The organism is Arthrobacter sp. NQ4 (genome assembly GCF_029077345.1).
Taxonomy (GTDB): domain Bacteria; phylum Actinomycetota; class Actinomycetes; order Actinomycetales; family Micrococcaceae; genus Arthrobacter.
The window spans coordinates 227,985-453,973 of record NZ_JARETC010000001.1 but is presented as its reverse complement, the minus strand read 5'-3'; the positions used below and the strand labels follow the sequence as shown (position 1 = coordinate 453,973).

224 protein-coding genes and 4 tRNA genes (2 of these 228 cut by a window edge) are annotated in these 225,989 nt (G+C 66.0%); 142 read left to right on the top strand and 86 right to left on the bottom strand.

Annotated elements, in window-relative coordinates; translation table 11 throughout:
• The 7 genes from PUN51_RS02135 to PUN51_RS02105 all read left to right on the top strand — a co-directional run.
• Positions 1-604: the 3' portion of an RtcB family protein gene (locus tag PUN51_RS02135; protein ID WP_275179706.1), read on the top strand. It extends 563 nt beyond the left edge of the window; 604 of the gene's 1,167 nt are visible here — the last part of the coding sequence; its start codon lies beyond the left edge, outside the window; it ends in the stop codon at positions 602-604.
• A gap of 130 nt (positions 605-734) precedes the next feature.
• On the top strand, positions 735-1,862 hold the full coding sequence (locus PUN51_RS02130; RefSeq protein ID WP_275179966.1) for an ABC transporter substrate-binding protein: 1,128 nt from the start codon (positions 735-737) through the stop codon (positions 1,860-1,862).
• Between the two features lie 27 nt (positions 1,863-1,889).
• The gene (locus tag PUN51_RS02125; RefSeq protein ID WP_159631168.1) at positions 1,890-2,615 is read left to right on the top strand and encodes an ABC transporter ATP-binding protein; all 726 of its coding nucleotides are present in this window, start codon (positions 1,890-1,892) and stop codon (positions 2,613-2,615) included.
• Positions 2,605-3,543, top strand: a complete 939-nt coding sequence (locus PUN51_RS02120; protein ID WP_275179705.1) for an ABC transporter permease — start codon at positions 2,605-2,607, stop codon at positions 3,541-3,543. Before PUN51_RS02125 ends, PUN51_RS02120 begins: the two co-directional genes overlap by 11 nt.
• A 247-nt stretch (positions 3,544-3,790) precedes the next feature.
• Positions 3,791-4,249 (top strand): SRPBCC family protein, encoded by a 459-nt coding sequence (locus PUN51_RS02115; protein ID WP_275179704.1) that lies wholly within the window; start codon positions 3,791-3,793, stop codon positions 4,247-4,249.
• A gap of 74 nt (positions 4,250-4,323) precedes the next feature.
• Positions 4,324-5,586, top strand: coding sequence for a uroporphyrinogen-III C-methyltransferase (gene cobA / locus PUN51_RS02110; RefSeq protein WP_275179703.1), 1,263 nt, complete (start codon positions 4,324-4,326; stop codon positions 5,584-5,586).
• Positions 5,587-5,673: 87 nt separating this feature from the next.
• Complete coding sequence (locus PUN51_RS02105; protein WP_224026744.1) at positions 5,674-7,140, top strand: FAD-dependent oxidoreductase; 1,467 nt, start codon at positions 5,674-5,676, stop codon at positions 7,138-7,140.
• A 92-nt stretch (positions 7,141-7,232) separates the two neighbouring features.
• Here PUN51_RS02105 and PUN51_RS02100 read toward each other — a convergent pair whose 3' ends face one another.
• Genes PUN51_RS02100 through PUN51_RS02090 form a run of 3 tightly spaced genes read right to left on the bottom strand, consistent with a single transcriptional unit; the run spans position 7,233 to position 9,579 of the window.
• On the bottom strand, positions 7,233-8,429 hold the full coding sequence (locus PUN51_RS02100) for an SRPBCC family protein (RefSeq protein WP_275179702.1): 1,197 nt from the start codon (positions 8,427-8,429) through the stop codon (positions 7,233-7,235).
• A 28-nt stretch (positions 8,430-8,457) separates the two neighbouring features.
• Positions 8,458-9,285 carry a DUF1206 domain-containing protein gene (locus PUN51_RS02095; RefSeq protein WP_275179701.1) on the bottom strand — a complete coding sequence of 276 codons (828 nt, stop codon included), beginning with the start codon at positions 9,283-9,285 and terminating at the stop codon, positions 8,458-8,460.
• 3 nt (positions 9,286-9,288) lie between these two features.
• Complete coding sequence (locus PUN51_RS02090; protein ID WP_159631180.1) at positions 9,289-9,579, bottom strand: hypothetical protein; 291 nt, start codon at positions 9,577-9,579, stop codon at positions 9,289-9,291.
• 159 nt (positions 9,580-9,738) lie between these two features.
• On the opposite strand from PUN51_RS02090, the gene PUN51_RS02085 reads away from it, so the two are divergent.
• Positions 9,739-10,278 carry a hypothetical protein gene (locus tag PUN51_RS02085; protein WP_159631182.1) on the top strand — a complete coding sequence of 180 codons (540 nt, stop codon included), beginning with the start codon at positions 9,739-9,741 and terminating at the stop codon, positions 10,276-10,278.
• A gap of 102 nt (positions 10,279-10,380) precedes the next feature.
• On the opposite strand, the gene PUN51_RS02080 is transcribed toward PUN51_RS02085, so the two are convergent.
• A complete protein-coding gene (locus PUN51_RS02080; RefSeq protein ID WP_275179700.1) occupies positions 10,381-11,061 on the bottom strand; it encodes a FadR/GntR family transcriptional regulator in 681 nt (226 codons plus the stop codon).
• A 4-nt stretch (positions 11,062-11,065) separates the two neighbouring features.
• Complete coding sequence (locus PUN51_RS02075) at positions 11,066-12,340, bottom strand: MFS transporter (protein WP_275179699.1); 1,275 nt, start codon at positions 12,338-12,340, stop codon at positions 11,066-11,068.
• 136 nt (positions 12,341-12,476) lie between these two features.
• On the opposite strand from PUN51_RS02075, the gene PUN51_RS02070 reads away from it, so the two are divergent.
• Positions 12,477-14,069 carry a CYTH and CHAD domain-containing protein gene (locus PUN51_RS02070; protein ID WP_159631188.1) on the top strand — a complete coding sequence of 531 codons (1,593 nt, stop codon included), beginning with the start codon at positions 12,477-12,479 and terminating at the stop codon, positions 14,067-14,069.
• Between the two features lie 22 nt (positions 14,070-14,091).
• Here PUN51_RS02070 and PUN51_RS02065 read toward each other — a convergent pair whose 3' ends face one another.
• Positions 14,092-15,528: a PucR family transcriptional regulator gene (locus PUN51_RS02065; RefSeq protein WP_159631190.1), complete on the bottom strand. Its 1,437-nt coding sequence runs from the start codon at positions 15,526-15,528 to the stop codon at positions 14,092-14,094.
• A gap of 168 nt (positions 15,529-15,696) precedes the next feature.
• Here PUN51_RS02065 and PUN51_RS02060 point away from each other — a divergent pair, with 168 nt between their 5' ends.
• The 7 genes from PUN51_RS02060 (at position 15,697) to PUN51_RS02030 (ending at position 26,256) form a co-directional block, all read left to right on the top strand.
• Positions 15,697-17,127: a gamma-aminobutyraldehyde dehydrogenase gene (locus tag PUN51_RS02060; protein WP_275179698.1), complete on the top strand. Its 1,431-nt coding sequence runs from the start codon at positions 15,697-15,699 to the stop codon at positions 17,125-17,127.
• A gap of 55 nt (positions 17,128-17,182) precedes the next feature.
• On the top strand, positions 17,183-18,553 hold the full coding sequence (gene gabT, locus PUN51_RS02055) for a 4-aminobutyrate--2-oxoglutarate transaminase (protein ID WP_275179697.1): 1,371 nt from the start codon (positions 17,183-17,185) through the stop codon (positions 18,551-18,553).
• A 530-nt stretch (positions 18,554-19,083) separates the two neighbouring features.
• Positions 19,084-19,548, top strand: coding sequence for a hypothetical protein (locus tag PUN51_RS02050; RefSeq protein WP_275179696.1), 465 nt, complete (start codon positions 19,084-19,086; stop codon positions 19,546-19,548).
• Between the two features lie 3 nt (positions 19,549-19,551).
• Entirely contained in the window at positions 19,552-20,892 is a 1,341-nt protein-coding gene (locus tag PUN51_RS02045; RefSeq protein ID WP_275179695.1) for a glycosyltransferase family 2 protein, read from the top strand.
• Positions 20,882-22,696: a polysaccharide deacetylase family protein gene (locus tag PUN51_RS20665; protein ID WP_275179694.1), complete on the top strand. Its 1,815-nt coding sequence runs from the start codon at positions 20,882-20,884 to the stop codon at positions 22,694-22,696. The genes PUN51_RS02045 and PUN51_RS20665 overlap by 11 nt, the downstream gene beginning before the upstream one ends.
• Before the next feature lie 55 nt (positions 22,697-22,751).
• Complete coding sequence (locus PUN51_RS02035) at positions 22,752-24,536, top strand: polysaccharide deacetylase family protein (RefSeq protein ID WP_224026733.1); 1,785 nt, start codon at positions 22,752-22,754, stop codon at positions 24,534-24,536.
• 37 nt (positions 24,537-24,573) lie between these two features.
• Complete coding sequence (locus PUN51_RS02030; protein ID WP_275179693.1) at positions 24,574-26,256, top strand: endo-1,4-beta-xylanase; 1,683 nt, start codon at positions 24,574-24,576, stop codon at positions 26,254-26,256.
• A 21-nt stretch (positions 26,257-26,277) separates the two neighbouring features.
• Here PUN51_RS02030 and rarD read toward each other — a convergent pair whose 3' ends face one another.
• Positions 26,278-27,300, bottom strand: a complete 1,023-nt coding sequence (gene rarD, locus PUN51_RS02025) for an EamA family transporter RarD (protein ID WP_159631206.1) — start codon at positions 27,298-27,300, stop codon at positions 26,278-26,280.
• Positions 27,301-27,403: 103 nt separating this feature from the next.
• On the opposite strand from rarD, the gene PUN51_RS02020 reads away from it, so the two are divergent.
• The 9 genes from PUN51_RS02020 (at position 27,404) to PUN51_RS01980 (ending at position 38,118) form a co-directional block, all read left to right on the top strand.
• The gene (locus tag PUN51_RS02020; RefSeq protein WP_275179692.1) at positions 27,404-28,399 is read left to right on the top strand and encodes a DNA topoisomerase IB; all 996 of its coding nucleotides are present in this window, start codon (positions 27,404-27,406) and stop codon (positions 28,397-28,399) included.
• Positions 28,400-28,444: 45 nt separating this feature from the next.
• Complete coding sequence (locus PUN51_RS02015; RefSeq protein ID WP_277999150.1) at positions 28,445-29,905, top strand: FAD-dependent oxidoreductase; 1,461 nt, start codon at positions 28,445-28,447, stop codon at positions 29,903-29,905.
• A gap of 40 nt (positions 29,906-29,945) precedes the next feature.
• Positions 29,946-30,551, top strand: coding sequence for a TetR/AcrR family transcriptional regulator (locus PUN51_RS02010; RefSeq protein ID WP_224026730.1), 606 nt, complete (start codon positions 29,946-29,948; stop codon positions 30,549-30,551).
• A complete protein-coding gene (locus PUN51_RS02005) occupies positions 30,551-31,825 on the top strand; it encodes a glycosyltransferase (protein ID WP_275179690.1) in 1,275 nt (424 codons plus the stop codon). Before PUN51_RS02010 ends, PUN51_RS02005 begins: the two co-directional genes overlap by 1 nt.
• A gap of 81 nt (positions 31,826-31,906) precedes the next feature.
• A complete protein-coding gene (locus PUN51_RS02000; protein WP_159631216.1) occupies positions 31,907-33,250 on the top strand; it encodes a GAF domain-containing protein in 1,344 nt (447 codons plus the stop codon).
• Between the two features lie 136 nt (positions 33,251-33,386).
• Positions 33,387-34,910 carry an acetaldehyde dehydrogenase ExaC gene (gene exaC / locus PUN51_RS01995; protein ID WP_275179689.1) on the top strand — a complete coding sequence of 508 codons (1,524 nt, stop codon included), beginning with the start codon at positions 33,387-33,389 and terminating at the stop codon, positions 34,908-34,910.
• A gap of 41 nt (positions 34,911-34,951) precedes the next feature.
• Positions 34,952-35,974 (top strand): alcohol dehydrogenase AdhP, encoded by a 1,023-nt coding sequence (gene adhP, locus PUN51_RS01990; protein WP_275179688.1) that lies wholly within the window; start codon positions 34,952-34,954, stop codon positions 35,972-35,974.
• Positions 35,974-36,381: a DUF779 domain-containing protein gene (locus tag PUN51_RS01985; RefSeq protein WP_159631220.1), complete on the top strand. Its 408-nt coding sequence runs from the start codon at positions 35,974-35,976 to the stop codon at positions 36,379-36,381. The genes adhP and PUN51_RS01985 overlap by 1 nt, the downstream gene beginning before the upstream one ends.
• Before the next feature lie 174 nt (positions 36,382-36,555).
• Complete coding sequence (locus PUN51_RS01980; RefSeq protein WP_159631222.1) at positions 36,556-38,118, top strand: amino acid permease; 1,563 nt, start codon at positions 36,556-36,558, stop codon at positions 38,116-38,118.
• A 134-nt stretch (positions 38,119-38,252) separates the two neighbouring features.
• On the opposite strand, the gene PUN51_RS01975 is transcribed toward PUN51_RS01980, so the two are convergent.
• The 3 genes from PUN51_RS01975 to PUN51_RS01965 all read right to left on the bottom strand — a co-directional run bounded on the left by PUN51_RS01975 (position 38,253) and on the right by PUN51_RS01965 (position 41,016).
• Positions 38,253-38,888, bottom strand: coding sequence for a DUF2461 domain-containing protein (locus PUN51_RS01975; RefSeq protein ID WP_275179687.1), 636 nt, complete (start codon positions 38,886-38,888; stop codon positions 38,253-38,255).
• Between the two features lie 138 nt (positions 38,889-39,026).
• Entirely contained in the window at positions 39,027-40,523 is a 1,497-nt protein-coding gene (locus PUN51_RS01970; protein WP_275179686.1) for a catalase, read from the bottom strand.
• A gap of 7 nt (positions 40,524-40,530) precedes the next feature.
• Complete coding sequence (locus PUN51_RS01965; protein ID WP_224026722.1) at positions 40,531-41,016, bottom strand: Fur family transcriptional regulator; 486 nt, start codon at positions 41,014-41,016, stop codon at positions 40,531-40,533.
• Between the two features lie 80 nt (positions 41,017-41,096).
• On the opposite strand from PUN51_RS01965, the gene PUN51_RS01960 reads away from it, so the two are divergent.
• Positions 41,097-42,368: an MFS transporter gene (locus PUN51_RS01960; protein ID WP_275179685.1), complete on the top strand. Its 1,272-nt coding sequence runs from the start codon at positions 41,097-41,099 to the stop codon at positions 42,366-42,368.
• Positions 42,369-42,396: 28 nt separating this feature from the next.
• Positions 42,397-43,263: a zinc metalloprotease HtpX gene (gene htpX / locus PUN51_RS01955; RefSeq protein ID WP_275179684.1), complete on the top strand. Its 867-nt coding sequence runs from the start codon at positions 42,397-42,399 to the stop codon at positions 43,261-43,263.
• A gap of 29 nt (positions 43,264-43,292) precedes the next feature.
• On the opposite strand, the gene efeB is transcribed toward htpX, so the two are convergent.
• From efeB to PUN51_RS01935, 4 genes are all read right to left on the bottom strand, one after another.
• Positions 43,293-44,669: an iron uptake transporter deferrochelatase/peroxidase subunit gene (gene efeB / locus PUN51_RS01950; protein ID WP_374114908.1), complete on the bottom strand. Its 1,377-nt coding sequence runs from the start codon at positions 44,667-44,669 to the stop codon at positions 43,293-43,295.
• On the bottom strand, positions 44,666-45,859 hold the full coding sequence (efeO, locus tag PUN51_RS01945) for an iron uptake system protein EfeO (RefSeq protein WP_275179683.1): 1,194 nt from the start codon (positions 45,857-45,859) through the stop codon (positions 44,666-44,668). The genes efeB and efeO overlap by 4 nt, the downstream gene beginning before the upstream one ends.
• Before the next feature lie 30 nt (positions 45,860-45,889).
• Positions 45,890-46,750 carry an iron uptake transporter permease EfeU gene (gene efeU / locus PUN51_RS01940; RefSeq protein WP_275179682.1) on the bottom strand — a complete coding sequence of 287 codons (861 nt, stop codon included), beginning with the start codon at positions 46,748-46,750 and terminating at the stop codon, positions 45,890-45,892.
• Between the two features lie 257 nt (positions 46,751-47,007).
• Positions 47,008-47,499, bottom strand: coding sequence for a YajQ family cyclic di-GMP-binding protein (locus tag PUN51_RS01935; protein ID WP_159631240.1), 492 nt, complete (start codon positions 47,497-47,499; stop codon positions 47,008-47,010).
• A gap of 184 nt (positions 47,500-47,683) precedes the next feature.
• Between PUN51_RS01935 and PUN51_RS01930 the strand changes: the two genes are divergently transcribed.
• The 3 genes from PUN51_RS01930 (at position 47,684) to PUN51_RS01920 (ending at position 49,078) form a co-directional block, all read left to right on the top strand.
• Complete coding sequence (locus PUN51_RS01930; protein WP_224026718.1) at positions 47,684-47,938, top strand: hypothetical protein; 255 nt, start codon at positions 47,684-47,686, stop codon at positions 47,936-47,938.
• A gap of 166 nt (positions 47,939-48,104) precedes the next feature.
• Positions 48,105-48,186: transfer RNA gene (locus PUN51_RS01925), tRNA-Tyr, on the top strand.
• A gap of 466 nt (positions 48,187-48,652) precedes the next feature.
• A complete protein-coding gene (locus tag PUN51_RS01920) occupies positions 48,653-49,078 on the top strand; it encodes a CBS domain-containing protein (RefSeq protein ID WP_159631244.1) in 426 nt (141 codons plus the stop codon).
• Positions 49,079-49,163: 85 nt separating this feature from the next.
• Here PUN51_RS01920 and PUN51_RS01915 read toward each other — a convergent pair whose 3' ends face one another.
• Together PUN51_RS01915 and PUN51_RS01910 are read right to left on the bottom strand one after the other, a co-directional pair.
• Positions 49,164-50,165, bottom strand: a complete 1,002-nt coding sequence (locus tag PUN51_RS01915; protein WP_275179681.1) for a LysM peptidoglycan-binding domain-containing protein — start codon at positions 50,163-50,165, stop codon at positions 49,164-49,166.
• A 338-nt stretch (positions 50,166-50,503) separates the two neighbouring features.
• A complete protein-coding gene (locus PUN51_RS01910; protein WP_159631248.1) occupies positions 50,504-51,238 on the bottom strand; it encodes a potassium channel family protein in 735 nt (244 codons plus the stop codon).
• 71 nt (positions 51,239-51,309) lie between these two features.
• Between PUN51_RS01910 and PUN51_RS01905 the strand changes: the two genes are divergently transcribed.
• A complete protein-coding gene (locus PUN51_RS01905; RefSeq protein WP_275179680.1) occupies positions 51,310-51,864 on the top strand; it encodes an acyl-CoA thioesterase in 555 nt (184 codons plus the stop codon).
• Between the two features lie 93 nt (positions 51,865-51,957).
• Entirely contained in the window at positions 51,958-52,392 is a 435-nt protein-coding gene (locus tag PUN51_RS01900; RefSeq protein WP_159631251.1) for a thioredoxin family protein, read from the top strand.
• 66 nt (positions 52,393-52,458) lie between these two features.
• On the opposite strand, the gene PUN51_RS01895 is transcribed toward PUN51_RS01900, so the two are convergent.
• Positions 52,459-52,737 (bottom strand): putative quinol monooxygenase, encoded by a 279-nt coding sequence (locus PUN51_RS01895; RefSeq protein ID WP_159631253.1) that lies wholly within the window; start codon positions 52,735-52,737, stop codon positions 52,459-52,461.
• A gap of 93 nt (positions 52,738-52,830) precedes the next feature.
• On the opposite strand from PUN51_RS01895, the gene PUN51_RS01890 reads away from it, so the two are divergent.
• A complete protein-coding gene (locus PUN51_RS01890; RefSeq protein WP_275179679.1) occupies positions 52,831-54,507 on the top strand; it encodes an AMP-binding protein in 1,677 nt (558 codons plus the stop codon).
• Here the strand turns inward: PUN51_RS01890 and PUN51_RS01885 are convergent, their stop codons facing one another.
• From PUN51_RS01885 to PUN51_RS01870, 4 genes are all read right to left on the bottom strand, one after another.
• A complete protein-coding gene (locus PUN51_RS01885; RefSeq protein WP_275179678.1) occupies positions 54,508-54,957 on the bottom strand; it encodes a hypothetical protein in 450 nt (149 codons plus the stop codon). It lies immediately after the preceding gene.
• 13 nt (positions 54,958-54,970) lie between these two features.
• Positions 54,971-55,126 (bottom strand): hypothetical protein, encoded by a 156-nt coding sequence (locus tag PUN51_RS01880; protein ID WP_275179677.1) that lies wholly within the window; start codon positions 55,124-55,126, stop codon positions 54,971-54,973.
• Between the two features lie 219 nt (positions 55,127-55,345).
• Positions 55,346-55,957, bottom strand: a complete 612-nt coding sequence (locus PUN51_RS01875; protein WP_159631259.1) for a hypothetical protein — start codon at positions 55,955-55,957, stop codon at positions 55,346-55,348.
• Between the two features lie 143 nt (positions 55,958-56,100).
• Entirely contained in the window at positions 56,101-57,087 is a 987-nt protein-coding gene (locus PUN51_RS01870) for a DNA-3-methyladenine glycosylase family protein (RefSeq protein WP_159631261.1), read from the bottom strand.
• 154 nt (positions 57,088-57,241) lie between these two features.
• Between PUN51_RS01870 and PUN51_RS01865 the strand changes: the two genes are divergently transcribed.
• Complete coding sequence (locus tag PUN51_RS01865) at positions 57,242-57,637, top strand: VOC family protein (protein ID WP_275179676.1); 396 nt, start codon at positions 57,242-57,244, stop codon at positions 57,635-57,637.
• 33 nt (positions 57,638-57,670) lie between these two features.
• Positions 57,671-58,048: a DUF1304 family protein gene (locus PUN51_RS01860; protein WP_275179675.1), complete on the top strand. Its 378-nt coding sequence runs from the start codon at positions 57,671-57,673 to the stop codon at positions 58,046-58,048.
• 13 nt (positions 58,049-58,061) lie between these two features.
• On the opposite strand, the gene PUN51_RS01855 is transcribed toward PUN51_RS01860, so the two are convergent.
• Positions 58,062-59,249, bottom strand: coding sequence for an SLC13 family permease (locus tag PUN51_RS01855; RefSeq protein WP_275179674.1), 1,188 nt, complete (start codon positions 59,247-59,249; stop codon positions 58,062-58,064).
• Positions 59,250-59,308: 59 nt separating this feature from the next.
• On the opposite strand from PUN51_RS01855, the gene PUN51_RS01850 reads away from it, so the two are divergent.
• Genes PUN51_RS01850 through PUN51_RS01830 form a run of 5 tightly spaced genes read left to right on the top strand, consistent with a single transcriptional unit; the run spans position 59,309 to position 64,575 of the window.
• Positions 59,309-60,694: a cystathionine beta-synthase gene (locus PUN51_RS01850; RefSeq protein WP_159631265.1), complete on the top strand. Its 1,386-nt coding sequence runs from the start codon at positions 59,309-59,311 to the stop codon at positions 60,692-60,694.
• A gap of 24 nt (positions 60,695-60,718) precedes the next feature.
• A complete protein-coding gene (locus PUN51_RS01845) occupies positions 60,719-61,882 on the top strand; it encodes a cystathionine gamma-synthase (protein WP_275179673.1) in 1,164 nt (387 codons plus the stop codon).
• Positions 61,883-61,932: 50 nt separating this feature from the next.
• Entirely contained in the window at positions 61,933-62,439 is a 507-nt protein-coding gene (locus PUN51_RS01840) for a winged helix-turn-helix transcriptional regulator (RefSeq protein WP_275179672.1), read from the top strand.
• A complete protein-coding gene (locus tag PUN51_RS01835) occupies positions 62,436-63,779 on the top strand; it encodes an MFS transporter (protein WP_374114907.1) in 1,344 nt (447 codons plus the stop codon). Before PUN51_RS01840 ends, PUN51_RS01835 begins: the two co-directional genes overlap by 4 nt.
• A 25-nt stretch (positions 63,780-63,804) precedes the next feature.
• The gene (locus tag PUN51_RS01830; protein WP_275179671.1) at positions 63,805-64,575 is read left to right on the top strand and encodes an SDR family oxidoreductase; all 771 of its coding nucleotides are present in this window, start codon (positions 63,805-63,807) and stop codon (positions 64,573-64,575) included.
• Between the two features lie 77 nt (positions 64,576-64,652).
• On the opposite strand, the gene PUN51_RS01825 is transcribed toward PUN51_RS01830, so the two are convergent.
• From PUN51_RS01825 to PUN51_RS01810, 4 genes are read right to left on the bottom strand one after another with little or no spacing between them, the layout of a single operon-like run.
• Positions 64,653-65,852, bottom strand: coding sequence for an acyl-CoA dehydrogenase family protein (locus PUN51_RS01825; protein WP_275179964.1), 1,200 nt, complete (start codon positions 65,850-65,852; stop codon positions 64,653-64,655).
• A 40-nt stretch (positions 65,853-65,892) separates the two neighbouring features.
• Complete coding sequence (locus tag PUN51_RS01820; RefSeq protein WP_224026707.1) at positions 65,893-67,386, bottom strand: APC family permease; 1,494 nt, start codon at positions 67,384-67,386, stop codon at positions 65,893-65,895.
• The gene (locus tag PUN51_RS01815; RefSeq protein ID WP_224026706.1) at positions 67,383-68,594 is read right to left on the bottom strand and encodes a glutathionylspermidine synthase family protein; all 1,212 of its coding nucleotides are present in this window, start codon (positions 68,592-68,594) and stop codon (positions 67,383-67,385) included. Before PUN51_RS01815 ends, PUN51_RS01820 begins: the two co-directional genes overlap by 4 nt.
• Positions 68,595-68,597: 3 nt before the next feature.
• Positions 68,598-69,206, bottom strand: a complete 609-nt coding sequence (locus PUN51_RS01810; protein WP_224026705.1) for a Tat pathway signal protein — start codon at positions 69,204-69,206, stop codon at positions 68,598-68,600.
• Between the two features lie 180 nt (positions 69,207-69,386).
• Between PUN51_RS01810 and PUN51_RS01805 the strand changes: the two genes are divergently transcribed.
• The 5 genes from PUN51_RS01805 (at position 69,387) to yidC (ending at position 73,879) form a co-directional block, all read left to right on the top strand.
• Positions 69,387-70,040 (top strand): MOSC domain-containing protein, encoded by a 654-nt coding sequence (locus PUN51_RS01805; RefSeq protein WP_224026704.1) that lies wholly within the window; start codon positions 69,387-69,389, stop codon positions 70,038-70,040.
• A 407-nt stretch (positions 70,041-70,447) separates the two neighbouring features.
• Positions 70,448-72,493: a DEAD/DEAH box helicase gene (locus PUN51_RS01800; protein WP_224026703.1), complete on the top strand. Its 2,046-nt coding sequence runs from the start codon at positions 70,448-70,450 to the stop codon at positions 72,491-72,493.
• Positions 72,494-72,793: 300 nt separating this feature from the next.
• Positions 72,794-72,865 (top strand) — tRNA-Thr (locus PUN51_RS01795).
• Between the two features lie 60 nt (positions 72,866-72,925).
• Positions 72,926-72,999, top strand: a tRNA-Met gene (locus PUN51_RS01790).
• A 91-nt stretch (positions 73,000-73,090) separates the two neighbouring features.
• The gene (gene yidC, locus PUN51_RS01785) at positions 73,091-73,879 is read left to right on the top strand and encodes a membrane protein insertase YidC (RefSeq protein ID WP_224026702.1); all 789 of its coding nucleotides are present in this window, start codon (positions 73,091-73,093) and stop codon (positions 73,877-73,879) included.
• A gap of 8 nt (positions 73,880-73,887) precedes the next feature.
• On the opposite strand, the gene PUN51_RS01780 is transcribed toward yidC, so the two are convergent.
• Both PUN51_RS01780 and PUN51_RS01775 read right to left on the bottom strand, forming a co-directional pair.
• Entirely contained in the window at positions 73,888-74,787 is a 900-nt protein-coding gene (locus tag PUN51_RS01780; protein ID WP_275179670.1) for an SDR family oxidoreductase, read from the bottom strand.
• Entirely contained in the window at positions 74,784-75,236 is a 453-nt protein-coding gene (locus PUN51_RS01775) for a nuclear transport factor 2 family protein (protein WP_275179669.1), read from the bottom strand. Before PUN51_RS01775 ends, PUN51_RS01780 begins: the two co-directional genes overlap by 4 nt.
• A 92-nt stretch (positions 75,237-75,328) precedes the next feature.
• Between PUN51_RS01775 and PUN51_RS01770 the strand changes: the two genes are divergently transcribed.
• The 4 genes from PUN51_RS01770 to PUN51_RS01755 all read left to right on the top strand — a co-directional run bounded on the left by PUN51_RS01770 (position 75,329) and on the right by PUN51_RS01755 (position 79,067).
• The gene (locus PUN51_RS01770) at positions 75,329-75,988 is read left to right on the top strand and encodes a TetR/AcrR family transcriptional regulator (protein WP_275179668.1); all 660 of its coding nucleotides are present in this window, start codon (positions 75,329-75,331) and stop codon (positions 75,986-75,988) included.
• A 76-nt stretch (positions 75,989-76,064) separates the two neighbouring features.
• Complete coding sequence (locus PUN51_RS01765) at positions 76,065-76,619, top strand: dihydrofolate reductase family protein (RefSeq protein ID WP_275179667.1); 555 nt, start codon at positions 76,065-76,067, stop codon at positions 76,617-76,619.
• A 201-nt stretch (positions 76,620-76,820) separates the two neighbouring features.
• Positions 76,821-77,477: an NAD(P)H-binding protein gene (locus PUN51_RS01760; RefSeq protein ID WP_275179666.1), complete on the top strand. Its 657-nt coding sequence runs from the start codon at positions 76,821-76,823 to the stop codon at positions 77,475-77,477.
• Between the two features lie 18 nt (positions 77,478-77,495).
• A complete protein-coding gene (locus tag PUN51_RS01755) occupies positions 77,496-79,067 on the top strand; it encodes a Na+/H+ antiporter (protein WP_224026698.1) in 1,572 nt (523 codons plus the stop codon).
• On the opposite strand, the gene PUN51_RS01750 is transcribed toward PUN51_RS01755, so the two are convergent.
• Positions 79,054-80,265: an ROK family transcriptional regulator gene (locus tag PUN51_RS01750; protein WP_224026697.1), complete on the bottom strand. Its 1,212-nt coding sequence runs from the start codon at positions 80,263-80,265 to the stop codon at positions 79,054-79,056. The genes PUN51_RS01755 and PUN51_RS01750 overlap by 14 nt on opposite strands.
• A gap of 96 nt (positions 80,266-80,361) precedes the next feature.
• Here PUN51_RS01750 and PUN51_RS01745 point away from each other — a divergent pair, with 96 nt between their 5' ends.
• From PUN51_RS01745 to PUN51_RS01725, 5 genes are all read left to right on the top strand, one after another.
• Positions 80,362-82,074: a glycoside hydrolase family 13 protein gene (locus tag PUN51_RS01745; protein ID WP_275179665.1), complete on the top strand. Its 1,713-nt coding sequence runs from the start codon at positions 80,362-80,364 to the stop codon at positions 82,072-82,074.
• 64 nt (positions 82,075-82,138) lie between these two features.
• Positions 82,139-83,080, top strand: a complete 942-nt coding sequence (locus tag PUN51_RS01740) for an aldo/keto reductase (protein ID WP_275179664.1) — start codon at positions 82,139-82,141, stop codon at positions 83,078-83,080.
• A 168-nt stretch (positions 83,081-83,248) separates the two neighbouring features.
• The gene (locus PUN51_RS01735) at positions 83,249-84,112 is read left to right on the top strand and encodes an HpcH/HpaI aldolase/citrate lyase family protein (protein WP_141942759.1); all 864 of its coding nucleotides are present in this window, start codon (positions 83,249-83,251) and stop codon (positions 84,110-84,112) included.
• 26 nt (positions 84,113-84,138) lie between these two features.
• Positions 84,139-85,080: a DUF2797 domain-containing protein gene (locus tag PUN51_RS01730; RefSeq protein ID WP_275179663.1), complete on the top strand. Its 942-nt coding sequence runs from the start codon at positions 84,139-84,141 to the stop codon at positions 85,078-85,080.
• A gap of 54 nt (positions 85,081-85,134) precedes the next feature.
• On the top strand, positions 85,135-85,359 hold the full coding sequence (locus PUN51_RS01725) for a DUF3188 domain-containing protein (protein ID WP_224026693.1): 225 nt from the start codon (positions 85,135-85,137) through the stop codon (positions 85,357-85,359).
• On the opposite strand, the gene PUN51_RS01720 is transcribed toward PUN51_RS01725, so the two are convergent.
• Both PUN51_RS01720 and PUN51_RS01715 read right to left on the bottom strand, forming a co-directional pair.
• The gene (locus PUN51_RS01720) at positions 85,349-87,034 is read right to left on the bottom strand and encodes a SulP family inorganic anion transporter (protein WP_275179662.1); all 1,686 of its coding nucleotides are present in this window, start codon (positions 87,032-87,034) and stop codon (positions 85,349-85,351) included. The two genes, PUN51_RS01725 and PUN51_RS01720, sit on opposite strands and share 11 nt — an antisense overlap.
• Positions 87,031-87,411, bottom strand: a complete 381-nt coding sequence (locus tag PUN51_RS01715; protein ID WP_275179661.1) for an ArsR/SmtB family transcription factor — start codon at positions 87,409-87,411, stop codon at positions 87,031-87,033. Before PUN51_RS01715 ends, PUN51_RS01720 begins: the two co-directional genes overlap by 4 nt.
• Before the next feature lie 130 nt (positions 87,412-87,541).
• On the opposite strand from PUN51_RS01715, the gene PUN51_RS01710 reads away from it, so the two are divergent.
• The 6 genes from PUN51_RS01710 (at position 87,542) to PUN51_RS01685 (ending at position 93,141) form a co-directional block, all read left to right on the top strand.
• On the top strand, positions 87,542-88,003 hold the full coding sequence (locus tag PUN51_RS01710; RefSeq protein WP_224026691.1) for an FAS1-like dehydratase domain-containing protein: 462 nt from the start codon (positions 87,542-87,544) through the stop codon (positions 88,001-88,003).
• 2 nt (positions 88,004-88,005) lie between these two features.
• Positions 88,006-88,443 carry a MaoC family dehydratase gene (locus PUN51_RS01705; protein WP_224026690.1) on the top strand — a complete coding sequence of 146 codons (438 nt, stop codon included), beginning with the start codon at positions 88,006-88,008 and terminating at the stop codon, positions 88,441-88,443.
• Between the two features lie 10 nt (positions 88,444-88,453).
• Positions 88,454-89,731 carry an MFS transporter gene (locus PUN51_RS01700; protein ID WP_275179660.1) on the top strand — a complete coding sequence of 426 codons (1,278 nt, stop codon included), beginning with the start codon at positions 88,454-88,456 and terminating at the stop codon, positions 89,729-89,731.
• A 51-nt stretch (positions 89,732-89,782) separates the two neighbouring features.
• The gene (locus tag PUN51_RS01695) at positions 89,783-90,850 is read left to right on the top strand and encodes a UDP-N-acetylmuramate dehydrogenase (protein WP_275179659.1); all 1,068 of its coding nucleotides are present in this window, start codon (positions 89,783-89,785) and stop codon (positions 90,848-90,850) included.
• 38 nt (positions 90,851-90,888) lie between these two features.
• Positions 90,889-91,992 (top strand): winged helix DNA-binding domain-containing protein, encoded by a 1,104-nt coding sequence (locus PUN51_RS01690; RefSeq protein WP_275179658.1) that lies wholly within the window; start codon positions 90,889-90,891, stop codon positions 91,990-91,992.
• A gap of 171 nt (positions 91,993-92,163) precedes the next feature.
• Positions 92,164-93,141 (top strand): type IV toxin-antitoxin system AbiEi family antitoxin domain-containing protein, encoded by a 978-nt coding sequence (locus PUN51_RS01685; protein ID WP_275179657.1) that lies wholly within the window; start codon positions 92,164-92,166, stop codon positions 93,139-93,141.
• A gap of 57 nt (positions 93,142-93,198) precedes the next feature.
• On the opposite strand, the gene asd is transcribed toward PUN51_RS01685, so the two are convergent.
• From asd to PUN51_RS01625, 12 genes are all read right to left on the bottom strand, one after another.
• Positions 93,199-94,329 (bottom strand): aspartate-semialdehyde dehydrogenase, encoded by a 1,131-nt coding sequence (gene asd, locus PUN51_RS01680; RefSeq protein WP_110541362.1) that lies wholly within the window; start codon positions 94,327-94,329, stop codon positions 93,199-93,201.
• A 299-nt stretch (positions 94,330-94,628) separates the two neighbouring features.
• Positions 94,629-95,039: a hypothetical protein gene (locus PUN51_RS01675; protein ID WP_159631328.1), complete on the bottom strand. Its 411-nt coding sequence runs from the start codon at positions 95,037-95,039 to the stop codon at positions 94,629-94,631.
• Positions 95,036-95,677 (bottom strand): hypothetical protein, encoded by a 642-nt coding sequence (locus PUN51_RS01670; RefSeq protein ID WP_275179656.1) that lies wholly within the window; start codon positions 95,675-95,677, stop codon positions 95,036-95,038. The genes PUN51_RS01675 and PUN51_RS01670 overlap by 4 nt, the downstream gene beginning before the upstream one ends.
• Before the next feature lie 20 nt (positions 95,678-95,697).
• Positions 95,698-96,723, bottom strand: coding sequence for a hypothetical protein (locus PUN51_RS01665; RefSeq protein WP_224026683.1), 1,026 nt, complete (start codon positions 96,721-96,723; stop codon positions 95,698-95,700).
• Positions 96,724-96,836: 113 nt separating this feature from the next.
• Positions 96,837-97,055 carry an NF038396 family protein gene (locus tag PUN51_RS01660; protein WP_141159734.1) on the bottom strand — a complete coding sequence of 73 codons (219 nt, stop codon included), beginning with the start codon at positions 97,053-97,055 and terminating at the stop codon, positions 96,837-96,839.
• A gap of 4 nt (positions 97,056-97,059) precedes the next feature.
• The gene (locus PUN51_RS01655; protein ID WP_224026682.1) at positions 97,060-97,644 is read right to left on the bottom strand and encodes a dihydrofolate reductase; all 585 of its coding nucleotides are present in this window, start codon (positions 97,642-97,644) and stop codon (positions 97,060-97,062) included.
• A complete protein-coding gene (locus tag PUN51_RS01650) occupies positions 97,641-98,444 on the bottom strand; it encodes a thymidylate synthase (RefSeq protein ID WP_224026681.1) in 804 nt (267 codons plus the stop codon). Before PUN51_RS01650 ends, PUN51_RS01655 begins: the two co-directional genes overlap by 4 nt.
• Positions 98,422-100,053: a hypothetical protein gene (locus PUN51_RS01645; protein WP_224026680.1), complete on the bottom strand. Its 1,632-nt coding sequence runs from the start codon at positions 100,051-100,053 to the stop codon at positions 98,422-98,424. The genes PUN51_RS01650 and PUN51_RS01645 overlap by 23 nt, the downstream gene beginning before the upstream one ends.
• 88 nt (positions 100,054-100,141) lie before the next feature.
• On the bottom strand, positions 100,142-101,110 hold the full coding sequence (locus PUN51_RS01640) for an NUDIX hydrolase (RefSeq protein WP_159631336.1): 969 nt from the start codon (positions 101,108-101,110) through the stop codon (positions 100,142-100,144).
• Positions 101,111-101,121: 11 nt separating this feature from the next.
• On the bottom strand, positions 101,122-103,371 hold the full coding sequence (locus PUN51_RS01635) for an RNA degradosome polyphosphate kinase (protein WP_159631337.1): 2,250 nt from the start codon (positions 103,369-103,371) through the stop codon (positions 101,122-101,124).
• A gap of 129 nt (positions 103,372-103,500) precedes the next feature.
• Positions 103,501-104,469 carry a mycothiol synthase gene (mshD, locus tag PUN51_RS01630; protein ID WP_224026679.1) on the bottom strand — a complete coding sequence of 323 codons (969 nt, stop codon included), beginning with the start codon at positions 104,467-104,469 and terminating at the stop codon, positions 103,501-103,503.
• 33 nt (positions 104,470-104,502) lie between these two features.
• On the bottom strand, positions 104,503-105,201 hold the full coding sequence (locus tag PUN51_RS01625) for a winged helix-turn-helix transcriptional regulator (protein WP_159631339.1): 699 nt from the start codon (positions 105,199-105,201) through the stop codon (positions 104,503-104,505).
• 339 nt (positions 105,202-105,540) lie between these two features.
• Here PUN51_RS01625 and PUN51_RS01620 point away from each other — a divergent pair, with 339 nt between their 5' ends.
• The 6 genes from PUN51_RS01620 to PUN51_RS01595 all read left to right on the top strand — a co-directional run bounded on the left by PUN51_RS01620 (position 105,541) and on the right by PUN51_RS01595 (position 110,994).
• The gene (locus PUN51_RS01620; protein ID WP_275179963.1) at positions 105,541-106,308 is read left to right on the top strand and encodes a permease; all 768 of its coding nucleotides are present in this window, start codon (positions 105,541-105,543) and stop codon (positions 106,306-106,308) included.
• A 173-nt stretch (positions 106,309-106,481) separates the two neighbouring features.
• Positions 106,482-107,090, top strand: a complete 609-nt coding sequence (locus PUN51_RS01615; protein ID WP_159631340.1) for an FABP family protein — start codon at positions 106,482-106,484, stop codon at positions 107,088-107,090.
• Between the two features lie 61 nt (positions 107,091-107,151).
• Positions 107,152-107,889 (top strand): flavodoxin family protein, encoded by a 738-nt coding sequence (locus PUN51_RS01610; RefSeq protein WP_275179655.1) that lies wholly within the window; start codon positions 107,152-107,154, stop codon positions 107,887-107,889.
• Positions 107,890-107,911: 22 nt separating this feature from the next.
• Positions 107,912-108,994: a CAF17-like 4Fe-4S cluster assembly/insertion protein YgfZ gene (gene ygfZ / locus PUN51_RS01605; protein WP_275179654.1), complete on the top strand. Its 1,083-nt coding sequence runs from the start codon at positions 107,912-107,914 to the stop codon at positions 108,992-108,994.
• Entirely contained in the window at positions 108,994-109,419 is a 426-nt protein-coding gene (locus tag PUN51_RS01600; protein ID WP_159631342.1) for an ankyrin repeat domain-containing protein, read from the top strand. Before ygfZ ends, PUN51_RS01600 begins: the two co-directional genes overlap by 1 nt.
• 51 nt (positions 109,420-109,470) lie before the next feature.
• Entirely contained in the window at positions 109,471-110,994 is a 1,524-nt protein-coding gene (locus PUN51_RS01595; RefSeq protein ID WP_275179653.1) for a DHA2 family efflux MFS transporter permease subunit, read from the top strand.
• On the opposite strand, the gene PUN51_RS01590 is transcribed toward PUN51_RS01595, so the two are convergent.
• The 5 genes from PUN51_RS01590 to PUN51_RS01570 all read right to left on the bottom strand — a co-directional run bounded on the left by PUN51_RS01590 (position 110,956) and on the right by PUN51_RS01570 (position 115,030).
• Positions 110,956-111,672, bottom strand: a complete 717-nt coding sequence (locus tag PUN51_RS01590; RefSeq protein WP_159631344.1) for a GNAT family N-acetyltransferase — start codon at positions 111,670-111,672, stop codon at positions 110,956-110,958. The genes PUN51_RS01595 and PUN51_RS01590 overlap by 39 nt on opposite strands.
• Before the next feature lie 27 nt (positions 111,673-111,699).
• Positions 111,700-112,725, bottom strand: coding sequence for an ATP-dependent 6-phosphofructokinase (locus PUN51_RS01585; RefSeq protein WP_275179652.1), 1,026 nt, complete (start codon positions 112,723-112,725; stop codon positions 111,700-111,702).
• Positions 112,726-112,917: 192 nt separating this feature from the next.
• A complete protein-coding gene (locus PUN51_RS01580) occupies positions 112,918-113,175 on the bottom strand; it encodes a PspC domain-containing protein (RefSeq protein WP_159631346.1) in 258 nt (85 codons plus the stop codon).
• Between the two features lie 3 nt (positions 113,176-113,178).
• On the bottom strand, positions 113,179-113,436 hold the full coding sequence (locus PUN51_RS01575; protein WP_224026675.1) for a hypothetical protein: 258 nt from the start codon (positions 113,434-113,436) through the stop codon (positions 113,179-113,181).
• 1 nt (position 113,437) lies between these two features.
• Positions 113,438-115,030, bottom strand: a complete 1,593-nt coding sequence (locus PUN51_RS01570; protein WP_275179651.1) for a PspC domain-containing protein — start codon at positions 115,028-115,030, stop codon at positions 113,438-113,440.
• A gap of 125 nt (positions 115,031-115,155) precedes the next feature.
• Here PUN51_RS01570 and PUN51_RS01565 point away from each other — a divergent pair, with 125 nt between their 5' ends.
• Both PUN51_RS01565 and PUN51_RS01560 read left to right on the top strand, forming a co-directional pair.
• Positions 115,156-116,493 carry an ATP-binding protein gene (locus tag PUN51_RS01565; protein ID WP_224026673.1) on the top strand — a complete coding sequence of 446 codons (1,338 nt, stop codon included), beginning with the start codon at positions 115,156-115,158 and terminating at the stop codon, positions 116,491-116,493.
• On the top strand, positions 116,490-117,179 hold the full coding sequence (locus tag PUN51_RS01560; protein WP_224026672.1) for a LuxR C-terminal-related transcriptional regulator: 690 nt from the start codon (positions 116,490-116,492) through the stop codon (positions 117,177-117,179). The genes PUN51_RS01565 and PUN51_RS01560 overlap by 4 nt, the downstream gene beginning before the upstream one ends.
• A gap of 129 nt (positions 117,180-117,308) precedes the next feature.
• Here PUN51_RS01560 and PUN51_RS01555 read toward each other — a convergent pair whose 3' ends face one another.
• Positions 117,309-118,526 carry a pyridoxal phosphate-dependent aminotransferase gene (locus PUN51_RS01555; protein ID WP_224026671.1) on the bottom strand — a complete coding sequence of 406 codons (1,218 nt, stop codon included), beginning with the start codon at positions 118,524-118,526 and terminating at the stop codon, positions 117,309-117,311.
• Between the two features lie 278 nt (positions 118,527-118,804).
• Here PUN51_RS01555 and PUN51_RS01550 point away from each other — a divergent pair.
• The 9 genes from PUN51_RS01550 to rplL all read left to right on the top strand — a co-directional run bounded on the left by PUN51_RS01550 (position 118,805) and on the right by rplL (position 125,351).
• Positions 118,805-118,877, top strand: a tRNA-Trp gene (locus PUN51_RS01550).
• A gap of 82 nt (positions 118,878-118,959) precedes the next feature.
• A complete protein-coding gene (gene secE / locus PUN51_RS01545; protein ID WP_159631350.1) occupies positions 118,960-119,244 on the top strand; it encodes a preprotein translocase subunit SecE in 285 nt (94 codons plus the stop codon).
• Between the two features lie 114 nt (positions 119,245-119,358).
• Positions 119,359-120,183, top strand: coding sequence for a transcription termination/antitermination protein NusG (nusG, locus tag PUN51_RS01540; protein WP_275179650.1), 825 nt, complete (start codon positions 119,359-119,361; stop codon positions 120,181-120,183).
• A 128-nt stretch (positions 120,184-120,311) separates the two neighbouring features.
• A complete protein-coding gene (rplK, locus tag PUN51_RS01535; protein ID WP_018760472.1) occupies positions 120,312-120,743 on the top strand; it encodes a 50S ribosomal protein L11 in 432 nt (143 codons plus the stop codon).
• 179 nt (positions 120,744-120,922) lie between these two features.
• Positions 120,923-121,630 carry a 50S ribosomal protein L1 gene (rplA, locus tag PUN51_RS01530; RefSeq protein WP_159631352.1) on the top strand — a complete coding sequence of 236 codons (708 nt, stop codon included), beginning with the start codon at positions 120,923-120,925 and terminating at the stop codon, positions 121,628-121,630.
• A gap of 122 nt (positions 121,631-121,752) precedes the next feature.
• Positions 121,753-122,892 carry a GNAT family N-acetyltransferase gene (locus PUN51_RS01525; protein ID WP_275179649.1) on the top strand — a complete coding sequence of 380 codons (1,140 nt, stop codon included), beginning with the start codon at positions 121,753-121,755 and terminating at the stop codon, positions 122,890-122,892.
• A 7-nt stretch (positions 122,893-122,899) separates the two neighbouring features.
• The gene (locus tag PUN51_RS01520) at positions 122,900-124,018 is read left to right on the top strand and encodes a GNAT family N-acetyltransferase (RefSeq protein ID WP_275179648.1); all 1,119 of its coding nucleotides are present in this window, start codon (positions 122,900-122,902) and stop codon (positions 124,016-124,018) included.
• A gap of 296 nt (positions 124,019-124,314) precedes the next feature.
• A complete protein-coding gene (gene rplJ / locus PUN51_RS01515) occupies positions 124,315-124,896 on the top strand; it encodes a 50S ribosomal protein L10 (protein ID WP_255172854.1) in 582 nt (193 codons plus the stop codon).
• A gap of 77 nt (positions 124,897-124,973) precedes the next feature.
• Positions 124,974-125,351 carry a 50S ribosomal protein L7/L12 gene (rplL, locus tag PUN51_RS01510; protein WP_018760467.1) on the top strand — a complete coding sequence of 126 codons (378 nt, stop codon included), beginning with the start codon at positions 124,974-124,976 and terminating at the stop codon, positions 125,349-125,351.
• 73 nt (positions 125,352-125,424) lie between these two features.
• Here rplL and PUN51_RS01505 read toward each other — a convergent pair whose 3' ends face one another.
• Entirely contained in the window at positions 125,425-125,922 is a 498-nt protein-coding gene (locus PUN51_RS01505) for an aminoacyl-tRNA deacylase (RefSeq protein ID WP_224026668.1), read from the bottom strand.
• A complete protein-coding gene (locus PUN51_RS01500; protein WP_275179647.1) occupies positions 125,922-127,121 on the bottom strand; it encodes an acetyl-CoA C-acetyltransferase in 1,200 nt (399 codons plus the stop codon). Before PUN51_RS01500 ends, PUN51_RS01505 begins: the two co-directional genes overlap by 1 nt.
• Positions 127,122-127,393: 272 nt before the next feature.
• On the opposite strand from PUN51_RS01500, the gene PUN51_RS01495 reads away from it, so the two are divergent.
• The 9 genes from PUN51_RS01495 (at position 127,394) to PUN51_RS01455 (ending at position 142,272) form a co-directional block, all read left to right on the top strand.
• Positions 127,394-127,885 carry a hypothetical protein gene (locus PUN51_RS01495; RefSeq protein WP_275179646.1) on the top strand — a complete coding sequence of 164 codons (492 nt, stop codon included), beginning with the start codon at positions 127,394-127,396 and terminating at the stop codon, positions 127,883-127,885.
• A 310-nt stretch (positions 127,886-128,195) separates the two neighbouring features.
• Positions 128,196-131,705, top strand: coding sequence for a DNA-directed RNA polymerase subunit beta (rpoB, locus tag PUN51_RS01490; protein WP_159631357.1), 3,510 nt, complete (start codon positions 128,196-128,198; stop codon positions 131,703-131,705).
• A 104-nt stretch (positions 131,706-131,809) separates the two neighbouring features.
• Positions 131,810-135,709: a DNA-directed RNA polymerase subunit beta' gene (locus PUN51_RS01485; RefSeq protein ID WP_159631358.1), complete on the top strand. Its 3,900-nt coding sequence runs from the start codon at positions 131,810-131,812 to the stop codon at positions 135,707-135,709.
• Positions 135,710-136,146: 437 nt separating this feature from the next.
• The gene (gene rpsL, locus PUN51_RS01480; protein ID WP_009358312.1) at positions 136,147-136,521 is read left to right on the top strand and encodes a 30S ribosomal protein S12; all 375 of its coding nucleotides are present in this window, start codon (positions 136,147-136,149) and stop codon (positions 136,519-136,521) included.
• Position 136,522: 1 nt separating this feature from the next.
• Complete coding sequence (rpsG, locus tag PUN51_RS01475; RefSeq protein ID WP_003803829.1) at positions 136,523-136,993, top strand: 30S ribosomal protein S7; 471 nt, start codon at positions 136,523-136,525, stop codon at positions 136,991-136,993.
• Between the two features lie 69 nt (positions 136,994-137,062).
• Positions 137,063-139,177 carry an elongation factor G gene (gene fusA, locus PUN51_RS01470; RefSeq protein WP_159631359.1) on the top strand — a complete coding sequence of 705 codons (2,115 nt, stop codon included), beginning with the start codon at positions 137,063-137,065 and terminating at the stop codon, positions 139,175-139,177.
• A 255-nt stretch (positions 139,178-139,432) separates the two neighbouring features.
• A complete protein-coding gene (gene tuf, locus PUN51_RS01465; RefSeq protein WP_141159762.1) occupies positions 139,433-140,623 on the top strand; it encodes an elongation factor Tu in 1,191 nt (396 codons plus the stop codon).
• Between the two features lie 165 nt (positions 140,624-140,788).
• The gene (locus PUN51_RS01460; RefSeq protein ID WP_256371453.1) at positions 140,789-140,914 is read left to right on the top strand and encodes a hypothetical protein; all 126 of its coding nucleotides are present in this window, start codon (positions 140,789-140,791) and stop codon (positions 140,912-140,914) included.
• 107 nt (positions 140,915-141,021) lie between these two features.
• The gene (locus tag PUN51_RS01455) at positions 141,022-142,272 is read left to right on the top strand and encodes an Nramp family divalent metal transporter (RefSeq protein WP_275179645.1); all 1,251 of its coding nucleotides are present in this window, start codon (positions 141,022-141,024) and stop codon (positions 142,270-142,272) included.
• Between the two features lie 36 nt (positions 142,273-142,308).
• Here the strand turns inward: PUN51_RS01455 and PUN51_RS01450 are convergent, their stop codons facing one another.
• Positions 142,309-143,745 carry a GH1 family beta-glucosidase gene (locus tag PUN51_RS01450; RefSeq protein WP_275179644.1) on the bottom strand — a complete coding sequence of 479 codons (1,437 nt, stop codon included), beginning with the start codon at positions 143,743-143,745 and terminating at the stop codon, positions 142,309-142,311.
• Between the two features lie 397 nt (positions 143,746-144,142).
• On the opposite strand from PUN51_RS01450, the gene rpsJ reads away from it, so the two are divergent.
• From rpsJ to map, 23 genes are all read left to right on the top strand, one after another.
• The gene (gene rpsJ / locus PUN51_RS01445) at positions 144,143-144,451 is read left to right on the top strand and encodes a 30S ribosomal protein S10 (RefSeq protein ID WP_003803825.1); all 309 of its coding nucleotides are present in this window, start codon (positions 144,143-144,145) and stop codon (positions 144,449-144,451) included.
• Positions 144,452-144,468: 17 nt separating this feature from the next.
• The gene (rplC, locus tag PUN51_RS01440; protein WP_159631362.1) at positions 144,469-145,119 is read left to right on the top strand and encodes a 50S ribosomal protein L3; all 651 of its coding nucleotides are present in this window, start codon (positions 144,469-144,471) and stop codon (positions 145,117-145,119) included.
• Between the two features lie 4 nt (positions 145,120-145,123).
• Positions 145,124-145,744, top strand: a complete 621-nt coding sequence (rplD, locus tag PUN51_RS01435) for a 50S ribosomal protein L4 (protein WP_141159766.1) — start codon at positions 145,124-145,126, stop codon at positions 145,742-145,744.
• Positions 145,741-146,046, top strand: a complete 306-nt coding sequence (rplW, locus tag PUN51_RS01430) for a 50S ribosomal protein L23 (protein WP_011692807.1) — start codon at positions 145,741-145,743, stop codon at positions 146,044-146,046. Before rplD ends, rplW begins: the two co-directional genes overlap by 4 nt.
• Before the next feature lie 29 nt (positions 146,047-146,075).
• Positions 146,076-146,915, top strand: coding sequence for a 50S ribosomal protein L2 (rplB, locus tag PUN51_RS01425; RefSeq protein WP_159631363.1), 840 nt, complete (start codon positions 146,076-146,078; stop codon positions 146,913-146,915).
• A 12-nt stretch (positions 146,916-146,927) separates the two neighbouring features.
• The gene (gene rpsS, locus PUN51_RS01420) at positions 146,928-147,209 is read left to right on the top strand and encodes a 30S ribosomal protein S19 (protein WP_003803803.1); all 282 of its coding nucleotides are present in this window, start codon (positions 146,928-146,930) and stop codon (positions 147,207-147,209) included.
• A 38-nt stretch (positions 147,210-147,247) separates the two neighbouring features.
• Positions 147,248-147,613, top strand: a complete 366-nt coding sequence (rplV, locus tag PUN51_RS01415; protein WP_009358304.1) for a 50S ribosomal protein L22 — start codon at positions 147,248-147,250, stop codon at positions 147,611-147,613.
• On the top strand, positions 147,614-148,444 hold the full coding sequence (gene rpsC, locus PUN51_RS01410) for a 30S ribosomal protein S3 (RefSeq protein WP_141942674.1): 831 nt from the start codon (positions 147,614-147,616) through the stop codon (positions 148,442-148,444).
• Positions 148,445-148,861 carry a 50S ribosomal protein L16 gene (gene rplP, locus PUN51_RS01405; RefSeq protein WP_043454603.1) on the top strand — a complete coding sequence of 139 codons (417 nt, stop codon included), beginning with the start codon at positions 148,445-148,447 and terminating at the stop codon, positions 148,859-148,861.
• A gap of 2 nt (positions 148,862-148,863) precedes the next feature.
• Positions 148,864-149,193 carry a 50S ribosomal protein L29 gene (gene rpmC / locus PUN51_RS01400; RefSeq protein WP_159631364.1) on the top strand — a complete coding sequence of 110 codons (330 nt, stop codon included), beginning with the start codon at positions 148,864-148,866 and terminating at the stop codon, positions 149,191-149,193.
• On the top strand, positions 149,190-149,495 hold the full coding sequence (gene rpsQ / locus PUN51_RS01395) for a 30S ribosomal protein S17 (RefSeq protein WP_043454607.1): 306 nt from the start codon (positions 149,190-149,192) through the stop codon (positions 149,493-149,495). The genes rpmC and rpsQ overlap by 4 nt, the downstream gene beginning before the upstream one ends.
• Before the next feature lie 794 nt (positions 149,496-150,289).
• Positions 150,290-150,658 (top strand): 50S ribosomal protein L14, encoded by a 369-nt coding sequence (gene rplN / locus PUN51_RS01390; RefSeq protein ID WP_003803789.1) that lies wholly within the window; start codon positions 150,290-150,292, stop codon positions 150,656-150,658.
• Positions 150,659-150,661: 3 nt separating this feature from the next.
• Entirely contained in the window at positions 150,662-151,024 is a 363-nt protein-coding gene (gene rplX / locus PUN51_RS01385; RefSeq protein WP_015937845.1) for a 50S ribosomal protein L24, read from the top strand.
• Complete coding sequence (gene rplE, locus PUN51_RS01380; protein WP_018769138.1) at positions 151,024-151,605, top strand: 50S ribosomal protein L5; 582 nt, start codon at positions 151,024-151,026, stop codon at positions 151,603-151,605. The genes rplX and rplE overlap by 1 nt, the downstream gene beginning before the upstream one ends.
• 82 nt (positions 151,606-151,687) lie before the next feature.
• Complete coding sequence (gene rpsH, locus PUN51_RS01375) at positions 151,688-152,086, top strand: 30S ribosomal protein S8 (protein WP_015937843.1); 399 nt, start codon at positions 151,688-151,690, stop codon at positions 152,084-152,086.
• A gap of 18 nt (positions 152,087-152,104) precedes the next feature.
• Entirely contained in the window at positions 152,105-152,641 is a 537-nt protein-coding gene (gene rplF, locus PUN51_RS01370) for a 50S ribosomal protein L6 (RefSeq protein WP_159631365.1), read from the top strand.
• 2 nt (positions 152,642-152,643) lie between these two features.
• Complete coding sequence (gene rplR / locus PUN51_RS01365; protein WP_159631366.1) at positions 152,644-153,027, top strand: 50S ribosomal protein L18; 384 nt, start codon at positions 152,644-152,646, stop codon at positions 153,025-153,027.
• The gene (gene rpsE, locus PUN51_RS01360) at positions 153,024-153,740 is read left to right on the top strand and encodes a 30S ribosomal protein S5 (RefSeq protein ID WP_141159772.1); all 717 of its coding nucleotides are present in this window, start codon (positions 153,024-153,026) and stop codon (positions 153,738-153,740) included. The genes rplR and rpsE overlap by 4 nt, the downstream gene beginning before the upstream one ends.
• Before the next feature lie 2 nt (positions 153,741-153,742).
• Positions 153,743-153,949: a 50S ribosomal protein L30 gene (rpmD, locus tag PUN51_RS01355; RefSeq protein WP_009358731.1), complete on the top strand. Its 207-nt coding sequence runs from the start codon at positions 153,743-153,745 to the stop codon at positions 153,947-153,949.
• The gene (gene rplO / locus PUN51_RS01350) at positions 153,950-154,435 is read left to right on the top strand and encodes a 50S ribosomal protein L15 (protein ID WP_013601817.1); all 486 of its coding nucleotides are present in this window, start codon (positions 153,950-153,952) and stop codon (positions 154,433-154,435) included. It begins immediately after the preceding gene.
• 211 nt (positions 154,436-154,646) lie between these two features.
• Entirely contained in the window at positions 154,647-155,957 is a 1,311-nt protein-coding gene (gene secY / locus PUN51_RS01345; protein WP_159631367.1) for a preprotein translocase subunit SecY, read from the top strand.
• A 5-nt stretch (positions 155,958-155,962) separates the two neighbouring features.
• Positions 155,963-156,532 (top strand): adenylate kinase, encoded by a 570-nt coding sequence (locus PUN51_RS01340; protein WP_201302397.1) that lies wholly within the window; start codon positions 155,963-155,965, stop codon positions 156,530-156,532.
• A gap of 73 nt (positions 156,533-156,605) precedes the next feature.
• Positions 156,606-157,433 carry a type I methionyl aminopeptidase gene (gene map, locus PUN51_RS01335; protein ID WP_224026662.1) on the top strand — a complete coding sequence of 276 codons (828 nt, stop codon included), beginning with the start codon at positions 156,606-156,608 and terminating at the stop codon, positions 157,431-157,433.
• A gap of 107 nt (positions 157,434-157,540) precedes the next feature.
• On the opposite strand, the gene PUN51_RS01330 is transcribed toward map, so the two are convergent.
• The 3 genes from PUN51_RS01330 to PUN51_RS01320 form a co-directional block, all read right to left on the bottom strand.
• The gene (locus PUN51_RS01330; protein ID WP_224026661.1) at positions 157,541-158,890 is read right to left on the bottom strand and encodes an ABC transporter substrate-binding protein; all 1,350 of its coding nucleotides are present in this window, start codon (positions 158,888-158,890) and stop codon (positions 157,541-157,543) included.
• A gap of 74 nt (positions 158,891-158,964) precedes the next feature.
• On the bottom strand, positions 158,965-159,885 hold the full coding sequence (locus PUN51_RS01325; RefSeq protein WP_159631371.1) for a carbohydrate ABC transporter permease: 921 nt from the start codon (positions 159,883-159,885) through the stop codon (positions 158,965-158,967).
• Positions 159,882-160,841 carry a carbohydrate ABC transporter permease gene (locus PUN51_RS01320; protein WP_201302398.1) on the bottom strand — a complete coding sequence of 320 codons (960 nt, stop codon included), beginning with the start codon at positions 160,839-160,841 and terminating at the stop codon, positions 159,882-159,884. The genes PUN51_RS01325 and PUN51_RS01320 overlap by 4 nt, the downstream gene beginning before the upstream one ends.
• 215 nt (positions 160,842-161,056) lie before the next feature.
• Between PUN51_RS01320 and PUN51_RS01315 the strand changes: the two genes are divergently transcribed.
• The 8 genes from PUN51_RS01315 to PUN51_RS01280 all read left to right on the top strand — a co-directional run bounded on the left by PUN51_RS01315 (position 161,057) and on the right by PUN51_RS01280 (position 166,293).
• Entirely contained in the window at positions 161,057-161,992 is a 936-nt protein-coding gene (locus PUN51_RS01315) for a P1 family peptidase (RefSeq protein WP_275179643.1), read from the top strand.
• A 171-nt stretch (positions 161,993-162,163) separates the two neighbouring features.
• Positions 162,164-162,385, top strand: a complete 222-nt coding sequence (gene infA / locus PUN51_RS01310) for a translation initiation factor IF-1 (RefSeq protein ID WP_009358723.1) — start codon at positions 162,164-162,166, stop codon at positions 162,383-162,385.
• 71 nt (positions 162,386-162,456) lie between these two features.
• Entirely contained in the window at positions 162,457-162,570 is a 114-nt protein-coding gene (gene rpmJ / locus PUN51_RS01305) for a 50S ribosomal protein L36 (RefSeq protein ID WP_009358722.1), read from the top strand.
• Positions 162,571-162,754: 184 nt separating this feature from the next.
• The gene (rpsM, locus tag PUN51_RS01300; RefSeq protein WP_003803743.1) at positions 162,755-163,129 is read left to right on the top strand and encodes a 30S ribosomal protein S13; all 375 of its coding nucleotides are present in this window, start codon (positions 162,755-162,757) and stop codon (positions 163,127-163,129) included.
• 54 nt (positions 163,130-163,183) lie between these two features.
• Positions 163,184-163,585: a 30S ribosomal protein S11 gene (gene rpsK / locus PUN51_RS01295; protein ID WP_009358720.1), complete on the top strand. Its 402-nt coding sequence runs from the start codon at positions 163,184-163,186 to the stop codon at positions 163,583-163,585.
• 130 nt (positions 163,586-163,715) lie between these two features.
• The gene (locus tag PUN51_RS01290; RefSeq protein WP_013601812.1) at positions 163,716-164,726 is read left to right on the top strand and encodes a DNA-directed RNA polymerase subunit alpha; all 1,011 of its coding nucleotides are present in this window, start codon (positions 163,716-163,718) and stop codon (positions 164,724-164,726) included.
• A gap of 68 nt (positions 164,727-164,794) precedes the next feature.
• Complete coding sequence (rplQ, locus tag PUN51_RS01285; RefSeq protein ID WP_275179642.1) at positions 164,795-165,367, top strand: 50S ribosomal protein L17; 573 nt, start codon at positions 164,795-164,797, stop codon at positions 165,365-165,367.
• Between the two features lie 32 nt (positions 165,368-165,399).
• Entirely contained in the window at positions 165,400-166,293 is an 894-nt protein-coding gene (locus PUN51_RS01280; RefSeq protein ID WP_275179641.1) for a tRNA pseudouridine synthase A, read from the top strand.
• A 21-nt stretch (positions 166,294-166,314) separates the two neighbouring features.
• Here PUN51_RS01280 and PUN51_RS01275 read toward each other — a convergent pair whose 3' ends face one another.
• Positions 166,315-167,982, bottom strand: coding sequence for a sensor histidine kinase (locus PUN51_RS01275; protein WP_275179640.1), 1,668 nt, complete (start codon positions 167,980-167,982; stop codon positions 166,315-166,317).
• A 252-nt stretch (positions 167,983-168,234) separates the two neighbouring features.
• Here PUN51_RS01275 and PUN51_RS01270 point away from each other — a divergent pair, with 252 nt between their 5' ends.
• Positions 168,235-169,011, top strand: a complete 777-nt coding sequence (locus tag PUN51_RS01270; protein ID WP_275179639.1) for a response regulator transcription factor — start codon at positions 168,235-168,237, stop codon at positions 169,009-169,011.
• 3 nt (positions 169,012-169,014) lie between these two features.
• On the opposite strand, the gene PUN51_RS01265 is transcribed toward PUN51_RS01270, so the two are convergent.
• From PUN51_RS01265 to PUN51_RS01180, 18 genes are all read right to left on the bottom strand, one after another.
• The gene (locus PUN51_RS01265) at positions 169,015-169,497 is read right to left on the bottom strand and encodes an Hpt domain-containing protein (protein WP_224026655.1); all 483 of its coding nucleotides are present in this window, start codon (positions 169,495-169,497) and stop codon (positions 169,015-169,017) included.
• Positions 169,498-169,591: 94 nt separating this feature from the next.
• On the bottom strand, positions 169,592-170,476 hold the full coding sequence (locus PUN51_RS01260) for a type II secretion system F family protein (RefSeq protein ID WP_224026654.1): 885 nt from the start codon (positions 170,474-170,476) through the stop codon (positions 169,592-169,594).
• A gap of 7 nt (positions 170,477-170,483) precedes the next feature.
• Complete coding sequence (locus PUN51_RS01255; RefSeq protein WP_275179638.1) at positions 170,484-171,416, bottom strand: type II secretion system F family protein; 933 nt, start codon at positions 171,414-171,416, stop codon at positions 170,484-170,486.
• A gap of 10 nt (positions 171,417-171,426) precedes the next feature.
• On the bottom strand, positions 171,427-172,908 hold the full coding sequence (locus tag PUN51_RS01250) for a CpaF family protein (protein ID WP_275179637.1): 1,482 nt from the start codon (positions 172,906-172,908) through the stop codon (positions 171,427-171,429).
• Positions 172,908-174,101, bottom strand: coding sequence for an AAA family ATPase (locus PUN51_RS01245; RefSeq protein WP_275179636.1), 1,194 nt, complete (start codon positions 174,099-174,101; stop codon positions 172,908-172,910). Before PUN51_RS01245 ends, PUN51_RS01250 begins: the two co-directional genes overlap by 1 nt.
• Complete coding sequence (gene cpaB, locus PUN51_RS01240) at positions 174,098-174,847, bottom strand: Flp pilus assembly protein CpaB (protein WP_275179635.1); 750 nt, start codon at positions 174,845-174,847, stop codon at positions 174,098-174,100. The genes PUN51_RS01245 and cpaB (PUN51_RS01240) overlap by 4 nt, the downstream gene beginning before the upstream one ends.
• 23 nt (positions 174,848-174,870) lie before the next feature.
• Positions 174,871-175,926: a pilus assembly protein TadG-related protein gene (locus PUN51_RS01235; protein ID WP_275179634.1), complete on the bottom strand. Its 1,056-nt coding sequence runs from the start codon at positions 175,924-175,926 to the stop codon at positions 174,871-174,873.
• Entirely contained in the window at positions 175,914-176,285 is a 372-nt protein-coding gene (locus PUN51_RS01230; protein ID WP_275179633.1) for a TadE/TadG family type IV pilus assembly protein, read from the bottom strand. The genes PUN51_RS01235 and PUN51_RS01230 overlap by 13 nt, the downstream gene beginning before the upstream one ends.
• An 88-nt stretch (positions 176,286-176,373) precedes the next feature.
• Positions 176,374-176,577, bottom strand: coding sequence for a Flp family type IVb pilin (locus PUN51_RS01225; protein WP_275179632.1), 204 nt, complete (start codon positions 176,575-176,577; stop codon positions 176,374-176,376).
• 250 nt (positions 176,578-176,827) lie between these two features.
• Complete coding sequence (locus tag PUN51_RS01220; RefSeq protein WP_374114906.1) at positions 176,828-177,661, bottom strand: type II secretion system F family protein; 834 nt, start codon at positions 177,659-177,661, stop codon at positions 176,828-176,830.
• A 55-nt stretch (positions 177,662-177,716) separates the two neighbouring features.
• Positions 177,717-178,664 carry a type II secretion system F family protein gene (locus tag PUN51_RS01215; protein ID WP_275179962.1) on the bottom strand — a complete coding sequence of 316 codons (948 nt, stop codon included), beginning with the start codon at positions 178,662-178,664 and terminating at the stop codon, positions 177,717-177,719.
• 2 nt (positions 178,665-178,666) lie between these two features.
• On the bottom strand, positions 178,667-180,010 hold the full coding sequence (locus PUN51_RS01210; RefSeq protein WP_374114905.1) for a CpaF family protein: 1,344 nt from the start codon (positions 180,008-180,010) through the stop codon (positions 178,667-178,669).
• A gap of 59 nt (positions 180,011-180,069) precedes the next feature.
• Positions 180,070-181,269 carry an AAA family ATPase gene (locus PUN51_RS01205; RefSeq protein WP_275179629.1) on the bottom strand — a complete coding sequence of 400 codons (1,200 nt, stop codon included), beginning with the start codon at positions 181,267-181,269 and terminating at the stop codon, positions 180,070-180,072.
• Positions 181,266-182,042, bottom strand: coding sequence for a Flp pilus assembly protein CpaB (gene cpaB / locus PUN51_RS01200; RefSeq protein ID WP_275179628.1), 777 nt, complete (start codon positions 182,040-182,042; stop codon positions 181,266-181,268). Before cpaB (PUN51_RS01200) ends, PUN51_RS01205 begins: the two co-directional genes overlap by 4 nt.
• An 18-nt stretch (positions 182,043-182,060) precedes the next feature.
• The gene (locus PUN51_RS01195; RefSeq protein ID WP_275179627.1) at positions 182,061-183,086 is read right to left on the bottom strand and encodes a pilus assembly protein TadG-related protein; all 1,026 of its coding nucleotides are present in this window, start codon (positions 183,084-183,086) and stop codon (positions 182,061-182,063) included.
• The gene (locus PUN51_RS01190) at positions 183,074-183,466 is read right to left on the bottom strand and encodes a TadE/TadG family type IV pilus assembly protein (RefSeq protein ID WP_275179626.1); all 393 of its coding nucleotides are present in this window, start codon (positions 183,464-183,466) and stop codon (positions 183,074-183,076) included. The genes PUN51_RS01195 and PUN51_RS01190 overlap by 13 nt, the downstream gene beginning before the upstream one ends.
• Positions 183,467-183,552: 86 nt before the next feature.
• Positions 183,553-183,750, bottom strand: coding sequence for a Flp family type IVb pilin (locus tag PUN51_RS01185; protein ID WP_275179625.1), 198 nt, complete (start codon positions 183,748-183,750; stop codon positions 183,553-183,555).
• A gap of 265 nt (positions 183,751-184,015) precedes the next feature.
• Positions 184,016-184,714, bottom strand: a complete 699-nt coding sequence (locus PUN51_RS01180) for a prepilin peptidase (protein ID WP_374114904.1) — start codon at positions 184,712-184,714, stop codon at positions 184,016-184,018.
• Between the two features lie 264 nt (positions 184,715-184,978).
• On the opposite strand from PUN51_RS01180, the gene rplM reads away from it, so the two are divergent.
• The 3 genes from rplM (at position 184,979) to glmM (ending at position 187,512) form a co-directional block, all read left to right on the top strand.
• Positions 184,979-185,422 carry a 50S ribosomal protein L13 gene (rplM, locus tag PUN51_RS01175; RefSeq protein ID WP_015937805.1) on the top strand — a complete coding sequence of 148 codons (444 nt, stop codon included), beginning with the start codon at positions 184,979-184,981 and terminating at the stop codon, positions 185,420-185,422.
• A 38-nt stretch (positions 185,423-185,460) separates the two neighbouring features.
• Positions 185,461-185,964, top strand: a complete 504-nt coding sequence (rpsI, locus tag PUN51_RS01170; RefSeq protein WP_175316342.1) for a 30S ribosomal protein S9 — start codon at positions 185,461-185,463, stop codon at positions 185,962-185,964.
• A 186-nt stretch (positions 185,965-186,150) separates the two neighbouring features.
• Positions 186,151-187,512, top strand: a complete 1,362-nt coding sequence (glmM, locus tag PUN51_RS01165; RefSeq protein ID WP_224026633.1) for a phosphoglucosamine mutase — start codon at positions 186,151-186,153, stop codon at positions 187,510-187,512.
• Between the two features lie 62 nt (positions 187,513-187,574).
• On the opposite strand, the gene mscL is transcribed toward glmM, so the two are convergent.
• The 3 genes from mscL to coaA are packed head-to-tail and all read right to left on the bottom strand — an operon-like array spanning position 187,575 to position 189,865.
• Positions 187,575-187,979 (bottom strand): large conductance mechanosensitive channel protein MscL, encoded by a 405-nt coding sequence (gene mscL, locus PUN51_RS01160; protein WP_224026632.1) that lies wholly within the window; start codon positions 187,977-187,979, stop codon positions 187,575-187,577.
• A 24-nt stretch (positions 187,980-188,003) separates the two neighbouring features.
• Entirely contained in the window at positions 188,004-188,864 is an 861-nt protein-coding gene (locus PUN51_RS01155; RefSeq protein WP_275179624.1) for a M15 family metallopeptidase, read from the bottom strand.
• A 5-nt stretch (positions 188,865-188,869) separates the two neighbouring features.
• Positions 188,870-189,865: a type I pantothenate kinase gene (gene coaA, locus PUN51_RS01150; protein ID WP_201302504.1), complete on the bottom strand. Its 996-nt coding sequence runs from the start codon at positions 189,863-189,865 to the stop codon at positions 188,870-188,872.
• 105 nt (positions 189,866-189,970) lie between these two features.
• Between coaA and glmS the strand changes: the two genes are divergently transcribed.
• Positions 189,971-191,863 carry a glutamine--fructose-6-phosphate transaminase (isomerizing) gene (gene glmS, locus PUN51_RS01145; protein ID WP_275179623.1) on the top strand — a complete coding sequence of 631 codons (1,893 nt, stop codon included), beginning with the start codon at positions 189,971-189,973 and terminating at the stop codon, positions 191,861-191,863.
• Positions 191,864-191,922: 59 nt separating this feature from the next.
• Here the strand turns inward: glmS and PUN51_RS01140 are convergent, their stop codons facing one another.
• The gene (locus PUN51_RS01140; protein ID WP_224026629.1) at positions 191,923-192,432 is read right to left on the bottom strand and encodes a hypothetical protein; all 510 of its coding nucleotides are present in this window, start codon (positions 192,430-192,432) and stop codon (positions 191,923-191,925) included.
• Between the two features lie 214 nt (positions 192,433-192,646).
• On the opposite strand from PUN51_RS01140, the gene PUN51_RS01135 reads away from it, so the two are divergent.
• The 7 genes from PUN51_RS01135 to PUN51_RS01105 all read left to right on the top strand — a co-directional run bounded on the left by PUN51_RS01135 (position 192,647) and on the right by PUN51_RS01105 (position 203,317).
• On the top strand, positions 192,647-192,994 hold the full coding sequence (locus tag PUN51_RS01135) for a holo-ACP synthase (RefSeq protein ID WP_159631405.1): 348 nt from the start codon (positions 192,647-192,649) through the stop codon (positions 192,992-192,994).
• Positions 192,995-193,009: 15 nt separating this feature from the next.
• The gene (locus PUN51_RS01130; protein ID WP_275179622.1) at positions 193,010-194,593 is read left to right on the top strand and encodes an NAD(P)H-hydrate epimerase; all 1,584 of its coding nucleotides are present in this window, start codon (positions 193,010-193,012) and stop codon (positions 194,591-194,593) included.
• Between the two features lie 69 nt (positions 194,594-194,662).
• Positions 194,663-196,921 (top strand): glycogen debranching protein GlgX, encoded by a 2,259-nt coding sequence (gene glgX / locus PUN51_RS01125; protein WP_275179621.1) that lies wholly within the window; start codon positions 194,663-194,665, stop codon positions 196,919-196,921.
• Complete coding sequence (gene treY, locus PUN51_RS01120) at positions 196,918-199,245, top strand: malto-oligosyltrehalose synthase (RefSeq protein ID WP_275179620.1); 2,328 nt, start codon at positions 196,918-196,920, stop codon at positions 199,243-199,245. The genes glgX and treY overlap by 4 nt, the downstream gene beginning before the upstream one ends.
• Positions 199,242-201,032 carry a malto-oligosyltrehalose trehalohydrolase gene (treZ, locus tag PUN51_RS01115; protein ID WP_275179619.1) on the top strand — a complete coding sequence of 597 codons (1,791 nt, stop codon included), beginning with the start codon at positions 199,242-199,244 and terminating at the stop codon, positions 201,030-201,032. Before treY ends, treZ begins: the two co-directional genes overlap by 4 nt.
• Positions 201,029-202,069 carry an L-glyceraldehyde 3-phosphate reductase gene (gene mgrA, locus PUN51_RS01110; RefSeq protein ID WP_275179618.1) on the top strand — a complete coding sequence of 347 codons (1,041 nt, stop codon included), beginning with the start codon at positions 201,029-201,031 and terminating at the stop codon, positions 202,067-202,069. Before treZ ends, mgrA begins: the two co-directional genes overlap by 4 nt.
• Positions 202,070-202,231: 162 nt before the next feature.
• Positions 202,232-203,317 (top strand): inositol-3-phosphate synthase, encoded by a 1,086-nt coding sequence (locus tag PUN51_RS01105; RefSeq protein ID WP_141159814.1) that lies wholly within the window; start codon positions 202,232-202,234, stop codon positions 203,315-203,317.
• 270 nt (positions 203,318-203,587) lie between these two features.
• Here PUN51_RS01105 and PUN51_RS01100 read toward each other — a convergent pair whose 3' ends face one another.
• The 4 genes from PUN51_RS01100 to PUN51_RS01085 form a co-directional block, all read right to left on the bottom strand.
• Entirely contained in the window at positions 203,588-204,442 is an 855-nt protein-coding gene (locus PUN51_RS01100) for an endonuclease domain-containing protein (RefSeq protein WP_308209013.1), read from the bottom strand.
• A gap of 257 nt (positions 204,443-204,699) precedes the next feature.
• Positions 204,700-206,376, bottom strand: coding sequence for a formate--tetrahydrofolate ligase (locus tag PUN51_RS01095; RefSeq protein ID WP_275179616.1), 1,677 nt, complete (start codon positions 206,374-206,376; stop codon positions 204,700-204,702).
• A gap of 117 nt (positions 206,377-206,493) precedes the next feature.
• Complete coding sequence (gene mshA, locus PUN51_RS01090) at positions 206,494-207,759, bottom strand: D-inositol-3-phosphate glycosyltransferase (protein WP_224026622.1); 1,266 nt, start codon at positions 207,757-207,759, stop codon at positions 206,494-206,496.
• Between the two features lie 76 nt (positions 207,760-207,835).
• Positions 207,836-209,248 (bottom strand): family 4 glycosyl hydrolase, encoded by a 1,413-nt coding sequence (locus PUN51_RS01085; RefSeq protein WP_275179615.1) that lies wholly within the window; start codon positions 209,246-209,248, stop codon positions 207,836-207,838.
• A gap of 91 nt (positions 209,249-209,339) precedes the next feature.
• Here PUN51_RS01085 and PUN51_RS01080 point away from each other — a divergent pair, with 91 nt between their 5' ends.
• From PUN51_RS01080 to tsaD, 6 genes are read left to right on the top strand one after another with little or no spacing between them, the layout of a single operon-like run.
• Entirely contained in the window at positions 209,340-210,431 is a 1,092-nt protein-coding gene (locus PUN51_RS01080; protein WP_275179614.1) for a carbohydrate kinase family protein, read from the top strand.
• A 56-nt stretch (positions 210,432-210,487) separates the two neighbouring features.
• Entirely contained in the window at positions 210,488-211,723 is a 1,236-nt protein-coding gene (gene alr / locus PUN51_RS01075; protein ID WP_275179613.1) for an alanine racemase, read from the top strand.
• Positions 211,720-212,307: a tRNA (adenosine(37)-N6)-threonylcarbamoyltransferase complex ATPase subunit type 1 TsaE gene (gene tsaE, locus PUN51_RS01070; RefSeq protein WP_275179612.1), complete on the top strand. Its 588-nt coding sequence runs from the start codon at positions 211,720-211,722 to the stop codon at positions 212,305-212,307. Before alr ends, tsaE begins: the two co-directional genes overlap by 4 nt.
• Entirely contained in the window at positions 212,301-212,972 is a 672-nt protein-coding gene (tsaB, locus tag PUN51_RS01065; RefSeq protein ID WP_275179611.1) for a tRNA (adenosine(37)-N6)-threonylcarbamoyltransferase complex dimerization subunit type 1 TsaB, read from the top strand. Before tsaE ends, tsaB begins: the two co-directional genes overlap by 7 nt.
• Positions 212,973-213,016: 44 nt before the next feature.
• Positions 213,017-213,487, top strand: coding sequence for a ribosomal protein S18-alanine N-acetyltransferase (gene rimI / locus PUN51_RS01060; RefSeq protein WP_275179960.1), 471 nt, complete (start codon positions 213,017-213,019; stop codon positions 213,485-213,487).
• Positions 213,484-214,575 carry a tRNA (adenosine(37)-N6)-threonylcarbamoyltransferase complex transferase subunit TsaD gene (tsaD, locus tag PUN51_RS01055; RefSeq protein WP_275179610.1) on the top strand — a complete coding sequence of 364 codons (1,092 nt, stop codon included), beginning with the start codon at positions 213,484-213,486 and terminating at the stop codon, positions 214,573-214,575. Before rimI ends, tsaD begins: the two co-directional genes overlap by 4 nt.
• An 85-nt stretch (positions 214,576-214,660) precedes the next feature.
• On the opposite strand, the gene PUN51_RS01050 is transcribed toward tsaD, so the two are convergent.
• Positions 214,661-215,812 carry a glutamate--cysteine ligase gene (locus PUN51_RS01050; RefSeq protein ID WP_159631420.1) on the bottom strand — a complete coding sequence of 384 codons (1,152 nt, stop codon included), beginning with the start codon at positions 215,810-215,812 and terminating at the stop codon, positions 214,661-214,663.
• 374 nt (positions 215,813-216,186) lie between these two features.
• Here PUN51_RS01050 and PUN51_RS01045 point away from each other — a divergent pair, with 374 nt between their 5' ends.
• On the top strand, positions 216,187-217,644 hold the full coding sequence (locus PUN51_RS01045) for a glycoside hydrolase family 3 N-terminal domain-containing protein (RefSeq protein WP_275179959.1): 1,458 nt from the start codon (positions 216,187-216,189) through the stop codon (positions 217,642-217,644).
• A gap of 79 nt (positions 217,645-217,723) precedes the next feature.
• On the top strand, positions 217,724-218,542 hold the full coding sequence (locus PUN51_RS01040) for a shikimate 5-dehydrogenase (RefSeq protein ID WP_275179609.1): 819 nt from the start codon (positions 217,724-217,726) through the stop codon (positions 218,540-218,542).
• Between the two features lie 6 nt (positions 218,543-218,548).
• Here the strand turns inward: PUN51_RS01040 and PUN51_RS01035 are convergent, their stop codons facing one another.
• A complete protein-coding gene (locus PUN51_RS01035) occupies positions 218,549-219,787 on the bottom strand; it encodes a class I SAM-dependent methyltransferase (protein ID WP_275179608.1) in 1,239 nt (412 codons plus the stop codon).
• Positions 219,788-219,841: 54 nt separating this feature from the next.
• On the opposite strand from PUN51_RS01035, the gene PUN51_RS01030 reads away from it, so the two are divergent.
• From PUN51_RS01030 to groL, 3 genes are all read left to right on the top strand, one after another.
• Complete coding sequence (locus PUN51_RS01030) at positions 219,842-220,222, top strand: hypothetical protein (protein ID WP_275179607.1); 381 nt, start codon at positions 219,842-219,844, stop codon at positions 220,220-220,222.
• Between the two features lie 255 nt (positions 220,223-220,477).
• A complete protein-coding gene (groES, locus tag PUN51_RS01025; protein ID WP_003805290.1) occupies positions 220,478-220,771 on the top strand; it encodes a co-chaperone GroES in 294 nt (97 codons plus the stop codon).
• A gap of 79 nt (positions 220,772-220,850) precedes the next feature.
• Positions 220,851-222,461: a chaperonin GroEL gene (groL, locus tag PUN51_RS01020; RefSeq protein ID WP_159631423.1), complete on the top strand. Its 1,611-nt coding sequence runs from the start codon at positions 220,851-220,853 to the stop codon at positions 222,459-222,461.
• Between the two features lie 89 nt (positions 222,462-222,550).
• On the opposite strand, the gene PUN51_RS01015 is transcribed toward groL, so the two are convergent.
• On the bottom strand, positions 222,551-223,153 hold the full coding sequence (locus PUN51_RS01015; protein ID WP_275179606.1) for a dihydrofolate reductase family protein: 603 nt from the start codon (positions 223,151-223,153) through the stop codon (positions 222,551-222,553).
• Positions 223,154-223,223: 70 nt separating this feature from the next.
• On the opposite strand from PUN51_RS01015, the gene PUN51_RS01010 reads away from it, so the two are divergent.
• The gene (locus tag PUN51_RS01010; RefSeq protein WP_275179605.1) at positions 223,224-224,747 is read left to right on the top strand and encodes an ATP-dependent DNA ligase; all 1,524 of its coding nucleotides are present in this window, start codon (positions 223,224-223,226) and stop codon (positions 224,745-224,747) included.
• Between the two features lie 10 nt (positions 224,748-224,757).
• Here the strand turns inward: PUN51_RS01010 and PUN51_RS01005 are convergent, their stop codons facing one another.
• Complete coding sequence (locus PUN51_RS01005) at positions 224,758-225,726, bottom strand: DUF389 domain-containing protein (protein WP_159631426.1); 969 nt, start codon at positions 225,724-225,726, stop codon at positions 224,758-224,760.
• A 123-nt stretch (positions 225,727-225,849) separates the two neighbouring features.
• Here PUN51_RS01005 and PUN51_RS01000 point away from each other — a divergent pair, with 123 nt between their 5' ends.
• Positions 225,850-225,989, top strand: the start of a protein-coding gene (locus PUN51_RS01000) for an acyltransferase family protein (protein ID WP_275179958.1). The gene runs 1,933 nt beyond the window's last position; 140 of the gene's 2,073 nt are visible here — the first part of the coding sequence; it begins with the start codon at positions 225,850-225,852; its stop codon lies off the right edge, out of view.

Here is a 225,989-nt window from a genome sequence, read left to right as displayed (position 1 = left end):
GCAGGTGAGCCGGAAGAACCAGATTTACCTGCCCGACCCGGACCTCGCGTACCTGGACGAGGGTACGCCCCAGTTCGAGCGGTACATCGCCGAGCTTCGGTGGGCCCAGCACTTCGCACTGCTGAACCGGGAGGAAATGATGGACCGGGTGGCTGCCCAGTTCAGCCGCTGGGTGGGCGGGCCGGTGCGGGAACGCGAACGGATCAACTGCCACCACAACTTCACGCAGCAGGAAACGCACTATGGCAAGCCCGTCTGGGTGTCCCGCAAGGGTGCCATCAAAGCCGCGCACGGCGATCCCGGACTCATCCCCGGGTCCATGGGAACGGCGTCGTACGTCGTGGAAGGCCGTGGCAACCCGGCCTCATTGAACTCCTCCCCGCACGGGGCCGGACGCGAATACTCCCGGAACGCAGCCCGGAAGGCCTTCACCCTGGAGGAACTGAAGCGGGCCATGAAGGGCATTGAGTTCCGGGCGTCGGAGGCCTTCATCGACGAGATCCCGGCTGCGTACAAGCCGATCGACCAGGTCATGCAGGACGCCGCGGACCTGGTGACGGTGCGGCACAAGCTGCGGCAGTTGGTCAACGTCAAAGGCAACTGATTTTGCGAAACCGGGCAGCAGCGCGGCGGAATATGACGCTGGATGAACGTGCGTGACCCTCCGTTTCCGCTTCGTTGAACGGGTCTGGGCCACTCCCTATGGTGAAACAATGACTAGTTCCAAGCCCGGGATGACCCGCATCGTGGCAGGCGAAAGCGCGGTTCCAACGCGCCGGCGCGCCGTCGAGGCTGCCCTGGCCATAGGGCTGGTCCTGCTGATCGCGGTCGGGGCGATCGTTGCCTCCAACATCTCCCGCAACACCGGGGCGCAGGCCGCCGAGCCCACCCCGGCCACGGAGCTGAAACTGGGCTACTTCGGCAACGTCACGCACGCACCCGCCCTGGTCGGGGTCAAAAAAGGGTTCCTCGCGGAGGCCTTAGGCGGCACCAAGCTCAGCACAGAGACCTTCAACGCGGGACCGGCAGCCATCGAAGCCCTGAACGCCGGCGCCATCGACGCGGCCTACATCGGCCCGAACCCGGCCATCAATTCCTTCGCCAAGAGCCAGGGCCAGTCCGTGCGCGTGATCGCCGGAGCCGCCGCGGGCGGCGCCCAGCTTGTGGTCAAGCCCGGCATCACCTCCGCGGCTGACCTGCGGGGCAAGACCCTGGCAACGCCGCAGCTGGGCGGCACCCAGGACGTCGCCCTGCGCGCCTGGCTCACCAAGCAGGGCTACAAGACCAACGTGGACGGCAGCGGCGACGTCGCCATCAACCCCACGGACAACGCCCAGACCCTCAAGCTGTTCCAGGACGGAAAGCTCGACGGCGCGTGGCTGCCTGAGCCCTGGGCGTCACGCCTGGTGCTCCAGGCCGGAGCCAAGGTCCTCGTGGACGAAAAGGACCTGTGGGACGGCTCAGCCACCGGCATACCGGGGGAGTTCCCCACCACCATCCTGATCGTGAACCAGAAATTCGCCGCCGACCACCCGGACACCGTCAAGGCGCTGCTGGCCGGCCACGCCAAGTCGGTCGCGTGGCTCAACTCGGCACCGGCCGACGAGAAGGCGGCACTGGTCAATGAGGCCCTGCAGGAATCAGCCGGGGCCGCGCTGCCGGCTGATGTGCTGAACCGTTCCCTCGCCAACATCACCTTCACCCTCGACCCGCTGGCCGGCAGCTACCCCAAACTGCTGCAGGACGGGGTGGACGCCGGAACCACCAAGAAGGCCGACATCAACGGCCTCTTCGACCTCACCGCGCTCAACCAGTTCACCGGCACCGGCAAAATCTCCGCAGCCGGCCTCGGCCAGGACTGACCCCCACCACTACCTAAGGACGCCACCATGCCAGTCGTACTGGAACACCTGGGCAAGCGCTTCGGCGACGGCGCCCCGGTACTGGACGACGTCAACGCCAACATCAAGCAGGGCGAGTTCGTCGCCCTCCTTGGTGCCTCCGGCTGCGGCAAATCCACCCTCCTGAACATCATCGCGGGACTGGAAGCACCGACGTCGGGCGCCCTGGAAGTGCCCAGCGACGGCGCCGCCTTCATGTTCCAGGACGCCGCACTGTTCCCGTGGCTCACAGCGCGGGAGAACATCGAGCTGGCCCTGAAACTGCGTGGCGTGGGCAAGGCCGAACGCCGCACCAAGGCCCAGGAACTCCTCGAACTGGTGCACCTGGGATCCGCGGGGGACAAGCGCCCGCACGAACTGTCCGGCGGCATGCGGCAGCGCGTGTCCCTGGCCCGCTCCCTGGCCCAGGACCGGCAGCTGCTGCTCATGGATGAGCCGTTCGCCGCGCTGGATGCCATCACCCGCGACCTGCTGCACGATGAGCTGGAACGCATCTGGAAAGAAACCGGGCGGACCATCGTCTTCGTCACCCACAACGTCCGGGAGGCCGTCCGGCTGGGCCAGCGCGTCCTGCTGCTCTCCTCCCGCCCCGGCCGCGTGGTCCAGGAATGGGACGTCACCGAGGAACACCGAACCGACGCCGGGCTCGCCGGCCAGCTGACCGGGGTCATCACCGCCCGGCTGCGTGAGGAGATTCGCCGCCATGCCAAGTAACCCGACACCGCTCGCCGAGGTGGCCGAAACCCGCGAGCACGTGCATGCCGCTTTGACCCGGACTTCGAGTGGCCACGAGGACCTGCGGGAGCTCGAATCCGGCCTGGACTCGCTGCAGTCCGACGCCGACCGCAAGCACCGCGTCGACTGGAGCCGCATCCTCCTGCCGGTGGCCGCGCTGGTGGTCCTGGTGCTCATTTGGCAGTTTTACGTCTCGCTCGGCGTGAAGCGGCGCGACCTGGTCCCGGGGCCGCTGGATGTGGTGGCGCAAATGGGTGTCCTGTGGGGCGACGGCAAGTTCCAGGAGGCGATCTGGACCTCGCTGCAGCGCGGTGTGGTGGGCTTCCTGATTTCGGTGGCCATTGCCACTCCCGTCGGTTTGCTGCTGGCCCAGGTTGCCCCGCTTCGACGCGCTTTCGGCCCGCTGATCTCCGGCCTGCAGGTGCTGCCGTCCGTGGCGTGGGTTCCCGCGGCCATCATCTGGTTCGGACTCACCGACGCCACCGTGTATTTCGTGGTGTTCATGGGCGCCATCCCGTCCATCATCAACGGCCTCATCTCCGGCGTGGACCAGATCCCGCCGCAGTACCGGCGCGTGGGGACCGTGCTGGGTGCGTCCCGGCTGCAGATGGCGCTGCAGGTGATCCTTCCCGCTGCCCTGCCCGGCTACCTCAGCGGCCTCAAGCAGGGGTGGGCCTTCTCCTGGCGCTCGCTCATGGCGGCGGAGATCATCGCGGTGGGCGGCACCATCGGCTTCGGCCTGGGATCCCTGCTGGACCAGGGCCGCGATCTGTCCGACATGACCATCGTGATGGCTGCCATCCTGCTGATCCTCGGCGTCGGCATCCTCATCGAGCTGCTGGTCTTCGGGCCCATCGAGAAGCGCCTCCTGCGGCGCCGGGGCCTCCTGGCCGGCAGTACCCGCTGACCCAGCCCCTCTCCAACGCACCCTTAGGGCCCGACGGCGACCTCCCGCCGTCGGGCTCTGCTGTTCCCTGACGCATCTGCGTCACTTTTGGCCCCGCCACAAGAAGTCCACCCTGCAACTGCGCGGCCGCCAGTCTCTGCCGGCGCCAAAAGATACGCATTCTGGTGCCATCGTTGCGAAGTGTGAGTGACTGCTCAGTTGCCCCACGACGGCGGCGCCCCACATCGCTCCATGGCAGACTGGCGCCATGACCGTCAGCTTCGAGTGCCGCACCGAGTCGCCCCTGCCCGCGGAGCAGCTCTTCGACCGGGCCCGCAGCATCGACCTGCATCTGGACTCCCAGCAGAAAGCACGGGAGCGGGCGATCGGCGGCGTCACCGGGGGCCTGATCGGAAAAGGCCAGGAGGTGACCTGGCGGGCAAAACACTTCGGCATTCCACTCACCATGACCAGCCGGATCACCCACGTGGACTTCCCCCGCAGCTTCACCGACGAACAGGTCAAGGGGCCGTTCACGTCATTCCGGCACGTCCACGAGTTCGAACCCACAGCCGGGGGCAGCATCATGACGGACCGGGTGGAGTTCACCGCCCCGCTGGGAGTCCTGGGCCGCGCCGTCGAGCGCCTCTTCCTCGCCCGGTACCTGGAGCGGCTGATCCGGGACCGCGGCACCTTCCTCGCCGGCAGCGCGGCAGATTCTTTGTGACGCAGCGTTACCTTACGTGAACTGGTGTTGCTGACCCTTTGTGGGCCAATGTGACGCCGCCCTACCGTTGATTCATGGCAATTCAGGACATATACCCCACGGCGCTGCGGCTGCTCGGCCGCCCCGTGCTGGTGGTGGGCGGCGGCTCCGTTGCGGCCCGCCGCGCCAAGGGACTGCTCGACGCCGGTGCCCTGGTCACCGTCGTGGCCCCCGTTGCCTCGCCCGCGCTGCAGGAGATGGCCGACGCCGGCCTGCTCACCTGGGAAGCGCGGCCTTACCTTTCCAGCGACATCGACGGCGTCTGGTTCGTCCAGACCGCAACGGGCGCCCCGGAGGTGGACGCCCAGGTATCTGCCGACGCCGAGGCGCAGCGGGTGTGGTGCGTCAACGCCTCCAACCATGAAGCGTCCGCCGCCTGGACCCCCGCGGTCGCTGAGGTGGACGACGTCAAGATTGCCATCAACGCCGGGGGAGACCCGCGCCGTGCCATGGCCGTCCGCGATGCTGTCGCCACCGCCCTCGAAACCGGCGATCTTCCGCTGCGCCGCCGCCGTGGCCACCAGGGAAGCATTGCCCTCGTTGGTGGCGGCCCCGGCGATACCGGCCTCATCACCGTCCGCGGGCGCCGGCTCCTGGGCCAGGCTGACGTCGTCGTCGCCGACCGCCTCGGCCCCCGCGAACTGCTGAACGAACTCGCACCGGATGTCCGCGTCATCGAAGTGGGCAAAACTCCCGGCCACCACCCGGTGCCGCAGGCGGACATCAACCGCATCCTGGTGGAGGAAGCCCTCAAGGGCCACCGCGTTGTCCGGCTCAAGGGCGGCGACCCGTACGTGCTGGGACGCGGGGGCGAGGAAGCCGAATACTGCCGCCAGCACGGCGTCGAGGTCGAGGTGGTCTCCGGCGTTACGTCCGCCATCTCCGTCCCGGCAGCCGCAGGCATTCCCGTCACCCACCGCGGCCTGGCCAAGGGCTTCAGCGTGGTCACCGGCCACGAAGAACTCTCCGAGGTTCCGGCCCGCGCAGACCACACCATCATCCTGCTCATGGGCGTGGGCCAGCTCCGCGAATCCGCGTCCGCGCTGGGCGAAGCCGGACTGCCCGCAGACACCCCTGTTGGTATCGTGGAAAACGGCTATTTGCCGGACCAGCGCGTCACCATCGGCACGCTCGGTTCCATCGCCGACCAGGCCCAGGCGGCCGGCGTCGCAAATCCTGCCGTGATTGTCATCGGTGACGTGGTGCGCGTCAGCCCGTTCGCGCCGCCGCACTTCAAAACCGCTGACTACAGCACCACCACCCCGAACAGCCCCCGCAAGACCGTCCTCACCACCTGAAACCCATCGATTGCTCCGTACTTGTCGTTATGAACGTTGAAAACGACAAGTACTCAGCAATCGATGCAGAAGAAAAGGAACACAGCCGTGTCATCCAGCACTACCGTAGGATCTGCTGCGCGTCCCCTGCGCGTCGCCGTCGTGGGCTCCGGCCCGGCCGGCGTCTACGCCGCTGACATCCTCACCAAGAGCGAAGCCGTCAAGAGCGGCGAGCTGACTGTCAGCATCGACCTTTTTGACCGCTACCCGGCACCCTACGGCCTGATCCGCTACGGCGTGGCCCCGGACCACCCCCGCATCAAGGGCATCGTCAACGCCCTGCACAAGGTGTTGGACCGCGGCGACATCCGCTTCTTCGGCAACGTGGACTACGGCACGGACCTCACCATCGAGGACCTCCGCAAGCACTACGACGCCGTCATCTTCGCCACCGGCGCCATCAAGGACGCGGACCTGAACATCCCCGGCGTCGAACTGGAGGGCTCCTTCGGCGGCGCCGACTTCGTCTCCTGGTACGACGGCCACCCTGACGTGCCGCGCGAATGGCCGCTGGAGGCCAAGGAAATCGCCGTGATCGGCAACGGCAACGTGGCCCTGGACGTGGCCCGCGTCCTGTCCAAGCACGCCGATGACCTGCTGGTCACCGAAATCCCGGACAACGTCTACGCCGGCCTGAAGGCCTCGCCCGTCACCGACGTGCACGTCTTCGGCCGCCGCGGCCCCGCCCAGGTCAAGTTCACCCCGCTGGAGCTGCGCGAGCTGTCCCACTCCAAGGACGTGGACATCATCCTGTACCCGGAGGACTTCGAGTTCGACGAGGAATCTGACCGCCAGATCCAGACGAACAACCAGACCAAGACCATGGTGGGCACGCTCACCAACTGGATCGCCGAGCAGCCCGAGGACGTCTCCGAGCTCAAGGCCTCCCGCCGCCTGCACCTGCACTTCCTGCACAGCCCGGTGGAGATCTACGACGACGCCGAGACCCCCGGCAAGGTGGCGGGCATCAAGTTCGAGCGCACCGAGCTGGACGGCACCGGCAACGCCCGGGGCACCGGCGAGTACGTGGACTACCCGGTGCAGGCCGTGTACCGCGCCATCGGCTACTTCGGGTCCGCCCTGCCGGACGTGGAGTTCGACCACAAGAAGGGCGTTGTCACCAACGACGGCGGCCGCGTCCTGGATGCGTCCGGCCAGCATGTACCGGGCCTCTACGCCACGGGCTGGATCAAGCGCGGACCGGTGGGCCTGATCGGCCACACCAAGGGCGACGCCCTGGAGACCGTCACCTACCTCCTCGAAGACCGCGAAAACCTGCCGGTGGCTTCGGTGCCGCAGGAGGACGCCGTCACCGAACTCCTCGACGCCCGCGGCGTGAAGTTCACCAGCTGGGAAGGCTGGCTGGCGCTGGACGCCCACGAGCTGGCCCTCGGCGCGGCGGCCACCGAAGCCGGCGGCTCGCACGGCGTGGAGGTCAAGCGTGAGCGCATCAAGGTGGTGCCGCGCGAGGACATGGTGGACATCTCCCGCGACGGCGTCTCCGCCCAGGTCTAGGAGAACGCCCGGCTTCGGGAGCTGAAAGCGGGAACCGCGGGACGCAATTGTCCCGCGGTTCCGGCGTTTAACAAACCTTTAACCCTGATGCGCTATTTCCCGGCGCCCCCGATGGCCATGAGCTCAAGGCGGCGCAGGGTTTCCCGGTTCCGGGCGGAAATCAAGGGATCGCGCAGGAACTTGGGCATCATCTTGCCGGGCCCGCGGATGGCGTCCTCCGCGATGGTCACCAGGCACTGGTTGCCGCGGTCCTCCAGTGTCATCTCCACCTTGGCCTCGCCCATGGGCCAGCCCCGCGCCACCAGCTCCAGCGAGCGGCCGGGCTCGACGGCGGTCACGCGGCTGCTGTCGTCGATCACCAGGGGCCAGGCTCCCACCGAGTGGTGGAGTTGGGCACCCACCCTTGGCCATTCGGCGTCCACGTCCCTGATCCGGGACGCGCCCACCACCCAGCCGGAGTACAGCCAGCCGTCGGCGATGACCCGCCACACGTCGGCCGAGGGGGTTTTGAACAGCTGCGAGACGGTGGACATGGAGTTCCTTCCGGTTGCGGTGGTGCTTTTCCCGAGCGGCGCGGGGGACTCAGGCGGACGTCCGACGGCGGGAGGTGCGGGCCGCCGTGCGGCCCGGTACGAAGGCTTCCGCAGCCGCCGGGTCCAGCTATAGGCCTGCGCCCCAGGTGGCTGGTGCTCCAGGGGATCGAAACGCAGCGGGATGTCGGTGGGACTGGCACCGGCCTGCAGCCGCACTTCGCCGCATTCCCGCCAGCGTCCGCCCGGTGTGGCCCAGTGCAGTCCCAGCACCCATGCCCCGGACGCCAGCGAACCGGGCGGGAGGATCCGCGTCCGCAGTCCCAGCAGCACCGGGCCCCGGCTTCCGCGGTAGGGCATCAGCGTGGTCATGGCGGCACCTGCAACATCCAGCCGCGGCACCAGCAGGAACCGGCCGGGCAACCCCCAGCCGGTGGAGGCAAACAGCACGTCCGCGGGTCCGCCGGCGCCGGGCGGGGAAACCCGCAGGGCCAGGCCAAGGATGTCAGGCAGTACCTGCGGCAGCCCCAGGGACCGCGAAAAGCGGGCCACCACCTGGTCCGTCCCGGGCGCGTCCAGCCAGTCAATGCCGCTGGGGCCGGACGGGTTGCCGGTCCTGGTCAACGTTCCGTGCAGGCCCAGCCCCTGCGGATGGATGGGCCGGTCCGGCCGGGCGAGTTTCAGGAGCCGGAAGAGGCCGGCGAAGGCCTGGCCGGCACTGGAGGCGACGGCGGAACTAGCGCGCAGCTGCTGGGTCATACTTTCTCCCTACCCACAAACTCCTGAACTACATGCGGCCAAAGCGGGCCCGGATCAGCGCGAAGATCCCGTACGCGATGAACCCTGCACCGATGGCTACGAGCAGGGTGGGCCCGAACGGGTGGCCCTGCAGGGCCTTGAGGCTGCCGTCCAGCCCGGTGGATTCGTCCGGCCGGTGCCGGGCGGCGGCGATGATGAACAGCAGCCCGGTGAGGTCCAGCGCAACACCTTTGGCCACATGGCCGGTGACGCCAAGGCTGTCGATGAGCCTGCCGCGGCGGGTGCCCTCGAAGTGGAACAGCTCTTCCTTAAATCCGCGCCGGAGTCCTTTGACCACGAAGTAGATGCCGATGCCGAGGATGGTCAGGCCGAGCGCGACGAGGACCCACGGTCCCACGGGGTTGGCCATCAGGCTGGCGCTGAAGTCCCGGGTATTGTCGCCCGAGTCGCTGCGCTGCCCCAACGCGAAGCCCGCGAAAGTCAGCCCCACGCTGCCGTACGCGATGGCCAGGAATCCCGAGGACACCAGCTTGGCCAGCCGTTCCTTGCGGCTAAGGCTCCTGGCCCGCAGCGTCGCTTCGCTGGCCTGCCACAGTGCAAGGCCCAGGCATGCGGCCACGCATCCCCACATGACCAAGGGACCCCACGGGTTGTCCGCCAGCCGGGCGATGGCGCCGGTGGCCTCGGCATCACCGGGGTGGCCGAACGCGATGGCGATGGCGATGGCCCCCACGATGATGTGGAGCAGTGCCATGACGGCGAATCCGGAACGGGCCAGGACGTCCAGCGCTTTGGCATTGGACGCCTCCTCGACAGCGTCCGCTGCCTGGCTGAGGGTGGATTCGCCGTCGGACATCTCTTAGCCGTTCATGGGGCCTTCGGCCCGCAGCTTCTCTGCGCCGGGTCCCTCCACGTGCACGGTGCAGCGGACCACCAGTTGGCCGGGGGCGTTGTCCAGTTCCACCAGGGAATCGTCCGCGCTGAGGACGGTGAACACCTCCGAGCCGGCTACAACGCCAACGCCCTTGGCCTTTGCCGTTTCCCGCGCGTTCCCCAGCGCCTCGCGCTGCAGTCCGTCCACATAGCCGCCGTCACTTCCACGGGCGGGGTCCCCGAAGGCCCAGCCGAACAATGTCCCTGTGTTTCCCATGGCGACGATATTACGCGGTTGCCCCTCTCCGGGACGGGGTTTCGTAATATTAGTAAGTGTGCTTACCATAGGCGGACCATACCTCGAAGGAATACGGCAGGTGAAGTCCGCGGCACAGCGGCAACCCGGAACCAGTCCACAACGTTAGGAATGCACATCATGGCAGGAAATCTCATTGCCCGTTCAGTTCACGACCTGACGGCAGCAGCATGGTTCGGTGGATCCCTGATGGGCGCCATCGGGCTCAACGGGGCAGCGGCCCAGGCCAAGGACCCCGCAGAGCGCACCCGGCTTTCCAGTGCCGGCTGGATGAAGTGGGCGCCGTTCCAGACCGCGGCCTTCGCCTCCCACCTGGTGGCGGACCTGGCCATTGCCTGGGAGAACAAGGGCCGTATTGCCAAGCAGGAGGGCGTGGCCCGCGACACCGTCATCAAGACGGCCGTGACCGTGGTGGGCGCTGCGGTGACCCTGTACTCGGGCATCCTGGGCAAGAAGGTGGAGAAGCTGGCCGGTGAGGGTGCCGAGGGTGCCACCGAGCCGCACGCTGCAGCCTCGGATGAGCTGAAGTCGGCCCAGCAGCAGCTCAAGGCACTGCAGTGGGCCATCCCCGGCTTCGCGGCCCTGGTGATCATCCTCGGCGCCAAGCACGGCGAGATGCAGCGCCCCAAGAACGTCCTTTCGGGCCTGCGCCGCGACTAGCGCGACCAGCCAGACATAGAGCGGACGACGACGGCCCGGCACCACAGTGCCGGGCCGCCGGCATGCCTAAGGGCTGAACAGGGCGGGGCCAACAGGGCGGCGTTACTCCGCCAGCCACTCCGCACATGAGTTCAGGTTCCGGTTCACGCTGGCAACGGCAGCGTCTTCGTCCCGCTGGGCGATGGCGTCGAGCAGTGTTTCGTGGCCGTCGCGGGGGAGTCCGTTGAACCCCGGCCGGCGCTGCTGCGTGAGCAGGTCCTGGTGGAATACGGTGCCGAAGCTCGCATAAAGCTCATGGAGCAGGGGATTGCCCGAGGCCCTGGCGACGCCCTCATGGAAGCTCCAGTCCGCGTCCGCCCAGGCTTCGTAGTCGCCGTTGTTCCAGGCCTGGTCCCGGGAGGCGAGGAGGGCACCCAGGGCGGCGACGTCGTCGTCCGTTGCGTTGCGCGCGGCCAGCCGGGCAGCCTGGGTGTCCAGGCCCAGCCGGACCTCCAGGATGTGCTGCTCGGTGTGGTCCTGGTACATGCGGCGCGCGGCCCCCGACATTTCGCTCGTGGCCCGCACATAGGTGCCGTCCCCCCGGCGAACCTCCAGCATTCCGCCGTGGGCAAGGGCCTTCACTGCTTCGCGGAGGGTGCCGCGGGAAACCCCCAGCCTGGCCATGAGCTCAGGTTCGGACGGGATGCGCTGGTTCAGCGGCCACTCGCCGGAGTGGACCATGCCCCGCAGCTTGGCGGTGACCTCGGCGGCGAGCGGCGGGCGGACGGAAGGGCTCAGGGACATGGGGCTACTTCCTCTCCGCGGGCTTGCCGGACATCGCAGGGCCGGTGATCATGTGCGACACCACGATCTGGACCAGGGCCAGTGCCAGCAGCAGCCCCAGCGGCAGGGACCAGCCTCCGGTGGCGCTGTGCAGCAGGCCCATGCCGAACGGGCCCGCGGTGGCCAGCAGGTAGCCGGATGACTGGGCCAGGGTGGACAGTGCGGTGGTCTCGGCGGTGCTGGTGCCGCTGCGGCTGATCATCACCATCACCAGCGGGAAGATGCCCAGGCCGAAGCCCAGCAGGACGGCGGGGACGGCCGCCAGGGCGACGGGGAGGACCAGCAGCGCCGCAATTCCCACGGCCATGGTGATACTCACCAGGTAGAACGCCGGACGCAGCATCCGGGGCCTGGCGCCGATGGCAATCAGCACCATGCCCGCGGGGACGGAGACCAGCTGCATGAGGCCGAACATCAGTCCGCTGTCCGAGGCGCTCATGCCCATGGTGGTGAGCATGTAGGGGAACCAGCTCAACAGGGCGTAAGCCAGCAGGGCCTGCAGGGTGAAGATCGCGGTGAGGAGTTGCCCCTTGCGGGTCCGCAGCAGCGGCCAGGGCGACACATGCCCGGCCGTGGTCCGCACCGTATGGCGGTGGGCGTGCAGGGCCACCGGCAGGAAGCCCAGGAAGGCGGCCACGGCCGCGATGCCCACGGCGCCGACGGCGGCGGACGGGGAACCGAGCGCGTGTGCCAGCGGGACCACCGCGACCGAGGTCAGGGTGCCGCCGGTGGTCATGGTCACGGTGTAGACGGCGGTCATGAGCGACGTCCGGGACGCGAAGTGCTCCCGGATGAAGGACGGCATGGCCACGTTGCAGATGGCCAGTCCGGACATACCCACCACGCTCCCGGCCACCAGCATGCCCGTGGCGGGGACGCCGCGCAGCAGCAGCCCGCCGGCCAGCAGCGCCAGGGACCGGAGGATGGCCTTCTCCACACCAAGCCTGCCGGTGAGCCAGGACGTGGCGGCCCCGGCAAGGGCGAAGCAGAGGGTGGGGATGGAGGGGATGATTGCCGCCACCAGCACCCCGTAGCCCAGCACCGCCTGCAGATCGTGCAGCAGCGCGGACGCCCCGGTGATGCCCGCGCGCAGGTTCAGCCCGATCAGCACCAGCGCAATGACGCCGAAGACGACGGCGGAGCGCGGCTTTGCCGGGGCGGTGCCGCCGGCAGGGGTGCCGGTCACCGCAGCGGGTGCCTGGGTGGCTGTGGGAACGGAAGCGGGGGGAGTGGCGGGCATACGAACCAGCCTAAAGGTTAGACGTTTGATGTTTGTGCTTTTGTGGCCAACCTCTCCACGTGTTCGGTGCCTGCAATAGACTGCCAACGGACTGTCGGAGGACCTGGCGCGGACCAGGCGGTGCGGAAGGACGGCTGTGGAGGCTTCCAGGGGAATCGAGATTGAGAAGAAGTACGACGTCGATGCCGGCGCCGTGGTGCCGCCCCTGGAACAGGCCGCAGGGGTGGCCCGCACAGGCAATTCCCACACCGACCTGCTGGAGGCGGTGTACTTCGACACCCCCACCCATGCCCTGGCCGCCCGCCGCATCACCCTCCGCCGCCGCACCGGCGGGAAGGACGCGGGGTGGCACCTGAAGCTGCCGCCCCAGGCGGCGGCCGGCGGCGAAGGCCCGCAGGAGCGGACGGAACTGCATGCACCCCTGGGCCGTCCCGACGTCGTACCGGACGCCCTGCTTACCCACCTTTACGCCTACCTCAGGGGTGCTGTCCCCGTGCCGGTGGTGCGCCTGGACACCCGCCGCACCACCTACCCCCTGTACGGGGCCGACGGCGCCCACCTCGCCGACCTCGCGGACGACCAGGTCACCGCCGAACGCCTGGCGGACGGGGACAACGCCACGAGGCAGGAGTGGCGCGAATGGGAGCTGGAGCTGGTCCACGGCCAGCCGGACCTTTTTGGCCCGGTGGAGGAACTGCTCGCAGCCGCCGGCGCCCGGCCCGCCGGCCATGCCTCGAAGCTGGTCCGTGCCTTGGGCTCTGACACCAAAGCGGGCAAGCGTGCCGCCGCGGGCGAGGCGCCCGCCGGTGCTGCCGGACCCGAAGGCACCCCTGCCCTGCTGGCCGGGAAGCGTGCGCCGGCTGCCGCCGTCGTCACGGTTTATGTGGCCGCGCAGATCGACCAGATCCTCGCCAGCGACGCTGCCGTCCGGAATGAGGAACCCGAGGCCATTCACACCATGCGGTCCGCCACGCGCCGGATCCGCTCAGTCCTGGCCGCGTACGCCAAGCTCTACCGGGCGTCACCGGTGCGCAAACTGCGGAGCGAGCTGAAGTGGCTGGGCCAGCTGCTCGGCCAGCCGCGCGACGCCGAGGTCCTGCGGGCCCGGCTCCGTGACCAGTTGGGCGCGCTGCAGCCCGGGGATGGCACAGCCGGGGCCACGGCAAGGGTGGAGCAGCGCACGGGCGGGGATTATGACGCCGCGTACCGGCTCCTGCTGGAAGCCCTGGGGTCGGGCCGCTACTTCAGGCTCCTGGACAAGCTTGAGGATTTCCGTGACAACCCGCCGGTGCGCGCCGACGCGGTAGCGCCGGGACGTCGGGCGGCCGCGAAAGCCGTGGACAAGGCCGCCAGGCGGCTGGAGCGCTCCCGCAAAGCGGCCAAGCGCGCGCGGCGCGGCAGGGACCAGGAACTTGCCCTCCACCGGGTCCGCAAAGACGCCAAGCGGCTGCGCCACGTGGCTGAATCAGCGGCCCTGGTGCACGGCAAGCGTGCGGGCAAGGTAGCCAAGGCCGCCCGCCGGCAGCAGAAGATCCTGGGCCAGTTCCAGGACGCCGTGGTGGCCCGCGACCTGCTGGCAGCCATCGCCGCGGAACACAGCGAGCCCGCCACGGCAGGCATCTACGCGGAGCTGCTCAACCAGCAGGAAGAGCGGATGCTGGAGGCCCGTGCCGGGTACCGGAAGGCCAGGAAGAAGTCGCGCGACCTGTTGGGCCGCGGCGTCCTCTGAGGCCTGCCGGGCAGTTTCCGGCCTACTTGCCCTGCCGGGCGGACAACCGGGCCACGGCCAGGGCCAGCCACAGCTGCACCCGGTCCGCAGTGACGGAGGGGTCATACCCGGTGAGCTCGGTGATCTGCGCCAGCCGGTACCGGACCGTGTTCCGGTGAAGCGTGAGCTCTTCCGCCACCGCAGCCACCGAGCCGTTGTTGTTCAGGTAGCTCTCCAGCGTGGACATCAGCTCCGAGCCGTGCGCGGCATCGAACGCCCGCAGCGGGTTCAAGGACTCGTGCGCCATGTCCGCCAGCGGGACGTCCTCGCTGGCCAGCAGCAGCGATGTCAGGCTGAGCCGTTCCGGTTCGTTGACCGGCAGCCCATGGCTGGCGGCGTCCCGGGCTTCGAAATAGCTCCAGCGCAGGCCGTTGGGCTTGGTGTACGCCCCGCCGATGCCGATCGTGGCATGGATCCCGGCTTCGGCGAGGTGGTCGCTCAGCTTCCGTGCCAGCGCCGGCGCCGTCCCGCCGTCGTCATTGACCACCAGCACCAGGTCCTTGCCCACGACGGCAGCGACCGCCTTCTCCAGTTCCTGCGGCACCGAGGTGCTCCCCAACGCCTTCCCGTGGGCGGCCGACACGGCCAGCAGCACCACGTTCTTGCGGGTGCTGTTCACGCCCACGCCGGCCAGGCGGCGCTGGGCCTCGCTGGTCTCCAGCGCCCCGTGGATCACGTCCTCCAATACTTGGCCGCACAGGGCGCGCTGGGCCTGCCGCTGCTTGACCATGTTGTTCAGCTCCACGCTGATCAGGTTCTGCGCGTAACCGATGATGCCGGTGTCCTCGAACGGCTGGCGGACCCACAGCGTGCAGGCGTCCCGCCGGCCCGTGGGCACCGGGTAGCTGGACCACGTATCGGCCGACGGGTGGGTGCTGCCGCTGTTGTACAGCTGCGCCGTGAACTGGGTCAGCGCCACGTCGGTGCGCAGCATGCCGCCCAGGTTCTTCAGCAGCTCTGCCAGCCCGCCGCCGGTCAGCAGCGCCCGGGCCAGCACCTGGTGCCCGGCAATGAGCCGTTCCAGTTTGGCGTAGTGGTCAGCCGACTGGGCGTCCGCCACCAGCTTGGTGATGGCGATGAACGGGGTCTCGTAGGGCACTTCCACCACCGGCAGGCCCCACCGGTTGGCCTCCGCCAGGAGGGCCGGGGGCACCGCCTCATGGGACAACCCCACGCCGAATCCGATGCCCACCGCACCGGCACGCTGCACCTGCCGCACAAAGCGCCGCTGCTCCGGCGCGGACCGCAGCCGCAGGCCCGTGGTGAGCACCAGTTCCCCGCCGTTGAGGAACCGCTGCGGATCCTCCAGTTCCGTCACAGCCACCCAGTTGATGTCCTGGTTCCAGGTGGTCTCCGCCACGCCCGCCTTGGACAGCTTCAAGGAGGTCACGCCCACCAGGGCAGCAAGGGAAATGGCCATGAAGCAAGGATAAACGTGAGCTGGGCAACCGCACTAAACCCCTTTGGCAAGGGTGTGCAGGTGGCTATTCACCCCGCTTGGGCGCTGGCATAGGCTCAAGGCAGTTCCATCCATCCGTCCTGGTCTCCGCCCGGCCGCCGATGGCCCTTACGAAAGAGGTTGCACACCGTGGTCCAAACCTTGCAGAACTTCATCAACGGGAAGTTCGTCACCCCCGCCGGCACCACCCTGCTGGACGTGGTCAACCCTACCAACGGGGAAGTGGTGGCGCAGGCCCCCGTTTCCGTGCAGGCGGATGTGGATGCGGCCATGACGGCAGCCAAGGACGCCTTCAGGACCTGGAAGCACGTCACCCCGGGCCAGCGCCAGCTGATGCTGCTCAAGCTTGCCGACGCCATCGAGGCCAACAGCGACGAACTCGTCGAAGCCCAGCACCGCAACACCGGCCAGGTCCGCTCCCTCATCGCCTCCGAGGAAGTGGCTGCCGGCGCCGACCAGCTGCGCTTCTTCGCCGGTGCCGCCCGCATCCTGGAGGGCAAGTCCGCCGGCGAGTACTTCGAGGGCCACACCTCCTACGTCCGCCGCGAACCCATCGGCGTGGTGGCCCAGGTGGCCCCCTGGAACTACCCCTTCCTGATGGCCATCTGGAAGATCGGTCCCGCGCTCGCTGCCGGCAACACCGTGGTCCTGAAGCCCTCCGACACCACCCCCGAGTCCACGCTGGTCCTGGCCCGCCTGGCCGGCGACATCCTGCCCGCGGGCGTCCTGAACGTGGTCCTGGGCACCGGCGAAACCGGTGCCATGATGGTGGAGCACAAGGTCCCCGGCCTGGTGTCCATCACGGGATCTGTCCGCGCGGGAATCGCGGTGGCTTCCGGCGCCGCCAAGGGTGTCAAGCGCGCCCACCTGGAGCTCGGCGGCAAGGCCCCGGCCATCGTCTTCGCGGACGCGGACATCAAGAAGAGCGCGGCGGCGATCGCCGAATTCGCGTTCTTCAACGCCGGCCAGGACTGCACGGCCATCACCAGGGTGCTGGTGCAGGATTCCGTGCACGACGACGTCGTTGCAGCCATGGTGGAACACACCCGCACCCTGCACACCGGCTCGCAGAACGACGAAGACAACTACTTCGGCCCGCTGAACAACGTGAACCACTTCAACGCCGTGACCTCCGTGGTGGAGAACCTGCCGGCCAACTGCCGGATCGAAACCGGCGGACACCGGGCAGGGGAGAAGGGCTACTTCTTCGAACCCACCATCATCACCGGCGCCAAGCAGACCGACGACGTGGTGCAGAAGGAAACGTTCGGCCCCGTCATCACCGTCCAGAAGTTCAGCACCGAGGAAGAAGCCGTTGCCCTGGCCAACGACGTGGACTACGCGCTGGCCTCCAGCGTCTGGACCACCAACCACGGCACGGCCATGCGGTTGAGCCGGGACCTGGACTTCGGCGCCGTCTGGATCAACACCCACATCCTCCTTACCGCCGAAATGCCGCATGGCGGCTTCAAGCAGTCCGGCTACGGCAAGGACCTCTCCATGTACGGCGTGGAGGACTACACGCGCATCAAGCACGTGATGTCCGCCCTCGACGCCTGACCATTCCCCGCTGGTTGAGCTTGCCGAAACCCGGAATCGTAGAAAGAAAAGAACCATGACCACCACCGCAGCAGACATCACCTACCGCCTGGAGCAGAAGCGCAACGTCCAGGCCGACTTCCCGGGCCCCAAGTCCGTGGCACTGACCGAACGCCGCAAGTCCGTGGTGGCTGCCGGCGTCGCCTCCAGTGTCCCGGTCTACGTTGCAGACGCCGACGGCGGCATCATCCACGACGTCGACGGCAACTCCTTCATCGACCTGGGCTCAGGCATCGCCGTGACCAGCGTGGGTGCCTCCGACCCCGCCGTCGTGGGCGCCGTCAAGGAAGCCGTGGAGCACTTCACCCACACATGCTTCATGGTCACCCCCTACGAGGGCTACGTGGCCGTCGCCGAGCAGCTGAACCGCCTCACCCCGGGCGACCACGAGAAGCGCACCGTCCTCTTCAACTCCGGTGCCGAGGCAGTGGAGAACGCCGTCAAGGTGGCCCGCCTGGCAACCGGCCGGGACGCCGTCGTGGCTTTCGACCACGCCTACCACGGCCGGACCAACCTCACCATGGCGCTCACCGCCAAGGCCATGCCGTACAAGACCAACTTCGGCCCGTTCGCGCCCGAGGTCTACCGCATGCCCATGAGCTACCCGTACCGCGAGGAAAACCCCTCGATCACCGGCGCCGAGGCAGCAAAGCGCGCCATCACCATGATCGAGAAGCAGATCGGCGGCGACCAGGTTGCCGCGATCATCATCGAGCCCATCCAGGGTGAGGGCGGCTTCATCGTCCCGGCCGAGGGCTTCCTGCCCGCGCTGGCCGCCTGGGCCAAGGAGAAGGGCATCGTCTTCATCGCGGACGAGGTACAGTCCGGCTTCTGCCGCACCGGCGAATGGTTCGCCGTCAACCACGAAGGCGTCGTCCCGGACATCATCACCATGGCCAAGGGCATCGCCGGCGGCATGCCGCTGTCCGCCATCACCGGCCGCGCCGACCTCCTGGACGCCGTGCACCCCGGCGGCCTGGGCGGCACCTACGGCGGCAACCCCGTGGCCTGTGCAGCAGCCCTGGCCTCGATCGGATCCATGGAGGAGTACGACCTGAACGGCCGTGCCCGCCACATCGAGTCCATCGCCACGGCGCGCCTGCGTGAACTGCAGTCCGAACTGGCCGACGCCGGAACCGCGGTCATCGGCGACGTCCGCGGCCGCGGTGCCATGCTCGCCATCGAGCTCGTCCAGGCCGGAACCAAGGAACCCAACCCGGAGCTCACCAAGGCTGTCGCCGCCGCCTGCCTGAAGGAAGGCGTCATCATCCTCACCTGTGGCACCTACGGCAACGTCATCCGCCTGCTGCCCCCGCTGGTCATCACCGATGAGCTGCTCGCAGACGGCCTGGAAGTCCTCGCCGCAGCCATCAAGGCCAACGCCTAGAGCCGCAAAGCAGGTCCACGGAAAAGGCAGCACCCCGCCGGGGTGCTGCCTTTTTCCGTTGCCCGGGAAATCCCGCCATGGGGGGATACCTAGGCCCCCGCACCGGACTGCGCAAACTACCTAATATTCCGCCCGGACCGGCGGGCAGGCGGCGGTCCCCCCAAAACCCTTTCGGTAAGTAGCCCCAAAAATCTTTATAGAGTACCCGTTACTCGTGTCGGGCCTGCGCAGGAATACGTAATTTTGACCTATAAACGGGCGGGCTGTGCGCGACGCCGATTGCCTGAGGCGCCACCTGCCACCCCCAAAATGCGGAGCGCATATGCGCTCCCGATCAAGTCAGCCGCAGGGTAATGACGCTGCCCTCCCATGACGCTGACGACAGGAACTTCCACCAACGCCTGGTGCATGGGCACCCCAGGCGGCGACACCCCACAGCCCAAAGACGGACATCTTGCTCAAGACAGGGGGAAGGCAATGACGCAGCCTTCAGCAATGACGCAAGCTTCAAGGGGAACGGGGGAGGGCCTGTGGTGACGTACCTGGGAACCTTCGCCGTGCCTGCAGCGACCACCTTCGGCCGGGACGGGGCCATGTTCGAGAGCCTGCTCGCTTTCGTGGCCCAGATGAGCCTGGTTCTGTGGGGCTTGGTCACGCTCACAGTGGTCATCCGCTTCATCGGCATCCGGTTCTACCGCCGTGCCGCGCGCCGGGCCATGGCCAAGGTGGCGGCAGCCGGCACCGCCGTTCCAGCCATCGCAGTGGCGAGCATCGACGCCCCCGCCGCCGCTACTACCGGTACGGCACTTCCTGACGCCGCCAGGACTGCCCGGGCGGCCGGGGCCGCCGCCGCGCAGGCCGCCGTTGCCGCGGTCAAGCCGGCCATCGCCGTTGTTCCAGCCATCGCGGCCGGCATCGACCTGCTCCAGCCGGCCAACGTCCCGCTTCCAGAAGCCTTCACGAACGTGCTGGCAACCAACTCCGTGGACAGATGAGCGATGGATATCGCGCTCTTGGTCTTTTGGCTCTTCGCGGGCGTCAGCATCCTGTACGTTGTGCACTTCGGCCTCTACCTGGCGGGTGCCAACTTCTACGACATATGGCAACAGCGGCGCAAGGGACTCAGCGGCGTCCGGCTTCCCACCCCCTACCAGCCCGAATGCGCAGCGACGGCTACCTGGCACCGGCGGGCCATCCCTGAAGTACCGGGGCTGGTCTCCATCGTCATTGCCGCCCACAATGAGGAAGCCGTGATCGTCCGGACCCTGGACTCCATCCGGCGCAGCACCTACCCCTTGTTCGAAGTCCTCGTGGCCGATGACGCCTCCGGTGACCTCACCGGCCGGCTGGTCCGCGACTACCAGCTGCGGCACCCCGCGATGGACCTGCGGATCGTGCGGATGCACCGGAACGTGGGCAAGGGCGCGGCGCTCAACACGGTGCTCCGCAGGTTCGCGCGCGGCCAGTTCGTCATGACGCTCGACGCCGACTCGGTCATCCAGCCGGACGCCATCACCCGGGCGCTGTCCTACTTCGACGACCCGTACGTGGCCGGCGTGGCGGCGAACGTCCAGATCATGGAGGAGACCACGGCGCTCGGTATCCTGCAACGGTTTGAGCATATGATCGGCTACCGCTCCAAGAAGCTCTACTCGCTGTTGAACTGTGAGTTCGTGGTGGGTGGTGTGGCCTCCACCTACCGGATGCGCGTGCTGCGCAAGGTGGACTTCTACGATACGGACACCGTGACCGAGGACATCGGCCTAAGTGCGAAAATCACCCACCTGGGCAACCGGCGTTTCCGCATGGTCTACGGCGCGGACGTGGTGGCAAAGACCGAGGGGGTGCTCACCTTCCGTGCCCTGGCCAAGCAGCGCTACCGCTGGAAGTACGGAAGCATCCAGAACCTCATCAAGTACCGCAGCATGACCCTGAACCCCAGCCGCCGGTACAGCCGCACCCTGGCGTACTACCGGATGCCCACGGCCGTGCTGAGCGAGTTCACGCTGCTCGTCTCACCCCTGGCCTGGACGTACGCGGTCTATTGGTCGCTGGCAACCTACACTCCGGCGCTGATCATCGGGTCCTACGCCACCATCACCGCCTACACGCTGCTGACGGTCCTGATGGATGAAAACCTCTCACCGCGGGAACGCACCAGGCTGTGCATGTACGCGCCCACCGCCTATTTCCTGTTCTACATCATGGACCTGGTCCAGCTCGCGGCAGCGGTCCGGTGCATCGTCCGTTCGCCAGGGCTGGTGCGGCGCCCCGAGATCAACACGTGGAAATCTCCGCAGCGGGCCGGCAGCGTGGCGGTGATAAGCCGTGCCGCCTAGGCGCCGGCGGGTCCGCCAGGTCCTGCTGAATCCGCTCGTGGTCATCGCGGTCCTGGTTCTCCTGATCACCGCCGGGTGGTTCATGTATACGGGCAGGATCGGAACCTTCGCCCAGGCGCGGCCCGGAGCCAACCTGCTCCCGGCGCTCTTTCCCGGCGTTGCCGGACCGACGGCGGCACCGGGCCCGTCGCCGTCGGCCGGTACTTCGGTGGCTCCGGAAGGCGGCTGGACCGCGGCCCACAGTGGGGATGCGAAGACCTCCCTGGAACTGGTGCCCGGGCAGATGGGCGCCCAGGCGCTGAAGCTCAACATCCCGCAGTACGCCTCGGGCGATGTCACCCTCACCAGCCCGCGCGTGGACGTGGTTCCCGGCAAGACCTACTTCTTCAAGGTGTTCGCCACCACGGAAGCGGATTTCCGGCTGCTGGTGCGGAAATACCACAGGGATGGCAGCACCAGCCTGGAGCAGCTGAGGAACCCGGTGGAGCGGCCGGGGACCACCGCGTTCACGGTGAGTGACGCGTTCAACAGCGGCGACACCGTCGCGGCAGTGGAGTACGTCTTCCGCTTCGCCTCAGTGGGTACCGCGCGCGTGGAAGGCGCCTACCTCGAGGCAGCGGACGACGTCCAGCCTCCGGCACCCGCAGCGGTGGGCCCGAACGTGATCCCCAACCCGGGATTCGCCGGTACCCAGCCGAACCAGCCGGCCTTCTGGTCCCCCTATTCCTCCGGGACGTCAACAGTGGAGTCCGGGCGCGGCGAGGACGGGCGCGGAAGCTTCCTCTGGACCCGCATCGGAAACTACGTGAACGGGGAGGCGAAGTGGCAGTACCAGCCCATCGCGGTGACCCCGGACCGCTACTTCAGGTTCGGCGCGGCCTACAAGGCGGACCGCGAGGTGGATGTGGTGGCCGAGTTCGAGCTTGCGGGCGGCGGACGCACCTTCAAGAACCTGGAGTCCGTGCCGCCGGCAGGGGAGTGGACCACCATCAGCGAGGCATTCCAGGTCCCCGATGGCGCGGCCAACGCAATGGTCACCCTGGTTGCGCATGGGAACGGGACCACCGCGGTCCGCGACTATTCGCTGACGGACATCACCAGGCCCGGGCCGCTGCGGTGGAACCAGTCCCTGGTCTCGATCACGTTCGACGACGGGTGGCAGTCCGTGTACGACCGCGCGCTGCCCCTGCTGGACAAGCATGGGTTCAAGTCCACCCAGTACGTCAACGCCAGCTCGATTGAGACGCCGAACTTCATCACGGGCGCCGAGGTCCAGCAGTTGCACCAGGCGGGACATGAAATTGCAGCCCATGCCTACCAGCACGTCGACCTCACCTCCGTGGGGGCGGAGCGCCTGGATGAGGAACTGAACAAGAGTGAGGAAGCGCTGGCCGCGGCCGGCCTTCCCACCGATGACCTGGCACCGCCGTACGGACGCTCCGACCCGCAGGTGGACTGGTATGCGGCCAAGTACTTCAAGATCATGCGGGGGACGGATGACGGCATCAACACGAGGCAAAACCTCAACCCGCATGACCTGAAGGTCCTGTACGTGACCGACGCAACCACGCCGGAAACCCTGAAGGAAGCGCTCGCCGAGACCTCCCGGTCCAACGGCTGGCTCATCCTGGTCTATCACCAGATCGCTGCCCCCGACGCGTCGGGGACCCAGAAGAACACTATTGCGGCGGACAAGAGCACTATCACCAGCGACGTCCTCGCAACCCAGCTGCAGCTCATCGACGAAAGCGGCATCCAAGTGAAACCGGTCGCCCAGGCGTTCGAGCAGTTGCAGGGCCCGTGACCACCACCAGGCGGTGAAACGCGGCGCCTTCGACACCCGAAAGAAGGAGAAAGTCATGATCAAATCCAGATCCAGCCTGGCGCGAGGCCGCGCCGGGCTCCTGACCCTTGGGGTAGCCGTGTGGGCCATGGCCGCCGCGCTGCTGACCCCTGCGGCCGCGAACGCCGCCGTGGACAACCCTGCCCCAACTCCGCTCGTGTCCTTCACCTTCGACGACGGCATGCAAAGTGCCTTAACGCAGGCTGCCCCCACCCTCAAGAAGTACGGGCTCACCGGCACCAGTTACGTCATCACCAACTGCGTGGGGATGACATCCGTGCCGAACACCTGCCGCGCCAACACCGACGTGCCCTATATGACGTGGGACCAGGTCACCCAGTTGCAGAACACCTACGGCTGGGAGATCGGCTCACACACCGTTGACCACCAGTGCCTTGTCAGCGTGGGCAACGACTGCCAGGCCACCAAGCTGACGGCCGCCCAGGTGGACGCCGAGCTGGCCAACAGCAGGGCCGCTTTGTCGGCCCACGGGTTCAATGCCACAGCCCTGGCCACGCCCTACGGCGACTACGACATGTCGGCGCTCGCCCGGATCGCAAAGTACTACACCTCGATGCGCGGTTTTGCGGACGTGGGCAACAACATCTGGCCGCTCGGCGACCTGCTGCTCCACAACACGCCGGTGCAGGAAGCCACCACTCCGGTCTCCACGCTGAAGGCCAAAGTTGACGAGGCCATCGCCAACAGGACGTGGGCCATCTTCACGTTCCACGACGTCAGGACATCGCCGAGCCAGAACCCGGATGACTACCAGTACGGTACGGCTGAGCTGGACCAGCTGGCAGCGTATGTGCAGACCAAAGTGGCGGCCGGGCAGATCCGGAACGTCAATGTCAGCAAGGGCCTGGTAACCGGCAGCCCCAACCTCCTGCCGAACGCGACGTTCAATAACGGCATCGCCGACGGTTGGCGCACGGACGCCCCGGCCACGATCACCGCGGACGCCGGGACCAACGGGAGCTACCCCGATCCTGCCAAGTCGGTGAAGCTGGTCTCGGGTTCCGCTGCGGGCCACCTGTTCTCGCCGAAGGTTCCGGTGTCGGCGGCCAACAGCTACCTGTACAAGGCCTTCCTCAACGTCGCGGCAATCTCCACTGGAGAAGTGGGCTTCTATGTGGACGAGTACAACGCGGCCGGCCAGTGGATTTCCGGGCAGTTCCGCAAACGGGAAAACAGCCGCTGGGTGGAGTCGATGAACTTCACCTACACTCCGAGCTCCACCAGCGTGGCATCCGCCAGCCTGCAGGTCTATGTGACCGGCACCGGCATCACTGCGTACCTGGACAACATGCAGATGATGACGCTCGGGAGCGGTTCCACCACGCCGTCGCCCAACCTCGTGGCGAACGGCACGTTTGATGCCGGCATCGGCTCGGGATGGCGGACAGACTCCGCATCCACCATCCTGGCTGACGCAGCCAACCACGGGAGCCCGGCCAACCCGGTGAACTCGGTCAAGATGACGGCCACCACGGCCAACAAACACCTGTTCTCCCCGCAGGTGGCGGTGGCAGCCGGCAGCTACAAGATCGCCAGCTACCTCAACATCACGGCGCGGACCAGCGGCGAGATGGGCTTCTACATTGACGAATACAACTCCGCCGGGCAGTGGATCTCCGGGCAGTGGAAGCTCGGGATCTCGGCCGGCGGCGTGACAAATGTGGACCTGACGTACTCGCCGAGCAGCACCGCGGTAGCGAAGGCGAGCCTTCAGGTGATTGTCCAGGGCAATTCCGGACTGCAGGCGTACTTCGACGACGTCCGCTGGACCAAGTCCTAGCAGTACCAGGTCCTGGCAGCAGGGGAGAGGACGAAGGATGGCCGGGCGCCCGCACGCACTGACGGTGGTGCTGGTGTCCGCCCTCCTCGCCGTCCTCGCCTCATGCTCCCCGCCCAAGCCCGACGTGACGCTGGACCTCCTGCACGGGGACTGGCAGGACGTTCCGGGCGTCCGGGCCGGGAACGGCGCACTCCAGGTGACGCCCACCGCCAGGCGCATCGTGGAGCAGAGCGGGGAGGGAGGCCAGCCGAACCCCCCGCTCAACCTCGCCGGCACGCACCTGGTGGTCGGCGGAGACTTTTCGCTCAGCGCAACATTCGCGGACGTTACCGCGGACGCGTCCTGGGCGCTGTACGACCGGCCGCCCGTCATCGCCGATGAGTTCCGTGTGGAGCCGGCGGGCCTGCGGCTTACCCTTCAGGGAAACGACCTGAAGATCGCCGTCTTCGACGGGACGCAGAAGAAAGACGTGACCCAGCCGGTGCCGGTGCATGATGAACACGTCACGGTAAAGGACCCGGGGGCGCCCTTCACCGTGCGCCGCTCCGGCGATACGTTGGCCGTCGCCAGCGGCAACGACACCCTTTCTTCCCTCCCCCTGGGCAAGGTGTTCTCGTCCGGGGAACTGTGGCTGGGGTTTTCCAGCGATTCCGGCGACTTCGAGATCACCTCGCTCACGGCGGTAGCGCCGGGAAGCGCCGGCCTGCGCACCTCAGGGGCCGCGGCAGCCGGCGTCCAGCCGTCAAAGGACGGCCTGCAGGCACTCGCCGCGAGGACCCGTCCGGACTTCCTGGTAGGCGCGGCCGTGGCACTGGGGCCCCTCACCGGGGACACGGACTATGCCCGGGAGTTCGTCGAAAACTTCGGCGCGCTCACGCCGGAAAACGCGATGAAGCCGCAGTTCCTCTCCCCGCAGCCGGGCGTGTACACCTTCGAAGAGGCTGATGCGATCCTGGCGATTGCCCGGAGCAAGGGCATGGCGGTGCACGGCCACACCATCGCTTTCACGGAGGCCATGCCCCGCTGGATGCAGGAACTCCCCGCAGGCTCGGACGCGGAGCGCCGGACCAGCGGCGCAGCACTGCTCGACTACATCTCCGCAGTGGTGGGGCACTTCAAAGGACAGCTGGCTTCCCTTGACGTGGTCAACGAGCCGTTCGACGTGGACCAGGGGACCGGCATGCAGCAGAACATCTGGTACCGCGTCTTCGGGCCGGGCTATCCGGCCGTGGTCTCCAAGGCCGTCTATGCGGCCGATCCGGACGTCAAGCAGTACATCAACGAGAACGGCGCCGACGTTCCGGGCCGCCGCCAGGACGCACTGCTCAAGCTCATCCTGGACACGAACGCGCAGGCCGGGCACATCTACGGGGCAGGCCTCCAGGCCCACGTCTACGACCTCAAGACCGACGCCATCTCCGCTGACGACCTCACCCGGACGCTCAAGCGTTTTGGGGACGCCGGGCTCCACGTCCGCATTTCCGAAAACGACGTCACGGACGGGCAGGGGACGGACGCCCAGGCGAAGCAGTACGCCACGGTGCTGGCCACCTGCCTGCGCTCGCGCACCTGCGTCTCCTACACCACGTGGGGAGTGGATGACCGTTACGACTGGTGGATCGACGACGGGGGGAGCCTGCGGCAGGGCCACGACCACCTGTTCAACGACGGGAAACCCACACCGGCGTACGACGCCGTGAAGCGCGCCCTGGGCGGTTGACCCTGGGCGGGAAGGCCGGGCTCAGGCGCCTTGGCGCACCGCTGCCCTGCGGGCGAGGGAGTTCCTGCGTGCCGTCCGGAGCATGTCCAGGGTCAGCAGCAGCAGGGCCAGCCACACCACCCCGAAACCGATCCAGCGCTCAACGGTCATGGCCTCCCGGAAAACCAGCAGCGCCACCAGGAACTGCAGGACGGGGGCGAAGTACTGGAGCAGTCCGATGGTGGTCATGGGCAGCCGCCGTGCGGACGCACCGAAGAAAAGCAGCGGTACGGCGGTGATCACGCCCGATGCCAGCAGCAGCCAGAAGTGCCCCGCTCCCTGGGACGTCAACGTGGAGCTGCCGCCTGCCGCCAGGACCACCATGGCCACGGCGGCCAACGGGGCCAGCACCATGGTCTCCACGCTGAGGCTGGTGATGGCGTCCACCCTCGATCCCACCCGGTTCTTAACGAAGCCGTACAGGCCGAAGCTGAACGCCAGGGTCAGGGCAATCCATGGCAGCTTCCCGTAGGAGTAGGTGAGCACACCCACCGCCACGAAGCCGACGCCGACGGCGGCCCACTGGAGCGGCCGCAGCCTTTCCTTCAGGACCAGCACACCCAGCAGCACAGAGACGAGCGGGTTGATGAAGTAGCCCAGGGACGTTTCCACGGCCTGCCCCGTGGTGACGCCGTACGTGTAGGTCAGCCAGTTGATGGCGATCAGGAACGCCGCCAGCGCCAGGGAACCAAAGACCCGGCGGTCCTTCAGCGCCACCGCGAGCACGCCCCACGCCCTGGTCACCGTGATCAGGAGAGCACAGAACAGCAGTGACCACACCACCCGGTTGGCCACGATTTCGACGGCGCCCGCCGGCATCAGGATGAAGAAGTACAGCGGGAGCAGCCCCCACAACACGTACGCGCCGATGCCGAACAGCATGCCCGCCGTCGAGTCCTTGGCGACGGGCCGGGGGCCCTCCGGCGCAGGCGGCGCGGGTGCTGCGGTGGTGGCAACAGCGGGCGTGGCGGGGGACGTTCCTTCTGGCGTGGGCACGAAGTCCATAACAGCATCCGGTGGGCAGGTATTCCAGCAGGCAGGCGGTATTCCGGAAAATAATCAGTAGGCTTGCTTTCATGACATGTGCGCCTTTCCCGGAACCCACCCCATGAGGCTCCGGCGCAGCAACGCCTCGGGCCGCGGCTACCGCAGGGTGCCCGCCGGCAAGGGCTTCAGTTACCGGGACCTGGACGGCTCCACGCTGCCGCCCGGCCCTATCCGCGACCGCCTGGAAAGTATCGGCATCCCGCCGGCCTGGACCGACGTCTGGATCGCCCCGTTCGAAAACGGCCACATCCAGGCGACCGGCGTGGATGCCGTGGGCCGCCGCCAGTACATCTACCATCCGGAGTGGCGCGAGCGTAAGGACCGGGTGAAGTTTGACCGGTCCCTCCAGTTGGCCGAATCACTGCCCGCAGCCCGGCGGCTGGTCACCATGGACCTGCGCAGCGAAGGCTTCGCCCGCGACCGCGTCCTGGCGGCGGCGTTCCGGATGCTGGACAGCGGATCCCTGCGGGTTGGCTCGGAGCGGTACACCAACGAGAACGGAAGCCGTGGGCTGGCCACCCTGCTCTGCGCCCACGTCCAGGTGCGCAAGGACCGGATCCTCCTGCGCTTCCCGGCGAAGAGCGGCAAGGACTGGGAATCGGAAATCCGCGACGCCGACCTCGCCGCCCTCCTGCGCCTGCTCAAGCGGAGGGGGCCGAACGCCCGGCTGCTGGCGTACAAGGAGGGCAGATCCTGGCGTCCGGTCACCAGTGCGGACATCAACGCCTACGTGAAGGAAAGGACCGGCTCAGACTTCACCGCCAAGGACTTCCGGACCCTGCGCGGGACCGTGGCAGCTGCGGAAAGCCTGGCGCGGACCGGAGTCCAGCGGACGGCGGCCAAGCGGAAGCGGGCCATCAGCCGCGCCATGTACGACGCGGCGGAGACGCTGGGAAACACTCCCTCCATTGCGCGCAAGAGCTACGTGGACCCGCGGGTGGTGGACCACTACCATGACGGCGAAACCATCGACCCGAAACGGCTGGACTCGGCGGAAGCTGAGCTCAGGGCGCTGCTGTACCGCGAGGGCAAGGTAGTGGCCCTGGCCGCCAACTAGAATGGGGGACTGTGCGCTGCACCATGCGGCGCACCCTCATGAAACATGAGCAGGACCAGTTCAGAAGGGTTCCCGGTGTCCAATCACAGCGAAACCGCCGCCAACCGTCCCCTCCGCGTCGCAATTATCGGCGCGGGACCGGCAGGAGTCTATGCTGCGGACATCCTCACCAAGTCCAGCGGGGTCAAGGACGGCGACTTCCAGGTCAGCATCGACCTCTTCGAGGCCTACCCGGCACCCTATGGCCTGATCAGGTACGGCGTGGCCCCGGACCATCCCCGGATCAAGGGCATCGTCAACGCCCTGCACAAGGTCCTGGACCGGGGCGACATCCGGTTCCTGGGCAACGTCACCTACGGCCGGGACCTCACGCTGCACGATTTCCGGGCCTTCTACGACGCCGTGATCTTCTCCACGGGCGCCATCAAGGACGCTGACCTGGACATTCCGGGCATCAAGCTGCGCGGCTCCTTCGGCGGTGCCGACTTTGTGTCCTGGTATGACGGCCACCCGGACGTGCCCCGCGAGTGGCCGCTGGAGGCAAGGGAAATCGCGGTCATCGGCAACGGCAACGTGGCCCTGGACGTGGCCCGCATGCTGGTCAAGCACCCCGAGGAACTGCTCACCACCGAGATCCCGGACAACGTCTACGCCGGCCTGAAGGCGTCCCCGGTGACGGATGTCCACGTCTTCGGCCGCCGCGGCCCCGCCCAGGTCAAGTTCACCCCGCTGGAACTGCGGGAACTGAGCCACATGGACGACGTCGACATCGTCCTCTACCCCGAGGATTTTGAATTCGACGACGCCTCGGACGAGGCAATCCGCACCAACAACCAGGTCAAGACCATGGTGAACACCCTCACCAACTGGCTGGTGGAGGAGCATGCGGAGTCGGAGAACCCCTCGTCCCGCAGGCTGCACCTGCACTTCCTGCACAGCCCCGTTGAAGTGCTCGACGACGGCACGGGCAAGGTGGGCGGCATCAAGTTCGAGCGCATGCAGCTGGACGGGACCGGCAACGCCAAGGGCACCGGGGAGTACGTTGAATACCCTGTCCAGGCTGTCTACCGGGCCATCGGCTACCACGGCTCCGCGCTGGACGAACTGGAGTACGACGCCAAGCGGGGCGTCATCCCGAACGAAGGCGGCCGGGTCCTCGATGCCGACGGCAACCCCGTTCCGGGCATCTACACCACGGGCTGGATCAAGCGCGGACCTGTGGGCCTGATCGGCCACACCAAGGGCGACGCCCTGGAGACCATCGGCTTCCTGCTGGAGGACCGGCTCACCCTCCCGGCGGCCAGGAACCCGGATCCCCAGGCCATCATCGACCTGCTGGAAGAGCGCGGCATCGAATACACCACCTGGGAAGGGTGGAACAAGCTCGACGCCCACGAGGCGGGACTGGGTGCCGCCTGGACCGGACCTGAGGGCCTGGACCACGTGGTCCGCGAGCGCATCAAGGTGGTGCCGCGCGAGGAGATGATCCGCATTTCCCGCGGCTGACCCCTACCCCTGGCGGAGTATTCGAGTTAGTCTCATTAACATGAATATGGCCGGGGCCGGAACCCGTCCCTACAGCTCCCCAAAACGGGCCACCTCCGCGCAGGAAACCGGGCGCCGGATCCTGCAGGCCACCGAAGACCTGTTCATGGAGGGGCCGCTCGCCGACGTCACCCTGGGCGCGGTGGCTGCCCGCGCCGGCGTCACCGTCCAGACCATCATCCGCAGGTTCGGGGACCGCGCCGGCCTCATTGACGCCAGCGCCAAGGCGGCCACGGCCCGCGTGGACAACCAGCGCAGCGCCGTTCCTCCCGGCGACGTGCCCGCCGCCGTCGACAACCTCCTGGAACACTACGAAACCACCGGCGCGCTGGCCCTGAAGCTGCTCGCCGAGGAACAAACCTCCCCCGTCCTGGCTGAAATCACCGGGGGAGCGCGCCGCCTGCACCGCGAATGGTGCCGCCGCGTTTTCGCCCCCTTCCTGGACCCCCTGAAGGGCAGCCCGGACCACGACCGCCGGCTGGCCCAGTTCGTCGCCCTCTGCGACGTCTACACCTGGAAGCTCCTGCGCCTGGATGCCGGGCTCAGCCGCGGCCAGGTGGCCCGCTCCCTGCTCGAAATGCTGGAAACCTTCACGCGGAGGCCCTGATGTCCACCGTCCTTGCCTACACCTCGCCCGCCATCGGACACCTCTTCCCCATGGTTCCGCTGCTCGAGGAACTCAAGGCCCGAGGCCATGATGTCCACATCCGCACCCTGCTACGGCAGGTTCCCCAGCTCACGGAGTCAGGGTTCCACGCCGGGCCGGTGGACGGCAGGATTCTTGCGATCGAGGCCACGGACTACCGCGCCACAAACGCCAAGGCTGCCCTGGCCTCCAGTGTTGAGACCTTCGCGGCCCGCGCCCGGTTCGATGCCCCGGACCTGCAACGGGCCATTGCCGGGATCAGGCCGGACCTGCTGCTGATCGACATCAATGCCTGGGGTGCCCGGATCCTTGCAGAACACTCAGGGCTGCCGTGGGCAACCTTCAGCCCCTACACCCCGCCTCTGCCGTCAAGGGGCACGCCCCCGTTCGGGCCGGGCCTGGCTCCTTTGCCGGGGCCGCTCGGCATGGCCCGGGATGCGGTGGTGCGGCGCCTGGTGATTGGCGCCGTCGAAAAGCTGATGCTGCCCCGGATCAACGCCCTGCGGGACGACATCTCCGGCGGCATGCTTCCCCCGGTCACCGGCGCCGACTCCATGTTCCGCACCGCCCCGCTGATGCTGGTGGCCACCGCCGGGCCGTTCGAATATCCGCACCCGGACTGGGCTCCGGATGTGCGCATGATCGGCGCCCTGGACTGGGAGCCGCCGGCCGAAAATCCTCCCTGGCTCGGGGAGGCCACCGCCCCGGTGGTCCTGGTGACCACGTCCTCCGAGTACCAGGCCGATGACGCCATTGTCCGGACCGCCCTGGCAGCCCTGGCCGGGGAGCCCTATACCGTCGTCGCCACGTTGCCTGCTGCCCAGGCCGGCTCTGCGGGTGCCGCCAGGGCGTCCGGCCTGGACCGCTTCCAGCCCGTTCCGTCCAATGCCCGGCTGGAACATTTCGTGCCGCATGGCCCTGTCCTCGACCGCGCCGCCGTTGCCATCACCCATGGCGGCATGGGGGCAACGCAGAAGGCCCTCTCAAAGGGAGTGCCCGTGGTGGTGGTCCCGTTCGGCCGCGACCAGCACGAGGTAGCCGCAAGGGTAGTGGCGGCCGACGCCGGCGTGCGGCTCAGCCGGAAGCGCCTCACCCCGGAGCGGCTCCGGGAAGCCGTCCACCAGGCCCTGGGCAAGGCCCCGGGGGCGCGACGGGTGGCGGAGGGCTACGCGGCCGCCGGGGGAGCAGCGGCGGGCGCGGACGCCCTGGAAGAGCTGGTCCGGGCAGGCCGGTGACAGAGGGTTGTTGTCCAGCTATGCTGACTTGGCCACCCTCCAGCCCTGCACAGCCGGACAAGACTCCGGAACGGGAGTTCGATGACGAACCTGCTCCACCCTGAACCGCGCCAGCGTGCCGCGCTGGCCGGCCACGAGCGCCTGGGCTCGGACCCCGGCAACCTCACCCCCGAGATCCCCGGGCTGCGCAACCTCATCAAGGAGTCCTGGCAGCGGTCGGCAAGCTTCAAGGCCAACCCGGACAACGCGGCCGCGCCGCTGGCTTTCGACTGGGAGCAGCTGGAGGACTACCGGCGGCAGCATCCCCTGGCCGCGATCATGCCGGTCATCAACAAACTCCTGGTCCAGCCCAGCCATGACAGCGGGCTCCTGGTTGCGGTGGGTGACGAGGTGGGCAGGCTGCTGTGGGTGGATGGCGACCCTACCCTCCAACGCCGGGCCGAAGGCATGATGTTCGTCCCCGGCGCCGACTGGTCCGAGGCCAGCGTCGGCACCAGCGCTCCGGGCACCGCCCTTGCCCTGGGCAGGGGCATCCAGATCGCCGGCGCCGAGCACTACCAGCGGGCAGTCCACCCCTGGAGCTGCACCGCCGTCCCCTTCCATGACCCCGACTCAGGTGCCGTGCTCGGCGTCGTGGACATCACCGGGACGGCCACCGCGGTGGCGCCTCACACGCTGTCGCTGGTGGAGGCCACCGTTGCTGCCGCCCAGGCGCAGCTGCGGGTGGAGCGCCTGCAGCTTGCGGCGGAGCTCGCCAGGAAACCTGTACGACGACGGTCCCCGGCCGCAGCCGCCAGGCAAGGGCAGGGCGGCGTCGAAGGCAGCCTCTACCGGAACAGCCTGCAGTTGCTGGGCCGCGACCAGGCCTTGCTGAGCCTGGGCGGCAGGACCGTTTCCCTGTCCGCGCGGCACAGCGAGATCCTGGCCCTGCTGAGCGCGCATCCGGAAGGGCTCAGCGCCGAGGAACTGGGCTTGCTGTTGTACCCGGGGGAGGGCTCCACCATCACGCTCCGGGCCGAGATGGTCCGGCTGCGCAAGGTCATCCAGCAGCTGAGTCCCGACGCTGTCCCCGGCTCCCGCCCGTACCGGCTCCCGCTGGACCTGGTGCCGGATACCGGCCAGGTGCTCAGCTGCCTGCAGCGCGGTGCGCACCGCATCGCCCTGGAGATCTACCGGGGTGAGGTGCTTCCGCGCTCGGAAGCGCCGGGCATCCTCGATCTCAGGAGCAGGGTGTCCTCCCTGCTCCGGGAAGCGGTCCTCACGGACGGCAGCGCCGAGTCCCTGCTCAAGTACGCTGCGCTCCCGGAGGCAAGGGACGACGTCGTCATCCGCCGCGCCGCGCTCCGCCTCCTGCCGCCGCGCTCACCCAAGCGGGCCGCCGTCGTCGCCGACCTGGAACGGCTGGAAGCCGAACTCCGCGCCTGAAACCCGGCCCCGCCGGCACCCGTTGTGACCTGCGTCGCATCGTTGCAACCTTGCTGCAACCTCCCCGCTCCTACGCTGGCTTCATCGGCGAGCGCCCCTATGGGCCAGCCTTCTGCACAGCAAAGGAGCTAAGCACATGACCGTTTACGCACAGCCGGGAACCGACGGTTCGAAGGTCACCTTCAAGGACCGCTACGAGAACTGGATTGGCGGCGAATGGGTGGCCCCGGTGAAGGGCCAGTACTTCGAAAACATCACCCCGGTGACGGGCAAGGCGTTCTGCCAGGTGGCCAGAGGCACCGCCGAGGACATCGAGCTCGCCCTGGACGCGGCACACAAGGCCGCACCCTCCTGGGGCAAAACCTCCGTGGCGGAACGCGCCGCCATCCTGAACAAGATCGCCGACCGCATCGATGAGAACCTCGAGATGCTCGCCGTGGCCGAAACCTGGGACAACGGCAAGCCCGTCCGGGAAACCCTCAACGCCGACCTGCCGCTGGCCTCGGACCACTTCCGCTACTTCGCCTCCGCGGTCCGCGCCCAGGAAGGCAGCCTGTCCCAGCTCGATGACAACACCACCGCCTACCACTTCCACGAACCGCTCGGCGTGGTGGGCCAGATCATCCCCTGGAACTTCCCCATCCTGATGGCCGTCTGGAAGCTTGCTCCCGCGCTCGCCGCCGGCAACACCGTGGTGCTCAAGCCCGCCGAGCAGACGCCGTCATCAATCCTGGTGCTGATGGAACTCATCGGGGACCTGCTGCCCGCCGGCGTGATCAACGTGGTCAACGGCTTCGGCGTCGAGGCCGGCAAGCCGCTGGCCTCCAGCTCCCGGATCCGGAAGATCGCCTTCACCGGTGAAACCACCACCGGCCGGCTCATCAGCCAGTACGCCAGCCAGAACCTCATCCCCGTCACCCTGGAACTGGGCGGCAAGAGCCCCAACATCTTCTTCAACGACGTTGCCCAGGAAAACGACGCCTTCTACGACAAGGCCCAGGAGGGCTTTGCCCTGTTCGCCTTCAACCAGGGCGAAGTCTGCACCTGCCCCTCGCGGGCCCTCGTGCAGGAGGACATCTACGAGTCCTTCATGGCCGATGCCGTGGCCCGGGTGGAGAAGATGATCCAGGGCAACCCGCTGGACACCGAAACGCAGGTTGGCGCGCAGGCCTCCAACGACCAGCTGGAGAAGATCCTGTCCTACATCGACATCGGAAAGCAGGAAGGCGCCAAGGTGCTCACCGGCGGCGCCCGTGCCGAACTCCCGGGCGACCTCGCCGGCGGCTTCTACGTCCAGCCCACCGTGTTCGAGGGCCACAACCGGATGCGGATCTTCCAGGAGGAGATCTTCGGCCCCGTGGTGGCGGTGACCCGGTTCAGTGACTACAACGACGCCATGGGCATCGCCAACGACACCCTGTACGGCCTGGGCGCCGGCGTCTGGTCCCGCAACGGCAATGTGGCCTACCGCGCCGGCCGCGAGATCCAGGCCGGACGCGTTTGGGTGAACAACTACCACGCCTACCCGGCAGGCGCCGCCTTCGGCGGCTACAAGTCCTCAGGCATCGGGCGCGAGAACCACGCCATGATGCTGGACCACTACCAGCAGACCAAGAACCTCCTGGTCAGCTACGACGAAAACAAGCTGGGCTTCTTCTAAGCCCCAGCCCGCACCACTACAACGACGCAAGGACTTCGCCAATGACGACGACAATGCAAGCAGCAGTAGTAACCGAATTCGGCGCCGACCTGTCGGTCAAGGACATCGCCATTCCCTCGCCGGGGCCGGGACAGGCCCTGGTCAAGGTCCTGACCACGGGCGTCTGCCACACCGACCTCCATGCAGCGGAAGGCGACTGGCCGGTCAAGCCCTCGCCTCCGTTCGTTCCCGGCCATGAGGGCGTGGGCGAGGTGGTTGCCCTCGGCGACGGAGTTTCCGACCTCGCCGTCGGTGACCTGGTGGGCAATGCGTGGCTGTGGTCAGCCTGCGGCGACTGCCAGTACTGCCGTACGGGGTGGGAAACACTGTGCGAGGCGCAGCAGAATGGCGGGTACAGCGTGGACGGCTCCTTCGGGGAGTACATGCTGGTGGACTCCCGGTTCGCGGCGCGCATACCGGCGGGATCCGACCCCGTCGAGGTGGCGCCGGTGCTTTGCGCCGGCGTCACCGTCTACAAGGGGCTGAAGATGACCGAGACCCGGCCGGGCCAGTGGGTCACCATTTCCGGCATCGGCGGCCTGGGGCACATCGCGGTCCAGTACGCCGTGGCCATGGGACTCCGGGTTGCGGCCGTGGACATCGCCGACGACAAGCTGGCCCTGGCCAAGGCCCACGGCGCTGAACTCACGGTCAACGCCCTGCATGAGGACCCGGTGGAAGTAATCCAGCGGGAGACAGGAGGCTGCCATGGAGTCCTGGTCACTGCGGTGCACCCGTCAGCGTTCGGACAGGCCATTGGGATGGCCCGCCGCGGCGGCACCATCGTGTTCAACGGACTGCCGCCGGGGGATTTCCCGGCGCCGATCTTCGAGATTGTGCTCAAGGGACTGACTGTCCGCGGCTCGATCGTCGGCACGCGGCAGGACATGGAGGAAGCCCTTGACTTCTATGCCCGCGGCAAGATCCACCCCACTGTGTCCGTGCGGGAGCTGTCGGAGGTCAACGCCGTGCTCGATGAGATGAAGCACGCCAAGATCGACGGCCGCGTGGTGCTGAGGTTCTGATGCCGGCTGAAGGGCTCGCTGCCGCCGTGACGCTGCCCGGGGAAGATTTCTCCCGGGTGGCGCTCACGCCGGCTGCCGTGGATCTGCTCCGGATGCTTTGGGACAAGCATGGCCCGCTCATGTTCCACCAGTCCGGCGGCTGCTGCGACGGGTCCTCGCCCATGTGCTATCCGGCCGGGGACTTCATCACGGGGGACGCGGATGTCCTGCTGGGGCTGTTCGACCTTTCGGACGGTCTGCAGCCCCTGCCGCTGGAGTTTTGGATGTCCCGGGAGCAGTTCAACTACTGGAGCCACACCCATCTGACCATCGACGTCGTACCGGGAAGAGGGAGCGGCTTTTCCGTTGAAGCGCCTGAAGGTAAACGCTTCCTGATCCGGTCAACGCTGATGGACTGGCCGTCCTAGGAAGTTCGACCAACTGCCACTCGGGGCTCTCCATTCGGAGGGCCCCGAGTGCATTGGCAGAAGAATATTCGGCATCGGGGCCGTCTCACTATTCGGGACGATTGGGACCGTCCAGTGGATGGACAGTATCGTTGATAGGTCTGTTTCCCTCACAAACCAGGATTGTGACCCCCAATGAACCTTCTGCGGACAAAATCCATCGAGCAGTCGATTGCCGACGCCGATGAGCCCGGACGCAAGCTCAAGCGTTCCCTCAGCACCTGGGACCTCATGATTATGGGCGTCGCCGTTGCTGTCGGCGCCGGCATCTTCTCGGTCGGCGCAAAGGCCGCCGCCAACTTTGCAGGTCCCGCCGTTACGCTGTCCTTCGCGATTGCGGCCGTCACGTGCGCGCTGGCCATCATGTGCTACGCCGAGTTCGCCACGGCCATTCCCGTAGCGGGATCCGCCTACGTCTTCACGTACGCCACCATGGGTGAGCTCCTTGCCTGGATCATCGGCTGGAACCTGATCCTGGAACTGTTCACCGCCGCCGCCGTGATCGCCAAGTACTGGGGCATCTACCTCAGCAAGGTGTTCGCCCTCACCGGCCTGGACATCCCGCCGGCCATCTCGCTGGGGGGCGTGGACCTCTACTGGGGCGCATTCCTGATCGTGGCCATCTTCACCGTGCTGCTGGTGCTGGGCACCAAGCTCTCCGCCCGTGTAGGCAACGTCTTCACCCTGATCAAGATCGCGGTGGTGCTGTTCGTGATCGTGGTGGGCTTCACCTACGTGAAGTTCGAGAACTACACCCCCTTCGTTCCGGCAGCTGAGCCCACGGGCGGCACCGGCGCTGCGGACGTCCTCAAGCAGTCCTTCTTTGGCTTCCTGACCGGAGCTGCCCCTGCCCAGTACGGCACCATGGGCATCTTCGCCGGTGCCGCCCTGGTGTTCTTCGCCTTCATCGGCTTCGACGTGGTGGCCACCTCCGCAGAGGAAGTGAAGAACCCGCAAAAGACGCTGCCCCGCGGCATCTTCGGCGGCCTGGCCCTGGTCACGCTGCTCTACATCCTCGTGTCCCTGGCCCTGACCGGCATGGTGTCCTACACCCAGCTGGCTGAAGCCAAGAGCCCCACCCTCACCACGGCCTTCGAGGCAGTGGGAGACACCTCCGCGGCCAAGGTCATCGCCTTCGGTTCCCTGGTGGGCCTGACCACCGTGATCATGGTGCTCCTCATGGGCCTGTCCCGCGTGGTGCTGGCCATGAGCCGCGACGGCCTGCTGCCCCGGGCGCTGTCCAAGACCAGCGACAAGCGGTCCACTCCCGTGCGCCTCCAGGTCATCTGCGGTGCCGCGGTGGCGCTGGTTGCAGGCCTCACCAACGTGGACCTGCTCGAGGAAATGATCAACATCGGTACGCTGTCCGCGTTCGTGGTGGTCAGCCTGGGCATCCTGGTGCTCCGCAAGAAGCGCCCGGACCTGAAGCCGGCCTTCCGGGTTCCGTTCGGCAAGGTGCTGCCCATCGTCTCTGCGGTGCTGTGCCTCTACCTGATGACCAACCTCGCTGTGGAGACCTGGATCTTCTTCGCCTTCTGGCTGGTGCTGGGCCTGGCCATCTACTTCGCCTACGGCCAGCGCCACTCGCGGCTCAATGAGCGTTTCGCCGAGGCCAACGCGAGCGTCAATGGCGCGCCCGGCGCGGCTCCCCGGAAAGCCGCGGAGCCTGAAGACGAGGACGAACTGAGCCGGACCTGACGGCCCGCAACTCCCGCTGTTGACCTGCCCGCCCGGCCTGCGCCGGGCGGGCAGCCGCGTTTCCGGGCGGTCCGTGCTTCCGTGCGGTCCGCATTTCCGGCTGCCACACAGCCCGGTTCAGCGCTCCCGGCCGGTCACGGCGCCGCGTACCGTCCCACCCATTCCACGAGCGGCCGCAGCTGCCGCCAGCGTTCCGCGATCTGCTCCTTCGCGGCCGGTGTGGACACCCACTCCGGCTGGCCTACCTCGACACCCGCGGACAGCGATTTGTGCTTGAGCAGTTCGGCGCGGGGATGGTCCTTGTCGAAACCCCGCGGGACGGTTTTCAGCTTCTCACCCTCGATGGCAAAACCGGCCCCGGCCACGGCATCCACAATGTCCTGCAGGGCTGCGCCGCTGGCGGAAGCGTCAGCGGCCGCGCGGAACCGGGCCAGCTGCGCGGGAGTGTGGGAGTGGTAGCCGCCGCCGATCAACAGCCCGTCTGCGTTGATTTGAAGGTAGAAACCCACGCCTTCCTGGCGTGCGGCGAAGGCTCCCTGGGCGGTCTTGTACGGTGATTTGTCCAGCGAGAATCGGATGTCCCGGTTGGGGCGGAAGAGTTTGGCAGGTCCGAACTCGGGCTCCAGCTCGGAGAGCAGGAGGGTGAGGGGCTCCTTGACCGAGGCGTCGTACGTGGCTTTGTGTTCCAGCCACCAGTCGCGGTTGTTGTTGTCCTCCAGCTGCGCGTAGAAGCGGAAGGCTTCCGGGGGAATGCCTGCGAAAGTGTTCATCTACGGAGCCTAGGGCCGCCGTCCCCAACCGGCCAGATCCCCGGCGCCGTATGTGCACAACCGGAGCCGGACAGCAGAACACCCCGCCACGGAAGACCGTGACGGGGTGTTCTTTAATTCAGCCGGCAGGAGGCCTGACTAGCCGATCTTGTTGGCGGACTCAGCGTCCGAAGCCGGAGCCGACGGGGCGGCACCGGCGCCGAGGTTGGCGCGGAGCTTGGCGCCCAGCTCGGCGTCGACGTTGGTCCAGTACTGGATGGCACGTTCCTTGATGTCGGAGCGCTTCACGCCGCCCACAGCACCGGTGATGGTCTCCAGGAAACGGGCCTTTTCACCTTCGTTGTAGACCTCGCGGTACAGCGCGCCGGCCTGGACGAAGTCGCCGTCCTCGGCGTGGAGGGAGTGCGCGGCGAGGGTCAGCTCGCCGTCGTTCTCCCAGCCGCCGGCCGGGTTCTGCGGCTCAACGGCAGCCGGGCCGCCAAAGGTATTCGGCGCGTAGACCGGAACGGAGGGGGCGTTGAAGAGGAAACGTCCCTGGCCGTCCTGGCTGTAGTTGTTGACCTGGTTCTTGGGCTGGTTCACCGGGATCTGGGCGTGGTTGGTGCCCACGCGGTAGCGGTGTGCGTCCGCGTAGGAGAAGATGCGGGCCTGCAGCATCTTGTCCGGGGAAGCGGCGATGCCGGGCACGAAGTTCGACGGCGCGAAGGTGGCCTGCTCGATCTGCGCGAAGTAGTTCTCCGGGTTCTTGTTCAGCTCCATGGTGCCCACCTTGATCAGCGGGTAGTCCGCGTGCGGCCACACCTTGGTGAGGTCGAACGGGTTGAAGCGGTAGGTCTTGGCATCCTCGTACGGCATGACCTGCACGTGCAGGTCCCAGGACGGGAAGTTGCCCGCAGCGATGTTCTCGGACAGGTCGCGGATGTAGAAGTCCGCGTCGGAGCCGGCAAGCTGTTCGGCCTGCTCGGAGCTCATGGAGTTCACGCCCTGGTTGGACTTGAAGTGGTACTTGACCCAGAAACGCTCGCCCTCGGCATTGATCCACTGGTAGGTGTGCGAGCCGTAGCCCTGCATCTCGCGCCAGGAGGCGGGCAGACCGCGGTCGCCCATCAGCCAGGTGACCTGGTGGGCGGACTCGGGGGACAGGGTCCAGAAGTCCCACTGCATGTCGGCGTCGCGCAGGTGCGTGCCGGGCAGGCGCTTCTGGGAGTGGATGAAGTCCGGGAACTTGATGCCGTCGCGGATGAAGAAGACGGGGGTGTTGTTGCCCACGAGGTCGTAGTTGCCCTCGGTGGTGTAGAACTTCACGGCGAAACCGCGGGGATCGCGCCAGGTGTCCGGGGAACCGTTCTCGCCGGCCACGGAGGAGAAGCGGATCAGCATCTCGGTCTCGACGCCAGGCTGCAGGAACGCTGCCTTGGTGTACTGGGAGATGTCCTCGGTGGCCTTGAACGTACCGAATGCGCCGCCGCCCTTGGCGTGCACTACGCGCTCCGGAACCCGCTCACGGTTGAACTGGGCGAGCTTTTCCACCAGGTAGTGGTCGGTCAGGATGATGGCACCATCGGCACCAACTGACTTCGAGTGTGCGTCGGACGTAACCGGTGCACCTGACTGGGTTGTGGAAACGGCAGTCATTGTTCTCCTATTTCTCTTTTTCTTGCGAGGGACTGGGGGGAGGTAGCTGTTGGGCCTGCTGGCATTCCTGGCAGATGCCCTGGTACATGACGTCCGCAATCTGGATGGTCATCGGCTTGGCGTCCGGGTTCCAGTGCGGTGTAAGGCAGGGGGCGTGGCCGACGGCGCAGTCCACGTCTTCCACGCGGCCGCAACTGATGCAGATGGCGTGGTGGTGGTTGTCGCCCACCCGCGTTTCATACAGTGCGGGGGAGTGCGGCGGCTCGAACCGGCGCAGCATGTGCAGGTCCGTCAGGTCGCCGAGGACCACATAGACGGACTGGGCCGTGAGTTCCGGCAGTTCCGTCCGGGCGGCGGCAAGGATGCTTTCGGCTGGGGAATGCGGGTGGCGTTCGACGGCGGCGAGTACAGCGAGCCGCTGCTTGGTCACCCTGCGGCCATGGGCGCGCAGGGCTGCAGCCCACGCTTCCTGGCCATCAAAGTGCTCCGTCATGGCTCCATTGAAGCACTTATTATTACTAACTCACAATAAGGCTCGGCTTACCTTCCCTCGCTGCCCGCTAATGTTGCGGGGTGGGGAAAATACTTGCCGATGTCACGCCGCTCAAGGAAAGCCCCGCATTCCGCCGGCTGTGGCTGGGATCGGCAGTGTCCGCCGTCGGCAGCCAACTCACCCTGGTGGCCGTGGGCCTTGAGGTGTACCGGCTGACCCAGGACAGCTTCTACGTTGGCCTGCTGGGCATCTTCGCGCTGGTTCCCCTGGTTGTGGGCGGCCTGATGGGCGGCTCCATCGCGGACGCGCACGACCGCCGCCGCATCGCCCTGCTGGCCTCCACCGTCCTCTGGCTGACCACCGGCCTGATCGCGCTGCAGGCATGGCTGCAGCTGGGCAACGTGTGGGTGCTGTACCTGCTGGTGGCGCTGCAAAGCGGGGCCCAGGCCATCAACCAGCCGGCCCGCAGTGCCATCATTCCGATGCTCATCCGCAAGGAACTCCTGCCGGCGGCCAACGCCCTGAGCATGCTGTCCCTGGGCCTGGCCATGACCGCCGGGCCGCTGCTGGCCGGTGTCCTGGTGGCGTGGCTGGGGTTCGGCTGGACATACACCATCGACTTCGCCAGCTTCGCGTTCGTCCTCTGGGCCGTCTACCGGCTTCCGCCCATGCCACCCGCCGGAACCCGCAGCAAAGTGGGACTTCGTTCCGTGGTTGAGGGTTTCCGCTTCCTGGGAACGCGCCCCAACCTCCGGATGACCTTCATCATCGACCTCGTGGCCATGATCCTTGCCCAGCCGCGGGCGCTGCTCCCCGCCGTCGCTGCCCTCATGATCGGCGGCGGCGAGGCGACCGTGGGCATCCTGCTGGCCTGCACCGCCGTCGGGGCCTTCCTGGCCGGCCTGTTCTCCGGTCCGCTGGGCAGCGTGCGCCGCCAGGGGACCGCCGTCGTGGTTTCCGTCATGGGCTGGGGTGCGTCCATTGGTGCGTTCGGCCTGGTGGTGCTGCTCGCCGGGCCCGCGCCGGACGGCGCCGTCACCCTGTGGCTCCTGCCCGCCGCCTTCTGCTGTGCGCTGGCTGGGATCGCCGACTCCATCAGCAGCGTCTTCCGGAACACCATCCTGCAGGCCGCGGCCCCGGACCACCTGCGTGGACGCCTGCAGGGCGTGTTCATTGTGGTGGTGGCCGGCGGGCCGCGGATCGGGGACCTGCTGGCCGGCGGCGCGACTAAGCTTTTGAGTGAGGGCTGGGTCCTGCTGGTTGGCGGTGCGTTGTGCATCGCGGGGGCGTGGCTGGCGGCGAAACTGCAGCCCGGTTTCCGGAAGTACGATGCCCGGAACCCGGTGCCCTAGCAAGCCGTTCCTTAAGCAAGGAGGAAACGTGCACAACCATCACAACGGCCTGAAGACCGCGGCGCTTTTCGGGGTGCTGTGGGCAGTCCTGCTGGGCCTCGGTGCGATCATCGGCGTCGGCACCCGCAGTTCGGCGCCCATCTGGATCATGGCCCTGATCGGCGTCGGCACCACGTTCTACGGGTACTGGAACAGCGACAAGATCGCCATCCGCTCCATGCAGGCCTTCCCGGTGACCGAAGCCCAGGCGCCGCAGCTGTACCAGATTGTCCGCGAGCTCTCTATGCGCGCCAACCAGCCCATGCCGCGGATCTACGTCTCGCCCACCATGAACCCCAACGCCTTCGCCACCGGCCGCAACCCGCAGAACGCCGCTGTCTGCTGCACCGAGGGCATCCTGCAGCTGCTGGACCCGCGCGAACTCCGCGGAGTCCTGGGCCACGAGCTCATGCACGTCTACAACCGCGACATCCTCACCTCGTCCGTGGCCGCAGCGGTCGCCGGCGTGATCACCTCGGTGGGGCAGATGCTGCTGTTCTTCGGCGGCGGAGACCGGCGCAACGCCAACCCGCTGGCCATGATCGCCATGGCCCTGCTGGCACCTTTCGCGGCGTCGCTGATCCAGATGGCCATCTCCCGCACCAGGGAGTACGACGCCGACGAGGACGGTTCGCAGCTCACCGGCGATCCGCTGGCGCTCGCCTCAGCCCTGGCCAAGATCGAGCGCGGCGTCAGTATTGCCCCGCTGCCGCAGGACCAGCGGCTGGTCAACGCCTCGCACCTGATGATCGCCAACCCGTTCCGCGGCGGCGGCATGAACAAGCTGTTCGCCACCCACCCGCCCATGCGGGACCGGATCGCCCGGCTGGAGCGGATGGCGGGCCGGCAGCCGTAGCCGGGACCCGCCGTCGGACATCCGAGCGGCTATGCGAACAGCCCGTCCCCGATGAATCCGCCGGGCTTCACCCCGCCGGGAACGGCGAACAGCCCCGAGCCCGTGTGCTTCAGGTACTCCACGGCCAGGGTGTCGCCCTTGGCCATTGCCATCTGCATGGGGACGTAGTGGCTCCGGGGATCGGTGACGAAGGCGATGAAGAACAGGCCGGCATCGAGGTGGCCTACGCCGTCGGAACCGTCCGTGTAGTTGTAGCCCCGGCGCAGCATCCGGACGCCGCTGTTCTGGCTGGGGTGGGCCATCCGCATGTGGGAATCGAGCGGAATCAGGGGTTTGCCGCCTTTGCCTTGCCGGGTGAAGTCGGGCTCGGTGAATTCCTCGCCGCCGGACAGGGGTGCGCCCGTGCCCTTGGTCCTGCCGATCAGGCCCTCCTGCTCGCCCAGCGACGTCCGGTCCCAGGTCTCGATGTGCATCCGGATCCGCCGCGCCACCAGGTAGCTGCCGCCCGCCAGCCAGGCATCTTCAGGCCGGCCGGCCGTGGCCCACACGTGCTGGTCCAGCAGCTGGTCGTCCTCGACCTTGAGGTTGTTGGTGCCGTCCTTGAAGCCGAAGAGGTTCCGCGGGGTCTGCTGGGCGCGGGTGGTGGACGAGGTCCGGCCGAATCCCAGCTGGGACCACCGCACCCGGACTTTTCCGAACCCGATCCTGGCCAGGTTCCGGATGGCGTGGACGGCCACCTGGGGGTCGTCGGCGCAGGCCTGGACCACCAGGTCGCCGCCGCTGCGGGCCGGGTCCAGGTCGTCGCCGGGGAAGTGCGGCAGGTCGATCAGGGCCTCGGGCCGCCGGCCGTCCAGGCCAAACCGGGGCACGCCGTCCTTTTCGAACAGCCCGGCGCCGAAGCCGAAGGTCAGGGTCAGCTTGCCCGCGTTGAGGTCCAGGGCCTCGCCGGTGTCCTCGGGCGGGGCGCCGTAGGGGCCATCCACCGCGCCGGTTGCGCCGGCCGGGCGGCCTTCGGCCAGGGCTTCGGCCGCGCGTGTCCAGTCCTTGAGCAGCTGGATGAGTTCTTCGCGTTTGGTGGTGGTGACGTCGAACGCGGCCATGTGCAGGCGGTCCTGGGCGGGGGTGGTGATGCCGGCCTGGTGGTCCCCGTGGAAGGGGACCACCGGACTGTCGGCGGCGGGAGGGGCCGCGGAGGCCGCCACCGCGTCGTGGCCAAGGAAGCCGGCCGCCAGTCCTGCCGCAGCCCCGCCCAGTCCGGCGATGCCAAACAGTCCGCGCCTGCTCAGGCGTGCGCCCGCCGTCGGCCGTTCCCCGTTCTCGGGGTCCAATGGTGCCTGGGCGGAAGCGGGGCCGGTGGCCGGCTCCGATGCCTCCGGCGCCCGGCCGCTGAACGGGCAGCCGGTCACAGGACCACCGCCGCCGTCAGCCGGGACAGGGGCTCCCCAAGGGCGTCCACCAGGGAGGCCAGCCGCTGGACCTGTTCCGGCGTCAGCTTGTCGTAGGAGGTGAAGGCGGCGCCTTGGGCATGGGTGGCGAGTTCGGCCTGCAGCGCGGCGAACTTCTCATCCAGCGATGCGGCCAGGGCGGCGTCCTTCTGCCGCAGGGCCGGCTTGAGGTTTTCGAACGCGATGCGGGCACCGTCCACGTTCGCCTGGAAGTCCCAAAGGTCCGTGTGCGACCAGATTTCCTCTTCACCTGTCGCTTTTCCGGTGGCAACTTCATCCAGGAGCTCCTTGGCGCCGTTGCCCAGCATGTCCGCGGAGATCTCCAGTGTGCGGGTGCGCTCAACGAGGTCCTTGGTGTCGGCCACCATGCGGTCGGCGATGGCTGAGCGCTCGGCGGCGGTCAACGCCGTGTAGCCGGCGGGCGGGAACAGGTCCTTCTCGGCGCGGTGCCACCCGGTCCACTCCTGGCCCGGCTCGAGATCGGCCTCGCGGGCGTCAAGCTGCGGGTCCAGGTCCCCGAAGGACTCGGCGACGGGCTCAATCCGCTCCCAGTGCTGGCGCGTTGCGGCGTACAGCCCGCGCGCCGTCGCCGCGTCACCGGCAGCGAAGGCCGCGGCGAACTGTTCGGTCCCGGTGAGCAGCTGTTCGCCCTGGTCCTTGACGTAGGACGCGTACTGCGTGGTGGCGGTGTCGAGGAGGTGCTGGAAATCCGCGTCCGCCGGCCGCTGGTTGCCGGACGGGGTGACCTCCAGCGCAGCCCTGATCCCGTCGCCTTCCATGCCGGGCTTGCACGCGGTGGTGTAGGTGCCGGCGGGTGCGGTCACCACCAGGTTGCGGCTCAGGCCCGGGCCGATGTTCTCCACCTCGCCAAGGATGCGCAGCCCGTCCGCGGCCAGCAGGTAGAACTCCGTGACTTCGGTACCCTCATTCTTGACCGAGAACGTGAGGTTGCCGCTGGGCACGCTGGTGGCGGAGACCTTGCATTCGCTGTTCGAGCTGACGACGTCAATGGCGCCCCCGGCAGTGTCCGGGGCCTTGGTGTTGTCCGTGCAGCCCGTGAGGATCAACGGCACGGCGAAGACGGCGGCGGCCAGGGAAGCGATTTTCGTCCCGGGGACGCGGGCGTTTTTGGGCAGGGTGAAGCCAGGCATGGGGATTCCTTTGGTGCGGGTGAGGGGGATTTAGGCGGCGGCTACGGCCTTGACGGCATTGTTGTTGTGGGAGCCGGCGGGGCCGGGCGGTGCTTTGCGGTTGATCCGGAGGTACAGGAACAGCACGGGCAGCACGTAGAGCAGCCAGGCTCCGGCCTCCAGCCAGGTGGTGGCGGGGGAGAAGTTGAGGGTGCCCTTGAGCAGGGTGCCGTACCAGGACGACGGCGGGACGGCGCCGCTGATGTCAAAGGCCAGGGAGTGCAGGCCCGGGAGTAGTCCGGCTTCCTGGAGGTCGTGGATCCCGTACGACAGGACGCCGCCGGCGATGATAATCAGGGCCGCGCCCGTCCAGGTGAAGAAACGCGAGAGGTTCACTTTCAGGACGCCCCGGTGCAGCAGGTAGCCGAAGCCGGCCGCAGCGGCCAGGCCAAGGAGGGCGCCGACGAGCGGCTGGGTGGATTCGCCCGTGGCCTTGGCTGCTGCCCAGAGGAAGAGGGCTGTTTCCAGGCCCTCGCGTCCCACCGCGATGGCGGCCACGACGGCCAGCCCCCAACCTGCTCCGCCCGCGGACCTGTCCACGCGGGATTTCAGGTCGCTGCCCAGCGTCCGTGCGGTGCGTGCCATCCAGAAGACCATCCAGGTCACCAGGCCGACGGCGGCGATGGACAGGGTGCCGCCGATGGCCTCCTGCGCTTCGAAGGTGGGCCCCTTGGGGCCGAAGGTCAGCAGGGCGCCGAAGGCAACGGACACTGCAACGGCCGCTGCCACGCCCACCCACAGCCGGGGAATGAGATGGCGGCGGTCCGTTTTGGCCAGGTAGGCCATGAGGAGGACCACCACCAGGGTGGCTTCGAGTCCTTTGCGCAGGCCGATCAGGAAATTGGCAGTCATGGAGTGTTCTTTCGCTCAGGCTGCCCTTACTTAGGCAGGCCTAAGGAAGAGATTACCCGGCGCCGTCGATTACGCAAACTAAACGTGCCGTAATTGTCCCCAGGTTACCCTTCCGGGCCCCAAGCGCCCTGGCAGCTCCGCGCTGCGTAAAGCAGGGGGAACATGCAGAAAGGCCGGCGCACCCGGAATGCGGGCTGCACCGGCCTCTAGGCGTGGCGTGTAACTTTTTCCGCGTCGAAAACGACGGCGGCGGGTGACTAGCTGCGGAAGTTCACAAACTGCAGGTCTGCTTCCTCGAAGTCCTTCAGCAGCGCCATGGTGGCCTGCAGGTCGTCACGCGACTTGGAGGAAACACGCAGTTCGTCGCCCTGGATCTGCGACTTGACCGACTTGGGTGCTTCGTCGCGGATGAGCTTGTTGATCTTCTTGGCCAGGTCCTGGGCAATGCCTTCCTTGATGGAGGCCTCCAGGCGGTACTCCTTGCCCGAGGCGTAGGGTTCCCCCTCGTCCAGGGACTTCAGCGAGATGCCGCGCTTGATCAGCTTGGACTGGAAAACGTCCAGGACGGCCTTGACGCGCTCTTCCGAGTTGGCCTTCATGAGGATCTTCTCGCCGCTGAAGTCGATCTCGGCGCCCACGCCCTTGAAGTCATAGCGCTGGGCGATTTCCTTCTGGGACTGGTTGAGCGCGTTGGCCACTTCCTGCTTGTCCACTTTGCTTACGACGTCGAACGTTGACTCGCCTGCCATGACTCTCCTTTGTTGATGGGAGCCCCGTGCGGATACAGGGCCTGGATCACTGGCATCCAGCCTAATACGGATGGCCGGGCCGGTGGGGCGGCGCATTCACAGTTCCCTCTCAGCGGACGCACCGGGGGAACGAAGGAGGGCTGGCGAGAGTTGGAGCAGTTGGACCGCAGTTGAAGGGAACACCATGCACCGCAAAGCCGCCCGTTACGTTACCCGGAGCACCAGTACGGCAGCAGGGGCGGTGGCTGCCGCAGCGTCCTCGGTGGCGGCGGCTGCAGTGGCGGCCTCAATTGTCTTCAGTCCCGTGGCGGATGCCTCTGCCCGGATGGACGGGGTCCGCGCCGACCTCCAGCGGGCTGTGCAGCTCAACCAGATCACCGAGGAGCAGGCGCTCAGCTTCGAAGCCAAGCTGGCGGGACGGATCCTGGGGGAGGCCTGAGGGCCGGAATTCCCCGCCGTTTTGCTGGTTTTGCGGCCACGGAAGGCCCGATTCGATTCTTCGCCGGAAGTTCTGTAAAGTTGTCTTGCCCGCGGTTACTGAAGCGGGAAGGACCGGAAACGGACCCTTCCGCCCACTGCATCGGCGGGTACTTCTTTTGAAGTTCGGCAGATTACCCGAGCGGCCAAAGGGGGCTGACTGTAAATCAGCTGGCAACGCCTACGGGGGTTCGAATCCCTCATCTGCCACCCAAGGAGAAGCCTCCGGAACCATCAGGTTCCGGAGGCTTTTTCGTTCCCGCCCCGAACGCGCCATCACGTCCGGTCCCGGATCCGGGGACGCGCGATCACGTCCCGTCCCGGATCCGGGGACGCGCGATCACTTCCCGTCCCAATCCCGGGGACGCGCGATCACGTCCGGTCCCGGATCCGGGGACGCGCCATCACGTCCCGCGTATCCCGCAGTCCGCAGGGCACGTGGCCGCGGCAGTATGTCGGCGCGCTTCACCAAATCTGATGGGGCATCGGCGCGGAAGCGCCGGGAAGTGATGGGGCGTTGGAAGGGAAGCGGCGGGAAGTGATGGGGTGTTGGAAGGGAAGTGGCGGCAACGCTCCATCCGCCGTCGACACCATGTTGGTGCGGGCGTAATCTGGCAGCATCGGCGCATGTGCTCCGATGCCCTGCGTCGATAATCCATCGATGAAGGAGGATTCAATGAGTGCTGTACGTGAATTCATGACCACTGACGCGCGGTGCGTCAGGGAAACAGAGTCACTGACGGACGCGGCCCGCATGATGATGGACCTCGACTGCGGAGCGCTTCCCATTTGCGGTGACGACGGCAAGCTGAAGGGCATGATCACTGACCGTGACATCGTGCTCAAGTGCGTTGCCGCCGGCCGCGACCCCGGCCAGATGATGGCCCGCGAGCTCGCTGCCGGCAAGCCGTTCTGCATCGACGCCGACGCCAACGTTGATGCAGCCATCGACATGATGGAGCAGCACCAGGTCCGCAGGCTCCCGGTGATCTCGGACCACAAACTGGTAGGCATCATCAGCCAGGGCGATATTGCCCGCAACTACTCCGAACAGCGTGTGGGCGAACTGGTGGAGCACATTTCAGAACGCCACGGCGTGTAGCGTGCCATTGGCGCGTCATTGGCTTGTCCGCGGATCCGGCCCTTGAAGGCCCGGATCCGCGGACAAGCTTATGAATTCCGGAATTTCAGTTCAGCGCGACCAGGAGCATGGTGCTGGTCCCCGGAATGCAGGTCTGCAGGATCGCCCGGGGAAAGCCGCCGAACACCGAGATGACGTCATTGGTGGTTCCGGGATTTGGCACTGTGCCGCGCCCGGTCACCGTGTACGTTCCGTAACCCGGGATGCTCACAGTCTCACCCACGCCGATTCCCGAGAACCGGGCCCAGCCACCGCAGAAATCGTGTTCGGTAATGAACAGGGAGTAGCCGTCATTGGGGGTGTAGTGGATGGGCCCGATGCAGGCGTCCACCATGGACTGGCCACCCGAACCGGCCACGTAGATGGTCCGGACGGCAGGAGCCGCCGGCGCAACGGCGGCCGGAGCGGACGCCTGCGCAGCAACCGGTGCCGCTGCGGGGGCGGGCGCGGCAGCCGGAGCAGGAGCAGGCTCGGCAACTGCGATCGGCGGGCCCGTCAACAGGAGCGTTTCGCCCGGGTAGATGAAGCTGTAGGCACTCAATCCGTTGGCCCCGAGCATGGCATTCATGTCCACGCCATGGCTGGCCGCGATCGCCCCGACGGTGTCGCCCTGGACCACCGTGTACAGGTTGGGGTCGCCGGCAGGTTCGGGGACCGGCGCGGGCGCAGGCTCGGGTGCTGCGGGCGGCGGAACCGGAGCCGGGTCGGCCGGTGGGGCCGGCGCTTCGGCGGCCGGAGCGGCCGCCTGCGCGGCCACTGCTTCCGCCGCGCCGGGAGCGGCTGCAGGAGGTGTTGGGGCGGCGCTGCTTGCCGACGGCGGCGCGGGTGCCTCTGCTACCTGCGCCGCCGCCGTCGTGCTCCCGTTGAGGGACGCGGGCGGCGCCGCCATGGCCCCGACGCCCACCGCCGCCACCACCGCTGCCGTGGCCATGCCGGCCCATAGTTTGTTGCTGATGACCGGCCGGCCGGTGGTGAGGTCGGTCCGGGGTTCGTCGGTGGCGAAGCTTCTGCTGGTGCCGTCGGGGGAGGGGAGGGAAGGCTGGTTCATGGGTTGCCCATCAGTGTTCGGTCCCGCCGGGGCGCTGCGTGCACACCAGGACGCTGGACGAAGCGAGATGTTATTGCGCCGCCGGCTCCGGCGGGGGCCGGAGTCGGAAGCGGCGCAGGTTGGAGGCATCCGCATACCCAGAAAATGCGGGGCTCCGCGTGACGGCAGGAGCTCCCGGAAGCCACCCGGGGGACCTGCCAGTGCGTGTTGGTCCTAGGAATCCCGAGTCTAGGAATGGGGCAACGCAGGGGCACCAGTAGGGGTTACCCGATTTTGCTGGCCCGCTACTCGCCCGGAACGGGGTCGCTACTCGACGCCGGAACGTTGGATACTTGCCGTTAAAGGGGCCGGCGTTCCCGCAGTTCCGCGATCTCCCGCCGCAGCAGGGCGATCTCGCTGACCAGCTCGGCCACCTCGGCCCGCACCGGCTCCTCCACGGCCTCGGCCACCGTTTCGGCTGTGTCTTCCACCCTTTGGACCAGCCAGGAGGCGATGGACGCCGTCACCACACCGAGGACCGCGATCCCGCTCATCATGAGAGCTGTGGCCACCAGGCGGCCGATGGGCGTCACGGGGTACATGTCCCCGTAGCCCACGGTGGTGATGGTGGCGGTGGCCCACCACAGGGCGTCACCGAATGTGGTGATCTTGGCGTCGGGTGCCCACTGTTCCACGTCCAGCACGGCCAGGGCCCCCACGAAAACCAGCAACGCCGCGGACGCCGCCACGTAGGTGACCACCCGGCCGCGCAGCGTTTCGCCCACGGTCCGGTGCAGCACGGACAACAGCGTCACCAGGCGCAGCAGCCGCAGGGGGCGGAAGAACGGCAGGGCCACGATCACCAGCTCGTGCAGGTTCCGGACGAACCACTGCCTGCGGTTTTCCGCCAGCCACAGGTTTGCCGCGTAGTCCAGGACAAAGACGCACCAGGTGACCCACATGGCGCCCTCGAGCCAGTCCGCTCCTGTGCCTTCGATCCGGCCGATCACCTGCCAGGCGTACGCGCCCAGGAACACCAGGGCGGTAGCCATCAAAGGCCACTCCGCCAGGGCCCGGTAGCGTTGCTGCGTCATGCAGGAAATCCTACGGGGCGGGGGTAAGGCCCGCCCTCCCACAAAATGTTACCGGCGGGTAACATTGAGGCATGCACCTGCTCCTGAGAACCCTCCTTATGCTCTTCCGCTCCGGCCGCCGTCCGCCGTTGGCGGTGTGGGACCCGTCGTCCCTGCCCCTGCGCGTCCTGCCCACGGACATCGACATCGCCATGCACGTCAACAACGGCATGTACCTGTCCCTGATGGACCTGGGCCGGTTCGACCTGATGGTGCGCAGCGGCGTCTGGAAGCGGATGCGCCGCCGCGGCTGGAGCCCGGTGGTGTCCGCGGAGACCATTTCCTTCCGCAAATCGCTGCAGCTGTGGCAGGAGTACGCCATCGAGACCCGCATCATCGGGCTGGACACCAAGGCGATTTTCTTCGAGCAGCGCATGGTGTCCGACGGCGAAATCTACGCGCGTGCCTATATCGCCACCCGGCTGGTCACCAGGACGGGCCCGGTCAGCCAGGAAGACATCCTTGAGGAGTTCGGCGCCCCGCCGGCGGACCTGGTCCTTCCCGAATGGATCCACGAATGGCGGGCCTCAAGTGCCCTGCCCGGCAGCCGCACCCCGGCCCCGCATCTCTGGGATGCCACCGCCTGAACCCGGCGGCCGCCGTCGTCCTTCCCGGTATTCCCAATGACGCGGGGAGCGAACAACCGCGACAGTCCCCGGCCGGACGCGTACCGTGGACACATGGCTACCCTTGACATCACAGGTGAACAGTTCGCATCGACGATTGAAGGAAACGACATTGTCCTGGTCGATTTCTGGGCAGAATGGTGCGGCCCCTGCAAGCAGTTCGGCCCCACTTACTCGTCAGTCTCCGAGAAGCACCCGGACGTCCTCTTCACCAAGGTGGACACCGAAGCGGAGCAGCAGCTCGCCGCGGAGGCAGGCATAACCTCCATTCCCACGCTGATGGCCTTCCGTGAAAAGGTGTTGGTGTTCTCCCAGCCCGGCGCCCTCAATGCCCAGCAGCTGGAACAGGTGGTGGACGCCGTGAAGGCGCTGGACATGGACGAGGTCCACGCCCATGTGGCCAAGCAGCGCGAGGAAGCAGCAGCCGCCGCCGGCAAGCCTGCCGGCCAGAACGGTCCCCAGGACGGCACGCAGATCCCCGACTTCTGAAAGCCAATAAACGCAGAATGCGGGACCTCCCACCGGAGGTCCCGCATTCTGCGTTTAACGGCTGCGCTAGACGCGTTCCACCTTGACCGGTTCGGCCAGCAGCGCGCTCAGCGATTCGTTCAGGTCCTGCACGGCGATGCCCTTGGAGTGCCTGTCCAGGTCCTCTTCGGAGGCCCACTGCTCGGTCAGGACCAGCTTCTCTTCAGTGGCTTCGGTCAGTTCGTACTGGATGCAGCCTGGCTCCTTCACCACCTCGTCGATGGCGATTTCCAGGGCCAGCTTGACGCGGTGGAACTCGCCGTCGTTGGGGATGAACGTTGCTATCAGGTCAATGGGTGCACTCATGGATTTCACAATACCGGGCGTCCGGGAACGAACCGGCAGTGTTGCGGTGCCGGCATGCTTCTCCTGCCGGGATCCTGTTGGTAGCGTGCCATCATGCGTGCTTACACAGCCGGGGACACTGACGTCCCGCTCCTGGAGGAAACCATCGGCGCGAACTTCGAGCGCGTCGCCGCGCAGTTTCCCCTCCACGACGCCCTCATCGAGGCCGCACCTGTGCCGGGCGCTGACGCCCGCCGCTGGAGCTACACCAAGATGAACGACGACGTCGACCGGCTGGCCCGCGCGCTCCTCGCCCTGGGCGTCGCCAAGGGGGAGAGGGTGGGCATCTGGAGCCCCAACTGCGCCGAGTGGACGCTGCTGCAGTACGCCACCGCCAAGATGGGTGCCATCCTGGTCAACGTCAACCCCGCGTACCGCAGCCACGAACTGGAGTTCGTGGTCAAGCAGAACGGCATGCGCATGCTGGTCACGGCGCCGTCGGACGCCAACAGCGACTACGTGGCCATGGGCCGCCAGGCCCTCCTTACCTGCCCGGACCTGCGCGAACTCGTCTTCCTGCCGGACCATGGCCTGGACGCGCTGAAAGCCGGCAGCCCCCAAAGCGACGCCGAACTCACGTACGCCGAGCTGCTGAAGCGCGCTGACGCCGTCGCGCATTCGCACCTTGTGGCCCGCATGGCCGAACTCAGCCCGCACGATCCCATCAACCTGCAGTACACCTCCGGCACCACCGGCTTCCCCAAGGGCGCCACGCTGACGCACCACAACATCCTGAACAACGGTTTTGCGATCGGCGAGCTGCTGGGCTACACCGAGCATGACCGCGTGGTGATCCCCGTGCCGTTCTACCACTGCTTCGGCATGGTGATCGGCAACCTCAACGCCCTCAGCCACGGCGCCGCCACCATCATCCCGGGCCGGGGCTTCTCACCCGCCGCCGCGCTCGAGGCCGTCCAGGACTTCCACGGCACCTCCCTGTACGGCGTGCCCACCATGTTCATCGCCGAGCTCGCACTGCCCGACTTCGGTTCCTACGATCTGTCCACGCTCCGCACAGGGGTCATGGCGGGTTCACTGTGTCCCATCGAGGTGATGAACCGGGTCATTTCGGAAATGAACATGGTGGACGTGGCCATCTGCTACGGCATGACCGAGACCTCGCCGGTGTCCACCATGACCCGCCAGGGCGACACCTTGCAGCAGCGCACCGAGACCGTGGGCCGCACCATGCCGCAGCTGGAAAGCAAGATCGTGGACCCGGCCACCGGGGAGGACCTGGAACGCGGGCAGATCGGCGAACTCTGCACCCGCGGCTACGCCGTGATGGCCGGGTACTGGAACCAGCCGGACAAGACCGCCGAGGCCATCGACGCAGAGGGCTGGATGCACACCGGGGACCTGGCCCGCATGGACGCTGACGGCTATGTGGTGGTGGAGGGCCGCATCAAGGACATGGTGATCCGCGGCGGCGAAAACATCTACCCCCGCGAAATCGAGGAATTCCTCTACACCCACCCGGACATCCAGGACGTCCAGGTCATCGGGGTCCCGGATCAGCGGTATGGCGAGGAACTCATGGCCTGCATTATCCTCAAGCCGGGGGCCGGGCCCCTCGACGCCGGGGCCCTCGCAGAGTTCTGCCGCGGGCGGCTGGCCCACTACAAGATTCCCCGCTATGTGGAAGTTCGGGAGAGCTTTCCCATGACGGTTTCGGGGAAGATCCGCAAAGTCCAGATGCGCGAGGAGGCCGTGGCCCGGCTGGGCCTCTGACTACCCGGGCTGCTGCACCAGGTCGAAGCGGACTTCGCCCTCGCAGATGGAGGTGACCCGGACCGTGTAGCCGTCGAAGGATGCCTGCTGGCCGATAGCGAGCCCGCGGAACTCTTTTGACGCGGGGCTGCCACCGGAAAGGAGGGCAACCGACAAGTCCGCGGTCACCGGGTCATTCTTCAGGTGCGTACTGGAAAGCCGGACCAGGGGTGGCTCCGCTGTGGAGGTTGCTGGAAGCAGCGGGAAGGAGCCGTTGGCTGATGGGAACACCTTGTAGTTTCCAGTGCTGGTGCAGCTTGGACTGGAATCGCTCCCTTGGCCTTTCGTGGCTACTGCCTGCGGCTTCGAATCAACCGTTGTTTCGGTCTGGGCACAGCCAGCGAGGGGCAGGGCCGAGGACAGGGCTGCCAGGACAAGGAGCCAGCCCCACGCCTCCGAAGTTCGCGCCATGAGCCAGCCGGCCTCAGGATTTTCCATCGGGCTGCTGCACCAGATCGAAGCGGACTTCGCCGTCGCAGATCGAGGTGATCTTGATGGTGTAGCCGTTATGGGAAGCTTCGGAGCCGGGCTGCAGGCCATTGAAGTAGGCCGGAGTGGGATCAGGAGCATCGGCCGCCATGGACAAGTCGGCAGTTGCAGGGGAGGCAGCGGCCTTCGTGCCAGCCAGCCCCACAGTCGGCGTGAACTTGTCGCGATGGCAGGAGCGGCCATCACCGCACCACCGCAGTGCAGGCCTCGCGGGCCCTATGAATTACTGCCACGTCTTTCCCCCAAATCAGTCCCAGCCTCCAACACAGCCTATGGGACGGCGGACAAAGGCGGGATGGGGAGAACTGCCCTAGCCCTCCAGGGAGCCCCTGGAGGTGCGGCGTGATACCTGGATAACCGCAAGGGCAGCCAGCACGACTCCTGCCAGCCCTACCGCTGCCAAGAGTTGCCGGGAGGGGCCTTCAGGTGCCGTCAGGGCTCGGAGGGCACCTCGCCCGCCGCGTCCCCGGTCCGCGCTGGTGACTTCGTTGGCCGGGATATTCCACTCCTCCTGGGAGGGGAAGATTCCGGGTGGGAGCTGCACCTCGCGCAGTTCCCGCCGGGCGGCGAGCCGCTCGCGGACCTCCGGGTTCGGGGCCGGTTCCAGGTTGTCCGCGGCGATGGCCGTGGGGTAGTCGATGATGTAGGGCTCACCGTAAAACGCGGACGACGCCACGGACTCCACCCAGGTGCCGGGAGGCGGGGCGACGCCGCGCGCGGCAAAGGCTGTATGCAGCATGTCCCGGATTTCCTCGAGGCTCCTGCCTCCGGCGTCGCGCGACACGTCGAAGATGGCCAGCTGCAGCTTGAGCTTCTGCTCCGCGTCCGGGTCTTGGGCGTCCGGATCCAGGACCGCGGGATCCTGGGACGTCCCGGGCACAGCCTCGGCGTTTGGGTTGGTGCTGCCTGTTTCGGAGCTCATGGGATCCTTTCGGTCGAGGTTGCCTGCCAGCCTGGTGCCGTCCAGCCGGACGGGTGTGGCACCCCGCGGGGCACCCCATACCGGCTCCGTACCCTCTGGCACGGAGATCAAGCGTTTCCAGGCGGCCGGAAGTGCCGTGCAGGTCAGTGCCCCCGGTGGTCCTGGATGGTCATCCGCGGGCCAAAGGTGGGTTTGCGGAAGCCGGTGGCCTGGATCATCCTGACCACGCGCTGGCGGTGCCCCCGCCAGGGCTCCAGCAGGCGGAGCATCCCGGCGTCGTCGGTCCGGCGTCCGGTCAGTGCGGCCCCCACGTAGGCCGCGAGGTGGTAGTCGCCCACCGAGATCGAGTCCGGGCAGCCGTGGGTGCGCTGCACCACCTCGGCCGCGGTCCACACCCCAATCCCCGGGATGGCCTGCATCTTCTCCGCTGCCTCCAGCGCGGGGAGCGCCGCGAGGCGTTCAAGCGCGGCGGCGGAGCGCAGGGCGCGCATGACGGTGGCGGAGCGCTGGGGTCCCACTCCGGCCTTGTGCCACTCCCAGCTGGGAACCTGCAGCCACTGGGAGGCCGTCGGTGCCACGAGCAAACCGCCCGGCGTGGACGTCCCTGCCAGGGGCGCCGGAGTTCCGTAGCGGTGCACCAGGTAGCGGTAGGCACGCCGCGCCTCGATCACCGTCACCTTCTGCTCCAGGATGATCGGCACCAGCTGGTCCACCATGCGGCCGCTTGAAGGCAGCCGGACCGCCAGGCTGCGGCGCCGGGCCTCCCGCACCATGCGCGGCAGCGTGGCATGGAAGGCCGGTTCATCGAAACCCTGCCAGTCGTCGTCGGCTCCCAACAGGCGGGGCGCCGACTGCACGGCAGCTGCGGCGCCGGGGCCCCACGCCTGGATATCCACCAACGGCGCGCCCACATCGCCGCCACCCGAGGGGGCGAGCCGCATGGTGGCCGCACCGTCCGGCGTCGTAAAGGCATTCCAGACGACGTCCCCCTGCACGCAGAAGGAGGGATCGCTGTTGCCGCGCAGGAGCGGGCCAATGGTCCGGGAAAGACTGTAGGGGGCCTCCGGATACCACCGCAGGGACACGTCCGCCGCGGCTGCCAGCCGGGGAGGTGCCTCTGCGATCGTCATGCCTTCAATCGTCCCACGGACCACTGACAGCGGCGGGACCATCGGCCCTTACGCGCACTGCGGCCCCGGATTAGGATCGCCGCGTGTGGCACCCGGGCGCCTGCGCGGCAAGGCACCCAACCAGCAGACAAGCACAGGAACACGGAGGGCAACCATGGGCGGCGTAGTGCATTTCGAGATCCCGGCGGACGACCAGGAACGGGCCAGGAAATTCTACCGGGACGCCCTGGGCTGGCGGATCGAACCGGTGCCCGGCATGGACTACAACATGGTCATCACCACGGACATGGACGACGCCGGGCAATCAACAACTCCAGGGGCCATCAACGGCGGGATGATGGCCCGCGAAGGACAGATAACCAGCCCGGTCATCACCATCGATGTGCCGGATATCAACTCAACCCTGAAGTCCGTAGAGGAATCCGGCGGTTCCGTGCTCATACCCAAAAACGAAGTTCCCGGCATGGGGTACACGGCCTACTTCAAGGACTCCGAAGGCAACGTCATGGGCCTCTGGGAGAACCTCCCCGCCGGGACCGCCGGCGCATAGCATGCGCCTGCACCGGGGCAGCAGGACGCGCCCATGAGTACGGTCATCCAGGTGCTTGCAGTCATCACCGGGATAACCCTTATCACTGTGGGCCTGCTGGAAGCTTTCCGGTACACGGACCAGCGCCTCCATCCCATCTTCCTGATCAGGCCGGAAGATACTTCCGCGGTGCGCCTTTGGACCATCAACGTGGGGTTCTACAACATCGTCTGGGGTTTGTTCGGGATATCCGGGGTGGTCCTCGCCAATGCCGGCCAGGGCACGGTGGGCCGGACCATAGTGGCCATGATGTCCATTGCCCACGCCATCCTCGGCGTCGTGCTGATCATCAGTGAACCCCGGCTGTGGATCAGCGGCATTGGCCAGGCGTTCCTCCCTGCCGTAATCCTTTGGCTGATGTTCGTGGGGTAAGGCGTGCCGTTGCTCAGGGCATTCCGGACACGGCCCACAGAGCCAGGACGGCCAGCGGCACGGTCAGGGCCGCCGCCACCAGCCCCGCCGCTGCGAACCCGCCCCACCTGATGGGCACGTTCAGCACCCGGAGCCGTTCGTGCCACAGCAGCGTGGCCAGCGAGGCCCACGGGGTCACCAGCGGGCCGAGGTTCACCCCGATGAGGAGTGCTGCGAGCCGTGCCGGGGAACCGGCCACCGGCTCCAGCGCCAGGTAGGCGGGGAGGTTGTTGGCAGCATTGGCCGCGCCGGCGCCGAGGCCGGCCAGCTGCAGGAGGGCAGGCAGGCTGTCCCCGGTCCCGGCCACACCCGCCAGCAGGGTGGTGAGGCCGTGCGCGTGCAGGGCCTCCATCAGCATGAACAGCCCCACCGTCAGCATCAGCGGCCGCCAGGGCACCATGGACCACCGCAGAGCAGAGGGCCGGCGCCGGAGGAAGACCGCCACCAGGACGGCGGCGGCGGCCAGTGCCGGGTACTGGACCGGCAGTCCGGATACCAGCGCGGGCAGCAGGACCACCAGCGTGATCCCCGCGGCTTTCAGCAGGGTCCGGTCGCGGACAGGATGCGCAGGTTGCGGTCTGTACGTTCCGCGCAGGTCCCGCCGGAACGCCAGCCACAGCAGGGCAAGGGGGACCAGCAGGCCAACCAGGGCCGGGGCCCACACCAGCCCGGCGAAGCGCCAAGGGCTCAGGCCCAGCCGGTCCTGCGCCAGGAGGTTGGTCAGGTTGGACACCGGCAGCAGCAGGGACGCGGTATTGGCCAGCCAGATGCTGGTCAACGCGAACGGCAGCGGCGGAATCCGGGCGTGGACGGCAAGCAGGACCACCACGGGTGTGACCAGCACCGCCGTCGTGTCCAGGGACAGGAACACAGTGGACACCGTAGCCACTGCCACCACCAGGAGCCACAGCAGGAAGACGCGGCCCCGGCCCAGGGCGGCCAGGCGGTCCGTCACTACCCGGAACAGCCCTGCCTCGTCCACCAGTTCGGTGACCAGGGACATGGCCAGCACGAAGGCCAGGATGGGAATGGTGCGGGAGGCCAGTTCCGCGAACGCAGGAAGGGGAAGGGCACCCAATGCCAGGGTGGCCATGCCTGCTGCCAGGGTCGCACCGGGCAGCAGGTAACTTCGGGCGGCTCTCAGCCATGCGAACTGCTTCACCGGGCTATCCTCGCACCCCGGGCGGGGGAGGCAGCGCAGGAAGCGGTAGCTTTGTACCTATGAAGTACGCCCAGTCCATCCTGGACCTCATCGGCAACACCCCGCTCATCAAACTCAACCACGTGACTGAGGGCATCAAGGCCACCGTCCTGGTCAAACTGGAGTACCTGAACCCCGGCGGGTCCATCAAGGACCGCATCGCGGCGCAGATGATCGAGGACGCCGAACGCGAGGGCAAACTGAAGCCCGGCGGCACTATCGTGGAGCCGACCTCAGGCAACACCGGGGTGGGCCTTGCCCTGGTGGCGCAGCAGAAGGGCTACAAGTGCGTCTTCGTGGTCCCGGACAAGGTGGGCGAGGACAAGCGTGCCGTGCTCCAGGCCTACGGCGCGGAAGTGGTGGTCACGCCCACCTCCGTGCCGCCGGACAGCCCGCAGAGCTACTACGGCGTCTCGGACCGGATTACCCGCGAGACCCCGGGCGCCTTCAAGCCGGACCAGTTCTCCAACCCTGCCGCGCCCGGCAGCCACTACAAGACCACCGGTCCGGAGATCTGGCGGGACACCGACGGCAAGGTCACCCACTGCGTCATCGGCGCCGGCACGGGCGGCACCATCACCGGCACAGGCCGGTACCTCAAGGAGGTTTCGGCTGACAGGCCCGAGTCCGACGGCGGCGTGGTCCGGATCATCGGCGCGGACCCCGAAGGCTCGGTCTACTCAGGCGGCACCGGGCGCCCGTACTTCGTGGAGGGCGTCGGGGAGGACATGTGGCCGGCGAACTACGACAAGACCATCCCGGACGACGTCATCGCCGTCTCCGATGCTGACTCGTTTGCCATGACCCGGCGCCTGGCGCGGGAGGAGGGCCTGCTGGTGGGCGGTTCCTCCGGCATGGCCGTAGTAGCCGCGCTCCAGGCGGCCAAGGACCTGCCGGAGAGCGCCGTCGTCGTGGTCATCCTGCCCGACTCCGGCCGCGGCTACCTGGCCAAAATCTTCAACGACCAGTGGATGCGCTCCTATGGGTTCCTCTCCGGCGGCGAGGAAACCTCCGTGGGGGAAGTCATCAAATCCAAGAACGGCGAGCTGCCGGACCTGGTGCACATCCACCCCAACGAGTCGGTCCGCGACGTCATCAACATCATGAACGAGTTCGGCGTCAGCCACATCCCGGTCCTCTCGCAGGAACCGCCGGTGGTCATGGGCGAGGTCCTCGGCGCCGTGGACGAACGCACCCTGACCGCCAAACTGTTCCGCGGCGAAGCGAAGCTGACGGACAAGATCTCCGAACACATGGGCCCCAAGCTGCCCGTGATCGGCTCACTGGAAACCATCTCCGCTGCCAGGGAACTGCTCTCTGACACGGACACCCTGATGGTCACGTTCGTAGGCGCGCCGGTGGGCATCCTCACCCGGCACGACCTGCTGGCCTACCTCAGCAACTGATCTGCGTCACCCAAAAGGAGCATCATGACTGCCTCTGAAAACCAGGGTTTCAACACCCGCGCCGTCCACGCCGGCCAGGCCTTCGAGCCCCGCACGGGCGCCGTGGTCCCGCCGCTGCACTTCAGCTCCACCTACGCGCAGGACGGCATCGGCGGCCTGCGCAGCGGCTATGAGTACGGGCGCGGCGGCAACCCGACCCGGGACGCGCTCCAGGAACAGCTCGCGGCGCTGGAACTTGGCACGCACGCCTACAGCTTCAGCTCCGGGCTCGCCGCGGAGGACGCCCTGATCCGCGCACTGACCCGCCCCGGGGACCACATCGTGCTGGGCAACGACGCCTACGGCGGCACCTACCGGCTCATCAGCCGTGTCCTGGGTGACTGGGGGATCGGCAACACCCCGGTGGACATGGCCAACCTGGACAGGGTCCGCCGCGCAGTGGCTGCGCACAAGACCCGGTTCGTGTGGGTGGAGACGCCGTCCAACCCGCTGATGAAGATCACCGATATCGTGGCGCTCGCCGACATAGCGCACGAGGCCGGTGCCCTCCTGGTGGTGGACAACACCTTCGCATCCCCCTACCTGCAGAACCCGCTCGCCCTGGGTGCCGACGTGGTCGTCCATTCCACCACCAAGTACATTGGCGGCCACTCCGACGTGGTGGGTGGCGCCGTCGTGGTCAAGGACGAGGAACTGGCGGAGAAGATCGGCTTCGTCCAGTTCGCGGTGGGGGCCGTGTCGGGCCCCATGGACGCCTTCCTGACGACCCGCGGCCTGAAGACGCTCGGCGTCCGGATGGACCGGCATAGCGAGAACGGCCAGGCCGTGGCCGAGTGGCTGCTGGAGCGCCCCGAGGTTGAGGCCGTCCTGTACCCGGGCCTGCCGGAGCACCCGGGCCACGAGCTCGCCAAAAAGCAGATGCGCAAGTTCGGCGGCATGGTCTCCGTGCAGTTCAAGGGCGGTGAGGCCGCTGCCCGCAAGGTGGCCGAGTCAACGTCCGTGTTCACGCTGGCGGAGTCCCTGGGCGGGATCGAGTCACTGATGAACTACCCGTCCGAGATGACCCACGCGTCCGTCAAGGGCACCGAGCTGGCCGTCCCGGTGAACCTGCTGCGCCTGTCCTGCGGCATCGAGGACAAGGAAGACCTGATCGCAGACCTCGACCAGGCGTTCTCCCACATCCCGTAACGGCAGCCGAATCTCTGGCTTTCTTGAAGAAAGTCAACTAGTGTTCCGGTATGCCTCTTCGATCCGACTGGTCCCAACGCACCTGCAGCATGGTCCGCGGCCTGGACATCCTGGGTGACCCCTGGTCCATCCTGGTCCTGCGCGAGGTCTTCTTCGGCAACGGGCGCTTCGACGCCATGAGGAGCCGGCTGGAAGTGGCGGACTCGGTCCTCACCAAGCGGCTGGCAGGCCTGGTTGAGTCCGGGCTGCTGGAGAAAAGGGCGTACGACGACGGCGGCCGCACCCGCCAGGAGTACGTCCTCACGCCCAAAGGTGAAGACGCCCTCCCGGTCCTGAACGCGGTGACCATCTGGGCCGAGAAGCACTTGCCGGCGCCCTCGGACCAGGCGCATCTCTACGTCATCCATTCCGGCTGCGGAAAAGCCACCAGTTCGGCGGACACCTGCACCGAATGCGGGGAACGGCTCACCGCGGCGAACACCAGCTGGCACAGCCGCGCCCGGTCCGAACAGCCCATCCGGCTGTCCACCGCCTCCGGGAAAGGAACGGCCGCGTGAGCGCCCTGCCCGGGGAAACGGCGGACACGTCAACGCTGCAGACCCCGCGCGGACCGCGCCGCCGCTTCCACCCCGCCTGGATTGTCGCCGCCGTCGCCTTCCTTGCCCTGGTGGGGGCCGCCGGTTTCCGGGCTGCCCCCGGCGTCCTGATGGTCCCGCTCCAGCAGGAGTTCGGCTGGTCCACCACGGTCCTGTCGGCGGCAGTCAGCATCAACCTCGTCCTCTTCGGCCTGACCGCCCCGTTCGCCGCAGCCCTGATGGAACGGTTCGGCATCCGGGCCGTGACGGCAACGGCCCTGGTCCTGATCGGCATGGGCAGCGCGCTGACGGTGCTGGTGAACCAGTCCTGGCAGATCCTGCTGACATGGGGCCTGCTCATCGGCCTTGGCACCGGCTCCATGGCCCTCGTCTTCGCCGCCACTATCGCCAACACGTGGTTCACCAAGAGCCGCGGACTGGTGATTGGCATCCTCACTGCCGGCAGCGCGGCCGGCCAGCTGGTCTTCCTGCCCTTCATCGCCATGCTCGCGCAGGACCCCGGCTGGCGGCAGGCCTCGCTGCTCATCGCTGCCGGCGCCTTGGCCGTGGTCCCGCTGGTGCTGAAGTTCCTCAAGAACTCGCCTGCCGACGTCGGGGTGCTGCCATATGGTGCTGTGCCGGTCGACGAGGCTCAAGAGGCTGCACCGGTCCAGGACAGCGGACCCCGCACCAACGCTGCCGTCCGCGCCCTCCAGGTGCTGCGGCGCGCCAGCAAGGTCAGGACCTTCTGGGCCCTCGCGGCGGGGTTCGCCATCTGCGGCGCCACCACCAACGGCCTGATCGGCACCCACTTCATCCCCTCCGCGCACGACCACGGAATGCCTGAAACCACTGCCGCGGGCCTGCTGGCCGTCGTCGGGATCTTTGACATCATCGGGACCATCGCCTCGGGCTGGCTGACGGACCGGTTCAACCCCCGCGTCCTGCTGGCCGTCTACTACCAGTTCCGCGGGATCGGCCTGCTGGTGCTTCCGCTGCTGCTGAACGCCGAGGTCCAGCCGAGCATGATCGTGTTCGTAGTGATCTACGGCCTGGACTGGGTGGCCACCGTTCCACCCACGGCAGCCATCTGCCGCGAAACGTTCGGAGCTGACGGCAGCGTGGTCTTCGGATGGGTCTTTGCAGCGCACCAGTTGGGCGCCGCAGCAGCCGCCATCGCCGCCGGGGCCCTCCGGGACGCGACCGGCCACTACACCTACGCCTGGTTCGGCGCGGCCGCGATGTGCACCATCGCCGCCGTCATCAGCGCCACCATCCGCCGGCACCACACCGCGCGGGAAGCGGAGCCCGCAGCGGCCTGAAACGCGGCGCCGCTAGGCTGGTCGGATGGAACCCCTCGCAGCCGCCCCAGCCCGCCCTGTTGCCCTGGTCACCGGTGTGGGCCGGCTGGCCGGCATCGGCGCGGGAATTGCCCGCCAGCTCGCGGCGGACGGCTGGGACCTGGTCCTGTCCTACTGGGCCGACTACGACGCCCGCATGCCGTGGGGGAGCGAACCCGAAGACGTGGTCCGCCTGACCGCGGAGCTGGAAGCCATCGGCGCCCAGGTCCACGTCCTGTCGGCCGACCTGCAGGATCCCGGGGTCCCGGACCGGCTCGTGGCGGAGGCCGCCCGGCTGGCCGGTCCGCTGCAGGGCCTGGTGCTCAGCCATGCGGAATCCGTTGACTCCGGAGTGTTGGACACCACCATTGAATCCTTCGACCGGCACTTTGCCGTCAACACCCGCGCCAGCTGGCAGCTGATAGCCGCCTTCGCGCGGCAGGCAACGGACGACGGCGGCGCGATCGTTGCGCTGACCAGCGACCACACAGCGTTCAACCTTCCCTACGGCGCCTCCAAGGGCGCCCTGGACAGGATCGTGATTGCCGCAGCCCGCGAGCTGGGACCACAGGGCATCTCCGCGAACGTCCTGAACCCCGGTCCCGTGGACACCGGCTGGATGACCCCGGAGGTGCGTGAAGAGCTCACGGCGCAGCAGCCGGGCGGCCGCCTGGGCACCCCGGCGGACGTTGCCGGGACCGTGGCCTTCCTTCTCTCACCAGCCGGACGCTGGGTCTCCGGGCAGCTGATCAAGTCCGACGGAGGCTTCTCCGCGTGACCACCACAGCTGGGTAGCGCGAAGTGCCGTTTTGAGGAGTCAAAACGGCACTTCGCGCTACCCAGTTGGGGGAGGGGTCAGTGGAAGGCGTCGAGGCCCGTGACGTGCCGGCCCAGGACCAGGGTGTGCACCTCGTCGGTACCCTCGTAGGTCCGCACTGATTCCAGGTTCGCGGCGTGCCGCAGCGGAGAGTAGTCGGTGGTGATGCCGTTGCCGCCCAGGATGGAGCGGGCCTCGCGGGCGATCCTGATGGCCTCGCGGACGTTGTTCAGCTTGCCCAGCGAGATCTGCTCGGGCCGGATAGTCCCCGCGTCCTTGAGCCGGCCCAGGTGCAGCGCCAGCAGGGTGCCCTTCTGGATCTCCACCAGCATGTCCACCAGCTTCTGCTGCGTGAGCTGGTAGCCCGCCAGCGGCTTGCCGAACTGCAGCCGTCCCAGCGAGTATTCCAGCGCTGCCTCATAAGAATCACGGGCGGCGCCCATGGCACCCCACGCGATCCCGTACCGGGCCTCGTTAAGGCAGGTGAACGGGCCGCGGAGCCCGCGCGCAGCCGGGAGCAGGGCCTCGGGACCCAACCGGACGTCGTCGAACACCACGTCGCACTGGATGGAGGCGCGCATGGACAGCTTCTGCCGGATGGGCGTGGCCGTCACGCCGGGGGTTCCGGCCGGCACCAGGAAGCCGTGCACGCCGTCGTCCGTCATGGCCCACACCACCATGACGCCGGCCACGGAGGCCAGCCCGATCCAGCGCTTGGTGCCGTTGAGCACCCAGCCGGCGTCTTCCCCGCTGCCGTCCCGGACCGCGGAGGTGGCCATGGAGGCGGGGTCCGAGCCTGCCGTGGGTTCGGTCAGGGCGAAGCATCCGATGACCTCGCCGGCGGCCATCCGGGGCAGCCACTCCTGCTTCTGCTCCTCGGAGCCCCAGGTGTGGATGGCGGTCATGGCCAGCGAACCCTGGACGGACACGAACGTGCGGATGCCGGAGTCCCCGGCTTCCAGTTCCATGGATGCCAGTCCGTACTCGACGGCGGACCGGCCCGGGCAGCCGTAGCCCTCCAGGTGCATCCCCAGGACGCCCAGCTCACCCAGTTCCGTCGCCAGTTCCAGGGGGAAGACGGCGTCCTCGTACCAGCGGGCGATCTCCGGCTTGATCCGCTGGTGGGTGAAGTCGCGGACTTTCTGCCGGAGCTCCAGTTCCTCCGCGGACAGCAGGGAGTCGAGGTCCAGGATGTCGGACGGGCCCGCGGTCACGGCTTCACGTTCTTCACCGCGCATCTCTTCACGGGGCATCTCTTCAGCAGTCATTTTTTACCCGTCATTTCTTTACCAGGAAGTAGCCGCGGGTGGCGGGCAGGAACCGGCAGACGGCGGCGAGCACCACACCGAGGGCCAGGAGCACCACACCGCTCACGAAGGCACCGCCGACGCCGAAGATCCGGGTATCGCCGTACGCCGCGTCCCACATCTGGACGGCCGAGATGAAGAACGCGGCGGTCAGCAGCAGCGCGCCCGCGAGCGGGAGGATGCCGCGGAACCAGAGGTTGCGGGCCGAGTCCCTGAGCGTTCCGCGAAAGTACCAGAAGCAGGCGAAGCCGGTCAGGGCGTAGTAGAACGCGATAAAAAGGCTGATGGCGCTGATGGAGTCCGCCAGCAGATTTTCACTGAGGAAGCTCATGGCCACGTAGTAGGCGGCCGCGGCGGCACCCATCACCTTGGTGGAAAAACCAGGGGTCTGGTTGCGCGGGTGCACCTCGCCGAACTTCGCCGGCAGGGCGCCGTGCACGCCCATGGACAGGGTGCCGCGGGCGGTCGGCAGGATGGTGGTCTGCGTGGAGGACAGGACGGAGGCGAGGACCGCGACGACGATCAGCCAGCCCCACGGCCCCAGGACCACATCCTTCATGGCCAGGAACACGTCGTCCTGGTTGGCCTCATTGCCCAGGCCGATGCCCTCGGACCCCACGGTGGCGTACATCATCACCAGCAGCGCCACCGAAACGTAGATGGCCACCAGCACGAAAGCGGAGATGACCGCGCCCCGGCCCGGCGTCTTGGACGGGTCCTCGGTTTCCTCATTGACCGCCAGGCAGGTGTCCCAGCCCCAGTAGATGAACAGGGCAAGGAGGGCGCCGTGCACCACGGCGCCGGGGTCGGCAAAAGCGCCCACCGGATTGAACCATTCGAAGTCGAAGGCCTGGCCCTCGGGCGCCCCGCCGACGATCCGCATGACGATGGCCAGCGCAAAGATGCCCAGCGCAATGTACTGGACATACGTGAGGACGCGCTGGACGTGCTCGCCCAGCCTGATCCCGCGGTAGTTCACCAGGGTCATCAGCACGATGAACAGCAGGCCGGTTCCGGTGACCAGCAGCTTGTTCTGTGCCAGTGACCCGTCGCCCATCAGCAGCCACAGGTACTGGCCCGCCACCTGCGCCAGGTTGGCCAGGACCACGATCCCGGCCAGCGCCACCCCCCAGCCGCCCAGCCAGCCGGCCCAGGGGCCGAAGGCCTGCCGGGACCAGGTGAACGTGGTGCCGCAGTCAGGAATGGCGCTGTTGAGCTCGCGGAAGGCGTAGGCGATGAAGAGGACGGGGATGAAGCCCAGCAGCAGGATCAGGGGAGTGTAGTTGCCGTTGACGGCAACAATCAGGCCCAGGGTGGCAGCGAGCGAGTACACCGGGGCGGTAGAGGCCAGCCCCAGCATCACGGAGTCGCCCAGGTCCAGGATCCCGGCCCGCAGACCCTTGGCCGGCACCGGGGTGCCGGCCCCGCCGCCCTGGCTTCCCGCCGTCGAAATGTCCGTGCTCATAAGGTGATTCCTGCCTTGGTGGAGTCGGCCACCGCCGAAAGCGGCGCCGGCGCGTCAATGGTGTTGGGCACAAAGCGGCAGAAGTAGTCCGTGACCGGCCCGTCCGATTCGCGGATGCCGCAGCCCACGGACTCGCCGTCCACCACCCACAGGCCCAGGACCGGACGGTTGCCGTCGAAGTCCGGGAGCGGGTGGTACTGCTGGTAGCACCAGCCCTCCCGGCCGTACCCGCCGGGCTGCTCCAGCTTGAGGCCGTCCGCGTGGATGCGGATGTTGTCGCCCTCACGGCCATGCAGGGGCTTGGCCACCCATTCCTTCAACGGCCCCGGGTCCGTGAGGTACGCCGGCAGCAGGTTGGGATGGTTGGGGTAGAGGTGCCACAGTGCGGCGAGCAGGGCCTTGTTGGAGAGCAGCATTTTCCAGGCCGGTTCAACCCAGCGGGGGTTGTGGGACCGTTCCAGGAGGCGGGGGCCGAACTCCTCCTTCATCATCAGCTCCCAGGGGTAGAGCTTGAAGATGGTGCTGATCATGAAGTTGTCCAGGTCCACGAAGCGGTTCAGGTTGGGGTCCCACCCGATATCGGACATGTTGATGCCGATGGTGGTCCATCCGGCCTGGCTGGCGACGTCGCGCATGTAGGCGGCGGTCATCCAGTCCTCCCCGGATTCCTCAACCTCCGAATGGGCCACGTGCAGCGTGCTCATTCCCGTGCGGTACTGGAACTTCCTCCACTGCCGGATCAGGGCCTCGTGGATGCCGTTCCACTGGTCCTTTTCCGGGTGGACGTCCTGCAGCCAGAACCATTGGGCCACAGCGGCCTCGATGAGCCCGGTGGGGGTGTCCGCGTTGTATTCGAGCATCTTGGCGGGACCGCCCTGGCCGTCGTAGATGAAGTCGAACCGGCCGTACACGTCCACGTCGCCGGCCTGCAGGGATTCCGCTGCCAGCTCCAGGGCCTGGGGTCCGATGCCGATGCTGCCCATGGCGCCGGTGGCCAGGAACTTCGCCGCCTCCAGGCACATCCGGTGCATGTCCTCGGCGGCGAGCTCGAGGGTTTCCACCTCGTCCATGGTGAACTCGTAGTACGCCGATTCGTTCCAGTACTCGATCCTGCGCCCGTCATCCATGGTGGTGGTGGAAAAGACCAGGCCCTGCTCTTCGATCTTCTGCTTCCAGCCCGGCCGGGGCTCAGACAACAACCGTTTCATCCCTCAGCCTCCCGAGACCTTGCCGCCGCCGCCGCTTGAACCGCTCTTGGCGCTTGAACCGAACCCGCCACGGCTGACCGTGCCGCCCTTGCTGCTGTAACCCGTGGATGCCTTGGCGCCAGTGGGGATGCTGCGGGTGAAGTTGGGTGCGGTGGACCTGTTCTGGCCGATGGGCGGAACGCTCGCCCCGCGGGAGTAGAAGTACCAGGCGTAGATGCCGCCACCGCGGCCGGCGGAACTGTCGCAGTTGGTGTCCGCCACGCGCTCGCCGGTTTCGTCGTTGAAACAGACCTGTGCGTACTCGGGGTCGTCCTCATTGCTGGCCACCACCGCCGTGATGGTGCCGGCCAGGAGCGCGGTCACGCCGAGGCCCACCACCACGGTGCGCCGCTGTGAGCGCTTCTTGCGGGCAGCGGCCTGGTTGAGCTGCTTCTCCCGCTCGCGTGCAAACGGATCCACGGGGGTGACGGGTTCGTTGAGCAGTTCGGGACGCAGGTCCGGCTTGGGGACCTGCCAGGGCGGTGGCTTGGCGGTGCTGCCGGCGCCAGTGCTGCCGTCAGGTGCAGGCCCGGTCTCCGGCTCCTCTTTTGGGTCTTTCTGGTTCGAGTCCACGGCGTCCCCCTCAAATTCGTCACGCGATGTGGGCACAGCGCTGCACCCCCAATGCAAGTCTCGAATCAGCGTAGTCCCTGCCGGTGCCGCCTGCGAGCAGGAACGCACTGCGGCAACGGGGGAGAAGTGCCCATGGTTCGGACCTGCAGGCGCGTCCCGCGGAAACCCTAGACTGATGCCATGGAATCAGGTTCTGTCCTTGCCGTCTGCCGCGTCCACCAGCTCCTGGGGGATGCGGGCAGCGTGGGCGTCACGGCCATCGACAAGCGCCCGGCGAATGGTCCGGTCAAGGTGCACAAGCTGGGCCTGCGCGGGGATATCCAGGCCAACAGGGCCCACCACGGCGGGGAGGACCAGGCCGTCTACGCCTATTCCCAGGCCGACGCCGACTACTGGGCCGAGGCCCTGGGGCGGGAGGTACCCCCGGGCTTCTTCGGCGAGAATTTGCGGGTGTCCGGCATCGAGGCCACCCACGCGGTCATCGGGGAGCGCTGGATGGTGGGCTCCGGCGTCGAACTGGAAGTCACCTCCCCGCGCACGCCCTGCGCCACGTTCCAGCGGCGCATGAAGGAACCACAGTGGGTGAAGCGCTTCACCGACGAAGGACGGGTGGGTACCTACCTGCGCGTCCTCCGCACCGGCAGCATCCAGGCTGGCGACACCATCGAGCGCACGTTCGTCCCGCGCCACGGCGTCACCATTGGCCAGTGGTTCAGTGAGCCGGACGCGGACATCATTGCAGCCCTCCGCGGAGCAGAGGCCGACGGCGAGATCCGGCTCCAGGACGAGTACCACACCAAGTTCGAGGTACTCCTGCGGCGGCTGGGACGGTAGCGCCGCCCGGCCCCACGGCGATGCGGCGGGCTGTGTGCGCAAGCTCACCCGCCGTCGTCGGCCGTTCGATTTCCGGTCCGCGGCGTCCGTGCCCTACACTTGAAACATCCCCCACTCCGGAAATCCCTTTTTCCTGCCCAATTCTTGAGGCAGGACTGGCAAGTGTTGGGGCCCGCGCAAGCGATGCGGGCATTTTCATAGGGAGAGCCGGCTAAAGAAAACGCTGTACAGACTGCTGGGATAGCAGCCAAGAGATGCAGCGCGAAGTCCTGCCACGGGATTGCGAAAGCGCCGGACTTCTGTGACCGGCCGGTCAACGTTTGCCCGGCATCATCGGCACGTGTACTGCGGCTCCGCTCACCTCGGGTAGTGCCGCCTGGCCCCCTATGGATGAGGAATATCTCTCTATGCCCGAAAATCAGAACGAAACCACCGCTGTTGTCGAGGACGCCCCCGTGGCTGCCGCTGAGGCTCCCGTAACCGCTCCCGCCGCCGAGGCTCCCGCAACGGACGCCCCCGTCCCCGCCGCCGACGCTGACGAAAACACCGTCAAGTTCGCCGACCTCGGCATCGATGGCCGCGTCCTGGCCGCCCTGCAGGATGTCGGGTACGAAAAGCCGTCCCCCATCCAGGCAGCCACCATCCCGCTGCTGCTTGAAGGCCGCGACGTGGTGGGCCTGGCGCAGACCGGTACCGGCAAGACTGCAGCATTCGCAGTGCCGGCACTGTCCCGCCTGGCAGAGCTCCACGACCTCAACGGCCCTTCCCGCAAGACCCAGGCCCTGGTCCTGGCCCCCACCCGCGAGCTGGCCCTCCAGGTTGCCGAGGCCTTCACCTCCTACGCCAAGCACATCGATGACTTCACCGTGCTGCCCGTCTACGGCGGCTCCGCCTACGGTCCCCAGCTGGCCGGCCTGCGCCGCGGCGCCCAGGTGGTCGTGGGTACCCCCGGCCGCGTGATCGACCACATCTCCAAGGGTTCCCTGGACCTGTCCGAACTGCAGTACCTGGTGCTGGACGAGGCCGACGAGATGCTGCGCATGGGCTTCGCCGAAGACGTGGAGCAGATCTTCCAGCAGACCCCCGAGGACCGCCAGGTTGCCCTGTTCTCGGCCACCATGCCCAGCCAGATCCGCCGGATGTCCAAGCAGTACCTGAACGACCCCGCCGAGATCTCGGTCAAGACCAAGACTTCCACGGGCACCAACATCCGCCAGCGCTACCTGCAGGTCATGGGCCCGCACAAGCTGGACGCGCTGACCCGCATCCTTGAGGTGGAGGAGTTCGACGGCGTCATCGCCTTCGTGCGCACCAAGATGGCCACCGAGGACCTGGCTGACAAGCTGAAGTCCCGCGGCTTCCAGGCTGCCGCCATCAACGGCGACATCCCGCAGCAGCAGCGTGAACGCACTGTTGACGCGCTGAAGGAAGGCCGCATCGACATCCTGGTGGCCACCGACGTTGCTGCCCGCGGCCTGGACGTGGAGCGCATCAGCCACGTGGTCAACTACGACATCCCGCACGACACCGAGTCCTACGTGCACCGGATCGGCCGTACCGGCCGCGCGGGCCGCAACGGTGACGCGATCCTGTTCATGACGCCGCGGGAGAAGTACCTGCTGCGCGCCATCGAAAAGGCCACCCGCCAGCCGGTGGAGCAGATGCACCTGCCGACCGCCGAGACCGTGAACACGCTGCGCCTTGGCAAGTTCGCCGAGCGCATCACCGAGACCCTCGAATCCGAGGACGTCTCGATGTTCCGCGACCTGATCGCCTCCTACGAGGAGGAGCACAAGGTGCCGGCAGCAGAAATCGCTGCGGCACTGGCCGTCATGGCCCAGGGCGGGCAGCCGCTGCTGGTCAAGGAACTGCCCGCCGCACCCGAGTTCCAGAAGCGCGAACGCTCCAAGGACGGGTTCGGTTCGCGCGGGCCGACCCGTGCACTGACCGAGGGCAACGCCACCTACCGCATCGCGGTGGGCCGCCGCCAGCGGGTCATGCCCGGCTCGATTGTGGGCGCCATCGCCAACGAGGGCGGCATCTCCTCCGCGCAGATCGGCGGCATCGACATCCGTTCGGACCACTCCCTTGTGGAGCTGCCCGCGGACTTGAGCCCCGAGCAGCTGCGCGCCCTGTCCCGCACCCGGATCGGCGGCGAGCTGATCCACCTCGAACTGGACAACGGCCGCAAGCCCTCCGGCGACCGTGGCGCCTACCAGGGCAACCGCGGCGGCAACTTCAAGGGCAACGGCGGGTTCAAGAAGGAATTCCGCAAGAACGACGGCGAGCGGACCTCCGCTGACCGCGGCGGCCGTTCGTACAGCGAGCGTTCAGAGCGGTCCTTCAGCGACCGCGGTGATTCCCGCTTCGCCGGCCACGGCGACGGCTCCCGCAAGCCCCGCAGCGGCGGCGACAGCGGCCACCGCGAGTTCAACCGCAAGGGCAAATGGTAAACACTTCCGCGCGTTGAGGGATTGACGATGGCGATGGGCCGGCTTTCGAGCCGGCCCATCGGCATTTAAGTCGAAGCCGAATGTGGGGCTGGACACATTCCCGCCGCGGAATGTACTCAACGGGCCTCTGGAAGGCCCTTCCCGGCGTCGGCCGCTCCGCTGTCCATGCCCCTTTAGCCCCGGAATTCCGCGGAATATGCGGGGTGCGCGGTGCCGGCAACAGGTGCAATCCCCCGTCCAGGGAGGGGCCGGACGCCGATTTGTTGGTGCGTAAATCTTCCGGTAGAGTATTTACTCGTTGCCCCCCTAGCTCAGTGGTAGAGCGCGTTCTTGGTAAGAACGAGGTCACCGGATCGATTCCGGTGGGGGGCTCTGAATGAGGGCCTGCGTCAAGGCGGTTTGACCGGCTTGACGCAGGTTTTTCTCATTCGTGGCGGTGTAGCTCAGTTGGTTAGAGCGCACGACTCATAATCGTGAGGTCGGGAGATCGAGCCTCCCCACCGCTACAGGCTAAGCCCCCTGGATCGAATGATCCCGGGGGCTTTCCTGTACCCGGGATCCGCAGTAGCTTGGCAGCAACTGCGGACGGGGGAATCGGTGGACTTTCTGGCGGCGGTGATGGAGCCGTTCCGGTGGCTGGTGTCCGTCATCATGGTGGCTTTCCACGACGGCCTCGGCGCGGCGGGAATGCCGCCGGGGGACGGGTGGACCTGGACGCTGTCCATCGTCGGGCTGGTGCTGGTGATCCGCGCCGCGCTGGTTCCGGTATTCCTGGCCCAGGTCCGGGCCCAGCGCCGGATGCGGCTCCTGCAACCGGACCTGAAGGAGCTCCAGGACAAGTACAAGGGCCGGACGGACCAGGCCTCGCGGCAGGCCCTGGCCCAGGAACAGATGGCCCTGTACAGGAAGCATGGCACCAACCCGTTCTCGGCATGCCTGCCGCTGCTGATCCAGGCGCCATTCTTCCTGGCCCTCTTCCAGGTGCTGTCCGGGATCACCAGTGCCGCGCGGCAGGACCAGGGCATTGGCGCGCTGGGCAGGGACCAGGTGGTCCAGTTCGATTCCTCCAGCATTCTTGGAGCTCCGCTGTCCGCCTCGCTGCTGCACGGCGGCGGTGACCCCACCGCCGTTGCGGTGCTCGCCGTCGCCATGATCCTGGTGATGATTGCCTGCCAGTTCCTCACCCAGAAGCTGGTGGCGGCACGGACCATGGCCGGGCAGGACCTTGACAGCCCGCTGATGCGCCAGCAGCGGATCCTCCTGTATGTCCTGCCCTTGATCTTCGGCGTGGGCGGGATCTTTTTCCCCATCGGCGTCCTGGTCTACTGGACGGTCTCCAATCTGTGGACCCTGGGCCAGCAATCCCTGGTGTCGCGCGGGCCCTGAGCGCGCCGTCAGCGGCCGGACAACGCCTGCGCCTGCTCCTTGAGGAAGTCGCTGACGGACTTCGGGTCGATCCCGCGCCGGCGGAGGGGCGTGTCATCCCAGGTGGCCACGTTTAGGTCGGAGGTCAGGCCCGCTCCCAGCGCGGAGGCCAGGCCATCCCTGCGGCGCGAGAGCGCCTTCACCGCGAGTCGGGCGACGGGGCGCGGCATATGCTGCACTTTCATCTTGTGGTGCATCAGTTTCCCGGCAAGGGCAGCGGCCTCGTTCTTCGACACAGGTTCCGGGCCGCCAAACTCGACCAACCGGGGCGGATCCGGCTCCACCGCCAGAGCGCAGAGGAGCGCCGCCACGTCATCGGTCGCGACCCACCGCGCCTTGGTGTTGCCGTGCCCTATAACCGACACTCTGCCGGCCGCCATGTCGAAGCGGCTGATGGGGGAGAAGTGGATTTCCTGGAAGGCGTCGGACCGCACGATGACCGTTTGCATGGCAGAAGCCGCCAGGCGCCTTTCCATTGCGCGCTTGGCGTGCCGCAGTGGTGTCTCGACAGCGGTTTCGATGCCCGTGAAGGACAGGTAGACAAAGCGCTGCACGCCGGCGGCCTCCGCAGCGTCGATGAGGTGGCCCATGCCCACCTCGTCGACGTCCCGAATGGTGGCGGAACTGGTCCCCGCGAGCCGGCGGCTTATCGCCGTCGCCGTCGCAACCAGCGTTTGGACGCCCTCGCACGCGGGCGGCAGCGTGGCAGGCTCGGTGAGGTCTCCGCGCGCAACTTCCGCGCCGATCGCCCGGAGTGGCGAATCGTCGGTGGTGCGCCGGACCAGGCAGCGGACATCCTGCCCTGATTCACGCAGCAGCCGTGCCACCCGGCCGCCCAGGTCACCCGTGGCTCCGACCAGGAGGATCATGGCCTTGCTCCTTCCGTTCCTGCTCCGGTGACGGCCTGGACGGCGGCATTCACGTCCGCCGTGTCCCTTTCGACAGGCTCCAGGTAGAACCTCACGGCCGCTATCCGGTCGTTGCGGAGGCTGAAGATGGCGACGCCGGCCTGCTCGACGGCGGTGCCGTCCAGGCGGCTGCCATGCGACCCCCATTCGACCCATACGTTTCCGCCGGTACCGGTTGCCGAGTCCAGCACTGTGACGGTCATGTCCGGTATCCCCGCGAACAGTGCGGACCAGTTCTTCCGCACCTGTGAGCTTCCGGTGAAGCTGCGGGCGGGGTGGTTGGGGGTGATGTTGACGTAGTCGTCGGCGAACTCGGCCACCATGGCATCGAGGTCGCGCCGCTGTGTCGCGGAAAACATTCGGCGAACAGGGCCGTCGGGGAGGCGGTCCACGCCGTTTGGCGTGTCCATGGAAATGCTCCTTGGTGCCTCGCGGGGCGAGGCTGTGACCTGTTAGATTAATTTCAATACAGTGAACTGTATTGATTGGAGTTTAAGACCGCATGCAGAGCCCAGTCAATGCCTCCGGCAAACGCCCCGCCAAGCGGAGTTATGACGCCCGGCGGCGCCGGCAGCTGGCCGCGGAGTCGCTGCACAGCGTCCGTGCGCACGCCCGGGAACTGTTCCTTGCGCAAGGATTTGGTGCGACCACCATTGCGGAGATTGCGCGCGCTGCCGGCGTATCCGCCGAGTCGGTCTACAAGAACTTCGGCAGCAAGGCGGGGCTGGTCCGCGCCATCTACGAGGAGAGCCTCCTCGGTGCGGGCGGTCCGCCGGCGGAGCAGAGGTCTGATCTGGCCCAGGCGACGGAAACGGATCCGGCACGGCTGATGGAGCGGTTCGGCCGGTTCACCACGGAGATCAGTCCCATCGGCGCCCCGGTCTACCTCCTCATCAGGGACGCGGCGGCCAGCGGGGACGCTTCCATGGCCGCACTGCTGCGGGATGTGGACGAGGCCCGTTACCGCCGGATGCTGCACAATGCGCGGCAGCTGGTGGGCAGGGGGCTCCTCAAGCCCGGACTTACCACGGCCGAAGCTGCCGACGTCATGTTCACCTCCACCGCTGCCGAACTCTACGAGACCCTGGTGATCAAGCGGGGATGGTCCGCCGAACGCTACGGCACGTTCATCGCCAGGACGCTGGCAGCGAACCTGCTCTGACCGGGCCCGGGCGCCTACCGGCCGCAAACCCCCGGCGGGCCTGTTCCGCGCAGGATTCGACCGGCAGAATGGGCCCATGGCCAAGCTGATCTACTCCGCAATCATGTCCATTGACGGCTACACGGCAGACAGGGACGGCAACTTCAACTGGTCCGCGCCGGATGAGGAAATCCATGCCTTCATCAATGACATGGAACGGGACGTCGGCACGTACCTCCTGGGGCGCCGGATGTATGAGGTGATGTCGGTCTGGGAAACCATGGACACCCGGGATGAGCCGCCGGTCATCCAGGACTACGCCCGCATCTGGCAGGGGGCGGACAAGGTGGTCTACTCGACCACGCTGGACACGCCCAGTACCTCGAAAACCCGCCTCGAGCGGCAGTTCCTCCCGGAAACCGTGCGGGACCTCAAAAAGGACAGCGGCCGGGACATCAGCATCGGCGGCCCCACCCTCGCGGCACCCGCCCTCAAAGCCGGGCTGGTGGACGAATGCCGGCTGTTTATTAATCCGGTGGCCGTCGGCGGCGGCCTGCGCTTCCTGCCGGACGGGCTGCAGGCACGGCTGGAGTTACTGGAGGACCACCGGTTCGGCAACGGGGTGGTGTACCTGCGTTACCGTGCCCGCTGAACCGCTGCCGTCCCGGCCCGTGGCTGCACCGCGAAGAGGGTGAACACATCAACCAGAACGAACGCTTCAGCTATCCAGACAGCGCACTTGCCTGGGGAAGTAGTCGAAACAGGAAAAGGCGGAAATTCCCAACAGTGCATAAAGGCCCTGTTCAGCGCCAAATGGCTCTGCATGAAGGCGGCGTGCAGGCAGAATGGGTGCATGACACGCATCGCCATCATCGGCGGCCACGGCAAAGTGGCCCTCCTCCTGTCCGCCCTTCTCACCGGCGAGGGCCATTCCGTCACCTCGTTCATCCGGAATCCCGAGCACACAGACGACGTCGCCGGCACCGGGGCCACGCCGTTGGTCCTGGACGTGGAAAATTCGACGACGGCCGCCCTCGCCGATGCCCTTGCCGGGCATGACGCCGTGGTCTGGTCGGCCGGGGCCGGCGGCGGCAATCCCGAACGCACCTACGCGGTGGACCGGGACGCCGCTATCCGCTCCATGGATGCCGCGGCCCAGGCCGGCGTGGACCGGTACATCATGGTCTCCTACTTCGGTGCCGGCAAGGATCACGGGGTGCCGGAGGACAACAGCTTCTTTGCCTACGCGGAAGCCAAGGCTGCAGCGGACGAGTACCTGCGCGGCACCGGCCTGGCGTGGACCATCCTTGGGCCCGGCGCGCTGACGGACAAGCCCGGAACCGGTCTGATCGACGTCGACCCCTCACCGGAAGGGGACCGGGACACCTCCCGTGCCAATACGGCCATCGTGGCAGCGGCCGTGCTGGACCTTCCCCAGACTGCAGGCCGGACCATCGAATTCCGCGACGGCACCCTTCCCGTGGCGGCAGCCCTGGAACCCCGCGCATAGCCGGCGGCGAAGAGGCTTATGGACCAGCTCGCACTCATCATTGGACTGCTGCTGGCCACGGTGGTGGCCGTGGGCCTGGGGGACAGGCTCCGGCTGCCATACCCGGTCCTGATGCTCCTCCTGGCGGCGGCGCTGACGTTCATTCCCGGCTTCCCGGACCTGGAGATTGAACCGGACCTGATCCTGCCCATCTTCCTTCCGCCGCTCCTGTTCGCCACCGCCCAGCGGAGTTCGTGGGCGGTGTTCCGTGTCCGGTGGCGGACGCTGATCATGCTGGCCGTGGCCCTGGTGGTGATCAGCACGGCGGTGGTGGCCGGCGCGGCATGGCTGATGATTCCGGGCATCGGGGTCCCCGCGGCCATCGCCCTTGGTGCCATGGTGGCGCCGCCGGACCCTGTGGCGGTGGAATCCGTTGCAGGCCGGGTGCACATGCCGCGCCGCCTCATCACCGTCCTCCAGAGCGAGGGGTTGTTCAACGACGCCGCGGCCATCGTCATCTTCCAGGCAGCCGTGGCAGCAGCCGTGGGCGGCACCAAGGTTGGGCCCGACGTCGTCCTGCAGTTCCTGATGGGCGCGGCGCTCGCGGTGCTGGTGGGCATTGCCATGGGCTGGCTGATCGCGCTGGTCACCCGGCTGGTCACGTCCATGGTGGCCCGGAGTGCGGTGACCCTGGTGGTGCCTTTTGCCGCCTACATCCTCGCCGAGGAGGTGCACGCCTCCGGCGTTATCGCCGTGGTGGTCACGGCCCTTGAAATGCAGCGCCATGCCCGCCCGCAGGACGCGGCGGAGCGTGTCACCCGGAACGCCTTCTGGGATGTGGTGGAGTTGCTGGTTACCGGGCTGGCATTCGGCCTGGTGGGGCTGGAAATCAGGCATGTCATCCGCGATGAGGGGGCGGAGATCTTCGGCATGATCGGGGTGGCCGCGGTGGTCTGCGTCCTGGTGTTCGCTGTCCGGTTCCTGTGGCTGGCCGTCCTGGCACTGGGTGCCCGGAAACGGAAGAACGTCCTGCAGCCCACGTCCCTGAAGGAAGTCCTCATCCTGACCTGGTGCGGCATGCGCGGCCTGGCCACCCTGGCATTGGCCTTGGCGCTTCCTCTGACCTTGGCGGATGGCACGCCGTTCCCGGGGCGGGACTATCTGCTGGTCATTGCCTGCGCGGTGCTGCTGGCCACGCTGGTCCTCCCGGGCCTGACCCTGCCGTGGCTGATGCGTGTCCTCAAGGCCTCCGAGGATGGAACGGCGGAACGCGACGCTGTCCGGCTGCTGGCCGCACGCGCCCAGGCCGCGGCCGTCGCCGCCTTGAAGCAGCACGACCTGATGACGGACCTGCCGCCGGAAAAGGTAACTCTGGTCAAGGACCGGATGCGCCGCCTGCATGCGGAACTGACGGACGGCAGCCTGCGGAACGAACCGCTGGCCGAAAAGCGCCAGCGGGGACGCGAACTGGCCATCGCCGTCCAGACCATCGCGCTGGACGCGGCGCGGCAGGAAGTGGTGGCGGCGCGGAACGAGCCGGACATGGACCCCGAGGTGGCGGACCGGGTGCTCCGTCAGCTGGACCTGCGCACCATGGTCATGCCGGAGTAGCGGCCGCAGCCAGCACCAGGTCCAGGGAATTCCCCTCCACGTAGTCCAGGGCGCGGCGCACCGCTCCTACGGTCACGATGGAATCGCCCAGCGGGGATACTGCCACGCGGGCGGGGGTGGCTGTGTACCCGGCCAGGCGCTCGCTGATCGGGGCCAGGAGCACGTGGGCGGAATCCGCCACGCCGCCGCCGATCACCACCAGTTCCGGGTTGAGCATGGTGGCCACGGTGCCAATAACGCGCGCCATCCTGTCCGCCAGCCGGTCCAGGATCCCCAACGCCACCGCATCGCCTTGGGCTGCTGCTGCGAAGACCTGTTCGGCCTCCACACGCCCGGGCTGGAAGGCCCGGAGGGCCGTCGGTGCGGCGGTGGCCAGCGCTTCGGCGGCCCACGTGCGGGCCAGATGGGCGATGCCGTATGTATCGCCTACGCCTTCCACCAGGTTCAGGTAGGCGAGCTCCCCGGCGCTGCCCCGGGTTCCATGCACCAGCCGGCCGCCCTCCACGATGCCGGAGCCCAGCCGTTCACTGGCCAAAATCACCACGACGTCGTCGATGCCGGCGGCGGCCCCCTGCCACCGGTCACCCAGGGCAGCGAGGTTGGCGTCGTTTTCCAGCAGGACGGTCCATCCACGGGCTGCTTTGAGTGCCGGCGGCAGTCCCAGGTCGAACAGTCCCCAGAACTCCTGCGTGGCCACCACCTCCCCGTGCCGGTCCACTGGTGCTGCCACACCGGCACACACGGCCAGCACCTGCCCGGGATCCGTCGCGGCGGAGCGCAGTGCGGCCATGGCGACGCCGTCAATGAAGGCGATCCGCTCCCGGGAGCCGACCTCGCCGGCCTGGAAGGGGCGGCTGGACCGGGCCATGGTCGTACCCCGGAGATCGGAGACCACCACCGTGACCTTTGAGTATCCAATGTCCATGCCCAGCACCACGCCGGCCCGCTCATTGAGCTCGAAGCGCCGGGCCGGGCGGCCCTTCCGGTACCCGCCGAACTCGCGCTGGTTTTCCAGTTCCAGGAGCCAGCCCCGCCGGACCAGGTCCTCGCAGACGGCGATGGTGGTGGCGCGGGTCAGGCCCGTCGCCGCCATGACGTCGGTGACGGTGACAGCCCCTGAGGCGCGCATGAACTCCAGGACCGCGCCGGCACTGACCCGCCGCAGCAGTTGGGGAGTAGCGGGAACCGGTTCAGGCATCCTGTTGACCTTCCTGTCCAAAGCACCAGATAATACTTGAGTAAGTAAATTTAGACTCAATATAAATATAGCCGCACTGAAGAAAAGGGTCAGTCCTTGTCCACCACCGCCACTCTGGCAACCCTGTCCGACTCTGACCGTCTGGCCGACCCCAACTGGTGGCGCCAGGCCTCCGTCTACCAGATCTACCCCCGCAGCTTCGCTGACTCCAACGGCGACGGCATCGGCGACCTGAAGGGCATCACCGCCAAGGTCCCCTACCTGAAGACGCTGGGTATTGACGCCGTGTGGCTCAGCCCGTTCTATCCGTCCGCGCTCGCCGACGGCGGGTACGACGTCGATGATTACCGCGACGTCGACCCCAAGTTGGGCACGCTGGCTGACTTCGACGAGATGGCCAAGGCACTGCACGACGCCGGGATCAAGCTGATCGCGGACATCGTCCCCAACCATTCCTCCGACCGTCACAAGTGGTTCCAGGAAGCGCTGGCGTCCCCGAAGGGCTCCCCGGCCCGCGACCGCTACATCTTCCGGGACGGCAAGGGCCCCAACGGCGAGTTTCCGCCGTCGGACTGGGACTCTGTGTTCGGTGGACCGGCCTGGGAGCGCATCACCGAACCCGACGGCACCCCCGGCCAGTGGTACATGCACATCTTCGCCAAGGAGCAGCCGGACCTGAACTGGTCCAACCGGGAAATCCGGGATGACTTCCTCAAGACGCTGCGCTTCTGGTCGGACCGGGGCGTGGACGGCTTCCGCGTTGACGTGGCGCACGCCCTCACCAAGGACCTCACCGAGCCGCTGCTGTCCAAGCTTGAACTGAGCGCCGCCAACACCGGCGTGGACGGATTCGACGACGGAACGCATCCGTTCTGGGACCGCGACGAAGTCCACGAGATCTACGCCGAATGGCGCGAGGTGTTCAACGAGTACAACCCGCCGCGCACCGCCGTCGCTGAAGCTTGGGTCCACGCCACCCGCCGGGCCCGCTACGCCAGCCCGCAGGGCCTGGGCCAGGCGTTCAACTTCGACCTCCTGCAGGCCGACTTCGACGCCGCCGAGTACAAGGAAATCATCACCCGGAACCTTGCCGAGGCGACGGCCACCGGTGCCTCCTCCACCTGGGTGTTCTCCAACCACGACGTGGTGCGCCACGCAACCCGCTACGGCCTGCCGCAGGTGGCCAAGGCGAAGGCCGGTGCCAAGGGCCAGGACGGCAAGGACTGGCTGCTCGCCGGCGGCCCCAAGGACCAGCTGGACGTTGAACTGGGTGAGCGCCGCGCCCGCGCCGCCACCTTGCTGATGCTGGCTGTCCCCGGATCCGCCTACCTGTACCAGGGTGAGGAACTGGGCCTGCAGGAAGTGGCCGAGATTCCCGAATCGGAACGCCAGGACCCGTCCTTCTTCCGCAACAAGGGCGTGGAAATCGGCCGTGACGGCTGCCGCGTGCCGCTGCCGTGGAAGGTGGAAGGCACATCCTTCGGCTTCGGCGATGGCGGTTCCCACCTGCCGCAGCCGGACTGGTTCAGCAAGTATGCCGTCGAGGCCCAGGACGGGACCGAGGGCTCCACGCTGGAGCTTTACCGCAAGGCACTCAAACTGCGCCGCGAACTGCTGACCGACGAGGACCTTGAGTGGGTGGAGAACGGCAACCCGGACGTCCTGCACTTCAAGCGCCCCAACGGGTGGCAGTCCGTGACCAACTTCGGGAACACCGCCGTCGACCTTCCCGCCGGTGCGGTCCTGGTCAGCAGTGCCCCGCTGGAGGACGGCAAGCTGCCGGCCAACACCACCGCATGGCTGCGCTGATCCCGGAGCCCGCGGGCACCCGGGGACTGCCAAAGCAGGGAGTCCGGACGGGGGACCGGGGCTGATGCAGGAAGTCATCTACGGATGCATGGGACTGGGCGGCAGCTGGTCTGACGAGCCGCATGGGGCTGACCATGTGGACCAGGCCGCTGCTGCCGTCCAGGCCGCCCTGGACGCGGGCATCACCCTGTTCGACCAAGCCGACATCTACCGCAGCGGAAAGTCCGAGGCCGTTTTCGGTGATGTGCTGGCCGCGGCCCCGGGCCTGCGGGAGCGCATCCGGCTGCAGACCAAGTGCGGCATCCGGCTGAACGAGCGTGGCCTGCAGACCCACTACGACCTGAGCCGGGAGGCCATCCTGGAGCGGGTCAACGGCAGCCTCGGCCGGCTGCGGACCGACTACGTGGACATCCTCCTGCTGCACCGCCCGGACCCCCTGGCGGACCCGGCGGAGGTGGCAGCCGCTGTCGGACAGCTCATGGCCGAAGGCAAGGTCCGGCAACTGGGCGTGTCCAACATGTCCGCTGCCCAGATCGAGGTGCTGCAGGACCGGCTGGAGACCCCTGTGGTGGCCAACCAGCTGGAGATGAGCCTGCTCAAGCGGGCGTGGCTGGAAAGCCAGGTCCTGGTCAACCACCCGGAACACCTGGACTACAGTTTTCCGCACGGCACGCTGGAATACTGCACACGCAACAACATCACCCTGCAGGCGTACGGCTCGCTGGCCCGCGGCGCCTACACCGGTGCCGAACCCGGGAGCCCCACGTCAGCCGGGGCCGCCACGGCGGAACTCGTGGCGCAGCTTGCGGACCAATACGGCACCTCCGGCGAGGCCGTCCTCCTGGGATGGCTGATGAAGCATCCGGCCGGGATCGCACCGGTCGTTGGCACGGTCAATCCGGGCCGGATCCGGGCCTGCGCGGACGCCGCCCGCGTGGCCGGGGCGCTGAGCCGTGCCGACTGGTACAAGCTGTGGGTCACCGCGCGGGGCAGCAATATCCCCTGACGCCGCCCAACTGGGTAGCAGTAAGTGTCGTTATGGAGCCTCATAACGACACTTACTGCTACCTGCTTCCCGTTAGGGCCCGGTCACAACAAGTTTAGTTCGTATTGATCCTCACAAGCCGGCCGTTTTCTTCGCCGTGCCGCTTGCAGGCCGGATACTGTAGAAAGCATGACGTCTACCATCGCCGCCGAAACCGTTAGGCCGGAACGCAATATCCCTGCAGAGATCGCCCGTTCCTGGTTGCTGGTCAATGCCATGAAGCCGGAGCTCTTCGACCAGTCGGCCGTGTCCCGGGCCGATTCGATCATCCTGGATATTGAAGATGCAGTGGACCCCTCGCAGAAGGACCAGGCCCGCAACAACGTCATCGACTGGCTGACCGCCGGTGGTAAGGCCTGGGTCCGGATCAATGACGCCACCAGCCCGTTCTGGGCCGATGACTTGGCCGGCCTGCGCGGCACGCCCGGCCTGCTGGGCGTCATGCTCGCCAAGACCGAATCCGCTGACCAGGTGACCGAGAGCTACCACCGCATGGACGGCAAGACGCCCGTGATCCCGCTGGTGGAATCCGCGCTCGGCATCGAGGAAGCCAACCACATCGCCAAGGCCCAGGGCGCGTTCCGCCTGGCCTTCGGCTCCGGTGACTTCCGCCGCGACACGGGCATGGCTGCCACCCCGGAGGCCATGGCCTACCCGCGCGCCAAGCTCGTCGTCGCCAGCCGCGTCGGCAACCTGCCGGGCCCCATCGACGGCCCCACCGTCGGCACCAACCACCCCATCCTGCGCGAGCAGACCGGCATCACCGTGATGATGGGCATGACCGGCAAGCTTTGCCTGGCCATCGACCAGACCCCGGTGATCAACGAGGTCATCAGCCCCACGCCGTCGGACGTCGCCTGGGCCACCGACTTCATGAACGACTTCGAAGCCAACGGGCGCGTCATCCGTGACGGCTCCGACCTGCCCCGCCTGGGCCGCGCCGAAAAGATCATGAAGCTCGCGGTAGCCTTTGGGGTGCAGCCCGCGCTGTAGCGCCACCCATCACTTCAGGAGACCCCGTGACCGATACCCGCTATCTGGTCCACGGGGTCTTTTGGGATGGCCCGCCTGCCTCAACCCCAGCGGACGACGCCGGCGGCCCGGTCCTGCGCCTCCAGTCACCCGAGGGGGACTTCCGGGAGCTCAGCCTCAGGGCGGGCAGCCGGCTCGGCTTCAAGGTGGTGGAACCCGGCCGGTTCTGCCTGGGCCACGTCCAGGTCCAGTCAGCGGGCTCCCGCCGCCACATCCTGTGCGGCTCCGCCGCCCCGGCCCTTCGGGGCAAGCAGTGCGAGCGGTGCTTCGTACTTGACGAGTCCCGCCTGATGCACGACTTCCACCGTGGCGGCAGGGTGACCCCCGGCCTGCGGGACTACCTGATGCAGGAACACTGGCTCTACGTGGCCACGTTCGCGGGAGGCGCCACCAAGGTGGGAACGGCCTCCGGCCCGCGGAAGTGGAACCGGCTGGCGGAGCAGGGGGCCGCAGTGGCGAGGTATGTTGCCAGGGCGGAGGATGGCCGGGTGGTACGGGTCCTCGAGGACCTGGTGACGGCCGGCGTCGGCCTGACCCAGCAGGTGCGCTCGGCCGCGAAGGCGGAGGCGCTGCTCCGGCCGCTGCCGGCCGGCGCGGTGGACGAAGCCAATTCCCGCGCCGCCGGTGACGTACGGGCCCTGCTGGCGCGCACCGCCGTCGACGGCTTTCAGGCCGTGGAGGAGCAGTGGCCGCGTCCCGCGCATGCTGATGCCCTGTACGGAAGCGCGTCCCGCCACGCCTATCCGCATGCCCTGGACCAGGGGCGGCACGGTTTCAGCATCGCAGCCCTGGGCGGGGCCAACGCGCTGGCCCGGCTGGACGGAACGGACGCCGAATTCGTGGTGAACCTGTCCCAGCTGGCTGCCCGGACCGTCGTGCTGGGGGAGTATGCCTCAGAGGTGCCGGCAGTGCAGGAAGCATTGTTCTGATACCGGGACCCGGCCCGCCCGCCGGGGTGCCCGGGCACTCGGTAGACTTGGACGGTGCTGAACGAATTCTGGGCCACCGCGCCCACCCGCTACAAAGTCCTGGTCTTCAGCGCGATGGGACTGATCGCCGTCGGCATCATCCTGAATCTGGTGGGCAACACCAGCGGCAACCAGGCACTGGCCATGGCTTCCCTGCCCCTCATCGGGCTCGGGCTGGTCCTCCACGTCGTGGGCATCGTGGTGCGCGGCCAGGCGATCCGCAAAAACCTCAGGCGCTAGCCGCCGCGTTCCGCAGCACGTGGCTGCGGGCATGTTCCACGGCATCCGGGAGCCGGTCGAACAGGTGCTTGTGGTGCCGCAGGGAACGGATCACGCCCACGTTGGTCACCAGGTCAAGGTGGTCAGGCCGCACACCCTTGAGCAAAACGGTGATGCCGCGCAGCTCCAGCGCGGAAATGACCTCCACCAGGGCGTGGGCGCCGGTCGCGTCCAGCATCCGCAACTGGGACAACCTGATGATGGCCACCTGCACGTCCTTGACCTGGCTGATCTCCTGGAGGATGCGCTCGGCGGCACCAAAGAACATCGCTCCATCCAGCCGGAAAACTGCGATGTGTTCGTCTCCTTCCAACCGCGGACCGGGAATCTCCTCGCGTTGGACCCCGCTCAGTGAAGCGAATTTCCGCAGTGCGAAGAGGGCGGCCGCGGCCAGCCCTATCTGGATGGCAACGATGAGGTCGAATGCCACCGTGATGACGGCCGTGAGCACGAAGACCGCGGCGTCTGCCCGGGTGGAACGCAGGATGGCGGTGATGGTGCGCCGCGAGACCATCCGTACTGCCGTGACCATCAGGACCCCGCCCAATGCTGCCAGCGGGATGCGGCTGACCATTCCCGAGGCCAGGTAGGTGATGCCCAGCAGCACGATGGCGTGCACCGCTGCGGCCAGGCGGGTCCTGGCGCCGGACCGCACGTTGACCGCGGTCCGTGCGATGGCTCCGGTGGCCGGCATCCCGCCGAACAGGCCGGCCGCGATGGAAGCCAGGCCCTGTCCCATCAGCTCACGGTCGGGGCTGTAGGGGCCGGTGGGCCTGCCGTCCGGCCCGGCCATCCCGGCGGCCACGCGCGCCGAGAGCAGTGACTCGATGGCAGCCAGGAAGGCGACAGCCACGGCGGGCATTGCCAGGTTGCCAAGGGAAGCAGGGTCCAGGGCGGGGAGGGACGGTGCCGGAAGGGAATGCGGGAGTGCACCAATCCGGGGGACGTCCAGCTGCAGGATTTCGGCGGCGGCGGTCGCCAGGAGTACCGCCAGCAGGCTGGCCGGCAGGGCGCGGAACAGCTTCTGCACCAGGACCATCACGACGGCGACTCCCGCCACGAGCGCGAGCGTCAGCACCACGGTCGCGGCGGCAGCGCCCGCTGCCGCCTCCACTGCGGCAAGGAGGGTGTTGTGCCCCGGGGTGCCGGACGTGCCGGTGGCCAGCGGAACCTGCTGGAGGAAGATGATGGCGGCAATGCCCAGCGTGAAGCCTTCCACGACGGGCCAGGGGATGAAGGCCACGGCCCGGCCCAGGCCACTGAAGCCGAGCGCGCAGACCAGCAGCCCTGCCATCAGGGACAAAAGGGCGACGCTGCCGATGCCGTGGACCGCCACCACGGGGGCCAGCACCACCACCATGGCTCCCGTGGGCCCGGACACCTGTACCGGGGAGCCGCCCATGACGGCCGCCACCAGCCCGGCCACGATCGCCGTGATGAGGCCCGCTTCGGCACCCACCCCGGAGCTGACGCCGAACGCCAGGGCCAGCGGCAACGCCACAATGCCCACGGTGATTCCTGCCAGCAGGTCGGTACGCCAGGTGCCGGCAAGCCCGGCGTAATCCTTCCGGGAGGGCAGGAACCGGGTGATGCTCCCCGCGGCCGTGCCCCGGGCCGTGACCGGGTCGGCGGTCACTTGGCTGACCCGCCGGCCAGGTGTTCTGCCGGCAGTTGCTGTGCCAGCCGCAGCTGCTCATTGGAGCCGGCCAGGCTGTCTACGAGGAAGGTCCGGGCAATGGCAAGCAGCTGTGAGACCCCTGGGTGGGCGAGCTGATACGTCACCGCATTGGCACTGCGTACGGAGGTCACCACCTTGTGCTTCCGCAAGGTGGCCAGGTGCTGGGAGAGGTGCGAGGCCTCCAGCCCGGTCTCTGCCAGGAGGTAGCTCACCGGGGCAGACTCCTGCGGCGCCGCGGCCAGCAGCTCAAGGATCCGTATCCTGGCCGGGTGGGCCAGGCCCTTGAAAAGGTTCGCTTTGATCTCGTAGAGCGGGGCTTGGGCGGAAGACAGCATCAAAGGTGGCGCTCCTGTGCGCGATGGCCGGCCGGTCATATCCCGGACAGCGGATTGATGGAATGATGAAATCATCATACCAGTGCAGCGGGCGTCTTTTGAAGGGCGTGGCAACGATAGGCTGGAATCCATGACTATCAATCCGGACCTGCAGGGCCGTAGCTACCCTGCCGCAGAGGTGTATGACGTCGGCCGCGAGAAAATCCGTGAGTTCGCCCGCGCCGTGAAGGCGACCCATCCCGCGCACTTTGACGTGGACGCAGCCAGGGCCCTGGGCCACGCCGATCTGGTGGCACCGCCCACCTTCGCCATCATCATCGCCCAGCGTGCCGACGCACAGCTCATCGAGGACCCGGAAGCAGGCATCGACTTCTCCCGCGTGGTCCATGCAGACCAGCGCTTCACCCACCACCGGCCCATCGTCGCCGGTGACCGGCTCGTTGCCGAACTGCATGTTGACGGCGTCCGTGCCATGGGCGGCGGCGCCATGATCACCACCCGCTCGGAGATCTTCGCCCTCGGTTCCGGTGATTCGCGGGAACCCGTCACCACCACCACGTCATCCATCCTGGTCCGCGGAGAGGGACAGTAACCATGAGCCCCACCTTCAACGAACTCAGCGCCGGCCAGGAAATCGGCAGCCGCACCATCGAGGTCACACGCACCGACCTGGTCAGGTACGCCGGGGCGTCCGGCGACTTCAACCCCATCCACTGGAACGAGGCCTTCGCCAACGGCGTGGAACTGCCCGGCGTCATCGCCCACGGCATGTTCACCATGGGCTCCGCCGTCCAGCTGGTGACGGACTGGGCGGGCGACCCGGCCGCCGTCGTTGACTTCCAGACCCGCTTCACCAAGCCGGTCCTGGTGACCGACACCACCGGAACCGACCAGCCCGGGGCCACCATCGAGGTCAGCGGCACCATCGGAAAGCTCGACGCCGATGCGGGCACCGCGCGCGTCGACCTCACCGTTGTCTCCGCCGGGCAAAAAGTCCTGATGAAGGCCCAGGCCCTCGTCAAGCTGTCTTGAGCTGCACCTTTTGACCACTCCTGCAGGAACCACCGCAACGGCCGGGCAGGTCACTGCCTGGCGGAACGCCGTCGTGGTGGCCTACGGCGCCAGCGGCCTTGCCTTTGCCTCCTGGGTGTCCCGGCTGCCCGCTATCCGGGACACCCTGGACCTCACCCCGGGCAACATCGGCGTCATCCTGCTGTGCATGACGCTGGGGTCCTTCGCCTCCGTGTCTGCGTCCGGGCTGATCGTGCTGCGGCTGGGCTCCAAGCGGACCATCCGGACAGGCAGCATCATGGTGGGCGCCGGCCTGCTGACGGCGGGTTTTGGCACAACCGTGCTGGCAAGCCCGGTGGCAACCGCCATCGGCCTGGCCATCATTGGCCTGGGCACCGGAAGCTGGAACACGGCATCCAACGTTGAAGGCGCCGCGGTGGAACGCGCGGTGGGCCGGCACATCATGCCGCGGCTTCACGGTGCCTTCAGCCTGGGAACGGTGGCAGGCGCGGGCCTGGGGGCCGTTGCCGCCGCGGTGTCCATGCCGGTGTTCTGGCACCTTGCGGGGGCAGGGGCGGTGGTGGCGGTGTCGGTAGCAACGGCTGCCTCCTGGTTCCGCGCCGATGTCACCCCGGTGGCCGGGGAGCGCAGTTACTCCCCGGATACGTTCGAGGATCCCAGTACCGGGCCGATTCCCGTGATCGCTGCCGGAACCACGTCCGGCGATGCCCCGCTTGACAACAAGCGAAAGATCGCCCGGGCATGGCGGGACCGGCGGACCCTGCTCCTGGGTGTCCTGGTGCTGGGCCTCGCCCTGGCCGAAGGCGCGGCAGGGGACTGGGTGGCCCTCGCGCTGGCCGACGGCCACGGGCAGGGCGATGCTGCCGGTGCCGCCGGCTACGGGCTGTTTGTCACGTTCATGACCATCGGACGTTTTGCCGGAACGGTGCTGCTGGACAGATTCGGCAGGGTTCCCGTGATGCGCTGGTGTGCTGCCATGGCTGTGCTGGGACTGGGCGTCTTCGTCTTTGCGCCGGTGCCGTGGCTTGCCTACGTGGGGCTCGCACTGTGGGGCCTGGGAGCATCCCTGGGCTTCCCGGTGGGCATGTCCGCCGCAGCCGACGACCCCGCGATGGCTGCCGCCCGGGTGTCCGTGGTGTCCACCATCGGCTATGCCGCGTTTCTGTGCGGTCCGCCGCTGCTGGGGCTGCTGGCCGAGCATGTGGGCATCCTGCATTCGCTGCTGGCCGTGATGGTGATGCTCGCCGTGAGCTTCGTCCTCTCCCCGGCGGCCCGGAAGCTGGCCTGAAGGTACTGCGTTGTACTGCGCCCGCACAGTATCTTCAAGTAACGTGGACAGGTGACTTCCACGCTCCTTTCCTCCCTGACCACCTCCGCCGTCGGAGGCCCTGCCGGCAAGTACATCGAGGCCCGCACCGAGGCGGACATCATCGACGCGGTCCGCTCGGCGGATGCCGCCGCGGAACAGGTGCTGATCGTCAGCGGCGGATCCAACCTCCTGGTCTCCGACGACGGGTTTCCCGGGACGGTCATCAGGATCGCCTCCGAGGGGTTCACGGTCAACGCCGAGGATTCCTGCGGGGGAGTGGCAGTGGTGGTGCAGGCCGGCCACAACTGGGACAAATTGGTAGCGCACGCGGTGCTGCACGCCTGGTCCGGTATCGAGGCGTTGTCCGGCATCCCCGGTTCAACGGGGGCCACGCCTGTCCAGAACGTGGGTGCCTATGGTGCTGACGTTTCCCAGACCATCGCCGCCGTCCGCACCTGGGACCGGAAGCGGAACGCCGTGCAGACCTTCACCAACTCGGAGCTGAAGTTCGGCTACCGGGACTCCATCCTCAAACAGACCACCGTCAACGGTTCGCCCCGGTACGTGGTCCTCACCGTCGAGTTCCAGCTGCCGCTGGGCCGGATGAGCGCGCCCATCCGGTACGCCGAGCTGGCCCGGGCCCTGGGGGTGGAGGTGGGACAGCGCGCCTACGCGAACGACGTCCGCCGCGAAGTCCTCCGCCTGCGCGCCTCCAAGGGGATGGTGTGGGACGCAGCTGACCGGGACACCTACTCCACCGGGTCCTTCTTCACCAACCCGATCGTGGCGGCCGACGTCGCGGACAAGCTGCCGGAAAGCGCTCCGCGCTACCCGGCCGGGCAAGACGGGATGGTGAAGCTCTCCGCCGCATGGCTGATTGACCAAGCAGGCTTCGGGAAGGGCTTCGGCCTGGAAGACGACGGCGTGGCCGGCGGCCGGGCGTCGCTGTCCACCAAGCACACCCTGGCCATCACCAACCGTGGCTCCGCCAGCGCCGCCGACATGGTGGCTGTCGCGCGGGAAGTGCGGGCCGGCGTCGAACGCCACTTCGGCATTTCGCTGCACCCGGAGCCGCTGCTCATCGGCCTCGAACTCTAGCCGTCCCCGCAGGGCCGCGCCCGGCCTAGGATGGGCGCATGGCTGCATTTGGTGCCCTGCGCGACGGCAGGATGGTCGGCAGGCTCCGGCTGGTGTCCCAGCGGCTCGCCGGGATTGAGGCCACCTCTGTGCCGGGGCTGGTCCGTTGGATGACCGCCATGCAGGCCCAGGACCTGCCCGCGGCACTCTGGGCGGTGGGTGTCCGCGTGCCCGGGGCGGGAATCACCGATGTCCGGGCGGCCATCCATGCCGGCACAGTGGTGCGGTCCTGGCCGATGCGCGGGACGTTGCACCTCGTGGCTCCGGAGGACCTGCGCTGGATGCTGGACCTCACGGCCGAGAGGCTCACCAGGAGCATCGCGGGCCGTCACCGGCAGCTGGAGATTACGTGGGCAGACGTGGAGAAGGCCCGCGACCTCGCGCTGGAACACATCTCGGCGGAGGGCCCCGTCAGCCGCGCCGCTCTGTTCAAGGTGTTCGACGACGGAGGCCAGCCGACGCTGGGCCAACGCGGGATTCATCTCCTGGGTTCGCTCTGCCGGCACGGCTGGCTGGTTTTGGGGCCCCTGGCCGGAAACCAGCAGCTGATCGCGGCGTTTGATGACTGGATACCCTCGTCCCGGAGCCTGGAACGGGAGGCGGCCCTGTCTGAGTTCCTGCTCCGTTACTTCCGCAGCCATGGGCCGGCCACCCTCCGCGACTTCGCCTGGTGGACGCAGCTGCCGCTGACCGAGGTACGCACGGCGTTTGAACACGTCCGGCGCGAGTTGGTGGAGCTGGAGTTCGCGGGGACCAGCTATTGGCTGTCCCCGGAGGTGGCGGCGCTGCTGGACTCCGGAGTGCCCGGCGGCCGGTCCGTCCACCTGCTGCCGGGTTTTGATGAGTTTGTCCTGGGCTACACGGACCGCAGCCTCGTCCTGGCGCCGGAGCACTCCGACCTGATCGTGCCCGGCGGGAACGGTGTCTTCAAGAAGACGGTGGTTGCCGCGGGGAAGGTTGTTGGCACCTGGGCGCTGAAGGGCACCGGGCCGGGTGCCGCCGTCGTACCTGAACTCTTCGACGAAGCCCGGCCGCTTGGCCCGGCGGCGCAGGCAGCCCTGGCCAAGGCCGGCCGGCGCTACACGACGTTCCTGGCCACCTGACGTGCTTCCAGCCCTCACATAACCGGTCCTTTGCCGCTTAACCGGTCCCGCCCCGCATAACCGGCCCCGGGCAGCAACGGTTGTGCGGGTAAGGGCCGCTCGTACCGCGGGCCATCCACATAGCGACGTCCCGTGCTTCCGATGCCGGTGTCCGCCGTCGACCCTTGGACAATGAATTCCGGTGATTTGCAGGCCCTCGTCGACCATCGCTGGCCCAAGCAGGTGGTGGCGTCAACCCGCCAATTGGCGGCTGCCGGGCTGGACGACCGTGTGCTGACTGCGGCCGTGAAGAGCGGTACCGTGCTCCGGTTGCGGCGGGGAGCCTACGTCCGGAGCAGAAACTGGCATGGGCTCAAAGAATGGGACCGGGACCAGGCCCGGCTGATGGCCCACTTCGAGTCCACCCACGGCCGGTCCCGGTACAGCCACGTGAGCGCGGCATTGTTGCGGGGGCTTTTTGTCTGGGAAGGCGGGCCCGCCGTGCACGTGACAACCCAGTACGCCAACTCGAAGGCCAGCGCAGGAAGGGACGTCCGGACTCACAGGCTGCCGCTCGCGGAAGCTGAGAAGGCTTCACTGTGGACGCCCGACGGGCGGGAAGTCCTTACCACCAGTGCCGAGCGGACCGTGCTGGACTGCGCACGTATCCTGCCCTTGGAAAAGGCCGCTGTGATCGGTGACCACGCGCTGCGCAAGGGTGCGTCCATCGAGGCCATGCGGCAGCTGCTGAACGACAGTCCAGTGGTCCGCGGCGGCAGGCTCGCCTGGGACCTGCTGGCTGTTCTGGATGCCCGGTCCGAGTCCCCGGGGGAGACCCGGACCAGGCTGATGCTGCATTCTCTTGGCCTGCGCATGTTCGAACCGCAGGTTGGGATCACCACCCGCGAGGGCATTTTCCGGGCGGATTTCGCGGACCCCGACGCCCGGGTGATTATCGAGTTCGACGGCGTCGCCAAGTACACGGACTACAAGCCGGCGGCGGATGTGCTGCTCGCGGAGCGGCGCCGGGAGAACGCATTGCAGGAGCTGGGTTGGGCAGTCTTCCGGATCAATTGGCAGCAGCTGAACCGGCCAGGAGAGCTGCGGCAACGGCTGTACGCATTCCTGGCGCGCCATTCCGGAACGCAAAAGCGGCCCTTGCCCGCATAACCGGTGCCGGGCAGCAACGGTTATGCGGGCGAGGGCCGCTAGTGAGGCAGCTGGAAGCTACAGGTTGCCGGTGGCGATGTTGAGCATGCGGCGCAGCGGCTCGGCGGCGCCCCAGAGGAGCTGGTCGCCCACGGTGAAGGCGCTGATGTACTGCGGGCCCATTTCCATCTTGCGGATGCGGCCCACCGGGATGTCCAGGGTGCCGGAGGCGGCCACGGGGGTCAGCTCGGCCATGGAGGCCTCCTTGGTGTTGGGAACCACCTTGGCCCACTGGTTGTCCTCGTCCAGGAGCTTTTCGATCTCGGCCACGGACAGGTCCTCGCGGAGCTTCAAGGTCAGGGCCTGGGAGTGGGAGCGCATGGCGCCGATGCGGACGCAGAGCCCGTCCATGATCACGTGGTTTTCCTCGGAGGTGCCCAGGATCTTGTTGGTTTCCACCCCGGCCTTCCACTCTTCCTTGGACTGGCCGTTGCCCAGGTCCGCGTCGATCCAGGGGATCAGGGAGCCGGCCAGGGGGACACCGAACTGGGTCGCGTCGATGTCGGTGCGCTGGTGGGCCAGGACCTTGCGGTCAATGTCCAGGATGGCCGACGCCGGGTCGTCCAGTTCCGTGCTGACCTCGGCGTTGAGCGTGCCGAACTGGCTGAGGAGCTCGCGCATGTGCCGGGCGCCGCCGCCGGAGGCTGCCTGGTAGGTCATGGAGGTGCCCCACTCCACCAGGCCGTTCTTGAACAGGCCGCCGAGGCCCATGAGCATGCAGGAGACGGTGCAGTTGCCGCCGATGAAGTCCTTGGTGCCGTTGACCAGGCCCTTGTCGATGACATCGCGGTTGATGGGGTCCAGCACGATGATCGAATCGTCGTTCATGCGCAGGGTGGAGGCGGCGTCGATCCAGAGGCCGTCCCAGCCGCGGCTGCGCAGGTCCCCGTGGACCTGCTTGGTGTAGTCCCCGCCCTGGGCGGTGACGATAATGGGCAGCTTGGCCAGGGTGTCGAGGTCGAACGCGTTCTCGAGCTTGCCGGCACCGTCGGCGAACGACGGGGCGGCACCTCCCGCGTTGGAGGTGGAGAAGAACACCGGGTTGATGTTGGCGAAGTCGCCCTCGTCCTGCATGCGCTGCATGAGGACGGAACCGACCATGCCGCGCCATCCGACCAGGCCGACGGAAGGGGTAGCTGCTGTAGTCATTGGTCCAGTTTAGACTTCGCATCCGGAAGGGCGCAGTCGGTTACGTCACTGCGTGCCGCCATGAGCCTACGACGTCGGCCGGCTGGGTAAGGCGCTATCCAACGGGCCGCGGGAGGTTCCTGGCTTTGCGGAGCCTCTCCGCCTTGCGCTCCCGGAAGTATCCGGACTATGCCGTAAACCATCAGGCCCGAACAGGGCCGTCACCCTTCCTGACCCCGTACTCTTCGTCCGTGTAGCTGACGATCTCACCGTTCCCGGCCAGGCGGTGCTTCACCGGCACCGTCGGAGACCCAATTCTGCTACCAGTCCGGCCTGCTTGAGCGTCGGGTGGGAGGTTCAAGTGTTTTTCCAGCCGCCTTCCGCAGCCGTGCCGCTTTGCGTTCCTTGAAGTAGTAAGCCCATGAGGTGGGCACCAGGAAAAGCACAATCACACAGGCGATGACGAATTGCACCCAGTTGGTGACCCCGTCACCGGTAAGGACGATGATTGCCGCACCCACCACAATGCCAGAGAACAGGGAGATCAAGATGGCAAGGAAGAGCAGTCCGCCTGCTGAATTGACGGGTTTGATCACGCTGCCCGTTGAGCCTTTATAGACCCCGTATTCCTCGGGCGTGAGTCCCTGCCTCTCGGCCTCCAGTTGGATTTGGCGCTTGTAGTAGCCTTTGCGCTTGACCGGAGGAACCGGTCGTGGGTCTTCGCTGCTCATGTGGTTTCTCCGCGGGTTTCCCGAATACGGGTAAGCAGGCCGTATGTGTCCAGGCCCGTGATTTCCTCGACATCCCGGGTGGGATCGATAACCTTGCCAACCGCCCAGCCGAGGCCTTCCGGTCGAATGAGCAGGTGGTCTTCCCCAGAGATCGACTTGACCCGGACAAAGGCGGTCCCTTCGGGATGAGTCCGCCGATGTTCCTTGATGAGGGAGAGTTGGGCGTCTGCGCCGTCGATAGAGGGGTCCTGGGCAAAGACGAACCAGGTGCCCAGGGTCCTGGGCTGCATCAGCACAGATACTTTGTCGGACTCCACGTGTACCACAGTGTCCGTTTTCTCGCCGTCGACCAGGCTGATTTCCGTCCAGCGGCCCGCCCTGGACAAGGCGTACGCGGTGGGTACCGCGGGCCCTTCCAATTCAAGGTCGTCATCGACGCTGGCAAAGCCACGGGCCAGAAGCGAAGATCCTCCCGCGACGCAGATGGGGTCCGACTGGACTTCCTCTTCCAGTCGGAGTACCTGGGCGGACTTCCTCGCGGCGTCGGTATCGAACCTCCTGATCAGGTATGCGATTTCGGCAAAGCCGAAGCCAACCGCCGTGTCCGGCGGGTTGATGGATTCAGTGCTGGCTGTCACGAATTTGTCCTTTAGTTGAGTTATCCGAAGCCGAGGAAGCTGGCGGCGCTCTTGCCGAGGTCGGCCAGATTCTTGCCGGTGTCTTCGACGAACCGGCCAGGATCCTTCACGGCGCTGGCCATAGTATCCGCGACGTTGCTGGCCGCGTTGTTCACGAACTCCTTGACGGCAGGGATCTCGTAAATCGCGATTCCGGCACTGACCACCGTGCAGATGGTTCCAGCAGGCGGCGGAAGGAAGCAGGCCACGCCGAGTGCCGTCTTGGCGCCCGACCACAAGGCCTCCTCCGGTTTGCCTGCCGCGATATACCCCGCCGTGTCGAAAGCGTTCAGGCCCACGCCGGCCCACCCCAGGCCCCGGCCGAGCCCGCCTTTTCCAAGGCCTTCGAGAATTGCACCCTGACCCTTGAACAACCATGGACTCTCTTTAAAGACACCGCCGAATTGGTTGAGTGCCGGGATATATTTCTGAAGATTCTTGAGTCCGAGGATATCTGTCCCGGAATCCAGCAAATTGTAAGTGATGCTCCTGCCCGGAAGCTTGGCCCAGAGTTCAGCATCAGTAAAGCTGTCCAGGCCTTTGGCGGCCATCGTGCCCAAACCAAAAACGCTTTTCGGCAGATCCAAGCCCGCCTTGATCTGGCCGCGAAGACCCCACCCGTCCCGGAATGGCGAACCCTTGGCCAGCCAATCGGGCCCCCAAGGATCCGCGGGAGATCCGGAACCTGGCCCGACAGATCCGCCGAAGCCCGGGCCGCCCGCGGAGCCGGGTGCCCCGCCGCTCGCCTTCTCCTGCTCATCAGCGTTCTTGAGCAGTACTTTCGATTCCTGCTGCAGCCGCGAGACGGTCTGCTGGAGAAGGGTCCGGTGGCTGGTGTTCCAGTCCGAGCGGAACCGCTGGGCATCCGCGCCCTTCCAGGCCGGGTTGTTGTTGATCTGACTGCTCAGCTGCGTCGACTGCTGCTGCAGCAGATCCGCCGTCTTGTTGAACTGCTGCGCGAGGGCCCGCAGTTGCTCGACGTCGGCGCCCCATAAAGTTCCTGCCACCAGGATTTCCCCCCAATATCATTCAACAGCCCCCAGAGTGCTGCATGCCCCAGCCTAGGCCGCGCCCGGGCCGCCCGCGATGGGGTGTCCTCCCCATGCCGCTGCAGTGAGCGTTAGCCCTGGTCTGACTGCTCCAGTACGGCTGCCTTCCGCGCGCGCAGCGCGAAGAACGCCCCGAAGGTGAACACCTGTGTGACCACCACCAGCACGATGGCTCCGGCGATCTTGTTGCCTCCCAGGATCATGGTCAGTCCCACGATCGCGGACAGCAGCGCCAGCAGGGGCAGCAGCATGTAGCCCAGGACGAACAGGGTTTCCGGTTTCTTCAGCATGTTCCTAGCCCTCGGTCCGTGACCATTTGGTGAATCGGTAGCGTGTGCCGTTGGCGGCCGTCAGCCAGCCGTCCGGCGGGACGGAGGCGGTGGCCTCCCAGCTGGCGCCGAGCTCCGGGGCGAATGTGTCGCCGTCGGCCTCCACATCGATGGTGGTAACCACCGCGACGTTGGCGAGCTCGGTGGACTGGCGGAAGACCTCACCGCCGCCCAGGATCCAGACGGTCTCGCCGCCGTCGACAAACTGCGACTCAAGGAGTGCGTCATCAAGGGAGGGAACCACGACGGCGCCCTCCGCCTCGGGCGTGTTGGCCCAGCTTTTCTGCCGGGTGATGACAATGTTCGTGCGCCCGGGCAGCGGGCGGTACTTGTCCGGGAAGGACAGCCAGGTTTTCCGGCCCATGATGACCGGATGCCCGTTGGTGAGGCGGGTGAAGTGTTTGAGGTCCTCGGGCAGGTGCCAGGGCATGTCCCCGTCCTTGCCGATGACGCCGTCGGAGGTCTGCGCCCAGACCAGGCCGACGCCGGTGATCGAGGCAGCCAGCTCCTCCGTGAAGGACTGGGGATCAGTGAAGTTTTCGGTGCTCATACGGCGATCGGCGCCTTGATCGTGGGGTGGTGCTGGTAGCCCACCACGTCGAAGTCCTCCAAGGTGTAGTCGAAGATCGAGGCCGGCTTGCGGGTGATCTTCAGCTGCGGGTACTCGTAGGGCTCGCGTTCCAGCTGCTTGAGGACCTGGTCCATGTGGTTCTCGTAGATGTGCACGTCACCGCCGGTCCACACGAATTCGCCGGGCTCGAGGCCCACCTGCTGGGCGACCATGCAGGTGAGCAGCGCATAGGAGGCGATGTTGAAGGGGACGCCCAGGAACATGTCAGCGGAGCGCTGGTAGAGCTGGCACGAGAGCTTGCCGTTGGCCACGTAGAACTGGAAGAACGCGTGGCAGGGCGGGAGCGCCATGTCGTTGAGTTCGGAAACGTTCCACGCTGACACGATGTGCCGGCGGGAGTCCGGATTCGATTTCAGGTTCTCGATCAGTTCGGCGATCTGGTCGATGTGGCCGCCGTCCGGGGTGGGCCAGCTTCGCCACTGCACGCCGTAGACCGGGCCCAGGTCGCCGTCCTCATCCGCCCACTCGTTCCAGATGGTGACGCCCTGGTCCGTCATCCACTTGATGTTGGTCTCGCCGCGCAGGAACCACAGGAGCTCCACCGCCACTGACTTGAAATGGACCCGCTTGGTCGTGATCAGCGGAAAGCTTTCGGAGAGGTCAAAGCGGATCTGCCGCCCGAAAACGCTGGTGGTTCCGGTGCCCGTGCGGTCCGATTTATGGGTGCCGGTGGCCAGGACATCGCGCAGGAGGTCTTCATAAGGCGTTGGGATGCTCACGCCTCAAGTCTACTGGCTGAAGATCTTGGGCCGGCGGTGGTCCGGAGGTACCGCGCTGGGCTGTTCCGCCGACAGGAATCACGGCGACCACCACGCCCGCCGCTGCCAGGACAGCCCCGACGCCGGGCGCGGCCTGCCAGGCGAAGTCCCAGGGCTCCGGGCCCAGGGGCGATGCGCTGTGCAGCTTCGGGCCGGCGCCTATCAGCAAAACACCGGCTTGAACCGCGAAGAACGCGGCCAGCGTCCGGACCACCCGGTGCACGGTGATGGCGCGGAGGGCGGCGTCGAGTCCGGGGACAGTGCCTCGAACGCTGCTGCGCCGGCGGGCCAGCAGCAGGGGAAGGCCCGAGACGGGCAGAACCCCGGCACTGGCCCAAGCAGTCACCGGCCATGACTGCTCCACTCCCAGCTCAACCTGCCGCCACGCAACAAGGAAGACGGCAGCCATGAGAACAGTTGCAGCCGCAACCAGCGTGCAGGCCAGGCCGGGTGGAACCGGTTGGCGGGGCCAGTGCCGAGGCTCGTCCGTGGCCCCGTAATTCCGGTGCACCAGCAGTTCGCCGAGTGAAACAACGGCCAGGACAGCCGCGGCGGATACGGCCACCAATAGCGCCGGATGCCCGGTAACCGCGCCCGGGACCAAGATTGCCGCGGGTACAGGAACAAACGCCGCAAGTCCCATCACGGCGCCGATCGACACCGACAACCGCATGACCGGTTCTTCCCGGTTGGCGGCGCGCCCGCGCCTTGGCTGTGCGCCCGTCAGCCTGGGTGGAGACCAGAACAACATCAGCAGCAGGACGCCCAGATTCAGTGCCCCGGCCGGGTTGAACCAGTTCGCGGGTCCGGTGGCCGGATCCGTCCGGGCTGCGTGGTTTCCCGCGATGGCCGCCAACCCGGACGCAACGGTCGCAACCGTACGAAGGAGACGGTTCATGGTGATGGTCCGCAGCAGGGCGTCGAGTCCGAAGGCAAGCCCGTCCACCGGCCTGCGGCGGCTGATCAGCAGCAGTACGGCGAGGGTTCCCAAAACCAGGGCGAACAACGCGCCGCCCAGGTACATCGCCAGCTGCACGCCAGGGATCCGGCCTTCTCCGCCAAAGGTGGCGTAGCCGCCCCCACCATCCGGGCGTGACCAGTAAGGGCGTGGTGCGAAACCGGGCAGAGTGGACGTCCACACGACCTGGGCAACGGAGAGGCCGAAGATCACCGTGACCGTCCAGGCGAGGGGACGGGGAAGGAGATCGCGGACGCGGGACACCTTTCCGGTCAGCTTCCCCGGCTGGACGCGGGCCTTGGGGTAGCTGAGCTGCCCCAGCACGTGTGCGGCCAGGCAGCCGAGAACCGGCCACGCGAGGGCCGGGGCAATGTCCACGGGAACCGTCGATGATCCAGGTAATGGCAGGATGCCTGCGTTGGCAGCCGGCAGCAGCGAACTTCCCAGCCAGCCGATCACTCCGATGCAGAACGCGTGCCGGGATGCTGCTGCGGTGAAATCCGGGCCCCGGGCGCCACGGATCAGGGATCGGAGCAGGAGGTACGCGCCGCCGGCGAGCAGGAACGGCCAGAGGACGGCAACGGGTGGAGCATCAGAAAGAACAGCGGTCATGGCAGCCGGCACGTTATCCCCCAGAACTGTGCATCGTTCACCCAAGTCAAGGGGGATACCGGCCCCGGGTCAAGCGGCGCGGGTTTCCTTAGTCGTCAAAGGGCTTGAACTGTTCCACCGCTACAACCCGTTTTTTACCGCTGTTGGCCACATGGCAGACCACCACCTCGCCCGGTGACAGGAACGGCTCATGGGCGGGCAGCAGCTTCGCCAGGTGTGATGGCATGTGGGTGGCAAGCTGCTTGAGCACTGTGGGCAGGGCAGGCCGGTGGGTACAGACCACCACGGCCCGTTGCTTATCGACCAGGGACTCGATGACGGCGGCGGTTTTCTTCGGACTGCGCTGGTGCTTGTGCTCGGTCAAGCCCTCCGCGAGCTTCACTTTCGCGCCCGTGGCCCGGGCATACGGGGCCACGGTTGCGACGCAGCGCAGCCAGGGGCTGGTCACCACCCGCATGGGCTTCCATACCTCCAGGAGCCGGCCCACGGCCTGGGCCTGCCGGGATCCGGTGGCCGCCAGCGGGCGTTCGCCCTCGGCCTTGCTCCAGGACGAGCGCGGCTTTGCCTTGGCATGGCGGAGCACCAGTAAGGGCCAGGTGTCCAGCTCACCGCGTTCGTGCGCGTCGCGCAGGTATTCAAGCGGGCCGACGTCGGACGGGTTGGACAGCAGGCGGGCGGCCTTTTCGGGGGCGCACCACATGACGCTGTCCACTTCCTTTCCGTCCGGAACCAGGCTGTCACCGTTGACCCTGACCGCCCAGTAGTGGACCACCTTGAGGCCCGACGCCACGTGGTAGTGGATGGGCGGCAGCGGTATCCCCAGGGGCGCCTTGAGGCCGATCTCCTCCCACACCTCACGGACGGCGCATTCGGGGATTGTCTCGCCGGCGTCGATCTTTCCCTTGGGCCATGACCAGTCGTCATAGCGGGGCCGGTGGATCAGCAGGACCTCCAGGCCGTCCCTGCCGGCGCGCCACGGAATGGCGCCCGCAGCAGTTACAGCTATGGGTTCCCCCGGGTGGTCAGTCTGGTCAGCTACGAGTGCATCGCTCGACAACGCGGCGGCCCTTATCGCCGGCTCAGGCTGCGTTGCCGCGGACGGGACGCCAGCAGCCAGGACTGGACGTCTTCAAGCGGCTTCCCGTCCTCGGAGAGGTGGTGCCGGATCCAGCGGCCCTCGTTGTCGAGGTGCCAGCTGGAGGTTTCCGGGTCCATGTAGCGGCGCAGGAGGTCAAGGACGTAGGTGATGTCGTCCGGGCTGCTGAGCTGCACCAGCGCCTCCACCCGTCGGTCCAGGTTACGGTGCATCATGTCCGCGGAGCCGATGTACACCACGGGGTCCCCGCCGTTGGCAAAGGCGAACACCCGCGAGTGTTCAAGGAACCGGCCCAGGATGGAACGCACCGTGATGTTGTCGCTCAGGCCGGGAACGCCGGGGCGCAGGGAGCAGATGCCGCGGACCACCACGTCCACCTTCACACCCGCCTGGGATGCACGGTACAGGGAGTCGATGATGGCCTCGTCCACCATTGAGTTCACCTTGATCTGCACATGGCCCGGCACACCTGCCCGGGCATTGCGGATCTCCGTCTCAATCCGGTCGATGAGCCCGGAGCGCACGGAGCGGGGTGCCACCAGCAGGCGCTTGAAGGTTGACTTGGGCGCGTAGCCGGAAAGCTGGTTGAACAGCTTGGAAAGGTCCTCGCCCACCTGGTCGTTGGCAGTCAGCAGGCCCAGGTCCTCGTAGTACCGTGCAGTGCGCGGATGGTAGTTGCCGGTGCCGATGTGGCAGTAGCGGCGAAGGCCGTCCACCTCCTGCCGGACCACCAGCGAAAGCTTGCAGTGGGTTTTCAGGCCCACGATGCCGTACACCACGTGCACGCCGGCCTGTTCCAGTTTGCGGGCCCAGGAGATGTTGGCCTGCTCATCGAACCTGGCCTTGATCTCCACCAGGGCCAGGACCTGCTTGCCGGCCTCGGCAGCGTCGATCAGGGCGTCCACGATGGGGGAGTCACCGGAGGTGCGGTACAGGGTCTGCTTGATGGCCTGGACCTTCGGGTCCGCCGCGGCCTGTTCCAGGAACGCCTGGACTGACGTGGAGAACGAATCGTACGGGTGGTGCAGCAGGATGTCCCGGCGCCGCATGGCGGCGAACACGTTGGCAGCCTTGGATGTCTCGGACTCGTTCAGGTACCGCGACGTGTGCGGGACATGCTTGGGGTAGTGCAGGTCCGCACGGTCGATTCCGGCAATAACGGACAGGCCCCGCATGTCCAGTGGTGCGGGCACCGAGTACACCTCGGACTCTTCGACCCCCAGTTCACGGATCAGCAGTGCCCGGATATTGGGGTTGATGTCGTTGGTAACTTCCAGCCGGACGGGCGGCCCGAACCGGCGGCGGAGGAGTTCCTTCTCCAGTGCCTGCAGGAGGTTTTCGGCGTCGTCCTCCTCCACCTCCACGTCCTCGTTGCGCGTCACGCGGAAGGTGTGGTGCTCCAGGACCTCCATGCCGGGGAACAGCTTGTCCAGGTGCACGGCGATGACTTCTTCAAGCGCGATGAACCGTGCCACACGGCCCGGCACGGCACCGGCGCGCGGGCCGTCGATGGAGATCAGCCGCGGCAGCTGGTCGGGGACCTTGACGCGGGCGAAGAGCTCCTTGTCGCTGACCGGGTTCCGGACCACCACGGCAAGGTTCAGTGACAGACCCGAGATGTAGGGGAACGGGTGGGCCGGATCCACGGCAAGGGGCGTGAGGATGGGGAAGACTTTTTCCGCGAACATGACGCTGAGCTGCTGCTGGGCGGCGTCGTCCAGTTCCCCCCACTGCATGACGTGGATGTGCTCGTAGGCCAGGGCGGGGCGGATCTGCTCGGCAAAGACCTGCGAATGCCGCTGCTGGAGCCGGTGGGCTTCCTCGCTGATCCGCTCCAGCACCTCAACCGGGCTCAGGCCGGCAGGGGAGGGGACGGCGAGCCCGGTGGCGATGCGGCGCTTGAGGCCTGCCACGCGGACCATGAAGAACTCGTCCAGGTTGGAGGCGAAGATGGACAGGAAGCTCACCCGTTCCAGCAGGTGGAGGGTGGGGTCTTCCGCCAGTTCCAGCACGCGGGAATTGAAGGCAAGCCAGCTCAGCTCGCGGTCCAGGAACCGGTCAGGGCGGATGTCGCCTTCCGGCTGCAGGTTCGGTGCGAACTCAGGGATGTCGATCCGGTCCTGGGTGGCCCGTGATGCCGGTACCTCGGAGGAGCCGAAGCGGGCCCGGACAGGCACCGCAACATCCTGGGACGTGGCTGTTCCGGACGGTTCCGGGTTCATGGCTTCTCCTTTAGCTGGCGCTCCAGTGCCGGCGCTTCCGCCCCGCGCGGCTCCATTTCAACCTTACAAGCATTCACCGGTCCCACGGCCTTTGTTTTACGCGGCGCCGGGGATTGGTTCGCGGCCTGCCTACCCGCCGGCCGGGCCGTACATGACGTCCATGTCCCAGCGGGTGAAGCCGAGCCGGCGGTACAGGGCAACGGCCGGGGCGTTGTCAGCATCCACGTAAAGCATCACGCCGTTTAATCCTGCGTCGCGGAGGTGTTTGATGCCGGCAATGGTCAAAGCCTTGCCCAGGCCCATGCCCTGCGCCTCCGGCGTCACGCCCACCACGTAAACCTCGCCGATCGCAGGGTGCTCACCGTGGCGGGGGTGGACCTTGGTCCAGTGGTACCCCAGGAGGCGCCCGTCCCGGTCTTCCGCCAGGAGGAATCCGGACGGGTCGAACCAGTCCTCGGCCATGCGCGCGTCGAGGTCGGCCCTGGTGAGGCCGCCCTGCTCGGGGTGGTGGGCGAACGCCGCCCGGTTGGCGGCCAGCCACGCCTCCTCATCCTTGCCGGGGACGAAGGCGCGGATGGCCACCCCGTCCGGAAGGCCGGCGTCGGGCAGGTCCGCGCCCGCCGTCGTCATCCGCATCTTCCACAACTCGCGCACCGGCGCGTACCCGTAGCGGGCGGCAAGGTCGGCAGCGGCCTCGTGGTTGCCGTGGGACCACGCCTTCAGCCCGTCAAAGCCCCGGACCTCCTTCAGCGCGCCCACCAGCCGGTCCGCCACACCCTGGTTCCGGTACGAGGGATGGACGGCGATTTCCAGGATGCCGGTTCCGTCCTGCTCTTCAACCACGACGGCGAAGCCCGCCAGATCCTGGCCGGTCACCGGGTCGGAATCCTCGTCCGGGGCGTAGAGGGCCAGCGTCAGCAGCGTGTGCTCCGCCGAATCCCCGGCGCGCATGGTCACCAGGGTTTGCTCGGAAATGGAGGGGTTGCCGTCCGATTCCTCAGCCGCGGCCAAAAGGTCGCGGCAGTCTTTCAGCAGTTGCTGGTCAGCTCCGCCCCGGACGACATGGACGGGCCACTTCTGCGGATGCGCTGGAGTCATGAGCCAAGGCTATACGCCGGCGGCGGTCCAGGCTCAGGCCTCGGTGAGTTCATCTTCCTGCTGCCGGACCAGGGTGAGGCGGTAGCCCACGTTCCTGACGGTGCTGATCAGGTTCTCGTGGTCCGCGCCGAGCTTGGCCCTCAGCCGCCGGACGTGGACATCCACGGTACGCGTGCCGCCGTAGTAGTCGTAACCCCAAACCTCGGTAAGCAGTTGTTGCCGGGTGAAGACGCGGCCGGGGTGCTGCGCCAGGTACTTCAGGAGTTCGAACTCCTTGAAGGTCAGGTTCAGGGGCGCCCCGTTGACCCGGGCCGTGTAGCTTGCCTCATCGATGACGACGCCCGCGGCACGGATTTCGCTCGGGGTGTCTTCCTGCTCGGGTACGGCCCGGGCAACGGACAGCCGGATGCGGGCCTCCACCTCGGCGGGGCCGGCGGAATCGAGGACGATGTCGTCAACGGCCCAGGCGGAGGACACCGCAGCCATGCCGCCCTCAGTGAGGATCAGCACGAGCGGGGCGCTGAGGCCAGTGGCTTTCAGGAGCTGGGTGAGGGACCGGGCGCCCACCAGGTCCTTGCGGGCGTCCAGCAGGACAATGTCGCAGGGGTCTGTTTCGAGGAGGGCCGTCGGCTCGGCGGGGAGGATATGGACCCTGTGGTTCAGCAGCTCGAGGGCAGGCAGGATGTCCACCGAAGAACCGGTGCTGTTGGTCAGTAACAGGATGTGCGACATTGTTCCTCCAAGGGCCGTCCGCGCATCGTTGGGCGACTGAACCGGATTCTCACCGGCCGGTACTGGCTTCCTGCAGGAGGTTTTGGTCCGTCAGCATGCCGCCGGCCAGCCACCTCAGCAGGGAGCGTAGCTGAACCTTGAGTATACCCGTCAGCCCCTTCCAGACCACAGATCCGCGACGTGGACCAGCACGTTTTGCGACATATCCAGTTCACATAAGGCAGGATTGGACCGGGGCGGACCGCCCTGCCGTGAGGGGGCTGACCAGCCTTCCGGCCGATTGCCAGGATGGGAAAACAGCGCAGTGAGTGCACCGACGAAGCACAGGCCGGGCTCCGCATGACGGCGGAACTGCAGGCGCCCGTCCGTTCGCTTGGCTCCTGGACCGTTGGCGTCGTCGGGATAGCCGGCCTTATTGCGATCATCGCCGGGGTCTACGCCTCGCCGGAAGCACTCGTGGCGGTGGGCATCCTGATCGCCGCGGCCGTGGGCATCGGCTGGCCGCACTTCCTGCGCATTCCCGCCAAGAAGACCCTCGCCGCCGTCATCGCCCTGCCGGGCGCAGGCGCCGCAGTGGCGGCGGGCCTGGCGCCCGCCCCCGGATACCTGGACTGGACACCGGCCTTCGTTGCCCTGGGAATGATGGCCGTCTTCGTGGTGCAGCTGATCCGCGGGACCGGGCAGGCGCAGCGGCTGGAGTCCACCCTTGGATGCTGCGCAGGTGTCCTCTTGTCCTGCCTCGGCGCGGGCTGGATTGCCGGCTCCCGGTTCAACGGTGTCCGGGAAATGCTGCTGGTGGCGGCGATCAGCGCCGCAGTGGCCCTGCTGGCAGGGCTTATCCGCTGGCCGGACAGCATCGTCGCCCCGCTGGGAGTGGTGCTTGCCGGACTGGCCGGACCGCTTGCCGGGCTGGTCCTGTCGGACATTGCCGTCCTGCCGGCCGCCGTCTTCGGCGTGGTGGTCGGTGCGGTCCTGGCCAGCTTCCGGCGGCTGGCAACGCTCCGCGGCGCCCCGCTGAACATCCCGGCCGCGCTGGGCATGGGCCTTGCCCCTGTTTCGGCCGTCGGATCCCTCGCGTACTTCATAGACAAACTACTCATCTACTAACGGGTTAGGATGGCACCATGTCCGTACTTGCTTTTGAAATTTTCTTCCTTGTCCTGCTCGGCATTGCGAGCCTGTCCATGGCCTGGTTCGCCGGCTTCGTGGTCTACCGCCTCTTCAAGGGCCAGAAGTAGCCACCCCTTTTCAAGGACCGGCCGTATCTGGAGGTAAGACCAATGCCCATTGAGATTCCTACAGACCTGACCCCCGAACTCGTCCCCCTTTCCTGGCTCATCGGTGAGTGGGAGGGCCGGGGCCGGCTGGGCAGCGGCGACGAGGATTCCGAACACTTCCTGCAGCACGTTTCCTTCACCCACAACGGCCTGCCGTACCTGCAGTACCGTGCCGAAAGCTGGTTGACCGACGACGAAGGCACGCGCCTGCGGCCGCTCACCGTCGAGACGGGTTTCTGGGCGCTGGAGCGCAAGCAGCTTGATGCCGACGGCGGTCCCGGCCTGGTGCCCGCCGACATCGTGCCGGTGCTGAAGAGTGCCGACGAGGTTGAGGCACTGCGCAACAAGGACGGCGGCTTCGACATCTCCGTGTCCATCTCGCATCCTGGCGGTATCTCGGAGCTGTACTACGGCCAGATCAAGGGTCCCCAGATCCAGCTGACCACCGACATGGTGATGCGCGGCAGCCACTCGAAGGACTACAGCGCGGCCACCCGCATTTTCGGGCTGGTGGACGGCAACCTGTTGTGGCGGTGGGACGTTGCCGCGGGCGGCGAGGCAGGGAAGGGCCTGGAGGCACACGCTTCCGCGTTCCTGCACAAGGTTTCCTGACCAACGAGGGTTTCCTGACCAAAAAGAGGGTCTCCTGACCCGCGAAAAAGGGAGCGGCACCGTGGAAGAAGGCACCAGGAAAGCAGCAGGAGCGCCGGCCGGTTACGGCGACCTCAAGGCTGTCTTCTTCAACGGCACGCTCAAGAAGTCGCCCCAGACCTCCAACACCGATGGGCTGATCCGCATCAGCCGCCGCATCATGGAAAAGCAGGGCGTCAGCACCACGGTGATCCGCACGGTGGACCACGACATCGCCACCGGCGTCTACCCGGACATGACCCAGTACGGCTGGGCCACCGACGAATGGCCCGAGCTTTACCCCGCGGTCCAGGAAGCCGACATTGTTGTGGTTGCCGGACCCATCTGGCTGGGGGACAACTCCTCCCAGACCAAGAAGCTGATCGAACGCCTCTACGCCCACTCCGGGGAGCTCAACAGCAAGGGCCAATGGGTGTTCTACCCGAAAGTCGGCGGCTGCCTGATCACCGGAAACGAAGACGGCATCAAGCACTGCGCCATGAACGTCCTGTACAGCCTTCAGCACATCGGCTTCAGCATCCCCCCGCAGGCCGATGCCGGTTGGATCGGCCCAGTGGGCCCCGGGCCCAGCTACCTGGATGAAGGCTCGGGGGGCCCGGAGACGGACTTCACCAACCGGAACACCACATTCATGACGTGGAACCTCCTGCACCTGGCCAGGATCCTGAAGGACGCCGAGGGCTATCCCGCGTACGGAAACCTGCCGGGCGAATGGGCTGCCGGTACAAGATTCGATTTCGAAAACCCGGAATACCGCTGACCTCCAAGGACTTCTACTTCATATGACTACGCCCAGCCCTTTGTTGTCGCGCCCCGGGGCCGTCGAGGCCGCCGGCCCTGACGCCGGGGTCGCCGCCCACTACGGCGAGCCGCTGCGCGAGCAGCGCGCCCTTGCTGCCGGAACCGCCGTCGTCGACCTTTCCCACCGCGGCGTGGTCACCGTCACCGGGCCGGACCGGCTCAGCTGGCTTAACACCCTGTCCTCACAGCAGGTGGCAGCCCTGAAACCCGGCGAGTCCAGCGAACTGCTGCTCCTCAGCGTCCAGGGCCGCATCGACTTCGACGCCAGGGTGGTCGACGACGGGGAGAGCACCTGGCTGATCGTGGAGGCAGCCGAAGCCGCCCCGCTTGCCGAGTATTTCAACCGCATGAAGTTCATGCTGCGGGTGGAGATCGCCGACGTTTCGGCGGACTGGGCCGTTGTGGGCAGCACACGTGCCGTGCCCGAATGGTCCGGCCACCTCGCCTGGCAGGATCCGTGGCCGCACGTCTCCGCCGGCGGATACTCCTACGCCACCGTCTCAGAGGAGAACCATCCCGGGCTTGAGCGTCCTTGGTTCGAGTACCTTATCCCCGCCGCCGGGCTGGAGGACGCCGTCGCCGGGCGGGCGTTGGCCGGCGTGCTCGCCGCCGAGGCACTCCGGGTCGCTGCGTGGCGCCCCAGGATCGGGGCCGAGACGGACGACAAGACCATCCCGCACGAACTGGACCTGCTGCGTACAGCCGTGCACCTGGCCAAGGGCTGCTACAAGGGGCAGGAAACCATCGCCCGCGTCCACAACCTTGGCCACCCGCCGCGCAGGCTGGTGTTCCTGCAGCTGGACGGTTCGCAGCACACCCTGCCCGCTGCCGGGAGTCCCGTCATGGCCGGGGAGCGGAAAGTGGGGACCGTGACCTCGGTGGCGCAGCACTACGAAATGGGTCCCGTCGCCCTGGCAGTCATCAAGCGTTCCGTGGCCCCGGATGAAATACTGACGGTCCTGGACGGCGACGAGCCGTATCCGGCCGTCCAGGAACTCATCGTCGCCCCCGACGCCGGCCAGGTTGTGGGGCGCCAGACCGGATTCCTGAGGGGGCCACGCTGATGACCGAGAACACCACGCCCGTCCACGCCGGGGCGGAGGCAACGGAGGGGCACGACGACGACGCGCTGGCTCTGGCGCACACGCTCTTCCAAGCTGCCCGTGACGGCAGTGACGAGCTGCTGGGTGCCTACCTGGACGCCGGGGTGCCCGCCACCATGACGAACTCCGCCGGCGATTCCCTTCTGATGCTCGCGGCCTACCACGGGCACGCCGGCACCGTTGAGCTGCTCCTGCAGCACGGTGCGGAAGCCAACACCGCCAACGACAGGGGCCAAACCCCGCTCGCAGGAGCGGCGTTCAAGGGCTACACGGACGTGGCCCGGGTTCTGCTGGGCGCCGGAGCGGATCCGGACGCCGGTGCGCCGTCGGCACGGGCAGCGGCGCAGATGTTTGCCCGCTCGGAGATCCTGGACCTGCTGGGCTGACTTTTCCGGGTTTCCGCCCGGCACCAAACAAAACTCCAGAAGGATGACAGAGTGGAAAACGTAGAAAAGCCGTGGCCGGCGCTGTGGTCCCTGGTGATCGGGTTCTTCATGATCCTGATCGACAGCACCATCGTCTCGGTGGCCAATCCCCGGATCATGGAGGGCCTGAACGCCGACATCAACTCGGTGATCTGGGTGACCAGTGCCTACCTGCTGGCCTACGCCGTGCCCCTGCTCATCACGGGCCGGCTGGGAGACCGGTTCGGGCCGAAGCGGCTCTACCTGCTGGGACTGGTGGTGTTCACCCTGGCCTCCCTCTGGTGCGGCCTGGCCCAAAACGTGGAAACCCTCATCGCGGCCCGCGTGGTGCAGGGGCTCGGCGCAGCGGTCATGACGCCCCAGACCATGGCGGTCATCACCCGCATCTTTCCGCCTGACCGCCGCGGTTCCGCCATGGCCATCTGGGGTGCCACGGCCGGCATGGCCACCCTGGTGGGGCCCATCCTGGGCGGTGTCCTGGTGGACGGCCTGGGCTGGGAGTGGATCTTCTTCATCAACGTGCCCATCGGCGTCGTGGGCTTCATCCTGGCAATGCGCAATGTCCCGGCGCTGAGCACGCACCCGCACCGGTTCGACATCCCCGGTGTCCTGCTGAGCGCCGTCGGGCTCTTCCTGCTGGTCTTCGGCATCCAGGAAGGCGAGACCTACAACTGGGGCACCATCACCGGACCCATCAGCGTCTGGGGACTCATTATTGCCGGCCTTGTTGTCCTGGCCGCCTTCGTGGCGTGGCAGCGGTTCAACAAGGGCGAACCGCTCCTGCCGCTGGGTCTGTTCCGGGACCGGAACTTCTCCCTCGCCAATCTTGGCATCACCATGGTGGGGTTCACCGTCACGTCCTTCAGCCTGCCCCTGATCTTCTACTATCAGCTGGTCCGCGGCCTGACGCCCACCCAGTCGGCACTCCTGATGGTGCCCATGGCGCTGATCTCAGGCGGCACGGCACCGGTGGTGGGCAAGATCGTGGACCGGGTCAACCCGAAATACCTTGCTGCCGGCGGCCTGACGCTGATGGCTGTCGCCCTGGTCTGGAATGGCCTGCTCATGCAGCCGGACACTCCCATCCTGCTGTTCCTGCTTCCCAGCGCAGTCCTGGGCTTTGCCAACGCCGGCATCTGGGCGCCGTTGAGCACCACCGCCACCCGTAACCTGCCGCCGCGCCAGGCCGGCGCAGGCTCCGGGGTGTACAACACCACCCGGCAGTTCGGGGCCGTGCTGGGCAGCGCTGCGATCGCCGTCCTCATCCAGTCCCGGCTGGCGGCCGAACTCCCGTCCCGCGGCCCCGGCGGCCCATCCGGTGAGGGCATGGGCATGGGCGGCGGTACGCTTCCCGGGTTCCTGCACGCAGGGTTTTCGACGGCGATGGCCCAGTCGATCCTCCTCCCCGCCGCAGTGGTGCTGGTTGCCGCAGCCGTTGCCCTGTTCTTTGCCAAGCCGAAGCCGGTCCAGGACTGGGGCGCCGCGGGGAGCCCTGCGTCAGCGAAGGTGGACGCTGGTCTGGATTCCGCCGGCTGAGAGGCCCAGTTTCCGGGCGAGGGCAAGGCAGCCGGTGTTGCTGACGTCTGCACGCCACTGCAGCGTCAGCCCTGCGGCAAGGGCCTCGTGGGCGGCGATGGATCCGGCCAGGGCCCCAAGACCATGCCGCCGCCACTCAGGATCCACCAGGACCCCCATGTTGGCCAGCAGGCCTTCCCACTCGCCATAAGCGCCGCAGGCAAGGGGCACGCGCCTGCCATCGATTTCATGGACGATGGTGTACCGGTTCTCGAGGTCGGAAAGACCCACCTCGTTGACGTCGTCCGGCGGGCACCTTCCCTCCAGCTCGATCGCTTCCGGATTACCGTGCGAGACGGTCAGTTCCTCGGAGGGCTGCTGGAGGGGCAGGTCGTCGGCGAAGAACAGGGCTGCGGCACCGAGTCCGTGGCCGCCCTGCTCCCTGGTCAGTTTTAGGAGGGTGACGTGCTGGGCCATTTCCTCATCGGGAATGTCCGCCGCGGCGTCGATGACGCTCCGTGGTCCCACCAGGGCGGAACTTCCGAACAGCCGCACAAAGTCGACAGTCCGGGCCGATTCGTCGGCCCGGACAATCCGTTCCCCCGATGCCAGGGCGTCACCGAACGCGTCGTCGTCAAGGCCCAGCCGGCGTGCCCATGCCAACTGGATGATGGCCGCTGAGCCGGGATCGAGTGTCATGGTCCCAGCCTAGGGGGGCCTGCAGGCTTAGCCGAACAGGACCGCGGCTTCGTCGTAGCGGTTTTGCGGGACGGTCTTGAGCTGGCCCAGGGCTTCCTCGAAGGCGACATGCTGGATGTCGGTGCCCTTCAGTGCCACCATGGTGCCCCAGTAGCCTTCGACCACGGAGTCGATGGCGGCCATGCCCAGCCGGGTGGCCAGGACCCGGTCAAAGGCCGAGGGGACGCCGCCGCGCTGGATGTGCCCCAGGATGGTGGCACGGGTTTCGATGCCGGTCCGGGCTTCGAGTTCGGGGGCGAGCTGGTCCGCGATGCCGCCCAGGCGGGGACGGCCGAAGGTGTCCAGGCCGCGCTCGGAGTGCGGGCTCTCCATGTGCTCCGGAACGAACCCTTCAGCCACCACCACCAGGGGCGCACGGCCGCGGGCGTGGGCTTCATTGACCCATTCGGTGATCTGCTCGATGCTGACCTTCTGCTCCGGGATCAGGATGGCGTGCGCCCCGGCAGCCATTCCGGCGTGCAGCGCAATCCAGCCCACGTGCCGGCCCATCACTTCCGCGATCATGCACCGGTGGTGGGACTCACCCGTAGTGCGGAGCCGGTCGATGGCCTCGGTGGCGATCTGGACGGCGGTATCGAAACCGAAGGTGTAGTCGGTGGCGTCGAGGTCGTTGTCCACGGTCTTGGGGACGCCTACGATCTTGAGCCCGGCGTCGGTCAGCCGCTTGGCCGCGGCCAGGGTTCCCTCACCGCCGATGGCGATGATGGCGTCGATGCCCAGCCGGTGCATGTGGGCCTTGATGGCCTCCGGGCCGCCGCCGTTTTCGAACGGGTTGGTGCGGGAGGTGCCCAAAATGGTGCCACCCTGTTTGGCGATGCCGCGGACCATGGTGCGGGGGATATCGATGATGTCCCCTTCCACCACGCCCCGCCAGCCATCACGGAATCCGACGAACTCCTGGCCGTGGACCGCAATGCCTTTGAGCACTGCACCTCGGATCACTGCGTTCAATCCGGGGCAGTCGCCACCGCTGGTGAGGATTCCAATTTTCATGTTCGGCTCAAATCCTGGGGAGAAGGTTTACAGGCAGAGCGCCACGCTGAGCTCACCTAGAAGTGTAGTGGGGTGTGTGGGGTACGACACAAACCGGTTACATGGGGGCCGGCTCGGCCCCGCACGCGGGGGACACGGAAAAGGCCCCGGCCCCGTGATCATTCACGGGGCCGGGGCCGTGGTCCTGGGCGGTCAGGGCCGGTTCAGCGACCGGCGGTCCAGGAACGCCTGGAGCGGAATCTCGTTGCGCTGGTCCGGAAGGGTGATCCACGCCAGGACGTAGAAGACGAATGCCGGGCCCGGAAGCAGGGCGAAGAGCAGGAACGCGATGCGGACGTACGCCACGTCCACGTTGAGTTTGGCAGCGATGCCGCCACAAACCCCGCCAAGCCACCGCTCGGGGCCGCGCTTCAGGCCGAAGCCCCTGACAATGCTGAAGAACTTATCCATGGTTCAAGACTTCCCTGTAGTTGGTTCGTTGTCACGTTTCCGGGCTGAGAGCAGGCCACCCACCACCAGGGCCACGCCCGCGCCGATCATGAGGCCGATCAGGACGTAGGTGCCGTTGAGCGTCACGATGCCAAGCTGGGCCACGATGATCAGCGCGGCCAGTGCCAGGACGATCAGCCCCCACACCACCGTTCCCACCCTGGCCGGTGCCGGTCCGGCAGTCTCCTGGCCCGCCGTCGTCGGAATGTTGCTGTTGTCCATGTCAGTTGCCTTCCTGGATCGTGACGTTGCTGAAGGTGCCGTCGATCTGCACCACCAGGTGGTTGCCTGGCCGGTCCGTGTTGTAGCTGCTTTCGCGGGTGGTGGTGCCGCCGCGCTGGCCGCTTCCTTCGTTCAGGTTGCCCATGGTCATGTCCGCCTTGATGTCAACGGGCAGGTTCTGCGGGATCACCACGGTCACGTTGCTGGCGGTGATGTCCAGGGGAACCACGACGTCGGACGTCAGGGGGGCGGTTGGGGAGAGTCCCGTGAGGTCCACGGTTCCCCGGCCGGCGGTGATGTCGATGCCGCCGCGCGCTTCCTCGATGCTGGCCGGGTTCCAGTCAACTTGCTGGAACCGCATCCGGCCGTCGTCCAGGGTGTTGTAGATGCCGCCGGTGAGCAGCGCGATCACCGCGAAGAGGCTCAGGATGCCGGACGTCCGGCCGCGGAAGCCCGCCACCAGGATGCCCAGGCCGAGGACGGCCGCTGCGCTGGCCCACACGACGGCGTTGCCGGAGCCGCCCAGGTTGATGATGTTCGCGGCGTCCAGGGCCTTGAGTCCGCCGCCCACCAGCAGGGCAGATCCCGTGGCGATGGCGACTGCGGGGGCGCCGGGACCGGATGGGCCGGGCTTTGGCGGCCGCGGCGGGACCCACGGGGTGGGGTATCCGGCTTCACCGGGTATGCCGCTGCCGGGGCCGCCCGGGGAGGTGCCGGCGCCGCCCACGCCGCCGGCTCCAACTCTGCCGGCGCCAACTCCGGCGCCGCCAACGCCGCCAGCGGCCGGGACGCTCCCGGCGGGACTGTAGCTGCCGTGGCCGTAGGAGCCGGTGGGCGCTGAACCGGTGGTGCCGCTGCCGTAGGCGGGTGCTGCGGCCGGGGCAGGCCCGGGAGCCGTTCCTGCGGTGAACGTTGAGGTGTGCGCCGTGCTGCCCACCGGGTAGGTCCCGCCGGGAGCCGCCGTGCCGTGCCCGGCCATGGTGGGGTGGGCCTTGTTGCGTTGGGAGAGGTAGTAGATCAGGTAGATGGCGCCACCCACCCAGAAGAGGGTCCAGAGCAGGCCGCTCAGGCCGTTATGGCTCCAGCCCCAGAAGCCTCCCCCCAGGCCGGTGAGGCCCAGGACCGTGGCGATCAGGGAACCTGTCATGCCGCTGGACCACCGGCCGGCCCCTGCTTCCTGGACGTGGATCCTGCCGTCCGGTTCCGGAAGGAAGGCCCAGGCCAGGCCGTACAGCAGGACGCCAATGCCGGCCAGGAGGGTCAGGACAATGAAGACGCCGCGGATGATGATGGGGTCAACGCCGAGCCGGTGGGCGATGCCGCTGCAGACGCCGCCGACCCAGCGGTCGTTGCCCCGGTAGATGCCGTTGCTGCGGATCCAGCCGAAGAAGTCGGTGGACGGCGCCGGGGCGGGGCTGCCCTGGAACGCGTAGTTGGGCGAGGGGTCCGCAGGCGGGACCGGGGCGGGCTCCGGAGGCGTGGAGGCGGAGGACGGCAGGGGCTCGGTGGGCCGCTCGCTGTTCGTGCCGGGCTGCCCGTCGGGGAGGGGTTCGGCAGGGTGTTCGTCGTCGGGGGAGGGGGTGTGCGGGTTCATACCTCGATCCTCCCGTCCAGGCCGGTTGGCGCTCTACTGGGGGAAACCCTGAACCGTCCCTGAGCTGTCCCCGGGAAGCGGCCGAATGCGGTCCGGGCAACCCTGATCCGTGTTTGGATTGACCCATGACAACCCTTCCGGCGCGGCCGCCCTTGGCACGGAGCAGCGACCGTGTGATCGCGGGGGTGTGCTCCGGCCTTGCCGCGCACCTCGGCTGGCCGGTGAAGAACGTCCGCCTGGGCATGGTCCTGGCGTCCTTCGCTGGAGGGGCGGGCCTGGTCTTCTATGCCTGGCTCTGGATCATGGTGCCCACTGCGGACGAGGCCGCCCGCCGCAACGCCCGCCGCCCGGCGTCGCCCATTGCCCCGGCGGTGAGCCAGCCCGCCCAGGGGGCCGCTGCCGACGCCGGATCCCCGGCGGGTGCCCCAGGTCCCGTCCCGGAGGACCAGGGCGGGGCTCCGGTTCCCCCGTGGTTCCGGGCGCGCGGAATGCGGTACGGCAAGGAAATCCTGCTGGGCTGCGGACTGCTGCTCGTCGCCGGCATCATGATCGCCCAGCTGCTGGGTGTGGACGTGTCCCTGGGAACGCTGATCCCGGCTGCCGCGGTCCTGGGCGGCGCCTCGATCGCGTGGATGCAGCTGGACGAGACCCGGCGTGCAGGCCTGGTGGACAAGACCAAGGCGGACCAGGCCGGCGGCTGGGGCCGGCTCGCCGCCGGTCTGGCGCTGGTGGTGGCCGGGGTTCTGGTGATGGTGTCCGGCTCGGGTTCCTGGGAACAGACCTGGCTCGCCTTGCTCGCTTCGGTGGCCGTCCTGGGCGGCGTGGTGCTGGTCCTGCTGCCCTGGGCCCTGAAGTTCTGGCGTGACCTGGAAGCGGAGCGCGCGGGCCGGATCCGGGAAACGGAACGTGCCGAGATTGCCGCCCACCTCCATGATTCGGTGCTGCAGACCCTCGCCTTGATCCAGCGGCGGGCGGGCAACGAGCACGACGTCGTCCGCCTGGCCCGTGCCCAGGAACGCGAGTTGCGGGGCTGGCTGTTCCAGGATCCAGGCCGCGAAAGCGGCCAGCTCTCGGACCGGATCAAGGCTGTTGCCGGCGAGGTCGAGGACCTGCTCGGCAATGCCGTGGAAGTGGTCACCGTTGGTGACGCCGTCATGACCGAGGCGCACGAGGCCCTGGTCCAGGCCAGCCGGGAGGCCATGCTCAACGCCTCACGGCACGGTGGCGGGACGGTCTCGGTCTACCTTGAAGCGTCTGACGGGCAGGCCGAGATCTTCATCAAGGACAGGGGACCGGGCTTTGAGCTGGGGGACGTGCCCGCGGACCGGCTCGGTATCCGGGAATCAATCATCGGCCGGATGAAACGGCACGGCGGCTCGGCTGCCATCCTCAGCACCGGCGACGGCACCGAGGTCCGCCTCCGGCTGCCTGCCGCAGCAGAACACGCGGAAGGAAAATCATGAACACAACCCAGGGAACAGGTGCCGGAAGTGCCCGGCCGGCCAACTCGGCCCGGGTGGTCATCGTGGACGACCACGCCATTTTCCGGTCCGGCCTGAAAGCGGACCTCGACCCCAGCATCCAGGTGGTGGGGGAGGCTGCCACCGTGGAGCAGGCCATCGCCGTGATTGCCCAGCAGCGGCCCGACGTCGTCCTCCTGGATGTCCACCTCCCCGGCGGACTGGGCGGCGGCGGCCGGGAAGTCATCGCCGGCTCCGCCGCGCTCCTGTCCAGCACCCGGTTCCTGGCCCTGAGTGTGTCCGACGCCGCGGAGGACGTGGTCGCCGTCATCCGTGCCGGCGCCCGCGGCTATGTCACCAAGACCATCTCCGGCGCCGAAATTACCGATGCCGTGTTCCGGGTGGCCGGCGGCGACGCAGTCTTCTCGCCCCGCCTGGCCGGTTTTGTCCTGGACGCCTTCGGCACCGCCCCCGCGGACATCGCCGATGATGAACTGGACAAGCTCTCCGCCCGTGAGCTTGAGGTCATGCGGCTTATCGCCCGGGGCTACAGCTACAAGGAAGTGGCCAAGGAACTCTTCATCAGCATCAAGACCGTGGAGACCCATGTCTCGGCGGTGCTGCGGAAGCTCCAGCTCTCCAGCCGCCACGAACTCACCAAGTGGGCCGCGGAGCGCCGCCTCCTCTAAACGCCCCATCACCTCCCGCCCCTATATCTCCTATCTCCAACGCCCCATCACCTTTCGGGCCTTAAACCAGAACGCCCCATCACTTGGTGATGGGGCGTTCTGGTTTTTCCGGCGAAAGGTGATGGGGCGTTACTGGGCCTTGCCCAGGAAGTCCTGCAGGCGCTGGACGCCTGTGGCGAGGTCGTCGTCACCCAGGGCGTAGGAGAGGCGCAGGAAGCCGGAGGGGCCGAACGCCTCGCCCGGAACCACTGCCACCTCAACCTCGTCGAGGATCAGCGAGGCCAGCTCCGCGGAGGTCTGCGGCGTGGCGGTGCCGGACGCGGTGGGGAATTCCTTCCCCAGCAGCGCACGGACGTCGGCGTATACGTAAAAGGCGCCCTTCGGCGTCGGGCATTCCACGCCGTCAATCGCATTCAGCCCCGCGACGATGGCCTTGCGGCGGCGGTCGAACGCCACCTTCATCTCATCGACGGCGGTCAGCGGGCCGGACACGGCGGCGAGGGCGGCGATCTGCATGATGTTGGACACGTTGGACGTGGCGTGCGACTGGAGGTTGGTGGCCGCCTTGATGACGTCTGCCGGGCCGATCATCCAGCCCACCCGCCAGCCGGTCATGGCGTACGTCTTGGCAACGCCGTTGAGGATGACCACCTTGTCGCCCAGTTCCGGGGCAGCGGTGGCGATGGACGTGAACGGGACGCCGTCGTAGGTCAGGTGCTCATAAATTTCGTCCGTGACCACCCACAGGCCCTTGGCCGCGGCCCACTTGCCGATCTCCGCCACCTGCTCGGGGGAGTACACAGCACCCGTGGGGTTCGACGGCGAGACGAACAGCAGGATCTTGGTCCGGTCCGTCACGGCCGCTTCGAGCTGTTCAACAGTCACCAGGTAGTCCTGTTCGGGCCCGGCGAAGACCTCCACGGGCACGCCGCCTGCCAGCCGGATGGCCTCCGGGTAGGTGGTCCAGAACGGGGCAGGCACAATGACCTCGTCGCCCGGATCCACCAGGGTGGCGAAGGTGTTGTAGACGGCCTGCTTGCCGCCGTTGGTGACCAGCACCTGTGAGGGATCCACGGTGTAGCCGGAGTCGCGCAGCGTCTTCTCCGCAATTGCCTTCTTCAGCTCGGGCAGGCCGCCGGCAGGGGAGTAGCGGTGGAACCTGGGCTGGCCGGCAGCCTCGATGGCCGCCTGGACGATGTAGTCCGGGGTGGGGAAATCGGGTTCGCCCGCACCGAAACCAATAACCGGCCGGCCAGCTGCCTTCAGCGCCTTGGCCTTGGCGTCAACGGCCAGGGTTGCGGATTCGGCAATAGCGGAAATGCGTTGGGAAACGCGGGCGGAAGACATTGGCAGGTCCGTTCTTCGCTTGCAGCCCGGAGGCTGGAATGTGGGATTCGACGAGTTCTACTCTATGCTGTTCACCGGACCCTCCGGGGTGCCGGTTTTGATTTATGACTGCCCCGCGCAGCACGTTTCAGGCCGGACTGCGGATGGGCCGGAACGGGCTGGTTTTACCTACGCGAAGTTCTTGCGTAGACTGGTTCACCGGTGTTGAAACACAGATGATGGCGTGCGCCCCAGTCCAAACTGGTGTTGGGCCATCAAAGAAGTGGAATTCACTCCATAGGGTAGTGGCGCAATTGGTAGCGCAGCGGTCTCCAAAACCGCAGGTTGCAGGTTCGAGTCCTGTCTGCCCTGCGCAAGCTGCTCCGGGCGAAAGCCCGGAGCAGGCGCAGCAACCATGGTTCTGATCAGGGCCGGGTAATCCACCATTGCAAAGATGAGCGAGGACCAGGTGACCGAAACAGCTGCCAGCAGCTCCAAGGGCCGCCCAGCTAAGAAGGAAGCCAAGGCAAACTTCTTCGCCCGCATTGCACTCTTTGTCCGCCAGATCATCGGCGAACTGAAGAAGGTTGTTGCCCCCACCCGCAAGGAACTGATCAACTACACGCTCGTGGTGCTGGTGTTCGTGACCATCATGATGGTCATCGTCAGCCTGCTGGACATTGGTTTTGGAACCGCTGTCAGCTGGATCTTCGGCGGCACCGGCTCCAAGGACAGCTAAGGCTGCACGGTCCGCAGGCCGCGTGATTCGCCCGGGAAACCGGAAGGAAGCGCCGGCGTGCGGAATTGAGCCATTTAAATAGGCATGTTAGGCAATGAGGAAGCAGGAGACCAAGTGTCTGAGCAGGAGCTCGAGGTAACCGAGACTGGGCTGGATGAATCCCCGGACGTCACGGCAGAAGCCGGTGAAGAGTCCGAGGTTGAGTCCTCCACGCCCGAATCCGACGACGCAGCCTCCGACGCAGCAGTTGTTGACGCCGACGAAGCCGACGCTTCCGACGCCGAGGGTGAAGACGAGCCCGCAGACGCCCTTGCCGCCGCTGCAGCCACCGCAGCCGCTGACCCGGCCGAGGAGTTCAAGGCCAAGCTGCGCCGCCAGGAGGGTGACTGGTATGTCATCCACTCCTACGCCGGTTACGAGAACCGCGTGAAGGCCAACCTTGAAACCCGCATCCAGACCCTGGACATGGAAGATTACATCTTCGAAATCCAGGTGCCCATGGAAGAAGTCGTGGAGATCAAGAACGCCCAGCGCAAGGTGATCAACCGCGTCCGCATCCCCGGCTACGTCCTGGTCCGCATGGACCTGACGGATGCCTCCTGGGGCGCCGTCCGCCACACCCCCGGCGTCACCGGCTTCGTGGGCAACGCCCACAACCCGGTCCCGCTGCGCCTGGACGAGGTCTTCTCCATGCTCGCTCCCGTGTTCGAGGAAGAGCAGGCCGAGAAGGGCAAGCCGGTCAACAAGCAGAACCAGGTTCCCGTGGCCGTCGACTTCGAGGTCGGCGAGTCCGTCATCGTCAAGGAAGGTCCGTTCGAGACCCTCCCCGCCACGATCTCGGAGATCAAGCCCGAGTCCCAGACCCTCGTGGTGCTGGTCTCCATCTTCGAGCGCGAAACGCCGGTTACCCTGGCGTTCAACCAAGTCACCAAGATCTGAGAATCCTAGAATTCGTCCCGGTGCCGCCCGCTTAGTGGCGCCGGAACGGCCGGCCGCCTTGCCATGGCGGCCAAAAACCTGAGGCACGCTCCTGTGCCCCAGGACGTTATTGAGAGAAGGACCCTACATTGGCTCCCAAGAAGAAGGTCACCGGCCTCATCAAGCTGCAGATCCAGGCAGGTGCCGCCAACCCGGCCCCGCCGATCGGTCCTGCGCTTGGCCAGCACGGTGTCAACATCATGGAATTCTGCAAGGCGTACAACGCTGCGACGGAAGCCCAGCGCGGAAACGTCATCCCCGTGGAAATCACGGTCTACGAGGACCGTTCCTTCACGTTCATCACCAAGACCCCGCCGGCTGCAGAGCTCATCAAGAAGGCTGCAGGCGTTGCCAAGGGTTCATCCACCCCGCACACCGTCAAGGTTGCCAAGCTGACCCAGGCCCAGGTCAACGAGATCGCCTCCACCAAGATGGAAGACCTCAACGCCACCAGCCTCGAAGGCGCAGCGAAGATCATCGCCGGCACCGCCCGCTCCATGGGCATCACCGTCGAGGGCTAACATCCCTGACCGCTGTCCAGCGTCGTGGTAATTGACGACGACGGGCGGTACCGCCGGGACACCGGCACCAAAAAAATTGAAATGTTGGCCATCCGGGCCGGATAACGAACCGGATCGCCGACTGTGGCAGGGCCCAGCGCGGTCCGCAGACCACAACTGCACAAGGAGAAATAAGCAGCATGGCAAAGCGCAGCAAAGCATATGAGGCAGCAGCCGCCAAGATCGACGCGGAGAAGCACTACGCACCGTTCGAGGCAGTAACGCTGGCCAAGGACACCAACCCGTCCAAGTTCGACGCCACCGTTGAGGTCGCTTTCCGCCTCGGCGTCGACCCCCGCAAGGCTGACCAGATGGTCCGCGGCACCGTCAACCTGCCCCACGGCACCGGTAAGACCGCCCGCGTCCTGGTTTTCGCAACGGGTGACAAGGCTGAGGCCGCAATCGCAGCCGGCGCCGACTTCGTTGGTTCCGACGACCTGATCGAAAAGATCGCCGGCGGCTGGACCGACTTCGACGCCGCCGTTGCCACCCCTGACCTCATGGGCAAGGTTGGCCGCCTCGGTAAGGTCCTGGGCCCGCGTAACCTGATGCCGAACCCGAAGACGGGCACCGTGACCCCCGACGTCACCAAGGCCGTCAACGACATCAAGGGTGGAAAGATCGACTTCCGCGTCGACAAGCACTCCAACCTGCACTTCATCATCGGCAAGGTTTCCTTCGACGCCATCAAGCTGGCCGAGAACTACGCAGCAGCACTGGAAGAGGTTCTTCGCCTCAAGCCGTCCGCTGCGAAGGGCCGCTACATCCAGAAGGCCACCGTTGCCACCACGTTCGGCCCCGGCATCTCCGTGGACCCCAACGTCACCAAGGTGCTCACCGAGGCATAGTCCCTCACTGAAGTTCCTGCTCCCGGAGTGATCCCGGAGCAACCGAAGACCGTTCCGGCGCTCACGTGCCGGGGCGGTCTTCTTTTGCGTCCATACCGGCAGGCAGTGCCTAAGCTGGCGTCATGGACCAGCACAAGCGAACCCAGCCCGCGTCGTCGCCGCCGTCCAATGCCCTGGCGATTGCCGCCGTCGTCATTCCTCCGCGCGGCCAGGACCGCCCCGGCACTGCGCCGTCCGCGGACCTCCTGGCCTGCCAGGCCATGAAGGAGGCAGAGGCGCTGGCCGTCTGGGGGAGCCTGGAACGCTGCCTTACTCCGGCTGAAGCGCTGGAGTTCTGGCGCGGCAACGAGTACGAGGAACGGCACCTGTTCCTGGCCCGGGCCGGCGGGGAACCGGTGGGAATGTGCTCGGTGACGCTGCCCCTGCGCGAGAACCTGGCCACTGCAGGCATCGACGTCCTGGTCGTACCTGCCCGGCGCCGCAGGGGACTGGGACGCGCCCTGCTGGAGCACGCCGAAACCGTGGCACGGGCACGCGGCAGGTCATCCTTGGACTCCTTCCATGAGGTGCCGCTGGACGCTGTACGGCGTGATTCGCCCATGGTCGCCGCGAGATCCGGGGCCGGCCAACTGCCGGGGGATGACCCTGCAACCGCCTTTGCCCTGTCCGCCGGGTATGCGCTTGAGCAGGTGGAGCGTTCCAGCCGGCTCATGTTGCCCGTACCGGATGCCCGGCTGGCACGCCTGGAGGCTGAAGCCCTGGCCCGCAGCGGCGATTACATCCTGACGGCCTGGGACGGCCACTGCCCGGACACGCTCGTTGACGGCTATGCCGGATTGCGCGCGCGGATGAGCACGGACGCCCCCACAGCCGGAATGGACTGGGAGCGGGAGGACTGGGACGTACGCCGCGTGCGGGACGATGAACAGGCCCTGGTCCGCAGCGGTGTGCAGACCTCTGTGGCCGCGGCGGTGTACCGCCCCACCGGTGAACTGGTTGCCTACTCCGTCCTGGCGTGGCGCCCGCAGGTCCCGGAGTCGTTGCTCCAGCAGGACACCCTTGTCGCGGCGGGGCACCGCGGCCACCGCCTGGGGATGCTGATCAAGGCGGCCAACCTGCGGCGCACACAGGAAAAATGGCCCCGGGCGCGCTCGGTCCTGACATGGAATGCCAGCGAAAACCAGCATATGCTGGCGATAAATACCGCCCTTGGATTCAGGCCCGCCGGCTATGAAGGTGAGTGGCAGAAACGGCTGGGATGATGCCCGCATGGCAATAAACGTGAAGATCGAGCAGCTGTACATACCCGACTCATTGGACACCCCGGACGCGGCCGACTTCCTCGCCGCCGTGGAGGTGGGCCGCAAGGTCCGGATGCAGACGTGGGGCAGCGACGATCTTGCGTACGGTCCGCAGGAAAAGTTGCTTGAGTTCGCGGACCCGTACGAGCGCCAGCTGATCCTCGTTGCCAAGGTGGACGGCGCCATTGTAGGCACGGTTGATATCGCGCTGCCCCTGACCGACCACCTGGACCTGGCCGAGCTCACCCTGGACATCCTGCCCGAGTTCCAGCGGCAGGGGGTGGGGCGCCGCCTGCTTGAGGCTGCCGAACAGCTGGCCAGGGGTGAAGGCCGCACCATGATCCTGGTGGATACCAACCATCCGGGCGCGTCACTGCACGAGTTTGAACGGGCCCAGCTGGTGCCCGGCTCCGGACAGGGGTTTGTGCCCCTGGAGAGCCGCGAAGTGGAGTTCGCGCAGAAGACCGGATACACGCTGCAGCACATCGAGCAGTTCAGCTCGTGTCTCCTGCCCCTGGACACCAAGCTCGTGGCCGACCTCCAGGCTGAAGCCGAGGAAGCCAACAACGGCAGGTACCGGCTGCACCACTGGACGGACCGCTGCCCGGACCGCTGGCTGGAGGCCGTGGCCGCGCTCGAAAACCAGGCCGGCGCCGACGTTGACCCGTCCTTGGATGCGCCGATTGAACAGGACATGGTGTTCGACGGCGGCATCCTGCGTGAGGCGGAGGACGTCGCCATCGCACAGGGCAGGAGAACGGTGGTCACCGCCGTCGAGCACATCGCCACCGGGGCGCTGGTGGGCCTGACCACCATCACGGTCCTGGCGCACCGGGCTGACGTGGTGTTCCAGGACGACACCCTGGTCCTGCAGGAACACCGGGGCAATAAGCTCGGGCTGCTGATCAAGGTGGCCAACATGGAGCGGCTCAGCGAGCAGTTCCCGGACGCACGCATCATTTACACCTGGAATGCGCCGGAGAACCGGTACCTCCTGACGGTCAACAAGCAGCTGGGATTCCAGACGGCCGGCGTGACGGGTATCTGGCAGAAGGAGCTCCCCACCCTGCGCACCAGCACCAGCTGAGCGCCGATTTGGCGGACCGGCAATGCCTCGCGTAAGCTGGGAGTACCAAAGACCGTCGGTTGTTGGAAATCCACTCTCCTGAACATGGCTCAACTCTGCAGTTGTGCGCTGGGGACCACAGTGGCTTTCCGGACGAAGGACCCTCAACGCAGGGCGGCCGGCGCAGGTGAACGAAGCAAAGCTCCACGGGATAAACGTGTTGAGCCAAGCCCCGTGCATCTGCGCGGGGCGTTTTTAGTTTTAGCTCTCTTGAGCGGGGACCGTCGAATACCGGCACTATCCCCGGAAGGAGGGTTATGGCAACGCCTACCAAGGTTTCAGCAGTAGCTGAGATCACTAACGATTTCAAGGAATCGAACGCCGCTGTCCTGACCGAATACCGCGGGCTCACCGTTGCACAGCTCAAGCAGCTGCGTGTTTCTCTCGGCCAGGACACCAAGTTCGCGGTCGTCAAGAACACCCTGACCGCCATTGCAGCCAAGGAAGCCGGCGTCGAAGCATTCGACGGCCAGCTTGCCGGCCCCACTGCAATCGCGTTCATCAAGGGTGACGCAGTTGCCGCTGCCAAGAGCCTGACGGATTTTGCCAAGGCCAACAAGCAGCTGGTCATCAAGACCGGTTACTTCGAGGGCAAGGCGCTGGACGCCAGCGAGGTCGCCGCACTGGCTGCCCTCGAGTCCCGCGAGCTGCAGCTCGCCAAGGTTGCAGGCGTCCTCAAGGCACCTGCCGCCGCAGCTGCACGCATCATCGACGCACTGCGCCTCAAGCTTGAAGAAGAGAACGGTGCACCGGCAGCTGCCGAAGCGCCTGCCGCTGAAGAAGCCCCTGCCGCTGAAGCTGAAGCTCCCGCTGAAGCTCCTGCTGCCGAAGAGAACTAATTCTCTTTACCCCACCAGACTCCGGTGTCATCCCGGCCTAACGCCGGCGGGACACCACAACAGGAAGGACGCCTACCATGGCGAAGCTCAGCAACGAAGAGCTCATTGAAGCTTTCAAGGAACTGACCATCATCGAGCTCTCCGAGTTCGTCAAGCTCTTCGAAGAGACCTTCGAAGTTACCGCCGCTGCTGTTGCAGTTGCCGGCCCCGCCGGTGGCGGAGCTGCTGAAGAGGTTGAAGAGAAGACCGACTTCGACGTCATCCTCGAATCTGCCGGTGACAAGAAGATCGCAGTCATCAAGGAAGTTCGCGCCATCACCTCCCTCGGCCTCAAGGAAGCCAAGGACCTGGTTGACAGCGCCCCCAAGGCTGTTCTCGAAGGCGCCAACAAGGAAGCTGCCGAGAAGGCCAAGGAGCAGCTCGAGGCTGCAGGCGCCACCGTTACCCTCAAGTAACAACGCCTTTTCCTTCGGAAACCCCGTCCACTTCGGTGGGCGGGGTTTCCTGCTTTAACAAAGGCCTTCCGTTTCAGGACGGTTCGCTGATGTCCGCCACGACGGCGCCCAGGGCTGCGGTCAACTCATCGGCATCCACGAACGCGCTGTAGCCGTGTGCCCCGGCGCCCATGGAGATGCGCCGCCCGGTGATCGTGGCGTCGGCATAGACGGGCCAGGCGGTGGTGCTGCCCAGCGGGGTGATGGTGCCCCGCTCGTAGCCGGTTGCCTCCAGTGCAGTTCCTGCGGGCGGCAGCGACAGCTTGTTCACGCCCACCAGGGCACGGAGCTTGGGCCACGAAATCTGCCGGTCACCCGGGATGAGCGCGAAGAGGAACGTCCCGTCCTTGTGCTTGACCACCAGGGATTTGACGATGTCCGCCGGTGTGATTCCCATGATGTCCGCAGCCTCTTCGAGGCTCTTCGCTGCGGGCCGTTCCACCACGTCAACTGCCAGGCCTCGGGCAGCGGCGTCGGCCAGGAACCGTTCCCGCCCGACGCCGTCCGCTCCGTTTCCGGATGAGCCCGCCATCAGTCGCGGTACAGCAGGAGGGCCTCGCCCTGCCCGCCCCCGCCGCAGAGGGACACTGCAGCCTTGCCGGTCCCGCGCCGCTTCAGCTCATGGGCGGCGTGGGCGGCCAGCCGGGCACCCGAGGCGCCGATCGGATGACCCAGGGCAATGGCGCCGCCGTGGAGGTTGCACTTCTCCAGCGGGTAGTCCAGGTCCTTGAGGGACTGCACGGCCACCGAGCCGAAGGCTTCGTTGATCTCGATGAAGTCAAGGTCGGCGGTGCTCCACCCCGCTTTGCCAAGGGCGTTCATGATGGCGTTGGACGGCTGGGAATGCAGGGAGTTGTCAGGCCCGGCCACCTGTCCTGGCTTCCCGACCACCGCCAGGTATTCGAGCCCGTGCTCCTCCGCGTAGCCGCGGGAGGCGAGCACCAGGGCGGCGGCGCCGTCGGACAAGGGAGAGGAGTTGCCTGCGGTGATGGTGCCGTCAGTGACGAATGCAGCGCGCAGGCCGGCCAGCGACTCGATCGAGGTATTGGGGCGGACCCCTTCATCGGTGTCCACCACTAGGGGCTCGCCCTTGCGCTGCTTGACGCTGATAGGTGCGATCTCGCCGTCGAACGTTCCGTTTTTCGCCGCAAGCGCCGCGCGCTGGTGCGATTGGGCGGCGACGTTGTCCTGGGAGGTGCGGTCGATACCCAGCGAGAGGTTCCGCGTCTCGGTGGACAGGCCCATCGACTCCCCGTCAAAGGCATCGGTCAGCCCGTCGTGGGCGGCAGCGTCCAGCGCCTGGATGGAGCCGTAGGTCCACCCCTGCCGCGATCCCGGAAGCAGGTGCGGTGCCCGGCTCATCGACTCCTGGCCGCCGGCCACCACCACGGCAGCCTCGCCCGCGCGGATCATCCGGGCGGCGTCAATCACCGCGGTCAGCCCGGAAAGGCACACCTTGTTGACGGTCACGGCAGGCACATTCCACCCGATGCCGGCGCCGATGGCGCTTTGCCGCGCAGGGTTCTGCCCGGCGCCTGCCTGCAGGACCTGGCCCATGATGACAGCCTCCACATCCGCGGCATCGACGCCACTGGAGGCCAGTGCGGCCTTGATGGCGTGCGCACCGAGATCCACTGCCGTGAGGCTGGACAGTTGGCCGTTGATCCGGCCCTGCGGGGTCCGTGCGGCCCCGAGGATGACAACGTCATTGCTGTGGGGAGTGTTGTCCATGGTTACCACTTTCAGTCCGGTTTCGGTCTAAGCCACCAAGGCTATCGTGAGCCTGGTCACCCAACTATTCAAACGCCGGGAGCGCCATGTGCATTCCTGCGCGGCATCGTGCCGCCGGGCTTTGCAGCCCCGGACGGCAGGGGAGAGGTACCCATCCATTGTGTTGTGCACGACGGCGGCCGCTTGCGTAGGGTGGACGGCGAGGCTTTGCAGGGGGACGCGCTTTGCAGGGGGGACACCAAGTCCGGAGCCGGGACGGACGGAGCGACATCGTGAACAAGACATTTACTGCGGCTGCCATCGCCGCCATGGCCGTACTGACGGGCAGTGCGCTGGCGGGGTGCTCAATGTCCACGCCGGCGCCGGCGTGGACAACCCAGGCCACGCCGGCACCCTCGGACAACGGCGCGGCAGGCACCAGCCCGGCCGCCTCCACCGGGCCTGGAAGTACAGGTGCGGCCCGGTCAGGGGGAACCAAGGCGGCCTGCGAACTCTTCAACAAACTGGTGGCGGACTATGGCGCCGTTTCCCCCACCGATTCACAGGGCTACGAGGACGTGTACTCCCGGGCCCAGGACGCCAAGGACACAGTTTCCGGGGACTTGAGGGGCCTGTTCACCTCGCTGAGCCTGCTCGCCATCGACCACTCGTCGGTGGCGGAAACCGGGGGCAAGCCGTCCCAGGAATCCAAGGACGCCGTAAGGGATGCCGTTTTCGCGAACGCCGGCACCTGCACGGCCGAGGGCGTCACGCTGCGCCTCTAGGCGGTCCGGCACTCCTGGTGCAGGCCGCCGGAAACTGGGTGCTTGCAATCCGGCGGGATGTGGGGTAGACACGTAGGTTGTTTTGCCGTATCGTAGATATTTGCGTCTTCCCTGTTTACCTTCAGCCTTCATATAGCGGTGGGCTTTGCCTGGCAGCTGGCAATCAACGTGCCGTAACAACGGTCACAGCATAGTCAGTTCAGGCCCCGGGTCATATAGCGGAACCGGATGGTAGCGCTGCGGAGTCACTTCGCAGGGTGCACAGCGGGGGAGATCTGAAAACGCCTGAAGGTCTGTGGAAGGATCCCTCTTGGTCGCCTCGAGCACCTCTAATAACGAAACCGCTAACACTGCCGACAGCACTGATGGTGCCACTCGCCGGCTCTCATTCGCAAAGATTCACGAACCCCTTGACGTTCCGAATCTGCTTGCCCTGCAGACGGACAGCTTTGACTGGCTGGTCGGCAATGAGCGCTGGCAGGCACGCGTGGCAAAGGCTGTCGAAGAAAACGATCTCAGCGTCGCCACCACGTCCGGCCTGTCGGACATCTTCGAAGAGATCTCCCCGATCGAGGACTTCCAGGGCACCATGTCCCTGAGCTTCTCCGATCCGGAGTTCGCTGACCCCAAGTACACCATGGCTGAGTGCAAGGACCGGGACGCAACGTACTCGGCTCCGCTGTACGTCAAGGCCGAGTTCATGAACAACAACACGGGCGAAATCAAGCAGCAGACCGTGTTCATGGGTGACTTCCCCCTGATGACCGAGAAGGGCACCTTCGTCGTCAACGGCACCGAGCGTGTCGTCGTCTCCCAGCTGGTCCGTTCGCCGGGCGCCTACTTCGAGCGCGCCGCCGACAAGACCAGCGACAAGGACATCTTCACCGCAAAGATCATCCCGTCCCGCGGTGCATGGTTCGAGCTCGAGATCGACAAGCGCGACCAGGTCGGTGTCCGCCTCGACCGCAAGCGCAAGCAGTCCGTCACGGTCCTGCTGAAGGCCCTGGGCTGGACCGAAGGCCAGATCCTCGAAGAGTTCGGCCAGTACGACTCCATGCGGGCAACCCTGGAGAAGGACGCCACCGAAACCCGCGAAGACGCCCTGCTGGACATCTACCGCAAGCTGCGCCCGGGCGAGCCGCCCACCGTCGAGGCTGCCCAGTCCCTGCTGGACAACCTGTACTTCAACTCCAAGCGCTACGATCTGGCCAAGGTTGGCCGCTACAAGATCAACCGCAAGCTTGGCATCGACCGCTCCCTTGGCGACAAGGAAGCCTCTGTCCTGCACGTCGAAGACATCGTCGCCATGATCAAGTTCCTCGTCGCGCTGCACGCCGGTGAGAAGACCATCAAGGGCACCCGCGATGGCCAGGAAGTGGACCTGCGCGTCGAGATCGACGACATCGACCACTTCGGCAACCGCCGCATCCGCGCCGTCGGCGAGCTCATCGAGAACCAGGTCCGCACCGGCCTGTCCCGCATGGAGCGCGTTGTCCGCGAGCGTATGACCACCCAGGACGTCGAGGCCATCACGCCGCAGACCCTGATCAACATCCGCCCCGTGGTTGCGGCCATCAAGGAGTTCTTCGGAACCTCCCAGCTGTCGCAGTTCATGGACCAGAACAACCCGCTCTCGGGCCTGACCCACAAGCGCCGCCTGTCGGCCCTTGGCCCCGGTGGTCTGTCCCGTGACCGCGCCGGCATGGAAGTCCGTGACGTGCACCCGTCCCACTACGGACGTATGTGCCCCATCGAAACCCCTGAAGGCCCGAACATTGGTCTGATCGGTTCGCTGGCTTCCTACGGCCGCATCAACCCGTTCGGTTTCATCGAGACCCCGTACCGCCTTGTTAAGGACGGCGTCGTGTCCGACGACGTCCAGTACCTGACGGCCGACGACGAGGCTGAGGTCCTGATCGCCCAGGCCAACGCGCCGCTGGACGAGAACAAGAAGTTCGCTGAAGAGACCGTCCTGGTCCGTGCCCGCGGTGGTGGAGGCGAGCCCGTGCTGGTTCCCGCCGCCGACGTCGAGTTCATGGACGTCTCCCCGCGCCAGATGGTGTCCGTGGCTACGGCCCTGATCCCGTTCCTGGAGCACGACGACGCCAACCGTGCACTCATGGGTGCCAACATGCAGCGCCAGGCTGTGCCGCTGGTCCGTTCCGAGGCTCCCGTGGTGGGCACCGGCATGGAGCGCGCCGCCGCCGTCGACGCCGGTGACGTTGTCATCGCCAAGAAGGCCGGTGTGGTCACCGAGGTTTCCGCCGAGCTCGTCATCATGCTCAACGACGACGGCACCGAGACCAACTACCGCATCAACAAGTTCGCCCGTTCCAACCAGGGCAACTGCTACAACCACCGCGTCCTGGTGAACGAAGGCCAGCGCCTGGAAGTTGGCGGCATCATCGCCGACGGCCCGGCTACGGACCAGGGTGAGCTCGCACTGGGCAAGAACCTGCTCGTGGCATTCATGTCATGGGAAGGCCACAACTTCGAGGACGCCATCATCCTCTCGCAGCGCATCGTTGCCGAGGACGTCCTTTCCTCCATCCACATCGAGGAGCACGAGATCGATGCCCGCGACACCAAGCTTGGTGCCGAGGAAATCACCCGTGACATCCCCAACGTGTCCGAGGAAGTCCTGGCCGGCCTGGACGAGCGCGGCATCATCCACATCGGTGCCGAGGTTGAAGCAGGGGACATCCTGGTCGGAAAGGTCACTCCGAAGGGTGAAACTGAACTGACCCCGGAAGAGCGCCTGCTGCGCGCCATCTTCGGTGAGAAGTCCCGCGAAGTCCGCGACACCTCCCTGAAGGTGCCCCACGGCGAGTCCGGAACCGTCATCGGCGTGCGCGTCTTCGACCGCGACAACGACGACGAGCTGCCCCCGGGCGTGAACCAGCTGGTCCGCGTCTACGTGGCCGCCAAGCGGAAGATCACCGACGGCGACAAGCTCGCCGGCCGCCACGGCAACAAGGGTGTTATCTCCAAGATCCTTCCGATCGAGGACATGCCCTTCCTTGCCGACGGCACCCCCGTTGACATCGTCCTGAACCCGCTGGGTGTTCCGGGCCGTATGAACGTGGGCCAGGTGCTCGAAACGCACCTCGGTTGGGTTGCCAAGACCGGTTGGAAGATCGAAGGCGAGCCCGAGTGGGTCAAGCAGCTGCCGAACCTGCCGCGCGAGAGTGGTCCCACCACTGTTGCCACGCCGGTGTTCGACGGCGCCCGCGAAGAGGAAATCACGGGCCTGCTGGATTCCACCAACGTGACCCGCGACGGTGACCGCCTGATCAACTCCTCGGGCAAGACCCGCCTGTTTGACGGCCGCTCCGGCGAGCCGTTCCCGGATCCGATCTCGGTCGGCTACATGTACATCCTGAAGCTCCACCACCTGGTGGACGACAAGATCCACGCACGCTCCACCGGCCCGTACTCCATGATCACGCAGCAGCCGCTGGGTGGTAAGGCACAGTTCGGTGGCCAGCGCTTCGGTGAAATGGAAGTGTGGGCGCTCGAAGCTTACGGCGCCGCCTACACCCTCCAGGAACTCCTCACGATCAAGTCCGATGACATCCACGGTCGTGTGAAGGTCTACGAAGCGATCGTCAAGGGCGAGAACATCCCCGAGCCGGGCGTTCCCGAATCCTTCAAGGTCTTGATCAAGGAAATGCAGTCGCTGTGCCTGAACGTGGAAGTTCTTTCCACGGACGGAACCACAATTGAAATGCGTGACTCTGATGACGCAGTCTTCACGGCTGCGGAAGAACTGGGCATCGATCTGTCTCGCGCAGAGCCCAGCTCCGTAGAAGAGGTTTAGCAGGCGGGCGTTCGACGGCGGGTGCGCACCCGCCGTCGAACCCCACCTCCCTCATCCCGCACCAAGACTTCAGAATTTAGAGAACAAGAGAGAACAGGGACCATATGTCCAGCGAATCCTCCTTCGGCCTCATGCAGATCGGCCTCGCCACCGCGGAAGACATCCGCGGCTGGTCGTACGGCGAGGTTAAGAAGCCGGAAACCATCAACTACCGCACGCTCAAGCCCGAGAAGGACGGCCTCTTCTGCGAGAAGATCTTCGGCCCGTCCCGGGACTGGGAATGCTACTGCGGCAAGTACAAGCGCGTGCGCTTCAAGGGCATCATCTGTGAGCGCTGTGGCGTTGAAGTCACCCGCGCCAAGGTCCGCCGTGAGCGCATGGGCCACATTGAGCTGGCCGCCCCCGTTACGCACATCTGGTACTTCAAGGGTGTTCCGTCCCGCCTGGGCTACCTCCTTGACCTGGCCCCGAAGGACCTCGAAAAGGTCATCTACTTCGCTGCCTACATGATCACCAGCGTCGACGAAGCTGCCCGCCACGAGGAACTGCCCAACCTGCAGGTTGAGCACGACATCGAGAAGAAGCAGCTGATCGACAACCGCGACGCCGACATCGCCGCGATTGCCCGCGACCTTGAAGGCGAAATCGCACGCCTCGAGGGCGAAGGCGCCAAGGCTGCCGACAAGAAGAAGGCCCGCGACTCCGCCGACCGCCAGATGGCCAACGTGCGCAAGCGTGCCGACGCCGACATCGAGCGCCTCGAGCAGGTCTGGGACCGCTTCAAGAACCTGAAGGTCGCCGACCTCGAAGGTGACGAAGGCCTGTACCGCGAACTGCGCGACCGCTACGGCATGTACTTCGAGGGCTCCATGGGTGCCGAGGCCATCAAGAAGCGCCTCGAGAACTTCGACATGCAGGCCGAGTCCGACCTGCTGCGCGACGTCATCGCCAACGGCAAGGGCCAGCGCAAGACCCGCGCCCTCAAGCGGCTCAAGGTGGTCAACGCATTCCTGACCACCAACAACAGCCCGCTCGGCATGGTCCTCGACGCCGTCCCGGTGATCCCGCCGGAACTGCGCCCCATGGTCCAGCTGGACGGTGGCCGCTTCGCGACCTCCGACCTCAATGACCTGTACCGCCGTGTGATCAACCGCAACAACCGCCTCAAGCGCCTGCTTGACCTGGGTGCTCCGGAGATCATCGTCAACAACGAGAAGCGCATGCTTCAGGAAGCTGTTGACAGCCTCTTCGACAACGGCCGCCGCGGCCGCCCGGTCACCGGACCCGGCAACCGTCCGCTGAAGTCCCTGAGCGACATGCTCAAGGGCAAGCAGGGCCGTTTCCGCCAGAACCTCCTCGGCAAGCGCGTTGACTACTCGGGCCGTTCGGTCATCGTCGTCGGCCCGCAGCTGAAGCTGCACCAGTGCGGCCTGCCCAAGCAGATGGCCCTGGAGCTCTTCAAGCCGTTCGTGATGAAGCGCCTGGTTGACCTCAACCACGCCCAGAACATCAAGTCGGCAAAGAGGATGGTGGAGCGCTACCGCCCGCAGGTCTGGGACGTGCTCGAAGAGATCATCACCGAACACCCGGTGCTGCTCAACCGTGCACCTACCCTGCACCGCCTGGGCATCCAGGCGTTCGAGCCGCAGCTTGTTGAAGGCAAGGCAATCCAGCTGCACCCGCTGGTTTGTGGCGCGTTCAACGCCGACTTCGACGGCGACCAGATGGCAGTCCACCTGCCGCTGAGCCCCGAGGCGCAGGCTGAGGCCCGCATCCTTATGCTGTCCTCGAACAACATCCTGAAGCCCTCTGACGGACGCCCGGTCACCCTGCCTTCGCAGGATATGATCATCGGCCTCTACCACCTGACCACCAAGCGCAAGGGTTCCGCCGGCGAAGGCAGGATCTTCTCCTCCGTATCGGAAGCCATCATGGCCTTCGATGCACGCGAGCTGCACCTGAACTCGCAGGTCAAGATCCGGCTCGAAGGATTCGTCCCCTACGCCGGCTGGGAAGCCCCGGAAGGCTGGGAACCCGGTCAGCCGGCACTCGTCCAGACCTCCCTGGGCCAGGTTGTCTTCAACCAGACCCTGCCCGAGGACTACCCGTGGGTTGAAGCCGTTGCCGACAAGGGCGAACTGTCCCGGATCGTCAACGACCTCGCCGAGCGCTACCCCAAGGTCGTCACCGCGGCAACGCTGGACAACCTGAAGGATGCCGGTTTCTACTGGGCCACCCGTTCAGGCGTCACCGTCGCCATCTCCGACATCGAGGTTCCTGCTGCCAAGCCGGAAATCCTTGCCGGGTACGAAGAACGCGCCGCCAAGATCCAGGGCCAGTACGACAAGGGCCTGATCGACGACGACGAGCGCCGCCAGGAACTGATCGAGATCTGGAACAAGGCAACCAACGACATCGCCTCCGTGATGCGTGAGAGCCTGTCCCCGATGAACACCATCAACCGCATGGTGTCCTCCGGTGCACGTGGTAACTGGATGCAGGTCCGCCAGATCGCGGGTATCCGTGGCCTGGTGGCCAACCCGAAGGGTGAGATCATCCCGCGCCCCATCAAGTCCTCCTACCGCGAGGGCCTGTCGGTGCTGGAATACTTCATCGCCACGCACGGTGCCCGTAAGGGCCTGGCAGATACCGCACTGCGTACCGCCAACTCGGGTTACCTGACCCGTCGTCTGGTGGACGTCTCGCAGGACGTCATCGTCCGTGAAGAGGACTGCGGCACCGAGCGTGGCCTGGTCACGCCCATCGCCGTCGCCGATTCCAACGGTGAGCTGGTCCTGGACGAGAACGTCGAGAACAGCGCCTACGCACGTACGCTGGCCGTCGACGTCGTGGACTCCGAGGGCAACGTCCTCGCAGCCGCCGGCACCGACTGCGGCGACGTCGTGATCGACGAGCTCTTCAAGGCAGGCATCACCGAGGTCAAGGTCCGCTCCGTACTCACCTGTGAGTCCAGCGTCGGCACCTGCGCCCTGTGCTACGGCCGCTCGCTGGCCACCGGCAAGACCGTGGACATCGGCGAGGCCGTGGGCATCATCGCCGCACAGTCCATCGGTGAGCCCGGTACCCAGCTGACCATGCGTACGTTCCACACTGGTGGTGCTGTTTCCGCCGGTGGTGGCGACGACATCACCCAGGGTCTGCCCCGTATCCAGGAGCTCTTCGAAGCCCGTACTCCGAAGGGTGTAGCCCCGATTGCTGAAGCAGCCGGCCGCATCACCATCGAAGAGTCCGAGCGCCAGATGCGCCTGGTCATCACTCCGGATGACGGAACGGAAGAGATCGCCTACCCGGTCCTCCGCCGTTCACGCCTGCTGATCGAAGACGGCGACCACGTCTCCGTTGGCCAGAAGCTGATCAACGGCCCGGTCGACCCCAAGCAGGTCCTGCGCATCATGGGCCCGCGTGCGGCACAGAAGTTCCTCGTGGACGAAGTGCAGGGCGTGTACCGCAGCCAGGGCATCGGTATCCACGACAAGCACGTCGAGGTTATCGTCCGCCAGATGCTGCGCCGCGTCACGGTCATCGAGTCCGGCGAATCGGACCTGCTGCCCGGCGAGCTCGCCGAGCGCAGCCGCTTCGAGGACGCCAACCGCCGCGTTGTGTCCGAGGGCAAGACTCCGGCTTCCGGACGTCCTGAGCTCATGGGCATCACCAAGGCGTCGCTGGCTACCGAGTCCTGGCTGTCCGCAGCTTCCTTCCAGGAGACCACCCGCGTCCTGACGCAGGCAGCCATGGAAGGCAAGAGCGATCCGCTGCTCGGCCTGAAGGAAAACGTCATCATCGGTAAGCTGATCCCGGCCGGCACGGGCCTCCCGCGCTACACCGAGGTCACCGTGGAGCCCACTGAGGAAGCAAAGGCCAACCTGTTCACCGGCCCCAGCGCATTCAGTGACTTCTCGTACGACACCCTGGGCGGTGACGGAGCTCCCGAGTTCCACGCCATCCCGCTGGATGACTACGACCTGGGCAACGACTTCCGCTGACGGGCAGGGCGGTCCCCTACGTGTCGCGTTCCGCGCCACGTAGGGGACCCTCCGCCCCGCCCTTAGGAAGCAAGAGGGATGGTCCCGCACCGCAAGGTGGGGGACCATCCCCGTTTAACCCGTCGATTAAGGCATGGAGCCCGTCCATGCTAGACTTGTTACCAATTGTTATTGTGGCAGTGGATGAGTGCGCCGGTACCAGCTGAAAAGCTGGACCAGAGCGACGTTTCCGGTTTGCAGGGTTCTTGTGCAACGTATGCCACATTTTTGCATGCCTAGGGAACTACAGGAATGTACGTTTCGTGCCGGCGTGCGATCCGACTATTAAGGCTTCGCCTTCGCCGCCATGGAGATTCCCTTCAGGGCCCGGGCGGCGGGGCAACGCAACAGGAGAGTGGCCGGAAACAGCCACTCCGGATAAAACGGAGAACACGAGAGTGCCTACGATTAACCAGCTGGTCCGTAAGGGCCGCACGCCTAAGGTCTCAAAGACCAAGGCTCCCGCGCTTAAGGGCAGCCCCATGCGCCGCGGTGTTTGCACCCGCGTCTACACCACCACCCCGAAGAAGCCGAACTCGGCTCTGCGTAAGGTGGCACGTGTGCGCCTCAACGGCGGCGTGGAAGTTACCGCCTACATCCCCGGTGTTGGCCACAACCTGCAGGAGCACTCCATTGTGCTCGTTCGCGGTGGTCGTGTTAAGGACCTCCCGGGTGTCCGCTACAAGATCGTCCGTGGCGCCCTCGATACCCAGGGTGTGAAGAACCGTAAGCAGGCCCGCAGCCGCTACGGCGCAAAGATGGAGAAGAAGTAATATGCCTCGCAAGGGTCCGGCCCCCAAGCGGCCGCTCGTTTCGGATCCGGTATACGGTTCCCCGCTGGTAACCCAGCTCATCAACAAGGTACTCGTTGACGGCAAGAAGTCCACGGCAGAGCGCATCGTCTACGGTGCACTCGAAGGCGCACGCGCCAAGTCCGGCGGCGACCCCGTTGCAGCCCTGAAGAAGGCCATGGACAACGTCAAGCCTTCCCTCGAGGTCCGCTCCCGCCGTGTCGGTGGCGCCACCTACCAGGTTCCGGTTGAGGTCAAGCCGGGCCGCTCCACCGCACTCGCCCTGCGGTGGCTGGTTGGCTACTCCAAGGCCCGCCGCGAGAAGACGATGACCGAGCGCCTCCAGAACGAAATCCTGGACGCGTCGAACGGTCTCGGTGCCGCTGTGAAGCGTCGCGAAGACACCCACAAGATGGCCGAGTCCAACAAGGCCTTCGCACACTACCGCTGGTAATACTCCCCGGGCGCCGCCGGCTCAACCGAGCCGGCGGCGAACGTGTAGTCCATCCCAAAAGGAGACCCCGTGGCACAGGACGTGCTTACCGACCTTAGTAAGGTCCGCAACATCGGCATCATGGCCCACATCGATGCCGGCAAGACCACCACCACCGAGCGCATCCTGTTCTACACGGGTGTGAACCACAAGATCGGCGAAACGCACGACGGCGCTTCGACCACCGACTGGATGGAACAGGAAAAGGAACGCGGCATCACCATCACGTCTGCCGCCGTGACCTGCTTCTGGGAAAACAACCAGATCAACATCATCGACACCCCCGGCCACGTGGACTTCACGGTTGAGGTGGAGCGCTCCCTGCGCGTCCTCGACGGTGCAGTTGCCGTCTTCGATGGCAAGGAAGGCGTTGAGCCGCAGTCCGAGACTGTTTGGCGCCAGGCGGACAAGTACAACGTTCCGCGTATCTGCTTCGTCAACAAGATGGACAAGCTCGGTGCTGACTTCTACTTCACCGTAGACACCATCATCAGCCGCCTCGGTGCCAAGCCGCTGGTCATGCAGCTGCCCATCGGTGCCGAGAACGACTTCATCGGCGTCGTGGACCTGCTCTACATGCGTGCACTGGTGTGGCCCGGCGACGCCAAGGGCGACGTGACCATGGGTGCCAAGTACGAGATCCGCGAGATCCCCGCTGACCTCCAGGAAAAGGCTGAGGAGTACCGCGCGAACCTCGTTGAGACCGTCGCCGAGTCCTCCGAGGAACTCATGGAGAAGTACCTCGAGGGTGAAGAGATCTCGATCGACGAGCTCAAGGCCGGCATCCGCAAGATGACGATCAACTCCGAGCTCTACCCGATCTTCTGCGGCTCCGCGTTCAAGAACCGCGGCGTTCAGCCCATGCTCGACGCGGTTGTGGACTACCTGCCGAACCCGCTCGACGTCCCCCCGATGGTCGGCCACGACCCCCGCGACGAAGAGAAGGAACTGACCCGCAAGCCTTCCGCTGACGAGCCGTTCTCGGCCCTGGCGTTCAAGATTGCGGCCCACCCCTTCTTCGGCCAGCTCACCTTCATCCGCGTGTACTCCGGTCACGTGGAAGCAGGCGCCCAGGTAGTCAACTCCACCAAGGGCAAGAAGGAGCGCATCGGCAAGCTGTTCCAGATGCACGCCAACAAGGAAATGCCCGTTGAGGGCGCTACCGCCGGCCACATCTACGCAGCCATCGGCCTGAAGGACACCACCACCGGTGACACCCTGTGCGATGCCAGCAACCAGATTGTGCTCGAGTCCATGAGCTTCCCGGAGCCCGTGATCTCGGTTGCCATCGAGCCGAACACCAAGGGTGACCAGGAGAAGCTGTCCACGGCCATCCAGAAGCTCTCCGCTGAGGATCCCACCTTCCAGGTGTCCCTCAACGAAGACACCGGCCAGACCATCATCGCCGGCATGGGCGAGCTCCACCTGGACATCCTGGTGGACCGCATGCGCCGCGAGTTCAAGGTCGAGGCCAACGTGGGCAAGCCCCAGGTTGCTTACCGCGAAACCATCAAGCGCGCCGTCGAACGCCACGACTACACGCACAAGAAGCAGACCGGTGGTTCGGGTCAGTTCGCAAAGATCCAGATTGCCATCGAGCCGCTGGACACCGCCGAGGGCGAGCTGTACGAGTTCGAGAACAAGGTCACTGGTGGCCGCGTTCCCCGCGAGTACATCCCGTCTGTTGACGCGGGCATCCAGGATGCACTGAACGACGGCGTCCTGGCCGGCTACCCGGTTGTCGGCATCAAGGCCACGCTGATCGACGGCGCGTACCACGATGTTGACTCCTCGGAAATGGCGTTCAAGATCGCCGGCCGTATGGCTTTCAAGGAAGCTGCACGCAAGGCGAACCCGGTTCTGCTCGAACCGCTGATGGATGTCGAGGTCCGCACCCCTGAGGAATACATGGGTGAAGTTATCGGTGACCTCAACTCCCGCCGTGGCCAGATGCAGTCCATGGAAGATGCACAGGGCGTCAAGGTCATCCGTGCGCACGTTCCGCTGTCCGGCATGTTCGGCTACATCGGTGACCTGCGCTCGAAGACCCAGGGCCGTGCTGTGTACTCCATGACGTTCAACAGCTACGCCGAGGTCCCGAAGGCAGTTGCCGACGAGATCATCCAGAAGTCCCGCGGCGAGTAGTCCTTCCGGACTTTCGAAGCGAACACCTCGGTGGCGCTGTCTGCCAGCGGACAGCGTGGCCGGTGCAGGTGGCCGGGCCGGCCGGAGTAATCCGGCCGGATTCCGGCCCCTGCACGAACAGGCTCAGGGGATTAGTATTAGTTCCTGAATCTGCAATTTCACCAATCCAAAGCCCCCCAAGTAGACTTGCCTGAGTTCTACCGCGATAAGCGCGGCTGGAGGGCAAGCTATTTGAAAACGTTCTAGGAGGAACCTGTGGCAAAGGCAAAGTTCGAGCGGACTAAGCCGCACGTCAACATCGGCACCATTGGTCACGTTGACCACGGTAAGACGACGCTGACGGCCGCCATTTCCAAGGTGCTGTACGACAAGTACCCGGATCTCAACGAGAAGCGTGACTTCGCGTCGATCGACTCTGCACCCGAAGAGCGTCAGCGCGGTATTACCATCAACATCTCCCACGTGGAGTACCAGACCGAGAAGCGTCACTACGCACACGTAGACGCCCCCGGCCACGCTGACTACATCAAGAACATGATCACCGGTGCTGCCCAGATGGACGGCGCAATCCTCGTGGTTGCCGCTACCGACGGCCCGATGGCACAGACCCGCGAGCACGTTCTGCTGGCCCGCCAGGTTGGTGTTCCCTACCTGCTGGTCGCACTGAACAAGGCTGACATGGTCGATGACGAGGAACTCCTCGACCTCGTCGAAATGGAAGTTCGTGAGCTCCTCAGCTCGCAGGGCTTCGATGGCGACAACGCTCCGGTTGTCCGCGTTTCAGGCCTGAAGGCCCTGGAAGGCGACCCCGAGTGGGTCAAGTCCGTTGAGGACCTGATGGCTGCTGTCGACGAGTCCGTTCCGGACCCCGTACGTGACCGCGACAAGCCGTTCCTGATGCCGATCGAAGACGTCTTCACCATCACCGGCCGTGGCACCGTTGTTACGGGCCGCGCCGAGCGTGGAACCCTCGCCATCAACTCCGAGGTCGAGATCGTCGGCATCCGCCCGGTCCAGAAGACCACGGTTACCGGTATCGAGATGTTCCACAAGCAGCTCGACGAAGCATGGGCCGGCGAGAACTGTGGCCTGCTGCTCCGCGGTCTGAAGCGCGACGATGTCGAGCGTGGCCAGGTTGTCGTCAAGCCGGGTTCCATCACCCCGCACACCGACTTCGAGGCCAACGTCTACATCCTCTCCAAGGACGAAGGCGGACGTCACAACCCGTTCTACTCCAACTACCGCCCGCAGTTCTACTTCCGTACCACGGACGTAACTGGCGTTATCACCCTGCCCGAGGGCACGGAAATGGTTATGCCTGGCGACAACACTGAGATGACCGTTGCGCTCATCCAGCCCATCGCTATGGAAGAGGGCCTCGGCTTCGCTATCCGCGAAGGCGGCCGCACCGTTGGGTCGGGACGCGTTACCAAGATCATCAAGTAGTACTTGCTGATCGAGGATCCACCGGGCCCCGGCCCGCGCTGTATCCACAAAGAAAGCCCCGCTGCTCCAAGCAGCGGGGCTTTCTTTTACCCTTTTTGGCGGGGACCCCGCGGGTGCTGCGGGGAGGGGCCACTGATACTGTTGCAGCACTGAAAGGAGATCATCATGGGGTGGCTTATTTTCCTGATCATCGCGGTGGCCGTCGTGGCCGGGGTGTTCTGGGTCAAACGGAATTTCCGGCACGAGATCGACCGGGCCAAGCGGATCAACAGGGCAAACAAGAACCAGTAACGCGGAGTTGCTGCGCCCGTTGCTGGTGCGCCTTATTCCTACTTTTCGGTACACCTAAATTCGCGGTATCCTCGTCTTATTGACGCCCGCAACGACGAGGACACGTGATGGCTGTTTCAACATTGGCGGCGGAATCCGCCACTACTAAAGTGTGGTCCCGCCTGCTGCTGCTCGGGCCCGCGTTCGTGGCCGCCATCGCATATGTGGACCCGGGGAACGTGGCGGCAAACCTGACTGCCGGCGCAAACTTCGGGTACCTGCTCGTCTGGGTTCTGGTGGCAGCCAATGCCATGGCGGTGCTGATCCAGTACCAGTCGGCCAAGCTGGGCCTGGCCACCGGAATGAGCCTTCCGGAAATCCTCGGCAAACGCCTGGGAACCGGGCGGCGCCGTGCCTACTGGGTGCAGGCTGAGATCGTTGCCGGGGCCACGGATATGGCGGAAGTCATTGGCGGCGCCGTTGCGCTCAACCTGCTGTTCGGCCTGCCCCTGCTCACGGGCGGGTTCATCATCGGCCTGGCGTCCATGCTGCTGCTGGCACTGCAGTCGAACCGGAGCCAGAAGTCCTTCGAGCTCGCCATTCTGGCCCTGCTCGGCGTGATTGCCGTCGGGTTTGTTTCGGGCCTGTTCGTCGCGCCGCCGGATGCCGGTGGTGCAATCGCCGGCCTTGTGCCACGCTTCGAGGGAACCGATACCGTCCTGCTCGCAGCCAGCATGCTCGGGGCCACCGTCATGCCGCACGCGATCTACCTGCACTCGGCCCTGGCCCGCGACCGTCACGGCTTCTCGGAAGACCCGGCAGTCAGGACGCGGTTGATCCGGGCCACCCGCGTGGATGTCGCCGGTGCCCTGCTGCTTGCCGGAATCGTCAATATCGCCATGCTGCTGCTGGCCGCCACCAGCCTCCGCGGAGTGGAGGGGACGGACACCATCGCCGGAGCGCACGCAGCCGTGACGTCGGCACTCGGGCCCGTCATCGGCGTCGTATTCGCCATTGGCCTCCTGGCCTCGGGCCTGGCGTCCACGTCGGTGGGGTGCTACGCGGGGGCCACCATCATGGGCGGGCTGCTGAAGGTCAGGATTCCGCTGCTGATGCGCCGCACGCTCACCCTGATCCCGGCTCTGCTGGTCCTGGGCGCCGGCATTGAACCAACGCTGGCCTTGGTCCTGAGCCAGGTCCTCCTGAGTTTCGGCATCCCGTTCGCGCTCATTCCGCTGATCCGCCTCACCGGCAGCCGCAAGGTGATGGGCATCCACGCGGACTCGAAACCGCTTCGGATTGCGGGCTGGACGAGCGCCACGCTCATCGTGGGACTGAACTGCGTGCTGATCTTCCTTACAGTGCTGGGCCTCCAGTGACATGCCGGCAGTGACATGCCGCTGGTAGCCCGCCGGCTAGTCCCGCCGGTGGCCCCGGGCGCGTGACAGCGCCTGGTACCAGTAGAAGGACCGTTTGGGGGTCCGCTCCAGTGAATCGAAGTCCACGTGCACCAGGCCAAAACGCTGCGAGTAGCCGGCGGCCCACTCGAAATTGTCCATCAGTGTCCACACGTAATAGCCGCGCAGCTCAACGCCCTCGGCCATGCCGCCGGGAGCAGTAGCTTCAAGAGCTGTCCCCAAGTGCGCAGCCAGATACTCGACGCGGTCCGTGTCCTCCAGCGTCTCTGAAACCCTGTCGGGTTCAGGAAAGCTGGCGCCGCCCTCGGTGATGTACATCGGCGGAAGCGCCTCGCCGTACCGGTCCCGCATTTCCCGCAGCAGGACCCCCAGGTGCTCCGGTGCCACAGGCCAGCCGAAGCCGGTGCTGCCGTACTCCGGATAACCCACTTCGTGGAAGGGCAGCTTGGCGATTTCCTTGTGCATGTCCGCAGGCATGGGGGTGATGCCCGGCCCCAGGGCCACCTTCACCGGGAAGTAGTAATTGAGCCCGTAGAAGTCCAGGGGCTGGTGGATGGTCCTCAGGTCGGCATCGGAGATCCTGCCGATGGAGCGCAGCCAGGGCTTGGCGTACAGGGGCAGCGAGGGGTAGCGGCCCAGCAGGACGGGATCGGCGTAGATCCTGTTCATCAGAAGGTCGTACAGGTGCGCGACGAGCCGGTCGCCGATCTTCCGGGTGGCGGGCCTGACGGGGGAGTGCAGGTTGGTCAGGCCAACGCCGCCCGCCACTCCGGCCGCCCGCAGCGCCTGCACGCCGAGCCCGTGCGCCAGGAGCTGGTGGTGGATGGCGGGAAGGGCATCGAACATCAATTGGCGCCCCGGCGCGTGCACCCCGAGGGCGTAGCCATTTAGGGTGACCGAGACCGGTTCGTTGAGGGTGACCCACTGGTCCACACGGTCGCCGAACCGCTCACCGGCGGCCCGGGCGTAGTCGCCGAACCTTTCGGCGGTGTCGCGGTTCAGCCACCCGCCACGGTGTTCCAGCGGCAGGGGGGTGTCCCAGTGGTACAAGGTGGCCATCGGGGAGATGCCGGCATCGAGGAGCTGGTCGATCAGGCGGTCGTAGAAATCCAGGCCTTCGGCATTGAAGCTGCCCCGGCCGTCGGGCTGGATCCGTGGCCAGGAAAGCGAGAACCGGTAGGAATCAACGCCCAGCTCCTTGAGCAGCGCCACATCCTCCGGCAGCCGGTTGTAGTGGTCGCAGGCCACGGCGGGGGAGTGCCCGTCCATGATGGCGCCGGGCTTTTCCGCGAAGGCATCCCACCCCGAGGGGCCGCGGCCCCCGTCCTTCAGCGCGCCTTCGATTTGGAACGCCGCGGCGGCGACGCCCAGGGTGAACGACGCCGGCACGCGCCCGGCCAGTTCCGTCACCGCTTCAGTGCCTTCCAGGGTCATGCCCCTATCATCCAGCCGGTTTCTTTCCACTGCAATGGGGCGTGCAGGTGACGGCGCGGGTTTCAATTCGCATCTGCCAGGCTTTTCCGGCATACTAGATGAGTTGTTCAAGCGCTTCTTCGCGTCCCGATCCGGATAATGCCGGGTGCAGGGTCCAAGTTGAAGACCAAACATAACCCACCCCAATGGAATTGCGGATTTGTATGCGTGTTCAGCGCGACACGCCCGACCGCGGGGGTCGGTTGCGCCGGCAAGGTGAGGAACCCGGATTTATCCGGATTCAGTTTGTGCGGCGGATGGTGGTTACGACCTCAAATGCTTCGGCAGCCATACAACGAGTAAGTGAACAGGGCAGCCCTAAACCGGGGAAGCACAGACTGAAAGAGAGTCAGGCGACATGGCGGGACAAAAAATCCGCATCCGGCTGAAGTCATACGACCACGAGGTCATTGACGTTTCAGCACGGAAGATCGTTGAGACGGTCACGCGCGCAGGCGCAACGGTAGTTGGCCCCGTGCCGCTGCCGACGGAGAAGAACGTGTACTGCGTTATCCGCTCTCCGCACAAGTACAAGGACAGCCGCGAGCACTTTGAAATGCGCACGCACAAGCGTCTTATCGACATCATCGATCCCACGCCGAAGGCTGTCGACTCGCTCATGCGTCTCGACCTGCCGGCTGACGTGAACATCGAAATCAAGCTGTAGGGAGGTGCTGAGAGACTATGACCGCAACCCGTAACGTAAAGGGCCTGCTGGGCACGAAGCTCGGCATGACCCAGGTCTGGGACGAGAACAACAAGCTCATCCCCGTCACTGTGGTCCAGGCAGACTCGAACGTCATCACCCAGCTGCGCAACGCAGATGTTGATGGCTACGTCGCCGTTCAGATCGGCTACGGCCAGATCGATCCCCGCAAGGTCACCAAGCCGCTGGCTGGTCACTTTGAAAAGGCAGGCGTCACGCCTCGCCGCCACGTCGTCGAACTTCGTACCGCAGATGCTGCCGAGTACGAGCTGGGCCAGGAGCTCTCTGTAGAGCTCTTCGAAGCCGGCCAGAAGATCGACGTCGTCGGGACCACCAAGGGTAAGGGCTTCGCCGGTGTTATGAAGCGTCACGGCTTCCACGGCGTTGGCGCTTCCCACGGTGCCCACAAGAACCACCGTAAGCCCGGTTCAATCGGTGGCGCATCCACCCCGAGCCGCGTCTTCAAGGGCATGAAAATGGCCGGCCGCATGGGCGCCGTTCGTCACACCACGCTGAACCTCACGGTCCACGCGGTTGACGTCGAGAAGTCGCTGCTCCTGATCAAGGGTGCCGTCCCCGGCGCCCGCGGCCAGGTCGTCTTCGTACGCACCGCCGTGAAGGGAGCCTAGTTCAATGGCTAACACTGTCCAGGTTGACCTGCCTGCAGAGATCTTCGACGTTCAGACCAACGTGCCGCTGCTGCACCAGGTCGTCGTTGCCCAGCTCGCTGCTGCACGCCAGGGTACCCACAAGACCAAGACCCGCGCTGAAGTTTCCGGTGCAGGACGCAAGCCGTTCAAGCAGAAGGGTACCGGCCGCGCCCGTCAGGGTTCCATCCGTGCTCCTCACATGACCGGCGGTGGCATTGTCCACGGTCCGACCCCGCGTGACTACAGCCAGCGCACCCCCAAGAAGATGATTGCTGCTGCACTGCGCGGCGCACTGTCTGACCGGGCCCGCAACGGTCGCATCCACGTTGTCGCAGAACTGGTTGAAGGCACCAAGCCCTCCGCCAAGACCGCACTGGCAACGCTCCGCGGTGTTTCCGACCGCAAGAACCTGCTGGTCGTCATCGAGCGCGATAACGACGTTGCTGCACTGTCCGTGCGCAACCTCGCCGGCGTTCACGTTCTGTACGCAGACCAGCTGAACACCTACGACGTTCTCGTCTCTGATGACGTTGTCTTCACCAAGGCTGCCTACGACGCATTCGTTGCCGCTAAGGCAGCTAAGAACGAGGAGGATGCCAAGTGAGTGCAGCCACCATCAAGGATCCCCGCGACGTCGTGCTTGCACCCGTCGTGTCGGAAAAGAGCTACGGCCTGATCGACGAGGGCAAGTACACCTTCCTGGTGGACCCCCGTTCGAACAAGACCGAGATCAAGCTGGCCGTGGAGAAGATCTTCTCCGTCAAGGTCGAATCGATCAACACCATCAACCGTGCCGGTAAGCGCAAGCGCACCAAATTCGGATGGGGTACCCGCAAGAACACCAAGCGTGCGATTGTCACCCTCAAAGAAGGCACCATCGACATCTTCGGCGGTCCGCTCGCGTAGCGGAGACCACTTTAACGAGGAAATAAATTATGGGAATCCGTAAGTACAAGCCGACTACCCCGGGCCGTCGTGGCTCGAGCGTAGCGGACTTCACCGAAATTACGCGGTCGACGCCGGAAAAGTCGTTGGTACGTCCGCTGCCCAAAAAGGGCGGCCGTAACAACTCCGGTAAGATCACCACCCGTCACAAGGGTGGCGGACACAAGCGCCAGTACCGTCTGATCGACTTCCGTCGCCACGACAAGGACGGCGTCAACGCCCGCGTTGCCGAAATCGAGTACGATCCGAACCGCACGGCTCGCATCGCCCTCCTGCACTACGTTGATGGCACCAAGCGTTACATCATCGCTCCCAACAAGCTCTCCCAGGGTGACGTTGTCGAGGCAGGTGCCGGTGCTGACATCAAGCCCGGTAACAACCTGCCCCTGCTCAACATCCCGGTGGGTACTGTCATCCACGCAGTTGAACTGCGCCCGGGTGGCGGCGCCAAGATGGGCCGCTCCGCCGGCGCATCCATCCAGCTTGTTGCCAAGGAAGGCCGCTTCGCCCAGCTGCGTCTGCCTTCCGGCGAAATCCGCAACGTTGACGTGCGCTGCCGCGCAACCGTCGGCGAGGTCGGCAACGCCGAGCAGTCGAACATCAACTGGGGCAAGGCCGGCCGTATGCGGTGGAAGGGCGTTCGCCCGACCGTCCGTGGTGTCGCCATGAACCCGGTTGACCACCCGCACGGTGGTGGCGAGGGTAAGACGTCCGGTGGACGTAACCCCGTCAACCCGAACGGTAAGCGGGAAGGCCGCACCCGCCGCCCCAACAAAGAGAGCGACAAGCTTATTGTGCGTCGCCGTCGTACTGGCAAGAACAAGCGATAGGAGCCTGGACACATGCCACGCAGCCTGAAAAAAGGTCCTTTCGTTGACCAGCACCTCTTTGTGAAGGTAGCCAGGGAAAACGAAAAGGGCACCAAGAACGTCATCAAGACCTGGTCCCGCCGTTCGATGATCATCCCCGACATGCTCGGACACACGATCGCCGTACACGACGGACGCAAGCACATCCCGGTGTTTGTCACTGAGTCGATGGTCGGGCACAAGCTCGGCGAATTCGCTCCCACGCGGACATTCCGCGGCCATGTCAAGGACGACCGTAAGGGCAAGCGCCGCTAGGCGCCTGCGTTTACGTCAAAGACGAGAGAAGGAAAGCAATGGAAGCCAAGGCAATTGCGCGCCACATCCGCGTAACGCCTATGAAGGCCCGGCGCGTCGTCAACCTTGTTCGTGGATTGCAAGCGAATGAGGCTCTGGCAATTCTGAAGTTTGCCCCGCAGGCAGCTTCGGAGCCGGTATTCAAGGTAGTTCAGTCAGCAATCTCCAACGCCCGGGTCCTCGCGGACCGCGACGGCGTGGCGTTTGACGAAGGCGACCTCATCATCAGCGAAGCGTTTGTTGATGAAGGCCCGACCATGAAGCGGTTCCAGCCGCGTGCCCAGGGTCGTGCATTTCAGATCAAGAAGCGCACCAGCCACATCACCGTGGTAGTCGCTACCCCGGAGAAAGAGGAGGCTCGCTAAGTGGGACAGAAAGTAAACCCGCACGGGTTCCGACTCGGCATCACCACCGATCACGTATCGCACTGGTTCGCTGACAGCACCAAGGCCGGCCAGCGGTACAAGGACTTCGTTCGCGAAGACATCCGCATCCGCCAGCTCATGTCCACGGGCATGGAGCGCGCCGGCATCGCCAAGGTCGAGATCGAGCGCACCCGTGACCGTGTCCGCGTGGACATCCACACGGCCCGTCCCGGCATCGTCATCGGCCGCCGTGGAGCAGAAGCAGACCGCATCCGCGGCGAGCTCGAAAAGCTCACCGGCAAGCAGGTCCAGCTGAACATCCTCGAGGTCAAGAACCCCGAGATGGAAGCCCAGCTTGTGGCCCAGGGCGTTGCAGAGCAGCTGACTTCCCGCGTGGCGTTCCGCCGTGCGATGAAGAAGGCCATGCAGTCCGCACAGCGTGCAGGTGCCAAGGGCATCCGTATCGCCTGCTCGGGCCGCCTGGGTGGCGCTGAAATGTCCCGCTCGGAGTTCTACCGCGAAGGCCGTGTGCCCCTGCACACCCTCCGTGCGAACATCGACTACGGCTTCTACGAAGCCAAGACCACCTTCGGCCGCATCGGTGTGAAGGTCTGGATCTACAAGGGTGACGTCACCGCCAAGGAACTGGCTGCACAGGCTGCTGCCGCACCGTCCCGCGGTGGCCGTGGCGAGCGTCCCGGCCGCCCGGGTGGCGCTGACCGCGGTGACCGCCGCCGTCGCAACGACCGTCCGGCCGCTGAAGCAGCTCCTGCTGCCGAAGCACCGGCAGTTGAAGCAGCACCTGCTGCTGCAGAAGGAGGACAGGCTTAAATGCTTATCCCACGTCGAGTAAAGCACCGTAAGCAGCACCACCCGGGTCGTTCCGGCGCTGCTACGGGCGGCACCCAGGTCTCCTTCGGTGAGTACGGCATCCAGGCACTGAGCCCGGCATACGTCACCAACCGTCAGATCGAGTCCGCTCGTATCGCAATGACCCGCCACATCAAGCGTGGCGGTAAGGTCTGGATCAACATCTACCCGGACCGTCCGCTGACCAAGAAGCCTGCCGAAACCCGCATGGGTTCCGGTAAGGGTTCACCGGAATGGTGGGTCGCCAACGTCAAGCCGGGCCGGGTTCTGTTCGAACTCTCCGGTGTCAATGAAGAGGTAGCTCGCGAGGCCCTGCGCCTGGCAATCCACAAGCTGCCGTTGAAGGCACGCATCGTGCGTCGCGAGGGTGGTGAATAGAAATGGCAGTAGGATCCAAGGATCTGGCTCCCGCACAGCTGGACGGTTTCGACAACGAGCGTCTCGTTGAAGAACTCCGCAAGGCCAAGGAAGAGCTGTTCAACCTGCGTTTCCAGTCCGCCACCGGACAGCTGGAGAACCACGGTCGCCTGCGCGCGGTAAAGAAGGACATCGCACGCATCTACACCGTTCTCCGCGAACGCGAGCTGGGCATTCGTGCCGAGGTTGCCGCACCGGTTGTGGAAGCCAAGGAAGAGAAGAAGTCCAAGAAGGCTTCAACCAAGAAGGCCGAAAAGGCTGAAAAGGCTGAGACCGAGGAGGACGCCAAGTGAGTGAAAAGGACCAGAACGTGACCGAAACTGCTACCGAAGCCAAGGCTGGGCAGCGCGGTTACCGCAAGACCCGTCGCGGTTACGTGGTCTCCGACAAGATGGAAAAGACCATCGTTGTCGAGGTTGAAGACCGCGTGAAGCACGCACTGTACGGCAAGGTCATCCGCCGCACCTCCAAGGTCAAGGCACACGACGAAGAGAACACCGCCGGCATCGGCGACCTCGTTGTCATCGCCGAGACCCGTCCGCTGTCCGCCACCAAGAATTGGCGGCTCGTGGAAATCCTCGAAAAGGCCAAGTAGCACCTGCTGCTTCGCTGGAAGCCCCTGCTCCCTTCCGGGAGCGGGGGCTTCCTCGCTTAACGCGGGCGTCACGCCAGGCAGCTTTTTAGTGAAGCGGAAGACGGCGGCGCCACGCCTGGCGGGGGAGCGGCACCGTTAGCGGGCCGAAAGGCTGCCCTGCGTGACGCCGTCGTCCGTCCCGCCTGAACGCCCCATCACTTACTACCGCTTTTTCACCGACGCCCCATCACTTATCACCGCTTTTTCGGCGACGCCCCATCACTTATCACCGCTTTTTCGGCGACGCCCCATCACTTATCACCGCTTTTTCGGCGACGCCCCATCACTTCCCGTTGCTGGTAGGCCTGGAGGTGATCGGGCGTTGGTTGTTTTGCTGCTGGAGGTGATGGGGCGTTGGCTGTTTTGCTGCAGGAGGTGATGGGGCGTTGTGCTGGCGGGGGAGCGGCACCCTGGGCGGGCTGAAAGGCTGCCCTGCGTCACGCCGTCGTCCGTCTTGCCGGGCAGGGGACGGTGGTGATATGGGGACTGGCGGAAAACATGCTAGGATATTGAGTTTGTATGGCGCCTTTCGCGCGCCATCATCAACCTCGTAAACAAGCGTGCCACAGCATAGTGCCCCTGTGCGCCCGGGATCCGTCCCGGACCGGGTGGGAGCAACTGCTTCTGGCACGGGCGTTTAGGCCTGGTCTGGCAAAATCCAGGCAGGTCAAGAGACACCCCGATCAACCGTTCCGCAAGGCTCATTCCGTAGCAACATCACGGCCTGAGAACCGGCGCGACGCAAGGAGTAAATAGTGATTCAGCAGGAGTCGCGACTCAAGGTCGCCGACAACACGGGTGCTAAGGAAATCCTTACCATTCGCGTTCTCGGTGGATCTGGCCGTCGCTACGCAGGCATCGGTGACGTCATTGTCGCCACCGTCAAGGATGCAATCCCGGGCGGCAACGTAAAGAAGGGCGATGTGGTCAAGGCCGTCATCGTCCGTACCAAGAAGGAACGCCGCCGTGCGGATGGTTCCTACATCAAGTTTGACGAGAACGCAGCTGTGATCCTGAAGAACGACGGTGACCCCCGCGGTACCCGTATCTTCGGACCGGTTGGTCGTGAACTGCGTGACAAGAAGTTCATGAAGATCGTTTCTCTGGCTCCGGAGGTGCTCTAGTCCATGGCTGCAAAGATCAAGAAGGGTGACCTGGTTCAGGTCATCACTGGCGCCAAGGCTGAGCGCGGCGGCGACCGTGGCAAGCAGGGCAAGGTTCTGCGCGTCTTCACCGACACCAACCGCGTGCTGGTTGAGGGTATCAACCGCGTCACCAAGCACACCCGTGTTGGACAGTCGCAGCGCGGCACCAAGACCGGCGGCATCGAGGTCGTAGAGGCCCCGATCCACATTTCGAACGTGGCCCTGGTTGACCCGTCGACCAAGAAGCCGACCCGTGTGGGCTTCCGCCTCGACACTGTGGAGAAGAACGGTGTCAAGAAGACCGTCCGCATCCGCGTGTCCAAGAGCTCCGGGAAGGACATCTAATGACTGAGACTCTCGAGACTCCGGCAACGAAGATCGTTCCTCGTCTGAAGACCAAGTACGCCGAATCCATCAAGGCAACGCTCCAGGATGAATTCAAGTACGAGAACGTGAACCAGGTACCCCGTCTGGTGAAGGTTGTTGTGAACATGGGTGTTGGAGATGCCGCCAAGGACTCCAAGCTGATCGACGGCGCTGTCCGCGACCTCACCCAGATCACCGGCCAGAAGCCGCAGGTTACCAAGGCCCGCAAGTCGATCGCACAGTTCAAGCTGCGCGAAGGCATGCCCATCGGTGCACACGCTACCCTGCGTGGCGACCGCATGTGGGAATTCGTGGACCGCCTGGTCACCCTGGCTCTGCCCCGTATCCGCGACTTCCGCGGCCTCAGCGGCAAGCAGTTCGATGGCAACGGCAACTACACCTTCGGTCTGACCGAGCAGGTTATGTTCCACGAAATCGACCAGGACAAGATCGACCGCGTCCGCGGTATGGACATCACGGTTGTCACCACTGCCAAGACCGATGACGAAGGCCGCGCGCTGCTCAAGGCGCTTGGTTTCCCGTTCAAAACCGAAGCTTAATTAACTACGTAAAAGGTCCGGCCGCTCCGCTCCCCAGGGAATGGAACGGCGGAAACCGTTATGAGGAAGGGCATGAGCCCACATGACAATGACAGATCCTGTCGCAGATATGCTTACGCGCCTGCGTAACGCAAACTCGGCATACCACGACTCCGTGTCTATGCCTTACAGCAAGCTCAAGGCACGCGTTGCCGACATCCTCAAGGCCGAAGGTTTCATCGCCGGCTGGAAGGAAGAGGACGCCGAGGTTGGCAAGAAGCTGACCCTGGACCTCAAGTTCGGTCCGAACCGCGAGCGTTCCATCGCCGGTGTACGCCGCATCTCCAAGCCGGGCCTTCGCGTTTACGCGAAGTCCACCAACCTCCCGCACGTGCTCGGTGGCCTGGGTATCGCTATCCTGTCCACCTCTTCCGGCCTCCTGACTGACAAGCAGGCCGGCAAGAAGGGCGTGGGCGGCGAAGTCCTCGCGTACGTCTGGTAACGGGAAAGGAAGAGAATAATGTCACGTATTGGACGTCTCCCCATCACCGTTCCTGCCGGCGTTGAGGTCAAGGTTGACGGCTCTGTCGTCAGCGTCAAGGGTTCCAAGGGGGAGCTGACCCACACTGTGGCCAGCCCCATCGAGGTTGCCCTGGACGAGAACACCCTGACCGTCAGCCGCCCGAACGACGAGCGCGCCTCCCGTTCGCTCCACGGCCTGACCCGCACCCTGATCGCCAACATGATCCAGGGCGTCACCGCAGGCTACGAGAAGAAGCTTGAAATCGTCGGTACCGGTTACCGCGTTCAGGCCAAGGGATCTGACCTTGAGTTCGCTCTGGGCTACAGCCACCCGGTCAACGTTTCGGCTCCGGCCGGCATCACCTTTGCAGTAGAGGGACCGACCAAGCTCTCTGTCTCAGGTATCAACAAGCAGCAGGTCGGCGAGGTCGCTGCCAACATTCGCAAGCTGCGGAAGCCTGACCCGTACAAGGGCAAGGGCATCCGTTACGCCGGCGAAGTCATCCGCCGCAAGGTCGGAAAGGCTGGTAAGTAACCATGGCCATCTCCATTAACAAGAAGCGTACGAACAAGAGCAAGGCTGCTGGTCGCAGCCGCCGCCAGCTTCGTATCCGCAAGCGCATTTCCGGTACGGCTGTCCGCCCCCGCCTGGTGGTCAACCGCTCCGCACGCCACGTATTTGTCCAGGTTGTCGATGACACCATTGGCCAGACCGTAGCAAGCGCGTCCACTCTGGAAGCTGACCTTCGTGCATTCGACGGTGACAAGACCGCCAAGGCCAAGCGCGTTGGCGAGCTCGTTGCCGAACGTGCCAAGGCTGCCGGCGTCGAGGCTGTTGTGTTCGACCGTGGTGGTAACAAGTACCACGGCCGGATCGCCGCCGTCGCTGACGGTGCACGCGAAGGTGGGCTGTCACTGTGACCGAAGCAAACAAGGAAAAGGACACTGTGTCTGCAGATCAGAAGGCGCCCGAAGCCGCAGCTGCTGAGACCACTGCCCCCGCTGCCGAGGACCGCCGTGGTGGCGCCCGTCGCGGCGAGCGTGGCGACCGTGGCCAGGGCCGCGGCGACCGCGGTGGCCGTGGCGGCCGCGACGGTGGCCGCGAAGCCGAAAAGAACCAGTTCGTAGAGCGCGTTGTCACCATCAACCGCGTCTCCAAGGTCGTCAAGGGTGGTCGTCGCTTCAGCTTCACCGCACTGGTCGTCGTTGGTGACGGTAACGGCATGGTCGGCGTGGGCTACGGCAAGGCCAAGGAAGTTCCCGCTGCTATCGCCAAGGGCGTTGAAGAGGCCAAGAAGTCCTTCTTCCGCGTTCCCCGCGTTGGCAACACCATCCCGCACCGCGTTCAGGGTGAAGCCGCTGCCGGCGTCGTAATGCTGCGTCCGGCTTCCGCCGGTACCGGTGTTATCGCCGGTGGTCCGGTCCGTGCAGTACTGGAGTGCGTGGGCATCCACGACATCCTCTCCAAGTCGCTCGGTTCCTCCAACGCCATCAACATCGTTCACGCGACCGTTGATGCCCTGAAGCGCCTCGAAGAGCCGGCAGCAGTGGCAGCACGCCGCGGCCTGCCGCTGGACGAGATCGCTCCGGCAGCGTTGGTGAAGGCCCTCCTGGCTCCGAAGGCAGGTGTTTAGTCTTGGCTAAGAACCTGGTCCCCTCGGACGCTCAGTTGGAAATCACTCAGATCAAGTCCGCCATTGGCGGCAAGCAGAACCAGCGCGACACCCTGCGGTCCCTCGGCCTGAAGCGGATCGGACACACTGTTGTCCGCACCGCCGACGCCGTAACCGTTGGAATGCTCAACACGGTTCCGCACCTGGTAAAGGTAGAGGAGGCGAAGTAAATGGCAGAGAACACTGCTGATAAGGCGCAGGCTGCTGAGAAGCAGAACGCCCTGAAGGTTCACCACCTGCGTCCCGCACCGGGTGCCAAGACCGCCAAGACCCGTGTTGGTCGTGGTGAGGCATCCAAGGGTAAGACCGCCGGCCGTGGTACCAAGGGTACGGCTGCCCGCTACCAGGTGAAGGCTGGCTTTGCCGGCGGCCAGCTGCCGCTGCACATGCGCCTGCCCAAGCTGCGTGGCTTCAAGAACCCGTTCCGGGTCGAGTTCCAGGTGGTAAACCTGGACAAGCTCAACGAGCTGTTCCCGGAAGGTGGCGCAGTCACCGTGGAGAACCTGGTCGAAAAGGGTGCCGTTCGCAAGAACCAGCCCGTCAAGGTGCTGGGCACCGGCGACATCACCGTCAAGGTTGACGTCACCGCCCACGCATTCTCGGCCAGCGCCGCCGAAAAGATTGCTGCAGCAGGCGGAAGCACCACCGCCCTGTAAGGGACGGCGCCAGCTGCAAAACTCCCGGTATCCGCGGGCTTCGGCCCCGGATACCGGGAGTTTTTCGTATCCGCCTGGCGAACAATTCCTGCCATCCGGCGCACGCCGGCCGGCCCGGATTGTTCGCTCGGCACATAGACCCGTTAGACTCGGATGTCGGGATTTATCAAATTCCGCCACCCCCACCCTTATTGACACCACAGGAGGACGCTTGCTTAGCGCATTTGGCCGGGCCTTTCGCACGCCTGATCTGCGACGCAAGTTGTTGTTCACGCTGGGAATCATCACCATCTTCCGCTTGGGTGCTTTCATTCCCTCGCCCGGTGTGAACTACCAGAATGTCCAGCAATGCTTGCAGAACGGTCAGACCGCCGGCGGGCTGTACCAGCTCGTTAACCTCTTCAGCGGCGGCGCGTTGCTCCAGGTGTCCATCTTCGCCCTGGGCATCATGCCCTACATCACGGCCAGCATTATCGTGCAGCTGCTCCGGGTGGTCATTCCCCGGTTCCAGCAGCTGTACGAAGAGGGCGCGTCGGGACAGTCCAAGCTGACCCAGTACACCCGTTACCTCACCATCGCCCTGGGCCTGCTCAACGCCACTACGCTGGTGTCCCTGGCCCGCTCAGGGCAGCTGCTTCCCGGCTGCCAGCTGCCGGTGATCCCTGACAGCAGCATCATCACCACCATCCTGATCATCATCACGCTCACGGCAGGCACCGGCCTGATCATGTGGATGGGCGAACTCGTCACGGAGAAGGGCGTGGGCAACGGCATGTCGCTGCTCATCTTTACCTCCATCGCAGCCCAGTTCCCCACCTCCCTGGGTGCCATCTGGACCTCGCAGGGACCGGGAACCTTCTTCCTCGTCCTGGTGGTGGGTCTCCTCACTGTGGCCCTGGTGGTCTTCGTCGAGCAGTCACAGCGCCGCATCCCGGTGCAGTACGCCAAGCGGATGATCGGCCGCCGCACTGTGGGCGGCACCAGTACCTACATTCCCATCAAGGTGAACATGGCCGGTGTCATTCCGGTGATCTTCGCTTCCTCCATGCTCTACATTCCCGGGCTGATCGCTCAGTTCAACCAGCCCCGGAACGGCGAGCCCATGCAACCCTGGGTTGAGTGGATCAACAACAACCTCACCCGCGGTGACCACCCGATCTACATGGCGGTTTATTTCGTCCTGATCGTGTTCTTCACCTACTTCTACGTCGCGATTACCTTCAACCCTGAAGAAGTCTCAGACAACATGAAGAAGTACGGCGGCTTCATCCCAGGTATCCGCGCCGGCAGGCCGACCGCTGATTACCTGCAGTACGTGCTCTCACGGATCACCCTGCCCGGCGCCCTCTACCTGGGCTTCGTGGCACTGATCCCGCTGGTGGCACTCGTGCTGATCAACGCAAACCAGAACTTCCCGTTCGGTGGCACCTCGATCCTGATCATGGTGGGCGTTGGGTTGGAGACCGTAAAGCAGATTGATGCGCAGCTACAACAACGTCACTACGAAGGGCTTTTGCGATGACGAGAATGCTGATTATTGGACCTCCCGGTTCCGGAAAAGGAACGCAGGCGGAGCGGATTTCGGAACGCCTCGGCGTTGTGGCCATCTCCACCGGCGACATCTTCCGTGCCAACGTGAAGGGCGAAACTCCGCTCGGCGTCGAGGCCAAGAAGTACATGGACAACGGTGACTTCGTCCCGGACAGCGTGACCAACAAGATGGTCCGTGACCGCCTGAACGAGTCCGATGTCGAGAACGGCTTCCTGCTGGACGGCTACCCGCGCACCACCGCGCAGGTGGACTACCTGGACGAGATCCTCGCCGACGGCGACGAGAAGCTCGACGTGGTCCTGCAGCTGACTGCCGACGACGAGGAGCTGGTACACCGCCTCCTGGGCCGGGCCAAGGAAACGGGCCGGAGCGACGACAACGAAGCCGTCATCCGCCACCGCCTGGACCTCTACCACGAGCAGACCGAAGCTGTGGTGGCGAAGTACGCCGACCGCGGCATCCTCACCAAGGTTGACGGGATCGGTCCGATCGACGAAGTAACCAACCGCGTGATGCAGGCCATCAAGGCCGCACAGGCCGCCTGACCCAAGGCGCCCGGTTTTATCGAGGCTCCTCCCGGCATCCGGGAGGAGCCTCAGCCATTTGAAAGGAAACATCATGGCCTTCGGCCAGCCCCGCATCGAATACAAGAACAACGCCCAGATGCGCACCATGCACGAGGCCGGCCTGGTCCTCAGCCGTGCACTGGATGCCGCCGTTGCCGCCGCGGTGCCGGGGGTCACCACCAAGCACCTGGACGACGTCTTCGCCGCCGTCCTCAACGAGGCAGGCGCCAAGTCCAACTTCCTGGGCTACCACGGCTTCCCGGCGACCATCTGCACGTCCGTCAATGAGGAAGTGGTGCACGGCATTCCGGGCAGCCGCGTCCTGCAGGACGGCGACATCATCTCCATCGATGGCGGTGCGATCGTCAACGGCTGGCACTCGGATTCCGCGCGCACGGTGATCGTGGGAACAGCGGACCCGGAGGACCAGCGCCTCTCGGACGTCACCCAGGCCGCCATGTGGCGGGGGATCGCCGCTCTGGCCGGCGGTTCCCACGTGGGGGACATCGGCGCCGCCATTGACGACTACGTCTCCTCCGTCCCCGGCAAGCCGCTGGGCATCCTGGAGGACTACGTGGGCCACGGCATCGGCTCCGAGATGCACATGGCCCCGGACGTCCTGAACTACCGCACCAACCACCGGGGCCCCAAGATCAAGCCTGGCCTGTGCCTTGCCATTGAACCCATGCTGGTCCGCGGCGGCATCGAGACCGCAGTCCTGGAGGATGACTGGACCGTGGTAACCACCGACGGGAAGCGCTCCTGCCAGTGGGAGCACTCCGTGGCAGTGCACGAGAAGGGCATCTGGGTGCTGTCGGCGCCCGACGGCGGTGCGGAGCACCTGGTGCCCCTGGGCGTCACCCCGGTGCCGATTCCCTAAGGGGACACGCTTCCCCTTCTTCGACGCGCATTTTCCTGCGTGACGCACAAAAGCCCTGGCAGGACCCGGATCCGGGTCCCGCCAGGGCTTTTGCGTTTCGACAGCGGCTAGGACTTCAGCTTCGGCTTCACGTCCCGGTCGTAGATACCCTGCAGGGTGGTCTTCAGGTCCGTCATGGTGGACTTGACGTCGCCTTGCTGGGTGAGGATCTTCGCAGCGGCCTTTGCCATCTCCTGGTCAGCACCCGGCAGGAACACGCGGGCGTTGTCCTGGACCTTGGTCACCGCGAGCTGGTCCACTGCGGTCTGGATCTGCGGCGTCTTGGCCAGGACCGCCTTCATGTCGGCCGACTTGCGGGTGGGCATGTAGCCGGTGGCGGCGGAGAACTCCGCGGTGCTCTCCGGTTGGGTGACGAAGTCCAGGAACATCCCGGCGGCCAGCTGTTCCTCCTTGGAAATGCCGCTGGGGATGCCCAGGCCTGCACCACCCGTGGGGCAGACGTTGGAGGTCGCCTTGGGGCCGCCGGGCAGGAAGCCAACACCCACGTTGAACTTGGCCGACTTCAGGATGCCCAGCAGCGAGCCCGTGGAGGCGATGGTGGCCGAGGTCAGGCCTGCGGAGAAATCGTCGGCCGCTTCCTTGGACGAGACACCCGCCCACTTGTCCTTGTAGATCGAGTCCTGGGCCCACTGCAGCGCGGCGACGGATTCGGCGGAGTCGCAGGTGATGTCCCATTCCTTGGACCAGCCACCGCCCCAGCCCCAGAGCATGTTCTGCAGGGTCCAGCCCGCATAGCCGGCCAGAGCCGGATAGATGTAGGCGTACTGGGCGCCGGAGCTTGCCTTCAGCTTGGGTGCCCACTCGCCGAATTCCTGCCAGGTCTTGGGAGCCCGGTCCGGGATTCCGGCTGCCGCGAAGTGGTCCTTGTTGTAGTAGAACAGCGGCGTTGACCGGCCGTAGGGCAGGGCCCACTGCTTGCCGTCGTATTTGTAGTCATTGACCAGTGACTGCTGGAAGTCGTCCATCTTCATGTTCAGCTGCTTGGTCAGGCTGTCCACCGGAATGATGCTGCCGTTGGTGTAGTACCGGAACCACCACACGTCGGAGAGGACAACGACACCCGGGAGGCCGGACTTGGCTGCCTGTGCGGTCTGGAACTTCTGGGCGATTTCCTCGTAGTTGGCGCCGGCGGTGACCAGGTTGACGGCGATGCCCGGGTTCTTGGCCTGGAACTTCTCGATCAGGCTCTTTTCCACATCCTGGGACTGTCCGGGGTGGCTGGACCAGAAGTCGATCTTGGCAGCGGGCTTCACGCCGCTGAAGTCGATATCGGCCGCCTGGGACGTCGCCTGTCCACCGCCGCTTGTAGAAGGTCCGCCGCATGCGGCCAGGGCTGCGGCAGAGGCGGTGAGCCCTGCCAGGCCCAGGAAGTGCCTCCGGTCCAGGTGAAGTGTCATGACAGTTCCTTTCGGTTGTTGCCTGCGGAAGGGGGAGTACTTGGAGGTTGGGTACTACGACGGCGGCCGGCGGCTTAGCCGGTCACGCTGCCTTGGGTGAGGCCCGCCACGATGTAGCGCTGCAGGGCCGCGAAGATGATCAGGATGGGGACGATGACCAGGACTGCCCCGGCCATGAGGACACCCCAGCCGGCGGCGTTGCTCTCGTTGTTCTGCAGGAGGGTGAGGCCGACCGGCAAGGTCATGGTTTCCGGCCGGTCCGTGATGATCAGCGGCCAGATGTAGTCGTTCCACTCGGTCACGATGGTCACCAGGGCCACCGTGGCAATGGAAGGCACGGAGACGGGGACCACGATCTGCCACAGCCGGCGCCAGTGGCCGGCACCGTCCATCTCTGCAGATTCGAGAATGGAGGCGGGCAGGGTACGGAAGTGCTGCCGCAGCAGGAACGTGCCAAACGCGGTGCCAAGGCCGGGCAGGATGATGCCCCACAGGGTGTTCTTCCCGCCGATCCCAGCGATCAGGATGAAGTTGGGCAGGATGGATACCTGCGGCGGCACCATCAGGGCCACCAGGATCAGCAGGAAAATGAAGTTCCGGAACGGGAAGCGGACAAAGACCAGGGCGTACGCCGTCAGGATGGCCAGGAGCACCTTGATGGTTGCCCCTGACAGGGTGACGATGGTGCTGTTCAGGAAGAACTGCCCGAAGGGGACCGTAGTCATGGCGGTCCGGTAGTTCTCCAGGTTCAGGCTTTCCGGAAGGATCTTCAGGTCGGTGGTGACGATTTCGCCCGATTGCTTGAAGGAGCTGAGCACCATCCACAGCAGGGGAAGGAACACCACCAGCGTGGCGATCAGCAGCGGCAGGTAGCCGCCCACCACGGTCTGGACAAGGTTCCGGCGGGAGAACGGCCGGTCGCGGCGAAGGCCGGGGTCCGGTGCGGCGATGGCCGGAGCGGCGGGGTCCGGGCTCACCGGTGATAGGGATGTCACGAGTAATGAACCTTTCGTTCCACGAACCGCAGCTGGAGCACGGTGATCACCAGGAGGATGGCAAACAGGACCACCGAGATGGCCGCTGAGTAGCCGGCCCTGTTGTAGGCCCCGAAGGCCTGGAGGTATGCCTCGTAAATCAGGGTGCTGGTGCCGGTGCCCAGGGGTGTCATGATCCGGATGAGGTCGAAGGCCTGCAGCGAGCTGAGCATGGTGGTGATCAGGAGGAAGAACGTAGTGGGGGACAGCAGCGGCAGCGAGATGCTGACGAAGCGGCGGAACCCGTTGGCACCGTCGAGGGACGCCGCCTCCATGACCTCCTGCGGAAGCGACTGGAGCCCGGCGAGGTACACCACCGCGCAGTAGCCCAGGTTCTTCCACACGTAAACCAGGATCACCATGACCAGCGACAGCTGGGGATCGTTGATCCACTGCGGGCTCTGCTGCCCGATGCCCCGGAGCAGCCAGGCCAGGACGCCGTAGCCCGGATCAAAAATGAACAGCCACACCAGGCCCACGCCGACGCCGGAGAGGACGTAGGGGGCAAAGACGGCGGAGCGCGCGAACGTGGTGCCGCGGACCTTCGCGTTCAAGGCCAGCGCAACCAGCAGGCCCAGGATCATCGAGCCGCCCACCGTCACCAGCGTGAACACTGCGGTGGTGCCCAGCACTTTCGGGGCATCGTTGCTGGTGAAGAAGGTGACATAGTTGGCGAAGCCCACCACGCTGGCGGTGGGGGAACCGAGGGTCCAGTCCAGCGTGGAGTAGTACATGTTGCTGAACAGCGGCCGGTAGGTGAAGACGGCGATCAGCACCAAGTTGGGCAGCGCCATGGCAAGGAAAACAAAGAAGTCGCGGCGGGTCCTTGCGGTCCACCGCCGTCGTGGAACTTTTGCCGAACGCCCCGGGGGCCTCTTGGGCTTGGTGGCGGGGTGCTGGGCGAGTTGACGGGTCATGCGTGTCTCTCCCGGGTTGGGAGCCTGCTCGTGGCCGGCCCTGGCTTGATCTAGGGACTACTACACCAGACCGTCAGGGGGCTGAAACCCGCATATGCCCTTGTCAGGGAACTGTTATCCAAGGCTTCGTCGCCCGTTAACGCTGTGTTGATTGCAGTCTCGCATAAAGTTCGCCGTTGCGGCAGGGGCGCGCCAGCGGAGGGGACAATAGGGGCATGGGAACCATTACCGATGTCCCGGGCATCCGCGTGGGCCACGTCCAGAAGGACACCGACGGCTGGCTGACAGGCGTTACCGTTGTCCTGCCGCCGCCGGGCACGGTGGGCTCGGTGGATGTCCAGGGCGGCGGCCCGGCCACGCACGAAACGGACGCCCTTGACCCCACCACCCTGGTCGGCACCGTGGACGCCCTGGTCCTCACGGGCGGCAGCGCCTACGGGCTGGCGTCCGCTGCGGGCGCCCAGCGCTGGTGCGAGGAAAACGGCCGCGGCTTTGCCGTTCCCGGGGGAGTGGTGCCCATCGTCCCCGCCGCGGCCATCTTCGACCTCGGCAGGGGCGGGAACTTCGCCGCACGGCCGACGCCGGACATGGGCTACGCGGCAACGGCCGCCGCGGCAGCACAAAAGGAGGGCCACGACACCGGACGGGGCAACGTGGGTGCCGGCACCGGGGCACTGATCGGCCGGGGGCAATATAAAGGGGGAGTTGGCACAGCGTCGGCCACGCTCGGGAACGGGGTTGTGGTCGGAGCCCTGGCCATAGTCAACGCACTCGGACTCCCGTTTGAACCAGCGGTGCAGTTCTCCGTGGAGACCACTGATCCGCCGCCCCTTAACACCACCCTTGTCGTTGTGGCCACCAATGCCGTTCTGGATGTGGCCGAATGTAAGAGGACTGCCTCTGCTTCCCATGCCGGGATTGCCCGGGCGCTCAACCCGAGCCATACCCTGGCCGACGGGGACACAGTCTTCTGCCTGGCAACCGGTGCTGTGGCACTCGACCGCTCCGACGACGCTGCCCGCCAGGTCAGCCTCATCACGCTCCAAAGCGCGGCAGCCGACGTCGTCCGCTTGGCCATCCTGGACGGTGTGGCCGCGGCTGGTGCCGTGAGCACTCCGGCCGGCGAATATGGTGCGTACCGCACCGCGTAGGCTACTATGGCCGATTTAACTTTTACCGGCCAACAGGGTAGTGTTGCTTGTTGGTTGTCTGGACTGCCACGCCCTTTTGGGCCTGGAGACGGCAATCGATCCAACAAAAACGTTCGTGGTCATGCCCGGTGCTATCCGGCGGGGCTGCGGCAACAACAGTTAGCGGAGGGTATGGCCAAGAAGGACGGGGTCATTGAGATCGAAGGCGTTGTGACCGAGGCGCTGCCTAACGCGATGTTTCGCGTTGAGCTCACCAACAAGCACATCGTTCTGGCACACATCTCTGGAAAGATGCGTCAGCACTACATCCGAATCCTCCCTGAGGACCGCGTAGTGGTGGAGCTGAGCCCGTACGACCTCACCCGTGGTCGTATCGTCTACCGCTACAAGTAAATTGCTGGGCGGCGGCAGTGCAAACTGACTGCTGCTCCAGTTGACCAAACTGCTACACGCAAAGGAACGCCATGAAGGTCAAGCCGAGCGTCAAGCAGATCTGCGAAAAGTGCAAAGTGATCCGCCGTAATGGCCGGGTCATGGTGATCTGCGAGAACCCGCGCCACAAGCAGCGCCAGGGCTAATTTCCTTCCCTGAAGGAAATCCTGGGTTGCTAACCCACGCAAGTAAATAAAGGCAGCACAAGCTGATCTGGAACATTGAGCTCGAAAGAGTCCGGACAGCTAACCCCCGGTCGGAGGCTGGGGCCGCACGGAACGTGCGGGTGTACTGCCTACGACCTCCGGTTTATCAAGGAGTACTGCCACTATGGCTCGTCTCGCTGGCGTAGACATTCCCCGCGAAAAGCGGCTGGAAATTGCGCTTACTTACATCTACGGCGTGGGCAAGACCCGTGCACACGAAACCCTGGCTGCCACTGGCATCAGCGCTGACGTCCGCGTCAAGGACCTGACTGACGCCCAGCTGGTTGAGCTGCGTGACTACATTGAAGGCAACTACAAGGTTGAGGGTGACCTTCGCCGCGAAGTAGCAGCAGATATCCGCCGCAAGGTTGAAATCGGCAGCTACGAAGGCCTGCGCCACCGCAAGGGCCTGCCCGTACGCGGTCAGCGTACGAAGACCAACGCACGTACCCGCAAGGGCCCGAAGCGTACCGTCGCCGGCAAGAAGAAGGCCCGTTAAAATCCCCGCTCGGGATTTACGGACTTTCCCCAATAACTTTCTGTAGGAGAAAAAATGCCCCCGAAGACTCGTGGCGCGGTTCGCAAGCCGCGTAAGAAGGACAAGAAGAATATCGCGCTTGGCCAGGCGCACATCAAGAGCACCTTTAACAACACCATCGTTTCCATCACGGATCCGACCGGCGCTGTTATTTCCTGGGCTTCCTCCGGTGAGGTTGGCTTTAAGGGCTCGCGCAAGTCCACCCCGTTCGCTGCGCAGATGGCTGCCGAAGCCGCTGCCAAGCGTGCGCAGGAGCACGGCATGCGCAAGGTAGACGTTTTCGTCAAGGGACCGGGTTCCGGACGCGAAACCGCCATCCGTTCGCTGCAGGCCGCAGGCCTCGAGGTTGGCTCCATCCAGGACGTCACCCCCGCAGCGCACAACGGCTGCCGCCCGCCGAAGCGCCGCCGCGTCTAATTCTTTTCCGCAGCAGGAGCTTGCCCGGACCAGTGATGGTCCGGGCAAGCCCAGCGCGTTAAGTCTTCAGACCGAATTTCCACCACCTGTGTTGCGTCATATAGCGGATGCTCGCCGAAAGGAAACCTAAGTGCTCATTGCACAGCGCCCCACCCTCTCCGAAGAGGTAGTCTCCGAAAACCGTTCGCGTTTCATCATTGAACCGCTGGAACCGGGCTTCGGCTACACCCTCGGAAACTCCCTCCGCCGTACCCTGCTCTCCTCCATCCCCGGTGCTGCCGTAACCAGCATCCGGATCGATGGTGTGCTGCACGAGTTCACCACGGTTCCGGGTGTCAAGGAAGATGTCACCGAGATCATCCTTAACATCAAGAGCCTGTCGGTTTCCTCCGAGCACGACGAGCCCGTCGTGGCTTACCTGCGCAAGCAGGGCCCCGGAGTCGTCACCGCCGCGGACATCGCTCCGCCGGCCGGCGTCGAATTCCACAACCCGGATCTGCACATTGCCACGCTGAACTCGAAGGGCAAGTTCGAACTCGAACTGACCATCGAGCGCGGCCGCGGCTACGTTTCGGCAGCTCAGAACAAGTCCGGCGACGCAGAGATCGGCCGTATCCCGGTTGACTCCATCTACTCGCCGGTGCTGAAGGTTACTTTCCGCGTGGAAGCAACCCGTGTTGAGCAGCGCACCGACTTCGACAAGCTGATTGTCGACGTCGAGACCAAGCAGGCCATCGCCCCGCGCGATGCCGTTGCTTCCGCAGGCACCACCCTGGTGGAACTGTTCGGTCTGGCCCGTGAGCTGAACACCGCAGCTGAAGGTATCGAGATCGGCCCGTCGCCCACCGACGCTGCCCTGGCAGCCGACATGGCACTGCCGATCGAGGATCTGGACCTCACCGTCCGTTCCTACAACTGCCTCAAGCGTGAGGGCATCCACACCGTGGGTGAACTCGTTGCCCGCTCCGAGGCTGACCTGATGGACATCCGCAACTTCGGTGCAAAGTCCATTGACGAGGTCAAGGCAAAGCTGGTTGAACTGGGCCTGTCCCTCAAGGACTCGCCTCCCGGTTTTGACCTCGCAGCACGCGCCGCAGCAATCGAAGAGGACGACGCCGCTTTCGGCGACGACGAACTCTAAACCAGACCTTGGCCGGCGGGCAGCACCATGGTGTGCCGCCCACGGCTTCCACATGAGGAGAAACAATTATGCCTACCCCCACTAAGGGTCCGCGCCTCGGCGGCGGCCCGGCTCACGAGCGTCTGATGCTCGCGAACCTGGCCTCATCCCTGTTCGAGCACAAGCGGATCACCACCACGGTGACCAAGGCCAAGCGCCTGAAGCCGTACGCAGAGCGCCTGGTGACCTTCGCCAAGCGTGGCGACCTGGCTTCCCGCCGCCGCGTCCTCGGCCTGATCAGCAACAAGGGCGTCGTCCACGAGCTGTTCACCGACATTGCGCAGGCTGTGGAGAACCGCGACGGCGGATACACCCGCATCACCAAGATCGGCAACCGCAAGGGCGACAACGCTCCCATGGCTGTCATCGAACTGGTCCTCGAGCCGGTTTCCGCCAAGCAGGCCGTCGTAGCCGAGGCTACCCAGGCTGCTGCCAAGGCTGCTCCGGCTGCCGAGGAAGCTCCCGCTGAAGAGGCTCCGGCCGCTGAGGAAGCTGCTGCAACCGAAGAGGCACCTGCTGCTGAAGAAGCTGCAACCGAAGAGGCTCCGGCCGCTGAGGAAGCCGCCGAGGCTCCCGCAGCCGAGGAGAAGGACGCGAAGTAATTCGCTGATTCTCTTCGCATAGACTTAGGTCTGTGAACCACCAAAAACCCGCGGCCCCCGTTCCAGGGGGCGGCGGGTTTTTGCGTATCCGGCTTGACCTTTCGTACGACGGCGGCCCGTTCAGCGGGTGGGCGCTCCAGCCGGGGCGGCGGACCGTCCAGGGTGTCCTGGAGGAAGCGATCGAGCTCCTGGTCCGGCGCCAGGTACGGGTCACCGTCGCCGGGCGCACCGACGCCGGCGTGCACGCCCGCGGCCAGGTGGTCCATCTGGACCTCACCGAAGCCGAGTGGCTGGGACTGCCGCGCGGGCACGAACTCGATCCCGCCGTCGCCATGCTGCGGCGCCTCCGCGGTGCCCTGAACCGCGCCCTCGGCGACCTGCACGGCGCGGTGGAGGTCCACGACATCTCGCCGGCACCCGCCGGCTTTGACGCACGCTTCTCGGCGCTGTGGCGGCGGTACAGCTACCGGATCGCGGACGGGCCTGCCCTCTGGGATCCCCTGGAGCGGTACTTCACCCTGTGGCACAAAAACCCGCTGGACGTGGACCTGCTCAACGACGGCGCCTCCCGGCTGCTGGGCCTGCAGAACTTCCTGTCCTTCTGCAAGCCGCGCGAAGGGGCCACCACCATCCGCGAGCTGCAGCGCTTCGAGTTCCGGCGCGGCGAGGACGGGGTCATCGTGGCAACCGTCCAGGCCGACGCCTTCTGCCACAACATGGTGCGCGCGCTGATTGGCTCGGCCCTGTACGTGGGGGAGGGCGTGGAGGAACCCGGCTGGCTGTACGAACGGCTGCTGCTGCAGAAGCGGGATGCCAAGTCTGTCCTCGCGGCCCCGCATCCCCTGGTGCTGGAGGAAGTGGCATATCCGTCGGACAGCGAGCTGCTGGCCCGCGCCGAACAGACCCGGGCCGTCCGCGAGCACTGACCCGGGCCGCGCCCTGATCTCCTAAAACGCCGGAGGCGGGCCCTCCGCCGGCAGCGTCACCGTGAAAGTGCTGCCCTGGCCCTCGCCGCTCTCGCACATGATGCTGCCGCCGTGCCGCTCCACGATCATCCGCGTGATGGACAGGCCCAGCCCCGCCCCGGGAATGGCCGCCTGCTGGGCCGCTTCCGTCCGGAAGAAGCGGGTGAAGACCTGTGCCGCGTCCTCGTGCGACATGCCCATCCCGGTGTCCGTGACGCTCAGCCTAACCCACTGCCTGTCCGCTGTGGCGCTGATGCTGATCCTGCCGCCGCCGGGGGAGTACTTGATGGCGTTTGAGACCAGGTTGTCCAGGACCTGCCCGATCCTGAGCGGGTCGGCGTAGGCCCAGAGGGGCGAGGGGACATCGGCGGCGATCTCCACGTTGGACCGCTGTGCCGAGGCCTGGGCCGAACTGAGGCTGGTCTCCACCAGGCTGGCCAGGTCGGTCCGTTTGGGGTGGACATTCAAAGTGGTGGAGGCGGAAGCCGTCAGGTCGGCCACGAGGTCCATCAACCGCTCCGCGTTCCGCTGGACCACCACGAGCCGCTGGGCCAGGGGCGGCGGCAGCAGGTGTGCTTCATCCAGAACCAGGTCCACGTTGCCAATGATCGAGTTCAGCGGGTTCTTGAACTCATGCGAGACATTGGAGATCAGTTCCTGGTTCGCGGCCACGGACTCCACCCAGCCGGTCACGTCGGTGTAAACCACCACCGCCCCGGTAAGCCGGCCATCCTCGCTGACAAGCGGACGTGCCGCCGTGGAGACGGCGCGCTGCTCCGGCCCCTCACCGGCCCACACCAGGTAGTCGGCGAAGGATTCCCCGGCCATGGCCCGGCTGATGGGCCTGCGGTCCGGGGAAAGCAGGGTGCGCCGGTCCTGGCCGAAGATGAGCTGGTGCCCCTGGCCGGGGACGGCCTCGTCAGCGCCTGTGGCGCGGCGGAAGTTGCGCTGGCGGCTGTTGGACACCAGGAAGTGGCCGGAACGGTCGACGGCGGCAATGCCGACGTCAGTGGCGTCCAGGACGGTTTCGAGCAGCTTTTCCCGTTCCCGGCTTGCCGCCAGCAGGTCCCGGAGCTCGCGGTCCTTCTCCGCCAGTTCACGCTGCTGCAGCCGCAGGTTGACGCTCGCGAAGCGAATGGCGAGGGACACAGCGAGCATCATCACGGGGAAGAGGACCACCGTGGTGAGGTCCGACGCATTGACCGAGGGAAAATGGCCCACGGCCGAGGGAGCCATGATGAGGAACGGTCCCAGGAAGCTGAGCACCAGGCTGCTCCGTGCCAGCATCCCGGACGCGGAGAGCCAGATGACCGGAAAGACCACCAGGACGGCCAGGCCCGGGAGGAGCGGTGCCGCGCCATTGCGCAGGAAGGCGATCGCCGCAAAGTCCAGCACCGGGATCACCAGGTACGGCCTGTGCGGCAATCGCTCCCACGGCACCAGGAAGCAGGCAAGGAACAGGATGCCATGGAGTGCCAGTCCTGCGCCGTACAACGGGCTGTGCAGAAGGGAGGGCCACGCGAACGGTGTGATCACCGCCAGGACCAGCACTACAAGGGTCAGGGGGAGTTGGCACAACGCCACCTGGGCGCGGGTCCCCAGCCGGCGGAAGATCCGGCCAGGCCCCCGGTGGAACAATGGCTCAGCCATGTTTCTGACTCGTACCCTTTCGCAACTGGATTACAGGCCCCGCCAGGGTCTTTGAATTGCTTTCCTTACCCCGGTACTTACCCTTTCCCATCCATAGTGCACATGTCTTGTCATAATAATTGACTTTTCAATTTTCCGGACGAATACAGATGTGATCAGCAGGGCTTACTAGTAGCGTATAAATGGTTGGAGCGGGAATGGCATTGGCGCTGGGCCAATGGGGGGCCATCTCCGCCTGGCGCAGGGATAGCAATGGACGATCTTGGTGTAGCTGTAGTAATCGAAGATGACGCGGATGTACGCAACCTCCTTGAAGGCGTACTGACCCAAGCGGGCTTCGAAGTGCATACAGCTGTTGATGGGCGGGCCGGGGTTGAGGTGGTCCGCAGCAAGCAGGCCAACGTTGTGACGCTCGATATCGGCCTGCCGGATATTGACGGGTTCGAGGTCTTACGGCGAATCCGGAATTTCAGTAATGCCTATGTGGTGATGCTGACGGGACGGACGGAGGAACCGGACCTGCTCTCGGCATTGAACACAGGCGCGGACGATTACATCGCCAAGCCCTTCAGGCCAAGGGAGCTCCGGGCGCGGGTAGCGGCAATGATGCGCAGGCCCCGGCATGAGATAACCGGGGAGGCGCCGGCCCGCTTGGGACAGTCGCCGGTTCCTGACACGCACGGCGAGTCCGGCGTTTTGCGGCACAACGGCCTGCTGCTGAACCACCGGACACGCACCGTGGAGGTCAAGGGCGAGCCGCTGGGACTGACCCGCAGTGAATTCGACCTGCTGCATGTGCTGCTCAAGGGCGGCGGTGCCGTCTGCACCCGGGCTGACCTGGTGAGGGCCGTGCGGGGCGATTTCTATGAACGGGACACGTACATCAGCGAGGCGGACGAGCGGGCGGTGGAGGTCCACGTGGGAAACCTGCGGCGCAAGCTCAAGGAGGACCAGCTGTCACCGCGCTGGCTGCAGACGGTCCGCGGGGTGGGGTACCGGTTGGCGCCCCGCCGTCCCGATGACGCCTAGGGGTCAGCCCTTTTCCAAAATGTAGGTCGACTGCAGCTCGGACACCGTCCGTGCCCCGTCCTGGGCCACGCCGGCCATCATGGCCTGGCCCCGGACGAAGTCGCCCTGCCGGATCAGGCCTTCGAGGAGTTCGGCGAGCCTGGCCAACCGGAGTCCGCCCACCATGGCGGAGCTGATCTTCAGGCTGATGACGGCATCCAGGGCCGAGGCCTCGTCCTGGCTGTCCACGGCTGTTCCCAGCCGGGCCAGGCGCAGGTCCCACATGGCGGCGTAGTCACGGGCAAAGCGTTGGGCCAGTCCGGATCCGGCCAGCTCGTCCTCGAGCTCCTCCAGCACGGCTGCGTCAATGAGCGGCAAGAGCGCAGCCGCTTCCAGTGAGAGGGCCGCGCCTGCGGCCGGGCCGGGGGCTGCAGGCAACGTGACCCCGGCCAGCGGGGAGTCCGCAGCGGGGCTCTTTCCGCTGGAACCGGGATGTTGACTCTGCATTGTTCAAGGCTACTTCCTGGAATTCCTTCGGCGTCCAATTTCTTATCATTCTGTGTAAACCTTGAGGTAACCTTGCCGCCGCACTGAGTATCGTCTATTGTGCGCTGAAGGTCACCACGGTGTTGATCACGGCCGGTCCCAGGATGGCAATGAAGAGGACCGGAAAGATAAAGAACAGCAGCGGGAAAAGGATCATGACCGGCAGCTTCATGGCCTTTTCCTCGGCCCGCTGGCGGCGCTTTACCCGCATGACCTTGGCCTGGACCCTAAGGACCCGGCTGATGGCGATGCCGTACGTGTCGGCCTGGACCACGGCCTGCACGAAGCTGCGCAGTTCCGGGATGCTGGTCCGTTCCGCCAGCGCGATGTAGGACTCGCGGCGGCTGCGTCCCACCTGCATGTCCTGCAGGGTGCGGACCAGTTCCTCGGCCAGCGGGCCCTTGCCGTTCTCACCGGCCCGGGCCATGGCGCCTTCGAAGCCAAGCCCTGCTTCCACGGAGATCAGCATCTGGTCAAGCGTGTTGGCCAGTTCAAGCTGCATGGCCTTCTGCCGCTCCTGCCCCTTGCTGTAGAGGAGCAGGTCCGGGATGAAGTAGCCAAGGAACAGGACGAAGATCCCGGCGAGTTTCATCAGGGGACTGCTGCCGATTGCGGCCAGGTAGCCGCCCATGGCCACCCCGGCCAGGCCGAGGGCGAGCTTGGATCCCAGCACCTTTCCCAGCGGCATGGAGGCCGGGCGTCCGGCGAGGGACAGGAGGCGGTCCAGGAACGCGACGTAGGCCGGGGGAGTAAGGCGCCGGCCCAGGGCTTCGAGCCGTGCGGGCGCTCCGGTGGGTGCAACTGCGACGGGCGGGGCGCCACGGGAGAGCAGGTCGGTGACCGCCGCGCGGCCCTGCTTGTCCACCGTGAGGACGGACCAGGCCACGGCCCCCAGGGGGAGGCAGACCAGCAGGACTGAGAGCAGGACGATGAGGTTCATGGGGTCCTCAGAACTTCAGGTCGATGATCTTGCGCATCCACAGCGCACCGATGGTCATCAGGACAAAGGAAGCACCGATCATCACCCACCCCAGCGGATGGGTGAACATCGAGTTCATGTAGCTGGGGCTCACGGCCAGCAACATGGCCACGATGCCGAACGGCATGGCGATCAGGATGTAGGCGGAGAACTTGCCTTCCGCGGCCAGCGCCTTGATGTGGCCCTTGATCTCCGCGCGCTCGCGGATGGTCTCGTTGACCTGGTCCAGCACCTCGGCCAGGTTGCCGCCCACTTCGCGGTTGATCTGGATGGCCTGTGAGATCCAGACGAAGTCCTCGTTCTTCATCCTGTCGGCGGTGTCGTTGAGGGCGGCGAGCAGGTCACGGCCGAGGCTGGTCTCGGTGATCACCCGCCGCATCTCCTCGGACGTTGGCTTCTGCGACTCGTTCGCGGCGGCATCGATGGCGCGCAGGATGCTGTGGCCGGCGCGCAGGCCGCCGGAGAGCAGCTGCAGCGTGTCGCCCAATTGGCTATCGAAGGCGGTGCGGCGCTTGCCGGCCAGGAATCCGAGGACCAGTTTGCCCACGAAGGGTGCCAGCAGGGCGAGCAGCAGTCCCATGAAGGGGCCTACTGTCACCAGGCCCACCAGCATGCCGACGCAGGCGCCGATCCCCACCAGCAGGAAGAACTCGGCCTGGCTGAGCCGCAGGCCTGCGTTTTCCAGTTCCGCGCGGGAGAACAGCTTGACGTTCCGGCCGGCCAGCAGCCGCTCGAAGGACTTCACGCCGGAGAGTGCCAGGCGGGACAGGGAGGAGGGCGGCTCGGGTTCAAAGGGACGACGGCGGTCCAGCGGCACCGACGGGGCGCTGGGCAGGAGCACGGCCACGCCCAGCAGGCAGATGGCTGCGAGGAGGATGACGCTTCCGATGGTGATGATCACGGGCCCGTCCCTACTTCACGCCCGGACCCAGCGGGGTGGCGAACACCGCGGGGGAAACATGGATGCCGAGGTCCTCGAACCGGTCAATAAAGCGGGGCCGGATTCCGGTGGCCACCGGCCTGCCCAGGAACCGGCCCTGCGCGTCCACGCCTGCCGAGTAGTCGAACACGAAGGCGTCCTGGAGGGTGACGATGTCGCCTTCCATGCCCTGGACCTCCGTGACGTGGGTGATGCGGCGGGAGCCGTCGCGGAGGCGGGAGATCTGGACGATGAGGTTCACGGCGGAGGCAATCTGTTCCCGGATGGCCCGCAATGGAAGGTCCATGCCGGCCATGAGCACCAGGGTTTCCAGGCGGGCCACGGCGTCACGGGGGGAGTTGGAGTGCACGGTGGAGAGGGAGCCGTCGTGGCCGGTGTTCATGGCCTGGAGCATGTCCAGCGATTCACCGCCACGAACCTCGCCCACCACGATCCGGTCCGGGCGCATGCGGAGGGAGTTGCGGAGGAGCTCGCGGATGGTGACTTCGCCTTTGCCCTCGGTGTTGGGCGGGCGGCTCTCCAGCCGCACCACGTGGTCCTGCTGGATCTGCAGTTCCACGGCGTCCTCGATGGTGACGATCCGTTCGTCGTGCGGCAGGAAGGAGGACAGGACGTTAAGGAGCGTGGTCTTGCCCGTACCCGTACCGCCGGAGACGATGATGTTCAGCTTGGCTTTGACGCAGGCGTTCAGCAGCTCGGCCATCTCCGGCGTCAGCGTGCCGAAGTCGATGAGGTTGCGGACGGTCAGCGGGGTTTTGCTGAACTTTCGGATGGTCAGGGAGGAGCCGCCCACGGCCAGCGGCGGGATGACCGCGTTCACACGGGAACCGTCCTCCAGGCGGGCGTCCACCAATGGCGAGGATTCGTCGATGCGGCGGCCCACCTTGGACACGATCCGTTCGATGACCTTGCGCAGGTGCTCTTCGGAGCTGAACCGGGATTCGGTGAGCGTCAGCTTGCCTTTGCGCTCCACATAGATCTGGTCCATGCGGTTGACCATGATTTCGGTGACGGCAGGATCGTCGAGGAGGCGCTGGAGGGGGCCGTAGCCCAGCACGTCGTCGGCGACGTCCTGGACCAGGCGGGTGCGTTCCTCCGGGGTCAGCGGCACCTGCTCGGCGTCGACGATGCGGGTGAGTTCCTCCTTGGCGGTGCTCCGCAGCTCCTGTTCACTTACGGCGCCGTCGTTGAAGCGCGTCCCCATGCGTTCGAACAGGGCGGTGGCTGCCCTGTCCTTCATGGCTGCGAAAACGTCCACCCTGGGTGCCGTGGGCACCTGCTGGGTGCCGGCGTCGTGCGTTGAATGCACGACGGCGGCGTGCGCCGGGTGCCGTTCCATGCTGTCCGCGGGGGCCGGCGAGGGCGCGGGTGCGGGGAGGGGCGGCTCCAGCAGCGCGGTGCCGGCCGCCTGGTTGCGTGACTGGACCGCGTTGATGCGTTCGGAGAGTTTCATCAGATGACCACCCTTCGGTGAAGTTTCCGCTGGGCCTGCGTGCGCCATGCCGGGTTGAAGCGCTCCACCAGCTGACGGAGGCTCTTCACGGCGGGGTCCTTCTTGGATTCCTGGAGGATGGGGATGCCGCGGTTGGTGGACAGGGCCACGGCGCGGGAGCGGGGGACGCTGACGTCCACGGGCGCGCCGATGGTGGACTCGACGTCCCGGACGTTCAGACCGGATTTGGCGTCGGCCATATTCAGGACCACGTGGCGGGATTCGGGCATGATGTCCAGCTGGCGGAGGACTTCCAGGCCGGAGCGGAGGCCGCGCAGGCTGGGGATGTCCATGGCGCTGACCCAGACCACGTCGGTGCACCGTTCCATGGCGGCGAGGCCGATTTCCGGCATGCCGGGGGCGGTGTCGATGACCACGTACTGGAACTCGTGGGCCAGCTGTTCCAGCAGGTGGCCGATCTGTTCCGGAGTGATGTGGTCCGCGTCCACCGGGTTGGGCGGGGCGCAGAGCGCGTAGATGCCGGCCGGGTGGACCGTGAGGAAGGCCTTCAAAACCAGGGAGTCCTGGGCGGCGGCGGGGGTGACGGCGTCAGTGACCGTGTGCTGCGGGTTGAGGTAGAGGCCGGAGGCGACGTCCCCGAACTGCAGGTCCAGGTCCACGATGACCACGCTCATGGGCGCGATCTGGCCCAGGCCAATGGCGATGTTGGTGGCCAGGGTGGTCTTGCCCACGCCGCCCTTGGGGGAGAAGACGCCGATGACCAGGCCGCTGCCGTTCTCCGCCTGCTGGGTCTCCGGACCGCGGTGGCGGGTGGCGAAGGACTGGCAGGCACGTTCCAGCAGCACCCTGATTTCCGCGGCGTCGGCCTGCGGGCTGAGGATGTCGCGGATGCCGGCGCGCATGGCGTAGAGGAGGTAGTCAGGGTCCACATCGCTGACCAGGACCAGGCTCAGGCCCGGGAGCTGGACGTCGAAGACCTTGGCGAACCTTAGTGCTTCTTCATACGGGACGTCGGGACCGATGATCAGCACTTCCGGCTGCTCCTGGTTGAGGAGGGCGAACAGTTCCGCCGGGCCCGCGGGAAGGATGTCACTCGCGATGGTCTGGACGGTGCCGCGCAGGCCGTGGGCGACGGCGGCGCGCAGCTTCTGGTCGAACTCGGCGCTGGGGGAGAGGAGGACGAAGCGGCTCATTTGTACACGTTGTCCTTCCTGGCGATGAAGCCGCCGTTGTCCTGGGCATCGAGGGGTTCCTTGGTAAGCCAGAGACTGCCATTGATGGTGGTGAAGATGATTTTGCTTGCGTCCACGTCACTCACTGCCACCGTCACGATGAAGGATCCTTGGGGAAGGGTGGTGTCCTGCGGGTTTGTGCCGTCGGTGGGCTTGGCAGTTGGTTGCGCGGCCCGCTGGACGGCCGTGACGAGGACTTTGCGCAGGGAGAGCTGCGTGGTGGGCTCGGCTGGCTTGGACTTGTCAGCCCCGCCCGCGAAGTTAAATCCAATGGCCACATGGTCCCCGGCTTCGAGACGGCCACCGACAACCATCTTGGGTTCCAGCTCGAAGGTAACTTCCTGGAGTCCCGCGGGTACCTTGGGGGCGCCGCTCGTCTTGGCATCTGCTGGCGCGACGAGGCGTTCTGCGAGGAGCTGTTCGCCGGGAACCAGGTCCACGGCGGCTACCTTGCCAGCTGATTGGTCGAGATCCTTCAGGGCGGTTTTGGAGACAGCCGTAGCTGGCACTTGCTGCACGACTACGGATGCCCTGACAATATCGAGGGAAGAACCTGCCGGCACGGCCTTAGTCACCACAAGAACGCCAGTCGGGTCCATGTCTTTCATGGCGCGCTGGTCGGCGCCCTGGGCGTAGGTGACTATGAGAACCGCTCCGATGATGGCCAGCACTACTGCTGCTGCACCGGCCAACATGCGTGACTTCACTTTTTCTCCTGAAGGGGGTAGCGCTAGAGGGTAGGGCGGACGATTGTGGCGCCGTAAGGGTCCACGGGGCCAAGGGTGTACCCGTCGGCAAGTGAGACGTAGGTGACGAACTTGCCGATAATGCCACGGCAGTTTCCGGTGCATTGGGTAGCTGTGGTGACTCCGGTAGTTGTGGACTTGGTGCTTTGAAATTCATAAGGGAGGCCTGTGCCGCCGCTGAACTTCCAGCCCGCGACGTCGAAGGCTGCAAAGGCAACCAAGCTGTAAACCGCCCCGGAGCCAGTACCGGTAATTTTGTCGAAGACCGGGAGCAGCACGATAACCTTCTTGCCGGCCGCGATGTCCTTTCCCCAGCCGTTCAGGGTGGCATCGCAGTTGCCGGGAGCGTTGTTGCCCGGGTCGCTGCCACCCTCGCTCACGGCCAGGTCAATCGTGCCGCCGCATTTTCCGGCGTCTTGGACCAGCCATCCGTAGCCGCCGGATACCGCCGCTCCTGAGGGGCCGTAATTGCAGGAGGCATTGGCATTCTGGCCGTGGTCCTGCAAAAGCTGCAGCGCGCCATCGATGTTGTCCTTGACCTGGCAGATTGAGAAAGCCAAGGGAAAAGCCGTGCGACCCGCCTTTGGGCTGCCCCATACGGCCGAGGCTTTGGCGCCAACCTCTTTCGATGGAATGCCCAGCACTCCGGCGAAGAAGAGGGAGACCGAGTTGTCCGGCGCTCCCTTCTCCTTGGCAGTTGTGGTGACCGAAACAGTCCTGGCCTTTGTGTCCAGCTGGATGTTGTTCACGTTGCTCATGCCGTCCAAGGCATTCTGGTTTGCAAGGCTTGCGGCAAGCGTCGACGTCGGTGAACACATCGTTGTATCGGCACTGTTCCTTGCGCATTTTTGCGCCAAGGCGATTGCAGAAGCATCGGCCCCGTTCTGGAGCTGCGCACGTTCGGAATAAATCAGACCCACGTCCACAGCGATTGCCACGAACCCTAGGAGAGCCACCATGAGAATAGCGACGATGACGCTGATGGCGCCGCGCTCGCGGTGCAGCGTGGCGCCCCGATGGCTCCAGCTCAACCGCCGCACAGCATGACTCCCTTGCCGGTCATCGGGAATGGGCCGGCGATGCCGGTGATGGTGGACAGCGTGTAGTTGATGGTCAGCGTTACCTGGTTCCCTGGGCTGCACGTGGTGGTGCTGAGCGTGATGTTTGAGACGGGGATGGTGCTGACCGATGCCGCCGCGTTCTGGGCTGCTGTCTTGGCGGCGGCGGGATCGTTGTTGATCGCCATGACGCGCACCCCGTCGCGGGCTGCGTTGGTCAGGGTGATCTGGGCGTTGTACGCCCGGCCAAATTCGATGGTTCCCAGCACAAGCATCAAGAGGAGGGGCAGCAGGATCGCGAATTCGACGGCGGCCGCGCCGCGCTCCGAATCACGTTTCACCTGCTGCACCTCCTCTTGTTTTGCTTGTTTCCGCCGGGCAGAGTGCCGCCGTTTCGATATGGGGTCCGGAACGGCGGTCGGGGCGTTGTTAGCCGGCGGGGGTGGCTGCGGTCGTCGGTACCGGAACCTTTCCGGCGACACCGTTGAACATGGCCTGCAGGTTGTTGCCGAGAAGGGTGACGGCGACGATGATGACCACAGCGATGAGGGCAACCATGATGCCGTATTCGACGGCGGTTGCGCCCTTTTCGCTGCGAAGGCGGATCATGAGGTTGGTGTAGAGAGAAAGCATCTGAGACTCCTGTGCGAGACGGATTGGCTGGCCCTGCACCAGCACTGAATCGAAGTTAGCAACGCTTGATGTGACGTTGACCGGATCTTGCAGCATCCTGCGCAAAGCCTTTACGCCGTGCACTTTTCATGGGCTTTTCCTTGGCTTTTACTGGGCCGAAGCTAGGTTTACTCTTCCTGTAAGCATGCAAAAGGACCCCCTCGGTTCTGGGTGCCGAGGGGGTCCGGTCTTTGCAAGAGACGCAGTTAGATCAGCTGAAGGCTTGAATAATGTTGATCACTGCCGGGCCAAGAATGATGATGAAAATCACCGGGAAGATGAAGAGCAGAAGTGGAAACAGGACCAAAACGGGGAGTTTCATCGCTTTGTGTTCTGCGCGTTGGCGCCGTTTAACACGCATGTCGCCCGCCTGGGCCTTAAGAACCTTTGCGATGGCGATCCCGTAGGCGTCTGCTTGCACGACAGCTCGGACAAAATTCCGCAGATCCTGGACATTGCTGCGTTCGGCCAAGGCGAGGTATGAGTCGCGACGGCTGCGGCCCACCTGCATGTCTTGAAGGGTACGGATCAATTCCTCTGCAAGGGGGCCCTTGCCGTTGTGACCGGCCCTTGCCATAGCCGATTCGAAACCCAGCCCTGCTTCTACCGAAATCAACATCTGATCCAAGGTGTTCGGAAGTTCAAGCTGAATCTTTTTTTGCCTCTCGGAGCCGCGGCTATAGATCAGTAAGTCGGGGACGAAGTAGCCGAGCACCGTGGTGAACACTGCCAGCAGTACCAGTTGGGGAGATGCTCCCCGGCTGAGGAAGAGCATCATGATGATTGCTGCGAGGAGTGCTATGGCGGGCTTTGCTACCAGAAGCCGCGGAAGAGGCATAGCGGCAGGCCGGCCCGCCAACGCAAGTAGTCTGTCGAGTTTGGCTGCGTAGCCCTTTGGGGTGACGCGTGCGGCGAACCTCTCCAGATCCATGTTCTGGCTGGATACGGTGCTGGCAGATGCATCTATTCCCTTGCTCAGGTTGCCCTGGATCAGCACACGAGACTTGCGGTCCGTAACGATCAAGGACCAAACGAGGAACGACACTGGTGTTACTGTCAGGGCGATTATGCCCCAGGTTATCGGTTGCACTGTTCACCCCTCAAAATTTCAAATCGCTAATTTTGTGGACCCAGATTCCGCCGATCGTCATCATTACGGCAGCGATGCCCAGTAGTATCCAGCCCACGGGATGGCCGGTCAGCTGCCCCATATACTTGGGGTTTGCCAGTCCGATCAGAATGAACAACAGGACTGGGAGTGCCATGAGAATGATGGCGCTTAGTTTGCCTTCTGCACTCAGCGCCTTGACGGTCCCCTTTATCTGAGTCCGCTCACGAATGGTTTCACCGACCTGATCAAATACCTCCGCCAGGTCTCCGCCGACTTCCCGATTGATTTCAATAGCTTGGGCCATCCAACTGAAGTCCTCGCTTCTCATGCGTGCAGAAACTTCATCAAGGGAATCCTGTAGGTCCCGGCCAAGCCGTGTCTCGTTGACGACGCGAGAGAATTCAGTAGCAGTTGGTTCGCTTGCCTCCTGCGCAACTGCATCAATGGCGCGCAGGACGCTGTGCCCCGCTCGTAGGCCACCTGAAATCATCGTGAGGGTCTCGCCGAGCTGCTCTTCGAATGCGGCCCGTCTCCGTTGAACAAGGACCGATAAACCAACTCTGGCAATGACTGGAATTGCCACCAGCATTAGGACGCAAAGGCCAATTCCCTGAAGGATAAGACCGGCGAAGCCGGCAACCGCTGTGGCGGCCGCTACAAGCACCACGAAGTCCGCTTGAGGAAGAGAAACTCCGGCAAGGCTGAGGAGACTGTTCGATTGGAGGGTTGTGCTTCTTTTCCCTGCTAATGCCTTCTCAACAAATTGCACCACCGACGACGCCACACGGCTAATTGCCGTTTGTTCTGGTCCACCGAGAGGGCGTCGCCTGTTCAGCGGTAGTGACCCGTTGGCAGGTTTCAAAACAACGAGTACAGCAGTTGCTAGGGCTGCTCCCAAGAGGGTCACTCCGGCAAGAAAGATTTCTTGACCCGGCATGATCACCGCCTCCCTAACTGAGCCGCGGCGCCAGAGAAAATCCCGGGCGATACAGAGATTCCAACTTCTGCAAAGTGGTCTACGAAACGAGGGCGGATTCCGGTGGAAACAGGTTGGCCGAGGAATCTTCCATTCCGGTCAACCCCTGCGCTGTAGTCGAAGACGAAGGCATCCTGGAGGGTTACCACTTCACCCTCCATTCCTTGAACCTCGGTGATATGGGTGACCCTGCGCGTACCGTCCCGCAACCTCGAAAGGTGAACGATGAGGTTGACCGCGGAAGAAACCTGTTCGCGTATGGCGCGCAATGGCAGGTCCATCCCAGCCATGAGGACCAAGGTCTCCAGCCGGGCGATGGCATCCCTGGGTGAGTTGGCGTGCACCGTTGAGATTGAACCGTCGTGTCCAGTGTTCATAGCCTGCAACATGTCGAGGCTCTCTCCTCCTCGAACCTCGCCTACGACGATGCGGTCGGGACGCATTCGAAGGGAGTTGCGGACCAGTTCTCGGATTGTGACCGCACCCTTGCCTTCAATATTCGGCGGCCTGCTTTCGAGTCTCACCACGTGACTTTGCTGCAGCTGCAACTCGACAGCATCCTCAATGGTGACTATTCGGTCGTCCCCCGGAATGAATGACGACAGCACGTTGAGTAGGGTCGTCTTCCCCGTGCCGGTGCCGCCCGAAACAATGATGTTGAGCTTCGCTCGGACGCAGGCATCGAGGAGTTCCGCCATCTGTGGCGTCAGCGTGCCAAACTCAATGAGATTCTGAACCGTTAGCGGGATTTTGCTGAACTTCCTGATGGTCAGGGAGGAACCATTTACGGCCAACGGGGGAATGATGGCGTTAACGCGCGATCCGTCCTCCAGCCGCGCATCTACCAGAGGCGAAGACTCGTCGATCCGTCGGCCCACCTTGGCAACGATGCGCTCGATGACTTTACGAAGATGCTCCTCGCTGCTGAAGCGACTGTCCGTCAACAGCAACTTGCCATCCCGCTCAACATAGATCTGATCGAGCCTGTTGACCATGATCTCTGTGATTGAAGGGTCGTCCAAGAATCGTTGGAGGGGGCCGTAACCAAGAACGTCATCTCCCACGTCCCTGATTAACCGCCGGCGTTCTTCCGGGGTAAGTGGTACCTGCTCGTCGTCGATGACGGTGCTGAGTTCGTCCCGTGCAATCTTGCGGAGTTCCTCGTCGCTGAGTGAAGAATCAGTGAGCCGGCCGCCGAGCCGTTCAAACAAGGCCTTCCCCGCGCGTTGCTTAAGTCCGGCCAGAGCGTCTACGGGTGCAGCAGTGGCACTTGTTGTCTCAAGTGTAGGGGCGATCGTTTCCTGCATAGGAGCGCCTTGGAGGGGCGCGGGACCACTACGCGCAGCTTGAAGTCGTTCTGCAAGGCTCATGAGATCACCATCCGACGATGTACTTTTCTCTGGGGTTGTGCGCTTCGCTTTGGATCGAAGCGTTCGACGAGCTTTCCGAAGGCTCGTGCGGCCACGTCGCGGGAGGACTCCTGGAGAAGAGGCACACCCTTATTCGTAGAAAACGGGACAGCGCGGGAACGGGGAATGACCGTATCCACTGGAACTCCGATGGTCGCCTCGACATCCTGTATGGTCAGCCCGCTCCTCCGGTCAGCAAAATTAAGCACCACGTGCCTGCCTTGTGGCACAAGCTGCAGCTCGCGCAGGATGGAAAAGCTCGTGTGCAGTCCCCTGATGCTTGGCACGTCCATGCCACACACCCAGACTGCATCCGTGGCTTGTTCCAGAGTGGCCAAGACATGTTCGCCGAGGCCTGGAGTTGTGTCCACGACGACGTACTGGAACTCCGCGGCCATTTGGCTGAGAAGGTGACTGACTGCCTCCCCACTGATGTGATCCGCTTCGCTGGGACTTTGGGGTGCACAGAGTGCGTAGATTCCGCCCGGGTGGACTGTGAGGAAGGCTTTAAGGACCATTGAGTCCTGAAAAGCCGCGCCGCTGACAGCGTCTTTCAAGGTGTGTTCAGGTTCCAGCAGGAGACCGCTTGCGACATCTCCGAATTGGACGTCCAGGTCGACGATTACTACGCCCATGGGGGCGATCTTGCCCAGGCCTATTGCCAAATTGGTGGCCACCGTTGTTTTGCCGACTCCCCCTTTCGGTGACATGACGGCGATGACGCGGCCGGGAGCGCGTTCTGGTCCCGCAGCAGCTACCAGTCCCCGGCGTCTTCCCGCTGAGGCAAGGCACGCACGTTCAAGGAGGATCCGGAGTTGGTCTGTGTCAGCGCTGGGACTGACGATATCCCTGATGCCGGCGCGCATAGCGGTGATTACTTGCTCGGGTTCCCTGTCTTCGACAAGAACCAGACTGATCTCCGGAAACTGGAGATCGAACACGGTCGCGAGTTTGAGGGCATCGTCCTCCGGCAGGCCGGGGCCCAGGATCAACACTTCCGGTGGTTCTCCTGTGAGCCGGTCAAAGAGCTCCTGGGGGCCGCCCAACAAGACTGAGGGCGGCAGCACTTGAACTGAACCGTGAAGAGCTCCGCGAACGGCCTGGGACACCTTCCGCTGGAAATCCTGTGATGCGGTGACGAGAACGAAGCGGCTCATTGCGAGACCTTTCCGAGGGTTATCACGCCTGGGTTGCCGTCCTTGGAGTCACTGTTCTCCTTTGACAGCCAAACTTTCCCAAACTCAGATGCGAACACAATTTGTGTCGCGTCGACGTCTTCCCGAGCCAGGGTTACGTATACCGACCCTGAAGGAAGGGCCGGCCCCTCCGAAGAGGAGTTGGAGTCCTTTTTGGACGTATCGGCAGGGGCTTGCTGGACGCTGGTCACCAGCACCTTTTGGAACGCCAGCTTGGTGAACTCCTTGAAGCCCTTGACGTCGCTCCCGACGGGGGCGCTTCCTGCGGCTGCATCATCGAGTTTGTAAGACGTATAGACGCCAACGGTATCTCCGGCTTTGAGCTGTCCACCCAGGATGCGTTGCGGTTCCAAAAGCAAGGTGAGTTCTTCCATGCCCTTAGGGACCGGTACGGTACCAGGAGCTGCCAGCGTATTGGGGTCTACCAGGCGTGCCGCCAGCAACTGCTCGCCGGGTTCAAGGGAAACAGAGGTGACCTTTCCGGAAAAGTCTGAGAGAGATTTGACAACATCCTTTGGTACTGCGGCGCCTGGAAGAGAAGTCAACTTGACGGATTGGGTCAAATCTGCGACGGGTGTTCCTGCGGGAATTGTCTTTTGAACGACGAGAACTTCAACGGGATCTAGGCCTTGCTGTGCTCGGCTGTCGGCTGCCTGTGCGTAGTTGAACATGAGTACAGATCCGACAATTGCCAATAGCAGTGCTGCTAGGCCCCCCAGCAACCTGGTTTTCACGGGATTCTCCTTTGCTTCCTATTTAGTGAGCTCTACGACGTTTCCGCCGTAATCGGTGGGCCCGCCTACGTCGAACGCCTCATCCAATGCGACGTAGCGCACGAACTTACCGACGATGCCGAGGTCGCTGCTCTTCCAACCACCCGCATCCTTGAATGCTTGTGCAGAGGCGGGCATGTAATGGAACGGGTCTTGATTGGCCAAGTCCCAGCCGGCTATGTCAATGGCCGCAAAAGCTCGGAGGTGAAATTTGGAGCCAGTGCCTGTACCGCTGGTTTGATCGAAAACGGGCAACAAAGCGATTACCTTTTGCCCGGCGATGAGCTTGTCCTTCCAGCCTTGAAGGATGTCACCGCAACCGGTTTCGGGATTATTGCCGGTGTTGCTTGCCACCCAAGGTGATGCAAGGTCAACCTTGACGGTGCAGGTGCCACTAGTAACTAGCCAGCCGAAGCCGCCGGGAATTTCGAGTCCCGAAGCGGCGCTGTGACAGGTATCCTTTTTTCCCGCCCCTGTGCCATGGGAGAGCAGGAACTGCATCGCGCCGTCGCCCGATGTACTGAGATCAACTTCGCATTCGGAAAAGGCAATCGGGAAGATATCTCCGGATTTGGCGCCTCCCCATTTCGCTTCGGCGACCGCGCTGATGTTGGTTGTGTCCGTGCCGAAGATCCTCGCAAAGAAGGTAGAGAAATGAACCCCGGTGGAGTCCTGGGCATTGGTTGTGACCGTGACCTTGCCTGCAGTCTTATCCACCACGGTGGAAGCGACGTTCGTGAGGTTGTCTTTAGCATTCGCATTGGCCAAAGTGCCTGAAAGGGCCGAGCCCGTGACGCACGCAGGGTCAGCCGTGTTCTTAGAACACTTCTGGGCCACCGCCAGGGCAGCAGCGTCCGCTCCGTTCTGTGTCACAGCCTTCTCGGCGTACATTCCGCCGACGTCAACGGCGATGGCGCCGAAGCTCAGGAGCATCACCATCATGACCGCCACCATTACGGCGGTGGCTCCGCGTTCCTTTTCGGAATTCCTGTTCAACCCCCGCATGACATCGTTCCTTTGCCTGTCATGACGATGTTGCCTGTGAACGCGTCGAGGAAACCGGTGACCGTGGTGAGTGTGTAGCTGGTTGTGGCAGTCACCTGCTTTCCGGCGGAACACGTTGTCCCTCCGCCTGTGACAGTAAACGTCGTGGTTACTGAGGCTGGTGCCAATCGGCCGGCAGCATTACTGGCCGCGGTGGCGGCGTCTCCCGTGTTGTTGTGGATGGCCATGTACCGGGCCCCTTCGCGAGCTGCTTGGTTCAGCGACAGTTGTGCGTTGAAGGCCAAGGAGAACTCGATGATGCCAATCAAAATGAGTAGCAGCACCGGAAGTATGAGTGCGAACTCGACGGCGGCAGCGCCCTCTTCGTTCCTCTTGTGCATCTCTCGATCCTTCGTCCTAAAGAACAATGGCGGCTCCCAGATGGCCTGGGAGCCGCCATCAGTTCGGCGAGTTCTGTTGGAGGTTCCTACAGACGCCCAGCGATGCCGTTCTGGAAGAGATCCTGAAGCTGGGTACCGACGGCAGTGATGCCGACGATTGCGGCGATAACGATGAGTGCAACCATCAAGCCATACTCGACGGCAGTTGCACCCTTTTCCTCGGTCTTCAGGCGATCCGTGATGCCGGCGATGAAAGCAGTCATTGAGACCATGAGAGAAGTCATTGTATTTTCCTTTAATTCGGTGAAATTGAGCTATTTGATTTCAACGAATTTCCAGCTGCCCCCATAAATCTTTAGCGGCTGGACTTCGCTAATAAGAGATTGTCACTGAGGGCTGGGGGCAACAATGCGTAGTGGTACTCGACTTTTTGGAAGAGTGCCAAAAGCACGTACTCGAATGAAGCGGGCAGTACTCAGTCGGTGTTTTCAAGAACGCGGCGGACTACTTGGTAGGGCCGCAGAGGGCGTGCGGAAGAGGCTTGGCGCCTTATTGGCCGATGAAGATCGTGACGGCCGCGAGGGCGCCGAGCATCGAGGGGCCGTGGGGTACTTCGGTGGCTTTATTCCGGCTTTTTCGGCTGAGCACAAGCACGGTGACGACCCCATTCAGGGCGAAGCCGATGAGCCCCCCATAGAGGAGGTGGCCCCAACCTAGGTACCCCAGGTAAAGGCCGACGGGTGCTGCGAGCTTCACGTCGCCCATTCCGATGCCGCCGGGGGAAATAAGTCCCAAAATCAGATAACCAGCAAACAATATGAGGGCGCCCAGGGCTGCGCGGAGCAGATCGTCAGATTGCTTACCAAATAGTCCCGGCAATAAGAACAGCAAAAGACCGCCGGCGAGCAGCGTTAGGACGAGGGGGTTTGGCAGCAGGTGGAGTGCTATGTCGATCCTTGCCAGCTGAACGCCCAGTACGGAAAGTAAAAGGAAGGCTGGAAGGCTCAATGCGTTGCCGAAATGCGCGGCAAAGGCCGCGCATGCGATGCCGGTGAGCGCCGCCGTCGTAATTCTTGCGTGCAGTCCCGGCGTCTCGCCGAGCCTCGGAAGAAGCTTCGCAATCAGGAGTTCGGCGATGGGGGAGAGGCTGCCTCCCAGGACCCCGGCGCCAACTACTAGCAGTGCGCTGGTGGGATCCCCGTACGCCGCTGACAACACTGCATCCCCCTGCATTGATTGGACCGGCATGGCCCCAGTGGCCGTCGGCTACCTCATTTTGACCCCGAACCACCTGACGCGCTAATCTTGGTAGTCGTTGTGCGTGTCCTATTCCGATGGTGCGTGCCCGCTTGAGAATCCGGTTGCAGGATAACTACTCAACGTGCACATTCGGAACTTCAGGATGACTGGTTACATGGAGCCCTCACCTCTGTTCCGGTAGCGCGCAGACAGTAGGTGCGCGAGCTAGCGACACCTAAACAAGAACGCCAGAACAAGAACGAGGCAAACACCGTGCGTACGTACACCCCGAAGCCCGGCGATATCAACCGCCAGTGGCACGTCATTGACGCCACCGACGTTGTCCTTGGTCGTCTTGCAAGCCAGACCGCAATCCTGCTGCGCGGCAAGCACAAGGCCACTTTCGCATCCCACATGGACATGGGCGACTTTGTCATCATCATCAACGCCGAGAAGGTAGCCCTGACCGGCGCCAAGCTGGAGCAGAAGCGCGCATACCGCCACTCCGGCTACCCGGGCGGCCTGACTTCCGTCAACTACGCGGAACTGCTGGAAAGCAACCCGGTTCGCGCCGTTGAGAAGGCCATCAAGGGCATGCTCCCCAAGAACTCCCTCGCTGCCCAGCAGCTGGGCAAGCTGAAGGTGTACCGCGGTGCCGAGCACCCGCACGCCGCCCAGCAGCCCAAGACTTTCGAAATCACCCAGGTCGCCCAGTAGTCCTGGCCACCAAACAACTTATCTATACAAGGAGAATCGTGGCTCAGAACGAAGAGACCACCGAGGCTGTAGAGGCCGAGGAAAACCTGACCAGTTACACCTCTGAAAGCTCAGCTGCCGAAGCTGCGCCGAAGAAGGAGCGCCCGGCCCTGACCGTTGCCGGCGCAGCTGTTGGCCGCCGCAAGGAAGCCGTTGCACGCGTCCGCGTTGTGCCCGGCTCCGGCAAGTGGACCATTAACGGCCGCGAGCTGGCGAACTACTTCCCGAACAAGCTGCACCAGCAGGACGTCAACGAGCCCTTCAAGATCCTTGATCTCGAAGGCGCCTACGACGTCATTGCCCGCATCCACGGTGGCGGCATCTCCGGCCAAGCCGGCGCCCTGCGCCTCGGCATCGCCCGTTCGCTGAACGAGATCGACGTCGAGAACAACCGCCCGACGCTGAAGAAGGCCGGTTACCTGTCCCGCGACGCCCGTGTCATCGAGCGTAAGAAGGCCGGTCTCAAGAAGGCCCGTAAGGCTCAGCAGTACTCCAAGCGCTAAATCCGTTTGCTCAGAAGCCCGTCCCACCGGTGGTGGGGCGGGCTTCTGCCGTTAAGCGAGACCGCCATCATTCCCGTGTGCCCTCGTGTGCCCTCGTGTCCCCGCAGGACGGACGTATAAATGACAGAAACAAGCCGCTGGCCAGCCGTTTCGAGGCGCAGCAACACCATCCTCTACACTTGACCGGTGTCTAGATTATTTGGAACTGATGGTGTCCGGGGGCTGGCCAATGGCCTGCTGACAGCAGAGCTGGCCCTGCAGCTGGCCCAGGCGGCCGCCGTCGTGCTTGGTCACGACCGCAACTCCAACGGCTCCCGGCCCCGCGCCGTGCTGGCCCGGGACCCGCGCGCCAGCGGTGAATTCATCGCCGCGGCCGTGGAAGCCGGGCTCTCCAGCTCCGGCATCGACGTCTATGACGCCGGCGTCCTGCCGACCCCCGCCGCCGCCTACCTGGTAGCGGACCTGGACGCCGACTTCGGCGTGATGATCTCCGCCTCCCACAACCCGGCGCCGGACAACGGCATCAAGTTCTTCGCCCGCGGTGGCCAGAAGCTGCCCGACGAGGTGGAAGATGCCATCGAGGCCCAGATGAGCAAGGAAGCCGTCCGCCCCACCGGGCCCGACGTCGGCCGCATCCAGCGTTTCTCCGACGCAGAGGACCGCTACATCGTCCACCTGCTCCGCACCCTCCCGCACCGCCTGGACGGCCTCACCGTGGTGCTGGACTGCGCCAACGGTGCCGCCAGCGGCTGCTCGCCCCAGCTCTTCAAGGACGCCGGCGCCGACGTCATCGTTATCGGCGCCGACCCTGACGGCCTGAACATCAACGACGGCGTGGGCTCCACGCACCTGGGCCCCCTCAAGGAGGCCGTGGTCAAGTACGGCGCGAACCTGGGCATCGCCCACGATGGCGACGCCGACCGCTGCCTGGCCGTGGACCACGAGGGCAATGAGGTGGACGGTGACCAGATCATGGCTATCCTCGCCATCGCGCTCAAGAAATCCGGCAAGCTCAAGGACGACGTCCTGGTGGCCACCGTCATGAGCAACCTCGGCCTGAAGCTCGCCCTCCGCGACGCCGGCATCACCATCCTGGAAACCGCGGTGGGGGACCGTTACGTCCTGGAAGGCATGCGCGACGGCGGCTACAACCTGGGCGGCGAACAGTCCGGCCACGTGATCTTCTCCGACCACGCCACCACCGGCGACGGCCTCCTCACTGGACTTCAGCTGGCCGCGCAGGTGGCCTTGACCGGCAAGCCGCTCAAGGAACTCGCCACGGTCATGACCAAGCTCCCGCAGGTGCTCATCAACGTCAAGGGTGTCGACCGCAGCCGCGTGGGCAGCAGCGACGTCCTGGCCCAGGCCGTGGCAGCGGCGGAAGCCGCCCTCGGAGATACCGGCCGTGTCCTGCTCCGTCCCTCCGGCACCGAGCCGGTGGTCCGCGTGATGGTGGAAGCCGCCGACGAAGAGACTGCCCAGTCCATCGCCGAACACCTGGCCCAGGTGGTCCGGACCGAACTCGCACTGGAACTCGCCTCAAACTAGGCACAGCAAGAAAAGTGGCCCGCCTCCCAGCAGGGAGACGGGCCACTTGCGTTTGGGAAAAATTAGAGCGCGCGCTCCTTCAGCGCATCCCGGATTTCGGTCAGCAGCGCAACCTGCGGGTCCTCGGCGGCATCCTTCTTGACGTCCTTGTTGATCCCCAGCCGGCGGTTGCGGCGCTCGATCATCATGTTCATCGGCATCACCACCACAAAGTAGATGGCCGCCGCGATCAGCAGGAAGTTCACCACCGCGGTCAGCAGCACCCCGAATTCGATGGCATTGCCGTTCAGCTCCACCTTGGCAAAGCTGTCGAAGTTGGGCGCACCCACCAGGCCCGAAATGAACGGCATGAGCACCTTGTTCACCAGCGCCGTGACAACAGCTCCGAAGGCAGTACCCATGACAACGGCGACGGCAAGGTCAACCACGTTGCCCTTCATGATGAAGTTCTTGAATCCACTAAGCATGGAAACCAACCTAGCGCACGGGCGTTACAGGTATGCCGGTGCCGCCTCCAAGCCGAAGTATTCCTCCAGCGTGCCGATGCCGCGGTTCAGCATGTCCGTGGCCGCCTCCACGCCTACGTACCGCAGGTGCCACGGCTCGTAGTAGTACCCCGTGATGGGGTGCAGCATCCACGGGTAGCGCACCACGAATCCGAACCGGTGCCCGTTCGCTTTCGCCCACGTGGCGGCAGGCTGCTCCGCGAAGCACGGCTGGAAGCTGCAGGCACCTCCGCCGTCCCCCATGTCGAACGCCCACCCGGTCTGGTGCTCCGAGTGGCCGGGCCGCGCACTGGCGGTGTCGGCGTCGGCCTGCCCCCGCGCCGCGACATACCCGTTGTACGTGGTCACCTGCGTGCTGTATGAGCGGTAGCCGCTGGCCAGGACCATCGTCACACCGTCCCGCGCGGCCGCCGCGAACATCGCCTCGGCCGCTGCCGCCGTGGTGCTGTTCAGCAGCGACGCCTCACCAGCGGCCGAGATCGCGACGGCGGGACGCACCAAGTCAGCCGGCACATAGTCCGCCGGCTTCAGCGCCCGGTGCTTGTTCACGATGACCCAGGGGCTCGCCGGATCATCGAGCGAAAACTGCCGCGCCAAGGCCGCCGACGGCGACGGTGTGGGGGCCGGCGCCTCAGGCGGCTGGCCCACTGTGGCCGCGTCCGCCGTCGGGCCCGCTGACGCGGTAGCGGCCACAGGGGAGGGGGAAGGGGAAGGGGCAGCGGACGACGACGGCGCCGCCGCCTTGGGTGCCTCCGGTGTGCAGGCAGCCAGGACGGTCAGCCCGGCCCCCGCCGCGAGGAAGCGCGTGAAGCTGCGCCGGCTGGCGGACCCGCATTGGTAGCACACCTGTGCTACACCTTCCGGAGCAGCATGCGGCGGATGGAGTGGTCCGCCTCTTTGGTCAGCACCAGCTGGGCCCGGCCGCGGGTGGGCAGCACGTTCTCCTCCAGGTTGGGCTCGTTAATCCGCTTCCAGATGTCCCTGGCGGTGTTCTCCGCCTCTTCATCGGACAGCGTGGCGTAGCGGTGGAAGTAGGACTCCGGCTGCGCGAACGCGGTGCTGCGCAGCTTCCGGAACCGGTCCACGTACCACTCCTCGATGTAGGAGGTCTTGGCGTCCACGTAGATGGAGAAGTCAAAGAAATCGCTCAGGGCCAGGCCCTGGCGGCCGTCATGCCGGGGGCGGGCAGGCGCCAGCACGTTCAGGCCCTCAACGATCAGCACGTCCGGACGGCGGACCACCACTTCCTTGCCGGGCACAATGTCGTACGTGACGTGGGAGTACCAGGGCGCGCGCACTTCCTCGGCACCGCCCTTGATCTCGCTCACGAAGCGTAGGAGCGCCCGCCGGTCATAGGACTCCGGGAAACCCTTCCGGTCCAGCAGTTGACGGCGTTTGAGCTCGGCCAGGGGGTAGAGGAACCCGTCGGTGGTGATGAGCTCCACGTTGGGGGTGCCCGGCCAGCGGCGAAGCATCTCCCGCAGCACGCGGGCGATGGTGGACTTGCCAACGGCAACAGAGCCGGCGACGCCGATCACGAACGGGGTGCGCTGGGTCTGCTCGCCCAGGAACGTGGTGGTGGCCGCGTGCAGCTGCCCGGCAGCCTCCACGTACAGGTGCAGGAGCCGTGAGAGCGGCAGGTAGACATCCCTGACTTCCTTGATGTCCAGGGGGTCGCCAAGCCCGCGAAGGCGCAGCACATCCTCTTCATTAAGGGGCTGTTCCATCTGGGCTGCGAGCCGGGACCAGGTATGCCTGTCCAGCTCCACGAACGGCGAGGCACCCTCCCCGTTCGCTTCATTGCGTTGCGAAGTCACGCTAAAGATTCTGCCCCGCTCCCGGCCCATCGCGAAATGACACCCCTGTTCAGTGCGGCGGCACCCGTCACGGAGGCGCCGCCCGGAGGCCTCCCGGTTTAGAGCAAGTGGCACGCTGCCGATAGTCTTGTGCCTATGTGTGGAATCGTGGGATACGTAGGCCGTTCGGTTGACGGTGCAATTAATGGTCACAGTGCGTTGGATGTTGTCCTGGAGGGGCTGCGGCGCCTGGAGTACCGCGGTTATGACTCTGCCGGTGTGGCTGTGGTGTCCCAGGGGGCTATCGAGTCGCGGAAGAAGTCCGGGAAGCTGAGCAACCTGATTGGTGAGCTGGAGGCCCGGCCGTTGCCGGAGACCCTGACCGGTATTGGCCACACGCGGTGGGCGACGCACGGCGGCCCGACGGACCGCAACGCGCACCCGCACCTGGCTGACGGCGGCAAGCTCGCCGTGATCCACAACGGCATCATTGAAAACTTCGCCGAGCTCAAGCTTGAGCTGCTGGAGAAGGGTGTGACGTTCCTGTCCGAGACGGACACGGAGGTCGCCGCGGCGCTGCTGGCGGACATCCTGCGGAACAAGCTGGGCGGGGATACCGCCAACGGTGGCCTGACCCGGGCCATGGAGCTGGCATGCCAGCGCCTTGAGGGTGCTTTCACGCTGCTGGCCGTGCACGCGGACCAGCCTGACGTCGTCGTGGCCGCGCGCCGTAACTCACCGCTGGTGGTGGGCCTGGGCGAGGGGGAGAACTTCCTGGGCTCGGACGTGTCCGGGTTCATCGATTACACCCGCCGCGCGGTGGAGCTGGGCCAGGACCAGATCGTCACGATCACCGCTGACACCGTCACGATCACCGATTTCTTCGGCAACCCGGCCCAGGGCAAGGAATACCACGTGGACTGGGATCCGGCCTCGGCGGAAAAGGGCGGCTTCTCCTCGTTCATGGAGAAGGAAATCAATGACCAGCCCGACGCCGTCGCCCAGACCCTGCTGGGCCGGTCGGACTTGGACGGCAAGCTGACCCTGGATGAGCTGCGGATCGACCCGGAGCTGCTGAAGCAGGTCAACAAGATCATCGTGCTGGCCTGCGGCACCGCCGCCTACGCGGGCATGGTGGCCAAGTACGCCATCGAGAACTGGTGCCGGATCCCCACCGAGGTGGAGCTCGCCCACGAGTTCCGTTACCGGGACCCGATCCTGGACGAGAAGACCCTGGTGGTCTCCATCTCCCAGTCCGGGGAGACCATGGACACCCTGATGGCCGTCCGGTACGCCCGGGAACAGGGCGCGAAGACCATCTCGATCTGCAACACCAACGGCTCCACCATCCCGCGCGAATCCGACGCCGTGCTCTACACGCACGCCGGCCCGGAGATCGCCGTGGCCTCAACCAAGGCGTTCCTGGCCCAGATCACGGCCGCGTACCTGCTGGGCCTGTACCTGGCGCAGCTGCGCGGGAACATCTTCTCGGGCCAGATCAAGGACGTCCTGGCGGACCTGAACAAGATCCCCGCGAAGATCCAGAAGATCCTGGACAACGCCGGCCCGCTGCGCGAGCTGGCCCGGTCCATGGCCAACGAGAAGTCCGTGCTGTTCCTGGGCCGGCACGTGGGCTACCCCGTGGCCCTCGAAGGCGCTTTGAAGCTCAAGGAAATCGCGTACATCCACGCCGAAGGCTTCGCCGCCGGTGAGCTCAAGCACGGCCCCATCGCCCTGATCGATGAAGGCCAGCCCGTGTTCGTCGTCGTCCCGTCCCCGCGCGGGCGTGACTCGCTGCACGCCAAGGTGGTCTCCAACATCCAGGAAGTCCGCGCCCGCGGCGCCCGCACCCTGGTCATCGCCGAGGAAGGCGACGAAGCCGTGAAGGCTTACGCCGAGTACGTCTTCTACGTCCCCGAGACCCCCACCCTGCTGATGCCCCTGCTGACTACCGTCCCGCTGCAGATCTTCGCCGCGGAACTCGCCGCAGCCAAGGGCTACGACGTGGACCAGCCCCGCAACCTCGCCAAGAGCGTCACCGTCGAATAAGCGGAATATCGCAGGACAGCTGAAGCCCCGGGCCCCACGGCCCGGGGCTTCTGTTTTGCCTACCGGTTCTTGATGCTGCTTAGCCGGAACTGGATGATCCGTTCCGGGTCGTCCCGTGCCAACTTCAGCACCCGAACCTCAACGTCATAGCCGTCCAACACTCCGGCTGCGCTGCAGGCCATATACATTCCGGTGACGTTCGGAGGAAGGGGAGACGTTTCACAGTCCCCGTCCACTTTCCCGTCCAGCCCCGCCGCCACGGTTAGTTGGCGGATATCGGCGGGACTAGGGGGTTGCTGGGTCCTGTACTGGCGCCACATGCTGTCACAGGGCACAGCGACGGGGACGCAGAAGAAACCGCCGCTGACGTTTTCACCATCCGGTTTCCACCCGGCCAACGGGTGAAGCCTGTCGGCGAGGGACACCATCCGGGCCGTTCCCATTACATACGACGCCTGAAACAGAAGAAGCGGAGCAGCGATGACGGCGAGTGCGATCAGGACTCCTTTGAAAACCCTTCGCCAAGGTCTTCTCCTCCGTGGCGGCCGGGAGCCTGTCGAGTTGTCCATAGGGCATTATCTCCAGCGAATGGAAAAACAGTAATACCTGGGACCGAGCGGATTTGCGTAACTTTTGGCCCGCCCTGGCCACCGAAGCCCCGGGATGTCGGAGTGCGCTCCGCACGGTCAGCCTGAAAGTCACGCTTTTCCGCTGATGGCGGACAGCCCGAATGACCGGCGCGCGCCGGCTTCCCGCAGGGGGCCTCGCCGTAGAATGGCACCCATGATCGTTGGCATTGGGGTAGACGTAGTAGACATCGAGCGGTTCGGCCGCCAGCTGGAACGGACGCCGGGCCTGAGGGACCGCCTGTTCGTGCCCGCGGAACGCGAGCTGAACACCCGCTCCCTCGCTGCCCGGTTCGCCGCCAAGGAAGCGGTGGCCAAGGTCCTCGGCGCGCCCGCCGGCATGAACTGGCAGGACTGCTGGATCGGCCTTGACCGGAACGGGCCCACCGTCCAGGTGAAGGGCACCGTCCTTGCGGTAGCCGAGGCCAAGGGCGTCAAGCGCTGGCACCTGTCCATCAGCCACGACGGCGGCATCGCCACCGCCACGGTGCTGGCCGAGGGCTGACCAGGCCTCCGCCGCATGATCAGCGCCTACACCGGAACGCAGGTCCGGGCCGCCGAGGAACCCCTCCTGGCTGCCGGCCAGGGGGACGTGCTCATGCGGCGCGCCGCGCACGGGCTGGCCGGCGCCGTCGTCAATGAACTCAAGTCCCACGGCAGCCGCCTGAACGGCTCGCGCGTGGTGGTGCTGGCAGGCAAGGGCAACAACGGCGGCGATGGCCTGTTCGCCGGCGCCTTCCTGGCCGCCCGTGGAATGCGTACGACGGCGGTGCTCACCGGGGATGCGGCCCATCCGGCCGGACTGGCCGCCTTCGAGCGCGCCGGCGGCCGGGTGCAGCGGCTCTCCGAAGAAGCACTGCCCGGACTGTCCGCCGAAGCCGCCCGCGCCGACGTCGTGATCGATGCGGTGCTGGGGACCGGCGCCAAGGGCGGGCTGCGGGGGAATGCCGCGGACCTGGTCGAGGCTCTCGCCGGCGCACACCGTCGCGGACTTGTGGTGGCCTGCGACCTTCCCAGCGGCGTGGACGCGGACACCGGCGAGGCCACCAATCCGGTCCTGCCGGCCGACCTGACCGTCACGTTCGGGGGAGCGAAGAACGGACTGCTGGCCGACCCCGGCGCCGACTTCGCCGGCCGCGTGGTGGTTGTGCCCATCGGGATTGAGGAGCACCTGCCGGAACCATCCCTGCGCCGGCTCGAGGACGCCGACTTGGCCCGACTCCTGCCGCACCCCGCCCGGCGCGCCCAGAAGTACTCCCGCGGCGTCCTGGGCGTAGTGGCCGGATCCGAGGACTACCCCGGCGCTGCGGTCCTCGCCTGCCGGGGAGCACTGGCAGCAGGAGTGGGCATGGTCCGGTACCTCGGTCCGCCGTCCGTGGCCAACCTGGTTCGCCAGTCCTGTCCCGAAGTTGTCTGCAGCACCGGAACCGTTGCAGAGAACCGCGTGCAGGCCTGGCTGGTGGGCTCCGGGATGGGCCCGCACGACCATGAACAGCTGACCCGCGCCCGGGACGCCATTGCATCGGACCTTCCGGTGGTGGCCGATGCCGGCGCGCTGCCCGCCCTGCCTGCCATGCTCGCGCCGCACGTGGTGCTGACCCCGCACGCCGGTGAGTTGGCATCCCTGTTCCAGCGCCTGGGCCACGGGGAGGATAGGGAAGCCGTGGAAGCAGGCACGCTTGCCGCAGTCCGCCAGGCGGCTGTTCGCACAGGGGCCACCGTCCTGCTCAAGGGCGCCACCACGCTCGTGGCCGCACCCTGGGGCACCACCTTCAGCCAGGCGGACGGCACGCCCTGGCTCGCCACCGCCGGCAGCGGGGACGTCCTGGCCGGCGTCATCGGTGCGTTGCTCGCCCAGGCCGGGCCCGACGTCGGGCGCTTCAGCGAGGTGGGCATCAAAGGGGACAGCCGCTGGGCTGCCATTGCCGCGCTGGGTGCCGCGTTGCACGGCCGGGCCGGGAGGGCTGCGTCGGAGGCGGCGTCCGGCGGGCCGATCGCCGCTGGCGGAATTGCAGATGCCCTACCCGAAACCTGGGGTAAAGTCAGCATGCTTAGTAACTATGAAGCCTGGAAACGTAATAGTCACAGCCAACCACTACGGTAGGCATTAGTTCGCACCAGCAGCAGGGGCGTTCCAATGCCGTCTGCTGCTGACCAAATAATGAGGAGCACGATGGAAGTCTGGCCTGGAACTGCCTACCCGCTGGGAGCTACCTTTGACGGCACCGGCACCAATTTCGCCCTGTTCAGCGAACGGGCGGAGCGGGTCGAACTCTGCCTCCTGGCCGATGACTTGACCGAAACCAAGATCGAGCTGACCGAAGTGGACGGCTATGTGTGGCACTGCTACCTGCCCCACATCCAGCCCGGCCAGAAGTACGGCTACCGGGTGCACGGGCCGTACGACCCCGCCGCCGGCAACCGCTTCAACCCGAACAAGCTGCTGATGGACCCCTACGCCAAGGCCATTCAGGGCCAGATCGACTGGGACCCCGCGCTGTTCTCCTACGAATTCGGCGACCCCGACTCCCGCAACGACGCCGATTCCGCGCCGCACACCATGCACGGCGTGGTCATCAACCCGTTCTTCGAATGGGACGGCGACCGCCAGCTGAAGATCCCGTACCACGAATCGGTGATTTACGAAGCCCACGTCAAGGGCCTCACCGAGCTCCACCCTGAGATCCCCGAAGAGCAGCGCGGCACCTACGCTGGCGTTTCCCACCCCGCGGTCATCGACCACATGAAGAAGCTCGGCGTCACCGCCATTGAGCTCATGCCCGTGCACCAGTTCGTCAACGACGGCACCTTGGAAGAGAAGGGCCTCAACAACTACTGGGGCTACAACACCATCGGCTTCTTCGCCCCGCAGAACACCTACAGCTCCACGGGCGATGTGGGACACCAGGTCCAGGAATTCAAGGCCATGGTCCGCGACCTGCACCGCGCCGGCATCGAAGTGATCCTCGACGTCGTCTACAACCACACGGCCGAAGGCAACCACCTGGGCCCCACGCTGTCCTTCAAGGGCATCGACAACCAGGCCTACTACCGCCTGGTGGACAACGACCTCAAGCACTACATGGACTACACCGGCACCGGCAACTCGCTGAACGTGCGCCACCCGCACTCCCTGCAGCTGCTCATGGATTCCCTCCGCTACTGGGTCACCGAGATGCACGTGGATGGCTTCCGCTTCGACCTCGCCTCCACCCTGGCCCGCGAGTTCTACGACGTGGATAAGCTCTCCACCTTCTTCGAACTCATCCAGCAGGACCCGGTAGTTTCCCAGGTCAAACTGATCGCCGAGCCGTGGGACGTTGGCCCCGGCGGCTACCAGGTGGGCAACTTCCCGCCGCAGTGGACCGAATGGAACGGCAAGTACCGCGACACCGTCCGTGACTTCTGGCGCGGCGAACCCTCCACCCTGGGCGAGTTCGCGTCCCGCCTGACCGGCTCCGCGGACCTGTACGAAAGCTCCGCCCGGCGCCCGGTGGCCTCCATCAACTTCGTCACCGCCCACGACGGCTTCACCATGCGGGACCTGGTCTCCTACAACGAGAAGCACAACGAGGCCAACGGCGAAGGCAACAACGACGGCGAATCCCACAACCGTTCCTGGAACTGCGGCGTGGAGGGGGACACCGACGACGAGAAGGTGCTGACCCTGCGTGCCCGGCAGCAGCGGAACTTCATCGCCACGCTGCTGCTCTCCCAAGGGGTCCCCATGCTGCTCCACGGCGACGAGCTGGGCCGGACGCAGCAGGGCAACAACAACACCTACTGCCAGGACTCCGAGCTCAGCTGGGTGCACTGGGAAGCCATGGACCAGCCGCTGGTGGAGTTCACGGCCTTCGTGAACAAGCTCCGCCACGACCACCCGACCTTCCGCCGCAGCCGCTTCTTCGACGGCCGCCCCGTACGCCGTGGCGAAGGCGAGAAGCTGCCGGACATCGTCTGGCTCAAGACCGACGGCACCGAAATGCTGCCGGAGGACTGGGGGAGCGGCTTTGGCCGGACCATCGGCGTGTTCTACAACGGCGACGGCATCCAGGAACAGGACTCACGCGGCCGCCGGATCACAGACGACAGCTTCCTCATGGCCTTCAACGCCCACGATGATGAGGTGGACTTCTGCGTTCCGTCCGACGAGTACTCGCAGTACTGGGAAGTCCTGATTGACACTGCCGCCCAGGCCGACGCCTACGAACCGCTCAAGGCCGGTGCCACTTTGACGCTGGACGCGAAGTCCATGGTGGTCCTGCGCGCCTACTCCGGCCCCGAAGCCGAAGTGGATACGTCCGCGGCAGCGTCCCTGGCCTCCATGGCCGAGCACGAGGAGGCCCAGGAGGAGATGGCGGAGGCCCAGACCAAGGCCGCGGAAGCGAGCGAGGCGAGGGCAACGGGCGCTGCCAAGAAAGCCAAAGCATGAGGACTCCGGTCTCCACATACCGTTTGCAGATCCGCAGCAGCTTCACCTTGTTCGACGCCGCCGACAAGGTTCCGTACCTGAAGGACCTCGGCGTGGACTGGGTGTACCTGTCGCCCATCCTCACCGCGGAGAAGGGCTCGGACCACGGCTACGACGTGACCGACCCTTCCGCGGTGGACCCGGACCGCGGTGGCCCGGAAGGCCTGCTGGCCCTCTCCAAGGCTGCGCGCGAGCACGGAATGGGCGTCCTGGTGGACATCGTGCCCAACCACGTGGGCGTTGCCACCCCGGCGCAGAACCCGTGGTGGTGGTCCCTGCTCAAGGAAGGCCGCGGGTCGCCGTACGCTGAAGCGTTCGACGTCGACTGGGACCTTGGCGGCGGAAAGGTACGGCTGCCGATGCTGGGCTCGGACTCCGACCTGGACAAACTCGAGGTCAAGGACGGTGAACTGCGCTACTACGACCACCGGTTCCCGCTGGCCGAGGGCACGTACAGCGAGGGTGACTCCCCGCAGGACGTCCACAGCCGCCAGCACTACCAGCTCATGGACTGGCGCCGGGCCGATGCCGAGCTGAACTACCGGCGCTTCTTTGCGGTCACCACCCTCGCCGGCATCCGGGTGGAAGAGCCGTCGGTCTTCGAGAAGGCCCACGCCGAGGTGGGCCGGTGGTTCACCGAAAGCCTGGTGGATGGGCTCCGCGTGGACCACCCGGACGGTCTGGCTGACCCCGCCGGCTACCTCCGCTGGCTCAAGGACCTCAGCGGCGGCGCGTACGTCCTGGTGGAGAAGATCCTCGAACCGGGCGAAGTGCTGCCGCAGGACTTTGCCTGCGAAGGGACCACCGGCTACGACGCCCTGGCGGACGTGGACCGGGTCCTCGTGGACCCTGCCGGGCAGCAGGCCCTGGATGCCCTTGACGCATCCCTGCGGGGAACGTCCGGGCCCGCCGATTACGCGGAGATGATCCGCGGCACCAAGCGCATGATCGCCGACGGCATCCTGCGCTCCGAGGTGCTGCGCCTTGCCCGGCTGGTCCCCGAGTCCCACGGCATCACCGTGGACCAGGCGGCCGACGCCATTGCCGAGATCATCGCGTCCTTCCCGGTCTACCGGTCCTACCTGCCGGTGGGAGCGGACGTCCTCAAGGAAGCCTGCGAGTCCGCCGCGGCGCACCGGCCGGACCTGGAAGTGGCGGTGGGAACCCTCCTGCCGTTGCTGCTGGACCCCGCCAATCCCATCGCCGTCCGCTTCCAGCAGACCTCCGGCATGGTCATGGCCAAGGGCGTGGAAGATACCGCGTTCTACCGCTACACACGCCTGGGCACGCTGACCGAGGTGGGTGCCGAGCCCACCGAGTTCGCTGTGGCGCCCGAGGAATTCCACCGGCGGATGCAGCGGCGCGAGCAGGAGTTGCCGCTGTCCATGACCACCCTGTCCACCCACGACACCAAGCGCAGCGAGGATGCCCGGGCGCGGATCTCGGTTATCGCCGAACTGCCGCAGGAATGGGCGGAAACACTGGAGACGCTCCGCGGACTGGCGCCGATTCCGGACGGTCCGTACGAGAACCTGCTGTGGCAGGCAATCGTTGGTGCGTGGCCGGCAAGCCGGGAGCGGCTGCAGGGCTATGCGGAAAAGGCGGCCAGGGAGGCCGGCAACTCCACTAAGTGGACCGAGCCCAACGAGGATTTCGAGGCCAAGGTCAAGGCTGCCGTAGATGCGGTCTTCGACGACGCCACGGTGGCCAAGGTGGTTGTGGACTTCGTGGCCCGCATCGACGCCTACTCGGCTACCAACTCGGTGTCCGCCAAGCTGGTCCAGCTGACCATGCCGGGCGTGCCGGACGTCTACCAGGGCAGTGAGTACTGGGAACGGTCACTCACGGACCCGGACAACCGCCGCCCCGTAGACTTCGCCGCACGGCAGGCAGAGCTGGCAAAGCTCGACGCCGGCGCCTTGCCGGACGCGGGCACAGAGGCCAGCAAACTGCTGGTCACCTCGCGGGCACTGCGCCTGCGCCGCGACCGTCCGGAATTGTTCCAGGGCTACACTCCGGTGTCGGCCACCGGCGCGGCGGCCGGGCACCTGCTCGCGTTCACCCGCGGAACCGATGCGACCCCCGGTGCGCTGACGCTTGCCACCCGGCTCCCCGCCGGACTGGAGGCTGCCGGCGGGTGGCGGGACACCGCCGTCGACCTTTCCACTGCCATGCGTGACGAACTGACCGGAGCCAGCTTCGGCCCGGGCCAGGTTTCGGTGGCAGAGGTGCTGGGTACCTACCCCGTGGCCCTGCTGGTACCTGTGGATGGAGAAAAGGCATGACCCTGGTCAACGTAGGACCCGAGCGTTTCGATGTGTGGGCCCCGGACGTTTCCTCGGTGGTTTTGCTGGCCGACGGCCGGCAATATCCCATGCGGAAGAAGGATACGGCGCCTGGCTCCGAAGGGTGGTGGACTGCCCCTGACGCCCCTGCCGACGGGGACGTGGACTACGGCTACCTGCTGGACGGCGACGCCACCCCTGTTCCGGACCCCCGGTCCCGCCGGATCCCTTCCGGCGTGCATGAACAGTCCCGGACCTACGATCCCGCCGCCTACGCGTGGCGGGATTCCGGCTGGCGCGGCAAGGACCTGCAGGGTGCCGTCATTTACGAACTGCACGTGGGCACCTTCACCCCTGAAGGCACCCTCGACGCCGCCGTGGAGAAGCTGGGCTACCTGGCGGACCTGGGCATCGACTTCTTGGAACTGCTGCCGGTCAACGGCTTCAACGGCACCCACAACTGGGGCTACGACGGCGTCCAGTGGTACGCCGTGCACGAAGGCTACGGCGGTCCTGCTGCCTACCAGCGGTTCGTTGACGCTGCGCACGCTGCAGGACTGGGCGTCATCCAGGACGTGGTGTACAACCACTTGGGACCCAGCGGCAACTACCTCCCCAAGTTCGGCCCGTACCTGAAACAGGGCGACGCCAACACCTGGGGCGACTCGGTGAACCTGGACGGGCCCGGCTCGGACGTTGTCCGCGAATACATCCTGGACAACGCAGCCCTGTGGCTTCGCGACTACCACGTGGACGGGCTCCGCCTGGACGCCGTGCACGCGCTGCGGGACGAGCGGGCCGTGCACATCCTGGAGGACCTCGGGGCCCTCGGCGACGCCATTTCAGCCGAAACCGGGCTGCCCAAGACCCTCATCGCGGAATCGGACCTCAACAACCCGCGCCTGATCTACCCCCGTGACGCCAACGGGTACGGCCTGGCCGGCCAGTGGAGCGACGACTTCCACCACGCCGTCCACGTCAACGTCAGCGGCGAAACCACCGGCTACTACTCGGACTTCGACTCCCTGGCCGTGCTGGCCAAGGTCCTCAAGGACGGGTTCCTCCACGACGGCAGCTATTCCAGCTTCCGCGGCCGGCACCACGGACGCCCCATCAACGGCTCGCTGGTGCACCCCGCGGCGCTGGTGGTCTGCAACCAGAACCACGACCAAATCGGCAACCGGGCCACGGGGGACAGGCTCTCCCAGTCACTGTCCTACGGGCAGCTTGCCGTCGCCGCAGTTCTCACGCTGACCTCGCCGTTCACGCCCATGCTGTTCATGGGCGAGGAATACGGGGCCTCCACCCCGTGGCAGTTCTTCACCTCGCACCCCGAACCGGAGCTCGGAAAGGCCACCGCGGAAGGGCGCATCAGGGAATTCGAGCGCATGGGGTGGGATCCCGCCGTCGTGCCCGATCCCCAGGATCCGGAAACCTTCCGCCGGTCCAAGCTGGACTGGGCCGAGGCTTCGACCGGCGACCATGCGCGGCTCCTGGACCTGTACCGGTCCTTGACGGCGCTGCGCCGCTCCCATCCGGATCTGGCCGGGCCTGGCTTTGACGGGACAGACGTTTCGTTCGACGACGACGCGGGCTGGCTGCGCTTCCGGCGCGGCCCCGTTGAGGTGCTGGTGAACTTCTCCGACTCAAAGGTCCGGCTTGACGGCGCCTCCGGCAGCGTCCTGCTGGCTACGGACGACGGGACCGGCCTGGACGGCGGGGCCCTCGCCATGGCGCCCTGGAGTGCCGCGATCATCGCAACCCAACAGGAAGGACAGAACGCATGACCTATTCAGCAGCGGACAACCGCTATGAAACCATGCCCTACCGCCGGGTGGGCCGCAGCGGGCTCAAGCTCCCGGCCATCTCCCTGGGCCTGTGGCACAATTTCGGCGACGACAAGCGCTTCGAGGAACAGCGGGACATCCTCCGCCGCGCCTTCGACCTGGGCGTCAACCACTTCGACCTCGCGAATAACTACGGTCCTCCGGACGGATCCGCGGAAACGAACTTCGGCCGGCACCTGCGGGACGACTTCAGGCCATACCGTGACGAGCTGGTCATCTCCACCAAGGCCGGCTACTACATGTGGCCCGGCCCGTACGGAGAATGGGGCTCCCGCAAGTACCTGATCTCCAGCCTGGACCAGTCGTTGCAGCGGATGGGCCTGGACTACGTGGACATCTTCTACAGCCACCGCCCGGACCCCGAGACGCCCATGGAGGAAACTATGGGCGCCCTGGACTACGCTGTCCGGTCCGGCAAGGCATTGTACGCGGGAATCTCCTCCTACACCCCCGAACAAACCCTCGAGGCCGCCCGGATCCTCAAGGAACTCGGCACGCCGCTGCTGATCCACCAGCCCAGCTACTCCATGCTCAACCGCTGGACCGAGGACGGCTCGCCCAACCTGTACGAGGTGCTGGACCAGGTGGGCGCCGGGTCCATCGCCTTCTCGCCCCTGGCGCAGGGGATGCTCACGGACCGCTACCTCCACGGCATCCCGGAAGACTCCCGGGCAGCCAAGGCACGCTTCCTCTCCGAGGACTCCATCACGGAGGAGAAGCTGGACCGGGTCCGGGGACTGCGGAAGATCGCCGAGGGCCGCGGGCAGTCCCTGGCCCAGATGGCCATTGCCTGGATCCTGCGGGACCAGCCGAAGGGGTCACCCGTCACATCGGCACTGGTTGGTGCCTCAAGTGTGCGGCAGCTGGAGGACACTTTGTCCGCCATCAACAACCTCAACTTCACTGATGAGGAGCTCACGGCGATCGATGAATTCGCCGTGGAATCGGACATCAACCTCTGGAAGCAGAACGCCTAAGGAGCTTGTTTTCATTACACAGCGGGACCGGCGGAACAACTGCCGGTCCCGCTGTGTTGGGTAGTATGAAAAGGCGCCGCGCGGCGCCAAGCCAGCCGGCCGCCGTCGTCCATTCCTCGGAGGCCAACCAGGCCGGCTGACGTTTGTCCCCAAAGGAGTTCTGTGTCTTCACATCCCATTCGTGTTGCAATCGTTGGCGTGGGCAACTGCGCCGCCTCGCTGGTGCAGGGCGTCCACTACTACAAGGATGCCGACCCGGCAGAAACCATCCCGGGCCTGATGCACGTTGAGTTCGGCCAGTACCACGTGGGCGACGTCGAGTTCGTCGCCGCGTTCGATGTTGACGGCAAGAAGGTCGGCGTTGACCTTTCCGATGCCATCCTGGCCAGCGAAAACAACACCATCAAGATCGCCGACGTTCCGCCGACGGGTGTCACGGTCCAGCGCGGCCACACCCTGGACGGCTTGGGCAAGTACTACCTCGAGACCATCGAGCAGTCCACCGAAGAGCCCGTGGACGTGGTCCAGGCCCTCAAGGACGCCAAGGCTGACGTCCTGGTCTGCTACCTGCCCGTCGGTTCCCAGCAGGCTGCCGAGTTCTACGCCCAGGCTGCGATCGACGCCGGCGTAGCGTTCGTCAACGCCCTGCCCGTCTTCATTGCCGGCACCAAGGAATGGGCTGACAAGTTCACCGCCGCCGGTGTTCCGATCGTCGGCGACGACATCAAGAGCCAGATCGGTGCCACCATCACGCACCGCGTCATGGCCAAGCTGTTCGAAGACCGCGGCGTCACCCTGGACCGCACGTACCAGCTGAACGTCGGCGGCAACATGGACTTCAAGAACATGCTGGAGCGTGACCGCCTGGAGTCCAAGAAGATCTCCAAGACCCAGGCCGTGACCTCCAACGTGGAAGCCGAGCTGGCTGCCAAGGACGTACACATCGGCCCGTCCGATTACGTTCAGTGGCTTGATGACCGCAAGTGGGCGTTCGTGCGCCTTGAAGGCCGGAACTTCGGCGACGCCCCGGTGTCCCTGGAGTACAAGCTGGAGGTCTGGGATTCGCCGAACTCCGCCGGCGTGATCATCGATGCGATCCGTGCCGCCAAGATCGGCCTGGACCGCGGCATCGGTGGCCCGCTGCTCTCGGCGTCCAGCTACTTCATGAAGTCCCCGCCGGAGCAGTTCAACGACGACCTCGCCCGCGAGAAGGTCGAAGCATTCATCCGTGGCGACCTGGAGCGCTAAACCGTCTTTTCCCGGTGCCCGGACGCTCCCTCACCCTTACCGGGTGGGGGAGCGTCCTGCGTTAACACGCGCCATCACTTCCGGCCGGCTTTTCCGGGACGCCCCATCACTTTTTGCCGGCTTTTCCGGGACGCCCCATCACTTTTTGCCGGCTTTTCCGGGACGCGCCATCACTTCCGACGTATTCTCCCGAAACGCGCCATCACTATTTGTCCCCTGAGGAGCGTAAACCCCGCGGCCGCGTTTTTGGAGGCGGTGGTGGTGTTTTGGTCACCCGTTTCCGGCAAAACCGGCCGAGTAGGAATGGTCAATCCACGCCGTGCGAAGGTGCCGTTTGATTGCCGCTACAGCTCGTTGAAAACCGTCCGTGGCATCGTCCTTGGTGAATACCAGAACCGTCCACCCAGCTGACTCGAAGGCCTTGTCGCGCCGTCGATCACTCAGTCGCTGAGCCTCAAGAAGATGGTGACCGCCGTCGTACTGGACTGCAAGGCGCCGGTGACGGTAGCCCAGGTCGGCAGTAGGGGAAGCTGCGTCATTCGGTCGAAGTGCGATTTGCAGGTCAGGTTCTGGCAGGTTCGCGTCAAGCATGGCCAGCCGCAGCATCGATTCCGGTGCCGAATCAGCGCCGACCCGCATCAGCTCCAAAGCTTCCCGGGCACGCACGACCCCCTGAAGATTAGGGTGCCGGCTGACCAAAGCGCTGAGACCCTCCAACGTGTCGAAGGGCTGCGACCTGGCCTCAAACTCCGCTCGAGGGATGCGAATGATTTGGTCTCCAAGGCAGACCAGCTCAGCCAGCGACAGCCGCCGGGCCAAGTCGAGCCAGGTTCGGGAACGGGTACTGATGCGGATACCGTCGACAGTTTCGATTTCGTCGGCACTGGCTATGACCTTATGGGCAACCACACCTTTCCGGCGCACCTGCGGTAATTGCTTCGGTTTGCTCATATGCAGTTCAGTTGAATCCGACAGCCACGCGGGGAGCAATTGACAGTGCAAACGTGCAGCTGTGACGTGTGAAATCCACGCGCCTGGCGAAACTTCGGAGAGGACCCGTGCCGCGGCTTCCAACTCGAAGCTCCAAGTCGACGGGCGGTACAACCGCCTGCTGACGTGGACCACGTCATCCTTCCGCAGCCGCTTCGCTGACACACCGGCAGTCACCGCCGAGTCGTATGTGAACGGGGAGCTTGCCAGGGTCGACGGTAGGTCAGCGCGCTTATGCATGCTGGCATTCTGGCGTAGAAGGCTAGACCACTGCAGGAGTTATCCACAGGAACAGGCCTGGATGGTTCCACGGTGATCGGGCGTTGCTGGATTGGGGGCTGAAGGTGATCGGGCGTTGGTGGATTGGGGGCGGAAGGTGATGGGGCGTTGGGCTAGGTGAGGCCCACGGGGTTGCCGTCCGCGTCGACGTCCATGCGCAGCGCAGCCGGGACGGCCGGGAGGCCGGGCATCGTCATGACAGCTCCGGTAAGGGCAACGATGAAGCCCGCACCGGTCTTGGGCAGCAGGTCGCGGACGTGGATGGTGAACCCCTTGGGGGCGCCCAGACGGGAGGCATCGTCAGTGAACGAGTACTGGGTTTTGGCCATGCACACGGGCATCGAACCCCACCCATTCCGCTCGATGTCGGCAAGCCGCTTCAGCGCCGGCACGGAGAAGTCCACGCCGTCGGCTCCGTAAATCTCCTGGGCGATGGTGCGGATCTTGTCCTCCACGGACAGCTCCAGGGGATACAGGTGGCGGAAACTGCTGGGCGCCTCCACCGCCTGCGCAACGAGGGCCGCGAGTTCGTCACCGCCGTCGCCCCCGCCGCCCCGGCCCCACACGTCGGCGACGGCGGCGCGCACGCCCTCGGCTGCGCACCACTTCAGCAGCCAGTCGAGTTCCTCCGGCGCATCGGAGGAGAACTTGTTGATGGCCACCACGGGGGTGACGCCGAACTTCTTCACGTTGTGCACGTGCCGCCGCAGGTTAACCACCCCGGCCTCCAGGGCAGCGACATCCGGGCGGGCCAGCTGGTCCTTGGCCACCCCGCCCTGCATCTTCAGGGCGCGCACCGTTGCCACCACCACGACGGCGGACGGGGCCAGGCCGCCGTACCGCGCCTTGATGTCCATGAACTTTTCGGCGCCAAGGTCAGCCCCGAAGCCAGCTTCGGTCACCACGATGTCCGCCAGCCGCCGGGCGGTCTGCGTGGCAATGAGCGAATTGCAGCCGTGGGCGATATTGGCGAAGGGACCGCCGTGGACCAGTGCGGGGGTGCCGGCGATGGTCTGCACCAGGTTGGGCTTGACCGCCTCCTTCAGGAGCAGCGTCAAGGCTCCCTCCACGCCGAGGTCCGCCACCGTCACCGGTGCCCGGTCATAGGTGTAGCCGAACGTGATCCGGCCCAGCCGTGAGCGGAGGTCCGCCAGGTCCGTGGCGAGGCAGAAGACAGCCATGATCTCGGAAGCCACGGTGATGTCGAACCCGTCCTGCCGCGGCACGCCCTGCGTCGGTCCGCCCAGTCCGATGACCACCTCCCGCAGGGAGCGGTCGTTCATGTCCAGGACGCGTTTGAACGTCATCCTGCGCGGATCGATGTTCAGCGCATTGCCTTGGTAGATATGGTTGTCCACCAGTGCCATCAGGGCGTTGTTGGCCGACGTGATCGCATGGAAATCGCCGGTGAAGTGCAGGTTGATCTCGTCCATGGGCAGCACCTGCGAGTAGCCGCCGCCGGTGGCTCCGCCCTTCATGCCGAGCACCGGGCCCAGGGACGGTTCCCGCAGGGCGATCATCACCTTGTGGCCGGCGCGGGCCAGCGAATCCGCCAGCCCCACAGTGGTGGTGGACTTGCCCTCGCCGGCCGGGGTGGGCGACATGGCCGAGACCAGCACCACTTTGCCGTGCGGAGCCGGGGCCGCAAGCCGGGCGGGATCGATCTTGGCCTTGTACCGTCCGTACTGTTCCAGTGCATCGGCATTGATCCCGGCTGCAGCCGCGATTTCCCCGATGGGGCGGATGCGGGCGGCGCGGGCTATTTCCAGATCAGAGGGGAGAGCAGACATCCTTGTCCTTTCCTGCGCTGTCTTTCCTGCACCGGCCGGCGCCGGAGACCTGCCCCTAAGCTAACAGCACCCGGCTCCAACGGCACCCCATACCAGCAACGCACAAGCCAACGACCGTCAGGAAGCCGGCACCACCGGGGCCAGGCGCCGCCCCACAAAGTTGTCGACGGCGGCATGGTAGCTTTCCAGTGTGATGGCAGCAGTGCGCTGCCAGCCGGAGTTCTGGGCACGGATGGCGGCAGCGCGGCCCAGGTCCTCGCGGGTGACAGGGTCGTCATACAGGGCCTCCAGGGCATCGGCCCAGTCGGCAGCATGGTGGCCGTCCACCAGGAGTCCGGTCCGGCCGTGGAAGATGGCGCGGGACAGCCCGCCAACCCGGGTAGCCACCACGGGGGTCCCGCAGGCCTGGGCCTCGAGTGCCACGAGCCCGAAGGATTCGCTGAAGGAGGGCATCACCACGACGTCGGCCGCACGGAACCAGGACGCCAGCTCAGGTGCCTTCACCGGCGGAAGCTGCGTGACGACGTCGTCCATTCCCGCCTCTGCCACCAGGCAGCGGAGGTTGAACTCCTTGTTGCCGCTCAAAGCGCCCAGGATGGTGACGCGCAGGTCGATGTCCGGGCGGCGTTTCCGCAGCAGCGCCGCGGCCTTGACCAGGACCTGGGGGCCTTTCAGGCGCTGGATGCGGCCGGCGAACACCAGATGGAACGTGTCGGGGCTGACGCCGTGCTCCGCCCTGGAGCGTGCCCGGAACGCGGGGGTGAACGTGGCCAGGTCCACGCCGGGCGGCGCGATGTCGATGCGGTCGTAGGTGGCGCCGTAGTGGGACACGAGTTCGGCGGCCTCGGAGCTGGTGTTGGCGATGAGCCTGGCAGCGCCGTCCACGATGCGGTGCTCGCCCAGTTCGCGGCGCCGGGGCTCGGGTTGCTCACCGGATTCCAGCAGCAGGTTCTTGACCTTGGCCATGGTGTGCATGGTGTGCACCAGCGGCACACCCCACAGTTCGGACAGCTCCAGCCCGGCGATCCCGGACACCCAGTAGTGGGAGTGGATGACGTCATACCGGCCGTGCGGCTGGCGGCGGCGGATCTGTTCGATTTCCGCGACCATGGCGTGCAGCAGCCCGGGAAGTTCCTCTTTGGGGACCTTCCTGGGCGGCCCGGCCAGGACGTTGTGCACGCACACGCCGGGGTCGGGATGCTCGACAGCGGGCTGGTCGGCTGAGGTGGCCCGCGTGAAGATCTCCACCTCCACGCCTGCCTCGGCCAGTGCCGAGGCCAGCTCGCGGATATAGACGTTCATTCCGCCGGCATCCCCGCACCCGGGCTGTTCCATGGGGGAGGTGTGGAGGGAAAGCAAAGCGACCCTGCGGATCAGTGCCACGGGACCTCCTTCCGGCCGCCGGCGCGTGTCAGGGGAGCCGGCTCAGTGCGCATCCGATAAAACATTACTCCTTCCCCTAACGCCCACCGCCCTCCCACATCTTCCCCAGGTCCGGAAACGCCCGCTCATAACCGGCCATCAGCTTCGCGGCCAGGTCCGCCGAATCCACGAGCGGGTGCCGGGCGAAGGCCTTGACGCCGGCATCCCGGTTGCCGGTGCCCGCGGCCAGGACAACGAGCCGTTCCACCTCCTTGACCTGCCGGAGCAGGCCCAGCTGCGGTTCCGCCGGCTTCTCCTGGGGCAGCGGGACGGCTCCGGCCGGGGTGACGGTGCAGGGGACCTCGACGACGGCGTCCGCCGGCAGGCCGGGAATGGCGGGTTGGGGAGGGGCAGGGGCAGCGCCGGTGGGCCCCGGTGCCCGGGCCGCCGGCACTGCGTTGACCGTGTTGAGGATCAGCTGCGTATCGCCGCCGCCGGCCAGTGCCTGCATGGCCGCCAGCGCCACCCGTTCGTAGCCACCGCCGGCCAGGTCCTCCTCGTTCCGGCGCTCGCCGTCGTGCCGGGCCTCCGCCAGGTACCCCTCTTCGCGGGAACGCCGCGCCGCCTCCCACAACCGGTATGCGTCCGGGCCCGCGGCAGCCAGCTGCGGGTACAGCTCCCGCTGCTGGCTATGGATGGTCTCCCCGCGGGTGCGTGCCATGGCCTGCATTGCCTGCCGGGCGGCCTGGCCCTGGTAGTAGTAATACAGGTACTCGTTGGGAAGCAGGCCCAGCCCGGCAAGGAACGGCTGCGGGAACAACCGGCCTTCCTCGAAGGACCGCAGCGCCGCGGCGTCCGCCAGCAGGCCCGGCAGCATGTCCCGTCCGCCGGACTCCAGCCGGTACAGCCAGCCCAGGTGGTTCAGCCCGTAGTAGCCCACGCCGTCGAGCCGTCCCTCCGGCAGCGGGACACCCGCAGCCCATGCCGCCCGGTGCACCAGCCCTCCCGCGGAGTCGCAGATCCCGATCACCCGGTTCCCCAGGACAGGGCGCACGGCCTCGGTGACTATTCCGGCCGGATTGGTGAAGTTGACCAGCCATGCGTCCGGGCAATGCCTGCGCATCAGCCGGGCAAGGCCCACCATGTGCGGGATGGTCCGCAAAGCGTAGGAAATACCGCCGGCCCCGGTGGTCTCCTGGCCCAGCAGCCCGAGGTCCTGCGCCACTTCTTCATCCGCGACGCGGCCTGCGGTGCCGCCGGGCCGGATCGCAGCGAAGACCATGGAGGTGCCGGACAGCGCTGCGGAAAGATCTGTGGTGGCATGCACCGGAAGGTGCGCACCCTGGCCTGCCGGCATGCTGCGCAGCACGGCGGTGACGGCGTCAAGGCGTGCGGGATCGACGTCGTGCAGCACCAGCTCCGTGACCAGCCCGGAAAAGGGCCCGGACACCAACGCCCGGTAGATGAGCGGCACCCTGAAACCCCCGCCGCCGGCAATCAGAAGCCGCATGCATGCAGTCTAGGACCAGCCTCCGACACCGTGTCCATACCGTGTCCAAAGCCCCTACCGGAGCACTGCCGCGCGGCGTATCCTGCGCACTATGGACGCGATGCCAGCCCGCCCCTTCGATCCGCTGGCTGGCGTCCGCTCGCCGGGGGAACCCGGATTCGACCTCCTGTTGGCCGGGACCGTTTTCCAGGACATCATCTTCACCGGCCTCCCGCACGGGCCCGAACCCGGCACGGAAATCTGGAGTGACGGCATGGGCAGCTGCCCCGGCGGGGTGGCCAACCAGGCCATCGCCGCCGCGCGGCTGGGCCTGCGCACCGGCCTGGCGGCGGCGTTCGGGGACGACGGCTACGGCGACTTCAACTGGAAGATCCTCTCCGGCCAGGAACATGTGGACCTCAGCCTCTCCCGCCGCGTCCCGGGCTGGCACTCCCCGGTGACCGTGTCCCTCTGCGTGGACCAGGACCGCTCCATGGTCACGCACGGGCATTCAGCGCCGGTGACCAACTCCGAGCTGATCGGGAGCCCGCCCAAGGCGCTTGCCGGCATCGCGGAGGTGGGCATGGAAATTGAACCGTGGGTCCGGGCCGCCCATGGGGCCGGGGTGCGTTTGTTTGGGGATGTGGGGTGGGATCCCAGCGGGGAGTGGGCGCCGGTGCGGCTTGAAAACCTGCAGTACTTTTACGCCTTCCTGCCCAACCAGCGCGAGGCCATGGCGTTCACCGGTAAGGACAATCCGTGGAGTGCGCTCTACGCTCTGGCGGACCGCGTACCGGTGGCCGTGGTGACCCTGGGAGCGCAGGGGGCCATGGCCGTTGATTCGGAAACCGGGGAGGAGGAGTGGGTCCCGTCGCTTCCGGTCAAGGCACACGACCCCACCGGAGCCGGTGACTGCTTCGACGCAGCGTTCATCGTGGGCACCCTGGCCGGATGGCCGCTGGGGGACAGGCTCCGGTTTGCCAACCTGTGCGCCTCCCTGGCCGTGCAGGAGGTTGGCGGATCCCTGGCCGCCCCTGGCTGGGGGGACATCGCCGACTGGTGGAAACGCGCCAACGCCCGCCCGGAACGGCAAATGAGCCAATGGCTGCGGCGCTTCGGATTCCTCGCGGACATCATCGAGGACGTGCCGCTGGCGGCGCAGCGCCGGGCGGCGGCCACCATCGCGCACCTGTCGGACGCCTGAGGGGTGCCGGACGCCCCGATTATTCGGCGCGAAGTGCCCGCACTAGAATCAGTTAGGTGACCTACCCCGCAACAACCGGTGAATTCAGCGCTGCCCCCGGGCCGGACCCCCGCAATGAGCGGTCCGCCGTGATCGACCTGGAGGCCATCCGGCACAACGTCCGCCGGCTCGCCGGCGCTGCTTCCCCCGCGAATGTCATGGCCGTGGTCAAGGCCGACGCGTACGGACACGGCGCGGTTCCCGTGGCCCGTGCGGCCCTGCAGGCCGGCGCGTCCTGGCTGGGCGTGGCGCACATTTCCGAGGCCCTCGCGCTCCGCGCCGCCGGCATCGACGCGCCCCTCCTCGCCTGGCTGCACACCACCGACAGCAACTTCGGCGCCGCCGTGGCTGCCGGCGTCGACATCGGCTGCTCGGGCTGGGAGCTGGAACGCATCGTGGCTGCCGCCCGCGAACAGGAACGTCCCGCACGGATCCACCTCAAGGTGGACACCGGGCTGGGCCGCAACGGCGCAACCCCCGAGGCCTGGGACCGCCTGGTGGGGGAGGCCGTGGAGTACCAGGACCAGGGCCTGCTGCGCGTGGTGGGCATCTTCTCGCACCTGGCCGTGGCCGATGAGCCGGAGCGGCCCGAGACGGACCAGCAGGTGGCCGCATTCCGGGAGGCCCTGGCCATCGCCGAGGACGCGGGCGTGGACCCTGAGGTCCGGCACCTTGCCAACACCCCCGCCACCCTTTCCCGGCCCGACACCCACTTCGACATGGTCCGTGTGGGCCTGGGCATCTACGGGCTTTCGCCGTTCGACGGGCAGACCTCCGCCGAGCTCGGCCTCCGCCCCGCCATGACGCTGCGCACCCTGGTGTCGCAGTGCAAAGAGGTGCCCGAGGGGCAGGGCGTCTCCTACGGGCTGCATTACCGCACCAGGACGGCGAGCACCCTGGCGCTGATTCCGCTGGGCTATGCCGACGGCGTCCCGCGCGTCGCCACCGGCGGCCCCGTCCGCGTGGCCGGGAAGACGTACCCCGTAGTGGGGCGGATCGCCATGGACCAGATGGTCATCGACCTGGGTCCGGAGGCCTCCGGTGCCGCGTTGCAGGGGGCGGAGGCGGAGCTGTTCGGTAACGGGGCCGACGGCGGACCCACGGTTGACGAGTGGGCGCGCGCCGCCGGGACCATCAATTACGAGGTGGTGACCAGGATCAGTCCCCGTGTTCCCCGCCGCTTCATCAACGAAGACGAGCGCGCGGAAGCCGGCAATAACGTGGTGGGCGTCCCCGGCAAGGGAGCGGCATGAGCACGCCCGGAGACCTGCCCGCCAACTGGGAAAAGACCTTCACGGCGACGACGGCGGAACAGACGCACGGTTTCGGCGCCCGCCTGGCGGAGGTGTTGCGGGCCGGGGACCTGCTGGTGCTGTCCGGCGAGCTGGGTGCCGGGAAGACCACCTTCACCCAGGGCCTGGGCGAAGGCCTGGGTGTCCGCCCGGGCATCATCTCGCCGACGTTCGTCCTGGTCCGGATCCATCCCAACCTGCCGGACGGCCCGCGTCCGGGCGGCCCGGACCTGGTGCACGTGGACGCCTACCGGCTTGGCTCGGCGGCGGAGATTGACGACATCGACCTCGAAAACACCATGGATTCATCGGTGACGGTGGTCGAGTGGGGACATGAGCGCGTGGAGCACCTGAGCGACAGCCGGCTGGAGATCGACCTGCACCGTGCGATCGGCCTGGGCGGCGCCGCGGCGTCCACCTCCTCAAGCCTGGATTTCGACGCCGAAGACACCGACGAGCCCCGGACCATCGTCATGCGCGGCTACGGTCCCCGCTGGGCGAACTTTCCTGAACTGGCTGGACCCGACGGGGGAGCGGCATGCTGATCCTCGCCATTGACACCTCGGCCGTGGCCAGCGCTGCGCTGGTCACCGATGATGCCCCGGAAAGCGTGCTTGCCAGCTTCGCTACGGAGGACACCCGCAGCCACGCTGAGGTGCTTGCGCCCGGAATCGACGCCATGCTGGAGTCGGCGGGTGTGGCCGGGCAGGACGTGGACGCCCTGGTGGTGGGCGTTGGTCCGGGCCCGTTTACCGGGCTGCGCTCCGGCATTGCCACCGCCCGCACGCTGGCCTTCGTGTGGGGCAAGCCGCTGCATGGCCTGGTGAGCCTGGACGCGATGGCCCTGGAAGTTGCGGAGTCCACCGCAGCCGCTTCCGAGTTCCTGGTGGTGACGGACGCCCGCCGCAAAGAGGTCTACTGGGCCCGGTACAGCCTGGATGACGGCCAGCTGCCCGTGCTGGAGGACGGCCCCCACGTCGGGTTTGCGTCTGCCCTCCCGGACCTGCCTGCGTTCGGCGCCGGCGCGGGACTCTACGGCGACGTGCTCCGGGCCCACCCGGATTTCGCCGGGGAGCAGCCGGACGCCCTGTACTTAGGCCAGTTCGCCCTGGCGCGGCTGGCGGCAGGAGACACCCTGTTGGACTCCACCCCCCTGTACCTGCGGGAATCCGACGCGCAGGTCCCCGGACCACGGAAGCGGGCATTGTGAGCAGCGCCCCGGACCCGCGCGCGGCGGACGTGACCGTCCGCGACATGACGCTGGACGATGTGCCTGCCGTCGGTGCGCTGGAACACAGGCTCTTTCCCATTGACGCGTGGCCCGTCCAGATGTTCCTGGACGAACTCTCCCAGCCGGAGACCCGCCGCTACCTCGTGGCGGAGACCAGCGGCGGGATCGTGGGCTACGCCGGCCTGATGTGCATTGAACCCATCGCGGACGTCCAGACCATCGCCGTCGTCCCTGAGCACGAGGGGCGGGGCATTGGCAGCACCCTGCTCACGCAACTGATCGAGGAGGCCCGGCACCGCGGCGCCGCCGACGTCCTGCTTGAGGTCCGGGCCGACAACCCCCGGGCACAACAGCTCTATGTGCGGTTCGGATTCGAACAGATCCACGTCCGCCCCCGCTATTACCGGGACGGCGTGGATGCCCTCATCATGCGGCTCCAGCTGCCCGCGGCACACCCTGAAGGACACGAAGCAACGGACGCAGGCCAGGTATGAACCGTACGCAGCCCCTGGTACTGGGCATTGAATCATCCTGCGACGAAACCGGCGTCGGCCTGGTCCGCGGAACCACCCTGCTGACCAACACGGTCTCTTCCTCCATGGACGAGCATGTCCGCTTCGGCGGCGTCATCCCTGAGATCGCCTCCCGGGCCCACCTGGACGCCTTTGTTCCCACCCTCGAGCAGGCCCTCGCGGATGCAGGGGTCACCCTGGACGAGGTGGACGCGATCGCCGTCACCTCCGGACCCGGGCTTGCCGGCGCGCTCATGGTCGGGGTGTGCGCTGCCAAGGCGCTCGCCGTGGCCACCGGAAAACCCCTGTTCGCCATCAACCACCTGGTGGCGCATGTGGGCGTCGGACTGCTGGACGACCGTGGTACCGGCCGCAGGCAGGAGCTGCCGGAGAACCTGGGCGCCCTGCTGGTCTCCGGGGGCCACACCGAAATCCTGCGGATCAACAGCATCACCAGTGACGTGGAGCTCCTGGGCTCCACGATCGACGACGCCGCGGGCGAGGCCTACGACAAGGTGGCCCGCATCCTGGGACTCGGCTACCCCGGCGGACCGGCCATCGACAAGATGGCCCGCTCCGGCAACCCCAAGTCGATCCGCTTCCCCCGAGGCCTGACCCAGCCCAAGTACATGGGCACGGCCGATGAACCCGGCCCGCACCGGTACGACTGGTCCTTCAGCGGCCTGAAGACGGCCGTGGCCCGTTGCGTGGAGCAGTTCGAGGCCCGTGGCGAAGAGATCCCGGTGGCCGACATCGCGGCAGCGTTCCAGGAAGCAGTGGTGGACGTAATCTCCTCCAAGGCGGTCCTGGCCTGCCGCGAGCAGGGCATCAAGGACGTTCTGCTGGGCGGGGGCGTGGCGGCAAACTCCCGCCTGCGTGAACTGACCGGGCAGCGCTGCGCCTTCGCCGGCATCCGCCTGCATGTTCCGCCGCTGGACCTGTGCACGGACAACGGCGCCATGGTGGCCGCGCTCGGCGCCCAGCTGGTGATGGCCGGCACCGACCCCAGTGGCATCGGATTCGCCCCGGACTCCTCGATGCCCGTCACCTCGGTGTCGCTCCCGGCCTGACATCCGGCAAACCCCACGATGCTCCATCAGATATGGCTCCTAAACCGGCGGTTTAGGAGCCATATCTGATGGAGCAAGCAAGGGGTCAGGCGGTGGGGCCGTTCCGCATCTGCTTGACCAGGTCCAGCACCACAGCCTGCAGGTTTCCGCCGTTCTCGGCAGCCACCCGGCGCTGGCGCTGGTACCCGGCGCCGCGGCGGATGATCTTCTCGACGTCGGCAAGCTCGTCGGAGCAGCGCAGCTTGGCGGCAACCGGTTCAAGCCGGTTCAGGGTCTCCAGCAGGTGGTCGGTGACCAGCTGCTCCTTGCCCGCGGCGTCGAGGATGATGATGGCGTCCAGGCCGTACCGGGCGGCGCGCCACTTGTTCTCCTGGACGTGCCACGGCGGCATGGTGGGGATGGTGCCGCCGTTGTCCAGGGTGGTGGAGAACTCGTCCACCAGGCACTGGGTGAGCGCCGCAATGGCCCCCACTTCCTCCAGGGTGGCCAGGCCGTCACAGATCCGCATCTCGATGGTGCCCAGGGCGGGCACCGGCCGGATGTCCCACCGGATTTCCGAGATGGTGTCGATGACGCCCGTGGTGAACATGTCCTGGACGTAGGACTCGTATTCCTCCCAGGACTTGAACTGGAAGGGCAGCCCCGCGGTAGGAAGCTGCTGGAACATCAGGGCCCGCTGCGAGGCGTACCCGGTGTCCTCGCCGCCCCAGAAGGGGCTGGACGCGGAAAGCGCCTGGAAGTGCGGGAAGTAGTTGACCAGGCCGTCCAGGACGGGGAGGGCTTTGTCCCGGCGGTCCAGCCCCACGTGGACATGGACGCCGTAGATGACCATCTGCCGGCCCCACCATTGGGTCCGGTCAATGAGCTTGGCGTAGCGTGCCTTGTCCGTCACCGGCTGCAGCTGCGGAGGGCTGAACGGGTGGCTGCCGGCGCAGAACAGCTCCACGTTCATGGGATCGGTGATTTCACGGACGGCTGCGACGGACCGGCTGAGGTCCTCCTTGGCCTCGGCTGCCGTTTCGCAGATCCCGGTGACCAGTTCCACGGTATTGAGCAGCAGTTCCTGCTTGATGTGCGGATGTTCGTCGTCTTCGTTGAGTTCGGGGTGGCGGGACGCCACGCCGCGGAGCACCTGGTTGGCCACGGAAGCGAGCTCGCCCGTCTTCCCGTCCACCAGTGCCAGCTCCCACTCAACACCGAGGGTGGATTGCCTCGATGACGCGAAGTCGATCTTCACACGTTTCCTTACTGTCCGGTTTGCCGCTGGCTGATGCCGCTCACAGGCTGCAGCCGGCAGGCGAACGGATGGTTCAAGTCTAGTGCAGGGGTAGCATCGTACTGATGGCACCGTTCCCCCTGCGTCACAGTCCTGCCAAATCCTTCCCCCTCCTCCTGGCCCTGTCCGCAATGGCGCTGGCCTCCTGTTCAGCCGCCCCAAGCGCCGCACCGCCCTCATCCTCCGCCCCGCCCGCCGACGCGTCCCCCACCGCATCAGCAAGTACGACGCCGGCGCCTCCTCCGGCTTACCCGTCGCCTGACCCGGGTTCCCGGCCTTTGGGGTGGGGCCCGGAGCAGCGGGACCAGGACGCCGCCGTGGCGGCCGTTGCGGCGATGTCGCCGGAACAGAAAGCCGGGCAGGTCCTGCTCCCGTTCTTCAAGGGCAGCCAGGTAGAGGCCCATGCGGCGCTCATCCAACGCCTCCACCTGGCCGGATCCATCATCATGGGCGACAACGTGCCGCGCGACCCGCAGGGAAAGGTGGACGTGGCCGCCATGGGCGCCGTAAACCAGCGGCTGCAGCAGGCTGTGGCCGCCGACGGACGGCGCTGGCCCGGGATCATGAGCGTGGACCAGGAAGGCGGCGCGGTGGCACGCCTGGGGCCGCCCCTCACCGAGTGGCCCGCTCCCATGAGTTACGGGGCCGCCGGCAACCTGGACCTGACGCGCAAGGCCGGCAAGGGCCTGGCAAGCGAGTTGGTGCCACTGGGCTTCGACCTCGACTTCGCGCCGGACACGGATGTGACCGTCGGTCCTGCAGACCCCACCATCGGGGCGCGTTCCATGTCCGGCGACCCGGCCGCGGCGGCGGCCCAGGGCACCGCCTTCTCCCAGGGCATGCTGGACGCCGGCGTGCTCCCCACCGTCAAGCACTTTCCCGGACACGGCTCGGTGACGGCGGATTCCCACCTCAGCCTCCCCGTCCAGCCGGCAGGCATCGACGTGCTCCGGGGCCGGGACTGGAAACCCTTCGAGGCTGCCGTCGCAGCGGGCCTCCCCGTGGTCATGACCGGGCACATTGCCGTACCCGCGCTGGAACCAGGCGTCCCGGCGTCGCTCTCTGCCCCCAGCTACTCGGCGCTCAGGGGTTTGGGCTTCAAGGGCGTGGCCGTGACGGACGCCCTCAACATGGGCGCCGTTGACAAGCAGTACCCGGCCGGCGCGGCTGCAGTGAAGGCATTGGCCGCCGGTGCCGACCTGCTGCTGATGCCCACGGACGTGGAGCAGACGCACGCCGCCATCGTCCAGGCCCTGGCTGCCGGCACCCTTCCCGCCGCACGCCTGGATGAAGCAGCGCAGCGCGTGGCCACCATGATGATCTGGCATGCCCGGACCACCCCGCCTGCCGGAACAGCGGGCTCAGGTGCGCCGGCCGGAAGCGGGGCCGCCCTGTCCGCCCAGGTCTCGGCGTCGGCCGTTACCGTTGTTTCCGGTCCCTGCAGCGGACCCCTGGTGCCCGGTTCCGTGCGGGTGGCCGGCGGGGGACCGGGGGACCGGGAGCGCTTCGAAGCCGCCGCAGCGCGCGCCGGGCTCACCGTGGGATCAGGCCCGCTGGTCAACCTCATCGGGTTTGGTGGAAAACCGGCCGGTGGGGACATCGCAGTGTCCCTCGACGCTCCGTGGCCGCTCCAGGGGTCCAGCGCGCCGGTGAAGGTGGCCCTCTATGGCCGGACCGACGCCGCCTTCGACGCGCTGGCCGCCGTGCTGGCAGGGAAGGCGCCCGCTCCGGGAAAGCTGCCCGCCGCCGTCGGGCCTTTCCCCGCGGGAACCGGCTGCCCCCGACCCAACTAAGTAGCGCGAACTGTCGTTTTGAGGCGTCAAAACGACACTTGGCGCTACCCAGTTGGGCTGGAACGCGTTTAATGGTCTGGTGCCCATTCTGAATAAAGACATGACCCTCTGCATCTCGCTCTCGGCCCGTCCCAGCAACAACGGGACCCGGTTCCACAACCACCTTTACGGGCAGCTGGACCTGAACTGGATCTACAAGGCCTTCGCGCCCACCAACCTGGAACAGGCCATTGCCGGTGTCCGTGGGCTGGGCATCCGCGGCTGTGCCATCTCCATGCCGTACAAGGAAGACGTCATCGCCCTGGTGGACGAGATGGACCCCTCCGCCAAGGCCATCGACTCGGTGAACACCATCGTGAACACGGACGGGCACCTCAAGGCGTACAACACCGACTACACCGCCATCGAACAACTCCTCGCCACCAATGCAGTCCCCACGGACTATTCGGTGCTGGTGCAGGGCGCCGGGGGCATGGCCAAGGCCACGGTTGCCGCCCTCCGGGACGCCGGATTCACGGACGTCACCGTCCTGGCCCGGAACGAGGCCGCTGGGCGTGCGCTCGCGGACCAGTACGGCTTCCAGTGGCGGGCAGCGATCGACGGCGGGACGGCCGGCTTGATCATCAACGTCACCCCGCTGGGGATGGCCGGCGGGGCGGAAGCGGACACTGTGGCTTTCCCGGCGGAGGCCATCGAGGCGGCCCGTCTGGTGTTCGACGTGGTGGCGCTGCCCGCTGAGACACCGCTTATCAAGGCCGCCCGTGCGGCCGGCAAGCCGGTGATCACGGGGGCCGAGGTGGCCACCATCCAGGCACTGGAGCAGTTTGTCCTCTATACGGGCGTCCGGCCCACCCCGGACCAGGTGCGGGCCGCCGAGGAGTTCATGCGCGCCCAGTAGGGGCAGCTAGGCGGGTTCCACCACGATGGCCACCCGGTCCTCACCGATGCGCGTCAGGACCAGGGTGCCCGTTTTGCCGCCCTTCCTGGCGTTCTTTCCGCCGGGCAGCAGCTGTTTCCGCAGCTCTTCGGGGGTGACGGCGGTGCCGCGCTTCTTGATGTCCAGCACGGTGATGCCCTCCTGTTTCACCCAGGCCTTGAGCGCCTTCACGTTGTAGGGCATGACCTGCAGGACCTTGTAGGCCCGGGCGAACGGGGTGGTCAGGAGTTCGGGAGCGCAGATGTAGGCAATGTGTTCGTCCACCAGGTGGCCGCCGAGCTGCAGTGCTACGTCCGCCACCAGTCCGGCGCGGATCACGGCGCCGTCGGGTTCGTACAGGTGTCCCTCCACCGGTCCCACCGGCGCTGACGGGCCGTCGCCGAAATCCTCCGGGCTGGTCAGCTCCGCCGGAGCCTTCGGCCCCAGGACCAGCGCGGCGCGGCGGACTCCAGGCCGGCGCACGGCGTTGAACCACAGGGTCACCTCGGTGACGTCACCGGCCACCGACACCCATTGCGCCTCGCAGCTTGCGGGCACGGATTCATGCGGCATGCCCGGGCCCATCTTCACGCCCACTGCCTTGCCCCGGGCGGCCAGTGATTCCACGAAGGACAACGGCGGCGAAAATGCCTCGGGGTCCCAGATCCGCTTGGTGCCGGAAGTGGAGGTGACCCGACGGGCAGGGTCCAGCCAGACGCCGTCCACCCCGTCCAGCGGAACCGATTCCGCATCCGCATGCACCACCGTGGCGTTGGGGAACGGGATGAGGTTCACCGTGGCGCACGCCGCCGTGGTTTCGTCCATTTCGACGGCGGTGACATTGATGTCCAGCGAGGCCAGCGCCAGGGAATCGGCGCCGAGGCCGCACCCCAGGTCCGCCACGCGGCTGATCCCCGCGGCAGCGAACCGCTGGGCGTGGTGGGCGGCGACGTTGAGGCGTGTGGCCTGCTCCAGGCCCGCCTGGGTGAACAGCATCTGCCGGGCGAACTCCCCGAATTTCCCCTCTGCCTTGGTGCGCAGCCGTGACTGCGTCAGGACGGCGGACACGAGCCCGGCGGGGTGTCCGGCTTTCCGGAGAGCGGAGTTCAGCTCGAAAGAGTCCTCGTCCCGGTAGGGGCCCAGGGACGCCAGCAACTCCCAGCCTTCGGGGGTCAGCAATGGTGCGATCTGGTCCTGTGCAATCTGGTCCTGGGGAGCGTGAGCCATGGGTTCCAGCCTAGTGGAGGAGCGCGTGGCCGGGATGCGGATAGTGTTGAATCCATGGATGAGAGCGCAGCCCCCCGCGAGACCGGCGACCACGAGTCCGGGGACCGCCATCCGGGCAGGTTCGCCCGTCCTGTGCTGATCGCCGCCGCCGTCGTGGCCGTGGTCTGCATCGCGCTGCTGGTGATCATTTTCCTGCTCGATACGTTCAACGCCACCGTTTACTCGGTGGGCGGCAGCGACGTCCAGGACAACACCCAGGAGGCCCGGGACATCCGCGGGCTGTACGACGGCGCGCGGGCCGGGAGCATTTTCTTCCTCGTTGCCGCGCTGCTCGCCGCAGCGGTGTCCGGCTGGGTGCTCTTCCGGGGACGGAAGCAGGGCGGCAGCGACACGGAGGGCGGCGAGGACGTGGACTTCGACGACCTGGGCCGGTAGGGACAGGGCGTCCTTTCGCGTCCCCGGCCACCCGCCGTCGTCCGCCCCGGTCTGTACGCCCACGACGAAACGTTGGCACTCACCTTGACCGAGTGCTAACTCATACATAGAGTCTTCATTAGCACTCTCCCTAGGAGGGTGCTAACACATGAAGAGCTGCCAGCCAGGCTGCTGCCGGCACCGCGACGACGGTTTGCCAGCTACGGCGGAAAGCTTTCCAGTCCACGAATTTGCTGACGAAAAGGAGAGGTCCGAGTGTCGGTCTCTATTAAGCCTCTTGAGGATCGTATTGTTGTCCGCCCGCTCGAAGCCGAGCAGACCACGGCTTCCGGCCTGGTCATCCCGGACTCCGCACAGGAGAAGCCGCAGGAAGGCGAAGTTGTCGCCGTAGGCCCCGGCCGCTTCGAAGATGGCAACCGCGTTCCCGTTGACGTAGCCGTTGGCGACGTCGTCATCTACTCCAAGTACGGCGGAACCGAAGTCAAGACCGGCGGCACCGAGTACCTCGTGCTGTCCGCCCGCGACGTCCTGGCAATCGTCGTCAAGTAACTCTTCCGGATCCCCGTGCTGCCGGCCATGCTCACGCTGGCCGGCGGTGCGGGGTTTCTGTCTTTGAAAGGACAAAACCATGGCAAAGCAGCTTGCGTTTAACGACGCTGCCCGCCGGTCCCTTGAGGCCGGCATCGACAAGCTCGCGAACACCGTCAAGGTGACGCTCGGCCCCCGCGGCCGCAACGTCGTCCTGGACAAGAAGTGGGGTGCCCCCACCATCACGAACGACGGCGTCACCATCGCCCGCGAAGTCGAGCTGGACGACCCCTACGAGAACCTTGGCGCACAGCTGGCCAAGGAAGTAGCGACCAAGACCAACGATGTTGCCGGCGACGGCACCACCACCGCCACGGTCCTGGCACAGGCGCTGGTCAAGGAAGGCCTGCGCAACGTCGCAGCCGGCGCTGCCCCCGGCCAGATCAAGCGCGGCATCGAGGTTGCGGTTGAGGCCGTGGCCGCCCGCCTGCTGGAGAACGCCCGCCCGGTCGAAGGCACCCAGGTAGCCAATGTTGCCGCCATCTCGGCGCAGAGCGACGAAATCGGCGAACTGCTCGCCGAGGCCTTCGGCAAGGTGGGCAAGGATGGTGTCATCACCATCGAAGAGTCCTCCACCACCCAGACCGAACTGGTCCTCACCGAGGGCATGCAGTTCGACAAGGGCTACCTGTCCCCGTACTTCGTCACCGACGCGGAGCGCCAGGAAGCAGTCCTCGAGGACGCACTCATCCTGATCAACCAGGGCAAGATCTCCTCGATCCAGGAATTCCTGCCGCTGCTCGAAAAGGCGCTGCAGAGCTCCAAGCCGCTGTTCATCATCGCCGAGGACGTTGAGGGCGAGGCCCTGTCCACGCTGATCGTCAACCGCATCCGCGGCACCCTGAACGTCGTAGCCGTCAAGGCTCCCGGCTTCGGCGACCGCCGCAAGGCCATGCTGCAGGACATCGCCACCCTCACCGGTGCGCAGGTTGTCTCCCCGGAACTGGGCCTCAGCCTGGACTCCGTGGGCCTGGAGGTGCTGGGTACCGCCCGTCGCATCACGGTCACCAAGGACAACACCACCATCGTGGACGGCGCCGGTTCTGCCGAGGACGTCGCTGCACGCGTTGCCCAGCTGCGCGCCGAGCTGACCCGCACCGATTCCGACTGGGACCGCGAAAAGCTCCAGGAACGCCTGGCTAAGCTTGCCGGCGGCATCGGAGTCATCAAGGTCGGCGCTGCCACCGAGGTTGAACTCAAGGAAAAGAAGCACCGCATCGAGGACGCTGTGTCCTCCACCCGCGCTGCCCTCGAAGAAGGCATCGTTGCCGGCGGCGGCTCCGCCCTGATCCACGCCCTCAAGGCACTGGATGAGGACGCTTCCGTCAAGGCCCTCGAAGGCGACGCCGCCGCAGCCGTGGGCATCGTCCGCCGCGCACTGGTGCAGCCGCTGCGCTGGATCGCCCAGAACGCCGGCTTCGATGGCTACGTTGTCACCTCCAAGGTTGCCGACCTTGAGACCAACAACGGCTTCAACGCCAAGTCCGGCGAGTACGAGGACCTGATCGCCGCGGGCGTCATCGACCCCGTCAAGGTCACCCGTGCGGCCCTCCGCAACGCGGCCTCCATCGCCGCCCTGGTTCTCACCACCGAGACCCTGGTCGTGGAGAAGCCGGCCGAAGAGGACGAGCACGCAGGCCACAGCCACTAACGCTGCGCCCTGGCGGCTTACCGCTGAAAAGGCTGGTCCGGCATCTGCCGGGCCAGCCTTTTGCGTTGCTGCTTCTGGGGCGGTGGGGACTAGCCGGCGTCCATCTCCCGCGTCTCAACTTCTCCGGCACGCTCGTACACCAGCGACACCGCACCCTTGGGGAAGCTGCGGGCCTGCTCGGCCAGCGTGAAAGTGGAGGGAACCGTTCCCTCATCGAACAGGCGCTTTCCCTGGCCCAGGACCACCGGGTACAGCCAGAGGTGGAGGCGGTCCAGCACATTGGCAGCCAGGAGGGAACGGATCAGCATCCCGCTGCCGAACATGTGCAGCTGCCCGTACCCGTCCCGGAGGCCGCCGGCGGCCGCGGCATCCGGCAGGACGGTGGTGCCGGCCCAGTCCGGGTCCGCCAGCGTGCCGGAGACAACGAACTTGGGGACCCGGTTCAGGGCATCGGCTATGTCACCGGACTGATGCGGCCAGTAGGACGCAAAGATGTCATAGGTCTTCCGGCCGAGGAGGAGTGCATCCATCCGGCCGATCTCGTCCGCTATCGACGCGCCGGCCTCGTCGTCGGACACCGGCGCCTGCCAGCCGCCGAACGCGAATCCGCCTTCGGGGTCTTCTTCACGGCCGCCCGGCGCCTGGTACACGCCGTCGAGGGTGATGAACAGGTTCGCCACGATGATCCCCACGCGCACATTGTGGACCCGCGCCGGGGCTCTGTCCAGTGTCCCTGTCCGGGGCCCGTGGCAGGATGGTGCCATGCTGCTCCTTGAGCTCGTGGACACCACGAAAACCGTCGCATCGACCCGGTCCCGGCTCGCGAAAGTGGATGCTTTGGCCCACCTCCTGCGCCGGCTGGAACCTGCTGAGATCCCGACGGCGGTGGGTTTGCTCAGTGCCAAGCCCCGTCAGGGCCGGGTTGGCGTCGGTTGGAGCGCCGTGGCGGCGGCCAAGGAAGAACCCGCCGCGGAGCCAAGCCTCACCGTGGCGGATTTTGATGCCGCGCTGGACCGGCTCCTGGCAACGGCGGGCAGCGGGTCGGGTGCGGGGCGGGCCTCCATCCTCGGGACGCTGATGGGAGCGGCCACCGCGTCGGAGCAGTCGTTCATCGCCGGCGTGCTGCTCGGGGAACTGCGCACCGGCGCCCTGGAAGGAGTCCTGACGGATGCCATTGCCCGCGCCGCAGACAGGTCCGTCGAGGCGGTACGGCGCGCGGCAATGCTTTCCGGGGACCTCGGAGGAACCGCCCTCCTGGCGCTCACCGGCACCCCGGCCGAGCTTGACGCCGTCGGCCTGGTGGTGGGCCGCCCGGTGCAGCCCATGCTCGCGGCCACCGCCGGCAGCGCGGGTGCCGCCCTGGAAGCGACGGGGGAGGCCTCGGTGGAATTCAAGCTCGACGGCGCCCGCATCCAGGTGCATCGCTCCGGTGACGACGTGCGCATCTACACCCGGAACCTCGCGGAGGTGACGCACCGGCTGCCTGAGGTGGTTGACCTGGTCCGCGGGCTGCCCGTGCAGGACGTGATCCTCGACGGCGAAACGCTCGCCCTGGATGAGGACGGCGCCCCGCGGCCCTTCCAGGAAACGATGTCCCGCTTCGGCGCCGATGCAGTCCGCGAAACGCTGCTCCATCCCTGGTTTTTCGATGTGCTCCACATTGACGGACGTGACCTGCTGGATGAACCGCTGTCCACCCGCATCGACGTCCTGGAACGCGTTGCACCGGCACACCGGATTCCCGGGGAGGTCACGGCGGATCCGGCCGTTGCCGAACGGGTGTCGCGGGATGCACTCGCCGCGGGCCACGAGGGCGTGGTGGTAAAGGCGATCGAATCGACCTACGCCGCCGGGAGGCGTGGATCCAACTGGGTGAAGGTGAAACCGGTCCACACGTATGACCTGGTGGTGCTCGCTTGCGAATGGGGCACCGGACGCCGCACGGGAATGCTCTCCAACCTGCACCTGGGTGCCCTTGACCCCACCGGGGAGTTCGGCGAACCCGGCGGCTACGTGATGGTGGGCAAGACGTTCAAGGGACTCACCGATGAACTGCTGCGCTGGCAGACGGAGCGGTTCCAGGAGCTTGAGGTGCGGCGCACGGCAGGCACTGTTTGGGTTGAACCGGTCACCGTCGTCGAAATAGCCATCGACGGGGTGCAGCAGTCACCGCGCTACCCCGGCGGGATCGCCCTGAGGTTCGCTCGCGTCAAGCGCTACCGGGACGACAAGGCCCCGGCGGAAGCAGACACCATCCAGGCACTGCGCGCCCTGCTGCGCTCCTAAAGACGAGCGGTCAGCGGCCTGTTCCGGTCCGCTGGCGCTTCAGGCTGCGTGCCACCCCGTCGGGCAGGCGCCGTGCGACCACCCGGTAAAAGAGCAGCACCGCGAGGGCGGCCACCACGATGCCCACGAGGTTGAGCAGCAGTTGGAGCGCGGAACCGGCGGCCTTCTGGTACTCGCCCAGCACCAAGGCCACCGCCACGTATCCGGCGGCCGGCACCGTGGTCACGGAGATGAACACGCCGATCAGTGCCGCCGAACGCCGGCCAATGATGGAGAGCATTCCGGCGATTCCGGCCAGGAGGGCCACGATCAACGAATACGGGCCGGGATGGTAGATGAACTCGACGGCGGATCCCTTGTCCAGGGCATCCCGCGGGAAGAGGCCAAGCGGGATCGACAGCCACGCCGTCAGTGCCGCCAGCAGCATGGCAACCGGGAAGCCCACGGCCAGGGCGACTGCAGCCCGGCGGCCAAGCCTCCACTTCCGGGTGGCGATCGAAACCGCCAGCGCGGCCAGCGGTCCGAACTCAGGGCCCACCGCCATGGCGCCCACGATGGCGATGGGGGAATCGGTCACGATGCCGATCCCCGCGAGCTGCGTGGCCAGCACCAGGAACGCGAGGAAGTTCCACGTCAGCCGGGAGTCTTCGCCGGATTGGCGGGTGACGTCATCCCAGATCACCGCGTCGGCGCCATCCCCGGGGGCGTCCCGCTCTGCCCGGTCCGCATTCCTGGACAGCACAAATTCCGGTGTGGACATGGAAATGGAGCCAACATCGCGGACCTTCAGGATATTCAGCTTCTCCAGCAGTTCCTCCACTGCCTCCCGGGCGATCAGGACTTCAATAACATCGCCCTCTGGCACCACGGAGGCGCCCCGGACCACAGCGACCTCTGCCGTTCCGCGCTGGTCGCGGCAGGTCTGCCGGGTCACGTCGGACAGCTCCCCGGGCACACAAATCCGCAGCTGGACAACCACGCCCGCTCCCTTCCACGACTGGGGCCAGCATAGTCTGAACCGGCGGCGTGATTGGCTGTTGAACAGCGCGTTGGCTAGGCTTGGGGCTTTGGCTGGCGGGCATTGTGAGAGGTTCTAGTGTCGATAACGGAAACCCCGAAGGCACCCGAACCCGGCCCGGGCGCCGCGCCCCGCCAACGGAAGCCCACCTTCCGGCCCGAGGTCCAGGGGCTGCGGGCCCTGGCCGTCCTGATGGTTGTCACCTACCACGTCTGGCTGGGCCG

Excerpts from the sequence above, each read along its gene's own strand:
- PUN51_RS02130 (WP_275179966.1), top strand. The coding sequence starts at position 735 with ATGACCCGCATCGTGGCAGGCGAAAGCGCGGTTCCAACGCGCCGGCGC.
- PUN51_RS02125 (WP_159631168.1), top strand. The coding sequence starts at position 1,890 with ATGCCAGTCGTACTGGAACACCTGGGCAAGCGCTTCGGCGACGGCGCC.
- PUN51_RS02120 (WP_275179705.1), top strand. The coding sequence starts at position 2,605 with ATGCCAAGTAACCCGACACCGCTCGCCGAGGTGGCCGAAACCCGCGAG.
- PUN51_RS02115 (WP_275179704.1), top strand. The coding sequence starts at position 3,791 with ATGACCGTCAGCTTCGAGTGCCGCACCGAGTCGCCCCTGCCCGCGGAG.
- cobA (WP_275179703.1), top strand. The coding sequence starts at position 4,324 with ATGGCAATTCAGGACATATACCCCACGGCGCTGCGGCTGCTCGGCCGC.
- PUN51_RS02100 (WP_275179702.1), bottom strand. The coding sequence starts at position 8,429 with ATGACCCAGCAGCTGCGCGCTAGTTCCGCCGTCGCCTCCAGTGCCGGC.
- PUN51_RS02095 (WP_275179701.1), bottom strand. The coding sequence starts at position 9,285 with ATGTCCGACGGCGAATCCACCCTCAGCCAGGCAGCGGACGCTGTCGAG.
- PUN51_RS02090 (WP_159631180.1), bottom strand. The coding sequence starts at position 9,579 with ATGGGAAACACAGGGACATTGTTCGGCTGGGCCTTCGGGGACCCCGCC.
- PUN51_RS02085 (WP_159631182.1), top strand. The coding sequence starts at position 9,739 with ATGGCAGGAAATCTCATTGCCCGTTCAGTTCACGACCTGACGGCAGCA.
- PUN51_RS02080 (WP_275179700.1), bottom strand. The coding sequence starts at position 11,061 with ATGTCCCTGAGCCCTTCCGTCCGCCCGCCGCTCGCCGCCGAGGTCACC.
- PUN51_RS02075 (WP_275179699.1), bottom strand. The coding sequence starts at position 12,340 with ATGCCCGCCACTCCCCCCGCTTCCGTTCCCACAGCCACCCAGGCACCC.
- PUN51_RS02065 (WP_159631190.1), bottom strand. The coding sequence starts at position 15,528 with ATGGCCATTTCCCTTGCTGCCCTGGTGGGCGTGACCTCCTTGAAGCTG.
- gabT (WP_275179697.1), top strand. The coding sequence starts at position 17,183 with ATGACCACCACCGCAGCAGACATCACCTACCGCCTGGAGCAGAAGCGC.
- PUN51_RS02045 (WP_275179695.1), top strand. The coding sequence starts at position 19,552 with ATGGATATCGCGCTCTTGGTCTTTTGGCTCTTCGCGGGCGTCAGCATC.
- PUN51_RS02035 (WP_224026733.1), top strand. The coding sequence starts at position 22,752 with ATGATCAAATCCAGATCCAGCCTGGCGCGAGGCCGCGCCGGGCTCCTG.
- PUN51_RS02030 (WP_275179693.1), top strand. The coding sequence starts at position 24,574 with ATGGCCGGGCGCCCGCACGCACTGACGGTGGTGCTGGTGTCCGCCCTC.
- rarD (WP_159631206.1), bottom strand. The coding sequence starts at position 27,300 with ATGGACTTCGTGCCCACGCCAGAAGGAACGTCCCCCGCCACGCCCGCT.
- PUN51_RS02020 (WP_275179692.1), top strand. The coding sequence starts at position 27,404 with ATGAGGCTCCGGCGCAGCAACGCCTCGGGCCGCGGCTACCGCAGGGTG.
- PUN51_RS02015 (WP_277999150.1), top strand. The coding sequence starts at position 28,445 with ATGAGCAGGACCAGTTCAGAAGGGTTCCCGGTGTCCAATCACAGCGAA.
- PUN51_RS02010 (WP_224026730.1), top strand. The coding sequence starts at position 29,946 with ATGAATATGGCCGGGGCCGGAACCCGTCCCTACAGCTCCCCAAAACGG.
- PUN51_RS02005 (WP_275179690.1), top strand. The coding sequence starts at position 30,551 with ATGTCCACCGTCCTTGCCTACACCTCGCCCGCCATCGGACACCTCTTC.
- PUN51_RS02000 (WP_159631216.1), top strand. The coding sequence starts at position 31,907 with ATGACGAACCTGCTCCACCCTGAACCGCGCCAGCGTGCCGCGCTGGCC.
- exaC (WP_275179689.1), top strand. The coding sequence starts at position 33,387 with ATGACCGTTTACGCACAGCCGGGAACCGACGGTTCGAAGGTCACCTTC.
- adhP (WP_275179688.1), top strand. The coding sequence starts at position 34,952 with ATGACGACGACAATGCAAGCAGCAGTAGTAACCGAATTCGGCGCCGAC.
- PUN51_RS01985 (WP_159631220.1), top strand. The coding sequence starts at position 35,974 with ATGCCGGCTGAAGGGCTCGCTGCCGCCGTGACGCTGCCCGGGGAAGAT.
- PUN51_RS01980 (WP_159631222.1), top strand. The coding sequence starts at position 36,556 with ATGAACCTTCTGCGGACAAAATCCATCGAGCAGTCGATTGCCGACGCC.
- PUN51_RS01975 (WP_275179687.1), bottom strand. The coding sequence starts at position 38,888 with ATGAACACTTTCGCAGGCATTCCCCCGGAAGCCTTCCGCTTCTACGCG.
- PUN51_RS01970 (WP_275179686.1), bottom strand. The coding sequence starts at position 40,523 with ATGACTGCCGTTTCCACAACCCAGTCAGGTGCACCGGTTACGTCCGAC.
- PUN51_RS01965 (WP_224026722.1), bottom strand. The coding sequence starts at position 41,016 with ATGACGGAGCACTTTGATGGCCAGGAAGCGTGGGCTGCAGCCCTGCGC.
- efeO (WP_275179683.1), bottom strand. The coding sequence starts at position 45,859 with ATGCCTGGCTTCACCCTGCCCAAAAACGCCCGCGTCCCCGGGACGAAA.
- efeU (WP_275179682.1), bottom strand. The coding sequence starts at position 46,750 with ATGACTGCCAATTTCCTGATCGGCCTGCGCAAAGGACTCGAAGCCACC.
- PUN51_RS01935 (WP_159631240.1), bottom strand. The coding sequence starts at position 47,499 with ATGGCAGGCGAGTCAACGTTCGACGTCGTAAGCAAAGTGGACAAGCAG.
- PUN51_RS01930 (WP_224026718.1), top strand. The coding sequence starts at position 47,684 with ATGCACCGCAAAGCCGCCCGTTACGTTACCCGGAGCACCAGTACGGCA.
- PUN51_RS01920 (WP_159631244.1), top strand. The coding sequence starts at position 48,653 with ATGAGTGCTGTACGTGAATTCATGACCACTGACGCGCGGTGCGTCAGG.
- PUN51_RS01915 (WP_275179681.1), bottom strand. The coding sequence starts at position 50,165 with ATGAACCAGCCTTCCCTCCCCTCCCCCGACGGCACCAGCAGAAGCTTC.
- PUN51_RS01910 (WP_159631248.1), bottom strand. The coding sequence starts at position 51,238 with ATGACGCAGCAACGCTACCGGGCCCTGGCGGAGTGGCCTTTGATGGCT.
- PUN51_RS01905 (WP_275179680.1), top strand. The coding sequence starts at position 51,310 with ATGCACCTGCTCCTGAGAACCCTCCTTATGCTCTTCCGCTCCGGCCGC.
- PUN51_RS01900 (WP_159631251.1), top strand. The coding sequence starts at position 51,958 with ATGGCTACCCTTGACATCACAGGTGAACAGTTCGCATCGACGATTGAA.
- PUN51_RS01895 (WP_159631253.1), bottom strand. The coding sequence starts at position 52,737 with ATGAGTGCACCCATTGACCTGATAGCAACGTTCATCCCCAACGACGGC.
- PUN51_RS01890 (WP_275179679.1), top strand. The coding sequence starts at position 52,831 with ATGCGTGCTTACACAGCCGGGGACACTGACGTCCCGCTCCTGGAGGAA.
- PUN51_RS01885 (WP_275179678.1), bottom strand. The coding sequence starts at position 54,957 with ATGGCGCGAACTTCGGAGGCGTGGGGCTGGCTCCTTGTCCTGGCAGCC.
- PUN51_RS01880 (WP_275179677.1), bottom strand. The coding sequence starts at position 55,126 with ATGGCGGCCGATGCTCCTGATCCCACTCCGGCCTACTTCAATGGCCTG.
- PUN51_RS01875 (WP_159631259.1), bottom strand. The coding sequence starts at position 55,957 with ATGAGCTCCGAAACAGGCAGCACCAACCCAAACGCCGAGGCTGTGCCC.
- PUN51_RS01870 (WP_159631261.1), bottom strand. The coding sequence starts at position 57,087 with ATGACGATCGCAGAGGCACCTCCCCGGCTGGCAGCCGCGGCGGACGTG.
- PUN51_RS01865 (WP_275179676.1), top strand. The coding sequence starts at position 57,242 with ATGGGCGGCGTAGTGCATTTCGAGATCCCGGCGGACGACCAGGAACGG.
- PUN51_RS01860 (WP_275179675.1), top strand. The coding sequence starts at position 57,671 with ATGAGTACGGTCATCCAGGTGCTTGCAGTCATCACCGGGATAACCCTT.
- PUN51_RS01850 (WP_159631265.1), top strand. The coding sequence starts at position 59,309 with ATGAAGTACGCCCAGTCCATCCTGGACCTCATCGGCAACACCCCGCTC.
- PUN51_RS01845 (WP_275179673.1), top strand. The coding sequence starts at position 60,719 with ATGACTGCCTCTGAAAACCAGGGTTTCAACACCCGCGCCGTCCACGCC.
- PUN51_RS01840 (WP_275179672.1), top strand. The coding sequence starts at position 61,933 with ATGCCTCTTCGATCCGACTGGTCCCAACGCACCTGCAGCATGGTCCGC.
- PUN51_RS01830 (WP_275179671.1), top strand. The coding sequence starts at position 63,805 with ATGGAACCCCTCGCAGCCGCCCCAGCCCGCCCTGTTGCCCTGGTCACC.
- PUN51_RS01825 (WP_275179964.1), bottom strand. The coding sequence starts at position 65,852 with ATGCGCGGTGAAGAACGTGAAGCCGTGACCGCGGGCCCGTCCGACATC.
- PUN51_RS01820 (WP_224026707.1), bottom strand. The coding sequence starts at position 67,386 with ATGAGCACGGACATTTCGACGGCGGGAAGCCAGGGCGGCGGGGCCGGC.
- PUN51_RS01815 (WP_224026706.1), bottom strand. The coding sequence starts at position 68,594 with ATGAAACGGTTGTTGTCTGAGCCCCGGCCGGGCTGGAAGCAGAAGATC.
- PUN51_RS01805 (WP_224026704.1), top strand. The coding sequence starts at position 69,387 with ATGGAATCAGGTTCTGTCCTTGCCGTCTGCCGCGTCCACCAGCTCCTG.
- PUN51_RS01800 (WP_224026703.1), top strand. The coding sequence starts at position 70,448 with ATGCCCGAAAATCAGAACGAAACCACCGCTGTTGTCGAGGACGCCCCC.
- PUN51_RS01780 (WP_275179670.1), bottom strand. The coding sequence starts at position 74,787 with ATGATCCTCCTGGTCGGAGCCACGGGTGACCTGGGCGGCCGGGTGGCA.
- PUN51_RS01775 (WP_275179669.1), bottom strand. The coding sequence starts at position 75,236 with ATGGACACGCCAAACGGCGTGGACCGCCTCCCCGACGGCCCTGTTCGC.
- PUN51_RS01770 (WP_275179668.1), top strand. The coding sequence starts at position 75,329 with ATGCAGAGCCCAGTCAATGCCTCCGGCAAACGCCCCGCCAAGCGGAGT.
- PUN51_RS01765 (WP_275179667.1), top strand. The coding sequence starts at position 76,065 with ATGGCCAAGCTGATCTACTCCGCAATCATGTCCATTGACGGCTACACG.
- PUN51_RS01760 (WP_275179666.1), top strand. The coding sequence starts at position 76,821 with ATGACACGCATCGCCATCATCGGCGGCCACGGCAAAGTGGCCCTCCTC.
- PUN51_RS01755 (WP_224026698.1), top strand. The coding sequence starts at position 77,496 with ATGGACCAGCTCGCACTCATCATTGGACTGCTGCTGGCCACGGTGGTG.
- PUN51_RS01750 (WP_224026697.1), bottom strand. The coding sequence starts at position 80,265 with ATGCCTGAACCGGTTCCCGCTACTCCCCAACTGCTGCGGCGGGTCAGT.
- PUN51_RS01740 (WP_275179664.1), top strand. The coding sequence starts at position 82,139 with ATGCAGGAAGTCATCTACGGATGCATGGGACTGGGCGGCAGCTGGTCT.
- PUN51_RS01735 (WP_141942759.1), top strand. The coding sequence starts at position 83,249 with ATGACGTCTACCATCGCCGCCGAAACCGTTAGGCCGGAACGCAATATC.
- PUN51_RS01715 (WP_275179661.1), bottom strand. The coding sequence starts at position 87,411 with ATGCTGTCTTCCGCCCAAGCCCCGCTCTACGAGATCAAAGCGAACCTT.
- PUN51_RS01710 (WP_224026691.1), top strand. The coding sequence starts at position 87,542 with ATGACTATCAATCCGGACCTGCAGGGCCGTAGCTACCCTGCCGCAGAG.
- PUN51_RS01705 (WP_224026690.1), top strand. The coding sequence starts at position 88,006 with ATGAGCCCCACCTTCAACGAACTCAGCGCCGGCCAGGAAATCGGCAGC.
- PUN51_RS01690 (WP_275179658.1), top strand. The coding sequence starts at position 90,889 with ATGGCTGCATTTGGTGCCCTGCGCGACGGCAGGATGGTCGGCAGGCTC.
- PUN51_RS01685 (WP_275179657.1), top strand. The coding sequence starts at position 92,164 with ATGAATTCCGGTGATTTGCAGGCCCTCGTCGACCATCGCTGGCCCAAG.
- asd (WP_110541362.1), bottom strand. The coding sequence starts at position 94,329 with ATGACTACAGCAGCTACCCCTTCCGTCGGCCTGGTCGGATGGCGCGGC.
- PUN51_RS01675 (WP_159631328.1), bottom strand. The coding sequence starts at position 95,039 with ATGAGCAGCGAAGACCCACGACCGGTTCCTCCGGTCAAGCGCAAAGGC.
- PUN51_RS01660 (WP_141159734.1), bottom strand. The coding sequence starts at position 97,055 with ATGCTGAAGAAACCGGAAACCCTGTTCGTCCTGGGCTACATGCTGCTG.
- PUN51_RS01655 (WP_224026682.1), bottom strand. The coding sequence starts at position 97,644 with ATGAGCACCGAAAACTTCACTGATCCCCAGTCCTTCACGGAGGAGCTG.
- PUN51_RS01645 (WP_224026680.1), bottom strand. The coding sequence starts at position 100,053 with ATGACCGCTGTTCTTTCTGATGCTCCACCCGTTGCCGTCCTCTGGCCG.
- PUN51_RS01635 (WP_159631337.1), bottom strand. The coding sequence starts at position 103,371 with ATGAACCCGGAACCGTCCGGAACAGCCACGTCCCAGGATGTTGCGGTG.
- mshD (WP_224026679.1), bottom strand. The coding sequence starts at position 104,469 with ATGACTCCAGCGCATCCGCAGAAGTGGCCCGTCCATGTCGTCCGGGGC.
- PUN51_RS01625 (WP_159631339.1), bottom strand. The coding sequence starts at position 105,201 with ATGTCGCACATCCTGTTACTGACCAACAGCACCGGTTCTTCGGTGGAC.
- PUN51_RS01620 (WP_275179963.1), top strand. The coding sequence starts at position 105,541 with ATGACGGCGGAACTGCAGGCGCCCGTCCGTTCGCTTGGCTCCTGGACC.
- PUN51_RS01615 (WP_159631340.1), top strand. The coding sequence starts at position 106,482 with ATGCCCATTGAGATTCCTACAGACCTGACCCCCGAACTCGTCCCCCTT.
- ygfZ (WP_275179654.1), top strand. The coding sequence starts at position 107,912 with ATGACTACGCCCAGCCCTTTGTTGTCGCGCCCCGGGGCCGTCGAGGCC.
- PUN51_RS01600 (WP_159631342.1), top strand. The coding sequence starts at position 108,994 with ATGACCGAGAACACCACGCCCGTCCACGCCGGGGCGGAGGCAACGGAG.
- PUN51_RS01590 (WP_159631344.1), bottom strand. The coding sequence starts at position 111,672 with ATGACACTCGATCCCGGCTCAGCGGCCATCATCCAGTTGGCATGGGCA.
- PUN51_RS01585 (WP_275179652.1), bottom strand. The coding sequence starts at position 112,725 with ATGAAAATTGGAATCCTCACCAGCGGTGGCGACTGCCCCGGATTGAAC.
- PUN51_RS01580 (WP_159631346.1), bottom strand. The coding sequence starts at position 113,175 with ATGGATAAGTTCTTCAGCATTGTCAGGGGCTTCGGCCTGAAGCGCGGC.
- PUN51_RS01575 (WP_224026675.1), bottom strand. The coding sequence starts at position 113,436 with ATGGACAACAGCAACATTCCGACGACGGCGGGCCAGGAGACTGCCGGA.
- PUN51_RS01570 (WP_275179651.1), bottom strand. The coding sequence starts at position 115,030 with ATGAACCCGCACACCCCCTCCCCCGACGACGAACACCCTGCCGAACCC.
- PUN51_RS01565 (WP_224026673.1), top strand. The coding sequence starts at position 115,156 with ATGACAACCCTTCCGGCGCGGCCGCCCTTGGCACGGAGCAGCGACCGT.
- PUN51_RS01560 (WP_224026672.1), top strand. The coding sequence starts at position 116,490 with ATGAACACAACCCAGGGAACAGGTGCCGGAAGTGCCCGGCCGGCCAAC.
- PUN51_RS01555 (WP_224026671.1), bottom strand. The coding sequence starts at position 118,526 with ATGTCTTCCGCCCGCGTTTCCCAACGCATTTCCGCTATTGCCGAATCC.
- secE (WP_159631350.1), top strand. The coding sequence starts at position 118,960 with ATGAGCGAGGACCAGGTGACCGAAACAGCTGCCAGCAGCTCCAAGGGC.
- rplA (WP_159631352.1), top strand. The coding sequence starts at position 120,923 with ATGGCAAAGCGCAGCAAAGCATATGAGGCAGCAGCCGCCAAGATCGAC.
- PUN51_RS01525 (WP_275179649.1), top strand. The coding sequence starts at position 121,753 with ATGGACCAGCACAAGCGAACCCAGCCCGCGTCGTCGCCGCCGTCCAAT.
- PUN51_RS01520 (WP_275179648.1), top strand. The coding sequence starts at position 122,900 with ATGGCAATAAACGTGAAGATCGAGCAGCTGTACATACCCGACTCATTG.
- rplJ (WP_255172854.1), top strand. The coding sequence starts at position 124,315 with ATGGCAACGCCTACCAAGGTTTCAGCAGTAGCTGAGATCACTAACGAT.
- rplL (WP_018760467.1), top strand. The coding sequence starts at position 124,974 with ATGGCGAAGCTCAGCAACGAAGAGCTCATTGAAGCTTTCAAGGAACTG.
- PUN51_RS01505 (WP_224026668.1), bottom strand. The coding sequence starts at position 125,922 with ATGGCGGGCTCATCCGGAAACGGAGCGGACGGCGTCGGGCGGGAACGG.
- PUN51_RS01500 (WP_275179647.1), bottom strand. The coding sequence starts at position 127,121 with ATGGACAACACTCCCCACAGCAATGACGTTGTCATCCTCGGGGCCGCA.
- PUN51_RS01485 (WP_159631358.1), top strand. The coding sequence starts at position 131,810 with ATGTCCAGCGAATCCTCCTTCGGCCTCATGCAGATCGGCCTCGCCACC.
- rpsG (WP_003803829.1), top strand. The coding sequence starts at position 136,523 with ATGCCTCGCAAGGGTCCGGCCCCCAAGCGGCCGCTCGTTTCGGATCCG.
- PUN51_RS01460 (WP_256371453.1), top strand. The coding sequence starts at position 140,789 with ATGGGGTGGCTTATTTTCCTGATCATCGCGGTGGCCGTCGTGGCCGGG.
- PUN51_RS01455 (WP_275179645.1), top strand. The coding sequence starts at position 141,022 with ATGGCTGTTTCAACATTGGCGGCGGAATCCGCCACTACTAAAGTGTGG.
- PUN51_RS01450 (WP_275179644.1), bottom strand. The coding sequence starts at position 143,745 with ATGACCCTGGAAGGCACTGAAGCGGTGACGGAACTGGCCGGGCGCGTG.
- rpsJ (WP_003803825.1), top strand. The coding sequence starts at position 144,143 with ATGGCGGGACAAAAAATCCGCATCCGGCTGAAGTCATACGACCACGAG.
- rplC (WP_159631362.1), top strand. The coding sequence starts at position 144,469 with ATGACCGCAACCCGTAACGTAAAGGGCCTGCTGGGCACGAAGCTCGGC.
- rplD (WP_141159766.1), top strand. The coding sequence starts at position 145,124 with ATGGCTAACACTGTCCAGGTTGACCTGCCTGCAGAGATCTTCGACGTT.
- rplB (WP_159631363.1), top strand. The coding sequence starts at position 146,076 with ATGGGAATCCGTAAGTACAAGCCGACTACCCCGGGCCGTCGTGGCTCG.
- rpsS (WP_003803803.1), top strand. The coding sequence starts at position 146,928 with ATGCCACGCAGCCTGAAAAAAGGTCCTTTCGTTGACCAGCACCTCTTT.
- rplV (WP_009358304.1), top strand. The coding sequence starts at position 147,248 with ATGGAAGCCAAGGCAATTGCGCGCCACATCCGCGTAACGCCTATGAAG.
- rplP (WP_043454603.1), top strand. The coding sequence starts at position 148,445 with ATGCTTATCCCACGTCGAGTAAAGCACCGTAAGCAGCACCACCCGGGT.
- rpmC (WP_159631364.1), top strand. The coding sequence starts at position 148,864 with ATGGCAGTAGGATCCAAGGATCTGGCTCCCGCACAGCTGGACGGTTTC.
- rplX (WP_015937845.1), top strand. The coding sequence starts at position 150,662 with ATGGCTGCAAAGATCAAGAAGGGTGACCTGGTTCAGGTCATCACTGGC.
- rplE (WP_018769138.1), top strand. The coding sequence starts at position 151,024 with ATGACTGAGACTCTCGAGACTCCGGCAACGAAGATCGTTCCTCGTCTG.
- rpsH (WP_015937843.1), top strand. The coding sequence starts at position 151,688 with ATGACAATGACAGATCCTGTCGCAGATATGCTTACGCGCCTGCGTAAC.
- rplF (WP_159631365.1), top strand. The coding sequence starts at position 152,105 with ATGTCACGTATTGGACGTCTCCCCATCACCGTTCCTGCCGGCGTTGAG.
- rplR (WP_159631366.1), top strand. The coding sequence starts at position 152,644 with ATGGCCATCTCCATTAACAAGAAGCGTACGAACAAGAGCAAGGCTGCT.
- rplO (WP_013601817.1), top strand. The coding sequence starts at position 153,950 with ATGGCAGAGAACACTGCTGATAAGGCGCAGGCTGCTGAGAAGCAGAAC.
- PUN51_RS01340 (WP_201302397.1), top strand. The coding sequence starts at position 155,963 with ATGCTGATTATTGGACCTCCCGGTTCCGGAAAAGGAACGCAGGCGGAG.
- map (WP_224026662.1), top strand. The coding sequence starts at position 156,606 with ATGGCCTTCGGCCAGCCCCGCATCGAATACAAGAACAACGCCCAGATG.
- PUN51_RS01330 (WP_224026661.1), bottom strand. The coding sequence starts at position 158,890 with ATGACACTTCACCTGGACCGGAGGCACTTCCTGGGCCTGGCAGGGCTC.
- PUN51_RS01320 (WP_201302398.1), bottom strand. The coding sequence starts at position 160,841 with ATGACCCGTCAACTCGCCCAGCACCCCGCCACCAAGCCCAAGAGGCCC.
- PUN51_RS01315 (WP_275179643.1), top strand. The coding sequence starts at position 161,057 with ATGGGAACCATTACCGATGTCCCGGGCATCCGCGTGGGCCACGTCCAG.
- infA (WP_009358723.1), top strand. The coding sequence starts at position 162,164 with ATGGCCAAGAAGGACGGGGTCATTGAGATCGAAGGCGTTGTGACCGAG.
- rpmJ (WP_009358722.1), top strand. The coding sequence starts at position 162,457 with ATGAAGGTCAAGCCGAGCGTCAAGCAGATCTGCGAAAAGTGCAAAGTG.
- rpsM (WP_003803743.1), top strand. The coding sequence starts at position 162,755 with ATGGCTCGTCTCGCTGGCGTAGACATTCCCCGCGAAAAGCGGCTGGAA.
- rpsK (WP_009358720.1), top strand. The coding sequence starts at position 163,184 with ATGCCCCCGAAGACTCGTGGCGCGGTTCGCAAGCCGCGTAAGAAGGAC.
- rplQ (WP_275179642.1), top strand. The coding sequence starts at position 164,795 with ATGCCTACCCCCACTAAGGGTCCGCGCCTCGGCGGCGGCCCGGCTCAC.
- PUN51_RS01275 (WP_275179640.1), bottom strand. The coding sequence starts at position 167,982 with ATGGCTGAGCCATTGTTCCACCGGGGGCCTGGCCGGATCTTCCGCCGG.
- PUN51_RS01270 (WP_275179639.1), top strand. The coding sequence starts at position 168,235 with ATGGACGATCTTGGTGTAGCTGTAGTAATCGAAGATGACGCGGATGTA.
- PUN51_RS01265 (WP_224026655.1), bottom strand. The coding sequence starts at position 169,497 with ATGCAGAGTCAACATCCCGGTTCCAGCGGAAAGAGCCCCGCTGCGGAC.
- PUN51_RS01260 (WP_224026654.1), bottom strand. The coding sequence starts at position 170,476 with ATGAACCTCATCGTCCTGCTCTCAGTCCTGCTGGTCTGCCTCCCCCTG.
- PUN51_RS01250 (WP_275179637.1), bottom strand. The coding sequence starts at position 172,908 with ATGAAACTCTCCGAACGCATCAACGCGGTCCAGTCACGCAACCAGGCG.
- PUN51_RS01245 (WP_275179636.1), bottom strand. The coding sequence starts at position 174,101 with ATGAGCCGCTTCGTCCTCCTCTCCCCCAGCGCCGAGTTCGACCAGAAG.
- PUN51_RS01225 (WP_275179632.1), bottom strand. The coding sequence starts at position 176,577 with ATGCTTTCTCTCTACACCAACCTCATGATCCGCCTTCGCAGCGAAAAG.
- PUN51_RS01215 (WP_275179962.1), bottom strand. The coding sequence starts at position 178,664 with ATGCCGGGTCAAGAAATCTTTCTTGCCGGAGTGACCCTCTTGGGAGCA.
- PUN51_RS01210 (WP_374114905.1), bottom strand. The coding sequence starts at position 180,010 with ATGCAGGAAACGATCGCCCCTACACTTGAGACAACAAGTGCCACTGCT.
- PUN51_RS01205 (WP_275179629.1), bottom strand. The coding sequence starts at position 181,269 with ATGAGCCGCTTCGTTCTCGTCACCGCATCACAGGATTTCCAGCGGAAG.
- PUN51_RS01195 (WP_275179627.1), bottom strand. The coding sequence starts at position 183,086 with ATGCGGGGGTTGAACAGGAATTCCGAAAAGGAACGCGGAGCCACCGCC.
- PUN51_RS01190 (WP_275179626.1), bottom strand. The coding sequence starts at position 183,466 with ATGCACAAGAGGAACGAAGAGGGCGCTGCCGCCGTCGAGTTCGCACTC.
- PUN51_RS01185 (WP_275179625.1), bottom strand. The coding sequence starts at position 183,750 with ATGACTTCTCTCATGGTCTCAATGACTGCTTTCATCGCCGGCATCACG.
- PUN51_RS01180 (WP_374114904.1), bottom strand. The coding sequence starts at position 184,714 with ATGCCGGTCCAATCAATGCAGGGGGATGCAGTGTTGTCAGCGGCGTAC.
- mscL (WP_224026632.1), bottom strand. The coding sequence starts at position 187,979 with ATGCTTAGTGGATTCAAGAACTTCATCATGAAGGGCAACGTGGTTGAC.
- coaA (WP_201302504.1), bottom strand. The coding sequence starts at position 189,865 with ATGGGCCGGGAGCGGGGCAGAATCTTTAGCGTGACTTCGCAACGCAAT.
- glmS (WP_275179623.1), top strand. The coding sequence starts at position 189,971 with ATGTGTGGAATCGTGGGATACGTAGGCCGTTCGGTTGACGGTGCAATT.
- PUN51_RS01140 (WP_224026629.1), bottom strand. The coding sequence starts at position 192,432 with ATGGACAACTCGACAGGCTCCCGGCCGCCACGGAGGAGAAGACCTTGG.
- PUN51_RS01135 (WP_159631405.1), top strand. The coding sequence starts at position 192,647 with ATGATCGTTGGCATTGGGGTAGACGTAGTAGACATCGAGCGGTTCGGC.
- PUN51_RS01130 (WP_275179622.1), top strand. The coding sequence starts at position 193,010 with ATGATCAGCGCCTACACCGGAACGCAGGTCCGGGCCGCCGAGGAACCC.
- glgX (WP_275179621.1), top strand. The coding sequence starts at position 194,663 with ATGGAAGTCTGGCCTGGAACTGCCTACCCGCTGGGAGCTACCTTTGAC.
- treY (WP_275179620.1), top strand. The coding sequence starts at position 196,918 with ATGAGGACTCCGGTCTCCACATACCGTTTGCAGATCCGCAGCAGCTTC.
- treZ (WP_275179619.1), top strand. The coding sequence starts at position 199,242 with ATGACCCTGGTCAACGTAGGACCCGAGCGTTTCGATGTGTGGGCCCCG.
- mgrA (WP_275179618.1), top strand. The coding sequence starts at position 201,029 with ATGACCTATTCAGCAGCGGACAACCGCTATGAAACCATGCCCTACCGC.
- PUN51_RS01095 (WP_275179616.1), bottom strand. The coding sequence starts at position 206,376 with ATGTCTGCTCTCCCCTCTGATCTGGAAATAGCCCGCGCCGCCCGCATC.
- PUN51_RS01085 (WP_275179615.1), bottom strand. The coding sequence starts at position 209,248 with ATGCGGCTTCTGATTGCCGGCGGCGGGGGTTTCAGGGTGCCGCTCATC.
- PUN51_RS01080 (WP_275179614.1), top strand. The coding sequence starts at position 209,340 with ATGGACGCGATGCCAGCCCGCCCCTTCGATCCGCTGGCTGGCGTCCGC.
- tsaE (WP_275179612.1), top strand. The coding sequence starts at position 211,720 with ATGAGCACGCCCGGAGACCTGCCCGCCAACTGGGAAAAGACCTTCACG.
- tsaB (WP_275179611.1), top strand. The coding sequence starts at position 212,301 with ATGCTGATCCTCGCCATTGACACCTCGGCCGTGGCCAGCGCTGCGCTG.
- rimI (WP_275179960.1), top strand. The coding sequence starts at position 213,017 with ATGACGCTGGACGATGTGCCTGCCGTCGGTGCGCTGGAACACAGGCTC.
- tsaD (WP_275179610.1), top strand. The coding sequence starts at position 213,484 with ATGAACCGTACGCAGCCCCTGGTACTGGGCATTGAATCATCCTGCGAC.
- PUN51_RS01045 (WP_275179959.1), top strand. The coding sequence starts at position 216,187 with ATGTCGCCGGAACAGAAAGCCGGGCAGGTCCTGCTCCCGTTCTTCAAG.
- PUN51_RS01035 (WP_275179608.1), bottom strand. The coding sequence starts at position 219,787 with ATGGCTCACGCTCCCCAGGACCAGATTGCACAGGACCAGATCGCACCA.
- PUN51_RS01030 (WP_275179607.1), top strand. The coding sequence starts at position 219,842 with ATGGATGAGAGCGCAGCCCCCCGCGAGACCGGCGACCACGAGTCCGGG.
- groL (WP_159631423.1), top strand. The coding sequence starts at position 220,851 with ATGGCAAAGCAGCTTGCGTTTAACGACGCTGCCCGCCGGTCCCTTGAG.
- PUN51_RS01010 (WP_275179605.1), top strand. The coding sequence starts at position 223,224 with ATGCTGCTCCTTGAGCTCGTGGACACCACGAAAACCGTCGCATCGACC.